At 65.3% G+C, this 230,686-nt stretch carries 192 protein-coding genes, 3 tRNA genes and 4 pseudogenes (2 of these 199 only partly in view); 110 read left to right on the forward strand and 89 right to left on the reverse strand.

Features of this window, described 5'->3' with window-relative positions; genetic code table 11:
- A protein-coding gene (locus IPJ87_15045) for a T9SS type A sorting domain-containing protein (protein MBK7943166.1) crosses the window boundary here: on the reverse strand, window positions 1-223 show its 5' end (the start). 3,413 nt of this gene lie to the left of the window's left edge; only the first 223 of its 3,636 coding nucleotides appear in the window; it begins with the start codon at window positions 221-223; its stop codon lies beyond the left edge, outside the window.
- Window positions 224-270: 47 nt separating this feature from the next.
- The gene (locus IPJ87_15050; GenBank protein ID MBK7943167.1) at window positions 271-1,743 is read right to left on the reverse strand and encodes a hypothetical protein; all 1,473 of its coding nucleotides are present in this window, start codon (window positions 1,741-1,743) and stop codon (window positions 271-273) included.
- 81 nt (window positions 1,744-1,824) lie between these two features.
- On the opposite strand from IPJ87_15050, the gene IPJ87_15055 reads away from it, so the two are divergent.
- The 6 genes from IPJ87_15055 (at window position 1,825) to IPJ87_15080 (ending at window position 6,707) form a co-directional block, all read left to right on the forward strand.
- Window positions 1,825-2,310 carry an RNA polymerase sigma factor gene (locus IPJ87_15055; protein ID MBK7943168.1) on the forward strand — a complete coding sequence of 162 codons (486 nt, stop codon included), beginning with the start codon at window positions 1,825-1,827 and terminating at the stop codon, window positions 2,308-2,310.
- Window positions 2,307-3,659, forward strand: coding sequence for a hypothetical protein (locus tag IPJ87_15060; GenBank protein ID MBK7943169.1), 1,353 nt, complete (start codon window positions 2,307-2,309; stop codon window positions 3,657-3,659). The genes IPJ87_15055 and IPJ87_15060 overlap by 4 nt, the downstream gene beginning before the upstream one ends.
- 122 nt (window positions 3,660-3,781) lie before the next feature.
- The gene (locus IPJ87_15065; GenBank protein ID MBK7943170.1) at window positions 3,782-4,156 is read left to right on the forward strand and encodes a hypothetical protein; all 375 of its coding nucleotides are present in this window, start codon (window positions 3,782-3,784) and stop codon (window positions 4,154-4,156) included.
- Between the two features lie 169 nt (window positions 4,157-4,325).
- Window positions 4,326-4,694 (forward strand): hypothetical protein, encoded by a 369-nt coding sequence (locus IPJ87_15070; protein MBK7943171.1) that lies wholly within the window; start codon window positions 4,326-4,328, stop codon window positions 4,692-4,694.
- A gap of 137 nt (window positions 4,695-4,831) precedes the next feature.
- Entirely contained in the window at window positions 4,832-5,827 is a 996-nt protein-coding gene (locus IPJ87_15075) for a hypothetical protein (GenBank protein ID MBK7943172.1), read from the forward strand.
- Window positions 5,828-5,954: 127 nt separating this feature from the next.
- A complete protein-coding gene (locus IPJ87_15080) occupies window positions 5,955-6,707 on the forward strand; it encodes a YebC/PmpR family DNA-binding transcriptional regulator (GenBank protein MBK7943173.1) in 753 nt (250 codons plus the stop codon).
- A gap of 5 nt (window positions 6,708-6,712) precedes the next feature.
- Here IPJ87_15080 and IPJ87_15085 read toward each other — a convergent pair whose 3' ends face one another.
- A complete protein-coding gene (locus IPJ87_15085; protein ID MBK7943174.1) occupies window positions 6,713-8,629 on the reverse strand; it encodes a HAMP domain-containing protein in 1,917 nt (638 codons plus the stop codon).
- A 215-nt stretch (window positions 8,630-8,844) separates the two neighbouring features.
- Between IPJ87_15085 and IPJ87_15090 the strand changes: the two genes are divergently transcribed.
- Window positions 8,845-10,386: an acyl-CoA carboxylase subunit beta gene (locus IPJ87_15090; GenBank protein MBK7943175.1), complete on the forward strand. Its 1,542-nt coding sequence runs from the start codon at window positions 8,845-8,847 to the stop codon at window positions 10,384-10,386.
- 7 nt (window positions 10,387-10,393) lie between these two features.
- Here IPJ87_15090 and IPJ87_15095 read toward each other — a convergent pair whose 3' ends face one another.
- Window positions 10,394-10,852 carry a hypothetical protein gene (locus tag IPJ87_15095; protein ID MBK7943176.1) on the reverse strand — a complete coding sequence of 153 codons (459 nt, stop codon included), beginning with the start codon at window positions 10,850-10,852 and terminating at the stop codon, window positions 10,394-10,396.
- 150 nt (window positions 10,853-11,002) lie between these two features.
- On the reverse strand, window positions 11,003-11,203 hold the full coding sequence (locus IPJ87_15100) for a transposase (GenBank protein MBK7943177.1): 201 nt from the start codon (window positions 11,201-11,203) through the stop codon (window positions 11,003-11,005).
- 223 nt (window positions 11,204-11,426) lie between these two features.
- Between IPJ87_15100 and IPJ87_15105 the strand changes: the two genes are divergently transcribed.
- Window positions 11,427-12,266, forward strand: a complete 840-nt coding sequence (locus tag IPJ87_15105; protein ID MBK7943178.1) for a hypothetical protein — start codon at window positions 11,427-11,429, stop codon at window positions 12,264-12,266.
- An 87-nt stretch (window positions 12,267-12,353) separates the two neighbouring features.
- On the opposite strand, the gene IPJ87_15110 is transcribed toward IPJ87_15105, so the two are convergent.
- Window positions 12,354-13,118 (reverse strand): TSUP family transporter, encoded by a 765-nt coding sequence (locus IPJ87_15110; protein ID MBK7943179.1) that lies wholly within the window; start codon window positions 13,116-13,118, stop codon window positions 12,354-12,356.
- A 123-nt stretch (window positions 13,119-13,241) separates the two neighbouring features.
- Here IPJ87_15110 and IPJ87_15115 point away from each other — a divergent pair, with 123 nt between their 5' ends.
- Together IPJ87_15115 and purD are read left to right on the forward strand one after the other, a co-directional pair.
- Window positions 13,242-13,871: a redoxin family protein gene (locus IPJ87_15115; protein MBK7943180.1), complete on the forward strand. Its 630-nt coding sequence runs from the start codon at window positions 13,242-13,244 to the stop codon at window positions 13,869-13,871.
- A 116-nt stretch (window positions 13,872-13,987) separates the two neighbouring features.
- A complete protein-coding gene (gene purD, locus IPJ87_15120) occupies window positions 13,988-15,295 on the forward strand; it encodes a phosphoribosylamine--glycine ligase (protein MBK7943181.1) in 1,308 nt (435 codons plus the stop codon).
- A 10-nt stretch (window positions 15,296-15,305) separates the two neighbouring features.
- Here purD and IPJ87_15125 read toward each other — a convergent pair whose 3' ends face one another.
- Window positions 15,306-15,488 (reverse strand): hypothetical protein, encoded by a 183-nt coding sequence (locus tag IPJ87_15125; GenBank protein ID MBK7943182.1) that lies wholly within the window; start codon window positions 15,486-15,488, stop codon window positions 15,306-15,308.
- Between the two features lie 48 nt (window positions 15,489-15,536).
- Here IPJ87_15125 and IPJ87_15130 point away from each other — a divergent pair, with 48 nt between their 5' ends.
- Together IPJ87_15130 and purQ are read left to right on the forward strand one after the other, a co-directional pair.
- Complete coding sequence (locus IPJ87_15130) at window positions 15,537-16,511, forward strand: hypothetical protein (GenBank protein ID MBK7943183.1); 975 nt, start codon at window positions 15,537-15,539, stop codon at window positions 16,509-16,511.
- A gap of 42 nt (window positions 16,512-16,553) precedes the next feature.
- On the forward strand, window positions 16,554-17,243 hold the full coding sequence (purQ, locus tag IPJ87_15135; protein MBK7943184.1) for a phosphoribosylformylglycinamidine synthase subunit PurQ: 690 nt from the start codon (window positions 16,554-16,556) through the stop codon (window positions 17,241-17,243).
- On the opposite strand, the gene IPJ87_15140 is transcribed toward purQ, so the two are convergent.
- Window positions 17,220-19,268 carry a CotH kinase family protein gene (locus IPJ87_15140; protein MBK7943185.1) on the reverse strand — a complete coding sequence of 683 codons (2,049 nt, stop codon included), beginning with the start codon at window positions 19,266-19,268 and terminating at the stop codon, window positions 17,220-17,222. The genes purQ and IPJ87_15140 overlap by 24 nt on opposite strands.
- A 233-nt stretch (window positions 19,269-19,501) precedes the next feature.
- On the opposite strand from IPJ87_15140, the gene IPJ87_15145 reads away from it, so the two are divergent.
- Window positions 19,502-20,893, forward strand: a complete 1,392-nt coding sequence (locus IPJ87_15145) for a T9SS type A sorting domain-containing protein (GenBank protein ID MBK7943186.1) — start codon at window positions 19,502-19,504, stop codon at window positions 20,891-20,893.
- A 60-nt stretch (window positions 20,894-20,953) separates the two neighbouring features.
- Here IPJ87_15145 and IPJ87_15150 read toward each other — a convergent pair whose 3' ends face one another.
- Together IPJ87_15150 and IPJ87_15155 are read right to left on the reverse strand one after the other, a co-directional pair.
- Window positions 20,954-21,097 (reverse strand): hypothetical protein, encoded by a 144-nt coding sequence (locus IPJ87_15150; GenBank protein MBK7943187.1) that lies wholly within the window; start codon window positions 21,095-21,097, stop codon window positions 20,954-20,956.
- Between the two features lie 5 nt (window positions 21,098-21,102).
- On the reverse strand, window positions 21,103-22,023 hold the full coding sequence (locus tag IPJ87_15155) for a cation transporter (GenBank protein MBK7943188.1): 921 nt from the start codon (window positions 22,021-22,023) through the stop codon (window positions 21,103-21,105).
- A 105-nt stretch (window positions 22,024-22,128) separates the two neighbouring features.
- Here IPJ87_15155 and IPJ87_15160 point away from each other — a divergent pair, with 105 nt between their 5' ends.
- The gene (locus IPJ87_15160; GenBank protein ID MBK7943189.1) at window positions 22,129-23,025 is read left to right on the forward strand and encodes a hypothetical protein; all 897 of its coding nucleotides are present in this window, start codon (window positions 22,129-22,131) and stop codon (window positions 23,023-23,025) included.
- 194 nt (window positions 23,026-23,219) lie between these two features.
- Complete coding sequence (locus IPJ87_15165; GenBank protein MBK7943190.1) at window positions 23,220-23,627, forward strand: 6-phosphogluconate dehydrogenase; 408 nt, start codon at window positions 23,220-23,222, stop codon at window positions 23,625-23,627.
- Here the strand turns inward: IPJ87_15165 and dnaG are convergent, their stop codons facing one another.
- From dnaG to IPJ87_15180, 3 genes are all read right to left on the reverse strand, one after another.
- The gene (gene dnaG / locus IPJ87_15170; GenBank protein MBK7943191.1) at window positions 23,628-25,577 is read right to left on the reverse strand and encodes a DNA primase; all 1,950 of its coding nucleotides are present in this window, start codon (window positions 25,575-25,577) and stop codon (window positions 23,628-23,630) included. It lies immediately after the preceding gene.
- 54 nt (window positions 25,578-25,631) lie between these two features.
- Complete coding sequence (locus IPJ87_15175; protein ID MBK7943192.1) at window positions 25,632-25,967, reverse strand: hypothetical protein; 336 nt, start codon at window positions 25,965-25,967, stop codon at window positions 25,632-25,634.
- Window positions 25,968-26,068: 101 nt separating this feature from the next.
- Window positions 26,069-27,055 carry a polyprenyl synthetase family protein gene (locus IPJ87_15180; protein MBK7943193.1) on the reverse strand — a complete coding sequence of 329 codons (987 nt, stop codon included), beginning with the start codon at window positions 27,053-27,055 and terminating at the stop codon, window positions 26,069-26,071.
- An 82-nt stretch (window positions 27,056-27,137) separates the two neighbouring features.
- Between IPJ87_15180 and IPJ87_15185 the strand changes: the two genes are divergently transcribed.
- A complete protein-coding gene (locus tag IPJ87_15185) occupies window positions 27,138-27,860 on the forward strand; it encodes a hypothetical protein (protein MBK7943194.1) in 723 nt (240 codons plus the stop codon).
- Between the two features lie 131 nt (window positions 27,861-27,991).
- Here the strand turns inward: IPJ87_15185 and rlmN are convergent, their stop codons facing one another.
- Complete coding sequence (rlmN, locus tag IPJ87_15190) at window positions 27,992-29,065, reverse strand: 23S rRNA (adenine(2503)-C(2))-methyltransferase RlmN (GenBank protein ID MBK7943195.1); 1,074 nt, start codon at window positions 29,063-29,065, stop codon at window positions 27,992-27,994.
- Window positions 29,066-29,173: 108 nt separating this feature from the next.
- On the opposite strand from rlmN, the gene IPJ87_15195 reads away from it, so the two are divergent.
- Window positions 29,174-30,088 carry a DNRLRE domain-containing protein gene (locus tag IPJ87_15195; protein MBK7943196.1) on the forward strand — a complete coding sequence of 305 codons (915 nt, stop codon included), beginning with the start codon at window positions 29,174-29,176 and terminating at the stop codon, window positions 30,086-30,088.
- 6 nt (window positions 30,089-30,094) lie between these two features.
- Here the strand turns inward: IPJ87_15195 and IPJ87_15200 are convergent, their stop codons facing one another.
- From IPJ87_15200 to IPJ87_15225, 6 genes are all read right to left on the reverse strand, one after another.
- Complete coding sequence (locus tag IPJ87_15200) at window positions 30,095-30,757, reverse strand: 2-C-methyl-D-erythritol 4-phosphate cytidylyltransferase (protein MBK7943197.1); 663 nt, start codon at window positions 30,755-30,757, stop codon at window positions 30,095-30,097.
- A gap of 113 nt (window positions 30,758-30,870) precedes the next feature.
- Complete coding sequence (queA, locus tag IPJ87_15205; GenBank protein MBK7943198.1) at window positions 30,871-31,920, reverse strand: tRNA preQ1(34) S-adenosylmethionine ribosyltransferase-isomerase QueA; 1,050 nt, start codon at window positions 31,918-31,920, stop codon at window positions 30,871-30,873.
- A 127-nt stretch (window positions 31,921-32,047) separates the two neighbouring features.
- Complete coding sequence (gene truB, locus IPJ87_15210) at window positions 32,048-32,746, reverse strand: tRNA pseudouridine(55) synthase TruB (protein ID MBK7943199.1); 699 nt, start codon at window positions 32,744-32,746, stop codon at window positions 32,048-32,050.
- 4 nt (window positions 32,747-32,750) lie between these two features.
- The gene (locus tag IPJ87_15215) at window positions 32,751-33,545 is read right to left on the reverse strand and encodes an undecaprenyl-diphosphate phosphatase (protein ID MBK7943200.1); all 795 of its coding nucleotides are present in this window, start codon (window positions 33,543-33,545) and stop codon (window positions 32,751-32,753) included.
- Between the two features lie 9 nt (window positions 33,546-33,554).
- Window positions 33,555-33,794 (reverse strand): DUF3098 domain-containing protein, encoded by a 240-nt coding sequence (locus tag IPJ87_15220; GenBank protein ID MBK7943201.1) that lies wholly within the window; start codon window positions 33,792-33,794, stop codon window positions 33,555-33,557.
- 14 nt (window positions 33,795-33,808) lie between these two features.
- A complete protein-coding gene (locus tag IPJ87_15225) occupies window positions 33,809-34,678 on the reverse strand; it encodes a cell division protein FtsX (protein ID MBK7943202.1) in 870 nt (289 codons plus the stop codon).
- Between the two features lie 80 nt (window positions 34,679-34,758).
- Between IPJ87_15225 and IPJ87_15230 the strand changes: the two are divergent.
- From IPJ87_15230 to IPJ87_15300, 15 genes and pseudogenes are all read left to right on the forward strand, one after another.
- A pseudogene (locus IPJ87_15230) lies at window positions 34,759-37,654 on the forward strand (leucine--tRNA ligase).
- A 692-nt stretch (window positions 37,655-38,346) separates the two neighbouring features.
- Entirely contained in the window at window positions 38,347-39,162 is an 816-nt protein-coding gene (locus tag IPJ87_15235) for a DUF3108 domain-containing protein (protein ID MBK7943203.1), read from the forward strand.
- A gap of 78 nt (window positions 39,163-39,240) precedes the next feature.
- Complete coding sequence (locus IPJ87_15240) at window positions 39,241-40,512, forward strand: peptidoglycan DD-metalloendopeptidase family protein (protein ID MBK7943204.1); 1,272 nt, start codon at window positions 39,241-39,243, stop codon at window positions 40,510-40,512.
- A 29-nt stretch (window positions 40,513-40,541) separates the two neighbouring features.
- Window positions 40,542-40,790 (forward strand): hypothetical protein, encoded by a 249-nt coding sequence (locus tag IPJ87_15245; GenBank protein MBK7943205.1) that lies wholly within the window; start codon window positions 40,542-40,544, stop codon window positions 40,788-40,790.
- A 98-nt stretch (window positions 40,791-40,888) separates the two neighbouring features.
- Window positions 40,889-41,182 carry a hypothetical protein gene (locus tag IPJ87_15250; protein ID MBK7943206.1) on the forward strand — a complete coding sequence of 98 codons (294 nt, stop codon included), beginning with the start codon at window positions 40,889-40,891 and terminating at the stop codon, window positions 41,180-41,182.
- Window positions 41,183-41,224: 42 nt separating this feature from the next.
- Window positions 41,225-41,812: a hypothetical protein gene (locus IPJ87_15255; protein MBK7943207.1), complete on the forward strand. Its 588-nt coding sequence runs from the start codon at window positions 41,225-41,227 to the stop codon at window positions 41,810-41,812.
- Window positions 41,793-42,104, forward strand: a complete 312-nt coding sequence (locus IPJ87_15260; GenBank protein MBK7943208.1) for a transcriptional regulator — start codon at window positions 41,793-41,795, stop codon at window positions 42,102-42,104. Before IPJ87_15255 ends, IPJ87_15260 begins: the two co-directional genes overlap by 20 nt.
- Window positions 42,092-42,436 carry a hypothetical protein gene (locus IPJ87_15265; GenBank protein MBK7943209.1) on the forward strand — a complete coding sequence of 115 codons (345 nt, stop codon included), beginning with the start codon at window positions 42,092-42,094 and terminating at the stop codon, window positions 42,434-42,436. Before IPJ87_15260 ends, IPJ87_15265 begins: the two co-directional genes overlap by 13 nt.
- A gap of 76 nt (window positions 42,437-42,512) precedes the next feature.
- Window positions 42,513-43,466, forward strand: a complete 954-nt coding sequence (locus tag IPJ87_15270) for a hypothetical protein (protein ID MBK7943210.1) — start codon at window positions 42,513-42,515, stop codon at window positions 43,464-43,466.
- A 158-nt stretch (window positions 43,467-43,624) separates the two neighbouring features.
- The gene (locus IPJ87_15275; GenBank protein MBK7943211.1) at window positions 43,625-44,104 is read left to right on the forward strand and encodes a hypothetical protein; all 480 of its coding nucleotides are present in this window, start codon (window positions 43,625-43,627) and stop codon (window positions 44,102-44,104) included.
- 3 nt (window positions 44,105-44,107) lie between these two features.
- Complete coding sequence (locus tag IPJ87_15280; GenBank protein MBK7943212.1) at window positions 44,108-45,439, forward strand: hypothetical protein; 1,332 nt, start codon at window positions 44,108-44,110, stop codon at window positions 45,437-45,439.
- Between the two features lie 3 nt (window positions 45,440-45,442).
- On the forward strand, window positions 45,443-46,375 hold the full coding sequence (locus IPJ87_15285) for a hypothetical protein (protein MBK7943213.1): 933 nt from the start codon (window positions 45,443-45,445) through the stop codon (window positions 46,373-46,375).
- 20 nt (window positions 46,376-46,395) lie between these two features.
- Window positions 46,396-46,821: a hypothetical protein gene (locus tag IPJ87_15290; GenBank protein ID MBK7943214.1), complete on the forward strand. Its 426-nt coding sequence runs from the start codon at window positions 46,396-46,398 to the stop codon at window positions 46,819-46,821.
- Window positions 46,822-46,824: 3 nt separating this feature from the next.
- Complete coding sequence (locus tag IPJ87_15295; GenBank protein MBK7943215.1) at window positions 46,825-50,292, forward strand: gliding motility-associated C-terminal domain-containing protein; 3,468 nt, start codon at window positions 46,825-46,827, stop codon at window positions 50,290-50,292.
- On the forward strand, window positions 50,289-51,320 hold the full coding sequence (locus IPJ87_15300; GenBank protein ID MBK7943216.1) for a PorP/SprF family type IX secretion system membrane protein: 1,032 nt from the start codon (window positions 50,289-50,291) through the stop codon (window positions 51,318-51,320). Before IPJ87_15295 ends, IPJ87_15300 begins: the two co-directional genes overlap by 4 nt.
- 106 nt (window positions 51,321-51,426) lie before the next feature.
- Here IPJ87_15300 and IPJ87_15305 read toward each other — a convergent pair whose 3' ends face one another.
- The 5 genes from IPJ87_15305 to IPJ87_15325 all read right to left on the reverse strand — a co-directional run bounded on the left by IPJ87_15305 (window position 51,427) and on the right by IPJ87_15325 (window position 59,005).
- Window positions 51,427-54,024 (reverse strand): T9SS type A sorting domain-containing protein, encoded by a 2,598-nt coding sequence (locus IPJ87_15305; protein ID MBK7943217.1) that lies wholly within the window; start codon window positions 54,022-54,024, stop codon window positions 51,427-51,429.
- 110 nt (window positions 54,025-54,134) lie between these two features.
- Window positions 54,135-55,697, reverse strand: coding sequence for a hypothetical protein (locus IPJ87_15310; protein ID MBK7943218.1), 1,563 nt, complete (start codon window positions 55,695-55,697; stop codon window positions 54,135-54,137).
- Window positions 55,694-56,314: a chromophore lyase CpcT/CpeT gene (locus IPJ87_15315; GenBank protein MBK7943219.1), complete on the reverse strand. Its 621-nt coding sequence runs from the start codon at window positions 56,312-56,314 to the stop codon at window positions 55,694-55,696. Before IPJ87_15315 ends, IPJ87_15310 begins: the two co-directional genes overlap by 4 nt.
- A gap of 33 nt (window positions 56,315-56,347) precedes the next feature.
- Complete coding sequence (gene ispG / locus IPJ87_15320) at window positions 56,348-58,294, reverse strand: (E)-4-hydroxy-3-methylbut-2-enyl-diphosphate synthase (GenBank protein MBK7943220.1); 1,947 nt, start codon at window positions 58,292-58,294, stop codon at window positions 56,348-56,350.
- Window positions 58,295-58,393: 99 nt separating this feature from the next.
- Entirely contained in the window at window positions 58,394-59,005 is a 612-nt protein-coding gene (locus tag IPJ87_15325; protein ID MBK7943221.1) for a DUF4230 domain-containing protein, read from the reverse strand.
- A gap of 118 nt (window positions 59,006-59,123) precedes the next feature.
- Between IPJ87_15325 and IPJ87_15330 the strand changes: the two genes are divergently transcribed.
- From IPJ87_15330 to IPJ87_15340, 3 genes are all read left to right on the forward strand, one after another.
- Window positions 59,124-60,905 (forward strand): T9SS type A sorting domain-containing protein, encoded by a 1,782-nt coding sequence (locus tag IPJ87_15330; GenBank protein MBK7943222.1) that lies wholly within the window; start codon window positions 59,124-59,126, stop codon window positions 60,903-60,905.
- A 180-nt stretch (window positions 60,906-61,085) separates the two neighbouring features.
- Window positions 61,086-61,682: a redoxin domain-containing protein gene (locus tag IPJ87_15335; protein ID MBK7943223.1), complete on the forward strand. Its 597-nt coding sequence runs from the start codon at window positions 61,086-61,088 to the stop codon at window positions 61,680-61,682.
- A gap of 2 nt (window positions 61,683-61,684) precedes the next feature.
- Window positions 61,685-63,061 carry a hypothetical protein gene (locus tag IPJ87_15340; GenBank protein ID MBK7943224.1) on the forward strand — a complete coding sequence of 459 codons (1,377 nt, stop codon included), beginning with the start codon at window positions 61,685-61,687 and terminating at the stop codon, window positions 63,059-63,061.
- A gap of 89 nt (window positions 63,062-63,150) precedes the next feature.
- Here IPJ87_15340 and IPJ87_15345 read toward each other — a convergent pair whose 3' ends face one another.
- From IPJ87_15345 to IPJ87_15380, 8 genes are all read right to left on the reverse strand, one after another.
- Complete coding sequence (locus IPJ87_15345; GenBank protein ID MBK7943225.1) at window positions 63,151-64,065, reverse strand: DMT family transporter; 915 nt, start codon at window positions 64,063-64,065, stop codon at window positions 63,151-63,153.
- 6 nt (window positions 64,066-64,071) lie between these two features.
- Window positions 64,072-64,650: a DUF502 domain-containing protein gene (locus tag IPJ87_15350; protein MBK7943226.1), complete on the reverse strand. Its 579-nt coding sequence runs from the start codon at window positions 64,648-64,650 to the stop codon at window positions 64,072-64,074.
- A 33-nt stretch (window positions 64,651-64,683) separates the two neighbouring features.
- Entirely contained in the window at window positions 64,684-65,031 is a 348-nt protein-coding gene (locus IPJ87_15355) for an MmcQ/YjbR family DNA-binding protein (GenBank protein ID MBK7943227.1), read from the reverse strand.
- On the reverse strand, window positions 65,028-65,792 hold the full coding sequence (locus tag IPJ87_15360) for a cyclase family protein (protein ID MBK7943228.1): 765 nt from the start codon (window positions 65,790-65,792) through the stop codon (window positions 65,028-65,030). The genes IPJ87_15355 and IPJ87_15360 overlap by 4 nt, the downstream gene beginning before the upstream one ends.
- Window positions 65,789-66,907: a radical SAM family heme chaperone HemW gene (gene hemW / locus IPJ87_15365; GenBank protein ID MBK7943229.1), complete on the reverse strand. Its 1,119-nt coding sequence runs from the start codon at window positions 66,905-66,907 to the stop codon at window positions 65,789-65,791. Before hemW ends, IPJ87_15360 begins: the two co-directional genes overlap by 4 nt.
- A gap of 22 nt (window positions 66,908-66,929) precedes the next feature.
- Entirely contained in the window at window positions 66,930-67,304 is a 375-nt protein-coding gene (locus IPJ87_15370; protein ID MBK7943230.1) for a four helix bundle protein, read from the reverse strand.
- A gap of 73 nt (window positions 67,305-67,377) precedes the next feature.
- Entirely contained in the window at window positions 67,378-68,886 is a 1,509-nt protein-coding gene (locus tag IPJ87_15375) for a HAMP domain-containing histidine kinase (protein ID MBK7943231.1), read from the reverse strand.
- A 35-nt stretch (window positions 68,887-68,921) separates the two neighbouring features.
- Window positions 68,922-71,591 (reverse strand): hypothetical protein, encoded by a 2,670-nt coding sequence (locus IPJ87_15380; GenBank protein ID MBK7943232.1) that lies wholly within the window; start codon window positions 71,589-71,591, stop codon window positions 68,922-68,924.
- Between the two features lie 93 nt (window positions 71,592-71,684).
- Here IPJ87_15380 and IPJ87_15385 point away from each other — a divergent pair.
- From IPJ87_15385 to IPJ87_15435, 11 genes and pseudogenes are all read left to right on the forward strand, one after another.
- Window positions 71,685-71,756: transfer RNA gene (locus IPJ87_15385), tRNA-Arg, on the forward strand.
- 33 nt (window positions 71,757-71,789) lie between these two features.
- Window positions 71,790-72,092, forward strand: coding sequence for a hypothetical protein (locus IPJ87_15390; GenBank protein ID MBK7943233.1), 303 nt, complete (start codon window positions 71,790-71,792; stop codon window positions 72,090-72,092).
- A gap of 8 nt (window positions 72,093-72,100) precedes the next feature.
- Window positions 72,101-72,673, forward strand: coding sequence for a nucleotidyl transferase AbiEii/AbiGii toxin family protein (locus tag IPJ87_15395; protein ID MBK7943234.1), 573 nt, complete (start codon window positions 72,101-72,103; stop codon window positions 72,671-72,673).
- A gap of 22 nt (window positions 72,674-72,695) precedes the next feature.
- Complete coding sequence (locus tag IPJ87_15400; GenBank protein MBK7943235.1) at window positions 72,696-73,331, forward strand: DUF3109 family protein; 636 nt, start codon at window positions 72,696-72,698, stop codon at window positions 73,329-73,331.
- 559 nt (window positions 73,332-73,890) lie between these two features.
- On the forward strand, window positions 73,891-74,901 hold the full coding sequence (locus IPJ87_15405) for a ribonucleotide-diphosphate reductase subunit beta (protein ID MBK7943236.1): 1,011 nt from the start codon (window positions 73,891-73,893) through the stop codon (window positions 74,899-74,901).
- A gap of 355 nt (window positions 74,902-75,256) precedes the next feature.
- Window positions 75,257-77,752: a ribonucleoside-diphosphate reductase subunit alpha gene (locus IPJ87_15410; protein ID MBK7943237.1), complete on the forward strand. Its 2,496-nt coding sequence runs from the start codon at window positions 75,257-75,259 to the stop codon at window positions 77,750-77,752.
- Between the two features lie 440 nt (window positions 77,753-78,192).
- Complete coding sequence (locus IPJ87_15415) at window positions 78,193-78,678, forward strand: HEPN domain-containing protein (protein MBK7943238.1); 486 nt, start codon at window positions 78,193-78,195, stop codon at window positions 78,676-78,678.
- Between the two features lie 156 nt (window positions 78,679-78,834).
- Window positions 78,835-79,608: a hypothetical protein gene (locus IPJ87_15420; protein ID MBK7943239.1), complete on the forward strand. Its 774-nt coding sequence runs from the start codon at window positions 78,835-78,837 to the stop codon at window positions 79,606-79,608.
- A gap of 15 nt (window positions 79,609-79,623) precedes the next feature.
- Window positions 79,624-82,667, forward strand: a pseudogene (locus IPJ87_15425) (N-6 DNA methylase).
- Window positions 82,668-82,677: 10 nt separating this feature from the next.
- The gene (locus IPJ87_15430; protein MBK7943240.1) at window positions 82,678-83,316 is read left to right on the forward strand and encodes a hypothetical protein; all 639 of its coding nucleotides are present in this window, start codon (window positions 82,678-82,680) and stop codon (window positions 83,314-83,316) included.
- 27 nt (window positions 83,317-83,343) lie between these two features.
- Complete coding sequence (locus IPJ87_15435; GenBank protein ID MBK7943241.1) at window positions 83,344-84,192, forward strand: hypothetical protein; 849 nt, start codon at window positions 83,344-83,346, stop codon at window positions 84,190-84,192.
- 47 nt (window positions 84,193-84,239) lie between these two features.
- Here the strand turns inward: IPJ87_15435 and IPJ87_15440 are convergent, their stop codons facing one another.
- On the reverse strand, window positions 84,240-84,950 hold the full coding sequence (locus tag IPJ87_15440; protein ID MBK7943242.1) for a DUF2924 domain-containing protein: 711 nt from the start codon (window positions 84,948-84,950) through the stop codon (window positions 84,240-84,242).
- Between the two features lie 131 nt (window positions 84,951-85,081).
- Here IPJ87_15440 and IPJ87_15445 point away from each other — a divergent pair, with 131 nt between their 5' ends.
- From IPJ87_15445 to IPJ87_15460, 4 genes are all read left to right on the forward strand, one after another.
- Window positions 85,082-85,492, forward strand: a complete 411-nt coding sequence (locus tag IPJ87_15445; GenBank protein ID MBK7943243.1) for a hypothetical protein — start codon at window positions 85,082-85,084, stop codon at window positions 85,490-85,492.
- A 38-nt stretch (window positions 85,493-85,530) separates the two neighbouring features.
- Window positions 85,531-86,136, forward strand: coding sequence for a gamma-glutamylcyclotransferase (locus tag IPJ87_15450; GenBank protein MBK7943244.1), 606 nt, complete (start codon window positions 85,531-85,533; stop codon window positions 86,134-86,136).
- A gap of 784 nt (window positions 86,137-86,920) precedes the next feature.
- Complete coding sequence (locus tag IPJ87_15455; GenBank protein MBK7943245.1) at window positions 86,921-87,538, forward strand: fibronectin type III domain-containing protein; 618 nt, start codon at window positions 86,921-86,923, stop codon at window positions 87,536-87,538.
- A 231-nt stretch (window positions 87,539-87,769) separates the two neighbouring features.
- Window positions 87,770-88,045 (forward strand): response regulator transcription factor, encoded by a 276-nt coding sequence (locus IPJ87_15460; GenBank protein ID MBK7943246.1) that lies wholly within the window; start codon window positions 87,770-87,772, stop codon window positions 88,043-88,045.
- A 183-nt stretch (window positions 88,046-88,228) separates the two neighbouring features.
- On the opposite strand, the gene IPJ87_15465 is transcribed toward IPJ87_15460, so the two are convergent.
- The 4 genes from IPJ87_15465 to IPJ87_15480 form a co-directional block, all read right to left on the reverse strand.
- Window positions 88,229-88,759, reverse strand: coding sequence for a transposase (locus tag IPJ87_15465; protein ID MBK7943247.1), 531 nt, complete (start codon window positions 88,757-88,759; stop codon window positions 88,229-88,231).
- Window positions 88,760-88,875: 116 nt separating this feature from the next.
- Window positions 88,876-90,372, reverse strand: coding sequence for a right-handed parallel beta-helix repeat-containing protein (locus tag IPJ87_15470; protein ID MBK7943248.1), 1,497 nt, complete (start codon window positions 90,370-90,372; stop codon window positions 88,876-88,878).
- A gap of 169 nt (window positions 90,373-90,541) precedes the next feature.
- Complete coding sequence (locus tag IPJ87_15475) at window positions 90,542-90,907, reverse strand: hypothetical protein (protein ID MBK7943249.1); 366 nt, start codon at window positions 90,905-90,907, stop codon at window positions 90,542-90,544.
- A 116-nt stretch (window positions 90,908-91,023) separates the two neighbouring features.
- Entirely contained in the window at window positions 91,024-92,688 is a 1,665-nt protein-coding gene (locus IPJ87_15480; GenBank protein MBK7943250.1) for a T9SS type A sorting domain-containing protein, read from the reverse strand.
- 166 nt (window positions 92,689-92,854) lie between these two features.
- Between IPJ87_15480 and IPJ87_15485 the strand changes: the two genes are divergently transcribed.
- From IPJ87_15485 to ppsA, 4 genes are all read left to right on the forward strand, one after another.
- On the forward strand, window positions 92,855-94,444 hold the full coding sequence (locus IPJ87_15485) for a T9SS type A sorting domain-containing protein (protein MBK7943251.1): 1,590 nt from the start codon (window positions 92,855-92,857) through the stop codon (window positions 94,442-94,444).
- Window positions 94,445-94,497: 53 nt separating this feature from the next.
- Window positions 94,498-94,698, forward strand: coding sequence for a hypothetical protein (locus IPJ87_15490; GenBank protein MBK7943252.1), 201 nt, complete (start codon window positions 94,498-94,500; stop codon window positions 94,696-94,698).
- A 3-nt stretch (window positions 94,699-94,701) separates the two neighbouring features.
- Entirely contained in the window at window positions 94,702-95,442 is a 741-nt protein-coding gene (locus tag IPJ87_15495) for a hypothetical protein (protein ID MBK7943253.1), read from the forward strand.
- An 85-nt stretch (window positions 95,443-95,527) separates the two neighbouring features.
- Complete coding sequence (gene ppsA / locus IPJ87_15500) at window positions 95,528-97,978, forward strand: phosphoenolpyruvate synthase (GenBank protein ID MBK7943254.1); 2,451 nt, start codon at window positions 95,528-95,530, stop codon at window positions 97,976-97,978.
- Between the two features lie 34 nt (window positions 97,979-98,012).
- Here the strand turns inward: ppsA and IPJ87_15505 are convergent, their stop codons facing one another.
- On the reverse strand, window positions 98,013-99,134 hold the full coding sequence (locus IPJ87_15505) for a TonB family protein (protein MBK7943255.1): 1,122 nt from the start codon (window positions 99,132-99,134) through the stop codon (window positions 98,013-98,015).
- Between the two features lies 1 nt (window position 99,135).
- The gene (locus IPJ87_15510; protein MBK7943256.1) at window positions 99,136-99,501 is read right to left on the reverse strand and encodes a BlaI/MecI/CopY family transcriptional regulator; all 366 of its coding nucleotides are present in this window, start codon (window positions 99,499-99,501) and stop codon (window positions 99,136-99,138) included.
- Window positions 99,502-99,636: 135 nt separating this feature from the next.
- On the opposite strand from IPJ87_15510, the gene IPJ87_15515 reads away from it, so the two are divergent.
- The 3 genes from IPJ87_15515 to IPJ87_15525 all read left to right on the forward strand — a co-directional run bounded on the left by IPJ87_15515 (window position 99,637) and on the right by IPJ87_15525 (window position 102,437).
- Window positions 99,637-100,023 (forward strand): hypothetical protein, encoded by a 387-nt coding sequence (locus IPJ87_15515; GenBank protein MBK7943257.1) that lies wholly within the window; start codon window positions 99,637-99,639, stop codon window positions 100,021-100,023.
- A 90-nt stretch (window positions 100,024-100,113) separates the two neighbouring features.
- Window positions 100,114-101,145, forward strand: coding sequence for a hypothetical protein (locus IPJ87_15520; GenBank protein ID MBK7943258.1), 1,032 nt, complete (start codon window positions 100,114-100,116; stop codon window positions 101,143-101,145).
- Window positions 101,124-102,437 (forward strand): T9SS type A sorting domain-containing protein, encoded by a 1,314-nt coding sequence (locus IPJ87_15525; GenBank protein MBK7943259.1) that lies wholly within the window; start codon window positions 101,124-101,126, stop codon window positions 102,435-102,437. The genes IPJ87_15520 and IPJ87_15525 overlap by 22 nt, the downstream gene beginning before the upstream one ends.
- Window positions 102,438-102,592: 155 nt before the next feature.
- Here IPJ87_15525 and IPJ87_15530 read toward each other — a convergent pair whose 3' ends face one another.
- Genes IPJ87_15530 through IPJ87_15545 form a run of 4 tightly spaced genes read right to left on the reverse strand, consistent with a single transcriptional unit; the run spans window position 102,593 to window position 107,357 of the window.
- A complete protein-coding gene (locus tag IPJ87_15530) occupies window positions 102,593-103,507 on the reverse strand; it encodes a hypothetical protein (GenBank protein ID MBK7943260.1) in 915 nt (304 codons plus the stop codon).
- Entirely contained in the window at window positions 103,508-104,977 is a 1,470-nt protein-coding gene (locus IPJ87_15535; GenBank protein ID MBK7943261.1) for an MBOAT family protein, read from the reverse strand.
- Entirely contained in the window at window positions 104,974-105,909 is a 936-nt protein-coding gene (locus IPJ87_15540) for a hypothetical protein (protein MBK7943262.1), read from the reverse strand. The genes IPJ87_15535 and IPJ87_15540 overlap by 4 nt, the downstream gene beginning before the upstream one ends.
- Window positions 105,909-107,357, reverse strand: coding sequence for an MBOAT family protein (locus tag IPJ87_15545; protein MBK7943263.1), 1,449 nt, complete (start codon window positions 107,355-107,357; stop codon window positions 105,909-105,911). The genes IPJ87_15540 and IPJ87_15545 overlap by 1 nt, the downstream gene beginning before the upstream one ends.
- A 128-nt stretch (window positions 107,358-107,485) precedes the next feature.
- Between IPJ87_15545 and IPJ87_15550 the strand changes: the two genes are divergently transcribed.
- Window positions 107,486-107,905 (forward strand): STAS/SEC14 domain-containing protein, encoded by a 420-nt coding sequence (locus IPJ87_15550; protein ID MBK7943264.1) that lies wholly within the window; start codon window positions 107,486-107,488, stop codon window positions 107,903-107,905.
- 12 nt (window positions 107,906-107,917) lie between these two features.
- Here the strand turns inward: IPJ87_15550 and IPJ87_15555 are convergent, their stop codons facing one another.
- Window positions 107,918-108,529, reverse strand: a complete 612-nt coding sequence (locus IPJ87_15555) for a hypothetical protein (GenBank protein ID MBK7943265.1) — start codon at window positions 108,527-108,529, stop codon at window positions 107,918-107,920.
- Window positions 108,530-108,605: 76 nt separating this feature from the next.
- Window positions 108,606-109,826, reverse strand: coding sequence for an acyl-CoA dehydrogenase family protein (locus tag IPJ87_15560; protein MBK7943266.1), 1,221 nt, complete (start codon window positions 109,824-109,826; stop codon window positions 108,606-108,608).
- 98 nt (window positions 109,827-109,924) lie between these two features.
- Between IPJ87_15560 and IPJ87_15565 the strand changes: the two genes are divergently transcribed.
- Genes IPJ87_15565 through IPJ87_15590 form a run of 6 tightly spaced genes read left to right on the forward strand, consistent with a single transcriptional unit; the run spans window position 109,925 to window position 115,334 of the window.
- A complete protein-coding gene (locus tag IPJ87_15565) occupies window positions 109,925-110,605 on the forward strand; it encodes a DUF4271 domain-containing protein (GenBank protein MBK7943267.1) in 681 nt (226 codons plus the stop codon).
- Window positions 110,606-110,615: 10 nt separating this feature from the next.
- Entirely contained in the window at window positions 110,616-111,365 is a 750-nt protein-coding gene (locus IPJ87_15570; GenBank protein ID MBK7943268.1) for a uroporphyrinogen-III synthase, read from the forward strand.
- A gap of 53 nt (window positions 111,366-111,418) precedes the next feature.
- Window positions 111,419-111,802, forward strand: a complete 384-nt coding sequence (locus tag IPJ87_15575) for a ribonuclease P protein component (GenBank protein ID MBK7943269.1) — start codon at window positions 111,419-111,421, stop codon at window positions 111,800-111,802.
- On the forward strand, window positions 111,795-112,016 hold the full coding sequence (yidD, locus tag IPJ87_15580) for a membrane protein insertion efficiency factor YidD (protein ID MBK7943270.1): 222 nt from the start codon (window positions 111,795-111,797) through the stop codon (window positions 112,014-112,016). The genes IPJ87_15575 and yidD overlap by 8 nt, the downstream gene beginning before the upstream one ends.
- Before the next feature lie 14 nt (window positions 112,017-112,030).
- Window positions 112,031-113,698, forward strand: a complete 1,668-nt coding sequence (locus IPJ87_15585; GenBank protein MBK7943271.1) for a S41 family peptidase — start codon at window positions 112,031-112,033, stop codon at window positions 113,696-113,698.
- Between the two features lie 4 nt (window positions 113,699-113,702).
- Window positions 113,703-115,334: an O-antigen ligase family protein gene (locus tag IPJ87_15590; protein MBK7943272.1), complete on the forward strand. Its 1,632-nt coding sequence runs from the start codon at window positions 113,703-113,705 to the stop codon at window positions 115,332-115,334.
- Here the strand turns inward: IPJ87_15590 and IPJ87_15595 are convergent.
- The 5 genes from IPJ87_15595 to IPJ87_15615 form a co-directional block, all read right to left on the reverse strand.
- Window positions 115,276-116,283, reverse strand: a complete 1,008-nt coding sequence (locus IPJ87_15595) for a glycosyltransferase family 9 protein (protein MBK7943273.1) — start codon at window positions 116,281-116,283, stop codon at window positions 115,276-115,278. The two genes, IPJ87_15590 and IPJ87_15595, sit on opposite strands and share 59 nt — an antisense overlap.
- Entirely contained in the window at window positions 116,267-117,025 is a 759-nt protein-coding gene (locus IPJ87_15600) for a glycosyltransferase family 2 protein (protein MBK7943274.1), read from the reverse strand. The genes IPJ87_15595 and IPJ87_15600 overlap by 17 nt, the downstream gene beginning before the upstream one ends.
- A gap of 38 nt (window positions 117,026-117,063) precedes the next feature.
- Window positions 117,064-119,697: a S8 family serine peptidase gene (locus IPJ87_15605; GenBank protein ID MBK7943275.1), complete on the reverse strand. Its 2,634-nt coding sequence runs from the start codon at window positions 119,695-119,697 to the stop codon at window positions 117,064-117,066.
- Between the two features lie 108 nt (window positions 119,698-119,805).
- A complete protein-coding gene (locus IPJ87_15610; GenBank protein MBK7943276.1) occupies window positions 119,806-122,259 on the reverse strand; it encodes a bifunctional UDP-N-acetylmuramoyl-tripeptide:D-alanyl-D-alanine ligase/alanine racemase in 2,454 nt (817 codons plus the stop codon).
- A 14-nt stretch (window positions 122,260-122,273) separates the two neighbouring features.
- Window positions 122,274-122,888 (reverse strand): thymidine kinase, encoded by a 615-nt coding sequence (locus IPJ87_15615; protein ID MBK7943277.1) that lies wholly within the window; start codon window positions 122,886-122,888, stop codon window positions 122,274-122,276.
- Between the two features lie 83 nt (window positions 122,889-122,971).
- Between IPJ87_15615 and IPJ87_15620 the strand changes: the two genes are divergently transcribed.
- From IPJ87_15620 to IPJ87_15640, 5 genes are all read left to right on the forward strand, one after another.
- A complete protein-coding gene (locus IPJ87_15620; protein ID MBK7943278.1) occupies window positions 122,972-123,661 on the forward strand; it encodes a hypothetical protein in 690 nt (229 codons plus the stop codon).
- Entirely contained in the window at window positions 123,661-124,926 is a 1,266-nt protein-coding gene (locus tag IPJ87_15625) for a M28 family peptidase (GenBank protein ID MBK7943279.1), read from the forward strand. The genes IPJ87_15620 and IPJ87_15625 overlap by 1 nt, the downstream gene beginning before the upstream one ends.
- Window positions 124,923-125,597: a 16S rRNA (cytidine(1402)-2'-O)-methyltransferase gene (rsmI, locus tag IPJ87_15630; GenBank protein MBK7943280.1), complete on the forward strand. Its 675-nt coding sequence runs from the start codon at window positions 124,923-124,925 to the stop codon at window positions 125,595-125,597. The genes IPJ87_15625 and rsmI overlap by 4 nt, the downstream gene beginning before the upstream one ends.
- A gap of 86 nt (window positions 125,598-125,683) precedes the next feature.
- A complete protein-coding gene (locus IPJ87_15635) occupies window positions 125,684-126,286 on the forward strand; it encodes a hypothetical protein (protein ID MBK7943281.1) in 603 nt (200 codons plus the stop codon).
- Window positions 126,287-126,320: 34 nt separating this feature from the next.
- Complete coding sequence (locus IPJ87_15640) at window positions 126,321-127,382, forward strand: zinc-binding dehydrogenase (protein ID MBK7943282.1); 1,062 nt, start codon at window positions 126,321-126,323, stop codon at window positions 127,380-127,382.
- Here the strand turns inward: IPJ87_15640 and IPJ87_15645 are convergent.
- On the reverse strand, window positions 127,352-127,762 hold the full coding sequence (locus tag IPJ87_15645; GenBank protein MBK7943283.1) for an STAS/SEC14 domain-containing protein: 411 nt from the start codon (window positions 127,760-127,762) through the stop codon (window positions 127,352-127,354). The genes IPJ87_15640 and IPJ87_15645 overlap by 31 nt on opposite strands.
- Before the next feature lie 134 nt (window positions 127,763-127,896).
- Here IPJ87_15645 and IPJ87_15650 point away from each other — a divergent pair, with 134 nt between their 5' ends.
- Complete coding sequence (locus tag IPJ87_15650; protein MBK7943284.1) at window positions 127,897-128,394, forward strand: hypothetical protein; 498 nt, start codon at window positions 127,897-127,899, stop codon at window positions 128,392-128,394.
- Window positions 128,395-128,407: 13 nt separating this feature from the next.
- On the opposite strand, the gene radA is transcribed toward IPJ87_15650, so the two are convergent.
- From radA to IPJ87_15675, 5 genes are all read right to left on the reverse strand, one after another.
- Window positions 128,408-129,832: a DNA repair protein RadA gene (gene radA / locus IPJ87_15655; protein ID MBK7943285.1), complete on the reverse strand. Its 1,425-nt coding sequence runs from the start codon at window positions 129,830-129,832 to the stop codon at window positions 128,408-128,410.
- 152 nt (window positions 129,833-129,984) lie between these two features.
- On the reverse strand, window positions 129,985-130,488 hold the full coding sequence (gene rfaE2, locus IPJ87_15660) for a D-glycero-beta-D-manno-heptose 1-phosphate adenylyltransferase (protein ID MBK7943286.1): 504 nt from the start codon (window positions 130,486-130,488) through the stop codon (window positions 129,985-129,987).
- Window positions 130,485-131,495 (reverse strand): flippase-like domain-containing protein, encoded by a 1,011-nt coding sequence (locus tag IPJ87_15665; protein ID MBK7943287.1) that lies wholly within the window; start codon window positions 131,493-131,495, stop codon window positions 130,485-130,487. The genes rfaE2 and IPJ87_15665 overlap by 4 nt, the downstream gene beginning before the upstream one ends.
- Before the next feature lie 5 nt (window positions 131,496-131,500).
- Window positions 131,501-131,854, reverse strand: a complete 354-nt coding sequence (locus IPJ87_15670) for an aspartate 1-decarboxylase (protein ID MBK7943288.1) — start codon at window positions 131,852-131,854, stop codon at window positions 131,501-131,503.
- 43 nt (window positions 131,855-131,897) lie between these two features.
- A complete protein-coding gene (locus IPJ87_15675) occupies window positions 131,898-132,746 on the reverse strand; it encodes a pantoate--beta-alanine ligase (protein ID MBK7943289.1) in 849 nt (282 codons plus the stop codon).
- A 132-nt stretch (window positions 132,747-132,878) separates the two neighbouring features.
- On the opposite strand from IPJ87_15675, the gene IPJ87_15680 reads away from it, so the two are divergent.
- The 3 genes from IPJ87_15680 to glmS are packed head-to-tail and all read left to right on the forward strand — an operon-like array spanning window position 132,879 to window position 136,900.
- On the forward strand, window positions 132,879-133,694 hold the full coding sequence (locus IPJ87_15680) for a glycogen/starch synthase (GenBank protein ID MBK7943290.1): 816 nt from the start codon (window positions 132,879-132,881) through the stop codon (window positions 133,692-133,694).
- A gap of 41 nt (window positions 133,695-133,735) precedes the next feature.
- Window positions 133,736-135,049 (forward strand): DUF4270 domain-containing protein, encoded by a 1,314-nt coding sequence (locus tag IPJ87_15685; protein ID MBK7943291.1) that lies wholly within the window; start codon window positions 133,736-133,738, stop codon window positions 135,047-135,049.
- Window positions 135,050-135,055: 6 nt separating this feature from the next.
- Window positions 135,056-136,900: a glutamine--fructose-6-phosphate transaminase (isomerizing) gene (gene glmS, locus IPJ87_15690; GenBank protein MBK7943292.1), complete on the forward strand. Its 1,845-nt coding sequence runs from the start codon at window positions 135,056-135,058 to the stop codon at window positions 136,898-136,900.
- Between the two features lie 120 nt (window positions 136,901-137,020).
- On the opposite strand, the gene IPJ87_15695 is transcribed toward glmS, so the two are convergent.
- Together IPJ87_15695 and IPJ87_15700 are read right to left on the reverse strand one after the other, a co-directional pair.
- Entirely contained in the window at window positions 137,021-137,389 is a 369-nt protein-coding gene (locus IPJ87_15695) for a TM2 domain-containing protein (protein ID MBK7943293.1), read from the reverse strand.
- 34 nt (window positions 137,390-137,423) lie between these two features.
- Window positions 137,424-138,032: a superoxide dismutase gene (locus tag IPJ87_15700; GenBank protein MBK7943294.1), complete on the reverse strand. Its 609-nt coding sequence runs from the start codon at window positions 138,030-138,032 to the stop codon at window positions 137,424-137,426.
- A 133-nt stretch (window positions 138,033-138,165) separates the two neighbouring features.
- Between IPJ87_15700 and IPJ87_15705 the strand changes: the two genes are divergently transcribed.
- Window positions 138,166-138,438 (forward strand): hypothetical protein, encoded by a 273-nt coding sequence (locus IPJ87_15705; protein ID MBK7943295.1) that lies wholly within the window; start codon window positions 138,166-138,168, stop codon window positions 138,436-138,438.
- Window positions 138,439-138,497: 59 nt separating this feature from the next.
- Here IPJ87_15705 and IPJ87_15710 read toward each other — a convergent pair whose 3' ends face one another.
- From IPJ87_15710 to IPJ87_15730, 5 genes are all read right to left on the reverse strand, one after another.
- A complete protein-coding gene (locus IPJ87_15710) occupies window positions 138,498-140,114 on the reverse strand; it encodes a S41 family peptidase (GenBank protein ID MBK7943296.1) in 1,617 nt (538 codons plus the stop codon).
- Window positions 140,111-140,569, reverse strand: coding sequence for a dCMP deaminase family protein (locus IPJ87_15715; protein ID MBK7943297.1), 459 nt, complete (start codon window positions 140,567-140,569; stop codon window positions 140,111-140,113). Before IPJ87_15715 ends, IPJ87_15710 begins: the two co-directional genes overlap by 4 nt.
- Before the next feature lie 109 nt (window positions 140,570-140,678).
- Window positions 140,679-140,763: transfer RNA gene (locus IPJ87_15720), tRNA-Leu, on the reverse strand.
- Between the two features lie 163 nt (window positions 140,764-140,926).
- Window positions 140,927-141,493, reverse strand: coding sequence for a hypothetical protein (locus IPJ87_15725; GenBank protein ID MBK7943298.1), 567 nt, complete (start codon window positions 141,491-141,493; stop codon window positions 140,927-140,929).
- Between the two features lie 109 nt (window positions 141,494-141,602).
- A complete protein-coding gene (locus tag IPJ87_15730; protein ID MBK7943299.1) occupies window positions 141,603-143,144 on the reverse strand; it encodes a glycine--tRNA ligase in 1,542 nt (513 codons plus the stop codon).
- A gap of 307 nt (window positions 143,145-143,451) precedes the next feature.
- Here IPJ87_15730 and IPJ87_15735 point away from each other — a divergent pair, with 307 nt between their 5' ends.
- From IPJ87_15735 to IPJ87_15770, 8 genes are all read left to right on the forward strand, one after another.
- Entirely contained in the window at window positions 143,452-144,459 is a 1,008-nt protein-coding gene (locus IPJ87_15735) for a gliding motility-associated C-terminal domain-containing protein (GenBank protein MBK7943300.1), read from the forward strand.
- Entirely contained in the window at window positions 144,456-145,394 is a 939-nt protein-coding gene (locus IPJ87_15740; protein MBK7943301.1) for a type IX secretion system membrane protein PorP/SprF, read from the forward strand. The genes IPJ87_15735 and IPJ87_15740 overlap by 4 nt, the downstream gene beginning before the upstream one ends.
- Before the next feature lie 6 nt (window positions 145,395-145,400).
- Entirely contained in the window at window positions 145,401-154,778 is a 9,378-nt protein-coding gene (locus tag IPJ87_15745; GenBank protein ID MBK7943302.1) for a gliding motility-associated C-terminal domain-containing protein, read from the forward strand.
- Between the two features lie 4 nt (window positions 154,779-154,782).
- Window positions 154,783-155,727, forward strand: a complete 945-nt coding sequence (locus IPJ87_15750) for a type IX secretion system membrane protein PorP/SprF (protein MBK7943303.1) — start codon at window positions 154,783-154,785, stop codon at window positions 155,725-155,727.
- A gap of 123 nt (window positions 155,728-155,850) precedes the next feature.
- Window positions 155,851-164,130 (forward strand): gliding motility-associated C-terminal domain-containing protein, encoded by an 8,280-nt coding sequence (locus IPJ87_15755; protein MBK7943304.1) that lies wholly within the window; start codon window positions 155,851-155,853, stop codon window positions 164,128-164,130.
- Complete coding sequence (locus tag IPJ87_15760; protein MBK7943305.1) at window positions 164,127-165,059, forward strand: type IX secretion system membrane protein PorP/SprF; 933 nt, start codon at window positions 164,127-164,129, stop codon at window positions 165,057-165,059. The genes IPJ87_15755 and IPJ87_15760 overlap by 4 nt, the downstream gene beginning before the upstream one ends.
- 3 nt (window positions 165,060-165,062) lie before the next feature.
- Complete coding sequence (locus tag IPJ87_15765; GenBank protein MBK7943306.1) at window positions 165,063-167,261, forward strand: PD40 domain-containing protein; 2,199 nt, start codon at window positions 165,063-165,065, stop codon at window positions 167,259-167,261.
- Between the two features lie 2 nt (window positions 167,262-167,263).
- Window positions 167,264-167,677 (forward strand): rhodanese-like domain-containing protein, encoded by a 414-nt coding sequence (locus IPJ87_15770; protein ID MBK7943307.1) that lies wholly within the window; start codon window positions 167,264-167,266, stop codon window positions 167,675-167,677.
- Here IPJ87_15770 and IPJ87_15775 read toward each other — a convergent pair.
- On the reverse strand, window positions 167,653-168,261 hold the full coding sequence (locus IPJ87_15775) for a polysaccharide deacetylase family protein (protein ID MBK7943308.1): 609 nt from the start codon (window positions 168,259-168,261) through the stop codon (window positions 167,653-167,655). The two genes, IPJ87_15770 and IPJ87_15775, sit on opposite strands and share 25 nt — an antisense overlap.
- A 7-nt stretch (window positions 168,262-168,268) precedes the next feature.
- A complete protein-coding gene (locus IPJ87_15780; GenBank protein MBK7943309.1) occupies window positions 168,269-171,646 on the reverse strand; it encodes a DUF2723 domain-containing protein in 3,378 nt (1,125 codons plus the stop codon).
- Window positions 171,647-171,891: 245 nt separating this feature from the next.
- Here IPJ87_15780 and IPJ87_15785 point away from each other — a divergent pair.
- The 6 genes from IPJ87_15785 to IPJ87_15810 all read left to right on the forward strand — a co-directional run bounded on the left by IPJ87_15785 (window position 171,892) and on the right by IPJ87_15810 (window position 178,335).
- Window positions 171,892-171,964, forward strand: a tRNA-Gln gene (locus tag IPJ87_15785).
- A gap of 295 nt (window positions 171,965-172,259) precedes the next feature.
- A complete protein-coding gene (locus tag IPJ87_15790) occupies window positions 172,260-173,222 on the forward strand; it encodes a DUF898 domain-containing protein (protein MBK7943310.1) in 963 nt (320 codons plus the stop codon).
- Between the two features lie 8 nt (window positions 173,223-173,230).
- Complete coding sequence (locus IPJ87_15795; GenBank protein MBK7943311.1) at window positions 173,231-174,331, forward strand: M48 family metallopeptidase; 1,101 nt, start codon at window positions 173,231-173,233, stop codon at window positions 174,329-174,331.
- Between the two features lie 240 nt (window positions 174,332-174,571).
- Window positions 174,572-175,735 (forward strand): hypothetical protein, encoded by a 1,164-nt coding sequence (locus IPJ87_15800; protein MBK7943312.1) that lies wholly within the window; start codon window positions 174,572-174,574, stop codon window positions 175,733-175,735.
- Entirely contained in the window at window positions 175,732-175,890 is a 159-nt protein-coding gene (locus IPJ87_15805) for a hypothetical protein (protein MBK7943313.1), read from the forward strand. The genes IPJ87_15800 and IPJ87_15805 overlap by 4 nt, the downstream gene beginning before the upstream one ends.
- A 33-nt stretch (window positions 175,891-175,923) precedes the next feature.
- Complete coding sequence (locus IPJ87_15810; GenBank protein ID MBK7943314.1) at window positions 175,924-178,335, forward strand: hypothetical protein; 2,412 nt, start codon at window positions 175,924-175,926, stop codon at window positions 178,333-178,335.
- Between the two features lie 7 nt (window positions 178,336-178,342).
- Here IPJ87_15810 and aspS read toward each other — a convergent pair whose 3' ends face one another.
- Window positions 178,343-180,094, reverse strand: coding sequence for an aspartate--tRNA ligase (aspS, locus tag IPJ87_15815; protein ID MBK7943315.1), 1,752 nt, complete (start codon window positions 180,092-180,094; stop codon window positions 178,343-178,345).
- A 124-nt stretch (window positions 180,095-180,218) separates the two neighbouring features.
- Between aspS and IPJ87_15820 the strand changes: the two genes are divergently transcribed.
- Window positions 180,219-180,980 (forward strand): hypothetical protein, encoded by a 762-nt coding sequence (locus tag IPJ87_15820; GenBank protein ID MBK7943316.1) that lies wholly within the window; start codon window positions 180,219-180,221, stop codon window positions 180,978-180,980.
- A 9-nt stretch (window positions 180,981-180,989) separates the two neighbouring features.
- Here IPJ87_15820 and IPJ87_15825 read toward each other — a convergent pair whose 3' ends face one another.
- Window positions 180,990-181,874 (reverse strand): polyphosphate kinase 2 family protein, encoded by an 885-nt coding sequence (locus IPJ87_15825; GenBank protein MBK7943317.1) that lies wholly within the window; start codon window positions 181,872-181,874, stop codon window positions 180,990-180,992.
- 67 nt (window positions 181,875-181,941) lie between these two features.
- Between IPJ87_15825 and IPJ87_15830 the strand changes: the two genes are divergently transcribed.
- The 3 genes from IPJ87_15830 (at window position 181,942) to IPJ87_15840 (ending at window position 183,396) form a co-directional block, all read left to right on the forward strand.
- Window positions 181,942-182,322, forward strand: a complete 381-nt coding sequence (locus IPJ87_15830) for a low affinity iron permease family protein (GenBank protein MBK7943318.1) — start codon at window positions 181,942-181,944, stop codon at window positions 182,320-182,322.
- Window positions 182,323-182,554: 232 nt separating this feature from the next.
- Window positions 182,555-182,836, forward strand: coding sequence for a transposase (locus IPJ87_15835; GenBank protein MBK7943319.1), 282 nt, complete (start codon window positions 182,555-182,557; stop codon window positions 182,834-182,836).
- Window positions 182,836-183,396: an IS3 family transposase gene (locus tag IPJ87_15840; GenBank protein MBK7943320.1), complete on the forward strand. Its 561-nt coding sequence runs from the start codon at window positions 182,836-182,838 to the stop codon at window positions 183,394-183,396. Before IPJ87_15835 ends, IPJ87_15840 begins: the two co-directional genes overlap by 1 nt.
- A gap of 688 nt (window positions 183,397-184,084) precedes the next feature.
- Here IPJ87_15840 and IPJ87_15845 read toward each other — a convergent pair.
- The 3 genes from IPJ87_15845 to IPJ87_15855 form a co-directional block, all read right to left on the reverse strand.
- Window positions 184,085-184,342, reverse strand: a complete 258-nt coding sequence (locus tag IPJ87_15845; protein MBK7943321.1) for a hypothetical protein — start codon at window positions 184,340-184,342, stop codon at window positions 184,085-184,087.
- Window positions 184,343-184,618: 276 nt separating this feature from the next.
- The gene (locus tag IPJ87_15850; protein MBK7943322.1) at window positions 184,619-185,269 is read right to left on the reverse strand and encodes an MBL fold metallo-hydrolase; all 651 of its coding nucleotides are present in this window, start codon (window positions 185,267-185,269) and stop codon (window positions 184,619-184,621) included.
- Window positions 185,270-185,448: 179 nt separating this feature from the next.
- The gene (locus tag IPJ87_15855; GenBank protein ID MBK7943323.1) at window positions 185,449-186,027 is read right to left on the reverse strand and encodes a Crp/Fnr family transcriptional regulator; all 579 of its coding nucleotides are present in this window, start codon (window positions 186,025-186,027) and stop codon (window positions 185,449-185,451) included.
- Between the two features lie 407 nt (window positions 186,028-186,434).
- Here IPJ87_15855 and IPJ87_15860 point away from each other — a divergent pair, with 407 nt between their 5' ends.
- On the forward strand, window positions 186,435-186,854 hold the full coding sequence (locus IPJ87_15860; protein MBK7943324.1) for a DUF4345 family protein: 420 nt from the start codon (window positions 186,435-186,437) through the stop codon (window positions 186,852-186,854).
- A gap of 150 nt (window positions 186,855-187,004) precedes the next feature.
- On the opposite strand, the gene IPJ87_15865 is transcribed toward IPJ87_15860, so the two are convergent.
- From IPJ87_15865 to IPJ87_15875, 3 genes and pseudogenes are all read right to left on the reverse strand, one after another.
- A complete protein-coding gene (locus IPJ87_15865) occupies window positions 187,005-187,277 on the reverse strand; it encodes a hypothetical protein (protein MBK7943325.1) in 273 nt (90 codons plus the stop codon).
- 34 nt (window positions 187,278-187,311) lie between these two features.
- Window positions 187,312-187,491 (reverse strand): annotated as a pseudogene (locus tag IPJ87_15870) (4-hydroxyphenylpyruvate dioxygenase).
- A gap of 64 nt (window positions 187,492-187,555) precedes the next feature.
- Window positions 187,556-188,152 (reverse strand): TetR/AcrR family transcriptional regulator, encoded by a 597-nt coding sequence (locus IPJ87_15875; protein ID MBK7943326.1) that lies wholly within the window; start codon window positions 188,150-188,152, stop codon window positions 187,556-187,558.
- A 29-nt stretch (window positions 188,153-188,181) separates the two neighbouring features.
- Between IPJ87_15875 and IPJ87_15880 the strand changes: the two genes are divergently transcribed.
- Window positions 188,182-188,733 carry a cupin domain-containing protein gene (locus IPJ87_15880; GenBank protein ID MBK7943327.1) on the forward strand — a complete coding sequence of 184 codons (552 nt, stop codon included), beginning with the start codon at window positions 188,182-188,184 and terminating at the stop codon, window positions 188,731-188,733.
- Window positions 188,734-188,766: 33 nt separating this feature from the next.
- Here IPJ87_15880 and IPJ87_15885 read toward each other — a convergent pair whose 3' ends face one another.
- Entirely contained in the window at window positions 188,767-189,747 is a 981-nt protein-coding gene (locus IPJ87_15885) for a c-type cytochrome (protein MBK7943328.1), read from the reverse strand.
- Window positions 189,748-189,755: 8 nt separating this feature from the next.
- Window positions 189,756-190,460: a hypothetical protein gene (locus IPJ87_15890; protein ID MBK7943329.1), complete on the reverse strand. Its 705-nt coding sequence runs from the start codon at window positions 190,458-190,460 to the stop codon at window positions 189,756-189,758.
- A gap of 123 nt (window positions 190,461-190,583) precedes the next feature.
- On the opposite strand from IPJ87_15890, the gene IPJ87_15895 reads away from it, so the two are divergent.
- Entirely contained in the window at window positions 190,584-191,450 is an 867-nt protein-coding gene (locus tag IPJ87_15895; protein MBK7943330.1) for an AraC family transcriptional regulator, read from the forward strand.
- 37 nt (window positions 191,451-191,487) lie between these two features.
- On the opposite strand, the pseudogene IPJ87_15900 reads toward IPJ87_15895, so the two are convergent.
- Window positions 191,488-191,676 (reverse strand): annotated as a pseudogene (locus IPJ87_15900) (hypothetical protein).
- Between the two features lie 154 nt (window positions 191,677-191,830).
- On the opposite strand from IPJ87_15900, the gene IPJ87_15905 reads away from it, so the two are divergent.
- From IPJ87_15905 to IPJ87_15915, 3 genes are read left to right on the forward strand one after another with little or no spacing between them, the layout of a single operon-like run.
- Window positions 191,831-196,912: a hypothetical protein gene (locus IPJ87_15905; GenBank protein MBK7943331.1), complete on the forward strand. Its 5,082-nt coding sequence runs from the start codon at window positions 191,831-191,833 to the stop codon at window positions 196,910-196,912.
- A gap of 3 nt (window positions 196,913-196,915) precedes the next feature.
- Complete coding sequence (locus IPJ87_15910; GenBank protein ID MBK7943332.1) at window positions 196,916-198,478, forward strand: T9SS type A sorting domain-containing protein; 1,563 nt, start codon at window positions 196,916-196,918, stop codon at window positions 198,476-198,478.
- Complete coding sequence (locus IPJ87_15915) at window positions 198,475-199,425, forward strand: hypothetical protein (GenBank protein MBK7943333.1); 951 nt, start codon at window positions 198,475-198,477, stop codon at window positions 199,423-199,425. Before IPJ87_15910 ends, IPJ87_15915 begins: the two co-directional genes overlap by 4 nt.
- 48 nt (window positions 199,426-199,473) lie before the next feature.
- Here IPJ87_15915 and hppD read toward each other — a convergent pair whose 3' ends face one another.
- Entirely contained in the window at window positions 199,474-200,619 is a 1,146-nt protein-coding gene (gene hppD, locus IPJ87_15920) for a 4-hydroxyphenylpyruvate dioxygenase (protein MBK7943334.1), read from the reverse strand.
- 285 nt (window positions 200,620-200,904) lie between these two features.
- On the opposite strand from hppD, the gene IPJ87_15925 reads away from it, so the two are divergent.
- Window positions 200,905-201,399: a hypothetical protein gene (locus tag IPJ87_15925; GenBank protein ID MBK7943335.1), complete on the forward strand. Its 495-nt coding sequence runs from the start codon at window positions 200,905-200,907 to the stop codon at window positions 201,397-201,399.
- A 50-nt stretch (window positions 201,400-201,449) separates the two neighbouring features.
- Here the strand turns inward: IPJ87_15925 and IPJ87_15930 are convergent, their stop codons facing one another.
- On the reverse strand, window positions 201,450-202,619 hold the full coding sequence (locus tag IPJ87_15930; GenBank protein ID MBK7943336.1) for a site-specific DNA-methyltransferase: 1,170 nt from the start codon (window positions 202,617-202,619) through the stop codon (window positions 201,450-201,452).
- A gap of 149 nt (window positions 202,620-202,768) precedes the next feature.
- Between IPJ87_15930 and IPJ87_15935 the strand changes: the two genes are divergently transcribed.
- Window positions 202,769-204,061: a DNA adenine methylase gene (locus IPJ87_15935; protein ID MBK7943337.1), complete on the forward strand. Its 1,293-nt coding sequence runs from the start codon at window positions 202,769-202,771 to the stop codon at window positions 204,059-204,061.
- Between the two features lie 2 nt (window positions 204,062-204,063).
- Here IPJ87_15935 and IPJ87_15940 read toward each other — a convergent pair whose 3' ends face one another.
- The 5 genes from IPJ87_15940 to IPJ87_15960 form a co-directional block, all read right to left on the reverse strand.
- Window positions 204,064-205,101, reverse strand: coding sequence for a phospholipase D family protein (locus tag IPJ87_15940; protein ID MBK7943338.1), 1,038 nt, complete (start codon window positions 205,099-205,101; stop codon window positions 204,064-204,066).
- A gap of 334 nt (window positions 205,102-205,435) precedes the next feature.
- Window positions 205,436-205,795: a DUF86 domain-containing protein gene (locus IPJ87_15945; GenBank protein MBK7943339.1), complete on the reverse strand. Its 360-nt coding sequence runs from the start codon at window positions 205,793-205,795 to the stop codon at window positions 205,436-205,438.
- Window positions 205,776-206,078 carry a nucleotidyltransferase family protein gene (locus tag IPJ87_15950; GenBank protein ID MBK7943340.1) on the reverse strand — a complete coding sequence of 101 codons (303 nt, stop codon included), beginning with the start codon at window positions 206,076-206,078 and terminating at the stop codon, window positions 205,776-205,778. The genes IPJ87_15945 and IPJ87_15950 overlap by 20 nt, the downstream gene beginning before the upstream one ends.
- Window positions 206,079-206,087: 9 nt before the next feature.
- Complete coding sequence (locus tag IPJ87_15955) at window positions 206,088-207,245, reverse strand: homogentisate 1,2-dioxygenase (protein MBK7943341.1); 1,158 nt, start codon at window positions 207,243-207,245, stop codon at window positions 206,088-206,090.
- A gap of 106 nt (window positions 207,246-207,351) precedes the next feature.
- Window positions 207,352-208,473: a rhodanese-related sulfurtransferase gene (locus IPJ87_15960; protein ID MBK7943342.1), complete on the reverse strand. Its 1,122-nt coding sequence runs from the start codon at window positions 208,471-208,473 to the stop codon at window positions 207,352-207,354.
- Between the two features lie 57 nt (window positions 208,474-208,530).
- Between IPJ87_15960 and IPJ87_15965 the strand changes: the two genes are divergently transcribed.
- The 5 genes from IPJ87_15965 to IPJ87_15985 all read left to right on the forward strand — a co-directional run bounded on the left by IPJ87_15965 (window position 208,531) and on the right by IPJ87_15985 (window position 214,475).
- Window positions 208,531-209,475 (forward strand): NAD-dependent epimerase/dehydratase family protein, encoded by a 945-nt coding sequence (locus tag IPJ87_15965; GenBank protein ID MBK7943343.1) that lies wholly within the window; start codon window positions 208,531-208,533, stop codon window positions 209,473-209,475.
- 63 nt (window positions 209,476-209,538) lie between these two features.
- Entirely contained in the window at window positions 209,539-210,432 is an 894-nt protein-coding gene (locus IPJ87_15970; protein MBK7943344.1) for a hypothetical protein, read from the forward strand.
- A gap of 44 nt (window positions 210,433-210,476) precedes the next feature.
- Window positions 210,477-211,961, forward strand: coding sequence for a cysteine--tRNA ligase (locus tag IPJ87_15975; GenBank protein MBK7943345.1), 1,485 nt, complete (start codon window positions 210,477-210,479; stop codon window positions 211,959-211,961).
- Window positions 211,962-212,089: 128 nt separating this feature from the next.
- Window positions 212,090-213,010 (forward strand): M28 family peptidase, encoded by a 921-nt coding sequence (locus tag IPJ87_15980; protein MBK7943346.1) that lies wholly within the window; start codon window positions 212,090-212,092, stop codon window positions 213,008-213,010.
- A 19-nt stretch (window positions 213,011-213,029) separates the two neighbouring features.
- Window positions 213,030-214,475: an O-antigen ligase family protein gene (locus IPJ87_15985; protein MBK7943347.1), complete on the forward strand. Its 1,446-nt coding sequence runs from the start codon at window positions 213,030-213,032 to the stop codon at window positions 214,473-214,475.
- Here IPJ87_15985 and IPJ87_15990 read toward each other — a convergent pair.
- The 3 genes from IPJ87_15990 to IPJ87_16000 form a co-directional block, all read right to left on the reverse strand.
- The gene (locus IPJ87_15990; protein ID MBK7943348.1) at window positions 214,445-215,452 is read right to left on the reverse strand and encodes a hypothetical protein; all 1,008 of its coding nucleotides are present in this window, start codon (window positions 215,450-215,452) and stop codon (window positions 214,445-214,447) included. The genes IPJ87_15985 and IPJ87_15990 overlap by 31 nt on opposite strands.
- Window positions 215,453-215,567: 115 nt before the next feature.
- Window positions 215,568-217,553 carry a VCBS repeat-containing protein gene (locus IPJ87_15995; GenBank protein MBK7943349.1) on the reverse strand — a complete coding sequence of 662 codons (1,986 nt, stop codon included), beginning with the start codon at window positions 217,551-217,553 and terminating at the stop codon, window positions 215,568-215,570.
- Between the two features lie 19 nt (window positions 217,554-217,572).
- The gene (locus IPJ87_16000) at window positions 217,573-218,682 is read right to left on the reverse strand and encodes a hypothetical protein (protein MBK7943350.1); all 1,110 of its coding nucleotides are present in this window, start codon (window positions 218,680-218,682) and stop codon (window positions 217,573-217,575) included.
- 92 nt (window positions 218,683-218,774) lie between these two features.
- On the opposite strand from IPJ87_16000, the gene polA reads away from it, so the two are divergent.
- The 3 genes from polA to IPJ87_16015 are packed head-to-tail and all read left to right on the forward strand — an operon-like array spanning window position 218,775 to window position 223,037.
- Window positions 218,775-221,642, forward strand: coding sequence for a DNA polymerase I (gene polA / locus IPJ87_16005; GenBank protein ID MBK7943351.1), 2,868 nt, complete (start codon window positions 218,775-218,777; stop codon window positions 221,640-221,642).
- Between the two features lie 43 nt (window positions 221,643-221,685).
- A complete protein-coding gene (locus IPJ87_16010; GenBank protein MBK7943352.1) occupies window positions 221,686-222,585 on the forward strand; it encodes a hypothetical protein in 900 nt (299 codons plus the stop codon).
- A 17-nt stretch (window positions 222,586-222,602) separates the two neighbouring features.
- Entirely contained in the window at window positions 222,603-223,037 is a 435-nt protein-coding gene (locus IPJ87_16015; GenBank protein ID MBK7943353.1) for a hypothetical protein, read from the forward strand.
- Between the two features lie 72 nt (window positions 223,038-223,109).
- Here the strand turns inward: IPJ87_16015 and IPJ87_16020 are convergent, their stop codons facing one another.
- Window positions 223,110-225,209 (reverse strand): choice-of-anchor J domain-containing protein, encoded by a 2,100-nt coding sequence (locus tag IPJ87_16020; protein MBK7943354.1) that lies wholly within the window; start codon window positions 225,207-225,209, stop codon window positions 223,110-223,112.
- 174 nt (window positions 225,210-225,383) lie between these two features.
- Window positions 225,384-226,529: a cystathionine gamma-synthase gene (locus tag IPJ87_16025; GenBank protein MBK7943355.1), complete on the reverse strand. Its 1,146-nt coding sequence runs from the start codon at window positions 226,527-226,529 to the stop codon at window positions 225,384-225,386.
- Between the two features lie 216 nt (window positions 226,530-226,745).
- Here IPJ87_16025 and IPJ87_16030 point away from each other — a divergent pair, with 216 nt between their 5' ends.
- Window positions 226,746-229,490, forward strand: coding sequence for a T9SS type A sorting domain-containing protein (locus tag IPJ87_16030; GenBank protein ID MBK7943356.1), 2,745 nt, complete (start codon window positions 226,746-226,748; stop codon window positions 229,488-229,490).
- Window positions 229,491-229,575: 85 nt separating this feature from the next.
- Window positions 229,576-230,686, forward strand: the 5' portion of a protein-coding gene (locus IPJ87_16035) for a T9SS type A sorting domain-containing protein (protein ID MBK7943357.1). Its footprint extends 272 nt past the window's final position; the window shows 1,111 of its 1,383 coding nt (coding positions 1-1,111); the start codon lies at window positions 229,576-229,578; its stop codon lies beyond the right edge, outside the window.

Below are 230,686 nucleotides of genomic sequence, written 5' to 3' on the forward strand. Positions count from 1 at the left end.
GGTTCTCGAACCAGCGCATGGTGTAGGTGTAGATGCTGCCCGTGCCGGAGTTGTAGGTCACCGGGTCCAGGTCGCCATCGCCGTCCACGTCACCGGCCAAGACGCGGCCTGGGTATTTGGCCTCGCTCTCGAAGAGCAGGTTCACCGGCCCGAACTGGGCGTGGGCGAGGCCGACGGAGAGCAGCGCGGCGAGCGCGAGCGGGGACCGGAGCGGGGTGCACATGGTGGGAGGTAGACGCATCGGCGGGTAAAGGTTGTGTACGGGATGCCTCAGCGCCAAAGTTGGAGCACGGCGTTGGGCCGGTGGAGCACGGTGTCCATCGACATGCGGATGGTGGGTGCCCAGGCTTCGGCGCAAGCATCGGACGTGGCCGTGTCCGGGCCCAGCACCACCACGGCGTCCACGAAACGATCCGGCGGGGTTCGGGCCATGTGCCGCAGCCAATACCCATCGCACATCCGACCGGCCAGCAGCGCACGCATGCGCTCGGCCTGCGGGGTGCCGCGCGCATACCAGTGTCCGCCCCGCCCCGCCAGCACCAGGCCATCGTGCAGGGTGCAGAGGTCGGCCGCGGCGTTGTGCATCAACCAGTCGGTGCCGCGGTGCGCGACGGCCACGACGCTGTTCGACGGAAGGATCCTCGCCACAGCCTCCAGGTCGTTCTGCGCCGCGGCGTAGGGTGCCCAGCGGCGCTCCAACAGCAGCAAGCGCGCGGTGTGCAGCAGACATAGGCCGGCGAACAGGACGAACACGACCCGGCGGGCCGGCAGCCGCACCGCCACACCGAGGGTGAACAGAAGCAAGGCCAGCCAGAGGGTCCGGTCGGGCAGGTAGAGCAGGCCGGATATGCTCGTGCGCACGAACACGGCTGCGGTGACCATCAGTGCGGCCACGCTCCACAGGATCACGTCGGCCCGGTGGGGCACGGCCATTCCTGATCGCAGGGCGATCGCCCATAGGGCCAGCAGAAGTGTGGCGATGGCCAGCAACAGCGGTCGTTCGGCCTCCGCGTCGAGCAGCACCAGGGGATGCAGCCCGAGCATGGCGGCCCAGGGGTCCACGGTGCGTGCTGGTTCCAGGGGCGCACGCTGCAGGGCCTGCCACACGGGCATCGCGGCGCAGACGAGCAACACTCCCAGGCCGAGCGCCCACCATCCGCGTCGGCCGCTGGGGCCCCGCTGACGCAGCCCTTCGCTCAGCGTCACCAGGACCGCGAGCAGCAGCGGCGCCGAACGGTGGCACCAGGCCGCGGCCAGCGCGAAGCCCAGAGCGGCCGTCCAGCGGCGCGCCCCCTCGCGCCAGGCGCACCACCGGTCCCACGCCAGCAGTGCGCAGGCCGTGCCCAGCAGGAAGCCGAAGAAGCCGTGCACCAGCAGCTGGCCGGTGGCCACGGGCAGCACGAGCACGGCGGCCCAGGGGTTCGCCGGGTTCATCCGCCGCACGGTACACCAGGCGGCAAGCAACACCAGCCCGATGGACACCACCACCAGGGCGCGCTGCGCGGCGAAGGGTCCGGCCAGCCGCAGCACCGGCAGCGCGATCAGGTCCGTGGCGCGGGGCAGGTCGCGGGACAGGTCCACCAGCAGCCCGTGGCCCCCGGGGGCATCGCCGGCGAGCCTGTGCGCCAGGTGGTCGGCATGCAGCACATGCAGCGGGCCGTCGAGGGTGCGCACATGGCGGAAGGCCAGGGGCACGGCGGCGAAGGCCAGCAGCAGCGCGAGCGCGGGCCAGGGTCGTGGCATCAGCGGCGAAGGTCGTTCAGGCCGGGCTGTAACTTTCACTCCGCACCACCGTCCCACGAGCAGCGAGGACCCCCTGCCTCCATGACCGTAGCCGACTACAATATCGCTGTGGACGCCCATTCGGACGGCATCTATCGGTTCGCGCTCAAACACCTGCGCGATACGGATCAGGCCAAGGACGTGGTGCAGGAGTCGTTCGCGCGGTTATGGGTGAAGGTGGATGAGGTGGAGGCCACGAAGGCGAAGAGCTACCTGTTCACCACCGCCCACCACATCATGGTGGACGAAGTGCGCAAGGGAAGCCGCAGCACCCGCATGGAGGAACATCATGAGGACCTGCACTGGAGCAGCCAGTCGCAGCCCGATCTGCAGCGGGTGCTGGAGGCGGGGCTGGCGCAGCTGCCGCAGGTGCAGCGCAGCGTGGTGCTGCTGCGCGACCTGGAGGGATACAGCTATGAGGAGATCGCGGAGCTCACCGGCCTGAACCTCACACAGGTGAAAGTGTACATCTACCGGGGCCGCACCGCGTTGAAGGACTACATCGGCAAACTCGAGCTCGTGCTGTGAAGCTGGACCGCACCACCTACGAAGCCTGGCTGCTGGACCGCCTGGAAGGCTCGCTCAGCCCCGCGCAGCTGCGGAAGCTCGATGACTTCCTGCGCGCCAATCCGGACTTGGCGGCCGAAGCGGAGGCGATGACCGGTGACCCGCCGAAGTTGGAGGCCGAAGCTCCGCGCTTCCCCGGGAAGGCCGGCCTGAAGCGCGCGCTACCCCCGCTAGGCCTGCCCACGGCACCCACGCTGCAGGACTTCCTTGTGGCCGCGGCGGAGGGCGACTTGGACCCCGAACAGCAGCGCGCCCTGGAGGCCTATCTGGAGGGGCATCCCGCTGCGCGCAACGATGCCCGGTTGATGGCGTTGGCGCGGTTGACCCCCGGCGCTGCAGCCATGCCCGGGCGCACGGACCTGCAACGCCACTTTCCGCCCACTGGGGCAGTGGACCGTCACCGACTGACCGACTTCCTGATCGCCGACCTGGAAGGTGAGCTTGGTGTCGCGGAGCGGAAGGCCCTGCGGGCCTACCTCGCAGCACACCCCGAGGCGGCGCGTGATCAGCGTCTGGTGGCCGCCACGCGGGTGCGCCCCGATGCCGTGACCTTCCCGGGCCGGGCCGGGCTGCACAAGCGCGAAGGCCGTGTGGTGCCGCTCTTCGGGGGGGCGCCCATGCGCCGCTTTGCCGCCGCCGCCAGTGTGGCCCTGCTCCTGGGGCTCGGCATCTGGGCCCTCAGCCGCGGACCCCGGCCTGCCGTGGTGGAGGTCGCTGAGCTGCCCACCCCGCCGAAGCCCGCGACGCCACCGGCTGAGCCGGGAACCCCAACCCTCGAGACGAAGCGGCAAGGCGCCACCGCGAACGAGGAACCGCGGTCGCCCGTGCATGACGCGCCGCGTTCCGAAGCCCGGCGGGAGCCGGAAGGCCCCGCCCCGACGACCGGCCGACCGGCACCCGGACCACAGCCCCCCCCGGCGGACCGGATGATGCTTGCGCGTGTGGAGCCCGCCCGCCCGGACTTGCCCACGACCACCACCGCGAAGCCCGTGTCCGTGGAGCCGGTGGCACCGGCGCCGCTGACCTCCGCCCCCGAAGAGTTGTTGGCCTCCTCCGTCGGCTCATCACAGGCACCGCCCACCCTGGCCGGGCTCCTGGCCCAGCGCGTGCGTGGTGAGGTGCTCGAGCAGCGCGAGCCGGACGCCCGCCCGCTGGACGAGGCCGATGCCGTGGCCGCTGTGGACAAAGGCCTAAAGCGGCTGGGCGGTGCGCAGGCCGGCCTTGATGTACAGCGCAATGGTCGCCGCCTCACCCGCCTCGACCTGCGCTTGGGCAATGGCCTGGCCTTCACCGCCAGCCGCGGCCGCTGACCGGCCGTGCCCGGTGCCGCTCATCCCGGTGCCGCTTCCGCTCATCACAAGCACCCCGCCCGGCTGTAACAGCAGGTGGTCCGGTGCCGTCCCATGAGCACAGACCACCAACACCGACCGCCATGAACGCCGCCACCCTCAAGAAGAGCCTCCTGCTGCTCGCCACTGTGTTCACCTACGGGTATGCCCGTGCCGCCGAGCCCCTGCGCACCAGTGCGGGCCACGCCACCGCCCTGGAGCGCGCCGTGGAGCGCCAGCTGAACCGCCACGTGGTGTTCCCCGTGCTGGAGCGCACGCACGACATGACCGGCGAGGTCACCGTGAGCTTCGTGGTGGACCGCGAAGGCCGGCTGGAGGTGCTGGAGTGCGTGTCGGCCAACGAGGCGCTGCGCCAGTATGTGCTGGAGAAGCTCGCCAAAGTGGACGTGGGGGTGAACCCTGATGGCATCTGGAAGACGAGCCGCGTGCGCTTCATCTTCCGCCCGGAGCAGGCTTGAAGCGTCAGCAACGGACGAACGCGGGCGGCCGATTTCGGCCGCCCGCGTCATTTCCGGCGATCCGACCACGCGCACCGTTCATCACGCGCTCAACGCCACCCGTACCGATCGGGTAACAAGGCCCCCGCCCACACCGTCCAACGCATACCAACACCAAAGACCCATCGCCATGCGCACGCTACCGATCCTCCCCGCCCTGATGCTGCTGACCCTGTTGTTCACCAGCCCCGCTCTGCATGCCGCCGAACCTGCGCGCGCCACTTCCGCCGACGAACTGGAGCTGGCCGTGGAGCGCGCGCTCAACCGCCATGTCGTGTTCCCGCTGCTGGAGCGCAAGCACGACATGACCGGTGAGGTCACCGTGAGCTTCGTGGTGAACAGCGAAGGTCGGCTGGAGGTGCTCGAGTGCTGGTCCGCCAACGAGCCGCTGCGTCAGTACGTGCTGAGCAAGCTGGCCAAGGTGGATGTGGGGGACAACCCGGACGGCATCTGGCGCACCACCCGCGTGCATTTCGTCTTCCGCCCGGAGAAGGCCTGAAGGTCTTGGTAGGTAGGTTGGGAAGAGGCGCCCCAGGAGGGGCGCCTTCTTTTTCTCCGCGGGCTGTAACTCGGAAAGGGAGCGCCCGTCCTACGAACGAGCGGTGGCCAAGTCCCTGCACCGAAAACGAGAAGACCATGCGTACCACGATCATCCGCACCACCCTCCTGCTGGCCGCCGGCTTTGGCCTGGCCGGCTTCGCCCAAGCGCAGGACGACAGCACCTCCACACGCCGCAACACCCTCGAGCTCGGGGTCCACACCAAGCGCGGACCGTATGCCCAGGTGAAGGGCAAGGACGACACGGCCCAGGAGGACAAGCCGGACACGATCACTTTCCAGACCAAGCGGAAGATCATCACCATCCTGACGGAGAACAAGGTGATGGACACCACCGGGGTGGCCGCGGCCGAGCGCCTGCGACACCTGCGGCGGGAGCGCCGCAATGCCTTCACCTATTGGACGGGGGTGGAGATCGGGCTCAACAACTTCATGAGCCCCGACGGCGGCTTCGACCTGCCCGAGAAGGCGCGGTTCATGCAGCTGGAGGACGCCAACTCCCGGTTCTTCGCCCTCAATGTGGCCGAGTACAAGGTGGAGTTCGGCAGCCACCACGCCGGGCTCTTCACCGGGCTGGGCCTGGAGTTCGTGAACTACCGGCTGAGCAACAACGTGCGCCTGGCCTATGACAGCGATTCGGTGTTCGCGCAGACCGTGGTGGAGCCGGACCTGCGCAAGAACAAACTGCGGCAGATCGGCCTGCGCGTGCCGGTGATGTTCGAGTTCAACACCAAGCGCTCGCCGCTGCCCACCGAGGATGAGCTGCGGGCCGGGGCATGGAAGAACAAGGGGTTCTCGCGCAAGAACAACTTCCATTTCGCCTTCGGGGTGGTGGGCAGCTGGTACTTCGACACCATGTACAAGGTGAAGTACCGGCAGGACGGTGACATGGAGAAGGAGCGCAGCAAGGGGTCGTTCAACCTGTTGAACTACCGGTTGGCAGCGCGGGCCCAGGTGGGCTGGGGCGGCCTGAACCTGTTCGCCGAGTACGCGCTCACGCCGCTCTTCGAGGAGAACAAGGGCCCCGAGCTGATCCCGGTGAACGCAGGCATCGCCCTGGTGGGTTTCAACTGAAGGCCGGCCGGCCCGCAGGCGCGACAAGGGGAAGAGCCGAAGGGTGACCGGTCCGTGCGGGCCGTGCGGGCGATCGTCCCGCGCGGCCTGCGTATTTTCGCGGCCCACCGAACGAACCGCCGCAGCCATGGGCCGCATCTTCGAAAAACGCAAGCACAAGATCTTCGCCCGCAACGCGAAGCTCAGCAAGCTCTTCACCCGCATCGGCAAGGAGATCAGCATGGCCGTGAAGGCCGGCGGCCCCAGTCCGGAGGCCAACATGCGCCTGAAAATGGCCATCCAGAACGCCCGCGGCGCCAACATGCCCAAGGACAACATCGAGCGCGCCATCAAGAAGGCGGCCGGTGGCGGCGAGGCCGACTACGTGGAGATCACCTACGAGGGCTATGCGCCGGGGGGCGTTGCCGTGTTCGTGGACGCCAGCACCAACAACGTCAACCGCACGGTGGGCAACGTGCGTAGCTATTTCACCAAGTGCGACAGCAACCTGGGCACCAACGGCTCGCTGGCCCATGTCTTCGAACGCAAAGGCGAGTTCGTCATCGAGCTGGCGGCGCTGAAGGGCCGCGATGCCGATGAGTTCGAGATGGATCTCATCGATGCCGGGGCGGACGACGTGCTGCGCGACGAGGAGGGGTTCATGGTGCTGGTGCCGTTCCAAGGATTCGGGGCCATGCAGCAGAAGTTGGACCAGCTGGGCGTGGAGAGCAAGAGCGCCGAACTGAAGCGCTTCCCCCTCACCACCATCCCGGCGGACCTCAGCACGGCGCGCAACGTGATGCGTCTGGTGGACATGCTGGAGGAGGATGACGACGTCAACGCCGTCTTCCACAACATGGAGCTCACCGAGGAGGTCGAGGCCGAGCTGGCCCAGGGCTAGGGTCGTCAGCGCGGCCGGAAGCGGATGTGATAGCGCGTGCCCTCCGGGCCGCTCTCCACGGTGAGCAGGCCGTTCATCTGTTCCACCAGGCTCTCGATCAGGCTCACCCCCAGGGTGCTGCCATCGCTGCTGATCTTGTGCCGGGGGATGCCCACCCCGTCGTCCGCGTAGATGAGGTCGAAGGCGTGCTCGTCCACGCGCCGCACCGTGAGGGTGATCCGTCCGGATGGCCGGTCCTTGAAGGCGTGCTTGAACGAGTTGGTGATGAGCTCGTTGAGCACCAGGCCCAGCGGCACCATGGTGGTAAGATCGAATGTGATGCCCGGGTCCACCTGGGCGCTGTAGCGGATGGTGTCGCGCACGTTGTTCAGCTGCACCAGTTCGGCGAACAGTTCCTGGATGTAGACCGCCAGATCGAGGTGCACCAGCTCATCGCCGCGGTAGAGCTTCTCATGGATCAGGGCCATGGAGGCCACCCTGCTCTGGCTCTGGTCGAACACGTGCTGAAGGCGCTCATCGTCCACGGTGGCGCGCTGTAGCCGCAGCAGGCTCGCCACCACCTGCAGGTTGTTCTTCACCCTGTGGTGGATCTCCTTGATGAGCACGTTGATCCGGGCGTTGGCCTGCTGCAATTTGGTCTTTTCCTCCTCCAGGGCCTTCTTCTGCTCGGCGTCCAGGTCGCGAGCGGCGCGCAGGTTCTCCTTCATGCGGCTGAGGGCCATGCCGAGCACGTCATCGGCGCCGCGCACGGGCACGGGGGTGTCGTAGTTGCCCTTGCCGATGGCCTCGGCGCTGTCGCTCAGGGCGCGCACGTTCTCGATCATGCGGTTGAAGCTGCGGGCCATGGTGCCGAACTCGTCGTTGCTCGTCACGGGCACCTTCACCCGGATGTCACCTTCGGCCAGGGCCCCGGCGGCGTGGGTCACCTCGTTCACCGTACGACGCATGCCGCGCAGGATGATCCAGGCCATGACGATCACCGCCGAGAGCACGCCCACCAGAGCGGCCAGCACGAGCAGTAGCCGCTGCTCGGCGTCGCGCCGGTTGGCGTCGGTGGACTCCACGATCCGGGCGATCGACCGGTCGGCCAGGCCATTGAGCAGGGCCAGGGTGCGGTCGCTACTGGCACGCCACTCGACAGGGTCCACGTTGAGCCCCTCCAGGGCCCGCTTCTCCTGCACCGTGCCCATGATGGTGCGCACGAAGTTCACCTCGGGCCCTTGGAACTCGCGTTGGAAAGCGGCCAGCACCTCGCCGGGGGCGTCACGTTCGAAGAGATAGAGGTTGGTGGCGTAGCGGGCCATGGCATCACTGAGCTCGCCCAGCTCGGCGACCGGGAGCCAGCCCTTGGTGAATCCCCGCCCCAGGGTGGTGCGCACGCCGGCCAGTGCATCGATGGCGTTCAACAGGCTCAAGTGCGAGTACAGCCGGTCCTTGGTCTCGGGGTCCAGCGCCAGCTTGGCCACGCGGCTCAGGTCATTGAGCAGGGTGGAGCGCATGGCGCGGTAGGCTTTGTCCACATCGGCACTGGCGATGCGGCGCTCCTGCACGCGCTGGCGCAGCAGGCCCAGGCCGGTGAGCACCGCGGCACCTTCCACGTCCTGGCCCAGGACGAGCTCGGGGTCGTTGAGGGCGTCGGCCGCGGCATCGGTGCGCACGTATTGCAGCGACAGGCGCGCCTGGTTGTCCTGCACACCGGCCAGGTAGGTCAGGGCGGCGGCGTTCTCCTCCTGAAGCTCGTGCAGAAGGCCGCTGAGGCGACCGATGTTGCGTGTCTGCAGGTTGATGTACCGCAGCACATCGCGGCGCTTGAGGCTGCCGTCCACCTGCTTGCCGATCAGCAGCACCAGCCCCATCACGGGGATGGCCAGGGTGATGAGCAGCTTGGTGCGCACCGGCAGGTCCGCGAAGCGCAACGCCATGCCCGCAAAGTACGCGAAGGCCCTGGCCGGTCCACTACCGCCGGGTCGACCACTTTCTCCCTCGCCAGCGACCGGCGTGCGCAGCAGGTGCTCAGGGCGGTCGCCCATGCCGCTACCGCAGGCATGCACGCCCTGGCCCCCTTGCGCCTCTGCGTGATGGCCCACAACGACCGCACCGCCCGTTAACTTGGCCGCCCCTCGCAGCCCCCGCCCCGATGAACGACGCCTTCAAGACCCTCGCCGAACGCACCGAACAGGCCCTGCAGGGCGGTGGTGCCGAGCGCATCGCCGCCCAGCACAAGAAGGGCAAGCTCACCGCGCGCGAACGGGTGGACATGCTGCTGGACGAGGGCAGCTTCCAGGAGATCGGCCAGTTGGTGACCCACCGCAGCACCAACTTCGGGCTGGACCGGCAGGTGTTCCTGGGCGATGGGGTGGTCACCGGCTACGGCACCATCGACGGACGGCTGGTGTACGTGTTCAGCCAGGACTTCACCGTGCTGGGCGGCTCGCTGGCCGAGGCGCACGCCGAGAAGATCTGCCGCATCATGGACCTGGCCATGCAGAACGGCGCCCCGGTGATCGGCCTCAATGACAGCGGCGGCGCCCGCATCCAGGAGGGCGTGGTGAGCCTGGGCGGCTACGCGGACATCTTCTTCCGCAACGTACGCAGCAGCGGAGTGGTGCCGCAGATCAGTGCCATCATGGGCCCCTGCGCCGGTGGCGCGGTGTACAGCCCGGCGCTCACCGACTTCGTGCTGATGGTGGAGAACACCAGTTATATGTTCGTCACCGGCCCCAACGTGGTGAAGACCGTGACGCACGAGACGGTGACGGCCGAGGAGCTCGGGGGCGCCGCCACGCACGCCAGCAAGAGCGGGGTGGCCCACTTCACCGCGCCCAACGAGCTGGAGGCGCTGCAGGCCCTGCGCCGCCTGGTGTCCTTCATCCCGTCCAACTGCGAAGAGGAGCCGCCCGCGTTGGCCTACGTCGCGAGCGATGAGCGGCGGCCCGAGCTCGACACCATCATCCCGGCCAACCCCAATCAGCCCTACGACATCCGGCAGGTGATGAACGCGGTGATCGACCCCGACAGCAGCATGGAGGTGCACGCCGACCACGCCCGCAACATGGTGATCGGCTTCGCGCGTGTGGAAGGGCGGACCGTGGGCTGCGTGGCCAACCAGCCCGCTGTGCTCGCCGGGGTGCTCGACATCGACGCCAGCATCAAGGCCGCGCGGTTCGTGCGTTTCTGCGACGCCTTCAACATCCCGCTGCTGGTGTTCGTGGACGTGCCCGGCTTCCTGCCCGGCACCGACCAGGAGTGGCGCGGCATCATCGACCACGGGGCCAAGCTGCTGTACGCCTTCAGCGAAGCCACCGTGCCGCGCATCACCGTCATCACCCGCAAAGCCTACGGCGGCGCGTACGACGTGATGAACAGCAAGCACATCGGCTGCGACATGAACTACGCCTGGCCCAGTGCGGAGATCGCCGTGATGGGCGCCAAGGGCGCCGCCGAGATCATCTTCAAGAACGAGATCGCCAAGGCGCCCGATCCGCAGTCCAGGTGGCAGGAGAAGGAGGCCGAGTACAAGGAACAGTTCGCCAACCCCTACGAGGCGGCCGCGCGCGGCTATGTGGACGAGGTGATCCGCCCCAGCGAGACCCGCATCAAGGTGATGCACGCCCTGCGCATGCTGCGCAACAAGGTGGACAAGCTGCCTCGAAAAAAGCACGGGAACATCCCGCTGTAGGCTTGATCTAGATCACCCCCGCCAGCAGGCCCGCGGCGATGGCCAGCAGCAGCACCGCCACCGCGAGCTGCACGCCGCGGTAAGTGAGGGAAGGCAGCAGCTTGCGTCCCCACCACGCCCCGGCGAAGGCGGCCAGCACGTTGAAGGTCCTGTACTTGCGCCCCGTCACCAAGGCATCGTGCATGAAGTCCATGCTCCAGGTGATGTTCGGACCGATGGGCAGTACGATCGGGTCTTTCACCCGCTCGGGGACACGGCGTTTGGTGCGCTTGCGCTGGGGCAGTTCGCACTCCTTGTAGGTGCGATGCAGGCGCTTCTTGTTCGCTTGGCAGCCCTCATTCTCCATGCGGCCTCGGATCAGTGAGAAGCCCCATTGTGGCTCGCTTTCGGCCACGAACATCATGTGCTCGATCACCTCCGCATCGTTCTTCTCCTTGGGCTCATAGCGGTACACGCTAGCGCTCAAGTTCAACAGCTTGCAGGCCCGTCGTTCGCTGTACTGGCGCTGTTCGACCAGCCGGCGTACGATCGCTCGTTCGTCGTCCGGGCCTACAACTTTCCGTCGATGATCTCTTTGAGCACCTGGCGGTCCATCTGCGCCCCGGTGTACATCCTCTCAAGGCGGGCGTACTTCGCCTTCAGCTCCTTGAACTCCTTGAGCTGGTTGGCGTCCAGACCGCTGTACTTGACCTTCCCACTGGTAGAACGTGGGCTGGCTCACTCCATGCTCCCGGCACAGGTCCGCCACTTTCTTGCCCGCCTCGTGCTCGTGCAGCAGTGCAACGATCTGCGTTTCGGTGAATCTGCTCTTCTTCATCCTGATCAAGGTTATTGAGCCGGCACTCATGTAGCGGACGATCAACCCCTGATTCCCACTCGGATCCACCGATCGATCAGTGACTTGGGGAGAGCGCCGAGTACAACACATCAATGCCGGCTCAATAGGTGTTTCTACGTTCACCTGCACCTATGGCCTGTTCATATGCTACCGGCGCATGTCGAGTAGTTTGTTTAGGTTTGAACTACGAACCGACTTGAAGATGAGAACCTTGTTGCTCACGCTGTTGATCGTGTTGACCTATGTATGCCCTGCGCAGGATACGACGGGAACCAACGGGAAGGGGATCAAGGGTTTTTTTGGCCGACATAAGGGCTTCCGACTGGGCCTCAGCCTAGGTCCTCGGTTCTTGCCAGGCGGCGGCGGTGACGTGGAAGTACGTTACATCGACCAATCGCCAAGTCGGGACAGTCTGCGGCAGGTGATCAAAGTACCTACGGTCAAGACCGTGCTGGCCTACCAATTCTATGCAGAGGGTAAATTCAACCGATTCTTCTTTCAATTGGGGATCGAGGGTTTTTTCGGCAAGTTCAATACCCATGCGCCATTCGTGGGCATCGGCATCACGCCGCTCCGCTGGAAGAGTTGGGACGTACGCACCAGTGCACGGTTGACCTATGGTAGTGGTCGCTTGCGGCTCGGTGACGTAGAGAACAACTCGGTCTATTTCCTGATCGGGGACCAGTACATCTATGATGATTATCTCCGGATGAATTACCGTGACCGGTACGTAGGGATCGTTCCGTCCATTGGGATAGATAAGTCGTTCGGCCGACATTGGGCGGTGCACGCCAGCGCAAACCTGTTCATCACCATCCGGCATGATACGAGAGTGGAATTCTATGGTCATGACGGGGACGGACGGAATTCGGCGGCCAAGAAGAAGAACCCCTTCAGCTTGAGCGGCCCCAGAGATAGCACCAGCGAAGTTGACCTGGATGATGTGGACCTGGACTTCATCATGGATGGGGAGGTCATCGACAAATTGCCGCAGTACTATACTGGATTATCCCTTCTTGCCGGGGTCTGCTACATGTTCTGACGGATAGTGTGCCACTGGGCCGATCCGAACGAGGTGCTCCCGACCAAGCGATCCTTGCTCCTTCGGACTATGGGGCATGCGGCACCCTCAGATCACCCCCGCCAGCAGGCCCGCGGCGATGGCCAGCAGCAGCACCGCCACCGCGAGCTGCACGCCGCGGTAGGTGAGGGAAGGCAGCAGCTTGCGTCCCCACCACGCCCCGGCGAAGGCGGCCAGCACGCACACCGTCAGCAGCCCGGCGTGGGTGCCCAGCGCCGCGCGGTCCAGCACGGTGAGGTAGACCGGGATGCGCGCCAGGTCCACCAGCAGCGCGATGGCCGTGCCGGTGGCCACGTAGCCCTCCTTGCTGAGGCCGCCGTGCACCAGGAACATGCTGCGCAGGGCGCCCTGGTGGCCGCTGAGCCCACCGAATAGGCCGCTGACCAGCCCGCCCACGGTGCGCCAGCGCGCCCCGAAACGCAGGCCCTTGAGCGCCGGCGACAGCTCCAGCAGGGCGAAGAAGGCCATCAGCAGGGCGATCGTCACCTGCAACGGTCCCACCGCATGGCGGGCACCGTGGTAAAGGGGCTCCAGGCTGCCCAGGCGCCCCAGCAGCCAGGCCCCGGCGAAGGCGCCGGCGATCGCCGGCAGTCCGAAGGCCAGCAGCGTGGGCCGGTGCACGTGCGTGCGCAGCAGCGCGAACTTGAAGGCGTTGTTCAGCAGGTGCACCACAGCGGTGAGGGCCACGGCCTGCGGCAGGGGCAGGAAGAGCGCGAAGGCCGGCAGCAGCAGGGTGCCCAGCCCGAAGCCGCTCACGAAGGTGAGCAGCGAGGCCACCAAGGCCACCAGGGGCAACAGGAGCGTGCCGGACACCGCACGAACTTACGCAGACGCCGTCATGGCGCCCATGGGCGTGAACAACCGGCCACCTCCGCCGTTCCTTCCAGCGGACGCCGCGCTACCTTCGTGCGTCCTATCCGACAACACCCTCTGACGATGAAGACCGCGATCGCGCTTTCCGCCCTGGCCCTGCTGGGCATGGCCCCCCACGGCGAACTCAAGGACCTCAACCTGGGCGATGCCCTGCCGCTGCCCGACCATCGCATGATGGACGTGAGCGGCCAGGAGAAGAGCCTCAAGGAGCTGGCGGGCAAGAACGGCCTGCTGGTGATCTTCAGCTGCAACACCTGCCCCTTCGTGGTGGGCGATGGCGACAGCGAGGGCTGGGAGGGCCGCTACCCCGAGCTGGGCGTCTTCGCCCGCAAGCACGGCGTGGGCATGGCGCTGGTGAACAGCAACGAGGCCAAGCGCGCCATGGGCGATAGCTTCGACGACATGAAGAAGCGCTACACCGAGAAGGGCTACAACCACTACTACCTGCTGGACAAGGACCACCAGGTGGCCGATGCCTTCGCGGCGCGCACCACCCCGCACGTGTTCCTGTTCGACAAGGACCTGAAGTTGGTGTATAAGGGCGCGGTGGACGACCGGGTGGAGAAGGCCGCCGACGTGAAGCAGCCCTTCGTGCGCAACGCCATCACCAACCTGGCCGATGGTAAGCCCATCGATCCCGCGGTGACGCGCAACATCGGGTGCAGCATCAAGCGCGTGGAGCACACGCACTGAACCGATCTGTGAACAACGCCTGTGCGGCCGCTCCACCGGGGCGGCCGCGCTGTTGATAAGAGGCGCCCGTCCGCAGCGGCGAAGCGTCGTTCCTTTGTGCGAAAGGGAAAGCGGACATGAACGTGCTGCTGATCGGAAGCGGGGGCCGGGAGCACGCCCTGGCCTGGAAACTGGCCCAGAGCACCCTGCTCGACGCCCTGTACATCGCCCCGGGCAACCCGGGCATGGCGCGCCACGGACGACTGGTGGACCTGGACCTGCACGACGGCAAGGCGCTGCGGCGTTTCCTGTTGGACAACCGGATCCGCATCGTGGTGGTGGGCCCCGAGGGCCCGCTGGTGGACGGCCTGCACGATCGCATCGCCGATGACCCGAAGCTGGCGGACATCACGGTGATCGGCCCGCGGGCCGCGGCCGCGCGCCTGGAGGGCAGCAAGGACTTCGCCAAGGAGTTCATGTTCCGCCACAACATCCCCACGGCGGCGCACCGCACCTTCCGCCAGGGCGAACTGAAGGAGGCCATCGCGCACCTCGAGCGGGTGAAGCTGCCGTACGTGTTGAAGGCCGACGGCCTGGCCGCCGGCAAGGGCGTGGTGATCACCAGCGACCGCAAGGAGGCCGAGAAGGTGCTGCGCGACATGCTGGAGAAGGGCCGCTTCGGCACCGCCGGCGAGCGCGTGGTGATCGAGGACCACCTGGCGGGCATCGAGGTCAGCGCCTTCCTGATCACCGACGGGCGCTCGTTCAAGATGCTGCCCGCGGCCAAGGACTACAAGCGCATCGGCGATGGCGACACCGGCCCCAACACGGGCGGCATGGGCGCCGTGAGCCCCGTGCCCTTCGCCGACAAGGACTTCATGCAGAAGGTGCACGACCGCATCGCCGCGCCCACCATCCGCGGCCTGCAGCAGGAAGGCATCGCCTACCAAGGGTTCCTGTTCATGGGGCTGATGAACGTGGGCGGCGAGCCCTACGTGATCGAGTACAACGTGCGCCTGGGCGACCCGGAGGCCGAGGCCATCCTGCCGCGCCTGCGCAGCGACCTGATGGACCTCTTCGAGGGCATCGCCACCGGCACCCTCAGCGAACGCCACGTGGACGTGGACGACCGCACCTGTGTGAGCGTGGTGCTGGCCAGCGAGGGCTATCCCGGGGAGGTGGCCAAGGGGCGCGCCATCCATGGGCTGCAGGAGGTTCGCGATGCGCTGGTGTTCCACGCCGGCACGGCCGAAGGCCTGCAGGGCCTGGTCTCCGCCGGGGGGCGCGTGCTGGTGGTCACCGCCATGGGCAAGGACCTGGAGCACGCGATCCTGAACACCTATACGCAGGCGGCGGGCGTCACCTTCCAAGGGCGGCAACTGCGCACGGACATCGGGCACGACCTGGTGCGGCAACCGACGAAGAGCGGCGTGGTGCAGGCCTGATGGCGAGCGATCAGAGCATGCCGCCCTGTTCCTTCGCCTTCCGGTTGTACCGGCCCTGCATACGCATCCAGTAGATGACGCCGAAGCCCAGCACGCAGGAGAAGAGCACCGGCGGCAGCCAGCCGAACGGCGTCAGGAACCAGTCGAAGGTCTTCTGCATGAAGTGACCGATGCCGAACCAGATCTGTTGCATGGTGCGCGTGCTTAAGGCCCGCCAAAGATAGGATCCCGGCCCATCCACATGCTCGTCCGCGTCTACCGCACCTACCAGCCGGCGCTTCTGTTGGGGCTGCTGGTGCTTGCCCCGGTCGTGTGGTCTGGCCTCTTCGTGCACGGCGCACCGGTGTCGCCGGGCCCACACATGCCGGGCTACCAGCCCTTCGCCCTGGCCTTCGCGCTGTGGCCTTGGACCGCGCCTCTGGCCGGGGTGCTGGTGACGCTGGCGCTGGGTGTTCAATTGGACCGCCTGGCGAATGACCGGGAGCTCTTCGAGCGGCACCACCACCTGCCAGCGCTGCTCTTTCCGCTGCTGCCGGCCGTGGGCCCGTTGCGCATGGCGCCCGATCCTGCGCTGCTGGGCATGCCGGCCGTGCTGCAGGCGCTGCGCATCGCCTGGGGCACGCAGGGCCGCACCCGCGCATTGGGCCCCTTGTTCGACGCCGGCTGCCTGATCGGTGTGGCCGCACTGCTGCATTTCCCGTATGTGTTCATGGTGGTCGTGCTGTGGGCCTCGGCGGCCGTGATGCGGCCCTACGGCTGGCGCGATTATGTGGTGCCCCTGCTCGGCGCGGTGGTGGTGCTGATGGTGGCCTGGGGCGTGGTGACGCTCACCGGGGTCGCCACCTGGGCCCCGATGGGAACCCTTGCCCTCAGCACGCCTGTGCCAACGACCATGTATGTGCTCCGCGACCGTGTGGCGCCGACCTTGGTGACCGTGCTCTTCCTGGTGGCCATGCCCGTCATGGCCGGGGTGTACCAGCGCAGCATCATGCGCGAGAAGAACGCCCGCGCCTCCTTCCTGGCTTTTGCGTTCGCCTGCCTGCTGTTGCTGGGCTTCGCCGCCGTGCTGGGCCACACGCTGCCTGCGACGCTGGTGGCCTGTCCGCTGGCGGTGATCCTGAGCTACCCCTTGCAGGCCACGCGGCGCCTGTGGCTTGCCGAGCTGGCCGTGGCCGCTCTGCTGCTGGCCGCCGTGGCCGGCCCATGGTGGGGCTGAATACCTTTGAAGCCCCTGCGCACAGGCGCAGCTCCAACCACCATGAAGTGCGGCGTCGTCATCTTCCCCGGGTCCAACTGCGACGAGGACATGATCCAGGTGCTGGAGGCCCAGGGCGGCGGACCCGTGCAGCGGCTCTGGCACAAGGAGCACGACCTGCGCGGCTGCGACCTGGTGGTGCTGCCCGGCGGCTTCAGCTACGGCGACTACCTGCGCAGCGGGGCCATCGCGCGCTTCTCGCCCATCATGCAGGAGGTGGCCGCGCATGCGAAGAAGGGCGGCCTGGTGCTGGGCGTATGCAACGGGTTCCAAGTGCTGTGCGAGGCGGGCCTGCTGCCCGGCGCGCTCCTGCATAACAGCGGTCAGCGCTTCATCTGCCGCAACGTGCACATCACCCCCGCCACCAAGCGCACGCCCCTCACCACGGCCATCACGCGCAAAGCCCTCAGCATCCCCATCGCCCATGGCGAGGGCCGCTACCACATCGACGCGGCCGGCCTCAAGCGGCTGAAGGAGGAGGACCAGGTGCTGTTCCGCTACTGCGACGCCGAAGGCCGCATCATCGATGAGGCCAACCCCAACGGCAGCCTGGACCACATCGCGGGTGTATGCAACACGGGCCGCAACGTGTTCGGCATGATGCCGCACCCGGAGCGCGCGGCCGCGGCCATCCTGGGCAATACCGACGGGGTGGCGCTCTTCACCGGTCTATTGCACGCCGTTCCCGCCTGAGGCGGACGGAGCGAAGAGCGGCCGCACCGGTCCATCGTCCGAAGGGTCCGCCCACCATTCCGTGCTCGTGCCCGTGCGGCCTTTCCAGCCCGTCAACCGGAAGCCTGGAGCGGGCAGGGCCTGAATGCGTAAGGGCGCCCCCACGAAGGCCGTGATCCCGTGCGTGCCCGGGGCCAGGGCGATGCCATCCACCAACAGCCGGCCTTCCCGCGGATCGGGCGCTTGCAGCGAGACCTGCCGCAGGGTGCTGCCCGTATGTCGGGCCATATCGCGCAACAGATGGCGCGAACGCTGTTGGGCGTGGGTGCGCAGGGCGGCGAGGGTCTCCTCGGGCGAAGGCACGTCCATCCGTTGACGCCACAGGGCGTGATCGGCCCGCATCAGGGGGGCATGGGCCGCGAAGAGGCTGTCGGCCAGGGCCGCTGCGGCGCGGGGTTCCAGCACGGTGGCGGTCAAGGAGGCCAGTCTGGCCAGCAGCAGGGGGCGCAACTGCGGATGCCCTAGGAGTGCGGCGAGGTACGGTGCGGCGGGCAGCGGGGCCTCCGCGATGCGGTCCACGCTGGGATCCTCCGGCGGGGCCCAGAGGTCCATGTCGTAGAGCACCCAGCGCCAGCGGCCACCGGGCTGTGCGGGGCGCCAGCACCGCATGTTCAGGTCGTGGTCGGCACGCCCGGTCCACAGGTCGAAACAGGCCAGTTCGATCAGGCTCTCCACATCCATCAGCTCCTGCAGGCTGTCCAACGGGGCATGCCGGGCGAGCTGCTCCAAGGCCCGGTCATACGCGGTGCGGTCGCCCTTCACCACCCGTCCTTCGGGCCCTTCCACGATGTCCAGATGCTCGGCCTCGGTTCGCGTGAGCAGGAAGTCCTCGTTCTTGGCCGGCAACAGGCGGTAGGCGCCCTGCGGCGAGCCGTTCAGCGTGAGGGGCATCGGGATGCCGGGCTGCACCTCGAGCCGGTCGCCGGCGCGGTGCACGGCCACCTCGGCGAAGAGGTTGCGCAGCATCGCATGGGGCGTGGCGTCGGCACGCAGCACCACGTTGCGCCAGGTGCGGCCACCCGGCAGGGGCAGCCGGGGCATGCCATCCGCGGTGCTCAGGTTGAAGGAGCGCTTGGGCAGGCTGCGCGAGCCGGAGCCGGAGAGCCGCAGGCGAACGGCCACCGCGGCGGTGTCCGCCAGGCCGGGCAACGACACATGGGCGTGCCGCACCCACGCTTCTCCCGTTCGGGTGTGGTTGGCGCGTTCGCCCGTGCTCAACAGGCCGCGCTCGGGGTCGTTCAGTTCGGCGGGGTCGATGCAGAGGGTCGCTCCCGGTCGACCGCCTTCACTACGCACCCACGTCTCGGCACTGGGCAGCAGGTCGGGTCGCCAGGCCACGGCGCGGAGGGTCCGATCGTCCTCCATGATCACCGGCCCATCGGCCTGTGTGCCATGCGCTGGGGAGGGCGGGCTGCCGTCCGTGGTGTACGCCACCAGGCATCCTGCGCAGGCGCTGAACCGGAGTCCTTCGGCGGTGTGCTCCACCGCCGGGGCCGGCGCGCGTCCCTGGATGCGGTGGTCGGCGTGGTTCGGCGCGCCGGGGCTGGGCGCGGGCAGGTAGCTCCACGTGCCGGCCCCGTCCGGCAGGCGGCCGATGGAGACGTTCGGCGGGACGTGGCGCCAGCTGAAGGCATCAAGGAGCCGTCCGCCCCCGGCACCGAAGAGCAACAGATCGCCACCTGAGGCAGGCAGGTGCAGCACCGGCGGATCGCCCACGCTCGATGCTCCTCGGGAGGCGAGCATGCGCACCACGCGCCGTTCGCCGGGTGGCAGGGGGGGCTGTTCGGGCAGGGTGATCCGGTAGCTGCCTCTCACGAGCTGCAGACCGACGAGGTCCACCGACCGCATATCGGCGTTATAGAGCTCCACCCAGCCGGTATCCGCCGGATGGGTCATGGGCCGCAGCTCGTTGATGCGCACCGCCTGGGCGCAGGCACCGCTGGCGGCCAGCAAGGCCAGTAGGACGAAGGCGCAGCGGGCGGACATGGTGCCAAAGGTGGGGAAGCTGCGGATGGCGGTGGGTGAAGCTGCTCGATCGGGCATGGACCGTGAAGAACGGGGCTCCAAGGCGTATGTCGCAGGCCTTCGTGATCGGGCCGGAAAGATCCACCGGCGGGGGTATCTGCATCCATCCGTGGTTCACCCTTGCATCCGGGGCCGTCACGCGCGGGCCACTGCGGTCTGCTTACCTTGGCGCCACTTCAACCCGGACCGCACCCATGCGCCATTCGACCCTTTTCCTCCTGACCGGCCTCTCGCTGAGCGCCATGGGCCAGGGGACCATCACCAACGTACAGATCACCCCCAATCCGATCACCGAATGCACGTTCATGAACGTGACCGTGATCGGCACCATCCCGGGAAACGCCCAGGTGACGGGCTTCACCCCGGGCCAGACGGGTAACACCATCACCATCGTGATGAACGCCTCCGGTACAGGCGGGGGCACGGGCTCGTTCAACCAGCCGCTGCCGCCGCTGGGCCCTTATCCGGCGGGGGTATACACCATACAGGTATCGCTGGAGCTGAACGGCAACATCGTGGATACCGAAAGCCTGCAGCGCACCGTGCAGCCGGGCGTGAACCCGGACGCGGGCATCGATGCCTCGGTCTTCGGGGTGTGCGACACCGACCCGAACTTCCTGCTCATCAACGAGCTCGGCGGCTCGCCCGATCCCGGGGGCGTGTGGACCAATCCGCTGAACCAGCCACACAGTGGCAACTTCAACCCCGGCACGGACCCGGGCGGTTTCTATCTGTATACCATCGAGGCCCTGGCCCCGTGCAGCACGGTGCAGAGCAGCGTGTACATCGAGTACGCGCCCAATGGCGATCCGGGTGACAACGGCGCGGTGACCGTATGTTTGAACGGCGCGCCGATCGACCTGTTCGCCCACCTGCAGGGCACCCCGCAGACCGGAGGCACTTGGAGCGGTCCCAGCCCGGTGGTGAACGGGCAATACAATCCCACTACGATGACGCCCGGTGCATACGTGTACACGGTGCCAGGCATCGGCAACTGTGGCGATCCGTCGGCCACGGTGACGGTGACGGAGGCCAACCTGCCCAACGCCGGCACCGCCGTGCCCATCACGGCCTGTGCCACGGACACCAGCATGACGCTCAGCATCGGGCTCACCGGCAACCCGCTGCAGACGGGGCTGTGGCTCGATCCGCAGGGCTTCCCCCTGGGCCCCTACAACGTGGTCATCAACCCCTCCATCTACGGGGCGGGCAGCTTCACGTTCCGCTATGTGGCCATCAACACCTTCTGCCCGAACGATACCACGAGCGTACCGGTGACATTGCAGCCGGCACCATGCGACATCAGTGTGCAGGAGAACGCCGCCGGGGTGACGCGTTTCACGGTGATGCCCAATCCGGCCCATGATCGTGCCACCATCGAAGTGGCTTTCACCGCTGGCCTGGGCGCCGTGCAGCTGGAGCTGCTGGGCACGGACGGTCGCCTGGCGCGTCGCGCGCGGTTGACGGGCAACGGCCGTACCGACCTGCGCCACGAGCTGGACCTCACCGGGCTTGACGCCGGGGCCTACCTGCTGCGCCTCACCACCGACCGCGGCAGCGTGTCGCGCACCCTGGTGGTGGAGTAAGTCGACCTGAACCGATCCGTCGCGGGGCGGTGCATCACGCGATGCACCGCCCCACGCGCTTCAAAGGGCGTTGCGCGTCACCCAATAGCGCCAGGCCACCAGCAGCTTCTGCCCCCGGCTCAGGCGCGTAAGGTCCTTGTCCCAGAGCTTGGGCAGCAGAGCCTTGTTCAGGCGGGCGATCAGGCGGAAGGTGTCGCGGCGCATGGAGTTCAAGAGCACTTGGTCCCGCAGTCCTCGCCCTCCCACTCCAGTTCGATGGTGGCGTGGTGGATGCCCTGTTCGCGCAGCACCTCACGGGCACGGACCTTGACGGCCAGGGCCTCCTGATGCTCCACATCGGCCACCACCAGGTGCACGGTGTGCACCACGAAGCTGCCGTCCAGGCTCCAGGTATGCTGATCGTGGAGGTCGCGCACATGCGGGATCGCCAGCAGTCGGCTGCGCACCGCGGCCAGGTCGATGCCCTCGGGCACATGCTGCATCAGGATGGCGGTGCCCCTGCGCAGGGTGCCCACGGCGTTCACCAGGATGTAGAGGCTGATGCCCACGCTCAGCAGCGGGTCCACCACGGCCCAGCCGGTGAAGTGGATCACCACAGCGCCCACCAGTACCGCGGCCCAGCCCAGCACGTCCTCCAACAGGTGCAGGTAGGCGCCGCGCTCGTTGAGGGTGGCCCCGCGGTGCAGGCGCCAGGCCGCCAGTCCGTTCATGGCCAGGCCGAAGAGGGCGATGGCCATCATGCCCTTGGTGTGGGGCGTCTCCGGACGCAGCACTTCGGGCACGCTCACCACCAGCATGCCCAGGGCTCCGGCGATCAGCACCAGGCTGGTGAGCCAGCCCCCTAGCATGCTGAAGCGGCCGTATCCGTAGCTGTAGTGCGCATCGCGGCCCTTGAGCGCCACGCGCTGCAACCACCAGGCGGCGCCCAGCACCAGGCAGTCGCCCGCGTCGTGCAGGGCATCGGTGAGCACCGCCATGCTGTTCGTCCACCACCCGCCGGCAAGTTCCACGAGCGTGAAGGCCAGGTTGATGAAGAAGGCCGTGCGCAGCGCCCGCGCGCCATCGGCGTGCACGTGCCCGTGCGGATGCCCATGCTCATGATGCGCGTGGCCGGCGTGCACGTGTCCCACGGGGGGAAAGGTAGCACGGGGTCGAAGGAGGGCGCTGGGCTCGTCGACGCTCAGGTCAGACCCGGTGTCGCGGGATATTCCGACCATTGCACCAACCTGATCCGCATGGACAAACATCTACACGTCGTCCTTCTTTTCGCACTGTGCACCGGAACCTGCATCGCACAGACCCTCACCGATGCCAATAGCATCCCTGCCGTCGGTCAAGGTGAAACGCGCACCTTCTACAACTCGCCCACGGCTACGGGCTGGACCCTCACCGGCACGGGCAACACCTGGGATGCCACGGCCGTGGTGACCTTCGGGGTCACGGCGACCATGACGTACCGCGCACCGGGCGACAGCCCGTTCGCGAGCCTGTACCCCTCCACCACGCTCTGCGGGGAGCGGGTTCAGAACGGCAATACGGAATGGCGCCACTACCTCGTGGATGCATCGCATGCCGAGATGATCGGCATCAGCGCGGAGAACTTCTCAGGTGGCCGTACCTATTGCACATACCCCTTCTCCATCGGCAGCACCTTCACGGACAGCTGGTCGCTCAACGGCAACAACTACACCGACACGTACACGTACGTGGCCTCCGGTGAAGTGCAGGCGCCCTGGGGCACCATCCCTGATGTGGTGATGTTCGAGACCGGCGGCGGCTTCAGTTACTACCTCTACCTGGCCAACAATGTGCTGGACCCGATCGGGGATTACACGCCCGGTTTCGGGATCAACCTCTGGAAGGTCGATGCGGCGAACGGCATCACCGAGGCGGCCACCATGGACCTGGCGGTCCTGCCGAACCCCGCGACGGAGGAGGTGGTGCTCACCCTGCCTTCACAGCGGGGATTCATGTACAGCATGACAGATGCCACAGGCCACGTCCTGCTCACCGGCAGCAGTATCGACGATCGTGCGGTCCTTGATCTGCGCTCATGCGCAGCCGGTGTGTACCATGTGTCGGCCACGGATGCACGCGGCCGACGCGCTGTGGCGAGGGTGTTCGTGGAGTAGCTGCCGTCGGACCTCGTTGCGGCGTGGGTCCATCACGGTTGCGTCGGTAGAGCGGCCGGTGGCTCCGGGTGTGGCACGGGGCGGTCCACTGGACGACGACTGAAGGGCGGCCTGTCCACTGTTACCTTTCGCCCATGTCCACGCCCCTTGCTCCCGCGCCGCGCACCTTCGGCCAGAAGGTGGGGCGCCTCACTATCCGCCTGTTGCTCCTGGCCCTGGCCCTGGTGCTGGCCTGGCTGCTGTTCATCTACTTCGCGGTGTACAGCGAGGGCAGCCGCAGCGGCATGGTGATCAAGCTCAGCAAGCGGGGCGTGGTGTTCAAGACCTGGGAGGGCCAGCTGAACATGCAGAGCTTCGGGGCCATGGACCCCTCGGGCGCCTCCTTGAACGAGGTGTTCAACTTCAGCGTGCAGAAGGGCAACGATGCCTTGTACCGCGAGCTGGAGGAGGCCAGCCTCAGCGGTGAGCGGGTGAACCTGCACTATGTGGAGCGCTACGCCAAGCTGCCGTGGCGGGGCGAGACGACCTACTTCGTGACGCGCGTGGAGCGCAATGGGGCGCCGGCGGCCTCGGACGTGGACAAGTCGCCGGTGGGGCACTGATCAGGCCACCACCACGCGGCCGGTCTTCCTCGACAGGGCCACCTTGGCGGTGTTGAGGCGCATCTTCTCGCGCAGGATGCCGGCCTGCTCCTCGGCCTCGGCGGCGGTGCGCAGACGATCATCGAGCTCTTCCAGCATGCGGTCCAGGCGACGTTCGCGCAGGATGTCGATGCCCTCCTCCAACGCATCCAGCAGCTTGTCGCGCTCGTGGGTGGTGTGGATGCGGTGGCGCTCCTTCCAGTTGGGGCTCAGCAGGTGGCGCTCGGTGAGCAGGTCGATGGCCAGGTCGCGCCAGCCGGGCTGCTCGTGGCCGGCATACCGGGTGGAGTCCACGGCCTGGCCCAGGTTGCTGGCGTGGCGATAGTCCAGGTAGATCTCCTTGAAGAGCGGCTCGTCGAACAGGATGTCGTCCAGGGCCAGCAGTTCGAACATGAGCTCGGCCACGCTGGTCTCTCCTTCGCTGCTGCTGCCGTCCTCGTTCTGGAAGGGGACCAGGATGCGTTCGTGGCCGTAGTTCAGCAGCATGCGCAGCAGGTCCCGTTCCTGGGCGTTGGTGCCTTTGATGGGCGCGGGTGGCGGTTGGGGCGGCTGCAGTTCGGGTGCCACGGCCTCGGGCGCATCGCCGGCGCCCTGCTGCTTGCGGTAGGCGCGGCGCAGCACCTTGTTCAGCTCGCTGATCAGCGCCTGCTCGCTCACCTCCAGCAGCCGGCCGCATTGCTGGATGTAGAGCTGGCGCAGCACCTGGTCGGGGATGCGGGCGATGCTCTCCACGATGTCGTGGATGGCGGCGGCCTTGCGCACGGGGTCGCCGCCGGTGTCCTGCACCAGCAGCTCGGTCTTGAAGGCCAGGAAGTCCTTGGCGCTGTCGCGCAGGAAGGCCTCCACCTCGGTGCTGGGGCGGCTGCGGGCGAAGCTGTCCGGGTCCTCCCCGTCGGGGAAGAGGACCACTTTCACTCCGAGGCCTTCGGCCAGGATGAGGTCGATGCCGCGCAGGCTGGCTTTGATGCCGGCGGGATCGCCGTCGTACAGGATGGTGACCTGCCGGGCGTAGCGCTTGATCAGCCGTACCTGGTCCTCGGTGAGGCTGGTGCCGCTGCTGGCCACCACGTTGTGGATGCCGGCCTGGTGCAGGCTGATCACATCGGTGTAGCCCTCCACGAGCAGGCAGGTGCCGCTGTCGGCGATGGCCTTCTTGGCGAAGTGGATGCCGTAGAGCGAGCGGCTCTTGATGTAGAGGGCGCTCTCCGGGCTGTTGAAGTACTTGGGCAGCTTCTTGTCGCTGCGCAGGGTGCGTGCCCCGAAGGCGATCACCTGGCCGCCCAGGCCGTGCACGGGGAAGGTGACGCGGCCGGCGAAGAAGTCCCAGGCCGTACCGTCCTCGCGCCGCTTGATCCAACCGGCCTTTTCCAGCAGCTCGGGGTCAAAGCCCTGGGCGCGGGCGGCGGCGGCGAAGGCGGCACCCTGCTCGGGCACATAGCCCAGCTGGAAGGTGCGGACCACCTCGTCGCGGAAGCCGCGTTCGCGGAAGTAGGCCAGGCCGATGCGGCGCCCTTCGTCCGTGTCCCACAGCTGGCCCACGCTCCAATCGGTGGCGAAGCGCTGGATGGCGGCCAGGCTCTCGCGCTCGCTGTGCTCCAGCTGCTGCTCCGGGGTGGCCTCGGCCTCCGGCAGGTCGATGGCATACCGCTTGGCCAGCCAGCGGATGGCCTCCACGTAGCTCAGGTGCTCGTGCTTCTGCAGGAAGGTGATGGCATCGCCGGCCTCGCCGCAGCCGAAGCACTTGAAGATGCCCAGCGCCGGACTGACGTTGAAGCTGGGCGTCTTCTCGTTGTGGAAAGGGCACAGGCCCAGGTAGCGGGGACCCTTGCGCTTCAGGGCCACGAAGTCGCCCACGACCTCCTCGACGCGGACGGCGTCCTTGACGCGTTGGATGGCATCGGGGGCGATCACAGGGCGGCCCGCACGTTCAGCGGGGATCGAAGGTAAGGCGCGCCCGCCCGGCGATCAGCGTTCGGCCGTCACCGTACCGGTGCTGTCGTACACCACGGTCTTGAGCAGGGCTCCTGCATCGTCGTGGAAGCGCCACTCGCCCACGGCGGTGCCGTGGTGGTTCTGGCCCAGGTAGCGCACCGAACCATTGGGGTGGAAGACCACCACCGGGCCATGGGGGCGGCCATCGCGGTATTCCGTCTGGCTCAACAGGCGGCCCTGCGGGGTGAAGCTGCGCCAGATGCCGTGGCGGTCCCCGTCGCGCAACACCCCGCGCAGGGTGGTGCCGTCGGGCAGCTGCTGCACCTGCGGACCGTTCAGCGTGTCGCGCGGGATCGTGCCGGTGGTCATGACCTCCGGGGTGCTTGGGGCGGGGGAGCCGCAGCCCGGGGCATGCATGAGGCTGGTGAACAGGGCAACGAACGCAACGGGGCGGAGGGACACTGGGCGGATCATTTCTCGCGGTCCACGGTGAGCTGCACGAGGCCCTCGAGGGAGCGGCGCGCGGGGGTGTCGGCAAAGGTGTGCAGTACGGCCAGGGCCTGGTCGCGGTGTTCCAGCATGCGCTGCCGGGCATGGGCCACGCCGCCGACCTCCACCACGCGGCGCACCACGCGGTCCACGGCGGCGGGGTCCTGCTTGCGGGCCTTCACGGCACGCACCATCCAGCGGCGGTCGTTGGGGGGCACCTGGCGCAGGGCGTGGATCAGGGGCAGGGTGAGCTTGCGCTCCTTGATGTCCAGCCCGGTGGGCTTTCCGGTGCGGGCGCTGCCGTGGCCGTCAACGGGGTAGTCGAACAGGTCGTCCTTGATCTGGAAGGCGATGCCGGCCAGTTCGCCGAAGCGCCGCATGCGCTCCACCTCCTCGGGTGTGGCGCCACCGGCCGCGGCCCCGCTGGCGCAGCACGCGGCGATGAGGCTGGCGGTCTTCTGGCGGATGATGTCGAAGTAGACCTCCTCGCTGAAGTTCAGGGAGCGCGCCTTCTCCAGCTGCAGCAGTTCGCCCTCGCTGATCTCGCGCACGGCGCGGCTCACGATGCGCAGCAGCTCGAACTGGCCCTTGTCCACGGCGAGCAGCAGGCCCCGGCTCAGCAGGTAGTCGCCCACCAGCACGGCGATCTTGTTCTTCCACAGCGCGTTGATGCTGAAGAAGCCGCGGCGCAGCGGGCTGCCATCCACCACATCGTCGTGCACCAGCGTGGCGGTATGCAGCAGTTCGATGAGGCTGGCGGCCACGAAGCCATCGTCGTTCACCGGGCCGAACTGGCGTGCGCTGAGCAGGGTGAACATGGGGCGCATCTGCTTGCCCTTGCGCTTCACGATGTAGTGCATCACCCGGTCCAGCAGGGCCACACGGCTGCGCATGGCCTCGCGGAAGCGCCCCTCGAACACGCGCATCTCCTCGGCGATGGGGCGCTGGATCTCCTCGAGGCTGGGCATGGACCGGGGGCGAAGTGGCAAAGATGCGCATGGACCGGGCCGTGGCCGTGCGGATCGGGGCGGCGCCTTACATTCGTGGGGCATGCGCACCTCCTTGTCCCGTGTCGTACCCGTGCTCGTCGCCCTGCTGCTGGCCGTTCCGGCCTGGGCGCAAGGCAAACCGGCCAAGAAAAAGACCGGCGTGGTGCTGTACCGCGATATGGTGGCGGCCAAGTGGGACACGGTGAAGTGCGTCAAGAACGCCATCAAGCTCAACCCACTGCTCTTCTTCCGCGGCGAGATCCCACTGTTGTATGAGCGTGCGCTCTCCCATCGCCTCAGCATGGAGCTGGGGGTGGGCTTCACCTGGCGCAACTACCTCAACCTGAGCGTGGGCAACAACGACGCGGACGATTACGGTGCGGGCACCAACATCATCGCCAAGCCCACGTATCATCTGGGCATCCGTTGGTACCACAAGGACGACATCGAACCGCAGGGCTGGTACACGCAGCTGGGCTTCGCGCACATCGAGTACGTCAAGGACATCAAGGAGAAGAACCCGGACGGCTCGTTCAGCACGGTGAAGAACCGCGACGAGCGCATCTACAATGACATCCGGTTGTTGAGCGGCTACCAGCTCCTCAGCGCCAGCAGCAACTGGCTGTTCGATGTATACGGAGGGGTGGCGTTGCGGAACCGCAGCCTGCAGATCGTCAGCGAAACGCTGGACCTGGTCACCGACAAATGGACCTACACCGTGGAGGAGAAGAACGACATCGTGCCGGCCTTTTTCCTGGGCGTGAAGGTGGGGTTGGGCTTTTAGCGAGCGTGAGGTCGAGTGGTGAGTAGCGAGTGGCCGCGTGAGCGGGCCCACCACGCGCTACTCGCCACTCGCTACTCGCCACTCGCTACTCGCCACTCGCCACTCGCTACTCGCCACTCGCTACTCGCCACTCACTTCATCACACGTTCCCCCTCCTTCAGCGCCGGCTCGTTCTTGTTGGCCAGTTGGCCGCAGGCGGCGTCGATGTCGCGTCCACGGCTGCGGCGGATGCGGGCGATGATGCCCTTCTTGTGCAGGTATTGCTGGAAGGCCTCGGCATCCTGTGCATCGGTACGGCCGAACCCGCCGGCGTCGATCGGGTTGTACTCGATGAGGTTCACCTTGGCGTGCACGTCGCTGGCATAGCGCACCAGCTCCTGGGCGTCGGCCAGGGAGTCGTTGAAGCCGCGCAGGAGGATGTACTCGAAGGTGACGGGCTGGCGCGTGGTGCGCGTGTAGTAGCGCAAAGCGTCCTTCAGCTCGGCCAGCGTGTTCTGCTCGTTGATGGGCATGATGCGATCGCGCTTCGCATCGTTGGCCGCATGCAGGCTGAGCGCCAGGTTGAACTTCGTGCCATCATCGGCCAGCTTGCGGATCATCTTGGCGATGCCCGCGGTGCTCACGGTGATGCGCTTGGCGCTCATGCCCAGGCCGTCCTCGGCGCTGATGCGCTCGGCGCTGCGCAGCGTGTTGGCGTAGTTGAGCAGGGGCTCACCCATGCCCATGTACACGATGTTGGTGAGGCCTTGCTTGTAGTACTTGTGCGCGAGCGCGTCTATCAGCGCCACCTGATCCACGATCTCGCCCGCGTCGAGGTTGCGGATGCGTTTGAGCTTGCCGGTGGCGCAGAAGCTGCACGTGAGGCTGCAACCGATCTGGCTGCTGATGCAGGCCGTCAAGCGTGTGGGCGTGGGAATGAGCACGCCTTCCACCACATGGCCGTCCCAGGTCTTGAAGGCGCATTTCACCGTGCCATCGTTGCTGCGCTGCTCTTCGGCAAGAACGAGCGGACGTAGCACCGTGCGCTCAGCCAGCGCCGCGCGGAAGGCCTTGGGCAGGTCGCTCATGTCGTCCCACGCGCGGGCCTTCTTCTTCCAGAGCCACTCCCAGAGCTGCTTGGCGCGGTAGGGCTTCTCGCCCAGCTCCGTGACGAGGGACTTGATCTCGTCGAGGGTGAGGGAGCGGATGTCGGATGGGGCGGCCACGAATCAAAGGTACCGCCCCAATTCAGGGAGCTTTCAGTTGCTCAGGTCCATCGATGTGATTAAGGTCACGTGTCACCTTCGGACAGCGCGACCAAGTATATTTGATGGATGATGAACCCACCGACGCCATCCCTTCTTTCAGCTTGCATCGCTCTGGCCTTTTCGGCGATCGCTGAAGCACAAACCACGGTCATTTCCATCAATGATGGTATTGGTGAGGACCTGTTCGTACATAGCGGGGTTGCTGTCCAGAACACGAATTTCAGTAACGTGGAGGCGTTGAACGTCTATGCTTGGACGAACGGCGGTGTGTTTGGAATTAAACGAGCTTTTCTGAGGTTCGATCTCTCGATCGTGCCTGCTGGAGCTGTGGTCACAGCGGCCCGGCTTTCCCTTTTCTTTAATCCGGATGATGCGATAGAGTCGGTCGACGAACATAGCGGGGACAATTCGTGGGTGTTGCAGCGCGTGGTCGGGTCATGGGATCCGACCATAACCACTTGGAACACTCAACCCACGGTGACCGCCCAGAACGCGGTGACCGTACCGGCGACGACATCAAGCACTCAGGATTTCGAGAATATCGATGTCACCACGCTGGTGCAGGACATGATCGTCGCAGGCGAAAGTGGCTTTCGCGTAAGCTTGGTCGACGAACAGCTCTATCGCATGCTAATCCTAGCCTCCGGAGAGGACACCGATGCGAATCGACATCCTCGATTGGAGGTCGATTACACGTTGACCTCGCTGAGCTTGGCGGAGTTTACCTCGGTCCCACCCTTCAATGCGAATTGGCAGGTCGACGGTGCACTGCGCATCGAGGTGAATGGGGCACTGCCTCCGGATACATGGCTCGAACTGGTTGATTCTTGGGGCAGGACTTTGGCCTCCACATCCATTTCGGACCGCATCACTGTCATGCGCCCTGCCAATATCACACCAGGCGCCTATACATTGGTGCTGCAGACCAAGGAGGGTCGTTCCGTCGTTCGCCTCGTGCGCGCTGATCGATCGCAGGAGTAGAGGTTTCTATCCTAGTACTGCTTCCGCCAATATCAGATCGAACGGTGTGGTCACTTTCATGTTCTGCTCCTCCCCTTCCACCAGCGCCACCTTCACGCCCAAGCGCTCCACGAGCGTGGCTTCATCGGTGAAGGCGGGATCGTAGGGCTGCTCGAAGGCCATGCGCAACAGATCGGCGTGGAAGCACTGCGGCGTTTGCACGGCCAGCAGTTTCGAGCGGTCGAGCGATCGCGAGCCCTCGGCGGTGGTCTCGCGGATGCTCGGCACCACGGGCACCACGGGGATGGCGGCGGCCTGCGCCGCGGCCGTGGCGAAACAGCGGTCGATCAGTGCGGCGCTCACGAGCGGGCGCACGCCATCATGCACCGCCACGAGCCCATCACCCTGCACCTTGGCCAGTCCGGCCTTCACGCTGTGCCAGCGCTGCTCGCCACCGGCCACCACCTCATGGGCGATGTGGAACCGGTGTCCCATGCACAGGGCCTTCCAGATGTCGAAGTGCTCCCGCGGCAGCACCACGATGAGCCGCATGGTGGGATCGTAGCGGTGGAAGGCCTCGATGGTCCACATCAGCAGCGGCCGTCCTTTCACGGTCTGGAACTGCTTGGGCACGGACCCGCCCAGGCGCTTGCCGCTGCCACCGGCCACTATGATCGTGTGCTTCTTCACCGCCACGACGCAAAGGACGCAACGAATGCGCAACGGGAGCTTCAGAATGAAGAAGCCGCAACAAAGGCGTTGCGGCTTCTTTGCGCTCGTAGCGTTGTTGCGGTGCTTCTTCCTCAGACGATGAGCATCGCGTCGCCGTAGCTCAGGAAGCGGTACTTGTCCTTCAGGGCCACCTTGTAGGCGTTCCACACATGGTCGTAGCCCCCGAAGGCGGCCACCTGCATCAGCAGGGTGCTCTCGGGCATGTGGAAGTTGGTGATCATCCGGTCGGCGATGCTGAAGTCGTAGGGCGGGAAGATGAACTTGTTGGTCCAGCCGTTGAAGGGCTTCAGGTGGTTCTGCGTGCTGACGCTGCTCTCGATGGCGCGCATGGTGGTGGTACCCACGCAGCACACCTTCTTGCGGGTGTCCTTGGCGCGGTTCACGATGTCGCAGGCCTCCTTGGTGATGATGGCCTGCTCGCTGTCCATCTTGTGCTTGGTGAGGTCCTCCACCTCCACGGGGCGGAAGGTGCCCAGGCCCACGTGCAGGGTAACGTGCGCGAAGTGGATGCCCTTGAGCTCCATGCGCTTCATCAGCTCGCGGCTGAAGTGCAGGCCGGCGGTGGGGGCGGCCACGGCGCCCTCGTGCCGGGCGAAGATGGTCTGGTACCGCTCCGCGTCGCTGGGCTCCGTGTCCCGCTTGATGTAGCGCGGCAGCGGCGTCTCGCCCATCTCGGTGATGGCCTGCTTGAACTCCTCGTAGGTGCCGTCGAACAGGAAGCGCAGCGTGCGGCCGCGGCTCGTGGTGTTGTCGATCACCTCCGCCACCAGCTCGTCGTCCTTGCCGAAGTAGAGCTTGTTGCCGATGCGGATCTTGCGCGCCGGATCCACGATCACGTCCCACAGAAGGCTGTCGCGGTTGAGCTCGCGCAGCATGAACACCTCGATCTTGGCACCGGTCTTCTCCTTGTTGCCCCACATGCGCGCGGGGAACACCTTGGTGTCGTTCAGGATGAAGGTGTCGCCCTCGTCGAAGTAGTTGAGGATGTCCTTGAACTTCTTGTGCTCGATCTTGCCGTCCTTGCGGTGAAGGACCATCAGCTTGCTGCCGTCGCGGTCCTTGGTGGGGTAGAGGGCGATCTGCTCCTTGGGTAGGTTGAACTTGAACGCGGTGAGCTTCATGGTGTTGGCGTGGCTTACGGGCCCGTCGTTGGGGGGGAAGGGGCGGCGAAGATAATGTGATCGTTAAGGAATCGTCAAAGTATCTGAAAAACAGCGGATTAGGCTGTTGATAACCCCGTTGCGCCTCTCAGCGGGGGGCGATCAGCTGGGCCAGTTCCACCGGCGGCAGGGCGTCGGCCACGTCGAGCTCGGCGATGCGGGTGCGGCGCAGGGCGCTGAGCCAGGCACCGCAGCCCAGGGCCTGCCCGATGTCGTGGGCCAGGGTGCGGATGTAGGTGCCCTTGCTCACGGTGGTGGTGAAGTGCACCTGGGGCCCTTCCATGCCCAGCAGCATCAGCTCATGCACGGTCACCCGCACGGGCTCCATCTCCACGGGACGGCCGTCGCGGGCCAGGAAGTAGGCCCGTTCGCCCTGGTGGTGCTTGGCGCTGTACATGGGTGGCCGCTGCAGCAGGTCGCCGGTGAACCGAGGCAACACCGCTTCCACTGCGGCCCGGTCGAGATGCTCCCAAGGCAGGGCCTCGCCCACCGGGGTCTCCGCGTCCTGCGAAGGGGTCACCCCCCCGAGGGTGAGCGTGCCTTCGTAGGTCTTGTCCAGGCCGGTGAGGTTGGGGAGGTCCTTGGTCCGCCTTCCGTACGCCAGCACCAGCAGCCCGCTGGCGAGCGGGTCCAGCGTGCCGGCGTGGCCCACCTTCACACGGCGGCCGGCCAGGGAGTTGAGCGCGCCGCGCAGCTTGCCCACCACATCGAAGCTGGTCCAGCCCACAGGCTTGTCCACCAGCAGCAGGCCGCCGCCCTCCAGGTCGATGGGGTCGGTGTTGGCCATGGCGTCACACCAGGTGCAGGGGGATGCCCAAGGCCATCAGCACCAGGAGCACGCCGCCCACGGCGATGCGGTACCAGCCGAAGGCGGCCAGGCCGCGCTGCTGCAGGTAGGCGATGAAGCCCTTGATGGCCAGCACGGCCACCACGAAGGCCACGGCATTGCCGATGGCGAAAAGGCGCAGGTGCTCGCCGGTGAAGGCGCCGCCGTCGTCCAGGTAGTCCCAGAGGCTTTTGGCGGTGGCGGCGAACATGGTGGGCACGGCCAGCAGGAAGCTGAACTCCGCGGCGTGCTTGCGGGTGAGGCCCTGGGCCATGCCGCCGATGAGGGTGGCCGCCGAGCGGGATACACCGGGCACCATGGCCAGGCACTGGAAACAACCGATGATCACGGCCTGTCGGTAGCTCACCGTCTGCGGCCCGGTGCCCGTGCCGCCGGGGGCCCAGCGCTCGATGAACAGGAACACCACGCCGCCGGCCAGCAGCGCCAGGGCCACCACGGTCACGTTCTCCAGCAGCGCATCGATGTGGTCCTTGAACAGCAGGCCCATGATCACGGCCGGGATGAAGCCGGCCAGGAGCTTCAGGTAGAGGTCGAAGCTCTGGAAGAAGCGCTTCCAATAGAGCACCACCACGCTGAGGATGGCGCCGAACTGGATGGCCACCGTGAAGAGCTTCACGAAGTCGTCCTGCGCGATGCCCATCAGCGTGGAGCCGATGATCATGTGGCCGGTGCTGCTCACGGGCAGGAACTCCGTGAGGCCCTCGATGATGGCCAGGACGATGGCCTCCAGGATCCCCATGCCTGCCGACTACCGCGCCGGGCGCTTCAGGATGGCGTAGAAGATGAAGAGGTAGCCGGCCAGGGCCACGAGCGGGGCCACGGTGATGCGGCGGGGGCTGAAGATGGCCTCGGGGTCGAAGGCGTTGGGGTCGCCGGTGCCGCCGCCGGCCATCAGGATGAAGCCCAGCACCACGATGCCCAGGCCGATCACCAGCAGGCGGTAGTTCACGCGGGTGAAGGGCATCTCGTTGTCGTTGTGCGCGGCCATGCGGGTCGGGGGATTCAGCTCCAGTGGATGTCCTCGGCGGACATGCGAAGGTAGCGCCGCACGGCGAACCAGGTGCTGGCCAGGGAGATCAGCAGGCCCAGCAGCAGCACGGCGGCGAAGAGCAGCGCCAGGGTGGTGGCGTCGGTGAAGGCCAGCAGGTCGGGCACCGTGCGCAGCACCAGGCGCAGGGTGAGCACCAGCAGGCCGATGGCCAGCACGGCGCTGAGCACGCCCTGCCACAGGCTCTGCCCCAGGAAGGGCCGCTGGATGAACCACCGGGTGGCGCCCACCAGGTGCATGGTGCGGATCAGGAAGCGCTGGCTGTACACCGCCAGGCGGATGGTGTTGTTGATCAAGGCCACGGCGATGATGAGGAGCAGCACGCTGAAGCCCAGCACCGCCAGGCCCAGCTTGTTCATGTTCGCCTGGATATTGCGCACCACCGCCGCGTTGTAGGCCACTTCATGCGTGCGGGGGTCGTGCTGCAGCCGTTCCACGGTCCACTGCACGCTGTCCGGATGGGCGTGCGTGGCGGCCAGCCGCAGCTCGATGCTCGCCAGCAGCGGGTTGCTGCCCAGCACGCCCAGGAAGTCCTCGCCCAGGTCCTGCTTCAGCTGCTCGGCCGCTTCGTCGGCCGTCACGTACCGCGTCTCCAGCACCCACGGCTCGGTGTCCAGCGCCTTGCGGTACTGCATCACGTCGGTCTCCTTCAGCCCGCGCTTGAGGAACACGTCCACCCGCACGTGCTCCTTGAAGTAGCGGTCCAGGGCGCGGGCGTTGAGGACCAGGAAGCCCAGCACCCCCAGCATGAAGAGCACCAGCGCGATGCCCACCACGGTGCCCACCGTGGCCGTGCGCGTGCGGCGCCGGTAGGGTCGCTCCATCGACATGGCCGCGAAGGTAGCCGCCGGGGCCGGTCCGCTACTTTCGCGGCTCGCCGCGCAACCGCACAGGCGACAGCAGCATGGCCTACGAGCACACGGACATCGAGAAGAAGTGGCAGGACGAATGGCGCAGGCGCGGCACCTACCGCGTGGCCAACGACCCCTCCAGGCCCAAGTACTACGTGCTCGACATGTTCCCCTACCCCAGCGGCGCCGGCCTGCACGTGGGGCACCCGCTCGGCTACATCGCCAGCGACATCGTGGCGCGCTACAAGCGGCATTGCGGGTTCAACGTGCTGCACCCCATGGGCTACGACAGCTTCGGCCTGCCCGCCGAGCAGTATGCCATCCAGACGGGCCAGCACCCGGCGAAGACCACCGAGGTGAACGTGGCGCGCTACCGCGAACAGCTCGACCACATCGGCTTCAGTTTCGATTGGAGCCGCGAGGTGCGCACCAGCGATCCCGCGTTCTACAGGTGGACCCAGTGGATCTTCCTGCAGCTCTTCGACAGCTGGTACGATGCCGCGCAGCAGAAGGCCCATCCCATCCGCGAGCTCATCGCCCGCTTCGAGACCAAGGGCTGCACCGGCCAGGATGCCACCGTGCTCACCGGTGATGTGGAGCGCTTCGTGGGCGGCTTCTCCGCAGCGGAATGGAAGGCCTTCGATGAACGCACCAAACAGATGGTGCTGCAGCATTTCCGCCTGGCCTACCTCAGCGACGCGTGGGTGAACTGGTGCCCGGCACTGGGCACCGTGCTCGCCAACGACGAGGTGAAGGACGGCGTGAGCGAGCGCGGCGGCCACCCCGTGGAGCGCAAGCGCATGAAGCAGTGGAGCCTGCGCATCACGGCCTATGCCCAGCGCCTGCTCGACGGGCTGGATGCGCTCGACTGGAGCGAAAGCATCAAGGAGGCCCAGCGCAACTGGATCGGCCGCAGTGAGGGTGCCACCGTGCGCTTCCCCATCGGCGAGGACTTCATCGAGGTCTTCACCACGCGCCCCGACACGCTCTTCGGCGTCACCTTCATCACCCTCGCCCCCGAGCATGTGCTGGTGGGCAAGTTCACCATGCCCGACCGCCAGGCCGAGGTGGAGGCCTACGTGAACACCGCCAAGAACCGCAGCGAGCGCGAGCGCCAGGCCGAGGTGGACAAGGTGAGCGGCGTGTTCACCGGCAGCTACGCGAAGCACCCCTTCACCGGTGCCGATGTGCCCGTGTGGGTGGGCGATTACGTGCTGGCCGGCTACGGCACTGGTGCCGTGATGGCCGTGCCCGGCGGCGACCAGCGCGACTGGCGCTTCGCGAAGCACTTCGGCCTGCCCATCATCGCGGTCACCGAGGGTGCCGATGTGGAGAAGGAGGCCGACGAACGCAAGGACGCCACCATCTGCAGCGAAGGCTTCCTCCAGGGCTTGAAAGTGCCGCAGGCCATCACCCGCGCCATCCAGGAGCTGGAGAAGCTGGGTGCCGGTGAGGGCAGGGTCAACTTCCGCCTGCGCGATGCCGCCTTCGGACGCCAGCGCTACTGGGGAGAACCGATCCCCATCTACTACCAGGATGGCATCCCGTACCCGCTGCCCGAGAGCGAGCTGCCGCTGAAGCTGCCCGAGGTGGACAAGTTCCTGCCCACCGAGGACGGCGAACCGCCACTGGCCCGCGCGGCGAACTGGAGCTACAACGGATATCCGCTGGAGACCACGACGATGCCCGGCTGGGCCGGCAGCAGCTGGTACTTCCTCCGCTACATGGACCCGAAGAACGAGGGCCGTTTTGCGTCACCCGGGGCCATCAACTACTGGCAGCAGGTGGACCTCTACGTGGGCGGCAGCGAGCACGCCACCGGCCACCTGCTCTACGTCCGCTTCTGGACCAAGTTCCTCCGCGACCGCGGCTGGATCCCCTTCGATGAGCCCGCCAAGAAGTTGGTCAACCAGGGGATGATACAGGGAGTGTCGGCACTCACTCTTTCTGTTTCGAAGGCCGAGTTCAATGCAGGTTGGGATGGATTCGACTTCCCTAGGATTTTTATCTCATCCGAGCGGAGCAAATCCTTCACAGTATCCGACCTAAGACAGGAGGTTCTGGTTCACAACGAGTATGATGAACGTGTGCCGGAGTTCACGTCGTTTCACTTATCGGGACTGAATGCTCCAATTGATTTCTTAGAGACTCAGGAGAGGATTAATCAAGAGAAGTTCCTCTCATGGAGGAAGCCGATGGAAGGCGTATTTTCCATAAGACTAGTGAGGGAAGCCGACGATTCGTTCTTGTGTCTGAGGGAACCAGAGAAAATGTCCAAGTCGAAGTTCAACGTGGTGAACCCCGACGACATCATTGAGCGCTACGGTGCGGACACGCTGCGGCTTTACGAGATGTTCCTGGGCCCCCTGGAGCAGAGCAAGCCGTGGGACACCAACGGCATCGAGGGCACCTTCCGCTTCCTGCGGAAGTTCTGGAACCTCTTCCACGGCGCTGGTGATGCGTTCGCGGTCTCCGATGACGCCCCCACCAAGCCCGAGCTGAAGATCCTGCACGCCACCTTGAAGAAAGTGACCGAGGACATCGAGAAGATGAGCTTCAACACCAGCGTCGCGCAATTCATGATCGCCGTGAACGAGCTGGGCCATGAAATGCCGCAAGCGCGCGATCTTGGAGCCGCTCACCATCGCACTCTCGCCCTTCGCGCCGCACATCGCCGAGGAACTTTGGCAGAAGCTGGGTCATGCCACCAGCGTCACCACCGCACCCTGGCCGCAGTGGAGCGCCGAGCACCTGGTGGAGGACAGCTTCAGCTACCCCATCAGCTTCAACGGCAAGACGCGCCTGCAGCTGGAATTCCCCATCGCCCTGAGCAAGGAGGAGGTGGAAGCCCAGGTGCTGGCCAACCCCGAGGTGCTGGCCAAGCTGGAGGGCAAAGCGCCGAAGAAGGTGATCGTGGTGCCCAGGCGCATCGTGAACATCGTGGTGTAGCTCAGCCACCGGCTCCAGGCCTCCAGCCCCCGCCCGCCGTCGGCAGCTGCCTGGGGGGGGGGGTTGGCTGGCGCGGGGGGGGAAAGGGGGGGGGGGGGAGGGCACCCAGCCGACCGGGGGGGGGGGGGGGGGGGGGGGGGGGGGCGGGGGGGGGGGGGGGGGGGGGGGGGGAGGGGGGGGGGGGGGGCGGGCCGGGGGGGGCGGGCCCGGGGGGCGGGGGGGGGCGGGGGGGGGGGGGGGGGGGGGGGGGGGGGGGGGGGGGACGGGCGGGGGCCCCCCCGGGGGGGGGGGGGGGGGGGGGCGTGGGGGGGGGGGGGGGCGGGGGGGGGGGGGGGGGGGGGGGGGGGGGGGGGGGGGGGGGGGGGGGGGGCCGGGGGGGGGGGGGGGGGGCGCGCGCGGGGGGCGGGGGGGGGGGCGCCGCGGGGGCCCGGGGGGGGGGGGGGGGGGGGGCGGGGCGGGGGGGGGGGGCGGGCCGCGGGGGGGGGCGCCGCCCGGGGGGGGGGGCCGCGGGGGCGGGGGGCCCGGGGCCGGGGGGCGGGGGGCGGGCGGGCCCCGGCCGGGGCGGGCCCGGGGGGGGCATGAGGTGGTCCTCTGCCCGGGGGCCCAAGGATCGTGAACATCGTGGTGTAGCCCGGCCACCAGCGGGCGGCGCATTCCGTCCCGATCGGCATCACCTTTGCGTGGTCCGCCGCATGATCCGTCACGGTCTGCTGTTCGGTCTTCTGGCCCTGGGCTTCGGTCCGGGCCGCGCGCAAGCGCCCATGCCTGTGGTGGCGATGGGCGGCGGGGCCGGGCTTCGCACTGTGGACCACAACGCCTTCCAGCCCGGCGAGAAGCTCACCTACGTGGTGCACTACGGCCTGATGGACGCCGGCGAGGCCGTGCTGGAACTGCAGGAGAGCGACCTGCGCATGGAGGGGCGTCCGCTGCTGCATGCCAAAGGTGTCGGCCGCAGCCTCGGGGCCTTCAACCTGTTCTACAAGGTGGACGACCGCTACGACACCTGGTTCGACCGCGATGGCGTGTTCCCCTGGATCTTCAAACGCAGCGTGAGCGAAGGTGGCTACGAGTTCACCCAGGACTATGTGTACCTGCAGCACAAGCAGGTGGTGACCACCCAGAAGCAACGCTCCCACGCCGTGCCCCTGCACGTGCAGGACATGCTCAGCGCCTTCTACTACGCCCGCACGCTGGACCTGTCCGTCATCACTGAAGGGCAGGAGTTCACCATCCCCTGCTTCCTGGACGATGAGCTCTGGCCGCTGCGCATGCGCTATGTGGGCCGCGAGACGATCAAGATCCGCAACGGCCGCTACCGCTGCCTGAAGTTCCAGCCCGTGGTGCAGGAGGGCCGCATCTTCGCCACCAACGACGACCTCAACGTGTGGATCACCGACGACGGCAACAGGATCCCGGTGCTGGCGCAGGCCAAGGTGCTGGTGGGCTCCATCAAGATGGAGCTGAGCGCCCACGAAGGGCTGGTGCACCCGATCGCCCAGGTGAAGTAGCTATCCCCAACGCGCCGTTGAAATGATCGGACGGGTGCGTCCGTTGCCCAAGCGGGCCATGCTGTTTCTTGCCCATCCATGAGGAGGATCCGACTGTGGGGCTCAATGACCGGCCTGTTGCTGCTGGTGCTGGGCATCGTGATGACCGTCGACCTGGCGCCGCCGGTGGAGTACGTGCCCGAGCCGGTGTCGGCCCTGGCGGAGGACACCGTTCCCGATCCTCCGAGCGCCTACGGCATCCCGCTGGACGGCTTCGTGGTGGAGCGCGGCCAGGTGCGCAGTGGCAGCACCTTCGGCGACCTGCTGGCCGCGCACGGGGTGCCGTATCCGTTGGTGGACAGCCTGGTGCGGATGGCCGAAGGCACCTTCGATGTGCGGCGCATGCGGGCCGGCCACCCCATCGCCTTCATCTTCACCGACGACGCCCACCGCCAGCTACGCTACTTCGTGTACGAGGCCGATGCCGTGGAGCAGGTGGTCTTCACCACCACCCTTCCGCTGGACGTGCATGTGCACCGCCGGCCGGTGTCCACCGCAGAGCGCGCCGTGGAGGTGAAGGTCACCGGGGCGTTGTACAATGACCTGGCGCGCGCGGGCGTGGACCCGCTGCTGAGCCTTCAGCTGGCCGAGGTCTTCGCCTGGACCGTGGACTTCTACCGCATCCAGAAGGGCGACCGCTTCACCGTGGTCTTCCTCGAGCGCCACGTGGACGGTACGCCCTACGGCGATCCGCAGGTGCTGGCGGCACGCTACAGCAGCGGTGGCCAGGAGCGCGAGGCCTTCCACTTCGCTCCGGACAGCGCGAAGGGCGGCTACTTCGACGCGGAGGGCAACAGCCTGCGCAAGGCCTTCCTGAAGGCGCCGTTGAAGTACAGCCGCATCAGCTCGGGCTTCACCAAGCGGCGCTTCCATCCGGTGCAGAAGCGCTTCAAGGCCCACCTGGGCACGGACTACGCGGCACCCTACGGCACCCCCATCCTGGCGGTGGGCGACGGCGTGGTGGAGAAAGCGGGCTACACGGCGGGCAACGGCAACTACGTGAAGCTGCGCCACAACGGCACCTACAGCACGCAGTACCTGCACATGCGCAGGATCCTGGTGCGAGCGGGTCAGCGGGTGCGCCAGGGCGAGACCATCGGCGAGGTCGGCAGCACGGGCCTGGCCACAGGGCCGCATGTGTGCTTCCGCTTCTGGAAGGACGGCCGCCAGGTGGACCACCGCCGCGAGGAGTTCCCCAGCGCCGAGCCGGTGGCGGCCGAGCACCGTGCCACCTTCCAACGCGAGCGCGACCGCCTGATGTCGGCGCTGGCCCAAGCCGGCGGCAAGGAGGTTCAGTCCGTCGTGTTCTGAGCGGCCATCCGCCGGATGGCGGCGTGGTGATGTACGTGCATGCCCGCGCCGGGATGCCGGGCGGCGTGGAGCAGCGCACCGGCCAGCACAGCGTGCGGCATCGGCTTGTAGCGGTCGGGCAGAAGCGCGGCCACTGCGGATGTGAGCGCGATACCGATGCGTTCGCCCACTCGAAGCTCCGCGCGGTGTCCAAGGAGGATCGAGGGCTGGAAGAGGTGCAGGACCGGAAGTCCAATGCACGCATCCCGGCCTCCATTTCGCCCTTCACCCGGTTGTAGAAGAAGGACGAGCCCGCATCGGCACCCACTGCGCTCACCACCCCGCACATCGGCACGCCGAGCCCACGCGCCCATCGACCGATGCCGAGCACCAGGTCATGGTCCACATGACGGAAGCGCACGCGGTCACCGCCCACCTGCCGCATGGTGGTGCCGAGAGCGATCAGCACCGCATCCACGCGCTGTGGACGCAGACCGCTGAGCAGGTCAGGGTCGCCGGTCCAGACATCGAGGCGGGGGTGGTGGGCCATGGGTTTGCGCACCAAGGCTACCACGCGGTCCCACCGGGGGTCGGCCAGGGCCTGCTCCAGCGCGGCCCGGCCCACGAGGCCAGTGGCACCGGCGATCAACAGGGAAGGCATGCCACAAAGAGAACGCAGTATTTTGTTTAATCTGTAAACACAATTATGTTTGCACCATAAACAAGACAGACCATGGAGACCCCGATGACTCCTGAACAGAGCCTGCGGCTGATCGAGAGCATGATCGGCCAGGCCAAGAAGAGCTTCAGCAAACTGAGCTTCTACTTTCTGATGTGGGGGGTGCTGTTGACCCTGGCCATGTTCGCCACTTACGTGTTGCGTGATCAGCCCAATGCCTGGGGTCAGGGGGCTCCCTGGGGCATCGCGGGGATCCTCGGGGGCATCGTGAGCGCTGTTCATGGCGCAAGGCAAGGCCGTCGCGAGCCCGTGAGCAATCCCATGGACGGCCTCATCGGCTGGCTGTGGTCCTCGTTCGTCATCACCATGATGATCATGATCGTGGTCAGCGTGCTGGAGCGACGGGATCCGGGAGCCATGATCACGCTGCTCACGGGCATCCCCACGTTCATGACGGGCCAGATCCTGCGATTCCGTCCGCTCATCATCGGAGGCATCCTGTTCTGGGTCGCCGGGATCGCCATGCACTTCAGCGGCGATCGGCTCACGCTGACCCTGCTCTATTCCGGGGCCATGGTGCTCGGTTACATCATCCCGGGCCTGATGCTCAAACGCCAGGAGGATGCCCTTCGCGCCGCTTGATCCCGTCCTTCACAACCAGTTGCGGCTGGCGGTGGTGAGCTTGCTCGTTTCCGTGGAGAGCGCGGACTTCAACTTCCTGCTGGAAAAGACCGGTGCCACGCGCGGCAACCTCAGTGTGCAGATCAGCAAGCTGAAGGAGTCCGGCTACATCCATGTGACCAAGGGCATGCGCGACAACTATCCCAACACCATGTGCCGGCTGACGCCGCATCACTGGTCCTGCTGCGCCGCAAAGGCACCTGGGCGCACCGGAGGACCGGCTACGTCTATGTCGCCAGCATGGTGGTGTTGAACGCCACCGCGTTCGGCATGTACCGGTTGTTCGGGACCTTCGGTCCGTTCCACGTGGCCGCCGTGGTGAGCGCGCTCACCATGTTCGCGGCAGCGAGCCTCCGGGTTCGGCGCACCGCTCGCCAGGTGGAGCCCACCTCGTCCCTGTATTGGTCCGTGCTCGGGCTGTATGCGGCTTTTTTCTCCGAGTTGATGGTGCGGGTGCGCATCAACGCCGCGTTCATGGTGCTGGTGTCGATCGCCACCGGGGCCACCATCTTCCTGGGGGCCCTGTTCCAGAACCGGCTTGTGCGCCGGTGGAGCGCTGAGGTCCAGGACATACGGCCCGAGTGATCGTCGGGTCGTCGACGGGCGCAACCTGTTCGTCGAAGGAGGGTATCCCGGGCGGATGACGGCCGTTCAACCGGCCATGTTCTGCCGCACGGAGCACTGGGAACGCTGCGCCACCCTGCGCGCCGCCGGATGGTGGCTGCTGATGGTGTGTGTGCTGGCGCTTGCGGCCTGCCGCAAGGAGCCCGAGGTGATCGGCGGCAACCAGGCCCCGAACTATGAAGGGGTCCCCACGGTCCTGGTGGAGAACTACGTGAACCGCCTGTTCATCGACCTGCTGGGGCGCGAGCCGCTGGACGTGGAGATGAGCGCAGAGGTGGGCGCGCTGGAGGCGGCCGGCCTGTCGATGGCCGCACGCACCGCGCTGGTGCAGAAGGTGATGACCAGCACGGCTTTTCTGGCGGACGACAGCAGCTACCGAAACAAGTTCTGCACGCGCCTCTACGAGCTGAGCAAGGCCCGCTTCCTGGAGGGGGTGAGCGACGAGGTCATCGATGGCTTCATCGGAAACGCGCAACAACAGGCCCTGGCCGATTCGCTGGGCGGCAACACCGCCGGCCTCAACGCCGCCAACACCACGCTGGGTCGACTGCTCGCGCTCAAGCGCAGCCGCACCGACCTGCGCGACGGCCTCATCGGCATCGCCGAGATGATGCGCCGCATGGTGCTGAACGCGGTGTACGACGAGATCCACATGAACAGCTTCAACTACGTGAACGCCACGTTCGACAACCTCCTGCTGCGCTACCCCACGGACGCGGAGTTCGACATCGCCTACGGCATGGTGGAGCAGAACACCGCAGGGGTGCTGTTCGGCCAGAGCGGACAGAACAAGGGCGAGTACGCCGCGTTGATGAGCGCCAGTGCCGAGGCCCGCGAAGGCCTGGTGCGATGGAGCTATGTGACGTTCATGGGCCGCTTGCCGGACACGGCCGAGACCGTGGCGGCGCTCGACGCGTTGGGCCCCACCACCGACATCGAGGACCTGCTGCTGCGGATCCTCATCACCGATGAATACGCCAACATCCAATAAACACCGAAGACCATGGAACCGAAGACCCGCACCATCGTACAAGCCGCGCTGATCGTGATGATCGTCGCAGCCATCGTGATCACGCGCCGACCGGGAGAGCGCCCCGCCTCCACCCCCGATGCGCAGGCCACGGCAATGACCCGCTGATCCGCTTCACCATGCGCCGCCCGCTTCTCCTCGTGCTCACGCTCCTGCTGGTGGCCACGGGCTGCCATAAGGAGCCCATCTACGAGCTGGATCAGGTGGACCTGCGTCCGCCCAGCCCGGACAAGGACCAGTTGAAGACCAACGAGGAGTATGCGGCCATCCTGCACGCCAACCTGTTCCAGACCGGCCTCTCGGCCAACGCGCTCTTCGAGCTGGGGCAGTGCATCGAGAGCATCGGCGACAAGGAGCTGGCGCGCGAGGTGCTGATCAGCAACTTCATGAACAAGCCGGGGGTGATCCTGCCCTCGGACACGGCGATGCGCGCCGACCTGGACGCGTTCATCACCGATACCTACCGCCGGTTCCTGGTGCGCGACCCGTCCGAGGCGGAACGCACCTGGTTCCGCAACATGATCGCTGCGGACCCCAACATCACGTCCGAGCTGGTCTACTACGCGTTCGCGCTGAGCAACGAACACCTCTACTACTGAGCCATGGACCGTCGCCGTTTCATCCGCAAGGCCGGGGCCGCTGCCGCCGCGGCGTTCGCCGCGCCGTACATCCTGCCCAGCGGCCGGTTGTTCGCGGCCAGTGGCGGGGGCATGGCCCAGCACGTGGTGCTGGTGCTCTTCGCCGGCGGCGTGCGCCAGCAGGAGAGCGTGCTGCAGCGCTACTTGGCGGACAGCCAGGGCGAACCGTACGAGGGCAATGTGCTCTACAACATGCTGTCGGGCGCACCGCCGGAGATGAAGATCGTGTACGGCACCGGGCTAGGTGGCATCAACCCCATCCCGTCCGTGCTGGGGCAATCACTGCAGCAGCAGGGCACCCTGTTCCGGGAGATGCGTGCGGTGAGCACCGGTCACTTCGGCGGGCTGAACTCGCTGCTCCAGGGCAACACGGCCGCCACGCAGGGACTGCAGCAGAAGCCGCTCAACCCCACCATCTTCGAGTACCTGCGCCGCCATGCGGGCGTGCCGGCCAGCAAGTGCTGGTTCGTGGGCAACAGCATCGGTGGAAGCGTGCCCCTGCTCAACTACAGCGAGCACCCCACCTATGGCGCACGCTACGGGGCCAACTTCTTCGCACCGAACGTCACGTTCGGTCCCTTGGGGCAGCAGTACCTCGGCGATGCCAAGGTCTACCACCCCGAGGAGCAGCTCGGTCCGGTGTACGCCATGAAGGCCTTCCTCGACAACAGCTTCGAACATGTGGTGGATGCGCCCACGGGCATCGGGAACACGGCGGCCGAGAAGGCGGACATCAAGGCCTTCATGGCCGAGATGTTCCAGCGCACGCAGAACGGCGCCATCGCCCACCCGCCGGTGCACGACAACGGCGACCTCACCACCGTGGGCTATGCCTGCGAGGTGATCCGGTGGTTCCAGCCCACGCTCACGGTGGTGAACCTCAGCGGAGTGGACGGGTGCCACAGCAACTTCACCGGCTACCTGGCCAGCCTGCACCGTGCCGACCATGCGGTGGGCCACCTGTGGAACTTCATCCAGACCCAGGTGCCGGGCATGGCGGGCAATACCACCTTGATCGCGGTGCCCGAGTGCGGGCGCAACGACGACCCCAACGCGATCAAGGACCAGAACGACTGGTTCAGCTACGACCACAGCGACGCCAACGCGCACCGGGTCTTCGGCCTGATGGCCGGTGCCGGTGTGCAGGCCGGGCTCCAGGTGGGTTCCGAGGGCTCCCCCGTGGGGCTCGTCACGGACGCGGTGCCTACGGTGGCCGAGCTGCTCGGCATCAAGAACGAGGTGCTGTCCGCCGGGCTGATCGACCCCCAGAGCATGAGCCTCTTCGACCGGATCTGAACCATGCGCGGCCTCATCATTATCCTGGTCCCAGCGCTCGCGTTCACCGCCTGTAAAAAGGAGGAGAACCCCTTCGACGCGATCGAATGGCCTGTGGAGGAGCCCGTGGCGCAGCTGCTTCCGTTGAGCAATTTCGCAGGGCTGCACCAGCGCATCTTCCGACCGACGTGCGCGGTGAGCGGCTGCCATGACGGCACCTTCGAGCCGGAGTTCCGCTCCATCGCCGGTGCGTACAACTCGCTCGTGCTGCATCCGGTGACGGCGAACGACCCGCAGCAGAGCTTCACCTACCGCGTGGTGCCGGGCGATGCCCAGGCCTCCTTTCTGCACGAGCGGCTCACCGCCTTCGTCCCGAACACCAGCGGCATCATGCCGCTGGACTTGCTACAGGACAGCGACTGGCCGGCGAACGAGCAGGCGTACATCGCGGCCATCACCGCTTGGATCGAGGGTGGCGCCCTGGACATGTACGGCCAGCCGCCCTCCGTGGGCAACCAGCGGCCGCAGGCCGTGGGTCTGAGGGCGGTGCCGGCCGGCACCACAGGCCCGGCCTACCCGCGGGCCACCGGTGTGGGGGTGCAGCCCATCGAGGTCCCTGCCGCGCCGATCGACCTGTGGTTCGCCTTTGCGGATGATGCCACCGCCCCGGCCGCGTTCACGCACAACACCTTCCGCGCCGCGCCATCGCTCGCGGCCTTCCCCACCGTGCCGGAGCAGCCGCTGCACACCGGCTCCACCTGTGCGGGAACGGACTTCAGCGGTGCCCCGGTCACCTTCACGCACCGCGCTGCGCTCGACCTCACCGGCATGAGTTCCGGCAGCACGGTGTTCGTGCGGGCCTATGTCGATGATGGCGACCATGACACGGTGACGGAGGTGCCCAACGACGGCAGCAGCAACGAAGTGGTCACCCTGTTCACCCTGCGCATCCCATGAGGTCCGTGATCGCGCTTGGGATGGTCCTGACCCTTGCAGCCTGCCGCAAGGAGGCCGCGCTGGACCCGGTGCCGGCGATCGAGCTGGTGAGTGTCGGCCCGCAGCAGGTCATGGCGTTCGATGAGCCGGTGCGGGTGCGCTTCACCTACGCCGACGGCGATGGTGATCTGGGCACCGACGATCCGGATGCGTACACCTTGTGGGTCAAGGACAGCCGGTTGGCGACAGCTGACGGTTACCACATCCCTCCACTGGCCCCCCCGGATGCGCAGGTCGCGATCCAGGGAGAACTGGAGGTGGAGCTGAGCCCGCTCTTCCTGCTGGGCAACAGCGGCCAGGAGGTGATGACCTACAGCTTCTTCGTCACCGACCGTGCAGGCAACCGCAGCAACGAGCTCAGCACCTCCGCCATCACCATCGTGGCGGACACCACACACGCACCGTGAGCCATGCGTCGCCTGCTCGCCGCGATCGCCGTCCCGGGCCTGTTGCCGCTCCACGCGCAGCTGCTGCCGGAGTTCAACATGGCGGACACCACGGTGACCCTGTGCAAGGGCATCCTGTTGGACAGTGAGGAGGGCCCGGGCGGCAACATCTACGGCAACAACGAGGATCTGGTCTTCACCATCGATGCGGGCAGCACCATCACCCTGGTGTTCGAGCCCACCTTCTGCCTGGAACAGGGGCTGGACCTCCTCACCTTCCACGACGGTCCCTCGATCACCAGCCCGCAGATCGGGCCGGCGTATTCGGGCATCGTTGCGCCGCCGCCGATCATCGCCACCAGCGGCCAGCTCACCATCCACTTCGTCAGCGACGAGAACGTGGCGTACTGCGGGTTCGAAGCGCAATGGACCAGCGTGGCCGAGCCACCCGTGCCGCCGGTGATGAGCGTGCCGGTCGCGCCGCTCTGTGCCGCCTCCGGCATCACCCTGCAGTTCAGCTACCCGATCCCGTGCGACTCCATCGATCCGGGCGCCTTCGTGGTCACCGGGTCCGGAGATCCGGCGGTCACCGGGGCCATGCCGGTCACCTGCACTGGAGGAGAGACCTCCACGGTGCTGCTCGGCATCGATCCGCCCTTCGACCGCAACTGCCCGTACACGGTGGCCTTCACGCTGGGATTGAAGGACCGCTGCGACTCGCTCTGGTACTTCACCCTGACCGCGAACACGCAGGTCACCACCTGTCCGCTCGGGGTGTTGCTGGAGGTGGCGGACGACACGCTGTGCGCAGGCACCTGCACCACCCTGTTCGCCGATGTGCAGGGCTGCCTCACGTACACGTTCAGCTGGGATCAGGGGATCACCGGGGGTGCGGGGCCCCACACGATCTGCCCCACCAGCACCACGACCTATACCGTGCAGGTCACCGAAAATGGCACCGGCCAGACGGCGACGGGCTCGGTGACGGTGCTGGTGGACGATCCACAGATCGCGGCGCTGCCGGCGACCGTGTGCCAGTCGGCCGCGCCCTTCGACCTGCAGGCCACGCCGCCTGGCGGATGGTGGAGCGGAGCCGGTGTGCTGGACAGCCTGCTGGGCACCTTCGAACCGGACACCGCCGGCCCCGGCACCCACGTGCTCACCTACACGCTTCCCGGTGGTTGCGCCGATGCCATCACCCTGGTGGTGGACAGCATGGACGCCAGCTTCACGCACGCCGCCTGCCCGGGCAGCGCGCCGTTCCAGCTGCCTGAGGCCACGCCGATGGGCGGCACCTGGAGCGGCCCGTACGTACAGCCGAACGGCCTCTTCGATCCGGCCGTCGCAGGCGCCTACCTGCTCACCTACACGGCCGGCGCGTGCAGCGATACGGTGACGGTGAACGTGGGCGACATCGTGGCGCAAACCCAACTGGACACCGTGTGCCAGAGCACCTGGCCCTTCGCGATCGCCGCGCAGCCCTTCGGCGGGCGTTGGCGCGGCCCCGGCATCGTGGACAGCATCCAGGGTGTCTTCGATCCCGATGAGGCCGGTGGTGGCGACCATGTGATCGACTACGTGCTCCACGGCTGCGATGTGCAGTTCACCATCCACGTGAAGCCGGTGGACATCGGAGGTGGCCACAGCGCATGCCCGTCCCAGGGGTTGTTCACGCTTTCCCCCGCCCCCGTTCCGCCGGGTGGCCTGTGGAGCGGCGACGGCATCGTGGACCCGGTCGCGGGCACCTATGATCCCGTTCAGGCGGGCATGGGTTGGGATGAGCTGACCTACGCGGCGCCGAACGGGTGCGTGGACACCATCGGCATCCTGGTGGGCTGGACCGAACTGAACGACGACACGCTCTTCTTCTGTGCCGGCGACGATGCGCTCGTACTGAACGAACAGAGCACCGGTCGCACCCCCTGGGATGGCATCTGGTCGGGACCCGGCATCGGCACCAACGCGGACGGCGATCCGGTCTTCGATCCGAACACGGCGGGGATCGGCGTGCATGTGCTGCACTACGATGCCAACACCTGCGGTGACACGATGCTGGCCATCGTGCACCCTGCGCAGCTGGTGCCCGATCAGTTCACGGCATGCAGTGCGGACGCACCCTTCCTGCTGGCCTCGGTGCCGCCGGGGGCGGACTGGCAGGGCACGGCGACATCCCCCTCCGGAAGCTTCGACCCGGCCGCGGCCGGCGAGGGTACGCATGTGGTGCACTTCACCACGCCGGCGGGATGTGCGGACAGCGTGACGGTCACGGTGCTCCTCTTCCAGCAGGCGTCCATCAGCGGGGTGGAGGACACCTACTGTTCCAACGATGTGCTTGTCGATGTGGCTCTTGAGCCGCCCGGTGGCGTGCTCACCGGCCTGACGGACACGCTCTTCAACCCCGCCCAGCTGGCGGACGGCACCTACACCATCGTGTACACAGTGGGCAGCGGGAACTGCCAGAGCAGCGCCAGCTTCACCTTCACCGACCATCCTGCGCTCACCACCCAGGTGGACGTGAGCACCAGCACGATCTGCGAGGACGGGGGCAGCAGCATCACGGTGAACACCAGCGGCGGCCTGCCCGGCGGCTTCATCTCCCATCAATGGAGCGATGGCCTGTTCCCGGTGCCCACGCAGAACGTGCAACCTGTTGCCACCACCACCTACATCGTGGCCACCACCGATGGCTGCAGCGATCCCGTGGTGGACAGCATCACCATCACGGTGCATCCGCCGTTCCAGGAGGCCTTCACGTTCAGTGCGATGCAGTGCTACGGAGAGGCGGGCCACGTGGCTGGGAGCGTGTCCGGCGATGGCACCTACACCTTCTCCTGGGCCACCGTTCCACCGCAGACAGGTGACAGCATCGCGCTGCCCGCCGGCACGGTGGTGAACGTGGAGGTGACGAACGACCAGACCGGGTGTGCGCATGACACGCTCATCCAGATCCCCAGCTGGCCCGCGGTCACCGCCCTGTTCAGCCCGAATCCGGATGAACCCTGTGTGCCATGGGAGCAGCGCGAGGTGACCTTCATCGACCTCAGTCTGAACGCCACGGGCGGCTATTGGGTGATCGCTGGTGATACCCTGCCGTACGCGTGGGGCACCGATCCTCAGTACGAACACGGTGTGGCGGGAACCTACAACGTGCAGCTCGTGGTGTGGAACGACGGCGGCTGCACCGACAGCCTCGGCATGGACATCTGCATCCGCGATAGCGAGGCGGTCTTCGTACCCGATGCGTTCAGCCCGAACGGCGATGGGTTGAACGACATCCTCTTCGCCCGCGCTCCGGCCGCACTGGAGCTGGAGTTCGCCGTGTATGACCGCTGGGGCGCACAGGTGTTCCGCAGTACCACCACCGATCACGGCTGGGACGGCACGGCCGACGGAGCGCTCAGTCCCAGCGGCGTATACCTCTACACGCTGCGCGCCCGACTGGACGATGGGGCGATGGAGGAGCGCACCGGAAACATCACCCTGGTCCGATGAGCCGCACCACGCACCTCGCCCTGGGCCTTGGCACCCTTTTGCTCTGCGGGGCACGCGGGAGCGCGCAGGATGTGCATTTCAGTCAGTTCTTCGATGCCCCCCTGGTGTTGAACCCGGCCGTGGCGGGCGACATCGAGGGCGATCAACGCGTGGCGCTGTTCCACCGCACCCAATGGCAGAGCGTGGGCAGCCCCTTTCGCACGCATGCGCTGAGCTATGATCTGCCTGTGTTCCGTGGGCGCATGCGCGGCCGCTATCTGGGTGTGGGCGTGCATGCCTTCAACGACCGCGCGGGCAGCACCCGGTTCGGCGACACGCAGGGCAACCTCAGCGTATCCTATGCCTTGCGCAGCGGTGAGCGCACCTTGATCGCGCTGGGGCTGCAGGGCGGCTACGGACAGCGGAGCGCCGTGCTGAACGGCATGCGCTGGGACAGCCAGTACAACGGGGCGGGCTACGACCCCTCGCTGCCCAGCGGCGAAACGGCGGCCTCGAGCACCAGCGCGTTCATCGACCTGGGGGCGGGTCTGCTCTGCCGGGGTGAGACCGTTGGCGGGTTGCAGTGGAGCTCGGGTCTGGCGGTGATGCACCTCAACCAGCCCGGCATCTCCCTCTTTGGTTCGGCGGAGGACCGCTTGTTGCGGCGCTACACGGCGCACGCGGAACTCCGCATCAGCGGTGACCGCTGGACCTGGATGCCCAAGGTGTACGTATCGCAACAGGGTGCTGCGCGCGAGGTCATCTTCGGCACCTTGATGCACCGCCGCATCGGTCAGGACTCGCGCTACACCACCGACAAGACATCCAGCGCCTTCCACCTCGGGCTGTTCTACCGCTGGAACGACGCGGTGGTGCCGATGCTGCGCTTCGAGCATCGCCGCAAGCTGGCCATCGGGCTCAGCTACGACATCAACGTGAGCCGGTTGCGCAGCAGCACGCACCTGCGCGGGGGCATGGAGATCAGCCTGCAGTGGGTGGGTGCGTTCAGCGACCAGCGGCGGGTGCTGCCCAAGGGGAGGGCGAACTAGCGCCGCTTGATGAAGACGTAGCCGCCCTTCTCCGCGCCCCACACCCGCGCGAGTGTTTGCACGATACGCGAACCAAATTGCCGAGGGGCGAGCGTATCGATCCGGATCAGCGTTCCAGCAGCACCTTTTCCGTGACGACACGATCGGGCATCCGCACCGTGAGCATGTACAGGCCGTTCGAAGCGGTTGCCGGAAGCTCAACGCCCAATTGGTCGCCGAGCCATTCGACCTGCACCGGCACCTCCCGCCCGGACAAGTCGCGCACGGTGATCGCCGTTGGCCCGAACGCACCGCTGACAAGCATGACGAACCGCCCGTTGCTCGGGTTCGGCACGCACCGCACACGCTCACCCACGGTAACATCGGGCTGCACAACGTTGAAGTCCGGGTCGAAACGGAAGAGGAACGCATCAATACCCAGCGAATCCCAGTAGGTCATGTTCCGAAGGTCACCGGCTATCAGCACAGAGTCACCTGGCAAGACGGTAACAAGGGAATTGCCAAAGTGAACGTTCGCGGTATCGGCGATCGTGTATACGCCGTTCGAACCGAACGATGTCACTGGCGCACCGCTCGGATCGAGTTTAAGGATGGGCAATTGTCCATCATAAGTGAAGCCGGATACGAGCAGATCGCCAGTGCTCAGCCAACCCATGCCGGTGCCGAGCCAATTGGGATCGATCACATATGAGCCGTTCGCGAACGACAGGTCCAGGGTCCCATCGGCAAGCATTCGCGATATCCAACTCAGCCCCCCGTTGGAGTAAAGCACGTAGAAGCTGCCATCGGGCCGCACGATAGGCCTTCCGGATGTGCTCCACGCGATGCCCGGCTGCACAGCTATGGTAGATACACCGTTCGTTCCGAACCCGCTCAGCGGTTGGCCCGTGATGTCCAAGGCATACGCGAACAATTCACTGACGCCATTGTTCCAATGCGTTCCTGTGCAGAGGAACCCACCGCCCGGCAAACGCGCCATTCCGCTCATGTACGTCGGTCCGCCAATGCCCGTGATCACTTGCCCACCATTGCCGAAGGCGGGGTCCAACTCGCCGTTGGCGTCCAGCATCACCACGGCGCTGTTCCATCCGTTGGGATCGTTGATGTAGCTCATGTTGATCAGCATGGCCGTGCGATCATCGGGCAAGGCCAGAAGGTCCGCACAGCGCTGATCGCTATTGACGGTCCCGGTCACCGAGATCCCACCGCCCCATGAAGGGCTGTATGAACCGTCGCTCTCCACCAGCGTTGCAACGGCAACGGCGCTCAACCCGGCGAGGGCGGACCCACCGACCACCGCTCGGCCATCGCTGCGCGCACCGATGCAACAGGACAGGGTTACGGGCGGATAAGCCGCGCCGTTGTATCCGAAGCCGGTATCCGTCGAACCATCCGGCAGGAAACGCGCCATCATGGGCGGTGCTTGGTACCCCGGGCCGACCGTCCAGATGTGCCCATCGTTGGACACGGCCATGCTGCTCACGTTCTCACCCCCTCCATTCCCATTGAATTCCATGCGGCCATCCTGGCCCCAATTGTTCATCGGATCGCCGAAGGGATCGCAACGCATCACCACCACATCATCGTGGTTGGGGGCGGCGCGATCGATATGGCCGACCACATCGATCCCGGAACCATCGTAGTACGCAAAGTCCGTGGTCGTGCCGGGATCCAGGAAGAGTTCCCCGAACGGGCCGAAGGAGGTGTCGAACTGATCGTTCGCATCATAGCGCCGTATGGCGGTGTAGTAGGAGTACCATGAGCCATCGGATGCCGCTTCGAGCCGGAAGGCCCCCAAGGAGAAGTTGTAGTTGAAGTTGGGGTCCAGGGCGGTCCCGTCGGCCAGCACGCGTTCGATCGTGTTGTCGTTACACACCAGGAGCATGCCGTTGGGCTGCACCGCCAGATCGTTCATGTACGGTGCGTTGTTGAGGAACGGCAGCGTGGACCAGCCATTGGTGCCGAAGGAGGTATCGAGCGTTCCGTCGGCGTTCAAGCGGCCCAGGCCTGTGCCCCCGACAAGGATCTGGCCATTGGCGAGCGGCTCTACTTCCCGAAAGCTGACGGGGGCCGAGGTCACGAACGCACCGCCGGTACCGAAAGAAGTGTCCACTGCACCGGAAGGCAGAAGGCGACGAACACAAGGATCGCCGTTGCCGTCCGAGCCTACGAGCAGGATGCCATCATCGGGCTGCACGGCCAGGATGGAAAAATTCCCGCCCGTAATGGCTTGGGCGCCGTACGGGCCGAAGGAAAGATCGGGGCTGCCATCGGCCTGCACCCGCACGAGTTGCTCGGACCCCGAATTCTGGTCGTAGAGCAGCATCAACACCTTGCCGTCGCTTTGCATGGCAGCCCCGAAGAAGTTCCGGTACCAATAGCCGTAGTACAAGAAGTCCTTGTAGTCGCAGGTGCCGTGGCGACCGTAGTCCGCCGCGAGCTGCCCATCGGGATCGAGCAGGGTGGTGAACGGCCCTGTGATCTGATTGAAAGCATCGATGTTGATCCCGGCCACCACGGTTTTGCCATCGCTTCGCCGGAACACCTTCATGGCATGCGAGCTAGTGTTGCCGCCATGGTCCCAGGTGTGCAGGCCGCCGTTGCCGAAGTCGGGGTCCACGCCGCTCATCCATTGGCCATGGGTGAAGGTGGAAACAAAGCAGAAGGCGATCGTCAGGGCGGATGCGGGACAGAAGTGGTTCATGGCAGCAGGATGTGGCGCAAAGGTCGAGGAGAGGAACTTCGTGCGGATGGTCAGAAGTGAGGATGCGGGCTGGCCGCCGAACGGATAACCTCGTTCTGGAGGCGAAGGACCTATTCCACTGCCGGGTCCGAAGCCATCACGAAAGGTGTCGAAATGCATCGATCGGCGCCGTCCAGCCGCATCACGTATACCCCGGGAGGAAGTGTGCTGTTCAACTGGATGGGACCCTCGGGACGTGAAAGTCGACCCTGTGCCAAGCAGCGGCCTCGCATGTCCATGATGGACCACGTACTTCCCGCCTCCGGACCGTTCCAAACGGCCAAGGAGTTGCCATTGATCACCGCGATGCGCGGAGTTGCCTGCTCCGCAGCGGACCCTGCTATGCCAGTGGTAAGGTCCAGGTCGTAGCGTTGGATCAGCACATCGGAGTATGCGCTTCCGTCAAAGAAGCCGGCCACGAGAAGTTTACCATCCGGTTGCAGTACGCCCCCATTGAACATGGTGTATGTGCTGCTATCCGCCACGAGCAGTATGCCTCCCGTGCCGAAGGTGGGGTCGAGCGTTCCGTCAGGTGTGCTTTTCGATATATAGCCAGCGAACTGGTTCCAGAAAGGGCGCACAAAGCCAACGGCCACCACCGAACCATCTGCCGTTTCGCAAAGTGCATGGGCAGCAACCGATGCATCACCGGTGTATTGGGTCATGACGCCCCCGCTCCCCCATGACGGGTCCAATGCGCCGTTGTCCAGAAAACGCATGATGATCACACTGGTGGATCCGAAGGAAGGCACTCCGGCCGCGCCGCCGACAAGGATGCGGCCATCCAACATGGCCCGAACGGACTGCGCGCTCTCCTCGTTCGAGGTAAGGTCCAAGGTCATGAAACCGTTCGAGGCGAACGACGTGTCGATCGTGCCGTCGTCCAACAAGCGCATCATGGCGAACTGCCCGTTGTAGTTCGGGTTCTGGTCGGCAGCCCCTCCAACAACGAGAATGCGTTGTTGGACATCCAGGGTCAACTGAAGGAAATAAGCGGGCCCTCCCAGTGGTGAGGCCAGGCCAACACCGCCGCCGAAGAATTGTTGGTCGAAGGTTCCATCGGGCTCTAGTCGAACGACCAGACCGAAGTTGTATGGGAGACCCGAGAGTTTCGTTCTTCCGCAGACCAGCGCGCGGTCTTGCGCATCCACCAGAACATCCGAAACCTCGCTGTTGCCCCCGAACTGGTCCAGGACCACCTTGCCACTATCGCCGAAAGTGGTGTCGAGCGAACCGTCGGCGGTGAACTGCACCACATACCCGAAGTTTGTGCCGTTCGTTGGGTTGGTTCGGCCCGCTACCAGCACGCGGCCATCGCTGCGCAGGGCAACGGATCGCGGCATATCATCCAGTGCCACCAAGGTGGTCGCGATACCGTTCACACCAAAGCTCGGGTCAGGCTGGCCGTCGCTGAGAAAGCGCGCGGCCATTGTGTGGCTATCGCCGAATGGCCCGTTGATCCCAGCAATGACGAAACGGCCGTCGGGCATCAAAGCCACATCGTCAGCCAGGTCATTTTCGTTCGGCGTGTTCAGCAGTACTTGACCGGCGTTTCCGAACATGGGGTCGAGCACCTGCCCGTAGGTACAGATCACCAACAGCCCAGTGGAGACGCTCGTGAGGAAACGGCTCATGGTTTCAGTTTGATGAAGACGTAGCCGCCCTTCTCCGCGCCCCACACCTGCGCACCAGCGGCGTTGTAGCCCCGGTCCCAGCTGATCATGCGGTCGGGCAGCAGGGTGACCTCGCTGGTGGCGTAGGCGGCACCGCTGCGCTGGTTGGGGCAGTCGCGCTCGTGGGTGCTGCCGATGTAGGTGCCGCCCCGGCGATGCAGGGTGATGGCGCAGCCCTCCAGCAGGCTCAGGGAGTCCGGGGAGAGGAGGGCGAGCCTGGCCGCGTCGGCATAGGCACCGAAGTGGCGCTCACCACCGCGGATGCTGAAGATCTCGCTGGTGAATGTGCTGTCGTTCACCTCGCTCAACCGGTAGATCCGCTGGCGATAGGGCTTGCCCTTGCTGCTGGCCGTGGCCTGCTCCACGTAGAACCATGCGCCGTCCCTGCGCTTGGGCCAGATGCGCACCATCTCCAGTTCGATCTCGAAGTAGCTGGTGTCGGCCTGCGCCTGTGCGGCGCTGGTGTAGGAACCAGCCATGGTCATGGCCAGTTGTTCCAGGGCGCGGGTGCGTTGGGCGCTCGCGGACAGCTGTGCCAGGGCGGCGACCAAGGCGATGGAGAATGGAAGAAGGCGCATGGTGTGTTGCCGAAAGCTACGGCGCCGGTTGGTTCAGGCGGGCTCCACCCACATCCCATGCTCCTTGATCAGGCCGATCAGCTCGTCCACGGCCTTTTCGCTGGGCACGTTGCGCTTCACCACCTCCTTCTCGCGGTACAGGGTGATCACGCCGGGGCCGGTGCCCACGTAGCCGAAGTCGGCATCGGCCATCTCGCCCGGGCCGTTCACGATGCAGCCCATGATGCCGATCTTGACACCCTTGAGGTGGCTGGTCCGGGCCCGGATCTTGGCCGTGGTCTCCTGCAGGTCGAAGAGGGTGCGCCCGCAGCTGGGACAGCTGATGTACTCGGTCTTGCTGATGCGGGTGCGCGTGGCCTGCAGGATGCCGAAGGCGGTGCGGTCCACCAGCTCGTCGCCGCCGCTGTTCTCCGGGCAGATCATCACCCCGTCGCCCAGGCCATCGAGCAAGAGTGCGCCCATGTCCGTGCTGGCATGCAGCATCAGGTGTTCGGGGTCGAGGTTCACGTAGTCGCGTCCGATGATCACGGGCACCTCGCACTGGGCCTCCATCAAGCGGAAGAAGGCGGCACGCTGTTCGGCGTAGCCATGCTCGTTCAGCGTGTCGAGCAGCAGCACACAGCTTTCATCCTCGTCCAGCGCTTCAATGAGCTCGGGCGTCAGGTCCTTCAGCGTGGCGTACACGAAGTTGAGGTCGTGGTGCACGGGCACGTTGGCCAGCAGGTCGGCGGCGGTCACCAGCGGGTAGTGGCGCGGCTTGTGGCGGTCCTTCAGCCAGGTGGCGTGCTCCTGCACCACGCCCAGCGTGCCGGGGATCTCGAAGTCGAGGTGGTGGTCGCCGAGGAAGAGGAAGTCGCAGGCCTGGTCGGTGAGGTTCCACTTGTCCAGCGGCACGCTGTAGTGGTAGCCCCAGGGGAAGAGCGCGGCGGGGCTGATCTTCTTCTTCGTGCTGAGGTCGGCGATGACCACGGGCACGTGCCGCGCACCGATGTTGAGCACCTCGCGGGTATGCCGGCGGGCGTGGCTGAAGGGGTCGATGGGCACATGGTGCACCTCGGGGATCGGGTCGTGCCCGCGGCGCGCGCCGTAGCGGTCGGCCAGGGCCTTGGCCACGGGGATCTCCGCCTCGGGCTCCTCGGTGAGGCTCACGCGGATGGTGTCGCCCAGCCCGTCCTCCAGCAGCGCACCGATGCCCACGGCGCTCTTCACGCGGCCGTCCTCGCCGTCGCCGGCCTCGGTGACGCCCAGGTGCAGCGGGTAGTTCATGCCCTCGCGCAGCATGTGGTTCACCAGCAGCCGATAGGCCTGCACCATCACCTGCGGGTTGCTCGCCTTCATGCTCAGCACGATCTCGTGGTAGTCCTCGTCGCGGCAGATGCGCAGGAACTCCATGGCGCTCTCCACCATGCCGAGCGGCGTGTCGCCGTAGCGGTTGAGGATGCGGTCGCTGAGGCTGCCGTGGTTGGTGCCGATGCGCATGGCCGTGCCGTGTTCCTTGCAGATGCGCACCAGCGGGGTGAAGCGCTCGCGGATGCGGTCGAGCTCCTCCTGATACTCCGCATCGGTGTACTCGCGCACATCGAACCGCTTCTTGTCGGCGTAGTTGCCGGGGTTCACGCGCACCTTCTCCACGATGCGGGCGGCGATCTCGGCCGCGTTGGGCGTGAAGTGGATGTCGGCCACCAGCGGGGTGTTGAAGCCGGCGGCGCGCAGCTGCCTGCGGATCTCGGCGAGGTTCTCGGCCTCCTTCTTCGAGGGCGCGGTGATGCGCACCAGTTCGCAGCCGGCCTCGATCATGCGGATGCTCTGCGCTACGGTGGCCGCCGTGTCCATCGTGTCCGTGGTGGTCATGCTCTGCACCCGGATGGGATGGTCGCCGCCGATGCCGATGTCACCGATGCGCACCGCCCGTGTCCGCCAGCGTTCGTAGCGGGTGAGCGAGGGGCAGTAGTGCCGCGCGGAAAGGGTGGCCGTGCTCATGCGAACGAAGGTAGGAACGGCGGGTGAGGCGGAGTGTTCAAGTGGCAAGTCACAAGTGCCAAGGATCAAGTCACAAGGACCGTGGTGGGTGAACCCTCGTCACTTGCTCAGGGGCCTGGCGCCATACCCCTCCACGAAGGTCCATCCCCCGTTCTCCACTACGGCGCGCAGGACCTCGAGGAACTCGTTCTTCTGTCCGGCGGCGGCCTCGAACAGACCGCTCTGCGGCAGGCGTTGCTCGATGCGGGCCTTGGCCTGCGCCTGCATGCGCGTGTGATCCGCCGCGCTGAACTCGGCGAAGGCGCCCTCTTCGAGGTCGAAGTACTTCACATCGTGCTCCAGGGACAGCAGCTTCGGTGTGCCCAGGTCGGTGAGGCGAACGGTGCGCGTGGCCTCATCGAAGGTGAGCCCCAGGCCCTCCAGGTCGTAGCCCACCGAGGCGCGGGCCTTCACCAGCAGGATGGCCTGCTTGCGGTTCCAGCCCAGGTCCCTGGTCCAGTCGAACCAGGCGGCGCTGTTGTCGCTGTACGTGAACACCTCGCTGAGGTCGCCTTCCACCGTCACCAGCTTCAGCACCGGGCGGATGCGCTCCAGCAGGACGGTGCTCGACACCTCCTCGCCCGGTGGCGCGGGCCGGTACAGCTCGCGGGTGATGAAGAACACCAGCAGGGCGACGCCCGGCAGGAGCAGGAGACCGGTGGCGCGTTTCATGGTGACCACAAAGGTGGCGCGGCGGCGCCGTAAGTCGCCTCTGAGCTGCCGTTGCCTGTTCTGACCGGTTGGTCGTGGATCATACTGGGTAGGTTTATCATGGTAAGCTCCTGATCCCATGAAGACAACGCAGGCTTTGGCTGTATCAATGGCCCTGGGCTCTCTATCATGCATGGCACAGAGCTTCGATCACTTGGATGCGAACATGGTCCGGGCCCGATTCACGGCCCATGGCATGATCGGACTTGATCGGAGCGTTGGCGAGCCGGATTTTGAGGTGCCCATTGGAAGCGGGGCCCATGCATTGTTCGCAGCCTCATTGTGGGTGGGTGGGTATGATACACTTGGCGGCTTGCATCTTGCTGGCCTGCTGTTCGACCAGATCGGGCTGCCCGACTATGCCCCAGGACCGCTCACAACGGACGGCAGCGCATCGATCACTCCCGCCGTGGCAGCCCAATATGATCATGTGTTCAAGATCAAGGCCGTGGATGTAGCCCTGCACCAGGCCTACTACGATTGTTTGAACACGCCAGGATGCGATGTCAATGTTCAGTTCCCCGGGTATGTGATCCCCCAGAGTTTTTTTGACTGGCCAGGGAACGGTGACACCTTGGCTGGTCAGGCCGCCCGGTTGGCGCCATTCATCGATCTTGATGGTGACGGGCTGTATGAGCCGACCACCGGTGATGCACCATGCATCCACGGTGATGAAGCGCTCTATTTCATGTTCAATGATGTGCTGAACCCGCATGGCACGGGCGGTGCTCCCCTCGGTATCGAGGTTCATGCCATGCCCTTCGCATTCTATTCCCAAGACGAGGCGCTCGCGCACACCCTCTTCATCAAGTACCGGCTCATCAATCGAAGCGATGACCCCTATGAAATGGTCCGGATCGGTCTATTCACCGACTATGACCTTGGATATGGTCGTGATGACTACGTGGGTTCTGATCCCGAAAGGAATCTCGGCTACGTGTATAACGCAGATACGCTGGATGAAACGACATCATCCTACACCGGGTATGGTTCGATGCCACCCGCTTTTGGGACGACGCAACTCAAAGGCCCGTACCTGGAGCCTGATGGGTTTGATGATCCCGAAGGACCCGGGATACCCGCTTTCAACGGCTCTGGCTTTGGTGACCTGGTGGTCGACAATGAACGTCATGGTGTCTCGTACATGACCTACTTCAGCAATGACGCCACCGCCCGAGGCAATCCGAATACGGCCGAACAGTTCTTCGGATATCTGAGCGGGTACTGGCGCGACGGAACACCGCTCTTCCATGGAGGCACTGGGCATTACTCCGATCCCGAGGCCACGAACGTTCAGGCGCGCTTTGCGTTTCCAGGGTTTGAAGACCCACTTGGAGCGGGAACAGGTGGCCAGGTGATGGGCCCATGGGCGGAGCATTCATCAGGCAATCAACCATGGGATAGGCGGATGGTCATGTCGGTCGGACCCTTGGATCTGGATGCCGGAGAAGAGATCGAACTTGTCTACGCGCTCGTGTTCGCCCGCCCTGGATCCAATGGGCTGATGAGCAGCGTTCTGCGGTTACAGGAAAGGGTGGATTCGGTACAGGCCATTTACAGTGATCTGCCGGAGGCGTGCAACGGGGCGGGATCTCAGGTGGGCATGGAGGAACGCACCGACCGTGGGCCTGTCCTATTTCCCGTGCCGGCCGAAGATCGTCTGACCTTGAGGCTTGAGGTCCCTGGTCCAGTGGAATTTGTCGTGTACGATATGCTCGGCGTGGAGTTCTTGAGAGGGCGCGATACCAGGGATCTGGTCGAGATCGACCTTTCGGAGCTTGATCAAGGCTTGTACCTGTTCCATGTTGCTCAAGGCGAGGTGAGCCATGTCGTTCCGTTCGTGAAAGTCACGACCAGATAGGGAAGATCATCATGCAGCCGAGGATCCGGTTCACCCCTCCTCTTCCGGTGGCGCGGGCCGATACACCTCACGGGTGATGAAGAACACCAGCAGGTCGATGCCCAGCAGGAGCAGGAGACCGGTGGCGCGTTTCATGGTGCGCTGACAAAGGTGGCGCGGCGGCGCCGATACCTTTGGCCGATGCGCCACGGACGGCTGTTCACCACGTGCGTCGTGGGTCTCCTGTTGGACGGATGCGGACCAACGTCCCGCGTGGACCTGGACACGCTGCGGACCATGGAGCATCAGCTGGCGGATGGCGCGGTCGTTGCGGGTCGATCGCTTTTCGGCGCGGGCCACACCTTGGTGCTGACACTGGATCCGGAATGCCCGCTCTGCCTGATGCATGCACCTGAGCTGGCGCAGCTGACCAGCGGCACAGGGCTGAGCATCGTGGGGCTCTATGCCTCGCCTTACATCGTTCCGGACAGCGCGCAGGCGTTCGCCGAGCGGAACGGATTCCGCTTTCCGCAGGTGATGGACCCGGATTGCCGCATCGCGCAAGCGCTCGACGCCGTCGTTACTCCGGAGGCCTTCGTGCTGGCGGTGGACGGAACGGTGCTGTACCGCGGCGCCATCGACGATCGCGCCACACGCGCGGGGCGCAAGAAGCCCAAGGCCACGCGCCATCACCTGCGCGATGCGTTGGCGGCAGTGGAGCGTGGGCACCCTCCGGCCGAACCGAGCGTGCGCGCCGTCGGCTGTTTCCTCGAGTGCAACGAAGTGCGGACCCCATGAGGATGCGGTTGGCGATCTGGGTGGGGGGGGTGCTGCTGGCCGCGGCGCCGGGCTGTGCGCCGTCCGATCCCGTGGATGCCGTGAAGGATCTGCCGGACACGGTGACCTTCGCCGCGCACATCGCCCCGCTGGTGCGCACGCACTGTATGCCGTGCCACAGCCCGGGGCATGCGGGGCCCTTCGCGCTCACCACCTACGACGAGGTGCGGCGCAAGGCGCGCACTGTGCGCCACGTCACGCGGGAGCGCTATATGCCGCCCTGGCCGGCCGATACGGCCTACAGCCGCTTCATCGGTGAGCGGGTGCTGACGGCGCGCCAGATCGCCTTGATCGGTCGGTGGGTGGAGCAGGGCATGCTGCCGGGCGATACCGCCTCGCTGCCCCGGATGGGTCTCGTGTCGGAGGCCGCGGCCCTGGGGCCGCCGGACCTGGTGGTGCCGGTGCCTGGAGCCTACACCGTACCGGGCGATGGGCGCGACCGCTTCATCATCGCCAAGGCGCCGTTCGAGCTGCCGCGCGACACCTTCCTGCGGGCGGTGGCCTTCGTGCCCGGCGATCGCCGGGCGGTGCACCACATGAACGGTGCGCTCATCAATTATCCGGAAGGGGCCAAGGCCGATGTGTTCGCCGGCAGCGCGTACCTCGACGCCGAGCAGCAGGGTGGGCCGGCGGCCTTCGCGCGGCTCGGGCTGGCCAACGACGATGGCAGCTGGCCGCCGTTGGTGCCCAGCGCGGTGAACTATCTGCCCGGGCTGGCGCCGCTGGTGCTGCCCGACGGCTTCGGCGGCCTGTACCTGGCGCGCAAGAGAGCCTTCCTGCTCAACACGGTGCACTACGGCCCCGGCGACCGCGAGGCCGTGGACCGCAGTGCCTTCCACCTCTGGTTCGCGCCGCGCGCCCCGGAGCGCCCGCTGCAGGAGCTGGCCCTGGGCAGCACGCACACGCCGGTGGTACCTCCGCTGCATATGGCGCCCGGCGAGGTACGCACCTTCAGCACGCGGCTCATGGTGCCGAAGGCGATCAGCGTGCTGTCCGTGAACCCGCACATGCACCTGCTGGGCACGCGGTTCACGGCCTACGCGTTGCGCGGCACCGACACCATCCCGCTGGTGCGCATCCGCGACTGGGACTTCCGCTGGCAGTACGCCTACACCTTCCGACGGCCCGTGGTGCTGCTACCGGGCGATGTCATCGTGGCCGAGGGCAGCTTCGACAACCGCGCGGAGAACCCGCACCAGCCGTTCGATCCGCCACGGGAGGTGCGGGGCAGCGACAGCCGCTTCATGCGCACCACCGACGAGATGTTCCAGTTCTTCCTCACCTACGTCGATCGCAAGGAGGGGGATGAGCACGTGGAGCTGGCGAGGAGTGGCGAGTAGCGAGTGCCCACGCACGACCCGACGCAGCGAGCGGCGAGTGAACACCCGCATGGTGTTCCACTCGCTGCTCGCCACTCGCCACTCCCCCCTCACACCTGCGACAGCGGATCCGGTTCGGTGACCTCGCTCGCGCGCTTGCCGCGCTGCAGCCAGCCGTTGACGAAGAGGCAGCCCAGGATAAGGGCGATGCCCAGGTACGAACCGATGGTGAGCCTCTCCTCCTCGCCCCAGATGAGAAGGGCGAAGAGGATGGTGTACACCGGCTCGAGGTTCACGGTGAGCATCACGGTGAAGGGGCTGAGCTGGCGCATGACGGCGATGCCGGCCACGAAGGCGAAGGTGGTGCACACCAGGCCGAGCAGAAGCTGGTACACGATGTCGCTGGCGGGCAGGTGCCACAGCGGGGGCGCCAGATCACCGGTGACGAGGCCGTACAGGGCGAGGGCCACCACCACGCTCACCATCTCGTAGAAGCCGATGCGCAGCGCGTTGTCGCGCTTGATGAGCACGCCGTTCACCACGTTGAACCAGGCGCTGAGCAGTGCACTCACGGTAGCCACCGCGATGCCGAGGCGATGCCGCACCTCCAGTCCGAAGATGAGCAGCAGGGCGGCCACGACGATGATGCCGAGCACCACTTCGCTCACGCGGATGCGGCGCTTGAACCAGAATGGCTCCATGAGGGCGGTGAACACCGTGCTGGTGCTGAGGCATGCCGCGGCGATGCTGGCGGTGCTGAGCTTGATGGCGCCGTAGAAGGTGATCCAGTGCCCCAGGATGATGAGCCCCACCAGCAGGTAGTTGACCAGGCCCGGGGTGCGGGGCGACAGGCTGCGGCGGGTGACCAGGGCCACGGCGGCCAGGCCGAGCACGCCGATCACCGTGCGCGTGTACACCAAGTGCAGGGTGGGCTGCTGGATGAGCTTGCCCAGGATGCCGGTGAAGCCCCACACGAACACGGTGACGTGCAGCAGCACGAGCGCGTTGCGGTGGGCGGTGGGCATGGCGGCTCAGTGCGCGTCGTCGTCCACCTTGGCCACGCCGCCGCTCACCACGAACTTCATCACGTCCGCGGCGCGCGCATCGATCGGCGTCACGTTCTGTGCCGGCACGATGTACAGGTTGCCGCTCCACGCGAAGCTGTGGGGCAGATAGACGGCCACCTTGCCGCCCGTGATGCCCAGGTGCGCCAGGTCGTCCTCGGTGATGAAGCCGAGCTTCTCCAGGTCGCTGCCCGACACAAGGCGCACCAGCACGGGACGGTCGAAGCGCTTCTTGTTGCCCACCACGGCCTCCACCAGGTCCTTGATGGCGCCATAGAAGGTCTTCAGGAAGGGGATGCGCTTGAGCACCTCCTCGCCGAACTCGGCCACCGGTTGATACAGAATGGTGCTGCCCAGCCAGCCGAAGAGGGTGAGGCCCACCAGCAGCGTGAGCAAGCCCAGGCCCGGAATGTCGATGGGGATGATGCCGTCCAGGAAGGCCAGGGCCTTCCACAAGCCCCAGAGGAGCACGGTGACAGGGACCACGAGCAGCAGGCCACGCAGGAAATAACTCAGCAGGATGCGGCCGATGCGGCGGGAGCTCATGATGGCGGCAAAGGTAACCGGGGGCGGAACGGGTCAGCCGAGACCGTCGCGCAGCTTCTTCGGCAGCGATGCCCGCACCAGGTCGTAGCTGTGGCGGGCCAGTTCAAGCAGCACCCGATACGGCACGCTCCCATCGGTGAGCACCGTGTTCCAGTGGCGCTTGTTCATGTGGTAGCCCGGGGTGATGCCGGGGTGCTGCTCGCGCAGGTCCACGGCGCGCTCGGGGTCGCACTTGAGGTTCACGCTCTCGAAGGCGTCCACGTCCATCAGCGCGAAGATGCGCCCGCCCACGCGGAAGGCCAGCACCTCCGGCCCGAAGGGCAGGTCCTCGCTGAAGCCTGGGAACTTGGCGCAATGCGCGCGGAACTCCTCCAGCGTCATGGAAGCAGTGCATAGAGGACGGGCCGGCTGGGGGCGGCGTCGTTCATCCAGTGTGCCAGCTGTAGCTCCAGCACATAACGACCGTCGGGCACGGCATCGGGCACGCGCAGCAGTTCGGTGATGGTGCGCGTGGTGTCCACCGTGGCGGGGAAGTCCCAGAAGGCGTGGTGCGCGGCCAGCACGCCGCCGTCCTCCTCGCGGTCCACGCTGGGCAGGTCCACCAGCAGGTGTTTCACCCCGATGCTGCGCAGCCAGGCGGTGGCGGTGCTCTGCAGGTAGGCGGGGTTGCTGCCGCACCAGTCGCGCGTGTCCTTGCCGGCCGTGTTGGGCAGCGTACGCAGCACCAAGGCCTCGCGCGGTCGCTCGTCCAACGCGTTGCGCAGCTGCTCCAGGGTGATCACCTGGTCGGTGCGGCCATCGGGGGCACGGCGCTGCTCTGGGCGCAGGCTCACCACTTCGGCGGTGAAGAAGAAGCGGTCCAGCAGGCCGCCTACGGGGGTGATGCCGGCGTCCAGGTGGCCCACGCTCTCCGTGTGCGTGCCATGGCCGTGCGGATTGACGAACACGTTCCGGAAGTTCACCGGGGCGCCGGCGCTCACCGCGAAGGTGCGGTCGCCCATCACCACGGGCTCCATGCGGACGGGGTCCACGTACCAGGCGCGCAGGCGGCCTTCACCGGCGTGCAGGGGCAGGCTCAGGTCGATGGGCCGACCCAGGTCCACGCGGAAGCGTCGTCCGTGGTGTTCGATGTCGGCGATCATGCCTCGGCGAAGAGCTCCATCGCGATGCGGTCCGCGAAGTGCCTTCCGCGTTCGGTCAAAACTAACCGCCCGCCTTCCAGTTGCGCGAGGCCCTGCGCCACGTAGTGCACGATCCGTTGCTCATTCCGGAGGCGGATGTCCACCGGCAGCGCATCGAGCTGCACGCCGCGGTGGGTGCGGAGCCCGGTGAGGAGCAGCTCGTTGGTGCGCTGCACCGGGGAGAGCGTTTCCGTTTCGCTGAACGGCCCGCCTTTTTCGACCGCGGCGGCGTAGCGCGCGTTGTGGGCCACGTTCCAGCGGCGCGTGGCACCGGTGAAGCTGTGCGCGGAGGGGCCGATGCCCAGGTAGGGTACGCCCTCCCAATAGCTGCTGTTGTGCCGGCTGAAGTGGCCCGGAAGGCCGAAGTTGCTGATCTCGTAGTGCACCAGCCCGGCGGCCTTCATGCGCGCCATCAGGTGGTCGAACTGCGCGGACACGGCCTCATCGTCCCCCGGCACCACCGTGCCGTGCTTCACCTGATGGGCCAGCGCGGTGCGCGGCTCCACCGTGAGGGCGTAGGCGCTGAGGTGCGGCATGCCGTGGTCCAGCGCGATGGTGAGCTGCTCGTCCCATTCGACCAGGTCCATGCCGGGCAGGCCGTAGATGAGGTCGATGGTCCATGACGAGAAGCGGGCGTTGGCGATCAGCGCGATGCTTTGCCGGGCCTGTTCGGCGGTGTGCGCGCGGCCCATCCACGCCAGGCGGTCCGCACGGAAGCTCTGGGTGCCCAGGCTCAGGCGCGTGATGCCCATCGCCTTCCACTGCGCCAGCCGTTCGGCGGTGACGTCGTCCGGATTGGCCTCCAGGGTGATCTCCGCATCGTTCCGCACGCGCAGCAGGTCGCGGGCCAGCTGTAGGAACGAGGCGATGCGCGTGGGCTCCAGAAGGCTGGGCGTGCCGCCGCCGAAGTACACGGTGTCCACCGGGGCGTCGCCGATCTCGCGTGCCCGCTGGATGAGCTCCTTCTCCATGGCATCGAGCACCGCCTCGCGGCCGCGTGCCGAGGTGCTGAAGTGGAAGTCGCAGTACGTGCACGCTTTCCGGCAGAAAGGGATGTGGAAGTAGAGGCCGGGCATGTGAGGGCAGGGGCCGGAGCCTTCAGGGTCGCTTGCCAATATATTTCTCCGGGTTCTCGATCATGTCCCCGAGCATGCGTCCCACCTCCTCGGACACCTGCACGATGGGGGCGATGTCGCGTTCGGTGACATATCCGCAGGCGACCGCATGATCTAGCCAGACCTGTGTTTCCGCGTTCTCACCGTCCGCATCGGTCATTTTGGACACGAAGTGCGTGGGGTAACGCTTCTTGCGATAGCCTTCCGCATACTGTGTGGACACCGAACGTGATGAACGACGCACTTGGTCCGTGAGTGAGAACTTCTCTTCGCTGGGAAAGCGCTTGCTGAGCACGAACACCATGCGAGCCATTTCAAAGGCTCTCTTGTACACGGACATTTCCTTGAAACCGCCCATCGTCGTTCGTGTTGACGAAAGCTATGGCGATGGATCCGTGGAGCGGGTCTCCTGCTCCTGCCCCCGCTCCTGATCACGCGTTCAGCGAGATCCTGAAGGTCGTCCCCTTCCCCGGGGCGCTGCGCTTGACGACGATCCGGCCGCCGTGGTACTGTTCGATGATGCGCTTGCTGAGCGAGAGCCCCAGGCCCCAGCCGCGTTTCTTGGTGGTGAAGCCGGGCTGGAACACGGTGCGGTGCTGCGCGGCGGGGATGCCCTTGCCGGTGTCGGTGACATCCACGTGCACCACATCGTCCTCGCGCTCGATGGCGAGCGTGATGCTGCCTTCGCCTTCCATCGCATCGATGGCGTTGCGGATGAGGTTCTCGATCACCCAGCTGAAGAGCGGACGGTTGAGGGGCACCAGCAGCTCGGGGTCGGGCGGGGACAGCACCTCGATGCGGGCCTTGCTGGGCAGGCGCGGGCGCAGGTAGAGCACTGTGGCACGCAGGGTGTGGTAGAGCTTCTCGGGCGTCAGCTCCGGCGCGCTGCCGATCTTGCTGAAGCGCTCGGTGATCACCTCCAGCCGGTCCACGTCCTTGCGCATCTCGACAAGCGCCGTGGGGTCCACGTTGCGGCTCTTGAGCAGCTCCATCCACGCCATCAAGGAGCTGAGCGGGGTGCCCAGCTGGTGGGCGGTCTCCTTGGCCATGCCCACCCACACCTGGTTCTGCTCGGCGTTGCGGAAGATGCTGAAGAGGGCGTAGCTCACCAGCAGGAAGAGGCCGATGATGACCAGCTGCACGTAGGGGAAGTAGCGCAGCTGGGTGATCACAAGCGATTCCTCGAAGTAGATGTAGTGGCGGCCCTGGCCCGCGAGGGTGACCTCCAGGGGGCGGTTGCGTGCGGCCATCTCGCCGAGCTTGGTGGCCAGCAGAGCGGGGTCGCGCAGCACCAGGCTGTCCACGTTGCCGCTCTCCACCACGCGGCCGCCGGTGCTATCGGTGAGGATCACGGGCACGGCGGCGGTGTTCATCACCGTTTCGCTGATGAACGATCGGATGATGCCGTCCATCACCTCCTCCAGCTCGCGCAGCAGGCGGCTGTCCTGGTAGTGGAGGTATTGCTTCTGGGTGCCGTAGACGGCGATCTCCACGGGTTTGCGGCGGGCGGCCATGTCCGCCACGGCCTGGCGCAGGCGGTCGGGGTCGGCGGTCACCACGCTGTCCAGGTTGCGGTGGAACTTCACCTCGCCCCGGGCGTCGGTGATCACCACGGGCACGGTGGTGTTGTCGCTCACCACCTTCAGGAAGAAGGAGAGGTCGCCGGGCTCGGCGGTGCCCACCAGGCGCAGCATGGCCTCGGCCCAGAGCTCCACCTTCTTGCGCTCCTCCTCGCGCAGGCGGGCGAAGAGGCGGTCGGTGAGGTTCACCAGGCGGGCCCGGTTCTGCACGGCCTCGGCCCAGAGCTCCACCTTCTTGCGCTCCTCTTCACGCACCTTGTCCACGATGCGGTTGCTGTACCACAACGAGGCGATGACGATGAGCAGGGCGGCCAGGGCCAGCACCAGCTTCCAGCGCTGTTTGCGGGAGTAGAGGTCCACGGGATCGGTCCGTGAAGATGGGGCTTCGGCGCGGCTCAGGGCTCCACCTCGATCACCACGGGGGGCGGATCGTCCTGGTGCCCGCGCCGTTCGGGGCGGGGTTCGGGGGCCTTCTCCGGGGTGTCGGCATCGTCCGGGTGCTCCACCTGGAAGTGCACGGTGCCGGCCGTGGCGGTGCGTTCGTCGCGGGCTTCGAGGTCCTTGCGGAACAGGGCCTTCAGCTCCTGCTTCTCCTGCTGCCACTGGCGGCCGCGCCGGGCGGCGGCCATCTCGGGGTCGGTACTGAAGGAGGGGTCGCTCGCCAGGCCCTGCATACGCAGGAAGAGCCGCGGACCGGTGCCGTCGTCCACCACGGGACCGAACTCGTCCTGCGGGGGCGCCCCGCGCACCAGGTCGCCCAGGCGGAAGTTGAGGCGGTGGTCGATGCGGTCGTCGAAGCCGTGCACGCCGCTGAGCTCGATGTCCAGCGCGCTGCTCTTCACCTCCATGAGGGGGATGCGCACCTGGCGGTCGCGGATCTCGATGCGGTTCTCCAGGCGGGCGAAGCGCACTTCGGCCAGGCGCCGCGCCAGCTGGTCGGCGTCCAGCATCAGGCCGGCCAGCTTGTTCTGTTTCACATAGGTGGCCACCTCCATCAGCGGGGCATGTCCCTTCAGCACGCCCTGCTCCACCACCACGTCCGCCGTGCAGGTGAGGCGGTCCAGGTCGAAGTGCAGGTCGGGCCGCAGGGGGGCGTCGAAGCGCACTTCGGCGCGGCAGGTGCCCTGCAGGTGGCGTTGGCCGATGAAGTCCTGGCCGAAGTCCTTGAACTCGGCGAAGAGGCGGTGCACGTCGATGCCGTTGAGCGAGGCGCGTACGGCCAGCGGGTAGGCCGCCACGGCGCGTCCGTCCAGTGCGATGGACCCACCAACGGTGCCGCCGGCGGTGGTGAAGCGCACGGGCTCGGCGCGCAGCACGCGGTCCGCCAGCACCACGCGGCCGGTGATGCCGGTGGCGGTGAAGGCGTCGTAGACCAGCTCGTCCACGCGCACGTCGAGGTCCAGGGCGAGGGCCGCGGGCAGGGCCAGGTGGGCGGGCCCGCCGCCGCCGCCGGTGATCCAGCGGGCCAGGTCGATGCGGGCGGCCGAGCCCGTGGCGGTGATGGCCAATCGCTGGCCGTCCAGCAGCAGGTAGGGCACCAGGCCATGCAATGTGCCGCTGAGGTCGAGACGGTCGCCCTGGACGGTGGCGGTCAGGCGCTGCACGCGGGCGTCGGGCCCGTGCAGGGCCAGGTCGGCATCCACGGCGGTGATGGCGAGGCCCACGCCGCGCAGCCCGATCGAGGCGCCGTGCAGGCTGGCTGTGCCACCGATGGTGAGGGCGCCCAGGTCGCGCGACTTCAGCCCAGCGAGCCGGGACAGCGGACCGCGGGCGGTGAGGTCGGCGCGCAGGCGTCCCTCGGCGTCCTGCAGGCTGTCCAGCCGCACGAAGCGCAACAGCTCGCCCAGGTCCAGGTCAGCCTTCAGCCCGGCGTCCACATAGGCCTTGCCGCCGCCGCGCAGGTGCAGATGGCCGGTGACCGAGCCTCCGGTGGAGCGGGCGCGCAGCTCACGCACCTTCAGTTCGGCCAGGGTGCCGTCGCCGGTGAGGGCCAGGTCGGCCCAGCCGTGCACCTGGTCGAAGGTGGTGCCGCTGGCCTGCTCGCGGAACCGGCCGTCGCGCACGGCGAGCTGCACGGCCAGGGCAGGGGGCGCGGGCCCACCGATGGTGCCGGCGTAGCGGGCCACCACATCGGCCTCACCCTGTAGGCCGTAAGGGCGCAGGGGGCGGGTGATCTCCGGTGGCAGCAGGGCCAGCAATCGCTCCAGGTCGCACTGGTCGCCTGCGGCGCGCAGGTCCAGGAAGAGGCCGTCGGCCTCGGGCACCACGGCCAGGGTGCTGGTGAGGCGCACGCCCCCGCTGTTCACCTCGCCGTTGGTGATGCGGAAAGCGCCGTCGGCGTCGCCGAAGGTCATGGTGAGCAGCACCTCGGCCTGGCGGTCGGCCAGGATGCGGGCCGCGCCCTGGTGCCAGTCGATCAGGTGCACATGGCCCTCGGTGCGCAGGGTGTTGGGCCCGTCGCCCAGGGTGCCGCGCAGGGCGATGCGGTCGCTGGCGCCGATGACCTCCGTGGCGCTGCCGCCGTGGCGGTAGCGCACCCACAGGTCGTCCAGGGTGAGCTTCTGCAGCGGCAGCTTATCGGTGGACGTGCTGTCGCTGCGCCAGATGCGGTAGTTGGGCCGGCCCTGGGCATCGTGGGCGATGAAGGCGCGCACCCCCTCGCCGTGGATGCGGCGGATGCCGTAGGTGCCGGTGAGCAGCTCCGAGAGGTTGAAGTCCAGGAAGAGGTCTTCCGCGTAGAGCAGGCTGTCGGGCGCGGCGCTGTCCGCGCGCACCTCGCGCACGAACACACCGTGCAGGTGCAGGCTGGCCTTGGGGAAGCGGCGCAGCAGGGTGAGGTCGATGTGCTCCACCTGCACCGGGGTGGCGAGCTGCGCGTTGAGCAGGCCCAGCAGGCGGGCCTTCACCTCGTCCTCGTACAGGGTGGCCACCACCGCCAGGGCCCCGACGAAGAGGACCAGCAGCGCGCAGCCCACCAGGAGGGCGTGGCGGATGAAGCGGGAGAGCACCTTCAACAAAGGTCCGGGGGGTGGTGCGCCGGCCGACACGCCGCGGGGGCGGCTCATCCACAGGCGCGTGTTACCACCGAATAACGTGCCAGGGGAGCCGCTGGTCTGTGCCGGGCGGTGGGGTTACCTTCGCGGCCCCGCGCCGGGCGCGACCCCATAGTTCAATGGATAGAATAGGAGTTTCCTAAACTCTTGATCCAGGTTCGACTCCTGGTGGGGTCACACGCCCGGTCCCACGCCCGTTATCTTCACCGCATGACCGCCCGACCCAAGCCCGTGTATGCGCGCCGGTTGTTCTGGGATGTGGACCCCGACCGGCTTGACGTGGACCTTCGGGCCGCCTTCGTGATCGAGCGGGTGTTCGAGCGGGGCGATGTGGAGGACATCCGGCAGTGCCGGCGGTACTATGGGGATGAGCAGGTGCGCAAGGTGTTGCTGAACGCCAAATTCCTGCCGGAGCACCGGATGCACCTGGCGAGCGCCGTGGTCGGTGAACCCTTGGAGAAGTTCCGATGCTACACACTGAGGCGCTCCTCGCCGGGACTCTTCCCATACTAGAGCGCTTGATGCGGATCGAGGCGCTGGACCAGTTCGCACTGGTCGGCGGAACAGCGTTGGCGCTGCGGTATGGTCATCGCGTATCCGTTGATCTTGACCTCTTCTCAGCCGAGCTGGATCACGAAAGGCTTGTTGGAGTGATGCGGGCCGAGTTCGGCACGGCGTTCCGCTATGAGCCGCCGGCGCAGCGGTCCATCGGGATCTTCTGTTACGTGGAAGAGGTCAAAGTGGACATGGTCCGCTATCCTCATCCACGGATCGCCGATATCGTGACGGTCGATGGGGTCAGGATGTATGCTGATGACGACATCGCCGCCATGAAGATCCAGGCGATCCTCGGACGCGGCCGAAAAAAGGACTTCTGGGACCTGGCTGAATTGCTTGAGCATTACGATCTGGACCGGATCATCAACTGGCATTCGATGAAGTATCCCAACCAGATGCTGGCCATCAGCATACCCAACGCGCTGGTGTACTTCAACGATGCGGAAGAGAGCGAGGAGCCGGCAGCTCTGAGGAGATGGACATGGTCCGAGGTGAAGCACATCGTACGTGATGCGGTGGACCGCCACCTCCGGTAGTCGGTGATAGCTTCGCCCCCCGATGATCGAGCACCGCGGCACCCTGCTGAGCGACGACCTGTTCGAGAAGCGCTTCGTGTGCGACCTGGCGGCGTGCAAGGGCGCCTGTTGTGAGCAGGGCGACAGCGGCGCGCCGCTCACCCCCGAGGAGGCGCGCTTGATCGACAAGCACTACGCCGCCCTGCAGCCCTACATGACCGCCCGCGGCCGCAAGGCCGTGAAGGACCAGGGCCACACCAGCCTGGTGGACAGTGACGGCGAGCTGGTGACCCCGCTGGTGGGCGAATACCAGGAGTGCGTGTTCGCCAAGCGCAACGCGCAGGGCATCTGGATGTGCGGCATCGAGCAGGCGTACCGCGACGGCACGGTGCCTTTCAACAAGCCCATCAGCTGCCACCTGTACCCCATCCGGGTGGTGAAGCTCAAAGAGCGCGACGGCCTCAACTACGAGCGGTGGGACATCTGCGCGCCGGCCTGCGCCTGCGGCGAGCGCTTGGAGGTGCCGGTGTTCCGCTTCCTGAAGAGCGCCCTGGTGCGGGCCTATGGGCAGGCGTGGTACGACGGACTGGAGGAGCTGTACAGCGCCTGGCTGCAGCGGCCGGTGAAGAAGGCGCGCAAGGCCCCCGCCAAGCGTGCGCGCCCTGAACGCGGCGGCTGACAAGGGCCGCCCGCCGCCGGCCGCGCGCGTACAGCGCCCCCCGTGCGCGAGCGGGCCCCGGCCGTCGATCGTCCCGCGCCGATCCGGCGCTGCGGAGCGTGCATCCCCTGTGCAGCCCACCGATCGCGCGGTGCCGAGGCGCCGCCGCGCAGCGCCGCACCCCCTGCGCCCGGCCGCCCGCCGCACCCGCCGGCAAGCCCCGCAGCGGTGCCGAAGCGCCGCCCGCCGCCCGCCGCCAAGCCGCGCCCCGCAAGGCCGCCGGCCGTTGTTAAGGGATCGTGAAAAGAAAAGGCTTGCACGGATCGCGAGGCGATCCCTTGCCCGATCGGCGCAGGGAACCGGAGCGTGTTAACAACTTGGGAAACATCCCCCCGCCCGATCGTTGTCCGCGGCGGCGTGCCGGTCCACTTTTGTAAGCCCGGGACGAGCCGCCACCGACCCGCCTCCGGGACCCTGAACAGTACGCGAACGAAAAAATGGGGCTGGCACCCAGCGGACCTTTCGTCCCCTGATCCACCCCGCCGAGCCGACACCGATGGACACCACCAAGCAGACGCAGATGAGCCTGGACGATGTGCTGCCCGCCCGCGCCGATGCCGCCCACGAGCCCCTGCTCAAGGAGAACAAGGACCGCTTCGTCCTCTTCCCCATCCAGCACCACGACATCTGGAACTTCTACAAGAAGCACGAGGCCAGCTTCTGGACCGCCGAGGAGATCGACCTGAGCCCCGACCTGGTGGACTGGAACACCAAGCTGAACGACGAGGAGCGCTACTTCATCAAGCACGTGCTGGCCTTCTTCGCCGCCAGCGATGGCATCGTGAACGAGAACCTGGCGGTGAACTTCCTCAACGAGGTGCAGTACCCCGAGGGCCGCTGCTTCTACGGCTTCCAGGTGATGATGGAGAACATCCACAGCGAGACGTACAGCCTGCTGATCGACACCTACATCAAGGACCCCCTGGAGAAGGACCGGCTGCTGCACGCCATCGACACGGTGGACTGCGTGAAGAAGAAGGCCGAGTGGGCCCTGCGCTGGATCGGCAAGGGCAGCTTCGCCGAGCGCCTCATCGCCTTCGCTGCCGTGGAGGGCATCTTCTTCAGCGGCAGCTTCTGCAGCATCTTCTGGCTCAAGAAGCGCGGCCTCATGCCCGGCCTCAGCTTCAGCAACGAGCTCATCAGCCGCGACGAGGGCCTGCACTGCGACTTCGCCTGCCTGCTCTACACCAAGCACCTGATCAACAAGCTGCCCAAGAAGACCGTGGAGACCATCATCCGCGATGCGGTGGAGATCGAGAAGGAGTTCGTGACCGACGCGCTGCCCGTGAACCTCATCGGCATGAACGCCAAGCTGATGCAGCAGTACATCGAGTTCGTGGCCGACCGCCTGCTGATGGAGCTGGGCAACGAGAAGATCTACCACGCCGCCAACCCCTTCGACTTCATGGACATGATCAGCCTGCAGGGCAAGACCAACTTCTTCGAGAAGCGCGTGGGCGAGTACCAGAAGGCCGGGGTGATGACCCAGAACAAGGAGACCAACAAGTTCAGCCTGGACGCGGATTTCTGAGCCACCAGCCACCCGCCGGAAGCCGCCCGCCACCCGCCGCAAGCCGCAGGCCACCAGCCACCAGCCACAGGCCACAAGCGGGAGGCCGGAAGCCGGAAGCGGGAGGCCGGAAGCTAGCGGCTAGAGGCCGAAAGCCGACCGTCAGGACCCGAACGAGAACAGACCGTACGCGATCCCACATTCAACCGTTGAAGAACCGCCGACCCGCACCTGCCGGAAGGCCCTGAAGCCCGACCACCTTTCCGACCCCGGACCCTGACGGCGAACCCGACAGGCCGGCGCACCGGATCACCAACACCCAACCCCCCGAGGCCAGGCGGGAGCCGCGCCGAAGGGACCAAAACAGAGGAGAAGCATGTATGTAGTGAAGCGCGATGGCCGCCGGGAGGCGGTGAAGTTCGACAAGATCACCGCCCGGGTGAAGAAGCTCTGCTACGGGCTCGACCCCATGGTCGATGCCACCCAGGTGACCCTCAAGGTCATCGACGGCATCTACGATGGCGTGTCCACCACCCAGCTGGACAACCTCACCGCCGAAGTGGCCGCCACCATGACGGTGCGCCACCCCGACTACGCCCAGCTGGCCAGCCGCATCGCCGTCAGCAACCTGCACAAGAACACCAAGAAGTCCTTCAGCGAGACCATGAAGGACCTCTACGAATACATCGACCCCAAGACCGGCGAGCGCGCCAGCCTCATCGCCGACGATGTGTGGGCCATCATCCAGGAGCACGCCGAAACGCTGGACAGCGCCATCATCTACGACCGCGACTTCACCTACGACTTCTTCGGCTTCAAGACCCTGGAGCGCAGCTACCTGCTGAAGCTGGACGGCCGCGTGGTGGAGCGCCCCCAGCACCTGTTGATGCGCGTGGCGGTGGGCATCCACAAGACCGACCTCGACAGCGTCATCGCCACCTACAACGACCTCAGCGAAGGCTGGTACACGCACGCCACGCCCACGCTCTTCAACGCCGGCACGCCCAAGCCGCAGATGAGCAGCTGCTTCCTGCTACAGCTCAAGGAGGACAGCATCAGCGGCATCTACGACACCCTGAAGCAGTGCGCGCAGATCAGCCAGAGCGCCGGCGGCATCGGCCTCAGCATCCACAACCTGCGCGCCAAGGGCAGCTACATCAAGGGCACCAACGGCACCAGCAACGGCATCGTGCCCATGCTGCGCGTGTTCAACGACACGGCCCGCTACGTGGACCAGGGCGGCGGCAAGCGCAAGGGCAGCTTCGCCATCTACATCGAGCCCTGGCACGCCGACATCGAGGACTTCCTGGAGCTGAAGAAGAACCACGGCAAGGAGGAGCTGCGCGCCCGCGACCTCTTCTACGCCCTGTGGATCCCCGACCTCTTCATGAAGCGCGTGGAGCAGAACGGCGACTGGACGCTGATGTGCCCCAACGAGTGCCCCGGCCTGAGCGACACGCACAGCGAGCAGTTCGAGGCCCTCTACGAGAAGTACGAGGCCGAGGGCCGTGGCCGCCGCACCATGAAGGCGCAGGACCTGTGGTTCCGCGTGCTGGAGAGCCAGATCGAGACCGGCACGCCCTACATCCTCTTCAAGGACGCCGCCAACCGCAAGAGCAACCAGCAGAACCTGGGCACCATCAAGAGCAGCAACCTGTGCACCGAGATCATCGAGTACACCAGTGCCGATGAGGTCGCCGTGTGCAACCTGGGCTCCATCGCCCTGCCCAAGTTCGTCAACAAGGGCCGCTTCGACCACGACAAGCTCTTCGAGGTGACGATGCAGTTGACCAAGAACCTCAACCGCATCATCGACAACAACTACTACCCCATCCCCGAGGCGCGCCGCAGCAACATGCGCCACCGCCCCATCGGCATCGGGGTGCAGGGCCTGGCCGACGCCTTCATCCTCATGCGCTACCCCTTCGACAGCGTGGAGGCCAAGGTGCTGAACCGGGAGATCTTCGAGACCATCCACTACGCCGCCCTCACCGCCAGCAAGGACCTGGCCCGCGAGGAGGGTCCCTACGAGACCTACGCCGGCAGCCCCATCAGCCAGGGCCTGCTGCAGCCCGACATGTGGGGCGTGCGCCCCAGCGACCGCTGGGAGTGGGACGCGCTGCGGGCCGAGATCAAGCAGTACGGCGTGCGCAACAGCCTGCTGCTGGCGCCCATGCCCACGGCCAGCACCGCCCAGATCCTGGGCAACAACGAGTGCTTCGAGCCCTACACCAGCAACCTCTACACCCGGCGCGTGCTCAGCGGTGAGTTCATCGTGGTGAACAAGTACCTGCTGCGCGACCTGGTGAAGCTGGGCCTGTGGAGCGAGGAGCTCAAGAACAAGATCATCGCCAGCAACGGCAGCGTGGCCCACATCCCGGAGATCCCCCAGAACCTCAAGGACCTGTACAAGACGGCCTGGGAGATCAGCCAGAAGGTGATCATCGACATGGCGGCCGACCGCGGGGCCTACATCTGCCAGAGCCAGAGCCTCAACATCTTCATGGAGAACGTGAACTTCGCCAAGCTCACCAGCATGCACTTCTACAGCTGGAAGGCGGGGCTGAAGACCGGCATGTACTACCTGCGCACCAAGGCCGCCACGGACGCCATCAAGTTCACGCTGGACAAGAGCAAGTTGAACGAAGTGAAATCCCGTGAAGCGGGACTGGCCGAACCCGCCACGAACGGCGCCGCCAAGGTGGCCGCCCCCGCCCTGGCCGAGGCCGTGGTGGAGCCCGTGCTCAGCGCCCCCACCGTCACCGGGCCCGTGGCCGGCGAGCTGGCCACCCAGCGCGCCAGCACCCTCAGCCAGGCCCAGATCGCCTGCAGCCTGGATAACCCGGACAGCTGCGAGATGTGCTCGGGGTAGGAGAGAGCATAAGCATTGATTCCGTTCATCGCCGCGAGCATAGTGTTCCGTACACACTCATGAACGCGAAGGATTGAGTGGTACGATGGCAGACAAGGATCGCAAGCCAGGCTGGTATGGTGATGGACCGGAGAGTTTCAAGACGTTTTCCTTCGGATGGTGGAACGCTTGGACTCGTGAGGAGCGCAAACAATGGAGGGAAAGTGCTGCGGCAAAGTCAGCGAATCAGCTGCCCACCTCTGCTGGCAACCCCTTTCCACAATGGCTGAAATCTCTATTGCGGATCATTGCTTTCAGTCCTCTGCTCTGGCTGCTTCGCAGAATCTTCTTTCGGAGATAACCATAACTGGACAACCCGGACAGCTGCGAGATGTGTAGTGGTTAGAGTGGAGCCGGCAATTAAACAGAAGAGCGGCTCGGAAGGCCACTCTTCTCGCACCATGACCAAAGCGCTTCCGATCGCACAGGCGTTCCTGAATGGGGCAAAGGCGTACAGAAGTGCGCTGGAGGTCACCAGGACAAGCGCAGAAGCACCGAGCATGGATGCCCCCAGCATGTTCCTTGGGTGCCATTCGATCGAGCTAGGGCTAAAGGCCTTTCTCAGGGGAAGAGGCTTGCGGGTGCCGCGCTCGCATGATCTGTCGAAGCTGCTGAACGCGTGTGTTCACGCTGGAATGTCCGTATCGCGCGAGGCGAAGCAATGCATCGATGTTGCAGTGGATGAGATCGAAGTCCATGGTTATCGGTACTTCGTCTTCGCGGACCTCGGGAGTCCGACTGTGGAGTACCTCGCGGAAACAGCGGACGAGATCCTGGCTACGGTAACGAAGGAGTCAGCAAACTGGCCAGCAGATGGCTTGAAAAAGGCCGTGATGAAGTTCCGAGTCGGTAGAGCTGTGCCCAAGAACCATTTAGCAAGAACCTAAGCCTCCAATGGCGCGAGCGTCCACGCTCGTGCCTTGAACGTCTGCCGTGGGGTCGACGCACGAACGTGGACGCTCGTGCGAGGGAAGGGCATGCACCTTTACTTTCGCTACGACCACAGGAGGTGAACCATGCGACAGCCAAGCTTTCTTTTCACCATGCTGCTCGCAGTGCTTCTGCTAGCGGGTTGTGGCTCGGTCCGGGACCAGGTGATCGAACCTGTTCTTGAAGGAGCCACAGAGAGCGACCTATTGGTGTACAGGGGGGACAGCGTGCAGCTAACGTACTGGCTCTGGGACCAGAAGGGGGTGATGGCCTTTGCGATCTACAACGCCACGGACCGGCCGATCTACGTGGACTGGTACAAGAGCGCGCTGATCCATCAAGGCACCCGTTTGCCCTATTGGGCCGATCGGCGGAGCGTGAAGATCGAAGGGTTCAGCCAGGGCTCCGCGCTCACCGTCGGTGATGTGAACCGGTACTACGGCACCTTCAAGGCGCACACCCAGAGCACGGGGTCGTTCACGGGCTCCATCGTGGAAAGCAAGCCGGAGCGCATCAGCTTCATTCCGCCCAAGTCGCGGCTCTTCATCAACACGCGCTGGAACCTGATGTCGGGCTCCTTCGCGAGCGGGTGGACGAAGAGCCTGGTACCGGCCTCCTACATGCCGAAACGCATGGAGGAGATCAAGGTGCGCGAGTATGCCCGGGAGGACTCCCCGCTCACCTTCCGCAACTTCCTGACCTGGTCGTTCACCGAGGACTTCGGCCAGGAGTTCCATGTGGACAATTCGTTCTGGGTGCGCCGGGTGACCTCCATGACCAACAAGCAGTTCAAAGGTCTGCGGCTCTCCAACGAGGGGCCACCACCGTACCCGTACGCCTATCCCTATGGCGGGGGCGACCGGTTCTACTTCGAGTTCAAGGATTGAGCACGCCGAGCCACCATGCCCCTCTTCCAATCCGCCGTCCTCAACAAGTACCTGAAGCAGCAGGACGACGCGGCCATCCGTGCGGCCTACGCGCGCTTCCGCCAGCACTTCCACGCGCCCGAGATCCAGGCCAACATCCGCAACAGCAAGGAAGAGCAGTACCAGGAGGGCTTCCTGCGCGACCTCTTCGTGGACATCCTGGGCTACACCCTCAACCCCCAGCCCGGCTTCCAGCTCACCACCGAGTTCAAGAACGAGAAGGGCAACAAGAAGGCGGACGGCGCCATCCTGCAACAGGGCAAGGCGCTGGCCGTGATCGAGCTGAAGGGCACCGACACCACCGACCTCGCCAGCATCAACCCGCAGGCCTTCCACTACAAGGCCAACCACACGGACTGCGTGTATGTGGTCACCAGCAACTTCGAGCGGCTCCGCTTCTTCATCGACAACGCGGTGGAGCACTTGGAGTTCGACCTCTTCACCCTCACCGAAGAGCAGTTCCGCCTGCTGTGGCTGTGCCTGCAGCGCGACAACCTGCTGGGCGGCATCCCGAAGAAGGTGAAGGCCGAGAGCCTGCAGGAGGAGGAACAAGTGACCAAACGGCTCTACAAGGACTACAGCGCCTTCAAGACCGCCCTGTGGCAGGACCTGTGCACCAACCACCCCGAGCACGACAAGCTGCTGCTCTACAAGAAGACCCAAAAGCTGCTGGACCGCTTCCTCTTCGTGCTCTTCGGGGAGGACAAGGGCCTGCTGCCGCCCAACACGCTGCGCGGCATCGTGGACCAGTGGCAGAAGCTGCGCGAGCTGGACGAGTACCGCCCGCTGTACGAGCGCTGCCAGAAGTACTTCGGCTACCTCAACACCGGGCACAAGAGCCCCGCGCAGGAGATCTTCGCGTACAACGGCGGCCTCTTCAAGCCCGATGAGCTGCTGGACGGCGTGCGCATCAGCGATGCCGTGCTGGAGGAGCACCTGACCAAGCTGACCAAGTACGACTTCGCCAGCGAGGTGGACGTGAACATCCTGGGCCACATCTTCGAGCACAGCCTCAACGAGATCGAGGCCATCACCGCCGAGCTGGAGGGCCGCGCGCTGGACACCAAGAAGACCAAGCGCAAGAAGGACGGCGTGTTCTACACCCCGAAGTACATCACCAAGTACATCGTGGAGAACACCGTGGGCCGGCTCTGCACCGAGAAAAAGGACGAGCTGGCCATCGTGGACGAGGAGTATGCCCGGGGACGCAAGGGCCGGCAGAAGAAGACCATCCAGGAGCTGGACACCAAGTTGGAGGTGTACCGGGACTGGTTGCTGAGCCTCACCATCTGCGACCCGGCCTGCGGCAGCGGTGCCTTCCTCAACCAGGCGCTCGAGTACCTGATCAACGAGCACGCTTACGTGAACGAACTGGAGAGCCAGGTGCGTGGCGAAAGCATCGTGTTCAAGGACATCGGCGACCACATCCTGGAGCGCAACATCTACGGGGTGGACATCAACGAGGAGAGCGTGGAGATCGCGCGCCTCAGCCTGTGGCTGCGCACCGCCACCAAGGGCCGCAAGCTCAACGACCTCAGCGGCAACATCAAGTGCGGCAATAGCCTGATAGACGACCCCGCCGTGGCGGGCGACAAGGCTTTCGACTGGAAGAAGGAGTTTCCGGGGGTGTTCGCAAAGGGGGGGTTCGATGTGGTCATGGGAATCCGCCGTATGTGTTTGCTCGGGAGAACTTCGACCAATCAGAGAAGGACTTCTATGTGAAGCACTATAAGGGCACGAAGTTCCAGATCAACACTTATATTCTCTTCATAGAGAGGACGGTTCAAGTTCTCCAGTTGAATGGCATCTATGCCTTGATCGTTCCCAACTCGTGGTTGATGGTCTACTCCGGTGCGAATCTTCGCGAAGTCTTGCTTGAGACTTGCCAGCTTCGGCAAATCATCAACCTACAAGGCTACTCGTTCGAAGGCGTCAACGTTGAGACCATCATCCTTGTGGCATCGAAGAGCGAGAAGAAGGACCAAGACTTTGACGTACTGCTGAACAATGGACAGGAGTTCTACCTCAGCCACCAACTCAACCAGAATGCGTTCAGAGCGAATGACGGTTTAGAGTTCAAAGTATTCGCCGATGAAGAGAGTTCCGGTCTTACTGCAAAGCTCAAAGCGGGGAGCAAGCGCCTTGATGACATAACTATTATCAAGGCGGGGCTGAAGGCTTATGAATCCAGGAAAGGTGAACCCAAGCAGACTCCGGAGGATGTGAAGGCACGAGCATTCGACCACCTCTACAAGAAGAACGATAACACGCATCGCTATCTCGAAGGCAAGGATGTCAATCGGTATTCCATCACTTGGGCTGGACAGTACCTGGAGTACGGGGTCCATCTCGCTGCCCCGCGCGAATTCGAGATTTTCAATTCCGAGAAGCTCATTATTCGCGAGATCACAGGGAAGTATCCGAGGTCCGTCGTTGCGACCTACTCCGATGAGTTGTTCCTGTTCAACATGAGCAACATCGCAGTCAATGCGAAGCCAGGCGAACCGGTGCTGTTGAAGTACATACTCGCCCTGCTCAACAGCACGGTGATGTCCTACTACTTCATGAAGAACACGGCGAAGTCCGTGCGGAAGATGTTCCCCAAGATCATTCTACAGGATCTGCGCAACTTCCCAATCCGCGTACCGTCTCTAGCCGATCAGAAACCCTTCGTTGTGAAGGTGGACACGATGCTGGCAACGAGTAAAGAACTGAACGACGTCACGGGTGCATTGCTGAAGCTCCTTCAATCCAAGTACACTCACCCCACGCTGAGCCGCGCGCTGGAGAACTGGCCGAGCTTGGAGTTCAAGGGCTTCTTATCCGAGTTGAAGAAGGCGAAGGTGTCCCTCACCCTGGCCGAAGAGGCGGAGTGGCTCAGCTACTTCACCGAGCAGAAGGCCAAGGCGCAGGCGCTGCAAGCACAGATCGAGAAGACGGACAGGGAGATCGATGCGCTGGTGTACCAGCTGTACGGGTTGACGGAGGAGGAGATCAGGTTGGTTGAGGGGAGTGCATGACCGAACTGCTATGGCTTCTTCGAAGTGGTTCAATAGCGAGGAAGGCACAGTGCTCCTGTGGGCGCTTGTGGCTAGTCAAGTCGGTGTGTTGTGCTGGCTTCTTGCCCATGCGCCACATGAGCCAGAACTTCTCGAACTGGCTTCAACCATCCTGATCGGGGCCGGGAGCGGGGCTCTTGCCGCAACTGTGGCGCAGGCTATCGAACGTAAGGTGCGGGAACGCGCCAAGACCGCCTATTTCGGCAACTATGCGGGCAAGTGGAAGCGGGTGCTCATGTACCAGTACAGGTTCATGCGCAAGGATGGCACATTGCACGATCAGGAACGGATCACGAACGCAGAGGGTCTGACCTCAGAAGTGGTCTACGAGGGTGGTACCCGGATCTCCTTGAAAGTGCGGTATGACGATAGCCGCGGTGAAGCGACCGCTGCGATCGACTTCCCGGGTCTCGAGGCCCACATTGGCGCTGGGGTCTATTTCTATACCGAAGGCAAACTCGCTTCGGATGAGATCCTTCTTGGCTTGGCTCATCATGGGCGCTATACCATGCACCTGAACCCCAAGGAGTCGGATCTGATCATCCTGTTCCATGACGGATTGATCCCAGATCCGAACGCTCGTGGCTACGAGGTTTGGCAGCGGGTGTAGCTGGAACACGGATAGCAACCCGAGCAGATGATCAGTCACCAAGGCTATCAAGTGGTACCCGACGAGGTGCTCAGCCGTTTCTTGCGGCAGTGGCGGATCACGTCGAACAGCCTACGGCATGCACACGGTGCAATACGAGCCGTATCGCTCCATGCCGTCCCGATGTTGGATATCGACGGACTGCCGATCCTGGTCCATGACCCCTCCCATCGCGACACACCAGAGAAGGCCCTGAGCGAAGCCGAGGAGTGGCTACTACGGGCGGCACTCGTCGATATGTTGATCGGGATGAATGAATCGTTGATCGAAGGGTGTCGGATCATGCACATATACACGGCCGCTAAGGAATCACTTGTACAGCCTGTCGCTAGCACGGAGCGGTTCGCGGCCAATGTGGATGCGAAGGAGGAAAAGCTGATGACCATGCATCTTCCGGGGCTGGTCAAAGAGCTGGAAGCAACCGTAGGAGCACCAATGCACTATAGCGATGAAGTGCTTTCCATCAACCAACTACGCAGGTGCATAGTACACCGCAACGGCTTTGTGACGCGCAAGGACCTTACTAGTGAGGCCGAAACGGTCTTGCGGCTGAAGTACTTGCAACAGAAGGTCACCGCGAGAGAGAACGGCGTGGTTCACGATGTAGACAGGGCGTTCAAGGCGAGGTCGCCGTTGATCACAGAACTGAGCGCAGAACCTGTCCGCGCGCACATCGATTTCAAGCTGGGTGTGCCGATCCTGTTGTCAACCGACCTGCTCAACGATGCAGCATATACATGCATCCAGTTCCTTCAAGCACTTCGGTTGCGGATCTACACGGCGATCGGCGTTGAGCCGAAGGAGCCCTGGCCGTTGATCACCTTGACTAAGGGCTGAGGAGGCCATCAGATGCCAAGGCCAGACAAGAAAAGTGTACCACATCCCTACCCCTCCATAGCCCCGATACTGACCCACGCCCCCTGTGCATTGCGCACCCGCCAGAACATGCGGCCGTTGGTGCTGCGCTGGGTGACGGCCTGGCCGGCGGCGGAGAGGGAGCTGTAGGTGCGGCCGGCGAAGGTGACGGACCCATCGGCACGGAGGGTGGCCTTGTAGGTCTTGCCCTTGTGCTCGGCGCGGAGGAAGACCACGCCCGTGGCCCCGTGTCCGCGCAGGCCATCCGCGCGACCGGAGCGGTCGGTCGCCTTGGGCGCGCGTGCCGTGCGCTTGGTGACGGGCGCGGCGGCCTTGCCGATGATCCCTTGGAGCAGTTGCAGCTGGGCCTGTTCGAGGCGGCGCTTCAGTTCGCGGTGTTGATCCAGGGAGCCGTGCAACCGGCCCTTCACCCGGTTGCCCTGGGGCTTGATGATGCGCAGGAGCAGGGATTCCAGTTCCTTCATGTGGGCGTCGCCGTTGGTGACGTACACGCTGAAGCGGTCCCAGAGGTCCTTGTGCCGGTCGTTCAGGTGGGCCTTGAGCCGGGTCTTGAGGTCCTTGGCCAGGCCGACGTAGTAGAGCCGGTCACCTGCGTAGAGCGCGTAGATGCCATTGCGGCCGCCCACCAGGCCGGTGATGACGGCACCGAACTTCTCGAACACCTCACCGCCGATGAGCTCCAGGTGTTCCTGCACCAGATGGGTGGACGTGCGGCTCATGCGACAAAGATGATCGGGAGGGGAGGAACGTCAAGGTCCGTGCGGCGTTACCTTTGAGGAGCATGATGCATCCGGTGGTCTTGATGTGCTGCGTCGGACGCGGCCATTGGGGTGTTCAGGAAATCCTGGACATGCTGGTGTCCGTCGTGACCATTGTCGGGGGTGCTGCGTTGGTGTGGGTGTACTATCGGGACCATTTGCGGAAGAAGGCCGAATGGATGCACCAGCTCTACAGCAAGTTCTTCGAGAATGATCAGTTCAAGAAGGTGCGACGCCGGATGGACCACAACGGCATCACGGATGAATGGCTGAAGGTTGAAGCGAACGAGGAGCAGTTGGTCGATTACCTGAACTTCTTCGAGTTCATCGCCTCCCTGCACACCATGGGCCAGATCAGGCAACAGGAGATCGAGCGGCTGTTCGACTACTACCTCAAGCTCATCAGCGATAAGCCGGTGGTGCGTGCGTATGTGGCGCGATGGGGCTTCGAGGACCTTGACCGGCTGTTGAACAATCGTGAACGGAGGGAACAAAGGAGATGAGGGATCACGACAGGACCGAAAGAGCCGCGCATCCTTCCATGACCAAGGAGGGGCTCGTGGAGTTCATTTTCGTGTACGGTACCCTGCGGAACAAGGCGAAGGCCGCGGAGCGGAACCTCCTGGCCAAGTATGGTGTTCGCGTGGGCATTGGCCAGGTGCCCTCCGCATCTCTGTTCCTTGGGAAATATCCCTATGCTGTGCCGGACAAGGGCGCCGGCCATCCGCTTGTGGGCGAGGTGTACAAGCTGTTGCCGGACACGGTGCAGGAGGTCCTGGCCAAGCTGGATGCCTATGAGGAGTATGATCCCTCGAACGTCAAGGATTCGCTCTATCGTCGGGAGGTGGTGAATGTGCAGGTTGGGAAGGACCAGCTTCGGGCGTGGATCTACTGGTACAACAAACCTCTACGGGATGTCCTGCGGTTGCGCCATGGCAACTACCTGAAGACCCAGATGCACGTGGTGCCCAGCGGTTCCAATTGGAAGGTGAAGGTAGCGGGCGCGACGAAGGCAACGGCCACCCACACGAACAAGGCAGAAGCTGTGAGGTATGCACGGGCGGTGGCGGGGAAGAAGCACATGATGCTTGTGATCCATGGCCGTGATGGTCGGATCAAAGAACGGATCCGCGCGGAGAAAGGGTAGGCCGCGTTGATCATGTGTCTTCTGGTCCGGGCTGATCTGGATCAGCACGGATCGGTGGTATGATCCATCGGCCGCCGGAGGCGGAGCGGTCGGTGGGTGGCGGGCCGGGTGGCGGGTGCTGGGGTTGGGGCTCCAGGTCCTGGGTGGGTGGTCCAAGGCGGCGGGTCGGTCCATGGCCCGGTGGGTCCCGAACGCCCGGAGCTTGGTCCTCCCTGCGCGAAACCTGGACCCGAACGCGAGAAAGTTGGTCCCACCTTCGGTGCATGTGCACCCGAACGCGAGAAGGTTGGTCCCAACTTCCAGGATTCTGGACCCGAACGCGAGGAGTTTGGATCCACCTTCGGGGAATCTGGGTCCGAACGCGAGGAAGTTGGATCCACGTTCGGGAAAAGTGAACCCGAACGCGAGGAGGTTGGTCCCAACATCGGCGAATGTGGACCCGAACACGAGGAAGGTGGTCCCACATTCGAGGGATCTGGACCCGAACGCCAGGAAGTTGGATCCACATGCGGGAAAAGTGGACCCGAACGCGAGAACGTTGGTCCCAACTTCTGGAAAAGTGGACCCGAACGCGGCCCGATCGGGTGCGGTCGCGGGCGGTCCGGGGATGCGGTCGCGGCCTGCAGGCCACGGGGGGCGGGTGGCTGCACGGAGGGGGGCGCGGGTTGCGGCACCCCCCTCGGACGAACAGCCGATGGGGGCGGCGCAACGGCGGGGGCGGGGCCAACGAACAAGGCCCCATAACCAACGCGCCGGGGTTGCGCAGCAGAAGTGCCCCAAGAAGATGGCAAGAGTGAAACTGGGCCTCACCGGCCTCCCCGCCACGGGGCTCGTGGCCAAAGCGCAGGCGTTGCACGACAACGTGAACGGCAACCCCGCCTTCCCCAACCCGGTGCCGACGCCGGCAGCCTTCCAGACGCTGGTGGACGATCTGGTGGCGAAGAACGCGGCGGTGGAGGCCAACCGGGGCCGGCGGGAGTACCGGGAGCGCGACACGGCGGAAGCGGCCCTGGTGGAGGCCGTGAAGCAGTGGGCGGGCTACGTGCAGATGGCCAGCGCGGGCGACGCCGCCGTGATCAAGAGCAGCGGCTTCGAGGTGGTGGACCGCGGTTCGCCGGTGGGCGAGCTGGACCCGCCGCGCAACCTGGGCACGCGGGCCACGAACATGGAGGGCCGGGTGAGCCTGCGCTGGCAGCGCGAGGTCGATGCCGACATGCACCACGTGTACATGAGCACCAGCAACGACCCGTTCGCCTGGCAGCTCATCGGCGTCACCACCAAGAGCCGGTTCGAGGTGGACCAGCTGGAGCCGGGCCGGTTCTACTGGTTCGCGGTGAGCGCCATCGGCGCCGCCGGCGAGAGCAGCAAGAGCGAGCCCTGCCGCGCGATGGCCGCGGCCTGACCGCACCACTCCCCAGGCGCAACGCCCTGGCCGACCCTCCACCGGGGTGCGGGCCGGGGCGTTGGCCGTTCGGGGCGTGGGGTGTACCCGGTGCGGAAAACAAGCGCGATGAGGCGATGGTCATATTGCAGATCCGAAACCGTGAATGACCTGCTGATCCAACCTGGGATCGTGAAGAACGAATATCCGTGAATGCGATAAAAAGACGGTTCTTGTACCACCTTGGTGCCCATGAAGGCCGGGCAGGGGTCGGCTTCGGCGGTGCCGGTGCTGACGGCGCAGGAGCGCCGGGTGTGCCGCCTGCTGTGCGGGCCGGACGAGCCCGGGGTGAAGGAGCTGCCGGCGGTGCTGGGCATCAGCGAGCGCACGGTGCGCACGCACCTGGAGAAGCTGTACCGCAAGCTGAAGGTGCGCACGCGGGTGGGGCTGGTGCGCGAGGCCATCGCGCGGGGCCTGGTGCCCTGCCCGTGCGCGCGGTGCGGCGGGGGCTCGCCCGCACCGGGGTGAACCAGGGCCGATCCGCTGCGCGGCCGAAGACCCAAGCCCAAGGCCCAAAGCCCAGGCCAAGGACCTAACTACCGGAAGGCCGAAGGCCCGTGGACCGATCGACCAGGCCCCTTTGGTGCGAGCGAACACGCTGGTGCCTTGAGCCCCCGTCTGGCGCGAGCGTCTTTCGCTCGTGCCCTTGAGCTATGCCTCGTCCAACTCGACCCCGATCTGCGGGTTCGCGCTGCTCCACGTGTAGGCCGTCTCGTCGGTGACCAGTCCGGCGACCAACGGGTTCTCACGCACGTACCTCACGCAGTCGTCGAACTTCTTCGGCGTGTCGAGCAGGATCGGCTTGTTGCTCTGCTGCCAGAACTGGTTGTGCGTGTTCAGCGGGTTCGCCGCGCCATGCTCCTTGAACAACCGTAACATCCATTCCTTCCGACTCTCCTGTTCGTTGGCCGCGATCAACTTCACGAGCTCCTTGCTTGTGTACGTCTTGAAGTCGCGCATGATCTCGCCCAAGTTGGCGTTCGCAGCTGCGGCGATCAAATGGACATGGCTCGGCATGATGACGAACTCGTACAGTACAAGACCCTTGCTCTTCCGACAGTAGGCCAGGTTCTTCAGCAGGAACTCAGCATACACGGCACGCGTGAACACATCGACCCATCCCACCACGGCGAAACTGACAAAGTGGGCATGGTGTCCAACGAACTTCCAGCGCTCGCTCATGGATGAAAGCTAAGAAGGGCACGAGCGTGGACGCTCGCGCCAGGAAGGGGCTCGCGGAACCGCGCTTAACCCATACGCGAAGGAAGGGCGACGCTCACGGGTCAGCGGGCGGCCCCTCAACGGCCGCACCACTTCACCACCCCCACGGGAACGTGGTCCGCCGTGCTGAACACCGCGACGCCGACGCCCGTGGCGGGTGGTTCGACCCGGGCCGATCCGACCACGCTCCGCTGGGCCAGCAAGCGGCCATCGGCGGCGAAGAACAGCACCTGCGCGGCCGTATGGTCCGCGGGCAGTAGGATGTTCGCGCCGTCAAAGCGGAAGCCGGTGCTGCGGAACGGTACCGCGGAGAGCGCAGTGCCAAGGTCGTTCTCGTAGCAGCCGATGTCGAAGCCGGCGCCGAGGGGCCGGGGCGTGCCCTCGAGGTCCTCGGCCACCACGGCGCTCACCGCCGCGGTGCCCGCGTCCACCATCTGCGCCGCAGCGCTCAGGGGGTGGAAGTCGGAGCCGGGCGCCACGAAGAGCGCCGCGGGCGGACCGGCCACCGCGCTGTGCGCATCATGGCCGAGGGCCTGCCAGGCGGGCAGGTCCAGGATGGTGGCGTCGCCATCGGGGCTCAACCGGTCGGTGACGAGGTTGTGGTCGCAGACGAAGCCCGTGAGCGCGCTCGCGGCCACGACGATGCTGCCGCGCCAGGGATGCTGGTTGATGAGGATGTTGTTGAGCACCTGGTTGTCGGTGCAATCGTCCGTGATGTTCACGCACCAGCGCGCATCGGCGGCGTTGATGATGGTGTTGTTGTACACGCGGTTGCCCGTGCTGGGCGCACCGCCGTCGATCTGGTACAGGCTGATGCCGCTGGCGTGGTTGTCGTAGAGCAGGTTGTTGAAGATCACCGCGTCCACCACGCCATCGCCGTTGATGCCGCTACCGCCGGCCTGCCCGTTGCCATGGATGGTGTTGCCGTACACCTGCGCGTGGCTGATGACCCCGTCGCCCCCCAGGCTGGCATCGCCGTTCATGTGGATGCCGTTGGCGTGGTTGTCGAAGCAGTGGTTGTAGCGGATGATGGGGTCGTCCGCGCTGTTGCTCACGTAGATGCCGTGCTCATCCTCGCTGCCGCTGCACGTGTTGTGCTCGATGACCACATGCTCCGCGAAGCCGGTGAGGATGCCCCATTTGTAGTTGCTGTGGCAGCTGTTGTACCGGATGGTGACGTGGTCGCTCAGCGCGGTGCGGATGCCGGTGCGCGGCATGTCGTTCACCACGAAGCCTTCGACCACCACCCAGGCGACGCCTTCCACGTTGATGCCGTCCAGGTTGTTGTATCCGCACGGAACGGTGATGTTCACCCCGGGCCCGGTGGCGAGGAAGACGATGGGCGCGCCCGCCGTGCCGCTGTGGGTCATGGCCGCGAAGCCCTGGTGGCCGCCGGGGTGCACCAGCACCGTGTCGCCGGCCACGGCCACATCGGCGCCGTGCTGCGTGGTGGCCCAGGCGTCGGCCGGGGACAGGCCGCTGTGGGCATCGTTGCCGGTGACGGCCACGTGGTAGGTGGCGGCCCCGGCGGTGCTGGCGAGGCCCATCAGGGCGGCGGCGGCGAGCTGCTTCATGCCGATAAGCTAGCGGGATCGGCCGGTCGGTGACCATCGAAAGTCGTCGGACGCGGAGGCGGACCCGACGATGGAAGGTCCCTGACGGACGGATGTCGCGTGGCCGGGACCAGGGACTGTGCGCACAGGCGACGAGCTTGTGCCTGGTGCACACCCACGGGACGTCACCTCAATGCTTGGCGTCGGCGTCGGGCTTGAAGGGGATGCCCGTGATCACGCTGTCCCCGTTCGCGGTCGGCGTCACCACGCAGGCGATCATGGTGCCGCCGGGGCAGCGGTTCCACCGCACCAGGCCCTCGTCCAGGTCGCGCCCGAAGGCGATGCGGTCCTTCCACGCATGCGACCGCAAGGTGACGTAGAGCGCGCAGGTCCGTTGGATGATGTCGACGTCCAGCGTTCCGGACGCCGGGTGCGCGATGCGGCCGGCCGATGCACCGCTGTGCGGCGTGTCGTCGGAGACCGCTGCGCCGGGGTCCACCGTGCACGAGGCGAGGGCGAGGACCAGAGCGGAGGCGAGGACGCGCGCGGTGTGCATGGTATCCCGGGATGGGATGTGAAGGTCGGTGCGCTGGCCCGGGCGGGCACCCACGGTAACACTCGTTAACACGATCCGCAGTTGCGGTCGGCGGTCCACATCCGCACGCTGCCGTGCTACAGCTCCGCTGACCGCACGAGCTGCACGGTGCGTTCACCCCCCGCGCCGCGTACGGTGAGCGCATACAGCCCGGAGGCCAGGGCGGGCAGCACCAGCGGGTGGTCGGCGGCGATGCCGGACCCGATGCGCTCCGCATGCACGGGCCGGCCCAGCTGGTCGCGCACGATCACCTCCACGGCGCCCGCGGCGGGCTCGAGCGAGAGGCGGAGCTCCTGCTGAAAGGGGTTGGGCGACACGGTGAACGCGATGCCCGCCTGGTGTGACGGCACCCCCACCCCCACGATGGAGACCGTGGTGCAGGCCTGGTTGTCCGCGGGTGCGCGGTCCACCCGCTGCTGCGGACTGGCGGCCACGATGCAGACGTTCGCGGTGGCCGTGCTGCCCGGCGGATAGGGTTGGGGAAAACCCGTGGTGAGCGCGAACGGGACGTCCATGCTCTGCCCGGGTTGCAGGTTGAGCTGGGTGAGCGGCAGCATGGTGCCGATGATCCCACAGAACCAGGCCTGGCCGAGCTGATGGGAGAGCAGCAGCTCGTGGACGACGCTGTTCCCGTGGTTCGTCAGGGTGAGCGTGAGCGCGGCATGTAACGTGTGCACGGACGGCGGTGCCACGGGCTGCAGCCAGACCGAATCCACGCTCGCGATGGTGATGGACACATCGACATCGTGCGCCGCGCTGAGGCCGGCGCTGTCGTAGTCGCGCAACACCGCGGCCGAGGTGGTGAAGAGGTCGGCGTGGCCGGCGGTGGTGAGGCGCCCGTTGCCGAAGGCGAGGTCCGCGACCTGATGACCGGGCAGGGGATCCAAGGGGAAGCTGCCGATGGGACCCAGGGAGGCGTCCACCTGCACGACCGCGGTGGGCGTCTGCACCCAGGCGTCGTTGCCATCGGTGGCCAGCCGGCGCGCGTCGGTGGTGTAGGCGCTGAGGTCGAAGGCGGTGATAGACTGCAGGTCCGCGGACACGCTGAGCAACTCGTCGGCACGGAGCACCCAGATGCGGCCGTCGGGCCGGGCCGCGAGCTGGCGCACAGCGCCACCGATGGGTGTGATGCCGAGCGGGATCCCGGAGGCGGAGGCAAGGTGGAGGGCGTTGTTCGCGGCCAGGAGCAGGTGGCCATTGGAGGTCCAGCACAAGGCCTCCACCGGTGCGTCCGGTGTTGACCATTGGGTCAAGCTGTCGCCATTCACACCGGTGAGGTGCACCGCGGCGTCCGTGGCGAAGGCCAGCAGGCTGTCGGCGTGGGTGGCGATGTGCTGCAGCCCATCCACGGCCACGGGCACGGACCAGGCGGTGCTGCCATCGCCGTTGATCCGGGTGATGATGGAGTTCGCTCCGCCCACATCACATCCGTTCCAGCGGCCGCAGGCCAGGATGCTGCTGTCGGGGCCGGCGGCCACCTCGCCATCCACGAACACCATGTCGGCGAAGCCCGTGCTCCAGAGCAGGTCACCGGTGATGGTCCACGCCGACAGCAGGTTCATGGAGGCGGTACCTCCCGGATCGTTCTTGTCGCCGAAGGTGGCCCAGGCCGGTCCGGGGATCGGAAGGATCCGGGTGTGGTGCATGAGGTCCGCGCGCTGGTCGGCCCGTTCCAGCAGGGGTTGGGCGTGGGCGTGCTGCACGCCGCAGAGCGCGGCCACAAGGAGACATCGGGTGTGCATGGCGGAGGATCGAAGCTAGGACGCGGGCGGGGAGAGGAACGCTGCCGGGGTATCGAAGTGGGTCGATGAACCGCTGCCATCGCGCACCCCCCGCCCTGCGGCAACCGCAGGTGCATCATCCCGTCTTGGCCTGCGTGGCGGTCACCAGCGGCCGCGGCACCCGTGCATGCGTTCATTCGTGCTCCTGCCCGCCATGTTCGCGGCCTCGGTGGGCTCCGCCCAGACCCTGCTGCCCAACATGCCCGCCCCGAACCTCGATCTGTACGCCATCGAGAAGATCGGCGGCACGGTGTACATCGGGGGTGGCTTCGCCACGGTGAACGGGCAGCCGCATACGCGCCTGGCCCGCTTCGATGCGGCCACCGGTGCGCTGGACAGCTGGGCCCCGCAGGTGGACAACTACGTGAACACCATTACGCGGGCGGGTGACAAGCTGATCGCCGGGGGCTCGTTCAGCGCGGTGAACGGACAGTCGCGGCTGGGCATTGCGATGTTCGACCTCGCCACCGGTGCGCTGGAGCCGTGGAACGATGTGGCCAACTTCGTTTCGTGGCGCCAGGGCGTGGCGGCGCAAGGCAGCACCTTCTACTACTGCCCCTTCAGCCCGTGCCGTATCGTGGCGGTGGACGCCGCCACCAGCCTGCCCACCGGCTGGCAGAGCGCTCCGCTGTTCGAGGAGCAGGGCAACATCAACGCATTGATGGTGGCCGACGGCTACGTCTATGCCGGCGGCATCTTCCGCTTCGCTTCGGGGCCCAGCGTGTATGATGATCTGTGCCGCTTCCACCTGTCCACGGGCGAGCTGGACAGCACCTGGCACCCGCAGCCGGCGGTCAACAACTTCGGGGTGACGGCCATCGTGCGCACCAACGACTTTGTGGTGGTGGGCGGCGACTACAACGTGATCGCCGGACAGAACCGGCAGGGTGTAGCGGCCTTCACGCCGAGCGGGACGCTGGCGCCCTTCGCCCCCAACAACAGCAGCTACGAGGTGCTGAGCCTGTTCCCGGGCGGTGACCGCATCTGGGTGGGGGGCAACTCCTACCTGATGGGCGGGCAGACGCGCTACCGGATCGCCCAGCTCGATCTGGCCACAGGGGCGGCCACCTGCTGGAACGCGGCCCCGATCAGCAACGGATGGAGCACGGTGCAGGCCATACACGTCGCTGGTGACACCGTGTATGCGGGCTCCTTCGGTGGTCCGGAGCTGGCCGTGCTTGTAGGTGGCCCGCTGCCCCCCGCGCCAGCGGCCATCACTGGTCCACCGGCCGTGGTGCCGGGTGCCATGGCCACCTACACGGTGCCCTTCATCGCCGGCCACACGTGGACATGGACCATCACCGGGGGAACCGGAAGTTCCACCACCAACAGCATCAATGTCACCTGGGGTACGGGGCCGGTGGGCACGGTGACGGTGGTGGTGAACAACACCGGTCAGTCCAACTGCTCCAGCGATCCCACCGAGCTGCAGGTGTCCATCTCGGGCACCAACGGCCTTGGGCCTGAAGCTGCGGACAATGCGGCGATCACCCTGTTCCCGAACCCCACCACGGGTCGGGTCACTCTGAGGCTGGCTGGCAGCTCACCTCGCGGGACCACGGTGCGTGTGGTCGATGCGTTCGGCCGCGTGCTGCGCTCCACGGCGATGCAGGGTGCGTCCATTGACCTGGACCTGGACGGGCTTCCACGCGGGTGCTACGGGGTTCTGGTGGACACGGCCGAAGGCGTCTGGACCGGCCGGGTGCTGAAGGAATGAGCACCGCTGCTCCGGACCGCACACGGTGAGCGGCCACGGTATATACTGCCGCCATGGACCTGACGGCATTGGTGTCACGTGCGCGGTTCCAGGTGGGCGACCGGGTGCGGCTGCAGGCTGGCGAGGTGTGGGTGGTCACCGGCCGCTACTGGAGGCGGCGCACGCGCGAGATCGTGTACGACATCACCGTGCACCGCTTGACCTACACCACGCGCGTGGCCGAACACCGGCTCTACCCCGTGCGGGAGGGGTGAGGGATGGTGTGCACGGATGAGCGCGCCGAGCTGAGCGAGAAGGCCAAGGAGCGCTTCCGGGCCAACATGAGCCACGAGATCCGCACGCCGATGAACGCCTTCATGGGCATGAGCGAGATCCTCAAGGACCGGCCGCATGCCCCCGAGCAGGAGAAGGACCTCAACGCCATCGCGCAGAGCAGCGGGATCCTGCTGGTGATCATCAACGACGTCCTCGATCTCTACAAGATCGACGCTGGACGCATCGACTTCGAGGAAGTGCCCTTCGAGCCAAGTAAGGTGGTTGGCAACGTGCGGGACGTACTGCGACCCAAGGCCGATGAGAAGAGGATCGGGCTCGCCTTGGAGTTCGCGCCGGAAGTGCCCGTCACTTTGGTCGGCGCCCCCACGAGGTTGAACCAGATCGTGATGAACATGTGCGGCAATGCGGTCAAGTTCACCGAGCAGGGGTCGGTCGCGATCCGCGTTCATCATGGCCCCGACCCACAGGATCGACCCGCGCATGCCCTGTTGGTGATCGAGGTGATCGACACCGGCATCGGCATCCCGGAGGACCGCGCGGACAGTATCTTCGAGAAGTTCACCCAGGCCTACAGCGATACCACGCGCAAATACGGTGGAACGGGCCTGGGCCTCACCATCAGCAAGCGGCTCGCCGAGCTGCAAGGCGGCAGTATCAGCGTGAAGAGCGAACGCGACAAGGGTAGCATGTTCACGGTGCGGATGCCCTACCGCCCCGGGTGACCGGCATCAGCAACCACAGGCGTCCATCGAACCTAATTTCACCACGACCGTATAGGGCGCTTTCGCACGAGTACGCCCCATCCCCATGAGCACCACCGCCTACCTGAAATGGCTTCACGAGGTTGAACTGAAGGACATCCCCACGGTGGGCGGCAAGAACGCCAGTCTGGGGGAGATGATCCAGCACCTGGGCCGCCTCGGCGTCAATGTGCCTGGCGGCTTCGTGGTGACGGTGGCCAGCTACGAGGCCTTCATCGCCCACAACGAGCTGGACCAGAAGATCCGCGACATCGTGGCGGGGCTCGATGCGGACGATGTGGAGAACATCCGCCGCACCGGCCTCGCGGTGCGCACGCTGATCAAGAACGGCAAGTTCCCCGAGCCCATCTGGAAGGGCATCATGGCACACTACGACGAGCTCAGCGCCAAGTGCGGCCAGGAGGCCACCGATGTGGCCGTGCGCTCCTCCGCCACCGCCGAGGACCTGCCCGACGCCTCGTTCGCCGGGCAGCAGGAGACCTTCCTCAACGTGCGCGGCCACCAGGACCTCATCGCCGCGGTGCGCAACTGCTTCGCCTCGCTGTGGACCGACCGCGCGATCGTGTACCGCCAGACGCGTGGCTACGACCATTTCGACATCGGCCTCAGCGTGGGCGTGCAGAAGATGGTGCGCTCCGATCTGGGTGCCAGCGGCGTGGCCTTCAGCCTCGACACCGAGAGCGGCTTCAAGGACGTGGTGCTGATCAACGGCAGCTACGGCCTGGGCGAGATGGTGGTGCAGGGCGCCGTGAGCCCTGACGAGTTCCTCGTGTTCAAGCCGACCCTGGCCAAGGGCTACAGCGCCATCATCGAGAAGAAGATCGGCAACAAGGACCGCAAGATGATCTACGGCGTGGAGCCCGGGAAGCCCACCTCGGTGATCCCCACCGAACGCGCCCAGCGCAACCGGTTCTGCGTCACCGACGAGCAGGCGCTGGAGATCGCGCGCAGCGTGGTGGCCATCGAACGGTACTACAGCGACAAGAAGGGCACCTGGTGCCCCATGGACGTGGAGTGGGCCGTGGACGGGCTCACCGGTGGCCTCTTCATCGTGCAGGCCCGGCCCGAGACGATCCACAGCCGCAAGGCCGATGACCGCGTGGTGGAGTACAAGCTCGACCATCCCGAAGGGGCCGCGCAGCCCAAGGTCATCACCAAGGGCATCGCCATCGGCGACCGTGTGGGAGCGGGCACCGTGCGCATCCTCTACAGCCTCGATGGCCGCGGCGGGGGCATGGACGGCAAGGACTTCAAGCAGGGCGATGTGCTCGTCACCGACATGACCGATCCCGACTGGGAACCGATCATGAAGAAGGCCAGCGCCATCATCACCAACAAGGGCGGCCGCACCTGCCACGCCGCCATCGTGGCGCGCGAGATGGGCGTGCCCGCCATCGTGGGCTGTGACAACGCCACCGACCTGCTCGACACGGGCATGCAGGTGACGGCCAGCTGCTGCGAGGGTGACAACGGGGTCATCTACGAGGGCATCATCCCCTTCCGCAAGGAGGAGACGATGCTCACCGACCTGCCCGAGGTGCGCACGCCCATCATGCTCAACGTGGCCAGCCCCGACCTCGCCTTCAAGTTCGCCGCGCTGCCCAACGCCGGTGTGGGCCTGGCCCGCGAGGAGTTCATCATCAACAACTACATCCAGGCCCACCCGCTGGCCCTCTTGCAGCACAAGGAGCTGGGCGATGTCACCCTCAGCGGCAAGATCAGCTACCTGATCCACGGCTACGAGGACGAGGAGACCTACTTCGTGAAGCGGCTGAGCTACGGTATCGCCAAGATCGCCGCGGCCTTCCACCCCAACAAGGTGATCGTGCGCTTCAGCGACTTCAAGAGCAACGAGTACCGCAACCTGCTCGGGGGCGAGCACTACGAGCCGCATGAGGAGAACCCCATGATCGGCTGGCGCGGCGCCTCACGTTACTACAGCGATGCCTACAAGGAGGCCTTCGGGCTCGAGTGCAAGGCCATCCGGCGGGTGCGCGAGAAGATGGGCCTGAAGAACGTGGTGGTGATGATCCCCTTCTGCCGCACCGTGGAGGAGCTGCTCGCGGTGAAGAAGGTGATGAAGGAGTACGGGCTCGAGCGCGGCAAGGCAGGCCTGGAGCTGTACCTCATGGCGGAGATCCCCAGCAACATCCTCATGGCCGAGGAGTTCAGCCGGTACATCGACGGCTTCTCCATCGGCAGCAACGACCTCACGCAGCTCACCCTCGGGCTCGACCGCGACAGCGCGCTGGTGTCGCACCTGTACGACGAGCGCAACCCCGCCGTGAAGCGGATGCTGGAGCAGCTGATCGCCACCGCCAAACGCACCGGCACCAAGGTGGGCATCTGCGGCCAGGGCCCGAGCGACCATCCGGACTTCGCCCAGTTCCTCGTGGAGCTCGGCATCGACTCCATCAGCGTGACGCCGGACTCGCTGCTGAAGACGCGGCGCGCGATCGCAGAAGTGGAGCGTGTGGTGGCACGGCAGACCGTTTGAGCGATCCGGCCTCGGCCACCCTTGCGCCGCTCCGTTACTGGCCGTCCAGCTTGAAGGCGATCGGCAGCGTCATCTGCGAGGCCACCGGCTTGCCGTCCTTCGCGGCGGGTGTCCACGCGGGCATGGATCCCACCACGCGCAGGGCCTCCGCATCGATGTCGTTGCGCACGCCCCGCTTCACCGCGGCATCCGTCACGCGGCCATCCGCCTGCACGGTGAAGCCCACGTACACGGTGCCTTCCACCCCCTCGGCACGTGCGCCGGCGGGATACGTGATGGCCTTGCCGAGGTAGGCGGCCAGCGCCGGCATGCCGCCGGGGTATTCCGCACTGCGGTCGGATCCCGGAAGCACCGCGGCATCGCCGTCGGGAACCGGAAGGGGGGTCGCAGCGATCCAGGCCAGGCCGAGCACGGCGAGGGCGAGGGTGGGTAGCGCGCGGACCAGGGCCCGGCGCGGAGAGATGGAGGTGGTCAACATGAGCATGCGGGTTTGGAGGAAGGAGCGGTTGAAGGGATGGAGCAGGTGCCGCGGGTCGGTCCCCAGGGCCTGGGCGAGCAGGGTGAGGGCGTAGTCCGGAGCGGTCCGCGCCGCGGCGCGGTCGGCCTGCAGCTCGTGCACCAGCCGCAGTTCGCGCAGGGCCCACCGCCAGAGCGGGTTCGTCCAGCACAGCGCGGCCAGCAGCTCGAAGGCGATGAGGTCGTAGGAGTGGCCGAGGCGTACGTGCGCGAGTTCGTGCTGCTGGACGGCCTCACGTTCCGCTCCGGCCAGATGCGGAGGCAGATGCACATGTCCTAGAAAGGCCATGGCGACGGGCCCGCCCTGGCGGACTGTGCGTCCGGCAACGGCGATGCGCCACAGGAGGCGGGCGATCAGCACGAGGCTCACACCGCCGTGCATGGCGATCAGGCTCACCGCCGGATCGAGCGGTGCGCCGGCATCCGGGCTCACGGTGATGAGGGGAAGGGTGACGGGTGCCAGGGCGGAGGACACCGGGATGCTGGGTAGCAGCGGAAAAGCGAACGCACCGGCGGGGCCCAACAGCAGGAAGGCGCGGCGGGCGCCCAGCAGCGGGCTGTGGCGCAGGCCCACGGCATAGGCGGCGAGGAGGATCGCGAAGGCGATGTTGGCCTGCAGGTAGAAGGGGAGGAGGGCCATGTCAGCGCTTGCGTTGTTGCTTCAGCAGGGCCAGCAGCGCCTCCAGTTCGCGCGCGTCGATGTCGGCGCGTTCGATGAAGCTGGACACCAGCGCCTGGGGCGATCCGGCGAAGTAGTCCTTCAGCAGGCGCCGCGCGCTGCGGTGCGCGTAGTCGGTCTTGTGCACCCGGGCCGTGTAGCGGTGGCTGCGGCCCAGCACCTCGTGGTCCACGAAGCCCTTGGCCTCCAGGATGCGGACGATGGTGCTCACCGTGGTGATGGCGGGCCGGGGCTTGGGCATCGCCTGGCGGATGTCCTTGGCGAAGGCCGGTCCGATGCGCCACAGCACCTGCATCACCTCCTCCTCAGCGCGTGTCAGCCGTTCCATGGGTCAAGGTTAACGAAATAATTAGTTGATGAACGAAGAACATAGTTGAACGGTGGGGATGGATCGGGCAACGGGGAGGACGGCGGAGGCAACGGCCGGAGGGGAGGTGGTGAACGGGGATGGCTACATTCGGCCATGCGCTGGGATGCACTTCGCACCGTGGTGGCCCTGCTCGCCATCACCGCCTGGGTCTCGATCAACGAGTTCGTCCGCAACCAGGTGGTGCTGCCCGGGCCGTGGGCGGAGCACTATGCCGGGCTCGGGCTCGAGTTCCCCGCGGCACCGGTGAACGGCGCGATCTGGGGCCTGTGGGCCTTGCTCTTCGCCATCGCCGTGGTGTGGCTGGCGCGCCGGCACCCGCTGTGGTCCACGGGGCTCACGGCCTGGTGGGTGGGCTTCGCGCTCATGTGGGTGGTGATCGGCAACCTCGGGGTGCTGCCCATCGGCATCCTGCCCGTGGCCGTGCCTTGGAGCCTCGTGGAGGCCTTCGGCGCGGCGTGGATCGCGCATCGGTTGAAGTAAGGATCAGGTCCGCTCAACCTTGTTCGTTGGTCGGGGCAGATGCTCCCAGCAGGCAACCCATGAATCCATCCGCGTCATACCTTCAACAGGATGGATCAGGGATCGCGGATCGGTTCGATCGGCCTCATGATGCTGCTGGCCATGCCAGGCGCGCAGGCCCAGCTGCCCATGGACATCGTCTGGCAGCATGCGCCGTGGACCTTCGAGTCGGGACCCAACACGATCAGCAGCGCACTGGGAGTGGGACTCGCCCCTCAATATACACGCTGGACTCATCACGGAACGCCGTCGCCCCAGAACCTATCGACCTGTTCTTCGCTCGCATACGAACAGCAGTTCGGGTTCGATCCCATGGGCGTGCCGTCCATGTTCCCGCAGGAGTGCCGACTGGATGAGGTCACTTGGGCCTTTCTTGGCGGCGGGGGCAGCGTGTGGAGCGACATGATCAACACCACGAACTACATTTTCGTGAACGGCGCCTACCTGCCCTGTTCGGATTCATTATGGACCGGTCAGTTTTTCAGAGGCCTGACGGAGCGGAACGGGATACGCTACATTCATGGGGAGGCTGACAACTGTCCCTTTGGCAACTTCGGTTGGGGCCATACGGTCTGGTCGCTCAGCTCCCAGTGGTGCGCCTGCTTCGATCGCGAGATCCAGGGCCTGGCGCTCCACGGGGACACCCTGCTGGCCTGCCACCTGCCCATGGTCACGCGGTTGCATCGATACACGGGCGCCGTATTGGATTCCATCACCGTGTTCGCGGACACGGTCACTTGGGGCAAGGTGCGCACGAGCGGTGATACCCTGTTCTGGTTGATCAAGAAGCCGAACTTGGAATTGTGGTCCGGCGCCTACCTGCTCGGTGGGGCGGAGCTCTGGCGGATCCAACTGCCGACCACGGACCCGATCACGGGCTGGGAGTTCGACCAGCATGGCCGGGCGTGGATCGCCACCGGCTCCACCTTCATCCGGCAGGAACGCAGCGACGGCACCTTGCAGGCCTACCCCGTGAGCGAGCCCATCCTGCGGATCTTCGAACGGGATGGCGACATCTATTGGGCCGGCGATCTGGGACCGGGGAACGGGTACACCATTCAATGCGCGACCCCATGGCCATGATCGTGTGCAGGAATTCCGCTTCGTTGCTGGTGACCCTGGCCGGCTTGATGGCGGTCACCGCGTTGAAGGCCCAGCTGCCCATTCAGCCCCTGTGGAGCCTCTCCGGAGGGTATTGGCCGAATCCACTGCTTGTGGCGGCGGACGCCGAGATGGACCGCATCTATTGGATGAAGGGGTCCTTGTACGGGAGTGACTATCTGGTCACCGTCGGACCGGATGGTACGGTGATCGGCACGGCCAACCGGCCTACCTTCTCCGGGACCTGGGACCAGTGGCCCACCCCCATCTACCAGGAGATGAAGGCCTGGCGGGATACCGTGCAATTGCGGGTGAATGTGGACCTATGGATCGGTGACTATCAGTGGGTTGCGATCATTCCGCAGAATGGGGGCCGGTCACGGCTCTTCGGCGGGAGTGAGCATCACCGCGACGCGGAGTACACCCCGTTCGGGTGGTTGTTCGCCGTGGGCGACAGCGTGCGTCGCCTGGACCGGGCCGGATGGCCGGCGGGATCGGCCGCCGTGCCCGGCGCAGACAACCTGGTGGTCTTTCCGGACCGGGTGGTGCTGGGCACCCCGCCGGACCTGTCCGCGCTGCGGCTGCCCGGCCTTGAACCCCTGCCGTCGATCCCGGCGCCCGCTGCGGGCGTTCCCACCACCACCCGCCTCATCGGCTCCGAAGGCCATGTGCACTACGCCACGCTGAGCGCCGGGCCGGTGCTTCACGTGGGCGCCGTGGACACCTCGGGCGTCGTGCTCTGGCAACAGACCCTTCCGTTGCTGGGCGATCATCTGCTCACCGACCTGGAGGTGGACAACTTTGGAGGCACCTGGGTGAGCCTGACGCGAAGGGCGGGGTTCACCCCCGTGGAAGGCGTGCTGGTCGGGATCGCTGATGGTGGCGCACCGGTGTCGTACTTGAACTACGGGGTGTCCATCGCAGAAGTGGAGGCGCTCGGGGACACGCTCATCCTCACCGGCCGCATGGGACCGTCAGACACCTACCTCATCGCCTACCACGCTGGCATCATTACGGGCACGAGCGTGCCTGCCGCTGAGGCGTTGCGGGTGTATCCCGATCCCGCGGTGGACCGCCTCTGGATCACCGGTTCCTCGCCCCAGGCGGAGCGGGTACGGATCCTGGATGCGCACGGTCGCACCGTCCTTCAGCAGCCGACCGGCGGTGACGTGGATGTGGAGGTCGGAGTGGAGGGGCTGGCCCCGGGGCTCTATACGGTGTTGACAGAAGGTCCGGGCATCCGGCTGGCCCAACGGTTCGTTCGCGGGCGTTGAGCGACCCCGCCCCTCACGCCGGGATCGAGTTCAGGTAGCCCTGGTGCGCGAGCTGTTCGCCCATGCCCATTGGCCTCCTTCGGCTCGGGGCGCCAGGTGGCCAGGCCGAACACGAAGCGATCGAACATGCAGAAGGCGGCGGGGATGGATCCGCTCTATCGCGCGCTCGTCCACACCGTGTCGATCACCGCGCGCTGGGCCGTGGTCGTCAGGTGCAGCGGGTCGCGCCACAGGGCCCGGTCCGTCGGGAACAGGCCGGGGCGGTCCAGGTCGGTCACGGGTGCCAGCGCGCGCAGGCGGTCCAGATAGGTTGCGCGCAGGGGTTCAAGCCCCGCGTCGGCGTAGATGCGCTGCACCTCGGAATGCGTGGGGTATTCCACGAACCGGAGGGCGCAGCCCTGTGCCTTGCACCGCGCGGCGATGCGTTCCAACCGGGCGAAGGCCACGCTGTCCAGGGTGAAGTCCGATGCGTTGGTGCGCTCCATGTCCAGCACGCGCTGCCAGTGGTCGGGCGGGAGTGCATCGTAGTGCACGGTGGAGGGCAGCCAGGCGCTGCGCAGGTTCAGCACGGTGGCCTCCAGCACGCGCCGGTTGCTCAGGTACAGGAAGGGCTGGTCCAGCAGCAGGCGCGGTTCGCTGTACAGGTCCCAGTCCATGCCGCGGTTCATGCCGCGGAACGACACCTGCACCACCACTTCCTTCAGTGGGGCCTGGGCGGAGAAGGCGAACAGGTCGGCCAGGGTGCGCGTGTTGCCTCCGGGTACGCCCAGGTTGTAGTAGCGGTGGCCGCTCACGCGCTCCAGGTGGTCGAGGTCGAAATGCGAGAGGCGCGAATCGCCTAGCAGGATGCGGTCCTGCGGGGTGCGCCGCAGCTCGATCAGCTTCCACAGCAGGTTGCTGAAGGGCATGGTGCGGCCATCGTGGTACAGGTTCTTCCGCTTGAGCGTGTCGGGGATCGGGTGGAAGCGGTCGAAGTAGTTGAAGGGGTCCACCGCCAGCACGATGCCGAAGACCAGCGCGAAGGGCAGGGCCAGCGCGGCGATCCAGCGGAGAAGGCGGCGAACGGTCATCTAGAACTGGAAGTAGATGAAGGGCGAAGTGTGGTAGTAGCTGCCCAGGAAGATGATGCTGCCGACGAGGCCGGTGTACAGGGCCCAGCGTTGCATCGTGCTGCGTTCCGCCAGCCAGGCGGTGGCGCCCTTCCGGTGGTCCAGCCATTGCACCGCTTCCATGGCGGCGATACCGGCCACGGCCAGGAGCATCTCACCGCGCCCGGCCCCCACCAGCGGGGCCCATAGGCTGAAGGCGTCGGCGGTGAGGAAGCCGTCCAGCCCGGTGAACAGGTTCCCCACGATGTGGAACGCGTCCTGCACGCTGTTGGCGCGGAAGAAGATCCAGGCCAGGTCCACCAGCAGGAAGGTGGTGATCACCTGCTGGGCCATGTGCAGCCGCGGCCGGCGGTGCAGGCCGAGCCACTGCCCGATGCGCGTCCTTCCGCCCTCGGTGACGATGGCGCCGATGAGGAACAGGCCGTGCAGGCCGCCCCAGATGATGTAGGTCCAGGCCGCGCCGTGCCACAGGCCACTGAGCAGGAAGGTGATGAGCAGGTTGTAGTACCGGCGCCAGGTCAGCACGCGGTTGCCGCCCAGCGGGATGTACACGTAGTCGCGGAACCAGGTGCTGAGGCTGATGTGCCAGCGGCGCCAGAACTCGCTGATGCTCGTACTGGCGTAGGGCGTACGGAAGTTGCGCATCAGGTCGATGCCCAGGCATCGCGCGGCGCCGAGGGCGATGTCGCTGTAACCGCTGAAGTCGCAGTAGATCTGCGCGGCGAAGAGCAGCGAGGCCAGGATGAGCGCTGGGCCGTCGTGCAGGTGCGGGGCGTCGTACACATGGTCCACCATCACGCCCACGCGGTCGGCGATCATGATCTTCTTGAAGAAGCCCCAGGCCATGAGGCGCAGCCCGCTGGCCAGCAGGCCGGGGTCGAAGGCCATGGGCAGGTGCAGCTGGCGCAGCAGGTTGCCCGGTCGCTCGATGGGGCCGGCCACCAGCTGCGGATAGAACATCACGTACAGGCTGAAGATGCCCAGGTGGCGCTCGGCACGCTGGCGGCCGTAGTACACCTCGATGGTGTAGCTCAGGCTCTGGAAGGTGTGGAAGCTGAGGCCGATGGGAAGGATGATGCCCAGGTCGGGGATGCTGTAGCCGCTCCAGCCTGCTGCGCGCACCATCGCCTCGATGTTCTCCGTGAGGAATCCGTAGTACTTGAAGATGGCGAGCACGCCCACGTTGGCCACGATGCTGGCGATGAGCCAGCGCTTGCGGGCGACACCCTCGCTGCGCTCGATGAGCAGCCCCGCCCCGTAGTCCACCACGATCGTGAAGGCCAGGATGAGGATGTACACCGGCACGAAGGCCATGTAGAACCAGCAGCTGGCGGCCAGCAGCATCGGCCAGCGCCAGCGGTGCGGCAGCAGGTGGTACGCGGTGGTCACCACCACGAAGAAGACCAGGAAGGCGATCGAGTTGAAGATCATCGGCCCCCCGCGCCGCGCGGCGGGAGGCAAATGTCGGTGAACTGCGCCGCACCGGCGCGCCCCAGGTGGCTTCCGTCCACGTACAGGTCGTCCGACCAGCGGTGGGCGTTGCCGTCGATCAGCGTGTGGCCGAGGGGCTCCAGCAGGGCCCGCAGCCGGGCCACGTGCGCCTGCTGCAACGCGTCGAGGGCAGCCGTCCGCAGGCCGTCGCGGTAGGCGCATTGCACCACCACCAACTTCACCCCGCGGGCCTTCAACCAGTGCGCGAAGCGGGCGAAGGCCTCATAGCGGGCCTCATCCAGCCGATCGGCGGTCGGGGGCGCCTCGTTGAAGCGGGTGCGGTCGATGCGGTCGGCGGGCACGTCCAGGGTGGCCCCACCGTGGTCGTCGAAACCGAGGTACTCGTAGTTGCCGGGATCGCGGAACCGGATGCGGTTGGCCTCGGCCTGCCGCAGCAGATAGGGCGCATCCCAATGCCGCAGGTAGCTCAGGGCGAGCGGACCGCCGTCGAGGAAACGCGCCATGGCCGCGCTGTCGGTGCCCAGCTGCCGGCCCGCGCTGCGGAAGTCCATCAGGTTGGTGGCCACCAGCACGGTGTGCGGCCGCAGCCGGTCGGTGAGCAGGGTGCCCAGCACGGGCAGTTCGGCGGCGCCCAGGCCCCACGCGGCGGCGTTCACGTACCGGTCGGTGCCGAAATGGGCGATCACCCCGTCGCTGGCCAGGTTGTTCAGCGTCATCGATGAGCCCACGGCTAGCACATCGACCCCGTCGGAGAAGCGCTCACGTACGAAGGCGAGCTTCTCATTGAGGGCGATGTTGTTGGTGATGCGGGGGGGCGGCACGGTGTCCCGCAGCAGCAGCAGGTAGGCGGCGGGGATCGCCAGGGCGGGCAGGCCCAGCAGCACGATCCGGAGGATGAAGCGGCCCACCATCAGAACTGGAAATAGATGAACTCGCCACCGCCCAGCGGTGCGGTGAGCGTGAGCACGGCGATGAGGCCGTAGTACACCAGGCGGCGCACCGGCAACGGGAGCAGGCCGTCCAGCTGCAGACCATATTGCCGCTCGCGGGCCAGCCATTCCAAGGCCAGGGTGATGCCGATGCCGAGCAGCGCGAAGGCCAGGCCCTTTTTATCACCGAGGTACGGCGCTTCGAGCAGGCCCGGAGAGGCGATGGCGCCCAGGATGTCCACGGCCTGCCCCATGCTCTCGGCGCGGAAGAAGGTCCACGCGAAGCAGGCCAGCAGGAAGGTGGCGAGCAGTTGCAGGGCCTCACGGGCGCTGGGCAGCAGGCGGCCGGCGGCCACCGCATCGCTCATCGCGTGGTGCGTGTCGCGCAGCAGCAGCGGCAGGAAGAGCAGGCCGTTCACGGCGCCCCAGGCCACGAAGGTCCAGTTGGCGCCATGCCAGAAGCCGCTCACCAGGAAGATGATGAGCACGTTGCGCACGGTGCGCGCCTTGCCGCCGCGGCTGCCGCCCAGGGGGATGTAGAGGTAGTCGCGGAACCAAGTGCTGAGGCTGATGTGCCAGCGGCGCCAGAACTCCGCGATGTCGCGGCTGAAGTAGGGGTAGGCGAAGTTGCGCATCAGCTCGAAGCCGAAGAGCCGCGCGCAGCCGATGGCGATGTCGCTGTAGCCGCTGAAGTCGCCGTAGATCTGGAAGGCGAAGAGGAGCACGGCCAGGGCGAGGGTGCTGCCGTCGTGGGTCTCGTGGGCGCCGAACACGGGGTTCACGAAGGCGGCGCAGTGGTCGGCCACCACCACCTTCTTGAACAGGCCCCACAGCATCTGTCGCACGCCGTCATACGCCGCGGCCTCGTCGAAGCGGCGCTCGGTGCCGAACTGGGGCAGCATGTGGCGGGCCCGTTCGATGGGGCCGGCCAGCAACTGGGGGAAGAAGCTCACGAAGGCGAAGAAGGTCGTGGCCTCGCGCACGGCGGGCAGCTGCCTGCGGTACACATCGAAGGTGTAGCTCAGGCTCTGGAAGGTGTAGAAGCTGATGCCCACGGGAAGCACCAGCCCCAGCGGACGCGCATCGATCGGCCGGCCCAGCAGCGTGAAGGCGTCCACGAAGCTCTGCAGGAAGAAATCGTAGTACTTGAAGAAGCCGAGCAGCCCCAGGTTGGCCGTCAGGCTCAGGCCCATGAGCAGCTTGCGGCCGGCGGGGGCCTCGGTGCGGGCCAGGGCCAGCGCCACCAGGTAGTCCACCCCGGCGGTGAAGAGCCACAGGCCCAGGAAGCGCCAGTCCCACCAGCCGTAGAACACGCATCCGGCCAGGATGAGGAAGGCGTTGCGCCAGGCCACCGAACGCCGGAAGACCCCCCAGTACAGGAGGAACACGATCGGCAGGAAGACCGCGAAATCGATCGAGTTGAACAGCATGCGGGGTGGCGCGCGGAACGGCTTCTACGGGACGGGTCGGGGGCGGGTTCCGCCGGTGGAGTGCCGTCGACCGGCGGCCCAAAGCTACCCGTCAGCCCCTTGGACAGGGAGCGCTATCTTCGGAGGCCATGCGCTTCCGACCACGGAGCATCGAGACCCGCATCGCCACGGTCACCATGGTGCGGCCGGGTTTCATCGAACAACGGTACAAGCATGGCGAGCGGATCGACCTGCCCGGTTTCGCGGAGAACAAGCGCGCGCGCCTCGAACTGGCCCAGGGCATGCCGTGCGTCATGCTCAGCATCATCCCCCGGGACATGGACTTCGACATGGAGGTCACGGGCGTGGACCACTTCGGTCCGGAGCGCGGGCAGGACACCCTTAGGGCCTTGGCGGTGGTGGTGCACGACAGCATGGCGGAGATGGTCACCAAGCTGTTCTTCACCTATTTCCCCACGGTGTTCCGCACGCGCGTGTTCAACGACGAGGCCGAGGCGCGCCGGTGGTTGCAGCTTCAGTTGGCGGAGGTGATCCAGGAGGAGGGCTGATCGCCGCCCGCTTCACTGGAGCACCAACCGGAGCGTGGCGCTCTGACCATCGGGCCACCGCGCCTGCACCAGGTGGAGGCCCGGTCGCATCCCGGCCGTGGGGAGCAGGGCCGTTCCAGAAGGCGCCCTCGTGGCATACAGGACGCGACCAAGGCCATCGGTCACGGAGACGTCCACCGGGCCTGAGCCGCGCAGCTTCAACTCCACGGGCCCTCCTTCGGTGCTTACCGGGTTGGTGGTCACGTGGAGCCCGTCCTCCTGTCCGGCAGGGTCCATGGGCAGGCCCAGGCCACCGGGCAACTGGCAGAGGATCACACAGGGCACCCCGTTGGAGTCCCACATCGTGATGGAGCAGGGTGTGGAGCAGAGGTTCGTGTACACCGTGTCGTTGGACACCCAGAACGGCGGCCAGCCCCACGGGGACACGGCACAGCCGGACGGGATCACGTCATACAGGTATGGAGCTGAACAGCCGACGGGGTACAACGCACTGGCCGGGCCGAAGGCCCCGAGCCCATCGCAGCCGTTGGTCGGCGGGATCACATAGTAGGTGTTGAGGGTCACTTGGGCCTGGGTCATCATCCCGAACAGGAATACGAGCACGAACGCGAAGGGGTGCTTCATGACGTGAAGCTACCGGACGCGCACCCGCACCAGTGCCCCGATCGGCACCGATGATGAACACGCGATCGTGCAACGTCTACTTGTACGCCGGGATCCCGGTCACCTCTGCACCGGTGATCAACAGGTGGATGTCGTGCGTGCCTTCATAGGTCACCACGCTTTCCAGGTTCATCATGTGGCGCATGATGGGGTATTCGTTGGTGATGCCCATGCCGCCGAGGATCTGGCGCGCCTCCCGCGCCACAGTGAGCGCGAGGTGCACGTTGTTCCGCTTGGCCATGCTGATCTGCTGCGTGGTGGCGCGGCCCTCGCTGCGCAGCACGCCCAGGCGCCAGGTGAGGAGCTGGGCCTTGGTGATCTCCGTGATCATCTCGGCCAGCTTCTTCTGCGTGAGCTGGAAGGCACCGATGGGCTTGCCGAACTGGATGCGCTGCTTGCTGTAGCGCAGGGCCACATCGTAGCACTCCATGGCCACGCCGAGGGTGCCCCACGCGATGCCGTAACGAGCGCTGTCCAGGCAGCCCATGGGTGCGCCCAAGCCGCTCTTGTTGGGAAGCAGGTTGCCCTTGGGCACCTTCACGTTGTCGAACACCAGCTCGCCGGTGGGGCTGGCGCGGAGGCTCAGCTTGCCGTGCGTGGTGGGCGTGGTGAAGCCCTCCATGCCGCGCTCCACGATGAGGCCATGGATGCGACCCTCGGTGTTCTCGGCCTTGGCCCACACGATCGCGAGGTCGGCGAAGGGCGCGTTGCTGATCCACATCTTGGCGCCGTTCAGCAGGTAGTGATCGCCCATGTCCTTGAAGGTGGTGACCATGCCGCTGGGGTTGCTGCCGTAGTCGGGCTCGGTGAGGCCGAAGCAGCCGATCTTCTTGCCCTGCACCATGTCCGGCAGCCACTTCTTCTTCTGCTCCTCACTGCCGTACTTCCAGATGGGGTACATGGCCAATGAGCCTTGCACGCTGCACAGGCTGCGCAGGCCGCTGTCGCAGCGCTCGATCTCCTGCATGATGAGGCCGTAGCTGATCTGGTCCAGCCCGGGGCCGCCGTATTCCTCCGGTACAAAGGGGCCGAAGGCGCCGATCTCCGCCAGCCCGGGGATGATGTCCTTGCTGAACTCGGCCTTCTCGAAACGCTCCTCGATGATGGGCTTGAGGTGCTTGCTCACGTGCTTGCGCGCCGTGTCGCGGATCAGCTTCTGTTCCTCGGTGAGCAGTTCGTCCACCAAGTAGTGGTCGTGGTGTTGGAAGAGGTCGGTGGCGGCCTTGGTGGCGGTGCCGTTGGCGGAAGTGGTGGACATGCTGCGGGGGTGTTCGCGGTGTCGGCCTGGCCGTTCACCGGGGCTGCAAAAGTAGCACGCCCACCCCCGGCGCCGCCGGATACCTTTGCCCGCCGGCCATGGGTGAACCGCGGATCCACGACCCCTTGAGCGCCGATTGGGTGGTGCTGGTGCTGCTGGCCGTGCTGGTGCAGCTGGCCTGGACGAACGTCGTGTCGCCCCGCAAATGGGGCCTGATCCTCAACGGGGCGTTCGGCGCTCGCATCAGTCGGCGGAGCCTGCGCGAGGACATCGACCTGCAGGACCGCTCGATGTTGGGGCTGCTGGTGGCGTTGCTGGCGGGCCTGGGGTTGTTCCTGCATCAGGCACTGGTGATGCGCGGCATCGCGGATGCGGGTCCGGTGGGCTACTTCGGGGTGGTGGCCCTGCTGGTGCTGGTGGTGCTCGCGCAGGTGTTCGTGCTCCGGTTGGTGGGATGGCTCTTCCAGGGCGACGGTGGCCTGCAGGAGTACATCTACGTTCTGGTGATCGATCACCTGGTGCTGGGGGCGGCCTTGCTGCCCGTGGCGGTGTTGGTGGCCTTTCGGCCGGAAATGCGGTTCGTACTGCTGCCGACGGGCGGGGTGATCGCCTCGGCGATCGTGCTCCTCCGGTGGGGCCGGGCGGGGCTCATCGGGCGATCGGCGGGGGTCCCGCTCAGGCACATTTTCCTGTACCTTTGCGCCGCCGAGAGCCTGCCTGTGTTCCTCGTGCTCCAGACCCTTCAGCGTTCCGGCCCATCCGTGTTCCAACTTCACTAACCGAGCGGCCTTGAAGATCAAGACCATCCTCGTTTCGCAGCCGGAACCCACGGACGTCAAGTCCCCCTACCACGAGCTCGGCAGGAAGTACGGCCTGAAGATCGACTTCAAGCCGTTCATCAAGGTGGAGGCCGTTCCTGCGCAGGACTTCCGGCAGGAGCGCATCAACATCCTGGACCACTCGGCCATCGTGCTCACCAGCCGTAATGCGGTGGACCATTTCTTCCGGATGTGCAAGGAGCTTCGGCTCACGGTGCCGGAAAGCATGAAGTACTTCTGCGTCAGCGAGAGCGTGGCGTACTACGTGCAGAAGTACATCGTGTACCGCAAACGCAAGGTCTTCATCGGCAAGAACACGTTCCAGGACCTGCTGGACGTGATCAAGAAGCACAAGGACGAGGTGTACCTGGTGCCGTGCAGCGACATCCAGAAGGCGGAGATCCCCGCGCTGCTGGACAAGGCGGGGGTGAAGTACACCAACGCGGTGTTCTACCGCACGGTGGCCAGCGACCTCAGCGACCTGAAGAACCTGAAGTACGACATGCTGGTGTTCTTCAGCCCGGCGGGGATCGAGAGCCTGTTCAAGAACTTCCCGAAGTTCGACCAGAACGGCGCGGTCATCGCAGCGTTCGGCCCAACGACCAGCAAGGCGGTGCGCGATGCCGGTCTGCGGCTGGACATCGAGGCCCCCCTGCCGGAGGCCCCGAGCATGACGGGTGCCATCGAGCTGTACATCAAGAGGCTCGGCAAGAAGAAATAGGCCCCGGATGTCACGGGGCCAACGTCCCGGCCTTCCGGGCCGATCACGTCGGCATGGAGCGTCATACCTTCCCCAAGCAGGAGCGCCTTCGCGGCCGTCCGCGCATCCAGCGGCTCATCGCCGAGGGGCGCACGGTGCACGTTCCGCCCTTCCGCCTCACCGGCCTGTTCATGGAGCTCGATGCCCCCGTTCCAGCCCAGGTGGCCTTCGCCGTGCCGAAGCGCAACCTCCCGCGTGCAGTGGACCGCAACCGGGCCCGTCGGCGCATGCGCGAGGCCTACCGCCTGCACAAGCACATTTACCACGACCGGTTACGCCAGCTCGGCCGCTCATGCGGCTTGCTCTTCGTGCTGCAGGGCCGTGCCGTGCCGGCCTACGCCGAGGTGGAGGGTAAAATGATCCGCGCGCTGGACCGTTGGTTCAAGGAACATGCGTAGGCTGCTCATCACCGCCATGATCGGCCTCATCCGCCTTTACCAGTTCACCCTGTCGCCGTTGCTGCCCGGTGCGTGCCGATACACACCCAGCTGTAGCACCTACGGCGTGGAGGCCCTGCGCCGCCATGGTCCCTTCCGCGGCGGCTGGCTCACCCTCAAGCGCTTCCTATCTTGTCATCCTTGGGGCGGGCATGGCCACGACCCCGTTCCATGAAGCCTCATTCACCCATGAACGCACCCCGCACCCCCCGCCTGCGCACCTGGATCATCGGTGGCGCCTTGGCCGCTTCCGGCGCCCTCACCATCGCGGCGGGCGACAGCTACTTCGAGATCTCCAAGAACCTGGAGATCTTCACCGAGCTCTACAAGGAGCTCAACGTCTACTATGTCGAGGACACCAAGCCCGGCACGCTGATGAAGACGGGCATCGATGCGATGCTCTCCTCGCTCGACCCTTACACGCAGTACATCCCGGAAAGCGACATCGAGGAGTACCGCTTCCAGACCACGGGGCAGTACGGAGGCATCGGCGCGCTCATCAAGCGCCAGGGCGATGGCATGGTGATCAGCGAGCCGTATGAGGGCTTCCCTGCGGCGAAGGCGGGCATCTGGGCCGGCGACGAGATCCTGGAGGTGGATGGCCGGAAGGTGCGCGGCCTCGACACCGAGGAGGTGAGCAAGCTATTGAAGGGACAGGCCGGCACGCCGGTGCGCATGCTGCTCAAGCGGGGCACCGCCGAGCCGTCGGAGAAGCTGATCACGCGTGAGGAGATCAAGATCCCTGACGTGCCCTACAAGGGCATTGTGGACGCCACCCACATGGTGGGCTACATCAAGCTCAACAGCTTCACGCAGACCGCGAGCGCCGATGTGCGCAACGCCATGAAGCAGCTCAAGCAGGAGGGGGCGCGTCACCTCATCCTCGATCTGCGCGGCAATGGCGGCGGCCTGTTGCGCGAAGCGGTGAACATCGTCAACCTCTTCGTGCCCAAGAACGAGCCCGTGGTGGAGACCAAGGGCCGCATCGCCGAGTGGGACAAGAGCTACCGCACGCTCAGTGAGCCGGAGGACGCGACCATGCCACTGGTGGTGCTGGTCGATGGTGGCTCGGCCAGCGCCAGCGAGATCGTCAGCGGCGCGCTGCAGGACCTGGACCGTGCCGTCGTGGTGGGCGAGCGCACCTTCGGCAAGGGCCTCGTTCAGCAGACGCGCGACCTGTTCTACAACAGCAAACTGAAGGTCACCGTGGCCAAGTACTACATCCCCAGCGGACGCTGCATCCAGAAGCTGGACTATGCGCACCGCGACAGCAGCGGCAAGGCCACCGTGCGCACGGACACGAACCTCGTGGCCTTCAAGACCCGCAATGGCCGCACGGTGTACGACGGGCGGGGCATCCTGCCCGATGTGCCCGTCACCGAACCCGAACTGGCCAAGGTGGTGGGCGGCCTCTATGCGGAGGACATCCTGTTCGATTTCGCCACGGACCACCGGCGCACGCACGACAGCATCGGCCCGCCCGAGCGGTTCACCATCAGCGACGAGCTCTATCACCGGTTCACGGAGTTCGCCCGGTCACGCAGCTTCACCTACGATACCGAGAGCATGGAGGCCTACGCGAAGCTCGAGGAGGTGGCACGCAAGGAGCGGTACTACGGCCATGCGCAGAAGGCCTTCGAGGAACTGAAGAAGGAGCTGGCGCCCGACCCGGCCGAGGAGCTCGACCTGTTCCGTACGGAGGTGGAGGAGATGCTGCGCAACGAGATCGTGTCCCGGTACGACCTGCAGACGGGCCGGGCCAAGGCGGCGCTCATCACCGACCCTTACGTGCAGGCCGCGGTGAAGGCCCTCACCGACGGTGGCTACAGCGGGATCCTGGCCGGCACCAAGCCCTGAGCTGATGCCGCGGATGGCCGCGGGGAACCCGGCGGAACGCTGGGTGCGGCGCTTCGGTCTGGTCCGCATGGCGGGCCTGTTCATCGCGGCGGCCGCCCTGCCATGGAACAATGTGCTGCTCAGCAATGCGCAGATCCTGATGCTGCTGGGCTGGCTGGGCGAGGGCTTGGCCGCCCGCGACATGGGGAGGCGCTTCCGCCAGGCGTTCACCGGTCCGTGGTCGCTGGCCTTCATCGCCACCTTTCTGCTGCACGCAGCAGGCATCGTCTGGTCCGAGGACCGCGCCTGGGCGTTCGACCTCACCCGCATCCTGCTCCCCGTGCTCGTCTTCGGGGTGGTGCTGTCCACCTCGCCGCCCATGGGGGAGCGGGCCATCCGCGATGTGCTGCGCACCGGGGCCTGGAGCGTGGTGGCCAGCACGGCGGTGTGCCTGGTCGTGGCGGGCGGCCACCTGCAGAGCGGTGACCATCGCGCGGTCAGCATCTTCATCAGCCATGTGCGGCTGGGGCTGCTCCTCGCCCTCGCCACCTGTGTGTTCATCCTGGACCGTCCGCCCCAGCAGTGGCTGCGCGCCGTGCATGGTCTCGGCGCGATGTGGGCCGTGGGCTTCCTGGTGGGGGTCGGCAGTCTCAGCGGCTTGAGCACCCTGGGCGTGGCGCTCGTGGTGCTGGCGTGGCGCGGCGTGGGCGGCGCCCGCCCGCCCGTCCGCTGGTCGGTCCGCGCGGCGCTGGTGCTGGCGCCTGGCGCAGCGCTGATGATCCTGTTCGGCATGCTCCGGCCGCGCCCGTACACCCCGCTGCGGGTCGAGGATCTCGGGGAACGCAGCGCCGGTGGCGAGCCGTACTACCACGATGTCGCCGACCCGCAATGGGAGAACGGACATCCGGTATGGGTGCATGTGGCCAAGGAGGAGCTTGCGCGGGGCTGGGCGCTCCGCAGTCGCCTCGGATTGTACGACAAGGACGACCGGGGCCAGGAACTGCGCGGCACACTGGTCCGCTACCTGGCCAGCAGGGGGCTGACCAAGGACTCCGTGGGTCTGCTGGCGCTCACCGACGAGGACGTGCGCCGCATCGAGCAGGGCATGCCGAGCGTACGCACCGGGCGCCAGCCGCTCCTGATGGCCCGTGTGGAACAACTGCGGATGGAGCTCGACCGCCATCGGGCCATCGGCGATCCGAACGGGCACAGCCTCACCATGCGGCTGGCCTATTGGCGGACGGGCTGGTGGATCGCACAGAGGCACCTGTGGACGGGTGTCGGCACGGGCGACACCCGTCCGGAGTTCGCACGCGCCTACGAGGAACTGCACAGCCCGCTGGATCCGGCCTGGCGCAACCGCGCGCACAACGAGTTCCTCACGCTGCTCATCAGCTTCGGCCTGCCGGGCCTGTTGTTCATCCTGGCCTGTTGGGTGGCGCCCGTGGTGGTGTTCCGTGCCTGGCGGCACCCGGTCTTCGCGGCGTGGGCGGCCATCTTCCTGGTGTCGTGCCTCACGGAGGACACCCTGGAGACCCAGACCGGGGCGACCTTCTTCGCCTTGTACGCCGCGCTATTCGTGTTCGGCGGGCGCTGGCTCAATGCGCAGGCAGGCCTTCAAGCAGCGCCAGCACACGCTCCGGAGCGATCCGCGTGATGCAGTCGCACGGCCGTCCTGCGCGGCATGTGGGGCAGTCCGGGTCATGCACCAATGCGTGGGCATCGCGGCCGATCGGGGCCCAACGCCCTGGATGGATGGGGCGACGGGGGGCGAACAGGCCCACGGCACGGATGCCGCACGCGGCAGCGATGTGCAACGGTCCCGTGCTTGCCGCCACCAGTCCATCCGCACTGCCGATGAGGGCCACCAGCTGCTCCAGGCTCAGTCGTCCACCGGCATCAAGGACCAGCGGATCGCTCCACGGAAGATGGGGGCGGTAGCGTTCAGCCTCCACAGCGGTGCCGGTGACCACCGTGCGGATGCCGAGCCGGTTCAGACCGCGCATCAGCGCAGCGAAGTTGTCCAGCCCCCATTCCACGGCGCTGCCCTGCGAACCCGGATGAAGGATCACTGTGCGCCCCGCGGTCGGGGCCAGGTCGGCCGGAAGGACCGTGTGCAGCGGCGCGCTGAAGCCGGTGCGTTCGCTCAGCTGCGCCAGGGAGGGCACACCTTCCAGGCCGAGCGGACGCAGCAGCATCGTGTTCAACTGGGCTTCGTGAAGCGGGCTCCGACGTCGGCTGAACGCCACACGATGCGTGCACGTGGTCCAGTGCCACCACCGGTGTGACGTCCCGATGCGCATGGGGATCCGGGCGGACCGCGCCCAGCGGGCCACGGCGCGGTGGGGGAACACATGCACCAACACATCGGCGCGCAGGTCGGAGAGCATGGACCCGGCTTCACCGGCCATCAGGTCCTCCAGGGTCAGCACCTGGTCCACATGGCTACAGCACCGCAGCACGGGTGCGGTGTAGTCGCGGCCGATGAACGTGATGCGCACGCCTGGGAACCGTTCCTTGAGCAGGCCCGCCATGGGCAGGGTGAGCATCACGTCACCGATGCTGTCCGGGCGGCTCAGGACGATGTGCTCAGGCGGGGGGCTCATGCTGAAGGGCGTGGAGCTTCGCATACTTCAGCCACACGGCCCGGGCGCTGAGGGTGGCGATGTGCCAGCCCGCTTTTCCATCGAGGAAGCCCGCCTGCAGCACGTAGCCTTGAAGGAACTTGGCCACGGGCGACAACCATCGCTTGACCGCTCCGGCGCGCCGGCCCGACCGGTGCAGCGCTTGGGCGTGCAGGTCGCTGTACCGTTCAATGCGCTCGCGGTGGGCGTCGAGGGAGGGATAGCTGTAGTGGAGCAGGTCACCTTCGAGCAGCTGCACGGGTGTTCCAAGGGCGAGCTCCAGCACTTCGTGCACATGGTCGCCGGTCCAGCGCGCCCCGTCTTTCGGGAAGAGCCGCGTCTTGGTATCAGGGTACCATCCACCGTGCCGCACCCAGGTGCCGCAGTAGTTGGTGAGCCGATGCATGCGGTAGGCGCCATGCGGTCCGTTGGCCTGCGCGTTCCGGATGGACCGGGCCAGCTCGGGGGAGGGCACTTCGTCGGCGTCCACGCTCAGGATGTAGGCTTGCGAAGCCAGGTCGTTCGCGAAGTTCTTCTGATCGCTGTAGTTGGTCCAGCGACGTGTCACCACGCGTGCGCCATGCGCCTCCGCGATCCGTCGGGTGCCGTCCGTGCTTTCGGCGTCCACCACCACCACGTCCTGCACCAGGCCGGAGAGGCCCTTCAGGCAGCGGGCGATGTTGGCCTCCTCGTTGCGTGTGATGATGACCGCCGAGATGCCCATCGGGCGGAAGTTAGCCGACCGTTACGGGCGCCCGATGCTCAGTGGGCCACCATCAACTTGCCACGGCCCAGCTCCCGCTCGTCCTGCACGGCCCGGTAGAAATACAGCCCGTCGGCCAGCCAGGCGGTGGTGAGCGTGATCCGACCGCTCGTGGAGCTCCGGCGTTCCACCACCTGTCCGGCGTTGTCGAGCAGCTCGATCGTCACCGGGCCCTGCCCGGTGGCGCCGTACACGTTGAAGAAGACATCGCGGTCCGCCGGGTCGGGGAAGTGCTGTACGATCACACCGGCGGAAAGCTCGGCGATGCCGGTGTTGGGGTCCAACAGGGTGACGCAGTAGTCCTCGGTCTCACCGAAATCATACCCGTCCTCACAGCCGGAGGTGGCGGCCTGATCGAACACCATGATCACCCGCATCCGGGTGCTGCCGGGAGTGGCCCAGGCGGGGATGTTGATGTTGCCATTCACGGTCCCGTTCGCCACCGGGGAGCTGTACACCAGCTCACCCGTGGTGGTGAAGGCGCCGTCCTGATCCAGGTCGACCCACACGGTGAAGTACTCGTCGTAGGCGAAGCCATCATAGCCCGGGGTGAGGGAGATGGGATAGCTGGCGCCCTGGTTCAGCGAAGTGGACTGCGCGGTGTGGTCGCCGTAGCCGCCATCCGTTCCGGTGGTGTGGTTGATGCTGCCGAGGGTGACGTTCGCGATCCACTCCTCGCTGGCATCATCGCTCTCCGAGGGGCAGAACGTGTTGTCCATACAGGCGCCGCAACCGGAGGTCTGAACGGTGATGGTGGCGCTCCAGGCCGTGGGAATCCCGTTGCACACGGACCGCACGCGCACATCATAGGCCGAGCAGGGCGTCAATCCGCTGATCTCGAAGCTGGTGTTGATGATGCCGGGATAGCTCGTCCAGTTGCCGGCTCCGGCGGGGCTCACTTCCACTTCATAGGACGATGCGGCCAGCACGGCGCTCCAGAACACGTTGGCGACGTTGTCCCCCGCGAAGCCCGCGCCAAGGCCGTCCGGCGGAGCGCAGCAGCCCTCGGTGGTCCAGGTGAACAGGGCGCTCGGGTCGCTGGTCAGTGTATCGCACTCGGCGATCACCTGGAATTCATACGGCGTGCAGGGAGTGAGCCCGGAGGCCATGAAGGCCAGGTTGATCAATCCGGCCTGGGTGGTCCAGGTGCTGCTGCCCACCGGGCGGTACTGCACGGTGAAGGGGCCGCTGGCGGTGCTGCCCCAGGAGAACATCACATCACCGATGGCGACGTTCTCGGCGTTGAGGTCGTAGGGCGGTGGGCAGGGGCCGCAACCGGCCATGATGGCCTGCAAACTGTTGAAGGCGTTGATGCGGCCGCCGGTGACGGTGTTGCCCGGCAGGTTGCCCACTTGGTCCACGCCTTCGAAGAGCTTGTCGCGCACGTACAGGGCAGCGGCCAGGGGATCGGCCTGGGCCAGTGCGCCGAGCGTGGCGCAGGGCGCGCTGTACAGCAGGGCGATGACCCCGGCGGTGAGCGGGCTGGCGAAGCTCGTGCCACTGGTGCTTCCCGTTCCACCACCCATGCTGGTGGTCACCACGTTCTCGCCCGGCGCGCCCACATCGATGGTGGTGGCGCCGAAGCCGCTGAAGGTGCGCAGGTCGTTGTTGTTCGTGGCGGTGACGCTCACCATGAAGGGGCTGGGGCAGGCCGTGGGCAGGTCGCCCTCCACGTCGATGTTGATGTTCTGGTTGGCCGTGGCGCCGCAGTTCAGCACGCCCGCCGTGCCGAGGGTGTCGTACATGGCGCACCAGAGCGGGGCGTCCGCCGGGTCGCCGAAGTCGATGCCCCAGCTGGCATTGGTGGCCACCACGAAGGCCCCCTTGTTGCCACCGGTCTGGTTGTAAAGGCGGCGCATCACCAGGGGATAGGTGTAGCTCGCCAGCACTTGGGCCTCGCTCACCCCCTGCCGGGTCACCACCATCATCTCCACGTTCCAGTTGGCGCCGCTCACGGAGGTGTTGTTGTTGCCCTTGGCCCCGATCATGCCGGCCACCTGGGTGCCGTGGCCCCCGCCGTACACGTTGTCGTTGTTGCCACCGGGGTTCCATCCGCGGTGGTCGTCCACGTACCCGTTGGCATCGTTGTCAATGCCGTCATTGGGGATCTCCAGGTGGTTGAACCAGGCGTTGCCGATCAGGTCGGGGTGGGGCAGGTCGGCGTTCTCGATGATGCACACCACGATCGTGTCGCCCGCAGCGGTCACCCCGCCGGTGGTGATGTCCCAGGCCAGGTCGCTGTCGATGTCGGCATCGTTGGGGTTCACGTGGTGCCACTGCTGCCCGAATTGCGGGTCGTTGGGCACCACGCGGTCGGTCACCACGTGGTTGTTCTGGGCCAGCAGGGTGGCGCGGTGGCGCTGCACGGCGCGCAGCATCACTGGCTGGGGCAGGGCGGGCTGATCGTAGTGGAGCATCCACGCGCGCAGCGGGGCGCTCACTTCCTCCACCACACGCAGGCCGGTGGGCAGGCCGTCCACCACGCGCAGGTCGTTGGCGATGGCGGCCGCATCGGCCCCGGGCTGGAGCATCACGAGCACATCGCCGGGGAGGTAGGCGGGCTGCTGGTCCTGCGCCGGCAGCAGGGCGGGGATCAACAGGGCCGTGGCGAGGGTGAGGAACAGGTTCTTCATGTCAGGGGCGTGGTACCGGGCCGCGAATGTACCCGATGGACGCCTGAACAACACCGATGGGCTGCCTGGGGATCGGACCTGCTGCGCCCTGACCTTGGAAGCCTGCGCCTACCCGTGCACGAACACCCGCTTCACCCGCTGGCTTACGGCGGTCAGCGCTTCGTACGGAATGGTGCCCATGTCCCGCGCATGGTCCACCAGCGGTCGTTCGGGGCCGAACACCGTCACCGGGTCACCGGGTTGGCAGGCGATGGCGGTGACGTCCACCATGCACATGTCCATGCAGATGCCGCCCACGAACGGTGCGGGTCGCCCGTGGATGCGCACATGGCCCACACCGTGGCCCAGGCTGCGGAACAGGCCGTCGGCATAGCCGATCGGCAGTACGGCGATGCGCTGGGGGGCCTGCACGCGATGGCGACGACCGTAGCCCACGCTGTCCCCGGCCTTCAGCTCCTTCACCTGGGCGATGGTGGTGAGCAGGCGCGCCGCGGGCCGGAGCTTGGCGCTCTCGGTGGCGTCGAAGCCCACGCCGTGCAGGCCGATGCCGGGCCGCACCAGGTCCAGGTGGGCCTCCGGGAAGCGGCTGATGCCGGCCGAGTTGGCGATGTGGCGTTTCGGCCGCTGCTTCAGCACGGCCTCCACCCGGTCGGCGGCGGTGGTGAAGCGGGCCAGCTGGTCGCGGGTGAAGGCATCGTGGGCCGGGTCCTCGCTGGCGGCGAAATGGCTGAACACGGTGCTCACCCGCAGGAAGGGAGCCTGCCGGAGCGCGTCGATGGCCGGTACCAAGTGGTCGGGGTCGAAGCCCAGGCGGTGCATGCCGGTGTCGATCTTCAGGTGCACTGGGGGGGCGTCGGCATGCGATCGGGCGTGGTCGATGGCCGTGTGCAGCGAGCGCAGGTCGTACACCACGGGTTCCAGGCGGAAGCGGTGCATCACCTCGAACGGCACGGGCTCGGGGTTCATCACCAGGATGGGCAGGGCGATGCCTTCCTGGCGCAGGGCGATGCCCTCGTCGGCGTAGGCCACGCCCAGCATGTCCACGCGTTCGTAGGCGAACAGGCGGGCCAGCTCGGTGGCGCCGCTGCCGTAGCCGAAGGCCTTCACCATGGCCAGCACGCCGGTGCCGGGCCGCAGCAGACCGCGGAAGTGGTTGAGGTTGTGCCGCACGGCCTCCAGATCGATCTCCAGCACCGTGCCGTGCACCTGCCGTTGCCAGCGTTCCACCACGCGCTCCAGGCCCAGGCTGCGGGCACCTTTCACCAGCACGGCGGCGTCGCGCAGGGCATCCGTGGGCACCTCGCGCAGCAGGGCGTCCGCATCGGGGAAGAAGCGGGCCTGCGGCCCGAACCGCGCGGCGTGGGCGGTGAGCTGGGGCCCCACCCCCAGCACACGCTCCACCCGGGCCCGGTGCAGCAGCCCGGCCACCCGTTCATACAGACCTGCGGGCGCTTCGCCGCTCTCGTGGATGTCGCCCAGCACCACGATCCGTTCCCGGCCGGTGGCGTGCGCGGCAAGATGGTCCAGGGCGATGGCCAGCGAGGCCGTATCGTTGCTGTAAGCGTCGTTGATCAGCAGGCTGCCGTTCACCCCGTCCACCAGTTCCAGACGCATGGCCACAGGGTGCAGCTGGGGAATGTGCTCTTGCAGCCAGGCTGGCGTTCGGCCCAGGTGCAACAGCAGCGTCATGCAGGTCATGGCGTTGGCCACGCTGGCATGGTCGTCGAAAGGCAGCTGCACGGTGAAGACCTCCGGGCCGTGGGCGATCGTGAGCCGGAGCCCGCCCTCCACGCGTTCCTCCCGGAGCAGGTGCAGGAAGGCCGATCCCTCCCGCGACCAGGTGCGCGTCAGCAGGTGCTGGTCGATATGCAGCTCCTTCACCGCCGCATGCAGCGTGGTGATGTCCTGCGGGTACACGAGCACCTGGGCATCGCGGAAGAGATCGAGCTTTTCAAGCGCCTTGGCCCGGTCATCGACGAAGTTCTCGCCGTGCGCGGGTCCCAGGCTGGTGAACACCCCGATGGTGGGGCGGATGATGGGTCGCAGACGGGCCATCTCCCCGGGCCGGCTGATGCCCGCCTCGAAGAGGCCGAGGCTGTGCCCCCCGCGCAGCCCCCACACGCTCAGCGGCACGCCCACCTGGCTGTTCCAGCTGCCGGGGCTGCGGGCGATGTGCTCCTCCCGACCCAGCAGCTGCGCGATCCACTCCTTCACCACGGTCTTCCCGTTGCTGCCCGTGATGCCCACCACGGGGCCATGGAACTGTCCGCGATGCCAGGCCGCCAGCCGTTGCAACGCGTCCAGGGTGTTGGGCACGAGGATGGTGTTCAGCCGTTCGCGCAGCTCGGGGGCCGGAAGCGCGCCCACCAGAGCATGTCCCACCCCGCGTTCCACCAGATCGGCCAAGTATCGATGCCCGTCGTGGCGTTCGCCCCGCAGGGCCACGAACAGCGTGTCGGGCAGCAGGTGCGGCCGGCGTGAATCCAGAACGAGCTCCGTCACGGGCCCATCGCCCAGCGGGGCGTGCAGGACCCCGCCCACGGCCTCGGCGATGCGGCTCAAGAGATGCGGGCCCATCATCGGCGGGCGGCCGCGTGGCGGGCCGGAGCGTCCTGGTCCAGGCGGGCCGCCTCGAAGCAGCCGCGGCACAAGGGCACGTAGCTGTCGGTCTCCCCGAGGTGGATGAGGTCGGTGCTGGCGTGCGTGCGGTGGCTGAAGGTGGCCAGCTGTCCGCAGTGCACACAGATGGCGTGCACCTTCGATACGTGCTCGGCGATGGCCATCAGATGGGGCATGGGGCCGAACGGCCGTCCTTGGAAGTCCATGTCCAGCCCGGCGGCGATCACGCGTACACCGCTGTTGGCCAGCTGCGCGCACACCTGTGGAAGGCCCTCGTCGAAGAACTGGGCCTCGTCGATGCCCACCACGTCGATGTCGGCGGCCAGCAGCAGCAGGTTGCTGCTGTTGGGCACCGGGGTGCTCCGGATGCTGGTGGCGTCGTGGCTCACCACTTCGGTGTCGGCGTAGCGCGTGTCCACGCTGGGTTTGAAGATCTCCACCTTCTGGCGGGCGAACTCCGCCCGGCGCAGTCGGCGGATCAGTTCCTCGGTCTTGCCGCTGAACATCGATCCGCAGATCACCTCGATCCAGCCCTTACCGGGGGCTTGGCTGCGGACGCGCTCCAGGAACATTGCGGCGGTGCCTAGGGGGACGGGGCGCATACGGGTTTGCACCCCGGCACGAAAATAGGCATCTTCGCGTTGGACCTTGGGCCATGCAGAAGGTGGAAGACAAGCGGTACAAGCGGATCCAGGACCTGGTGAAGGCCTTGATCGAGGCTGAGCGGGCGTTGGAGAAGGGGAGCTTGAACGTGGCCGGCCTGGAGCAGGCCTGCGATGACGCGCGTGAGCTGTACGAGCGTCTGGTGGTGCTTCGTCACAAGGCCCGCGAGGGTGAGCGACCGCAACCGCCGGCCGCGGCGCTGGCCCTGGCGGCCGAGCCGCCGGCCACGGTGCCCGCCCACGCGCCCAAGGAGGACCCAGCGCCGAGGGCGCCCGAGCCCCCCGCCACCCCGGTGATCCGTTTGGACACGCGTGCGGAGATCCGGCAGACCTCCCTGATCGACGCCATCGCCGAAACGGAAGGGACCCCCGCCCTGCCCCGGGGACAGAAGCCGGCGAAAGCAACGTCCGATCGTCCAAAGAGCGTGGCCGACAAGCTGGGTCAGGCCCCCATCCCCGACCTGGGCAAGGCCATCGCGCTCAGCCAGAAGTTCTGGTTCGTGGCGGAACTGTTCGGGGGCGACCGCGTGGCCTTTGAGCAGGGCGTCGAGACCATCAATGGCGCGCCCGGGGTTGATGAGGCACGCCGCTTGGTGGAGGAGCAGCTCACCCGGTTGAAGAAGGCCCCGGACCCCGAGGCGCTGCAGGCCTTCCTGGACCTCGTGGAACGTCGACACCGCTGATGCGCATCCTCCATCTTCCCCTCCTGGCGCTCGCGGCCCTGCCCGCTGCCGCACAGGACGCCGCCGCCGTGCTCGCCAACGCGCGCCGGTGGGTGGACACCCTCGCCTCGCCTGCGCTGCACGGTCGGGGCTATGTGAACGGCGGCGACAGCCTCGCCGCCGAGCTCATCGCCGCCGAGTTCGACCGCCTGGGCCTGCTCCGTGTCCGCGACAGCCGGTCCGAGCCCTTCAGCTTCACGGTGAACACCTTTCCGGACAGTGTGAAGCTCGCCGTGGACGGAGCACCCCTTCGGCCCGGCATCGACTTCCTCGTCGACCCCGGGTCCGGAAGCGCCAAGGGCCGCTATGACGTGGTGCACCTCACGCTCAACGACCTCGCCACACCGGAACGAAGGGCCATGACCATGGGCGTGGTCACCGGGCGGGCCATTGCCCTGCACCTACCCGTCGTTCGCGATGCCGATTCACTGGCCTTGGTGCGCGGTGTCCAGGATGAGCTGCTCCACTACGGCCCGGTGCTGCGCAGGTCGGCCGGGAAGCTCACCTGGGGCGTAGCTCAGCAAGCCGCACGCTTTCCGTTGCTGGAGCTCAGTGCCGAGGTGTGGAACGACAGCGCCACGACCATCGACCTGCGTGTGGCCAACCGGTTGCGCAAGCACAACGCGCGCAACGTGTGGGGCCTGGTGAAGGGTCGGAGCAGCAAGGAACTGGTGGTGGTCACGGCCCACTACGACCATCTGGGCCGGATGGGTCCCGACGTCCTCTTCCCCGGGGCCAATGACAACGCCAGCGGAGTGAGCATGCTGCTCAACCTGGCGGCGCGGTACGCCCGGGAGAAGCCGTGGTGCGATGTGCTCTTCATCGCGTTCGCCGGGGAGGAGGCCGGTCTGGTGGGCAGTGAGTGGTGCGCGGTGGACCGCGCGTTCGACCTTGGGGCCGTGAAGCTGCTGATCAACCTCGACCTCCTGGGCACCGGCGAGGAAGGGATCACCGTCGTGAACGCCACGGCGCACCAGGAGGTCTTCGATCGGATGGTGGCGGGCAACACGGCCAGTGGGCGGCTGGCGCAGGTGAAGCCCCGTGGACCGGCCTGCAACAGCGACCACTGCCCATTCGTGAAGCGCGGCGTGCCGGCCGTCTTCATCTACACCATGGGCGGCATCACCGCCTACCACGACGTGTTCGACCGTGCGGAGACCCTGCCGCTCACCGAGTATCACGACGTGTATCTCACCTTGGTGGACCTCATCAACGGGTTGAAGTGAGCGGCCGATTGACCGTGGTGCCGACCCCCATCGGCAACCTGGAGGACATCACCCTCCGCGCCCGGCGTGTGCTGGCGGAGGCGGACGCGGTGGTGGCCGAGGATACCCGGGTGAGCGGGCGTTTGCTACAGCACTTGGGCATCGCGCGACCGCTCCTCAGCTTCCATACCGTGAATGAGCACCGCATGGTGGAGCAGCTCATCGCACGGCTTGAACGAGGTGAGCACCTGGCGTTGGTGAGCGATGCCGGTACACCGGGCATCAGCGACCCGGGCTATCTGTTGGTGCGGGCCGCCCTGCGCGCCGACATCCCTGTGGAGTGCCTGCCCGGCGCCACGGCTTTCGTTCCTGCATTGGTGTGCAGCGGCCTGCCCTGCGAGCGCTTCGTGTTCGAGGGGTTCCTGCCCCAGAAGAAAGGACGGCGCACCCGCCTGGAAGCGCTGCGTGACGAACCCCGCACCATCGTGCTGTACGAGAGCCCCCACCGGATGCTGCGGTTGCTGGACGAACTGGCCGGGGTGCTGGGCCCGGACCGTCCCGCCTGTGCGAGCCGCGAGATCAGCAAGATGCACGAGGAGCACGTCCGTGGCAGTGTCGCACAGCTGCAGGCGCACTTCAGCGCGCACGCGCCGCGTGGCGAGTTCGTGGTGTGCGTGGGTGGAGCCTCATGAGCATCCTGCCCACCGCGGCCTGTTGATGCATCCGGAGGGAGCTTCATCCGGGGCCCGCCTCAAGCGAGTACTTTTCCACGGTGAAGATGTGGCGACCGCTGAAGGCCTGGTGCACGCTCTCCCTGCTTCCGGTCATCTCCGTGTTCCTCGCTGGCGCCGCGAAGGCACAGGTCGTTCTCTATCCTTCGATGGAAGCCTACCGGACCCGCGCGGGCGAAGCGGTGGGCGCCTTCGTGGAGCTCGTGCCTGCCGGGCGGGATCACCGCATCACGGTGGAAAAGGATGGTGCGCGGCGCGAGGTGGGGTGCTCCACGCTCTGGGGGTTCGGTTACGGCGACGTGGTCTATCGCATCAACCCTGATGAGCGCCATGCCCCGGTGCGCTTGTGGACGCACGGGGGCATCTGCTACTACGAGAACGGGCACGCCCACCTTCGCATGCAGCACGAGCGGCTGGAACAGGTCATGTTCGCCGAAGGCCAGGGCCATCGGTCCTACGTGAGCAAGGACCTGGAGGGCCCGATCGTGCCTGCGGTGTTCCGCGAAGGCGATGAGCGGTCGGCCAGTGGCAGGTTCCGTGCGGCGCATCCGCAGTACGCCCCCCTGTACACCTGCATCGGTGGTGCGGACGACCTGGACCGCACGCGCCAATGCGTGGTGGACTTCGAGGTGATGTTGGAGGGAGAGTAGCTCGCACCGACCTTCACCATCGATCCCATTACGGATGCGCGCCTGGCAACTTCATCGGCACGGTGATCCCGAGCGCGGCCTGCGGCTCGCGGAGGTCGCCGATCCGCAGCCCGGGCCCGGTCAGGTCCTCATCCGGGCCGAGGGCTTCGGCATCAACTACGCCGATGTGATGGCCGTGCGCGGCCTCTACCGCGAGGCCCCGCCGCTGCCCAGCGTGCTGGGCTATGAGGTGGTGGGCCGGGTGGTGGAGTGCGGTCCGGGCGTTTCCCCCGCGCTGCAAGGACGCCGGGTGGTGGCGTTGACACGCTTCGGCGGATATGCGGAACTGGCGCTGGCGGATGCGCGGGCGTGCGCTCCGGTTCCCGATGGGCTGCCGCTGGGCGTGGCCGCCGCGCTGGCCACCCAGGGCTGCACGGCCTGGTACGCCGCGCGCATGGCCGTGCCGCTCCGTGCCGGCATGCGGGTGCTGGTACACAGCGCCGCCGGTGGGGTGGGGCAGCTGCTCGTCCAGCTGGCCTTGCACAGCGGATGCACGGTGTTCGCCGTGGCCGGCGGGGCGGAAAAGGTGGCCCACCTGCGGGCCTTGGGTGTGCAGCATCCGGTCGACCGGTTGGCGGGGCCATACGATGCCGCCGTGCGGTCCGCGCTCGCCGGCGCGCGGCTCGATGTCAGCTTCAACGCCGTGGCGGGGCGCAGTTTCCGCACGGACATGGGCCTGATCGGCAGCGGTGGCACGGTCGTGCTATTCGGTGGTGCCCAACGCGGCAGCGGCGCGGGTCCGTTCGCCACCCTGCGCTTCGTGTGGGACATGGGCCTGGTGGTGCCCATCTTCCTGATGATGCGCAGCAAGGGCATCGTCGGCATCAACATGTTGAAGCTCGGCGACCACCGGCCCGAACTCGTGGCCGAATGCCTTCAGGCCGTGGTGCATGCTACGGCCGGGGGAATGCTGCGGCCGCACGTGCACGCCACGCTGCCTGCGAAGCAGCTTCCCTCAGCGCTGCGCGCGCTGGGCTCAGGCCTCACACTCGGCAAGGTGGCCCTGTCGTGGGCCGATGATCCGGTTCAGGGATCGGGGACGACCTCGGCGCGCTGATCGAGCCACTGGCGGGCCTCACGCTCATCGTTGAACACCCGCGTTTCGCCGTGGCGTGGGAAATAGCTGAAATAGAGATCGGCCAGTCGTTCGTTCAACGGGCTTTGGCCTGCGAAGGCCAGCCGTCGCGTGAGGCAGCCCCCGTTGGCCTTGCTGTGGTCCACGTTCAGGACGTTCAGTTCAAAGTCGACCTCCGGCGGCATCACCGCCAACACATCGGGGCTGTCGACCCCGCACAGGGTACGTTTCGCGCTCACGACCTCGCCGATCCCCTCCACATCCAACTTCACATCCGGCTTGAAGCGCACCTCGATCAGCTCCGCGGAGACACGCTCCACGGTGGCCGTCGCTGTGTCGATCAGGGAAGGATGTCCGTTCATGGCGGCAAAGGTGATCGTATGCGTGCATACGAAATAAGGCTTACTCCCTCATTCACAAATAATAACGACCACCGGCCGCGCCTGCTGTCAGGGGCCCCTGCGGACCGACCACCGGAGCGGACTAGCTTCACTCCATGTCCGAACCCCTTCGCTCCGCGATCGACATCTACTTCCGCGGCGAACGCGTCGAGATGATCGCGTTCCTCGCCTTCGGCTGTGCACTGGTGGTGGCCGCCGCGCTCCTGTGGATCTCGGCGGACCGCTTTGCACGTGCGCTGTCCGTGACGCTCGGTCTGATCGCGGTGGCGGCGTTCAGCGTGGCGGTGCCGCTGCTGTTGCGCGATGGGCCGCATGCGGTGCGGCTGCGCGAGCGGCTGGCACAAGGCCAGGAAGCCGGTGTTCGCGCGGATGAGGGTGCACGCATGGCGGTGGTGAACCGCAACTACGCCACCTACCGCTACCTGTATGCGGCGTGCCTGCTGGCCGCATTGGCGCTCATGCTGTTCTGGCGCAACCCGACCACCTCGGGCATCGCCGTGGGTCTCATGGTCTTCGCCGCCACAGGTCTTGTGGTGGACCACTGCTCCGGGTCGCGCGCGGCGATCTACGCCGAAGCACTTCAGGTGCGCTGATGCCCGATCAGTCTCACCCGAACAACGCGCTGAGCACCTCGTTCACCTGCCCCACCGGCACGAGCTCGATGCCCTTCACCGGGCCGATGCCCTTGGTGCCCTTGGGCACGAACACGCGGGCGAAGCCGAGCTTCTGCGCTTCGGCGATGCGCTGTTCGGTGCGCGTCACGGGGCGGATCTCGCCGGTGAGGCCCACCTCGCCGCAGAACGCGGTGTCCATGGGGATGGCGATGTCGGCGTTGCTGCTGAGCACGGCGCACACCACGGCCAGGTCGATCGCGGGCTCCTCCACGCGGAAGCCGCCGGCGAGGTTGAGGAACACATCCTTCTGCCCGAGCCGGAAGCCGCAGCGCTTCTCCAGCACGGCGAGGAGCATATTGAGGCGGCGCAGGTCGAAGCCGGTGGCGCTGCGCTGCGGCGTGCCGTACACCGCGCTGCTCACCAATGCCTGCACTTCGATCAGCAGGGGGCGCTGTCCTTCGAGCGTTGCGCTCACGGCCACGCCACTGGGCCGCTCGCGCCGGTCGCCGAGCAGCACCTGGCTGGGGTCCTCCACGGCGGCGAGGCCCGTGCCGTGCATCTCGTAGATGCCGAGCTCGTTGGTGCTGCCGAAGCGGTTCTTCAGCGGGCGCAGCAGTCGGTACGCATGGTCGCGGTCGCCCTCGAACTGCAGCACGCAGTCCACCATGTGCTCCAGCACCTTCGGGCCCGCGATGAAGCCGTCCTTGGTGATGTGGCCGATGAGCACGAAGGGCACGTCGGTCACCTTGGCGAAGCGCATGATCTCGGCGGTGCATTCGCGTACCTGGCCCACGCTGCCCGGGCTCGCATCGAGCGTGGCGGTGTGCAGGGTCTGCACGCTGTCGATCACTACCAGCCCCGGCTCCAGCGCCTCGATGTGCTTGAAGATGTTCTGCGTGTTGGTTTCCGTCAGGACGTAACAGCTTTCGGAGCGGCGAGTGTCGAGTGGCGAGTGTCGAGTAGCATCACTCGTCACTCGCAACTCGCCACTCGACACTTGCAAGCGCTCGGCGCGCATCTTCACTTGGTGTTCGCTCTCCTCGCCGGAGACGTACAGCGTCTTCAGGTGCGGGTTGCGCAGCGCGGTCTGCAGCAGCAGGGTGCTCTTGCCGATGCCGGGCTCGCCTCCGATGAGCGTGATGCTGCCGGGCACGAGGCCACCGCCCATCACGCGGGCGAGCTCACGGTCGCTGAGCGGAATCCGCGGGCCGTCCTGTGCGGGGATGTCGCCGATGGCGACGGGCCTCGGGGTGCGGCTCTTCACACTGGCCGGCGTACCGCGCTTCTCCTCCAGGCGGTCGCGCACCTCCTCCACCAGCGTGTTCCACTGCTTGCAGCTGGGGCATTGCCCGAGCCATTGGGGAAAGGCCGAGCCGCAGCTCTGGCAGACGAATTGGGAGCGGACCTTAGCGGCCATCTCCGATCGGTGTGTGTAGGCGAGCGAGGAGGATCATGTGACCGGACAGGGCGTTGGTGACGAGCATAGCGGGGGCTACGTGAGGGACCAGCAACGCAGGATGGGCACATGCGACCCTTGCGCAGCCCGAACGACCGGTCGGAGTGGGCCGCTCAGCCACGGCGGATCCGCTCGACCAGGGCGGTGGTGGAGAAGCCGTTCACGAGCTTCAGGCTGTGCACGCTGCCGCCGCGGGCCTTCACCACGTCGGCGCCCACGATCTGCTCGGGCTTCCAGTCGCCGCCCTTGGCCAGCACGTCGGGCTGCAGGGCGGTGATCAGCTCCAGCGGGGTGTCCTCGTCAAAGACCACCACGGCATCCACGCAGCGCAGGGCGGCCACTACCAGCGCGCGGCTCTCCTCATCGTTGAGGGGTCGATCGGCGCCCTTGCCCAGACGGCGCACACTGGCGTCGCTGTTGATGCCCACCACCAGGCGGTCGCCGAGCTGCGCGGCTTCCTCCAGGTACTCCACGTGGCCGCGGTGCAGCAGGTCGAAGCAGCCGTTGGTGAACACGATGCGGTCGCCCTTCACGCGCCAGACGTGGACCAGACGCACGGCACCGACGCGGTCGGTCACGTGGGGGTGAACGCTGGCGGGGGCGAGATCGGTGGTCATGGTGTGCTGCGCTTACGGGCGACCAAAAGTAGCGAGAGGCCGCCGAGGCTGATGATCATGAGCGTCTGGGCCACCCACAGCAGCCAGCCCATGGCCAGGGCCTCGGGGCGGATGACGCCGCCCTCGCCGCCGGACATGTACACGCTGACGATGAGGGCCACGAAGGCGGGGTAGGCGCCGATGCCGCCCTGAACGAGAACGATGCCCACCGATCCTGCGATGAACCCGGCCATCACACCGGCAGGGGGCACCTCCCGGGTCTCGGGCAGGGCCATGAAGCCCACCCAGAACATGGCCACGTACAGCGCCCAGATCAAGACGGTATGGAAGAGGTACGGGCCCTTGTCCGGCGTGCGCAGGATGGAACGCACGCCTTCCACGAAGCCGCGGACGCCGTCCATCACCCGTGCACGCAAGGTGGGACGGGTGAACACCAGGAACGCGGCCACGGCCGCACCGATGACCACGAGCGCGAGCACCCACCAGCCCAGGCCCTGACCATCAGGGCCGGGGGCCTGTTGCGCGCGGAACGCGGCGATGCGTGCCTGGAAGAGGTCGATCATGTCGGCCTGCAGCAGCAGGGTGACGCCGGCGATGCCCAGCAGCATCACCATGTCCACGGCGCGTTCGGCGAGGATCGTGCCGAACCCCTTCTCGAAGGGCACGCCTTCGGTGCGGTAGAGCATGGCGGCCCGGCTGGCCTCTCCGGCGCGGGGCAGCAGCATGTTCATGAAGTAGCCGCCCATCACGGCATGATAGCAGGACCAGAACCCGGGCTCGTGGCCCAGATGGCGCAGCAGGTAACGCCAACGCCATCCCCGGCTCACATGGCTCAGCCAGCCCAGCAGGTTGCTGAGCACCAGCCAGGGCACCGAGGCGCGGCCGAAGGCCTCGAACAGGGCCGCACGCTGACCATCGTCCAGCTGGCGGTAGAAGTGGAGCACAAGCCAGATGCCCAAGGCCACGGGCACCGCCACCTTCAGGGTGCCCCAGACCGCCTTGCGCATGGGTCCTACGGCTTGAGCGTATTGGTGCGCTCGTCGGGGAAGATGATGGTGGGGCGGTAGGCGCGGGCCTCCTCCAGGGTCATGTGGGCGTAGGCCACCACGATCACGATATCGCCCACGCTCACCCGCCGGGCGGCAGGGCCGTTGAGGCAGACCACCCCGGAGCCGCGCTCCCCTTTGATCACGTACGTGTACAGGCGGTCGCCGTTGTTGACGTTCAGTACTTGCACTTTTTCGCCTTCCACCAGGCCGGCGGCATCGATCAGATCCTCGTCCAGCGTGATGCTGCCGATGTAGTTGATGTCGGCCTCGGTGACGCGGACGCGATGGATCTTGGCGCGGAGGACTTCGATGGTCATGGGCGGTCCGCGGAACGCGGGCGGCAAAGGTATCGCCACCGGCTCATCCGCGACGCAGGTCCAGGTTGTCGATCAGCCGCACCGGGCCCACGTGGGCGGCGATCAGGGCCACGGCCCGGTCGAGCCCGTCCCAACGGGTGAGCGGGGCGAGGGTGTCCGGGTGGGCGATGCCCAGGTGGTCAAGCTGGATCTCCGGATCGGTGGCCAGGACATCCAGTCCCGCCTGGCGGGCTTCCTCCACGCCGTGGTGGAAGGCGAGATCGGCCACGGCCTGCAAGGCCCGGTACAGCAGCGGTGCGCGTGCTCGATCCGCCGGACCGAGGCGTTGGTTCCGGCTGCTCATCGCCAGGCCATCGGCTTCGCGCAGGGTGGGGCAGGGCACGATGACCGTCGGCCAATGGAGCGTGGTCGCCACGTGGCGGATGATGGCGAGCTGCTGTCGGTCCTTTTCCCCGAAGAAGGCCATGTCAGGCCGCACAACGTGGAACAGGCGTTCGACCACGTTCACCACGCCTTGGAAGTGGCCGGGACGGCTGGGCCCTTCCCAATGCTCGTCCAGACCGTTGAGATCGTATCGCAAGGGACTGAAGCCTCGGTACAGGCCCTCGGCGTCGGGCTGGAAGAGCAGGTCGCAGCCGGCCTCCGCCAGGAGCCGGGCATCGGCCTCAGGCTGCCGTGGGTAGCGGGCGAGGTCCTCGGGGTTGTTGAACTGCAGGGGGTTGACGAAGATGCTGGCCGCCACCCAGTCGCATCGGCGGCGGGCCTCCGCCACCAAGGCCAGGTGCCCGGCGTGCAGGGCCCCCATGGTGGGCACGAAACCGACGCGTCCCCCCTGGCGGCGCTGTGCGGCGCTCCAAGCGGCCGCCTCGGATGGGACGGACAGTCGGTCCATGACGGCGGAAGTCCTTGTCCGGCAGGGAGAAACGTCTTTCCGGACCGGCGCCAAGCTAGGACACGCGGTTGAAGGTCCGCCGGAAAGTCTATATTTTTGTACCCGTTTTCCCCCCATCCCTTCCGAATGAGCCTGAAGAACGCGAAAGTCCTGACCATCGCCCAGTCGATCCACCCCTTCCTGGAGGAGCACGAGATGGCCCAGGCCACGCGCCAGCTGCCGCAAGGCATTCTGGAGTGCGGCAACGAGATCCGGGTCTTCATGCCCAAGTTCGGATGCATCAACGAGCGGCGCCACCAGTTGCACGAGGTGATCCGGCTCAGCGGGATGAACCTCATCATCAACGACACGGATCACGCCCTGCTGATCAAGGTGGCCAGTGTGCCCAGCGCCCGCATGCAGGTGTACTTCATCGACAATGAGGAGTACTTCAAGCGCAAATGCACGTGGAACGACAAGGACGGCGCGTTCCACCCGGACAACGACGAGCGCGCGCTGTTCTTCAGCCGTGGAGTGCTCGAGACCGTGCGCAAGCTGGGCTGGGTGCCGGACATCATCCACTGCCACGGCTGGATGACGGCCTTCGTGCCCCTGTACGTGAAGCATCACTTCAGCGACGATCCCCACTTCGAGAACGCCAAACTGGTGTTCAGTGTGTACGATGAGAAGCCGGAGCCCCTGGACAAGGGCCTGGCGCGCAAACTGGAGCTCGAAGGCTTCTCGAAGGACCTGTTCAAGGGTCTGGGCAAGCCCACCACGGAGGAACTGTACAAGTTCGGCATCGAGATGAGCGATGCGGTGGTGAAGGGCAGCCCCAAGCTCGGCAAGGGCCTGGAGAGCGCCATCAAGGCCAGTGAGAAGCCGTTGCTGGCCTGTCCGGCGCAGGCCGACCTGATCACGGCGCACGCCGAGTTCTACCAGAGCGTATTGGAGGAAGCCTTGGTGTGACCGCCTTGGCCTCCCCACATCCCCTTCGTTCCAGGCGCCTCGTGCTCGGGGTGCTGGTCGTGCTGGCCCTGGGTGCGTGCAAACGACCCGAGGATGAGCTGGGCCGCGACCTGATCGACCCGGCCGATACGTTGGGCCTGGTGGTGACCGACACCACGACCCTGCTGGCCTGGACGGTGCGCGAAGAGCCGGTGAAGACCAATGGCTTGAGCCGCAATGCCCTCGGCAGCTACGTGGATCCGCGCTTCGGTACGGTGCGGGCGCGCATCGTCACCCAGGTGCGGCTGAGCACGAACAACGTGGGCAGCGGCCAGGACAACAGCGGGCTGGTGATCGATTCCGCCGTGCTGGCCCTCCGGTTCGAGGACAGCGGCCCGGTGTACGGGGACCTGAGCGCGCAGCGGTTCACCGTGCACGAGATCACCGAGGCCCTGTCCCTGGACAGCACCTACCGCGTGGATGACGTGCCCGGCACGGTGCCGACCGATCTGGTGCGCTCACATGCAGGCCTCATCACCCCGCGACCCGTGGTGCGCCCCGTGGTGGGTGGCGACACCTTGGGCCCCCAGCTGCGCATCCCGCTCGATCCGGCCTTCGGGCAACGGTTGTTGGGCCGCTTCGGTACGGCGGACATGGTGGACAACACGGCCTTCCTCAGCTACCTGAAGGGTCTGCTCATCGGGGTGGACAACCCCGGTCAACTGCCCGGTCAGGGGGGTATCCTCTACCTCAACCTGCTGCTGGCCGAAAGCAAGCTCACGCTTTACTACCGCAACACCCTGCCGGGCGCCGAGGACACCCTCAGCTTCGACCTGCTCATCAATGACAACAGCGTGCGGTACACGGTGATGGAGCATGGCCATGACGCGGCGGTGGAGCCCGGTCTTCCGGAAGCTTTGGCCGACACCACTTTAGGCGGGACCTGCTTCGTGCAGTCGCTCGGTGGCCTGCGGACCCGCATCGCCCTTCCGCATGTGCTGGACTACCCCGAGCGTGAACTGCGCGCCCTGGCGAAGGCCGAACTGGTGGTGCCGGTGCGGGGGGACTGGCCCGATGCACTGTCGCCGTCGGCAACGCTCTTCCTGTTCCGGAGCAACGATGAAGGCGAGGACCTGCTGCTGCCCGATCAACTGACCTCGGGCCTTTCGATCGGGGGCGAACTGGACGAGGACGACCGGGTGTACCGCTTTGCCATCACGCGCTACATGCAGCGGCTGCTCAACGGTGACTATGGCAACACCGGTCTGTCCATCGTACCGGGCAACGGTGGCGTGGCCGTGGACCGCACCGTGTTGCGCGGCCCGGAGGATGCCGAGGACCCCATGCGGCTCATCCTTACTTTTACCACATACTGACCGGCCATGTGCGGTATCGTAGCCTACTTGGGTGACAAACAGGCCTATCCCATCCTGATCAACGGCCTGCGGCGCCTGGAGTACCGGGGCTACGACAGTGCCGGCGTTGCCCTTCTGGACGGTGGCGTGCTGACGATCCACAAGTGCCAGGGCAAGGTGAGCGACCTGGAGGCCCATGTGGATGGCCGTTCGCATGCGGGTACGGTGGGCATCGGCCACACGCGGTGGGCCACGCACGGTCCGCCCAACGACATCAACGCGCACCCGCACCAGAGCACCAGTGGCGATCTGGCGTTGATCCACAACGGGATCATCGAGAACTACGCGCCGATCAAGGAGGAGCTGCTCACCCGCGGCCACGTGTTCCGCAGCGACACGGACACCGAGGTGCTTGTGCACCTGATCGACGACATCCAACGCACCGAAGGCGTGGACCTGGCCGAGGCCGTTCGGTTGGCCCTGGAGAGCGTGGTGGGCGCCTACGCCATCGTGGTGCTCGATCGCAAGGACCCGGATGTGATGGTGGCCGCGCGGAAGAGCTCACCCCTGGTCATCGGCATCGGTGACAACGGGGAGCACTTCGTGGCCAGCGATGCCACACCCATCGTGGAGCACACCAAGAACGTGGTGTACCTGGAGGATGGCGAGATCGCGGTGATCGACCGACGTCAGGGCCTCAAGATCCGGAACATCAAGAACCAGGTGAAGACGCCGTTCATCCAGGAACTGGAGATGCACCTGGAGGCCTTGGAGAAGGGCGGCTATGACCACTTCATGCTCAAGGAGATCCATGAGCAGCCGCGCAGCATCCGCGACAGCTTGCGGGGCCGCCTCAACCTGGCCAAGGGCGAGGTGGTGCTGGGGGGCATCAAGGACTACGAGCAGAAGTTCGTGCAGGCCAAGCGCATCCTGATCGTGGGCTGCGGCACCAGCTGGCACGCGGGCCTGGTGGGCGAGTACCTCTTCGAGGAGCTGGCGCGCATCCCCGTGGAGGTGGAGTACGCCAGCGAGTTCCGCTACCGCAACCCGATCATCAACGAGGATGACATCGTGATCGCCATCAGCCAGAGCGGCGAGACGGCCGATACGATGGCCGCGATCGAACTGGCGAAAGGCCGCGGGGCCACCATCATCGGCATCTGCAACGTGGTGGGCAGCAGCATCGCCCGGGTGACGCATGCCGGCTCGTACACCCATGCCGGACCGGAGATCGGGGTGGCCAGCACCAAGGCCTTCACGGCCCAGGTGACCGTGCTGACGCTGATGGCCCTGATGATCGGCCAGAAGCGAGGCACCATCAGCGGCAGCAAGTTCTACCGGCTGTTGAACGAGCTGGACGCCATCCCCGGCAAGGTGGAGGCCGTGCTCCGCAACGAGGCGCAGATCAAGTACATCGCCGACATCTACAAGGATGCCGCGAACGCCCTGTACCTCGGCCGCGGGTTCAGCTTCCCGGTGGCCCTCGAGGGTGCGCTGAAGCTCAAGGAGATCAGTTACATCCATGCCGAGGGCTATCCGGCCGCCGAGATGAAGCATGGCCCCATCGCCCTCATCGACGAGGAGATGCCCGTGTTCGTGATCGCCACCAAGGGCGCGAGCTATGAGAAGGTGGTGAGCAACATCCAGGAGGTGAAGGCGCGCAAGGGCAAGGTGATCGCCATCGTCACCGAGGGCGACACCGTGGTGAAGGGCCTGGCCGACCACGTGATCCCCATCCCGGAGACGCCCGACCCCTTCGTGCCCCTGTTGAGCGTGATCCCCTTCCAGCTGATCAGCTACCACATCGCCGTGATGCGGGGCTGCAACGTGGACCAGCCGCGGAACCTGGCCAAGAGCGTCACAGTGGAATAGGCGCCGAGAACACCCATGTGCTCATGTGCCCATGCGGGCATGTGCGCATGGTCCACAACTCCAGTTCCGGTTGGCTCGGAAGAGCTGGCTCGCTTCGGTGGAAGCGGCATCGGGCCCGCTTCAAGGAGCAGTGGTGGGCCTCCTGGGCTTCGCCCACATGAAGACCTGCCGGTTGTTCCGGTAGGGATCCAGGTCTTTGGTGAATAACAGGTGCCCGAGGTCCAGCAAGGGCAGGACGCCGAAGCCCCCGAAGGTGATGCCGTAGATGATCGGCACCCCCGGACGGGTCCCGAGGTAGATGCGGTGCGCCCCGAACGTACCGAGACCAACGGCCAGCACGCTGGCCACCAACCGTTCGGGCTCCCGCCGAAGGCTGTCCGCCGGGGGCAGAGGTGTGCCCGCAGGCATCCACGGACCGGCGGCGGACGCAGGGGCCGTGGCGCCCAGCAGCAGCCATACCATCACGCTTACGCCTCCCCATCGGCACATGCGGCCAAAGGTATCCGGGCGGGGAACGAAGGATCTAGCGTCCGGCCGTGTACCGCCGCTCCACTTCGGTCCAGTTCACCACGTTCCACCAGGCGGCGACGTAGTCCGGACGGCGGTTCTGGTAGTGCAGGTAGTAGGCGTGCTCCCATACATCGAGGCCGAGGATCGGGGTGCCGCCGCAGCCGGTGCCGGGCATCAGGGGGTTGTCCTGGTTGGGGGTGCTGCAAAGGTCCAGTTTCCCGCCCGGCTGCACGCAAAGCCAGGCCCACCCGCTGCCGAAGCGCGTGATGCCGGCCTGGCCGAACTTCTCCTTGAAGGATTCGAAGGAGCCGAAGGCCGAGGTGATCGCCTCGGCCAGCGCACCGGCGGGCGTGCCACCGGCGTTGGGGCCCATGATGGACCAGAAGAGCGTGTGGTTGTAGTGGCCGCCTCCGTTGTTGCGCACGGCCATGTTGGTCATGTCGAGGCCTTTCAAGATCTCCTCGATGCCCTTGCCATCGAGCGGGGTGCCATCGATGGCCTTGTTCAGGTTGGTGACGTAGGCCTGATGGTGCTTGCCGTGATGGATCTGCATGGTGAGGGTGTCGATCACGGGTTCCAGGGCGGCGTGCGGGTAGGGGAGTTCGGGGAGCTGAAAAGGCATGGTGGTCAGTGAGTTAGGTGGTGCGGGAGCGGCAACCGGGGCAAAGATAGCCACACCGAATGCCGCCGCCAGTTTGGAATGTGCTGGAACTCACTACATTTGCCGCCACTTTCACCAAAACACCACCACGTCAATGACCAAGAAGTTCGCTGTGCTGGCCGCCATGGCCGCACTGCTCGTCGCCTGCGGCGGTCCGAGCGCTGAAGAACTGGAGGCGAAGGCCAAGGCCACCGCTGACAGCATCGCCAATGTGCTCCGCATGGACAGCATCAAGGCCGCTGAGGCTGCCGCTGCTGCCGCTGCTGCCGCTGCTGCTGTGGACAGCACCGCCGGTGCCATGATGGACAGCGCCGCCGCAAAGGTGGAGGGCGCCGTGGACGCCGCCAAGAAGGCTGTGGGCCACTAAGCCGACCCAAGATCCAGCAGAAGGGGGCCGCGAGGCCCCCTTCTCTTTTGCTGCCGGGCTCAACCGCCGGTGCGCAGCCGCTCGTCCGCCTTGAGGAAGATGCTGTCGCTGTCCAGCAGGATGCGATAGAAGCCCTCGTTGCCCCAGACATTCCGGGCGATGCCCGCCTTGAGCCGCTGCTCGATGGCCTTTGCGCTTTGGGTGCGTTCCGCAGGACGATCGGCGATGCCCTCCTTGGCGGCATGGGCGACCAGGTCGGCCCAAAGCCGGTCGTCCATCCGGAACCGGTCACGGAACACGAGGGGATCCCCGAAGGCCTCGAAGCGTGCACGGTCGCGGTCCACCACATCGAAGGCGAACTGGTTCAAGGTGCCGCTGAAGAACAGCTCGTTGAGGAAGCGGGTGGTGCCGGCGGTGTCGGCGGCCACGAAGAGGTCCGGAGTGATCCCTCCGCCACCGTACACGACGCGGCCGCTTCCGGTGCGGAACACCTGGGCGGAGTCCACCTGGGCGCTATCGGCGTGTAACAGTTCTCCGTGGTCGAAGCGCGCGGCCAGATCATCGGCATAGTCGATCCCCTCCCCGTAGGGCCGCTGAATGCTTCGGCCGCTGGGGGTGTAATAGCGGGCGGTGGTCAGGCGCACGGCGCTGTGATCGGGCAGGTCGAGGTGTTCCTGCACCAGGCCTTTCCCGAAGGAGCGGCGGCCCACGATCGTTCCGCGGTCATTGTCCTGCACCGCGCCGGCCAGGATCTCACTGGCACTGGCGCTGCCTTCGTCGATCAGCACGGCCAGGGGCACCGTCTCCAGCAGCCCGTTGCGCGTGGCGCGGTAGTCCTGGCGCGGATGCGAGCGGCCCTGGGTGTACACGATCATCCGGCCCTCGGGCAGGAACTCATCGGCCAGTTCGATGGCCGCGTTGAGGTATCCGCCGCCGTTGCCACGCAGGTCAAGGACCAAGCGCTGCATGCCGGCCTGCTGCAGAGCCCGGGCCGCGTCCACGAACTCCTGGTGTGTGGTGCGTGCGAAGCGCACGAGCTTGATGTATCCGGTGCCATCGGGGCGGAGCAGGCTGGCGGCCACGCTGGTGATGGGGATCTTGCCGCGTTGGATGGTGACCTCGAAGGGGCGGGCCTGGCCCTTTCGCACGATGGACACGGTGACCGAGCTGCCGCCCGGGCCGCGCAGGCGCTCCATCACCTGTTCGTTGGTGATGTCCATGCCGGTCATGGGCTTCCCGTCGGCGGCCACGATGCGATCGCCGGCGCGGATGCCCAATGCGGCGCTGGGGCCGCCTTCCACCGGGGCGATCACCACCACGGTGTCGTGCTGGATGGCGAACTCCACCCCGATGCCCTCGAAGCTGCCTTCGAGGGGCTCCTGGGCGGCGCGCAGTTCGGCGGCGCTGATGTAGTAGCTGTGGGGGTCGAGCCGTTGCAGAAGGTCCTGGATCACCTCCTCCACCAGCTGCGTCTTGGCCACGGTGTCCACGTACTGCCGGTCGATGAGGTCGAGCACCTGGTCCACCTTGTCGGAGGGGCTGGTGCCGGGGGCCACGAAGAGGGCGGGCAGGGGCATGTGCTCGCGGCGCATGCCGTGGCCGATGAAGAGTCCGGCCACCAGGGCCAGGCTCAGCAGCAGCGGCACCGCCGGGTGGATGGTGCGGGGGTCCCTCATGCAGGGTCGGGTTCGAGTTGCTGCAGGGCCACCCCGCCACGCGCCAGAAGGTCCAGGCCGGAGGGGTCCTTGTAGGCGGTGAGGTACACGAGGCGCTTGATGCCGGCCTGCAGGATGAGCTTGCTGCACTCCTTGCAGGGTGAATGCGTGAGGTACAACGTCGCACCCCGCGCATTGTTGGTGCTGCGGGCCACTTTCATGATGGCGTTGGCCTCGGCGTGCAGCACGTACCAAAGGGTCATGCCGCTCTCATCCTCACAGTCGTTGGGGAAGCCGGTGGGGGTGCCGTTGTAGCCGTCGCTGATGATCATGCCCTCCCTCACGATGAGGGCGCCCACCTTCTTGCGTGTGCAGTGGCTCAGCTTCGCCCATTCCTGGGCCATGCGCATGTAGGCGCGGTCGTAGCGTTCCTGCTTCTTGGGGTCGGAATAGACCAACTGCTCCTGCGTGCCCATGGATCCTTCATGTGCCCATGCGGCCATGTGCTCGTGTGCCCATCAAATGCACAAGTCACCCGGTCAGGCCATGACCACATGCTCGCATGAGCACATGGGCACATGTTCTTGGTACCCAGGGCGGGACTCGAACCCGCACGAATTGCTTCACTGGTGTTTGAGACCAGCGCGTCTACCGATTCCGCCACCTGGGTAGGGGGCACGAAGGGTGCGAAGATAGCGGGCTGGAGCGGCTTCGACAGTCCCCTCAGGTCCACCTTCCCGCTCAGGATGAGGCCGTCTTGTCCTTCCTCACGGGACCAGTACCGGAATACTTGGCCTGATGCGACAAGGGCATTCGTGGGTTGGCCGAACGGGTCACTTCAGGCAAGCGGAGTACTTCTTGATCTTATCACCATCCTTCGCATCCACCGTGATGTCGATGGCTTGGTCGTTCACATGCACTCGGAACAGCTCGACCATGTGCTCCGAGAGCAATGGATAGAACCGTTGGTCGACCGCATAGGTCAACGTGTATTGCGTTTTGATCACAGGCGGTGTCGTGGAAGTGCCTGGGCTGGCCACGAACGTGACCGGTGTGGCCGTGTTCGTGTTCCGGTAGTGGAGCGTATCGCCATTGGCCAGCTTGGTGATCATCAGGTTGCCCGGCTCCACCTTGAAGGATCGATCATGGGGGTAGGTCAAGGTGATCGAGATCTCCGGCTTGTCGCCGACCTTGCCGACACCGATCCCGATGCCGCCTCCCATTCGAATGCCTTCAGCGACGATGTGCTCTCCGGTCAGTGGGTCCTTCCGGTCGATCTTGAACTTGCATTTCTGGGCCTGACCTGTTCCAGGAAGCAGGATCAGCGACACGATGATCGCGGATGATCGGATGAGGTTGATCAGGTGATCCGGCAACATGCCGAGCTCCGTGCCGTACATGGGTGTTGGGGTTGATGGGCGAAGTTAGCGGCTTACCGCAAGAACACCGGGCTCTTCGCGTGTTGCACCAACGCCGTGTTCCATGACCGGAAACGCGCTATGCGTTTCGTCAGAGCTGCTTCAACAACCCCCGCAGGTCCACCTTCTCGCCCACGATCCGCTCCACCTCGCTGATCCTCACCCGCTCCTGCTGCAAGCTGTCGCGCTCGCGGATGGTGACCGCGTCGTCCGTAAGGGTCTCGTGGTCCACGGTGATGCAGTAAGGTGTTCCGATGGCGTCCTGGCGTCGGTAGCGCTTGCCGATGCTGTCCTTCTCGTCGTACTGGCAGTTGTGGTCCAGCTTCAGGCGGTCCATGATGGTGCGGGCCTTCTCGGGCAGACCGTCCTTTTTGATCAGCGGCAGCACGGCCACCTTCACGGGCGCCAGTGCCGCCGGGATGCGCAGCACCACGCGCTCCTCGCCGTTCTCCAGCTTCTCCTCGTCGAAGGCCGCGCTGAGGATGGCGAGGAACATGCGGTCCAGACCGATGCTGGTCTCCAGCACGTAGGGCACGTAGCTCTCGTTGGCCTCGGGGTCGAAGTAGGTGAGCTTGCGGCCGCTGTACTTCTCGTGGTTGGCCAGGTCGAAGTCGGTGCGGCTGTGGATGCCCTCAAGTTCCTTGAAGCCCATCGGGAAGCGGAACTCGATGTCGCAGGCCGCGTCGGCGTAGTGCGCCAGCTTGATGTGGTCGTGGTAGCGGTAGTGGTCGGCGGGCAGGCCCAGGGCGCGGTGCCAGGCCATGCGCTTGGCCTTCCAGCGCTCGTACCACTCCTGCTGGGTGCCGGGCTTGATGAAGAACTGCATCTCCATCTGCTCGAACTCGCGCATGCGGAAGATGAACTGCCGCGCCACGATCTCGTTGCGGAAGGCCTTGCCGGTCTGTGCGATGCCGAAGGGGATCTTCATCCGCGCGCTCTTCTGCACATTGAGGAAGTTGACGAAGATGCCCTGGGCGGTCTCCGGACGCAGGTAGATGGTGCTGCTCTCGCCGCTCACACTGCCCAGCTCGGTGGCGAACATCAGGTTGAACTGGCGCACATCGGTCCAGTTGCCCGTGCCGCTGATGGGGCACTTGATCTCCTCGTCGATGATCAGCTGACGCACGGCCACCAGGTCGTTCGCCTCCAGCGCGGCCTTCATGCGGCCTTCCACGGCATCGATCCGCTCCTGGCTGCGCTTCACGTTGGGGTTGGTGGCGCGGAATTGCGCCTCATCGAAGGCCTCGCCGAACTTCTTGCGGCCCTTCTCCACCTCCTTCTCGATCTTGTCGGCGTACTTGGCCATGTGCTCTTCGAGGAGCACGTCGGCGCGGTAGCGCTTCTTGCTGTCCTTGTTGTCGATCAGCGGATCGTTGAAGGCGTCCACGTGGCCGCTGGCCTTCCAGGTGGTGGGGTGCATGAAGATGGCCGCGTCGATGCCCACGATGTTCTCGTTGAGCTTGGTCATGGCCTCCCACCAGTAGCGGCGGATGTTGTTCTTCAGCTCCACGCCGTACGGACCGTAGTCGTAGGTGGCGCTGAGGCCGTCGTAGATCTCGCTGCTGGGGAACACGAAGCCATACTCCTTGGCATGGCCGATGAGGGTCTTGAGCCGGTCTTCCTGGTTGCTCATAAGATGGGCGTGCGCTCTGGAATGCTTCAGCGTCGCGGGCGCAAAGATGGGGAGCCGCGTTGTGATCCGCGGCTTGGGCCCTAGGGGCGTACCGGGTCACACCACAACGAGCGTGGGGTGGTCCGGACGACGCACGTTCACGCGGGATGCGAGCGTTGAAAAGGCCATGGAACCCAGCTCGAAAAGGATCGCTTCGCACCTCGTCCCGTCAACACGCCCGTGTGCGCAACTTGGGGGGGGCCACGGCCTGCCTCCGCTGGGCCCCCGGGTACTTTCGGCGCGGCCGCTCGTGCGTCCTGCCCCGTCCATGCCCACCCTGCTGCGGATCGCCTGGTTGCTGCTGCCTCTGCTGGCGGGCGGGCCTGCGGTGTGGGCCCAGCCGGTGAACGACGATTGCGCTTCGGCCCTGACGCTGTGCGCCCAGCAGCCGCTCACGGGGAACAATACGGGGGCCGTGGGCATCCCGGGCTTCTGCCCCGGCACCAACAGCGTGCTGTGGTACACCTTCACCACCAATTCGCAGGGCGGCCCGGTGAACGTGGCCATCAACGGATTGGACTGTCCGGTGGTGGCCGGCATGGACAATGAGCTCAGCGTCATCGTGCTGAGCGGCGACGGCAGCTGCCTGCCGGGCAGCTTCACTGCGGTGGGCGATTGCACCCAGGATTCGGTGGACTTCACCATGACCACGGACAGCCTGTCGGCCAATACGCAGTACTGGGTGCTGGTGAGCGGAGTGGCGGACAACGGGGCCACGATCAGCGCACAGTGCGACTTCGAGATCACGCCCAGTGGTCCCGGAATGGACATCGTGGGGGTGGATTTCAGCGCGGGCGAGGATGTGGAGATCGGCGAAGGCGAGTATGCGGAGCTGGAGGCCACCGGCGGCACCACCTACACCTGGACGCCGAACGCCGGGTTGAGCGATGACGCGATCCCCGATCCGTTGGCCAATCCGACGGAGACCACGACCTACACGGTGACCACGCAGTTGAACGGCTGCACGTACAGCGACGAGGTGCTGGTGGAGGTGATCCGGCGGATCCAACCGACGAACACCATCACTCCCAATGGCGATGGCTTCAATGACACGTGGACCATCTTCGGCATCTCGGATTACCCGGCCTGCGAGGTGACCATCTACGATCGCTGGGGCCAGCGTGTGTTCCGTAGCGTGGGCTATGCCGAACCCTGGGGCGGCACCAACGGCGGAGCGCGTCTGCCGATGGCCACCTACTACTACCACATCGTGCTCAATACCCGGGAGGGTGGGTCCGCCGTGGCCTACACCGGGTCCATCACCATCGTGCGATGAGGGCCGTGCTGCTGTTGACCGTCGTGCTCTGCGCCATGGGGGTGCGGGCGCAGCAGGTGCCGCAGTACTCGCAGAACGTCCTCAACTACTTCAACATCAATCCGGCGGTGGCGGGCAGCAAGGACTGCATCGACGTGCGGCTGGGTTTCCGCAAGCAGTGGGTCGGTTTCGAGAACGCACCCACCACGGGCTGGGCCAGTGTGCACGCCACCATCCGCAACAAGAAGAAACCCTACCTGAAGGGCAAGCACGGCATCGGCGGCTACGTGGAGGCCGACGACACGGGCCCGCTGGGCTATACGCTGATCAACCTCGCGTACGCCTACCACGTGCGCATGAACAAGGACCACTACCTGGCGATGGGCACCTTCCTGGGGGTGAAGCAGCAGAAGTTCGATGTGGGTCAGACGCTGGTAGCGGACTTCAACGACCCTGTGCTGGCGAGCAAGAGCTCCACCTTCGTGTTCCCGATCATCTCGCCCGGGATCTGGTTGTACAGCAGGACATACTGGGCCGGCCTCAGTGTGCACCAGCTGCTGAACAACCGTGTGCCCGGCATCGGGACGGATTCGCGGCTGAGCCCGCACTACATGCTGAGCGCGGGCTACCGCTGGCGCCTCGGCCGCAAGACGTCGGTGACCCCCAACGCACTGATCAAGCTCTCGCGAGGGTCGCCCATGGCCATGGACATCAACGCCATGCTGGAGTGGAACCGGGTGCTGGGCATCGGGGTGAGTTACCGCAACCAGGATGCAGTGGTGGCCATGGTGAAGTTCGGCTTCCTGAAGTTCTTCACCCTCGGCTACGCGTACGACATCACCACCTCGCGTCTGAAGGCCGCGAGCAGCAACACGCACGAGGTGATCCTGGGCATCACCCCCTGCATCCCGGTCGACCCCAGCAAGCGCATCGTCAGCTGCCCCATCTTCGAATAGGACCCCATGAAGGACCACGGACCCCGAACGCACTTCCGCCCGCTCTTGCTCACGCTGCTCCTGATGGGAGGCGTGGTGCGCGCCCAGGATGTCCTCTACTGGACCGGCGGCGATGGAGGCTGGAGCGATGCCCGCATGTGGTCCGCCGCGCCGGATGGAGCGGGCGGTGCCGGCGTGCCGGACGAAAGCACCGAGGTGCGCATCGGTGGCACGGATGCCGTGGTGCGCGTGGAAGGGTCGGTGGCCTGCCGCTCATTGCATGTGGATGCACGCGGTGCACGCGTGCGCGTGAGCGGTGGTGCACAGGCGCAGGTATCGATCGCCGGTGGATGGGTGATGGCCGGTGATGCCGGGATGGAGGTACAGGGGGGTGTGCGGCTCACGGGCCGCGCCGGCGATGCGGTGATCGACCTGCACGGGGTGGAGGTGGACTGCGATGTGGTGTTGGACGGACCGGGAAGCTGGGACCTGGTGAGCGCGCTGGCGATCGATGCGGCGCACGCCGTGCGATTGGAGCGTGGTGAGCTGCGGTTGAACGGCGGCGTGCTGAAGGCCGGAACGCTGGTCGTGGACCCCAAGGCCGCCGGCGGGTTCATGGCCGACGGTGCCATGGTGCTGGTGGACGCCCTCGAGGGCCAGGGTGCGCCGCGCGTGGCCTGGCAGCCCTCAACGATGCTTCTGGTGAACGGAGCGGCCCAGCGCTGGGACGGAACGGCGGTGAGCGAGGCGGACCTGATGCGCGCGGCCGTGAACTGCGGAACGGGCGCCGGCCAGACCCCCTTCCAGGTGGACGCCACGGTGACCAGCAACTACAACGGCTTCGGGGTGAGCTGCAGCGGGCAGTGCAACGCGTCCGTGAACGTGTCCATCCAAGGCGGCATCGGGCCCTTCGCCATCCAGTGGCAGGGCGGCCCCAATGGCTCGGGAACGTCCCTGCCGTGGGTGAACACCTGCGCGGGGAACAAGCTGGTGATCGTCACCGACCTGGGGCAGAACGTGGGTTGCTTCGCCTCGGTGCTGGTGACGCCGCCCCCCCCGCTGGGCGTGGTCTTTTTCGGGCTCAATCCACCGGCCTGCGCCAACGTGTGCAACGGCACGGCCATCACCTTTCCGGGCGGCGGCACGGGTTTCGGCTACCAGTACAACTGGAACAACGGGGCGGAGACCGTGCCGAACCCCTCCCAGTTGTGCGCAGGGGTGAACTCGTTGGAGATCATCGATGCGAACGGCTGTGTGTTCGACACCACCTTCACGATCACCCTGCTGCCCTTGGCGGCCACCTTGCAGAGCACCCCACCGAGCTGCGCGGGCGATTGCGACGGCACGGCGGAGGTGACGGTCACCGGCGGCACGCCGGGCTACACCTACAACTGGGAGCCGGGCACCCCGACAGGGGACGGCACGCCACAAGTGACCGGGCTTTGCGCGGGCAACTACACGGTGCTGGTGGCCGATGCCAACGGGTGTGATACACTGATCGCGTTCAGCCTGGTGGCACCGCCACCGATCGTGCCGAACCTGGTGACCACTCCGGCAAGCTGCGCCACCTCGTGCGACGGCTCGGCCACGGCCACCCCGTCCGGTGCTGTTGGCCCCTTCACGTTCCAGTGGACCCCGGCGCCGGGAAGCGGGCAAGGCACCGGCACGGCCACTGGGTTGTGCGCCGGGAGCGGCACGGTGTTGATCACCGATCAGCCCACGGGGTGTGACACGCTGGTGAGCTTCATCATCGCCTCACCGCCACCGCTGCTGGCCACGCTGACGCCGGTGAACGTCACTTGCGCGAACGACTGCGACGGAAGCGCTGACGTGGTGGTGAGCGGAGGCACGCCAGGGTACACCTACACATGGACCCCCCCGCCGGGCGCAGGCCAGGGCACACCGAACGTCACCGGGCTCTGCGCGGGCAACTACACCTTGCTGGTGGCCGATGCGGTGGGCTGCGACACGCTGATCGGGTTCACGATCACGGCACCCCCACCGTTCATCATCGTGCTCGACACCACCTCCGTGAGCTGTTCCGGTGTGTGTGATGGGGCTGCATCCGTACAGGTCTCCGGCGGAACCCCGAACTACGGCTATCTCTGGTCGAACGGGCAGATGGGTCCGGCGATCACGGCGCTCTGCGCCGGTCCCTATTCCGTCACCGTGTCTGATGCGAACGGATGCGACACCACGCTGGCCTTCGTGCTTGCCGAGCCGCCGCCGATCGATGCCGTGCCCACGCAAACGAACGTGACCTGCGGTGGGCAGTGTGATGGCACGGCCTCCGTGGCCGTGACCGGTGGCACGCCCGGATACACGTACGTGTGGACGCCTGCACCCGGCGGAGGTCAGGGTACGGCGGATGCGACGGGCCTGTGCGCTGGTCCGTACAGCGTGCTCATCACCGATGCGAACGGATGCACGGTCTCCGTGCCGTTCACCATCCTTGATGCGGTGCCCCTGCAGTTCTCGCTCAACGTGCAGGACGCTTCTTGTCCTGGGGTGTGCGATGGTGAAGCGGGAGTGATCGTCACGGGCGGTACACCGAATTACGTCTACCTGTGGTCGCCTGCACCAGGCGGGGGCCAGGGTACGGCGAACGTCACCGGTCTGTGTGCCGGTCCCTACCAGTTGACCGTGACCGACGCGCTGGGTTGCGACAGCACCATCGCCTTCACGGTGAACGCCCCCACGGCCATCCTGCCGAACGAGGTGGTGGTGGAGCCGGTGTGCGCCGGCTCGTGCGATGGCAGCATCACCTTGGCGCCCACAGGGGGCACGGGCGTCCACACGTTCACTTGGACGCCTCAGCCGCCCAACGGTCAGGGTCAGCCGCAGGCCACAGGCCTATGCGCGGGCCTTTGGAGCGTCACGATCACCTCCGGTGGTTGCGACACCACGCTCACGATCGACCTACAGGCTCCGCCGGCCCTGGATGTGCAATTGACCTCGACGGACGCCAGCTGCGCGGATGCGTGCGATGGTGCGGCCACGGCCGCGGTGAGCGGTGGCACGCCCGGATACACCTATGTGTGGACCCCTGCGCCGGGCGGCGGGCAAGGCACCCCGAACGCCACGGGGCTCTGTGCGGGCAACTATGCGCTGCTGGTGACGGATGCGGCGGGTTGCGACACCACGCTGACGATCACGATCGATGCGCCGGACCCGCTGGATGTGCAGCTGGCGACCACCCCGGCGAGCTGCGGTGGTGCATGTGATGGCACAGCGACGGCCCCGGCGAGCGGTGGCACCCCGGGCTACACCTACGTGTGGACCCCCGCCCCCGGCGGTGGTCAGGGCACCCCGAACGCAACAGGGCTTTGCCCCGGTGCCTACACGCTGGTGGTGGCCGATGCGAACGGGTGCGACACCACGATCGCCTTCACGATCAGCACGCCGAGCGGGATCCAGGCCACACCGCAGGTGACACCGGCCAGCTGCGCCGATGTGTGCGATGGATCGATCGATCTGGTAGTGACGGGTGGCGTGGCACCGTACACGTTCGACTGGACGCCCGTGCCTGCGGTGGGTGCGGGTACGGCGAACGTGAGCGGGCTGTGCCCGGGGGATTGGACCGTGGTGATCGGTGATCAGGCCCAGTGCGATACGGTGCTGGTGATCAACGTGCCGGCACCATCGGCCTTGAACGCGGTGCTGACCGTGACGGACGAGACCTGCGACGGACCGTGCGACGGCACGGCGAGCGTGACGGTGAGCGGCGGACAGCCCGGCTACCAATACACCTGGGCTCCGGCACCGGGTGGCGGCCAGGGCACGCCGAACGCGACGGGGCTTTGCGCAGGTGCCTACACCCTCACGGTGACCGATGCAGGTGGTTGTGACACCACCCTCACCTTCGACGTACTGCCCCAGCAGCCGATCGATGTGGGCCTGGTGATCGTGGACGGGATCTGCGCGCTGACCTGCACGGGATCGGCCACCTCCACCCCGACAGGAGGCACCGGCCCGTACACCTTCTTCTGGTCACCGGCACCCGGCACCGGCCAAGGCACGGGCAGCGTGACGGGCCTCTGCGATGGCCTGTACGCGGTGACGGTGACGGATGTGAACGGGTGCGACACCACCGTGACGTTCAATGTGGTGAAGCCGCCCCCGATCGTGTCGAGCCTGCAGTGGGGCAATGAGACCTGCAACGGGCCGTGCACAGGCAGTGCGGCGGCCTTCCCCACGGGAGGGAACGGTGCTCCATACACCTTCCTGTGGACGCCGGCACCGGGTGGCGGTCAGGGCACCAACATCGCCACGGGGCTCTGCGCCGGCATCACCTACAGCCTCACCATCACCGATGTGCTGGGCTGTGACACCACCGAGAGCTACACCATCCTGCCGTTCCAGCCGATCGTGCCCAACCTGGGCACCACGCCGGTGAGCTGCGCAGGCACGTGCGACGGAACAGCAACGGTGGGTCCCACGGGCGGTGAAGCGCCGTACACCTACACCTGGTCGCCGGCTCCGGGCGCTGGTCAGGGCACACCGCAGGCCACGGGCCTGTGCGCGGGCGTGTACACCGTGACCATCGCCGACTTCTTCAACTGTGACACCACCGTGCAGGTGCTGATCACCGGACCGCAGCCCCTGGACCTGGGGGCGTCGGTATCGCCCATCACCTGTGCGGGCCAATGCGATGGCAGCATCGTGCTGAACGTGAACGGCGGAACGCCTGGCTACTCCTACAACTGGACGCCCGACCCGCCGAACGGTGATGGCAGCAACAGCGCCTTCGGTCTGTGCCCGGGCACCTATGTGGTGCTTGTGACGGATGCGAACGGTTGCGACACCACGGCCACCTTCATCCTGGACGAGCCGCTGCCGTTGACGGCCACCCTCACCACCACGCTGAGCCAGTGCCAGCAGTGCATCGGTGCGGCCGAGGTGGAGCCGGCAGGGGGCACACTGCCATACAGCTTCCAATGGACGGGGCAGGGCGGTGTGATCATCGGCACGGACAGCGCCGTGGTCAACCTCTGCGCCGGGCTCTATACCGTGCTGGTGAGCGATGCCAACGGATGCCTGTTCTCCCTGCCGGTGGCGATCACGGACAGCGACGGGGAGGTGCTGGCCACGACCAACGGCCTCACCAGCTGCCCGGGCGGCTGTGATGGTTCGGTGAGCGTGCAGTACGTGTGCAGCGATCCGCCCTGCATGGTGCAGTGGACCGACGCGCTCGGCGTGGACCTGGGCCAGCCCGCGGACACGGCCACCAACCTCTGCGCAGGCAGCTACCTGGTGCAGGTGACCAACGGATCGGGCTGCATCAGCATCGACACGGCCGTGGTGGCCTCGCCGCCGCCGATCGTGGCCAACCTGGGCACCACGCCCGAGACCTGTGCGGGCAGTTGCGACGGCACCGCCACCGTGGGCCCGGTGGGGGGGCAGCCGCCCTACACTTTCGATTGGACCCCCGACCCGCCGGGCGGTGATGGTGGTCCACAGGCCACCGGGCTCTGCGCCGGCGCCTATGATCTGTTGATCACGGATCAGGGCGGATGCACCCTGCAACTGAGCGCGCTGATCCTGGCGCCCACGCCCATCGATCCCGTGGCCGTGATCACGCCGGAAGGATGCCCGGGCAGCTGCGATGCGAGCATCGTGCTGAACCCGGTCGGCGGCACGCCGGGATACACCTATGTCTGGCAGCCGGTGCCGCCCAACGGGCAGGGCGGCTCCTCCGCGCTGGATCTCTGCCCGGGGGATTGGACGGTCACCATCGCCGACCTGAACGGATGCGACACCACCATGGTGTTCACCATCGCTGAGCCGGCCGCGTTGGTGCTCGCGGGAAGCAGCACGCCCAGCCAGTGCCAGGTGTGCAACGGCACGGCGGAGGTCGTGATCGCCGGAGGTACACCGGGCTACACCATCCAATGGACCGATGGCAACGGCCTTCCCGCAGGCAACGCACCATCGCTGGCAGGGCTGTGCGCAGGTCTCTACACGGTGACGGTGACCGATGCGGGCGGTTGCAGCGCGAGCCTCGTGGTGCCCGTGACCGACGCGAACGGCGAAGTGCTCACCGTCACCGACGGCAGCACCACCTGCAGCAACACGTGCGACGGTGAAGTGAGCGTGCAGTACGTCTGTTCGCTGCCGCCATGCACGGTGACGTGGACCGATGCGCAGGGCGATACGCTGCTCCAGAACAACAATGTGCTGACGGGCCTGTGCGCGGGCATCTATTTCATGGCCGTGGAGAACGCTGCCGGCTGCATCACGATCGACACGGCCGTGGTGGCGCCGGGCACTTCGCTCGTGCCAGGCCTGTCGTCCACGCCCGTGAGCTGCGCCGGTGCGTGTGATGGTACGGCCACGGTGGGCCCCACGGGCGGCATCGGGCCTTACACCTTCGACTGGTCGCCCGACCCGATCACAGGGGATGGCGGTCCGCAGGTGAGCGCGCTTTGTGCCGGGGTGTACACGGTGCAGATCGTTGACCAGAGCACCGGGTGCGACACGCTGGTGAACGTGCTGATCCTGGAACCGCAACCGCTGAGCGCCTCGGCCGTGGTGGCGGATGCCTCCTGCGAAGCGCAGTGCAATGGAAGCGTCGTGGTGACGGTGCAGGGAGGTACGGGCCCGTACACCTATGCCTGGTCGCCTGTGCCCGCGAACGGCGATGGCACCAACGCGGCCTTCGGCCTGTGCGGAGGCAGCTACGACCTGCTGATCACCGATGCGAACGGCTGCGATACGCTGATCACGTACACCATTGTTGAGCCGCCCCCGCTGGTGCTGACGGCGAGCGCGACACCGAGCGAATGCGGTCTGTGCATCGGCGCGGCCGAAGTGGAGGTCGCGGGAGGCACACCGCCCTACACGTTCGCCTGGACCCTCAATGGCGCCCCGGTGGGCGCGGACAGCGTGCTGACGAACCTTTGTGCGGGCCTGTACACGGCCACGGTGCAGGATGCCAACGGCTGCCTCGCCGCCCTCTTGGTGCCCATCACCGACAGCAATGGCGAAGTGGTGAGCACGACCGACGGGATCACCAGCTGCCCGGGTGAATGCGACGGCGAGGTATCGGCCTCCTTCACCTGCAGCGATCCCCCCTGCACGTCGGTGTGGACCGATGCGCTCGGCAACGACCTCAACGAACCGGGGACGAGCCTGGACAGCCTCTGCGCGGGTCCGTACTACATCGTGGTCACCAACGCTTCGGGCTGCATCACGATCGACACGGCGACGGTGGTGGAGCCCGATCCCATTGTAGCGCAGCTGAGCACCACGCCGGTGACCTGTGCGGGGCTCTGTGACGGCACGGCCACCGTAGGCATCAGCGGGGGCGTCGGTCCCTACATCATCGATTGGTCGCCCGATCCGATCAACGGGGACGGCACTCCGCAGGTGACGGACCTCTGCGCGGGCACCTACGACCTGACCATCACGGATGCCAGTGGGTGCAGCATCACGGTGGCGGTGCTCATCCTGGAGCCGCAACCGCTCACGATCACCGCCGTGGCGGAACCCGTGAGCTGCACCGGCGCCTGCGATGCCAGCATCGTGCTCACCGTGGTGGGCGGCACGCCCGGCTACAGCTTCGATTGGACGCCCGACCCGCCGAACGGCGACGGCACCAATGCGGCGTTCTCGCTGTGCGCCGGCAGCTATGCCGTGCTCATCACCGACCTGAACGGCTGCGACACCACGCTCACCTTCACCGTGGTGGATCCCCCGCTCTTCGAGGCGCAACTGTCCACTACGGACAACCTCTGCTTCGGTGATTGTGCGGGTACGGCCACGGTCGTTCTCAGCGGGGGTGTCCCGGCCTATACCCTCACCTGGTCCGATGCCGGTGGATCGATCCTCGCGCAGGACACCACCTTCATCGACGGGCTCTGTGCCGGCGACTACACCTTGGTCGCTCTTGATGCGAACGGATGCACCATCACGCTGCCCTTCACCATCGGACAGGGTGCGGCGATCGATGCGGGCCTGCTGTTCACGAACGAGACCTGCTTCGGCCCCTGCGATGGCACAGCGAGCGTGAGCCCGACGGGCGGCGCCGGCGGTTTCACCTTCCTCTGGCAACCCCAACCGGGCGGCGGGCAGGGCACTCCGAACGCCACGGGCCTCTGCCCCGGGAACTGGACGGTGACGATCGCCGACAGCCTGGGGTGCGACACCACGATCGCCTTCACCATCCTGCCCTTCGCCCCCATCGTGCCCAACGAGGTGGTGACGGGCGTGCTGTGCAATGGCGCGTGCGATGGCACCATCACGGTGGCGCCGACCGGTGGCTTCGGCAACTACGGCTACACCTGGTCGCCTCCACCGCCCAACGGTCAGGGCACCGCCACGGCCACCGGGCTCTGCCCCGGCGTGTGGTCGCTGACGATCACCGATGCCATCGGCTGCGACACTACGGTCACCTTCACCATCCAGGAGCCCTCGCCGGTGCAGGTCACGGTGGACAACATCGTGCCGTCGAGCTGCAACACCGCGGCCGACGGTGCCATCGCCATCACGATCGGTGGCGGGGTGGGCGGCTACACCGTGTTGTGGGCCGGCCCGGGCGGGTTCTCCAGCAACGCGGAGGACATCGCGCAGCTGCTCCCCGGACCGTACACCGTAGTGGTGACCGACGCCAACGGCTGCTCGGCCAGCGCCAATGCCCAGGTGGATGCGTTGGTGACCGTGATCGCCGAGGCGGGCGCGGGCCAGCAGGTCTGTTCAGGGGCGGTGGTGACGCTGGACGGCAGCGCGAGCACCGGTGCGACGAGCTGGCAATGGACCGATGGGCAGGGCACCGTGGTGGGTACTCAGCCCGTGCTGTCGCTCACGGGCCTCGCCCCTGGGACCTATACCTACACGCTGACGGTGACGGACGGACCGTGCTCGGCGCAGGATCAGGTGACCGTGGAGGTGTGGTCCTCGCCGTTCGCGGATGCCGGGCCCGACCGGACGATCTTCCTCAACGCGCAGACCGAGCTGGGAGGTGACCCCAGTGGCCCGCCGGGTTCGACCTTCAGTTGGCAGCCGGATTCGTTGTTGGACGATCCCACTGCGGCCAACCCTTTGACGACGCCTCCGGGCACCACCTGGTTCGTGCTCACGGTGACCACGCCGGACGGCTGTTCGGCCGTGGATTCGGTGCTGGTGACCGTGGTGCCCGAGGTGGTGATCCCATCGGGCTTCACCCCGAACGGCGACGGATGGAACGAGGTATGGCAGATCGACCTCATCGACATGTTCCCCGAGTGCGAGGTGGAGGTGTACAGTCGCTGGGGCGAGCTGCTGTTCCAAAGCGTCGGCTACAAGGAGCCGTGGAACGGCAGCTACAACGGCGGCCTGGTGCCGGTGGGCACCTACTACTACGCCATCCGCCTCAACCACCCCGACTTCCCCGAACCCTACACCGGTCCGCTGACCGTCATCCGCTGAAGCCATGAACCTGCGCCACCAAGTCCTTCCGCTGTTGATGGTCGCCGGCACGGCGGCCGCGCAGCAACTGCCGCAGCTCAGCCAGTACGTGAGCCAGGACTACCTCTACAACCCGTCCGTGGCCGGATCGAGGCCCTGGTTCGAGCTGCGCAGCGCGCATCGGTACCAGTGGGTGGGGGTGCAGGATGCTCCGCGCACCTTCATGCTCAGTGCCACCACACCGGTGGGTCGGAAGATGGGCCTAGGCGGCTTCCTGTTCACCGACAACGTGGGCCCCACGCGCCGCACCGGGTTCCAGCTCACCTACGCCTACCACCTCCAGCTCACCGAGAAGCTGCGGCTGGGCCTGTCGCTGAGCGGCGGGTTGGTGCAGTTCCTCATCGACGGGTCCAAGATCACCTTCCACGACGGCAGCGATCCGGTGATGGACGATCAGTTGCGCGGTGAGGTGGTGCCCGATGCCACGTTCGCGTTCCTGTTGCACCATCCCAACTACTGGTTCGGCGCCACCGCTCCCCAGCTGTTCAACAACCGCATCTACTTCTTCGATGAGCAGGAGGAGACGCTGAGCCGCTTGGAACGCCACTATTTCGCCACCGGCGGATACCGGATCAGGTTCTCCGACGACCTGCGCCTGGAGCCGAGCTTCCTGGTGAAGTATGTGAACCCGGTGCCGCCGAAGTTGGACGTGAACCTCACCCTGAACTACAAGGACATCCTGTGGATCGGGGGGGGCTGGCGGTCCAACGACGCCATACCGCTGATGGTCGGGTGCTGGCTGAAGAAGATGTTCCAGTTCGGGTATTCGTTCGACCTCACCACCACGGGCCTGAGCCGCTACAGCCAGGGCACCCATGAGGTGATGCTGGCCCTCACCTTCGGGAAGGACCGTCCGGCTCCGCGCACCAAGGCGGCCCCCACCGCCCCGGCTGCGCCCCCGGCTCCGTGACGAGCGTCGTAGGATGGCGACAGGTCCACCCGCCCGAGCCGCTCGTCGCAGCGAGCCCGTGACCCGGCGAAAACCCGCGCTGGACTGGCGTTCCGAGGGGTGTTTTGGCTACCTTGCACCCCCTTGCGCCCGACCGTGAGCTTCGACCCGATCCCTGGACCGATCCGCCCGTGGGGTGCGGCCTTGGCGGTGGTGCTGTTGTCCGCCACCTCCGTGGAGGCCCAGACCTTCGTGATGGGCAACGCCAGCTGGCAGGCTTGCAGCGGGGAGTTCCTGGACAGCGGAGGTTCCGGCGGACCATATGGGGACAGCGAGGACCTGACGGCCACCCTGTGCCCGACCAATGGCGCTGGATCGGGCTCCACCGTATCGGTGACCTTCACGGCGTGGGCGGTGCAGCCCGGGGCCACGGACCAGCTCTTCATCCACAACGGCACCAGTACGGCCGACCCGCTGCTGGTCACGGGGAATGGGGCCAACTCCTTGAACGGACAGACCATCACATCCACCGGACCGAGCGGCTGCCTGACCTTCCACTGGGTGAGCGATGCGGCCAACACCTTCGCGGGGTGGGCCGCCACCATCGGCCCGGCCCCCGATGCGGGCACGTCCACCGGCATCACCGTCTGCGATACGGACGCCCCGCTGGACCTGTTCGCCGCGTTGAGCGGCACGCCGGACGCGGGGGGCTCCTGGACAGCCCCCGGAAGCGTGCCCCACGGGTCCACCTTCGACCCGGGCACGGACCCTCCGGGGATCTACACCTACACGGTGAGCGCGGGGGGCGGCTGCCCGGTGGCCACGGCCACGGTGACCGTGGTGGTGAACACGCAACCGGTCGCCGGGGTGAGCACCAGCATCGGGGTGTGCAGCGATGACACCCCCTTCAGTCTCTTCGCCCTGTTGGGACCCACCGCGCAGGCTGGCGGCAGCTGGACCGGTCCCGGCGGCCCGCATCCCCCGACCTACACCCCGGGCGTGTCCCCGGCCGGGATCTACACGTACACCGTCCCGGGTGTACCGCCGTGCGTGGACGCGTCGGCCACGGTGACGGTGAGCGAACAGGCGGCCCCTGACGCCGGCGGCGATCGCAGCATCACCGTGTGCAGCGATGACGCCCCCTTCGCGCTGACCACGCAGCTCAACGGCACCCCCGATCCCGGCGGGCAATGGGTGGGCCCCGGCGGACCGATCCTTGGCGACCTGTTCGACCCCGCAGTGGGTCCGGCCGGGGTGTGGACGTACACCGTGACGGGGATCCCTCCGTGCTCGAACGCCTCGGCCGAGCTCACCATCACCATCCGCCAGGCCCCGGACGCCGGCAGCGACCGCACGGTCGTGGTCTGCAGCACGCGGGGCTCCTTCGCGTTGGTGGATTCCCTGGGCGGCACCCCGGACCTCACCGGCGCGTGGACCGATCCGAACAACGTGGCCGTCAACGGCACCTTCATTCCGGGCACCAGTGCGCAGGGCACCTACACCTATACGGTCACCGGTCAATCGCCCTGCGACCCGGCCGTGGCCACGGTCACCGTGCAACTGGTGATCGCCCCGGATGCGGGCACCAACGCCACTCTGCTGCTGTGCTCCACGGATGCCGATGTGCAGCTGTTCGGCGAGCTGGGGGGCGCTCCGGACCCGGGAGGCAGCTGGACGGACCCGGACGGGGACCCCTTCTCCGGGACCTTCGATCCCGGCAGCGATGATCCCGGTATTTACACCTACACCGTGCAAGGCCAGGCGCCGTGCGTTGATGCCAGTTCCACGGTGACCATTACCGTGACCCCGGCGCCGAACGCGGGCAGTTCGGGCACCGCCTTGGTGTGCAGCACCGAGGGTGCCTTCGATCTCGTGGACAGCCTGGGTGGTTCGCCGGCGGTGAACGGAACCTGGACCGATCCCAATTCCGTGAACGTGCCATCCGGGACCTATGTGCCCGGCACCTCCACGCCCGGCCTCTACACCTACACCGTGACGGGCCTTGCACCGTGCGCCAACGCCATCACCACGGTGGACGTGGACGAGACCGCGGCGCCGAACGCCGGAACGAGCGCCGCCCTCACGGTGTGCAGCGATGATCCGGTGGTGGACCTCTTCACGCTGCTGGGCGGAGCCGATCCAGGGGGTACATGGACCGATCCCGGGAGCCAACCGCACTCGGGCCAATACGACCCGGCCACCGATGTCGGCGGCACGTATACCTACACGGTGGCGGGCACCCCGCCGTGCTCGGATGCGGTGGCCAGCGTGCAGATCACCCGCCGCATCGCGCCGAGGGCCGGTACGGACGGAAGCACCACCGTGTGCAGCAACACCGGCAGTTTCCCGTTGATCTCCGTGCTCGGTGGGTCGCCAATGACCACCGGGGTATGGACGGACCCGAACGGAACGTTGGTCCCCTCGGGGAACTTCATCCCGGGCCAGAGCCTGCCCGGACCATACCGCTACGTGGTAAGCGGCACGGCGCCCTGTGTGAACGACACGGCCTTCGCCACGGTGAACGTGCAGCAGGCGCCCAACGCCGGCATCAACGGGGACACCTTGGTGTGCGGCAATGGGTCCTCGTTCGCGTTGAGCCTGGTGCTGGTGGCGCCCTTCGATGCTAACGGGTCCTGGACCGGACCGGGCACGTCGCCGCACGGCCCCATCTACGACCCGCTTACGGACGTGCCTGACGTGTACACGTACACCGTGGCCGGTGACCCGCCGTGCGCCAACGCCACCGCCTCGGTGATCGTGCAGGAGGTGGCCCCGCCGAACGCGGGCACCGACAACACGGTCACGGTGTGCAGCAATGCGGCGCCCTTCAGCCTGTTCGGTTCGCTCGGCGGGACGCCGGCATCGGGCGGTACATGGAGCGGGCCGGGCGGTGCGATGAACGGCACCTTCACCCCGGGCACCAGTCCCGCGGGACAGTACACCTACACGGTGTCCGGTACCGCGCCCTGTTCATCGGTCTCCGCCATCGTCACCGTGGTGGTCAACAACGCCCCACGCGCAGGAGGTGATGGGGCTGCGACGGTCTGCACGAACTCCGGCGCGATCGACCTTTTCACCCTGCTGCAGCCCCCGTACACCGCTGGCGGCACCTGGCTGGACGTGAACTCGACGGGCCAGCTGTCCGGCAGTGTGCTCCAGACCAACGGGCTGCCGAACAACGTCTATCTGTTCCGTTACGTGGTGCTGGGCTCAGGTCAGTGCCCGAATGACACGGCCGCGGTGTCCATCACCATCGCGCCGCAGCTGGACGCCGGGAGCAACACCTTCCGGCAGGTCTGTGGCAATGAGACGGCCTATGACCTCTTCGCGCACCTCAACGGCGGGCCCGATCCGGGCGGTGTCTGGATCGACAATGACAACACGAACGCGCTCACCAACGGGGTGTTCAACGCCACGCTGGTGGCCCCGGGCAACTACGACTTCACGTATTTCCTGGACGGTGGCGGGTTCTGCCCGGACGACCAGGCGATGATGACCGTGAACGTGGAAGGCGCGCCGGATGCGGGGCTCAGTGCGGACACGGTGGTCTGCGGCAACGGCGGTGTGTTCCAGTTGTTCACGGTGCTCGGTGGCACCCCGGAAGCAGGTGGGACCTGGAAGTTCAACGGCCAGCCGCACGGACCGAGCTACGACCCGGTGAACGACCTGCCCGGTGAGTATGAGTACCGGGTGGATGGCGATCCGCCCTGCCAGGACTCCATCGCCACAGTGACCGTCACGGAGGTGGCCCCACCGAACGCGGGCCAGGGGCGCCCGGTGAGCGTGTGCGAGAACGATGCGCCGTTCGTGATGACCGACAGTCTCGGAGGGACGCCACAGCTGACGGGCACGTGGACGGACCCGAACAACCAGGTGCATGCGAACCTGTTCGTGCCCGGTGTGGACCCCTCTGGGGCCTACGTGTACACGGTGCCAGGGAACTTCCCGTGCAGCAACGCTTTCGCGGTGCTCACCGTGAACAAGACCTTGGAACCGGATGCCGGAGGGGACGGTCAGGTGGCGGTGTGCGATGACGCGGGCGCCTTCCTGCTCAGCACGGTGCTGACCGGCACCCCGGATGCGGGCGGGTTCTGGCGTGACCCGAACGGGGCGATCACCGATGTGCTGTTCGACCCGCTCGTGGACCCCGAAGGCGACTACACCTACGTGGTGCCGGCCAGTGGGGCCTGCGAAGCGGACAGTGCGGTGGCCAGTGTGTTCGTGAACCCCCGGCCGAACGCCGGCAACAGCACCTCCACGACGGCGTGTTCCACGGGTGGGTCGGTGAACCTGTTCCCCTTGCTGGGCGGCGCGGACAATACCGGCTTCTGGACCAACCCGCTGGGGCAGCTGCATGGGGGTGAGTTCAACCCGCAGAACGATCCGCCCGGAGCGTACAAGTACAAAGTGAATGGTGTGTTCCCCTGCCCGGCGGACTCGGCGGTGGTCATCGTATCCGTGAGCGCGCCGTTGAGCCCCGGCACCAGTGTCACCCGCTCGGTGTGCTCGTCCCAACCCTGCTTTTCGCTCTTCACGCAGTTGGGCGGTTCGCCGGCCACCAATGGCACCTGGACGGGGCCCAACGGGGTGGACGATGGCGTGTTCTGTCCGGGTCAGGACCCGCCCGGGGTGTACGTGTACACCGTGAGCGGACCGCCGCCGTGCCCGGCCATCTCCGCCACGGTCACCATCGGGGTGAGCGCCAGTGTGAACGCCGGCAATGATGTGACCACGGTGGTCTGCCGTCCCGGACCCACCATCAACCTGTTCAATCAGATCACCGGCAACCCGCAGCCGGGCGGCAATTGGCTGAACCCGGTGGACCAGCCGCACAGCGGGCTGTTCCAGCCGAGCCTGGATATCGCTGGGGTCTACAAGTACATCCGCACTGCCCAGTCGCCCTGCCCGAACGACACCGCGCGCGTCACGGTGGTGGTGAACAATGCCCCCAACGCGGGCGGCAATGGTGTCACCATCGTGTGCGATGATGAGGCCCCCTTCGGTCTGTTAGAGCTGCTGACCGGTGGGCCGGACTTCAACGGCACCTGGCGCGACCCCAACGGGGTCACCGTGGTGGGCATCTACTTCCCCGGGTCGAGCCCACCGGGCGTGTACACCTACCGCGTGGGTGGCGTGCAGGCCTGCCCCAACGATTCCAGCACGGTGACGGTGATCGAGAACCACCAGCCGTGGGCCGGGACCGATGGCGTGGACGAGGTGTGCAGCACCGAGCCGTCCTTCTCCCTGTTCCCGCTTCTGCAAGGGGGACCGGAGACCGGTGGCACCTGGCGCGACCCGAACAACGGCCCCTTTTCCGGCACTTACGTGCCCGGCATCTCCATCGAAGGCACCTACAGCTACATCCTGTTCGGCGATGCGCCCTGCGTGAACGACACGGCCAAGGTCACCATTTTCGAGAGCGAGCAGCCCTTCCCCGGGGTGGATGCGGCACGCACCCTGTGCAGCAACGGTCCATTGGTGGCCTTGTCCACCCTGCTGAACGGTTCGCCTGATCCGGGCGGCGCGTGGAGCGGACCGAACGGGCCGGTGCCCACGGGCAACTTCGATCCGGCCACCGATCCGCAGGGGGCCTACGTGTACACGATCCCGGCCGCAGCGCCCTGCGCCACGGTGAGCGCGACCGTGCAGATCACCAAGGTGCCCGCCCCGAACGCCGGACCGTCGGGCTCGCTGGCTGCCTGCGTGGATGCCAATGCGGTGGATCTCTCCACCGGCCTGAACGGAGAGGACCCCGGAGGCGTGTGGGCGAACATCAGTGGCCTGGGCGTCCTCACCGGCGGCATCTGGAACGCGACCGGTGTGCCCACGGGCAGCTATGCGTTCACGTACACCGTCGCTGGCACGCTTCCTTGCAGCTCGGATTCGGCCACGGTCACGGTGCAGGTGGTGCAAGGCCTGGATGCCGGTGATGACAGCGCGGCCGATGTGTGTGAGAGCGAGAGTCTGGTGTCGCTGTTCAGCCTGCTGCAGGGCACGCCGCAAGCCGGGGGCACCTGGGTGGATGTGGGTGGTTCGGGCGCGATGGTCAACGGGGTGTTCAACGCTTCGCTGGCCGGCGTAGGGTCCTGGCCGTTCGACTACATCCTGGCCCCTTCCGCCGCTTGCGAGGGCGACACGGCCAGGCTGGTGGTCACCGTGCTGGAGGGACCCAACGCGGGGTGCTCCAGTGGGCAGACGGTGTGCAGCAACGCCAACCCCTTCCTGCTGATCCAGTTCCTGAGCAACAACGGGTGCAGCCCCGACGCGAACGGGACATGGACGGACCCCGACGGTCTGCCCTACAGCGGACAGTTCGATCCGGCGGTGGATCCCTCCGGTCCATACACCTACACGGTGCCGGCCATCGGCAACTGCCCGCAGGCGCAGGCCACGGTGACCATGACGGTGGAGGCCGCTCCGTACGCAGGACCCGACACCAGCCTGAGCGTGTGCAGCGACGGCCCTTTGGTGGCCCTGATCTCCCTGCTCCCTGGCGCTGACACCGATGGCGCCTGGCTGGCACCGGGCAACGTGCCCTTCGGCGGCATTTACAACCCCGCCATCCACAGCCCCGGGCTTTACGTGTACAATGTGCAGGGCTCCTTGTTCTGCTTCCCCGACCAGGCCACGGTGAACATCACCGAGAACGCTGCGGTGAACGCCGGGTTGGACAATGCGGTCACCGTGTGTTCGTCCCAAGGCTCGTTCGACATGAACGCACAGCTAGGCGGAAGTCCGGGACAGAATGGATCTTGGCTGGACCCGAACGGTCTGCTTCTCCCGGATGATCTCTACGACCCCGCCGTGGATGATCCCGGAGCCTATCAGTATGTGATGGAAGGCGAAGGAGCGTGTGTGAACGATACCGCCACCCTGATCGTGAACGAGGTACCGGAGCCGCAGGCGGGCACCGGCCTCACGCTGCCGGTCTGCGTGACGGAGACGGCGCAGGATCTTTTCGAGGGTCTTCAGGCCCCCTATGATGCAGGCGGGGTGTGGTCCGATCCAGGTGCCACTGGAGCGCTCACCGACAGCTTGTTCGATGCCACGGTGGTGGGTCTGGGCACTTACACCTTCGTGTACACGGTCGCGGGCACCAGCCCGTGTCCGAACGACCAGGCCACGGTCACCGTGGAGGTCTCGGCCGGGGTCGACATCGGTACGGGGGCCATCGACACCATCTGCGGCAACGTATCATACGATCTGTTCAACTCGCTGCCGGTGGGTACCCCCCAGACCGGCACCTGGACCGACAATTCGGGGACGGGTCAGCTCAACGGCTCCATCCTCAACGCCGCCCAGTTGCCGAGCGGGGTCAGCTATCCGTTCACCTATGAGGTGCAGACCGTGGCCTGCGGACTTGTTTCGGTCGGCGTCATCATCCATGTGGCGGCGGCGCCCAATGCCGGGGGCAACGCCTCGGTGCAGACCTGCGCGAACGCAGGCTCCGTGGACCTCTTCGGCGCGCTGACGGGCGCTCCGGAGCCGGGCGGCAGCTGGACCAACCCCTTGGGGGCCGCTCACGACGGGTCGTTCGAGACCGCGACCGATGTGCCGGGCACCTACACCTACACGGTCCTGGGGACCGCACCATGCACCAACGCCACGGCGACGGTGACGATCACCGTGAACCAGCCTGCCAGCGCGGGGGCGGACAGCAGCGTCACCCTGTGCAACACGGAAACGGCCTATGACCTCTTCGCAGCCCTTGCCGGCGAACCGCTGGTGGGCGGCAGCTGGACGGAGCTCAACTCGACCGGCACGCTGACGGGCGCTGCGCTGAACACCACCCTGCTGGGACCGGGCACCTACGGGTTCCGCTATACGGTACAGGTCCCGGGTTGCACGCCCGTATCGGCCACGGTGTCGGTGACCCTGCTCGAAGGGGTGAACGTGAGCGGCTTGACGCGCATCTGCAACGAAGTGGATCGCACCTACGTCGTACGGTTCACCATCAGCGGCGGCGATGCGGCCAGCTACAGTGTCACGGGTCTTGACGGTTCGCTGAGCTCCACCTCGCCCTTCGTGTTCACCAGCGCGCCGATCCTCACCAGCCAGGGCTTCGCATGCACGGTGACCGATGCCAATGGTTGTTCTCCGCAACTGGTGGATGGGGTGAGCCCCTGCGTCTTCGAGGACGACGTGTTCGTGCCGGGGCTCTTCTCGCCGAACGGGGACGGGGTGAACGAGACCTTCCAGCTCCCCGGCATCGAGGGGTGGCCCGGCAACACGGTCGTGATCTTCAACCGCTGGGGCGACGAGGTGTACAGCGCTGCGGGCTATGACAACAGCACGGTGGTCTGGGACGGCACCTCGCAACGCGCGGGCCTCTCGGGCCAGCTGCCGAGCGGCACGTACTACTACGTCATCGAACTGGGCGGCGGGCGCGAACCGCTCAAGGGATACGTCTACCTGAACCGATGAAACGCCGCTCCGTCGTCCACGCCCTGTTCGTGCTGCTCCTGATGGGCGCGGTGGCCGGTCGTGTGCGTGCGCAGCAGGATCCCCTGTACAGCCAGTACATGTTCAACACGCTGGCCTTCAATCCGGGGTACGCGGGCAGTGCGGATGTGTTCACGATCATGGCCCTCACGCGGCACCAGTGGGTGGGCTTCGAGGGGGCGCCCAGCACGCAGACCCTGACGCTGCATTCCCCGTTGCCGGTGAACGGACTGGCCCTGGGCGGGACCGTGCTGCATGATCGCGTGGGTCCGGCGCGGCAGACCGGCGCTTTTCTGGACGTGGCGTACCGCATCCGCACCGGCGAGCGCTCACGCCTGGCCTTCGGTCTGAAAGGCGGGGTGAACCTCTTCCAGGCCGACCTCGCAGGATTGAGCACCGTGGAGGTGGATCCGTCGGCCGCGAGCATCAGCAGCAAGGCGCTGCCGAACTTCGGGTTCGGCCTCTTCTGGCACGCGCCTCGCTGGTACGTGGGCCTTTCGGCGCCCAAGTTGTTGCAGAACACCCTCACCGAGGCACAGAGCGCCGTGGTGGCCACCGCGCAGGAGGATCGCCATTACTTCCTGCTCGGTGGTGCGGTGTTCGACGTGGGCCGCGACCTGAAGCTGAAGCCCTCGGTGATGCTGCGCGCGGTGGCGGGTGCGCCGCTTTCACTGGATGTGAACCTGAACCTCCTGCTGCGGGAGCGCATCTGGCTGGGCGGCATGTACCGCGTGGGCAATGCCTTCGGCGTGATGGCGCAGTACCAGTTCAACGAGCAGTTCAGGGCGGGCTACGCCTTCGACCTCACCACCACGCGTTTGGGCGCCTACAACGCCGGCACGCACGAGGTGATGCTGAGCTACGACCTGAAGTTCACCAAGGGGCGGACGATCTCGCCACGCTACTTCTGAACCATGCGCCCGCTCCGCCTGCTCCTCCTGCTCGTGCTGCCGCTGCTGCCGGCGAGGGCTGCGATGGCTCAAGGAGGGGCGGACGCGCGCATCCGCTCCGGGGATCTGCACTTCGCACAGCTGGCCTATGCGCTCGCCGAGAAGGAGTATCGCGCCGCCGCCGATCTGGGCGCCGTGAACGAACACGTGTCCAAGCGCCTCGCCGAGTGCAACATGAAGCTCGGCAATTCCGAGGAGGCCGAGCGCTGGTACGCCATCGTGGTGAAGTTCCTGAACCGCGAGCCGCGTGACCTGTACGCCTACGCGCAGGCCCTGAAGAGCAACGGCAAGTACGACCAGGCCGAGGAATGGATGGACCGCTACCTGGCCACACGCCCGCCGGAAGGAGGGGCCCAGCGCAGCAACATCACCAGCTTCGCCCGCAAGTTCACCGACCAGCAGGAGCGCTTCACCATCACGCCGCTGACGATCAACACGCCGTACTCGGACATGGCGGCCACCTGGTGCGGTCCCGACCAGGTGATCTTCTCCAGCAGCCGCAACGAAAAGGTCGGCATCCAGCGCCGCGCCGCTTGGAACGACCAGCCCTTCCTGGACCTGTACCGTGCGGCACGGCAGGCCGATGGGACGCTGGGCGCCCCCAGCTTGCTGGAGGGCAAGGTGAACAGCGCCCTGCACGATGGTCCGGCCGTGTGCAGCACCGATGGCAGCACCATGTACTTCACCCGCAACAGCAGCGTGCGGGGCCGGAACGGCATCACCCGCCTGGGGATCTACCGGGCGCGGCGCACGGGCAACGAATGGGGCGGTGTGGATCCCTTCCTGTACAACAACAGCGAGTGCTCCGTGGGCCATCCCGCGCTGAGCCCCGATGGTAGGCGCCTGTACTTCGTGAGCGACATGCCCGGCGGCCTGGGGGGAAGCGACATCTATGTGTGCCGCGACCTGGGCGGGCAGTGGGGCGAACCGGAGAACCTCGGTCCGGTGATCAACACCCCGTACAACGAAGTGACGCCCTTCATCGCGGCCGATGGCACCCTGTACTTCAGCAGCGATGGGCATCCGGGCCTCGGTGGCCTGGACGTGTTCGCCGCACCACCGGCCGACGGCGACCGCTTCACCACGGCCATCAACGTGGGCGCACCGTTGAACGGCACGAAGGACGATCTGGCCTTCATCATCGACGCCACGGGCAGGCATGGCTACTTCAGCAGCAACCGGCCTGGAGGCATGGGCGATGATGACCTCTACGCCTTCGTGATGCACAGTCCATTGGAGCAGCGTTTCCTGTGCACCGGCGTGGTGATCGACGACGAGAGCGGCTCACCGGTGATCGATGTGGCCGTGGAGCTGCAGGACATGAGCGGCGCCGTGCTGGCCAGCACCAGCACCGATGCCCGTGGTGAGTACTCGTTCGGGGTGCAGAAGGACAAGGAGTACCGCGTGGTGGCCCGCATGAAGGGGCGCTACGAGGGCAGCCAGCACCTCAGCACCGAGCAGATCGAGAACCAGCAGATCGTGGCGCGTGACATCCACCTGGTGCCCGACGCCGGCGTATGGCTGCGGGGCGCGGTGCGCTACAAGGACCGGCTGGGCTTCATCCCGGGCATGACCGTGAGCGTGGTGAACCTGAGCAGTTTCTATTCGGAGAGCCAGGTGACCGGCGAGGGCGGCGACTTCAGCTTCCGGCTGCAGGCCAATGAGGAGTTCGAGGTGCTCTTCGAGAAGGCGGGCTACTACAGCCGCAGCGTGTCGGTCTCCTCGATCGGCATCCGCAACAGCGTCATCGACCTTAACGCGGCCTTCGACCTCAGCTTCGAGCCCGTGGAGGTGGGCCGACCGGTACGCCTCAAGTACGTGAAGTGGTCCGATGACAAGAGCCTCGCGCTCGACCCTGTGGCGCGCACCGAGGTGGACCAGCTGGCCGAACGCCTGAAGGTGAACCCCTCCCTCCGGGTGGAGCTGGCCGTGCATGGCGATGCACGCGGCGATGGCGAGGCGCAGATGAAGCTCACCCAGAAGCGCGCGCAGGCCATCGTGGACCAGCTCGTGGCCAAGGGGGTCCCGAAGGACCGCGTCACCGCCAAAGGCTACGGCGGCATGCGCCTGGTGAACCACTGCGTGCCCGGGGTGCAGTGCACCGAGGCCGAGCATGCGGAGAACCGCCGTGTGGAGTACACCGTCACCGAGATCCGTCCCTGACCATGAACGCATCCTTCCGTCACCTCTTCGCCCCGATCTTCCTGTTCGCCACAGTGACCCTGCACGCGCAGGAGGCCGGTGTGGAGTGCGACCCGGCCCGGTTCGCGAAGGTCATCGCCGAGAAGCCCGGCCAGGTGCTGGACGTACGGACGCCCGAGGAGTGGGCCACCGGCGTGATCAGCGGAGCGCGGTTCATCGACTTCAGCGCCGGCGGCTTCAAGGAGGCCGCTGCCGCGCAACTGGACAGGACGAAGCCCGTGTATGTCTACTGCGCGGCGGGCGGTCGGAGCTACCGCGCGAGCAAGCAGCTCAAGGAGCTCGGCTTCACCGAGGTCTACGATCTGGTGGGCGGCATGGGCGCGTGGAAGGAGGCGGGCATGCCCACCGTACCCTACGCCAGGGACGCGAAGCGATAGCCCACGGCGTTCCAACGCTCCAGCGCCTGGGGCAGGATCACGCGCAGCCGGTCTGCCGCCTTCGGCGCATCATGGAACACGATGATGGACCCCGGTCGCGCAAGCCTCAGGGTGCGGTCCAGGCATTCCTCCGCCGTGCGGCGCAGGTCATAGTCGCGCGAGAGCACGTCCCACATCACCACACGAAGGCGACCCTTCAGGGCGGCGAGCTGCGCCGGGGTGAGGCGGCCGTAGGGCGGTCGGAAGAGCGGGCCGCCCACCTCGCGTTGGCCCCGCAGCACGTTGCGCAGGTAGGGCCTCAGCGGGGTCCGCCAGCCGTCGGGATGGTCCCAGGTGTGGCCGCCCACGCCGTGGCCTTCGGCGCGGAGGCGCTCCACCAGGTCGGGTCGTGCCAGGGCACGATCGCCACGGCAGAAGAAGGTGGCGTGCGCGCCCACCGCCGCCAGTTGGTCCAGCACCCATGGGGTCAGCTGCGGGTCGGGGCCGTCGTCGAAGGTGAGGTACAGCACCCGCTCCCGCGGGTCCATGCGCCACAGCACCCCCGGCATCAGCGCGCGCAGCGGCCAGGGCGGGCGGGCGGGCACCACGGCGTCAGAAGCGCATCTTGCTGGTCTTGCGCCCAGCGCTCTCCATCTCCATCAGTTTCTGTTCGTAGGCCTCCTCGGCGGCGTCCATCCGCTGCTGCAGACGGTCGGCCAGCTCCTGCTGCTTATGGATCACCTTGGCGGTGGTGACGATGCGGTCCATCACCGCGTGGGTGATGGCCATCTCGCTGCTCACTTTCTCGGCGAAGCGCGGCTCCAGGCTGGTGTACCAGGCCAGGTTCTCCTCCATGATGGTGAAGAGGCGCTCGGCGAGCGCGTTGGCCTTCTCGCTGCCCCCGGCCTTGTAGAAGGACTCGATCACCGGCAGCATGATGCGGTCGAAGGGCACGTTGCGCTCGGGCATCTTCTCCATGGTGAGGTCCAGCACCTTCAGCGCGTCCTCCTTGCGGCCCTCGTCGGTGAGCGCATCGGCCAGGCTGCTCAGCTGCAGGCGCAGGTTGGTGGTCATGCGCAAGATGTTCTCGTCCAGATAGATGTCCTCCTGGCTGTCCATGTGGCCCCACACGAACTTGTTCATCACGTTGTCGAACATCACATCGGTGCCCACGCGCCCGCTGAGGTTGGGGTTGTCGTTCTTGGTGAAGATGGGCACCAGGCGGTAGGTGAGGCCCTCGAGCTGGAAGTGGTTCTGCAGGCTGAGGTAGCTGTCCGGCCCGGTGGTGACGGCGAAGTAGATGGGGCGGTCCCAGTTGAAGTTGGCCAACAGGTCCAGCACCATCAGTTGGTTCTTCAGCAGCACCTGCTTGCCGATCTGCCAGTCCACGTTGTCCACGATGAGGGCGGTGTCCTTCAGGGCCACCGTGCCGTTGTCCACCACCTTGGCACTGTCCACCGGGATGCGGAACTTGTTGGTGGGGAAGTAGGCGTCCTTGGTGCCGCGCTGGAACAGGGTCTGCATGTTGCGGTCGTTGGCCACGAAGTCCATGGCGGCCTTCACGTCCACGAACACGCCCTTCTGGTTCTGGCTTGGGATCACGGCCACGATGTCGCGGGTGCCCTGGCGGTACTTCTCGGGGGCCAGGCCGAAGGGCACCGGCGCGCTTTCGTAGGCCTGGCGTCGCATCTGGTCGATGTACCAGTCGGTGTTCAGCAAGCTCAGGTTCACGATGCGGATGTCGGTACGGATGCCCTCCACCTCCTGGGCGTACCACAGCGGGAAGGTGTCGTTGTCGCCGTTGGTGAAGAGGATGGCGTTGGGGGCGCAGCTGTTCAGGTAGTCGCTGGCCAGGTCGCGCGCCGGGGTGCGGATCGAGCGGTTGTGATCGTTCCACTCCTCGCCCAGCATGTGCAGGGGCACCAGCAGGCCCAGGGCGGAGGCCAGAAGGGCGGGCACCCGTTCGCCGCGTGTGGCCTTGCCCAGCACATGGAAGAGCGCAAGCGCGGCGCCGCCGGCCACCGCCAGGTAGAAGATGGAGTAGCTCACGGCGTGGTCGTCGCCGCTGAGGGTCTCCACCAGGAACTTCAACAGGCCCAGGCCCAGGCCGCCGCCCACGGCGTAGAGCAGGTCGCGCTGGCTGAGCGCGCGCGCCGCATCGAAGAGGGCGTACACGCCCAGGCCGATCCAGATGGCGAAGGCATAGAAGCTTCCCACGTAGGCGTAGTCGCGCTCACGTGGCTGCAGCGGCGTCTGGTTCAGGTAGATCACGACGGCGATGCCCGTGAAGAAGAACAGCAGCATCACCACCGACCAGTCGCGCAGGTGGCGGAAGAGCTGGTACACCAGGCCGATGACGCCCAGCAGCAGCGGCAGCAGGTACAGCTTGTTGTAGGCCTTGTTCCAGGTGAGGCTGCCGGGCAGGTCCTTCTGGCTGCCGATGCGCTGCTCGTCGATCAGGTCGATGCCGGTGAGCCAGTTGCCGTCCACGATGTTGCCGTGGCCCTGCACGTCGTTCTGGCGGCCGGCGAAGTTCCACATGAAGTAGCGCCAGTACATCCAGTTGAGCTGGTAGTCCACGAAGAAGCGCATGTTCTCCCCGAAGGTGGGCTTGTTGATGATCGTCGGCTTGCCCTCGCGGTCGGTGGTGCGGATGGGCGTGCCCTTGAAGCGGCTCCAGGTCTTGTATTCCTCCACGTGGCCGCGCTGGTTGCTGTACATGCGGGGGAAGAGCATGGTGAAGCGCGGGTCGTACACGGGTTCGGTGCCCTTGCGGGGGTCGGTGATCACGTAGGCGTGGTCGATCTCGTGGCCGGGGTTGGCCTCCAGCCAGTGCTGCGCCGTCCAGCGGTCATAGAACTGCTTCACGGGGCGGCCACCCTTGGTGGCCTGCCAGGTGGCGGTGTACACCGGGGTGCCGTCCTCGCGCTCGTTGCTCAGTTCGCTGTCCCAGAACTGGCCGAGCAGCAGGGGCCGGTCGCCGTACTGTTCGCGGTTCAGGTAGCTCAGCAGGTTGAAGACGTTCTCCGGGTTGTTCTCGTCGATGGGCGGGTTGGCGGTGCTGCGGATCACGATCAGGGCGTAGGTGCTGTAGCCCACGATGATGACGGACACCCCGAGGATGATGGTGTTGACGATGTCGCGACCCTGGCGCTGGCTCCACAGCAGGCCCCACACGATGAGGCCCACCAGCAGCAGGCCGTAGACCAGGTTGCCGGTGTTGAAGGGCAGGCCCATGTCGTTCACGAAGCGCAGCTCGAACCAGCCGGCCGTCCTCACCAGGCCCGGGATGATCACCGCCTGGATGGCGCCCAGGATCAGCGCGCTGATCACCAGGGTCCACAGCACGCCCATCGGGGTCACCTTGTGCTTCTTGAAGTAGTACACGAAGGCGATGGCCGGGATGCACAGCAGGTTCAGCAGGTGCACGCCGATGCTCAGGCCCATCAGGTAGGCGATGAGGATGAGCCAGCGCTTGTTGTGGGGCTGGTCGGCCTCGCTCTCCCACTTGAGGATGGCCCAGAACACGATGGCGGTGAAGAAACTGGACAGGGCGTACACCTCGCCTTCCACGGCGCTGAACCAGAAGCTGTCGCTCCAGGTGTAGGCCAGGCTGCCCACCAGGCCGCTGCCCAGCGCGGCGATCGTGCGGCCGGCGGTGAGGGCCTCGCCATCGCGCGTGGCCAGCTTGTGCGCCATGTGGGTGATGCTCCAGAACAGGAACAGGATGGTGAAGGCGCTGGCCAGGGCGCTGAGGACGTTGATGGCCACCGGCACGTGCTCCGGGCTCACGAAGGCGCTGAAGGCGCGCGCCAGGATCATGAACAGGGGGGCGCCCGGCGGGTGGCCCACCTCCAACTTGTTGGCCGTGGCGATGAACTCCCCGCAATCCCAGAAGCTGGCCGTGGGCTCGATGGTGGCGATGTAGGTGATGGCGGCCACCAGGAACACGAGCCAGCCGGTGATGATGTTGAGGCGCTTGAAGTCCATGCGGGGAAAGGTCCGGGGGATGAGGCCTGCCTACCCGCCACGGGATCAGGGGGTTCCGGCAAGGCGAGGGCGAAAGTACCGAAAGGCGGCGGGAGGGGGGCGTGCGGGGTGACGCGGCGGTGGAGCGGGTGCGTGCCGGGCACCGCTGCTGTGGCCTTGGACCGCCCCCTTGCGGCGGATCCGGTGTCAATGCCTACTTTTGCCGCGCTTTGGCGGGTCGACCCCGCCAAGCCCAGGTGCAGCGATGGCCGATGGTGTAACTGGCAACACGTCTGATTTTGGTTCAGAAGAGTCTAGGTTCGAGCCCTAGTCGGCCAACTGGAAAGCCCCGCGTGAAGCGGGGCTTTTCGTTGGCCGACGGCCATGTGCGCGGCACATGGCAGGGCCGAAAGGCGCTGGGCGAGAAGTTCATCCCGCCGCTTGGAGGCGGGAAGCCCTGGTCGGCCAACTGGAAAGCCCCGCGTGAAGCGGGGCTTTTCGTTGGCCGACGGCCGAAGGCGCAGCGTTCGTTGGCGCACCGGTAGGCGCTGAGCGGGGCTTCGTGTTCCGCTCCCGGCACCCCCTTGCCCACATCATCCCTCCGGTTACCTTCGGTCGCAAACCCCGCTTGCGCATGGAGCTTCTCACCCCCCAGCACCGCCTGGCCTTCAAGGGCAAGGGCGGCGACCTCTTCGCCGTGCTCATCGTCAACTGGCTGCTCACCATGGTCACCCTCGGCCTGTACTACCCATGGGCCAAGGTGCGCCGGCTCAAGTACTACTATGAGCACACCGAGCTGGACGGGCATCCCTTCCACTTCCACGGCACGGGGCGCGAGATGTTCATCGGCTTCATCAAGGCCGTGGGCCTGCTGGTGCTGCTCTACGGTGCCTTCTTCGGCCTGGCCATGCTGCAGGAGGCCTGGGCCAGCGTGCTCGGCTTCCTGGTCCTCTTCGGCGGCCTGCTGCTCCTGCTGCCGCTGATCATCCACGGCACCTACCGCTACCGCATGAGCCGCAGCAGCTGGCGCGGCATCCACTTCGGGTACCGCGGCGACCGCAACGAGCTGTACCGCATCTGCCTGCGCGACGGCCTGCTCACGCTGGTCACCCTGGGCATCTACGGCAGCTGGTTCACCATCAACCTGCGCAACTACGTGATGAGCCATGTGCGCTGGGGCAGCTCGCAGTTCGCCTACAAGGGCGACGGGCTCGACTTCTTCCTGATGAACCTGAAGGGCTACTTCCTCACCTTGTTCACTCTGGGCATCTACGGGTTCTGGTGGCAGAAGGACCTGTTCCACTACTATGTGGACCACCTCAGCTGGACCTTCAGCGATGGCAGGCGCCTGCAGTTCAAGGGCACATCCACAGGCGGGGGCTTCTTCGGCCTCATCATCACCAACGTCCTGCTGGTGATCTTCACCTTCGGCATCGGCTACGCTTGGGCCGAGGTGCGCACCATGCGCTTCATCCTGGCGAACATCGCCATGGTGGGCGACGCCGACCTGAACAACGTGGCGCAGACCGAACAGGAGCACAAGGGCGCGCTGGCCGAGGAGCTGGGCGACCTGATGGACATCGGCATCTTCCTGTGAGCGAAGGGGTGGAGGCCGTCCTGTACGACGGCGTGAGCAGCAAGCCGATCGAGGCGCGGGTGAGCGTGCGCGAGCCCAACGCCCTGGCGGTGGAGCACGGAAGCGAGCGCTTCACCTGGCCGCTGGAGCACACGGGGCTGCAGTGGGAGCGCACGCGGGACACGCTGCGCATCAGCTTCGGGGAGTTCCCCCGGCGGGTGCTCATCGTACGCGACCCGCTCTTCATCCGCAGCTTCGTGCTGCGCATGCGTTACACGGGGCGCCAGGGGGTGTACGACCGCCTGCTGGGGGTGGCGCGCAGCGGGCCGGTGCTCTTCTTCCTGGGCGTGGCGGTGCTGCTGGTGGCCAGCTACGTGTGGCTGCTGCCCTGGGCGGCGGAAGGCGTGGCCATGCTGATGCCACGCTCCGTGGACCAGCAACTGGGTGCCGCCGCCTGGGGCACCATGGCCCCCACGCTCGACGAGGACACCGCGCGCAGCCGCACCCTGCAACGCTTCGGCGATGCCTTACAGCTCAGCCCCGACCATCCGCTCACCTTCCATGTGGTGCGCGATGATCAGGTCAACGCCTTCGCGCTGCCCGGCGGCCACATCGTGGTGTTCACCGGCATCCTGGAGCGCATGGACCTGCCGGAGGAGCTGGCGGCGCTGCTGGCGCACGAGGGCACGCACGTGCAGGAGCGCCACAGCACGCGCATGCTGATGCGGCAGCTGGCCAGCTACGTCTTCCTCAGCCTCATCATCGGCGACGCCAGCGCCATCGCGGCCGTGGTGGCCGAGCATGCGGACAACGTGCGCAACCTGTCGTACTCGCGCGGGCTGGAGACGGACGCCGACCGGCATGGCATGGAGCGCATGCACGCCCGCGGGGTGGACCCCAACGGCATGGTGGGCCTGTTGCAGCTGCTGCAGGAGGAGGCGGTGGATCTGCCGGCGGCCATGGAGTTCCTCAGCAGCCATCCGCTCACCGCTGAACGCGTGGCCGAGGCCGAGCGGCTGGCGGCGCAGATGGGTGATCCGGTCGTTGCGCGCCCTCCGCTGGACGGCTTGTTCGCGGCGTTGACGACGCCCGAGGTCAAGGAGATCCCGGTGGGGACAGCCGCCGAATAGCTCAGCCCTTCACCACGATCCCCAACTCCTTGAGCTGCTCATCGTCGATGCGGCTCGGCGCGTCGATCATCACGTCTCGGCCGGCGTTGTTCTTCGGGAAGGCGATGAACTCGCGGATGTCGGTGCGGTGGCCGAAACCCTGGCATCCAGCGCCTTGGCCGGACGGACAATGACAATGTTGTCAAGTTGTTTGACAATGACGACATTGTTAATATGTTTGCCAACAGGTCCATTGTCATCATGATCCGCTTCAATACCGTCGTAGGGGCCGTAGCTGAGGGCGATAGCTACTTGGGCCGCCCGCGCCTGGTCCGCAAGTTCTGGAAGCATGTGGCCGCCGGCGAGCACTTGCTCATGGCCGCCCCTCGCCGCGTGGGCAAGACCTCGTTCATGCGCGATGTGGAACGGGAGCCAGAGCCCGGCTTCCATCCCGTCTACCTCATCGTGGAATCGGCCAGGGATGAGAAGGACCTCTTCCGCAAGCTGTACGCGAAGGCGATCGAGATGGTCTCCACCAAGGTCGAACTGACCAGAAAGTTGGGCGCCTTATGGAAGCGGCTGAGCGTTGAGGTCACGACTGACGGCCTGAAGCTGACCGCGGCTGACGCCGACAGCTACAACGATCTGCTGATCCTTCTGAAAGGACTGCCCGCGAAGGAGCACTTCGTTTTCCTCGTGGATGAGTTCTCACAGGCTGTGGAGAACATCCGCAAGATCCACGGAGCGGAAGCGGCGGTGGGGCTGCTGCACAAGATGCGTGAACTGCGTCAGGACCCCGATGTGGTGAAGCGCGTGAGCTTCGTGTTCGCCGGATCGGTGGGGCTGGAGCAGATCGTCGGCAAGCTCAACGCCTCGCACGCGATCAACGATGTGCTGGCCTTCGACATGCCGCCGTTCACGCCCAAGGAGGCACATGCCTTGCTCGAGCGGATCCTCGATGGCTCGGGTGCCGACATGCCCATGCCGGTGCGCGAACACCTGCTGGAGAAGCTCGTCTGGCTCATCCCGTTCTTCATCCAGGTGGTGATGAACGAAGTGGAGGAGATCCTCAACGAAGAGGAGGGCACCACAGTGACCAAGAAGCTCGTGGACCACGCGTTCACCAAAGCGCTCGCGAAACGCAACTACTACGACCACTGGCATCAACGCCTCAGCATCCTGTTCGACACGCTCGAGCGCCGGTACGCCAAGGAGGTGCTGAACCTGTGCAGCGCGGGTAAGCCTGTGGCCATGGACAAGGTGCATGACATCGGGACCACCAAACACAAGCTGCCCGATACCTACATGGATATCGTGCGCAGCCTCATCCACGATGGTTATCTGGTGCGCGATGGTGACGCACGAGCGCTCCGGTTCGCATCACCCTTGCTCATGCGCTGGTGGGCACAGACCATCGCCCCATGAACACTGCGCTCGGGATCACCCTCGCTGTTTGCGCAACGGTCATCGTGCTCACGATGCTCCTGCGCCGTTGCGACAACGGTCGCATCCTCGCGCTTTCCCGCTTCTTCCGCGACCTGTTCGCCCCCTTCACCTTCCGCCGCACCGACCGCACGTGATCCAGCGCCTACGCCAGGCTACGGCGTGCAAGCATGGCCTTCGAGCACATCTACCGACCCCAGCACAAGAGCGACACCGAGATCGTCAACGACTTCGTGGTGCGCACCGCCGTGTTCGAGCGCCTCATGGCCGACATCCGCAAGGACGGGCCAGGCAAGCTGAGCCAGCACTACATGGTCCATGGCCTCCGTGGCATGGGCAAGAGCACGCTCTTCGAACGCATCCGTGTGGAGATGATGCAGCCCGAACTCGCACCGCGCTTCATCACCGTGAAGACCGCCGAGGAGAACTGGCCGGTGAACTCGCTGCTCGACTTCTGGATCTGGATCGGCCAGCACATGGCTTCTGTGGACGCCGCGGGCTTCGGTACGTTGGGCGACCTCGGCTCCTTATGGAGCAAGGATGAGCAGCACGCGCAGTGCTTCACCACGATCGAGGCGAAGCTGAAGGGCAGCGGCCGCAAGCTGCTCATGCTCGTGGACAATGTGGGCGACCTCTTCCGCAAGTTCAGCAAGCAGGAGAACCACGCCTTCCGCGAAGCCTTGGTGGCCAGCAAGCACATCAAGCTGGTCGGCGGCACTGCGGTGCGGCTGGATGAATTGGAAACGCACGAGGCGCCCTACTTCGACCTCTTCAAGGAGCACGATCTGTCGGGCCTGAACCAGCAGGAGGTGAACGCCCTGCTGCTCCACTATGCCCGCAAGAACGGCAACACCCAGGTGGAGCAGGTGGTACGGCAGGAGCCGCACCGTGTGGACCACCTGCGCGTGCTCACCGGCGGCGTGCCGCGCACCATCATGCTGCTGCTCGATGTGTTCAACAAGGACGGCGATGCCACCGTGTTCGAGGACCTGCGCCGCACGCTGGACCTGGTGACGCCGTTGTACAAGCACCGCATGGACGAACTGAGCCCGCAGAAGCAGAAGATTGTACACGCCCTGGCCATGCAGTGGGATGGCATGAGCGCCGGTGAAGTGGCCAGCGCCACCCGCCTGGAGAGCAAGGTGGCCAGCGCACAACTGGGGCAGCTGGTGCGCGATGGCTTCGTGCTGCGCGACGAGACCAGCACCAAGAACCACTTCTACCAGCTGGCCGAGCGGTTCTTCAACATCTGGTACCTGATGAACAACGCCCAGCGCAATGGTCCGCAAAAGGTGCGCTGGCTGACGCGCTTCTTCGAGCTTTGGTGTGATGAGCAGGGGCTGCAGGATCGGGCGAGGAAGCACCTGGATTCGATCGGGCGCGAGGGCCTGAACCCTGCCGACCTGCTGCTGATCACCAATGCCCTGCTCGGCAGCGCGCACTTGGACCGGAGCACCAAGGAGCTGGTGTATGAACGCTCCATGCGCAGCTACCCCGATCACTCGGATCAGCTTCTGCACAGCAGCCAATGGCGCGAGCAAGGCGCATCAGCAAGCGGCTGGCGCGATGCGGTATGGGCGGCGATCGAACGCTTCGAGCTGCAGCGTGCCGAGCGGATACTGGATGCGGAAGCCGATATGAACGATCCCTGGGCCATGATCTACCGTGGCGATATCGCCGTACTGCGGGGCGCATTGCCGCAAGCGCGCAAGGCGTTCGAGGATGGCCTGCGGATCCGCACGGCCCTGGCGGAGAAGGATCCGAGCAACGCGCAGGCGCAGCGCGACCTGTCGATCAGTTACGAACGTTTGGGCGACCTGTTGGTGCGTGAGGGCGAATTGCCGCAAGCGCGCAAGGCGTTCGAGGATGGCCTGCGGATCAGCACGGCCCTGGCGGAGAAGGATCCGAGCAACGCGCAGGCGCAGCGCGACCTGTCGATCAGTTACGAACGTTTGGGCGACCTGTTGGTGAGTGAGGGCGCATTGCCGCAAGCGCGCAAGGCGTTCGAGGATGGCCTGCGGATCCGCACGGCCCTGGCGGAGAAGGATCCGAGCAACGCGCAGGCGCAGCGCGACCTGGCTTGGTCGCACTGGCAGATGATCCAGGTTGCGTCAACGGATGAAACCATCGCGCGGGAGCACGACAGGCACTATGCACGGATCGTAGATGGGATGGCCTCGCACGCGGTGGATGCGTGGAAGAACGGGCAACTCACGGAGGCGATGAGCCGCACGATACAACTCGTGCAATTCCCGCTATCCACCACGGGCATCATGGAGGCGCTGCTGTGGGCTTTGGCCCGTGAGCAGTCCCATGGCTTGCGAGAGCTGTTCGAGGTGCGCTTCATGCACTTGAGGAGCGTGTACCGTCCGGTGTACTTCGCCCTGCTGAAGCTCATGCAGGACGAAGACCCCGACAGCCACCGCCGCATGGGCAAGGAGTTGGAGGAACCGGTCAAGGACATCCTGGATCGCGTCAATGAGATGCGCAAGGAATTGGACAAGCCTGCGGTCACCGTGGTCGACAGCACTAAAGCCGCAACACGGCACAAGGCGGCTTCCAAGAAGAAACGCGCGAAGTGATCGGGCCTCAGCCTTTCACAGCGATCCCCAGCTCTTGCAATTGGATCTCATCGATGCGGCTCGGCGCGTCGATCATCACGTCTCGGCCGGCGTTGTTCTTCGGGAAGGCGATGAACTCGCGGATGTCCGTGCGGTGGCCGAAGAGGCTCACCCAGCGGTCGAAGCCGAAGGCCGCGCCACCGTGCGGCGGAGCGCCGAACTCGAAGGCGTCCATCAGGAAGCCGAACTTGTACCGCGCATCCTCGTCGGTGAAGCCGAGCACGCGGAACATGGCCTCCTGCATGGTGCGGTCGTGGATGCGGATGCTGCCGCCGCCGATCTCGGTGCCGTTGATCACCAGGTCGTACGCGTTCGCGCGCACGCTGCCGAGGTCCTTCTGGTCGAAGAGCTTCTGCGCGTCCTCCGGCTTCGGGGCGGTGAAGGGGTGGTGCATGGCGTGCCAGCGGCCACTCTCCTCGTCCTGCTCCAGCAGCGGGAAGTCCACCACCCACAGGGGCTTGAACACCTTGGGGTCGCGCAGGCCGAGCTGGTCGCCGAGGTGGAGGCGCAGTTCGTTCAGCTGCTTGCGCGTCTTGTCCGCCTTGCTGGCCATGATGCAGAGGAGGTCGCCGGGCTTCATGCCGAAGCGCGCGGCCCAGGCCTGCAGCTGTTCCGACGTGAAGAACTTGTCCACCGTGCTCTTCAGCCCTTCCTCGGTCCACTTGACGAACACGATGCCGGTGGCGCCGATCTGCGGGCGCTTCACGAAGTCGATGAGCGCATCGGTCTGCTTGCGGCTCCAGCCGGCGCAGCCTTCGGCGTTGATGCCCACCACGAGCTCGGCCTCGTCGAACACCTTGAAGCCTTTGCCCTGCACCAGGTCGTTCAGCTCGTGGAACCGCATGCCGAAGCGCAGGTCGGGTTTGTCGCAGCCGTAGCCCTTCATGGCCTCGTCGAAGCTCATGCGCGGGAAGGCGCCGTCGAAGGTGACGCCGTGGATGGCCTGGAACAGGTGCTTGGCCATGCCCTCGAAGGTGTTCAGGATGTCCTCCTGTTCCACGAAGGCCATCTCGCAGTCGATCTGCGTGAACTCGGGCTGGCGGTCCTGGCGCAGGTCCTCGTCGCGGAAGCACTTCACGAGCTGGAAGTAGCGGTCGAAGCCGGCCACCATCAGCAGCTGCTTGAAGGTCTGCGGGCTCTGGGGCAGGGCGTAGAACTCGCCGGGGTTCATACGGCTGGGCACCACGAAATCGCGGGCGCCCTCGGGCGTGCTCTTGATCAGCACCGGCGTCTCCACCTCCAGGAAGTGCTGTGCGCTGAGGTAGTTGCGCACCTCGATGGCCATGCGGTGGCGCAGCTCGAAGTTGCGGCGGATGCTGGCGCGGCGCAGGTCCAGGTAGCGGTATTTGGCGCGGAGCTCATCGCCGCCATCGGTCTCCTCCTCGATGGTGAAGGGTGGCGTCCTGGCGGCGTTCAGCACCTTCAGCGCGGTGACCACGAGCTCGATCTCGCCGGTGGGGAGGTGGGCGTTCTTGCTCTCGCGCTCCTTCACAATGCCGAAGGCCTGCACGACATACTCACGGCCCAGGGTGTTGGCCTGCTCGCACAGGGCCTTGTCGCGTTCGGTGTTGAAGCTGAGCTGGGTGATGCCGAAGCGGTCGCGCAGGTCCACGAAGGTCATGCCGCCCAGGGCACGCGTGCGTTGGACCCATCCGGCCAGGGTCACGGTCGTATCGGCGTCGGTGAGGCGGAGCTCGCCGCAGGTGTGGGTGCGGTACATGGGGATGGAGGCGGGCCGCGAAGATACCGGCCCCTGCCGCTCGTGGCCGGATCAACCATCCGCCACGCTCCGGGCAGCGGGGCACCTACCGTGTCGCATCTTCAAGGTCAACACCGATCCCCCCATGCGTCACGCAATGCTCCTGACCGCCCTGCTCTCGCCGGTGCTCGGCCTGGCCTGTTCCTGCTTCGGTCCGCAGACCTTCTGCGAAACGATGGACCCGCCCTACGCGGAACCGCAGTGGTGGGTACCGGACAACATCATCCTGGCGGTGAAGGAGAACAGCGTGGCCTACGGGGTGGATGTGCGGGTGCTGCAGACCTTCAGCGGGACCCTGCAGCCTGGCGCGGTGGTGCGTGTGTGGGGCGATTGCGGCCTCCTTTGCCGTCATTATGTGGACGGGGTGCCCAACGGGGACACAGTGCTGTGGGCCATCCAGGACTGCGACCTCATGGGTAATGGATCCTGCGGCACAAGCCTGGAGGCGCCCACGGACCATCATCTCTCGATCTGCGGGGTCTATTGGCTCAACTACACCAACGGGGTGGTCTCGGGCCCCTTGCTTACGGCTGGGGCCACGGAGAGCATGACGCTGGCGGAGTTCGACAGCTTCGTGGATGGTTGCCTGGCGACGTCGGTACCAGGAGGCGCTGCGCAGGAGGAGGGAGACCTGCTGATCCAAGGGGACCGCCTGCATCTGATCGGCGGGCCCGACCTCGGCGGTGCTGAGCTAAGGGCCTGGGACCTGACCGGTCGTTCGCTCTTCAGCACCGTGGTCCGCTCGGGAGAGCGCAGTTGGCAGCTGCCGGAGGCTTCCTCCGCCGTTTTCCTGGTGGAACTGCGCACGCCCGGTCGGCGCATGGTGCGCAGGCTGATGCGGGAGTGAGCGGTGCGCTCACTCGGCCGACAGGGCGGCCCGGCAGGCGTGCAGGGCCTCGGAGGCCTTGGGGTCCGCCACGGGTGGCCGCAGGTCCAGGGCCTCCAGGCGTTCGCGGATGAGGCGGCCCGCCAGGGCGCGGCTCTCCCACTGCTCATCGGCCGGGATGATGTACCACGGGGCGTGCGGAGCGGCCGTGGCGCCGATGGCCTGTTCGTAGGCGTGCATGTAGTCCTCCCAATGGGCCCGCTCCGCCACATCGCCGGGGTTGAACTTCCAGTGCTTCTCCGGGTCGTCGATGCGCTCCAGGAAGCGCTTCCTCTGCACGGCCTTGCTCATGTGCAGGAAGAACTTCATGATCACGGTGCCGCTGGCGGCCAGGTGCGCTTCCCACGCGGCGATCGCGTCGTAGCGCGCCCGCCAGAAGGCCTCGTCGATGTCCTTCACGCTGCGCACCGACGGGATGTTCTGCCCCACGATGAATTCCGGGTGGACACGCGTCACGAGCACCTCCTCGTAGTGGCTGCGGTTGTGGATGCCGATGTGCCCCCGCTCGGGCACGGCCTGCGCGTGGCGCCAGAGGAAGTCGTGGCTCCGCTCCAGGCTGCTGGGCGCCTTGAAGCTCCACACGCGCACACCCTGCGGGTTCACGCCGCTCATCACGTGGCGGATGGCCGAGTCCTTGCCGGCGGCGTCCATGGCCTGGAAGATGAGCAGCAGGGCATTTCGCCCGCCGGCGTACAGCAGCTCCTGGAGCTCGCTGATGCGCTCCCGGTCCTTTTCGAGCCGCTCCTTCAGTTCCTTCTTGTCGGCCTCCTCGGGCAGGTCGGTCACGTGGTCCTTCAGCCGGAAGCGGCCCGGGGCTTGCACCACCAGGCGCGGGTCGTTCAGCAGGTGCTTCATGGTCGGTGAAGCTACGCAGCACCGGATGGCGCTTCCGGCCGATCTTCACGCCGCCAACCGCTCCACCATGCCCGCCAGCATCAACAGCCCCTTCACCCGCTTCGCCAAGCGGATCTCCACCTTCACCGGCCGGCCGCTCACCTTTCTGCTGGCCGTGCTCGTCATCGTCGTGTGGGGCGTCACAGGACCGCTGTTCGGCTTCAGCGATACCTGGCAGCTGGTGATCAACACGGGCACCACCATCGTCACCTTCCTGATGGTGTTCCTGATCCAGAACACGCAGAACCGTGACACGGAGGCGTTGCAGATCAAGCTCGACGAGCTGATCCGGGTGCAGCGCGAGGCCAACAACGCGCTGCTCGACCTGGAGGAGCTGGACGATGACGAACTGGACCGGATCCGCCAGGTCTACCTGGAGCTGGCGCGCCGCGAGCGGGACCAGGGGTAGTCGACGGTCGGCCGAAGGAGGTCAGGCCGGGCGTTGGCAGAAGTAGATCGCCCCGCCACCCGTCACCAGCCCATGCGGAACTGCTCGGCCGCGGGGTACTGCTCGGCGAAAGGCACCACCTCCACGGCGAAGCCCGCCTCAGCCAGCCGGTCCTTCACGTCCAGGCCATAGTAGCGTGAGGTGGTAGGGTGAATCAGGACAGGTGGCGGTCAGTACATTTCTGAACGGCACCATGAAGAAGACCTACCGCAAGCATAGCCCCGCCTTCAAGACGAAGGTGGTGCTGGAAGCGCTCAAAGAGCGCGAGACATTGAGCGAACTGGCCCAGCGCCATGGGTTGCATCCCACGCAGATAGCCGCTTGGAAGAAGGAGTTCCTGGAGGGCGCCGAGCAGGTGTTCGGTGATGGCCCAGTGGTGGACGCCAAGGCCCATGAGCAGGAGAAGGCGCAGCTGCACCAGCAGATCGGTGAGTTGACCGTGACGGTGAACTGGCTCAAAAAAAAACTGCTGTGATGCCCTTGGATGTGCGGCGTACGCTGGTGGACCGCGAACTGGCGACCAAGCCTGGGGACCAGGGAGGACTGAGCATCAGCAAGCAATGCGCTGTGCTGGAGATCCACCGGAGCGGGCTCTATTACACCCCACGACCAGTCATTGACGAGGACCTGCAGCTCATGCGTTTGATGGACCTGCTCCACCTGGAAGACCCCGCCAAGGGCACGCGTATGCTGGCCAAGGACCTGGCCGACCATGGCTTTGCCGTGGGGCGCGCCCGCGTGCGGCGGCTCATGCGGCTGATGCGGATCAAGGCCGTGTACTGCATGCCGCGCACCACCGTGATCGATGCGGCCAAGTACAAGCACCCCCTACCTGCTGCGCGACTTGAAGATCGAGCGGCGCAACCAGGTGTGGGCCGTGGACATCACTTGCCTGCCGGTGAAGGGAGGCTTCATGTACATGGTCGCGGTGATCGACGTGCATACCCGCTACCTGCTCAACTGGAGCATCTCCAACACCATGGAAGCCGAGTGGGTCACGGGCATGATCAGCGAAGCGATCGCCATGCACGGTAAGCCCGAGATCATCAATAGCGACCAAGGCTGCCAGTTCACCAGCGAGGCGTACACGGCCTTGTTCCGCAAAGGAGGCGTGGCTGAAGGCGTCCTTATCAGCATGGACGGAAAGGGGCGCGCGATCGACAACGTCTTCATCGAACGCTTCTGGCGCACGCTCAAGCACGGTCACCTGTACCTGGCTCCGCCCATGGATGGTATCGCACTTTACCAGAGCTGCGCCCGCTTCATCGAACGCTACAACAACAAGCGCAAGCACTCCTCGCTCGGCTACCGCACACCAGCAGCATGCTGCCGCGTGGCAGCCTGAGATATCAACAGAACAACGAGTGATGAGTCTCCCCTGGACCCCTCATTTCGACACCAACAACCACACTTACATTTGACCTAGACCTGTCCTGATCGGGTAGACCACTTCAAGGTCGCCATTCATACCATGGACGGCAGGCTCGTTCTCCGGCGATCGTTCCTACCCGATCGTCCGGAGGCCATGCGATCGATCCCTTGGGGTGCATACACATACACGTTGCACCGGTCGGGCGCACGTGTAGGTTCGGGCAAGGTCATCCTGCACGAATGACGAAGGGCGCCCACTGGACGCCCTTCGCTCAAGAAATCAGTATCCCGTACAACGTCCCCCTGTTCTCCTGCCCCTGCCATCGCCTCGAACAGGGCCATGATGCGCTGCTCAGAACAGCTTCACCTCCCCGGCCACGACCGCCGACCACGGGATCTGCTCGATACCCGGCGAGAGCATGCGCCGCTCCTCGGAGGTATTCACGACCCAGCCACGCTTCAAGCCGAGGTCGCTCATGCATTGCTTCAATCCGGCAAGGCTGCGCGGGTCGATGGTCGTGCCCAGTTTGATCTCCACGGGCAAGAGCTGGTTGCCATTGCGGATGAGCAGATCCACTTCTGCACCGGCCTGCGTGCGCCAGAAGAACACCTCGGGCCAAATGAGCGGAGGAAATTAGGAGGAAGTTGCCTTGTATTTCTGAAGTCCGACTTCAAATATGCAAGGCTACATTCAACGGTCAAAGCATCCCCCGGTTCTCCTGCTCCCTTTCGATCGCCTCGAAGAGCGCCTTGAAGTTGCCCTTGCCGAAGCTCTTCGCGCCTACCGCTATCGCGGGAAGAAGACGCTTGCGCGGTAGATCCCGAAGTACCTCGTGGAGCGTGGTTCCTATGCGCCATTTTCCACTGGACGAATGCTGGTGTCCGGTCAGAGCGCTTTCGCTGCACCCCAAGTTTGGAACGCCGCCGAGAACTCCGATGAGAAGCCATGATGCGCAGTGAACAAGTACTGCACCCCCGCGAGGCCCTTGATGGTCGAGATCGCACGGATCGCGGCATCGTGGTCCATGTCGAAGAACTCCACGGAGGGCCCCACTTGCCCATCTTTCAGGCTCAGGATATCACCAGTGAACAAGTACTTCTCATCGACCTTGAAGCACATGGAGCCGCTTGTGTGGCCCGGAGTGAGGATGCACTGGACCTTCACGTTCCCGAGGCTTATGACCTGACCATCGGAGAGCACGGTGTGATCCTCTCGGGGCATGCTGTTGCTATAGAAGGGCACCTTCTGCTGCTTGCCGGTGAGCATGTCCACCTCGGCTGAGGCGAGATAGGTCACCGCGTGAGGGAACAAGGGCAACGCAGCCACATGGTCCATGTCCGTGTGGGTGAGCAATACGGCCACTACGCTGTCGGCAGGCACTTGGAGCTTTGCCAGCTCGCGCCGCACGATGTCGATGTCCTTGCCCGCGTCGATGGCGACATAGTGACCGCCGTCTTGGACAAGGTACATGTTCACGAACTCGTCCTGGATAGCATACACATGGTCCACCACATGACCGGTTGGTGCAGGCGTCATAACCGAAGTCTCAGCACCGAAGCGGTGCATGAACCAAGCGACCGCAACCCCAACGATGACGGCCAATGCACCGATGGCTCCGAGCAGGATCTTCCAATATCGTTTCATCGCAGTGCTGGTTTCGAGTGCACAAAGCTCCCGCCGACCCTTCCGGGGGAACGATATCGATGGATAAGAAATCAGCGTCGGGCGATCCTCGCTCTGATCCGGCTCAGGGAAACGGGCGTGACACCGATGAACGAGGCGATGTGGTGCTGCGGCACGCGCTGAATGAGCTCGGGGCGTTCCTTCAGCAGCGCGAGGTAACGCTCCTCTGGACTGTTCAGGAGATACGCCGTGAACAGGTCATGCAGCCCGACGAACCGGTCCTCGATGGAACGTCGCACGAACTCGTTCATCTTGGGGAACCGCTGATACAGTTCGTGCAACGATGCATGGGAGAGTGCGAGCACTTCAGTGTCCTCCAAGGCTTCCATGGCGATCAGGCTGGGCCGTCGTGAGAGGAAGCTGTCGTACGTGCCGGCGAACATGTGCTCGGTGAAGAAGTAGGTCGTGCGGTCCACGCCATCCTTCATGTAGTACAGACGCAGACAGCCTTTCACGACGAAGTACACCTCGTCCGCGACCTGTCCTGCGGGTATCACGATATCCCGCTTCTTGAAGAGCTTACGGTTGAAATAGCTGAGGACCAGGGTCAGCTCTTCATCGGTGAATCCCGTGATGAGCTTGAGCGTGGCTATGGCCCGATCGTTCGCCATGGATTCGGGTGGAAGATTGTTCGTGCAACCGGCTCAAAGCAACGAAGGACCTGCCAATGTGAGCCCTTCGTGATGACCGAATGAATTCGGTTACAGTGTCCCGCGGTTCTCCTGCTCCCGCCATCGCCTCGAACAGCGCCTTGAAGTCGCCTCCCGATGGATCGGGACGAAGACACTGGCCGAAGCTCACTGCTTGCGAGCCTTCTGGACGGACTTGTGCAGCGCCGACTTTCGATCCGATGGTCGCAGATCCGAAAAAGCGGATCGTGCAGGAGGAGGGTGCCGATCCTCTGGACCATGGGCCCCAATGCGCATCCGGCATGGGCCGCGTGATGCGCTTCTTGATGCACATCAAGTGCCCGGCGCATGCTGCCACGGCAGATTTGTGGTGCAGAACCAACAACTCCATGCGATCGAACAGACTTCTTTCCATCGGCACCTGGTCCCTCATCGGCATCAGCGTGCTCGGCATCGGCTCCGTCAGCCTCATGGCGTTCCAGGATCCCCAGGCGGTGATGGCGCTGGTGGGGGTGAAGCTCTCCAATACCGACGCTTACAGTTCCATCCGGGGTGTATATGGCGGCGTTGGCATCAGCATCCTCGGCGCGCTCCTGTACCTCGCGTTCACCGACCGCAGGGCGGCCTTGGGCTTCATGGCGCTCTTTTGGGGCATGTACGCGGCTTCACGGCTGATGACCATCGGCATGGAAGGGGCGTTGGGGTCGTTCGGGAGCCAGTGGCTGGTGATCGAGGGCACCTTGTGCCTGCTGGCGCTGGTGCTGCTGGCCTTCCATGTGCGCCGCCCCCGAGGACTGGCGGTCGCTTGACCTTGGATCTCCGCGGAACGACGAAGGGCGCCCCATCGGAGCGCCCTTCTGTCAATTCATGCTTCGTGTCCGCCTCAGAGCGTCCCCCGGCTCTCCTGCTCCCGCTCGATCGCCTCGAACAGCGCCTTGAAGTTGGCCTTGCCGCAGACCCTAACCACCGATCCAACCTTGATGCACGCACAAGCGGTACACCACAGAAGTGATGAACAGGACAAAGCCCGAAACCGCCAGATAGTTGAACGAAGTACGACCGGTCGAACGAACCGCAAGCAGGCCCGATAATCCCAAGCACAGACCTGCGGTACCGACCGATTTGCTCGAATGGCCGTCGAGCAGGTCGATACCAAAGGCCAGCAGCGCCCCGACCAAGGCGAGGATAAGCAGCCAAGGCCGCGTTGTCCTGACTTCCGTTGAACCGTTCATGCAGGCAAAGATAGTTTGTCCTGCTATGTCGTCCTCAGAGCGTCCCCCGGTTCTCCTGCTCCCGCTCGATCGCCTCGAACAACGCCTTGAAGTTGCCCTTGCCGAAGCTCTTGGCGCCCTTGCGCTGGATGATCTCGAAGAACATCGTGGGGCGGTCCAGCACCGGCTTGGTGAACAGCTGCAGCAGGTAGCCCTCGTCGTCGCGGTCCAACAGCTCGACCACATCCTCGACCTGGCGGTTCTTCTTGCCAGCGGCAGGTGCGGTGATCGGTACGGCCTCATGCCTCGAACGGCTCGATCAACTTGCGCACCAATGCGTTGTAGTGCGGGACCCGTTCCTCTAGATCGTGTCCTGCGGCCAGCGTTTCGGGGATCCACCCGCGCGAGACCAGGCTGCAGCAGGAGATGAGGTAGTCCTCTTCCGCGATCGAGAGCGCGCGCAACTCGCCCGCGGCTACCAGCGATCGGAAGCACGCGCGCAGGGCAGCCTGACGCTTCTCCTGGGTTGCCCGGTATTGCGCTTTCACCTTGGGCAGTTGCGAGAGCAGTCGCGCCATGCTCAGCAGCAAGCTGCGGTAGGCAATGTGGTTGCGCAGGATCCGCTCGAAGCGCTCGAAGAAGTCCTCCAGCGATGTGACGCTGCCATCGGGCACCACGCCATCATTCAGCGCGCGCAGGCCCAGGCCGAGTTCCAGCACGAGCGACTCCTTATCGGGGAAGTAGTAGGTGATATGCCCCGGTCGCATGCCCAGCGCCCGCGCGATGTCGCGCACCGCCACATGTTCCACGCCGTGCTTGTTGAACAATTGGAGCGCCTTGGCCAGGATCCGCTCGCGCTTGTCCTCACCCTTGACAGTGATCCTCCGCTTCGCCATATATTTGGACAGTGTCCAAATCTAAGCACATGCGGTACACCTACCCCCACACCATCGAGAACGGCCACGGCGAGCAACTCACCTTCGTGCGCTTGGTGAAGGACCGCGAGGGCGAATGGCTTGAAGTGGAGAATCGCGTGCAGCCGGGCTCCGGCCCGCCCATGCACCTTCACTTCAAGCAGGCCGAGAGCTTGACCGTGGTGAGCGGCCGCATCGGCGTTCAGGTGCAAGGACAGGAACCAACAGAGCATGGTCCTGGTGAAACGGTGACGTTCAAGGCTGGCGTGGCGCACAAGTTCTGGGCGGCGGGCAATGAGCCGCTTCGTTGCAAAGGTTGGATCAAGCCCGCGCATAACGTGGAGTACTTCCTCACGGAGATTTTCAGGAGCACGAAGGAGAACGGCGGCAAGCGGCCCAAGGAATTCGATGGCGCCTGGCTCAGCAGCCGCTATGCGAGCGAGTTCGACATGACGGAGATCCCAGGCTTCGTGAAGAAGGTGATCTTCCCGATCACTGTCTTCTTCGGCAAGCTGGCGGGCAAGCACAAGAAGTACGCGGATGCGCCGGAGCCAGTGAAGTGATCAGCAACGAGCTGCCGTTCGTGTCGCGCTGGTTCAGTGTGGCGACCATCGCTCCACAGTGGCATCCACCGGCTCCACAGTGCGCAGGTAGTCATACAGCGCACCGAGGTCCGATCCGGTCATTCCGGCGTACATCATCCAGGGCATCACGGTCTGGAAATCGCCTTTACTCGCGTCCACCAAGGGTGGTACGTAGGCGCTGTCCGCCGCCTCGTTGAACCGTTTGATGAACTGCTCGCGCGACCACGTGCCTATTCCCCCCTTCTCGCTCGGCGTGATGTTCGGCGATCGCAGCACCGAGCCGGAGGGGAGGCGGAACTCGAAGCCGCCGGCGAATTCAGGCCCCACCTTTTGCCCTTTCTCGCTGCGCGTATGGCACTCCGCACAGCCGGCGGCGTTGGCGATGTAGCGGCCGAGGGCCACCGGGTCGGAGCCATCGGGCCGTGCGCCTGCTGTTCCCACCGCTGGCATGGTGTGGATGATGATGTTCATGGGGAAAGCGGGCTCGCTGGGGGCCGGGCTGCTTTCCACCGCGGGCAGGCTGCGCAAGTAGGCGATGATGCTGTACACATCTTCCGGATCCATGCTCCCATAGTTCAGGTAGGGCATTACCGGGAACAGTGCCCGGCCATTCTTGCTCACACCGCTGGTGATGGCCCGGTACAGTTCTCCATCGCTCCATTCGGCCAGTGCGAAGGGAGTAACGTTCGGGCTGATGAAGGTGCCCGGGAAGCCGAGCTTTTCATCGAATCGCTCACCGCCAGCACCCAAGGATCCCGGGATCAATGGCCCGCTGAGCTTCGACCAGTCGCGCGTGCTGTGACAATCCATGCAGGCACAAACGCTATTGGCCAGGTATGCGCCGCGTTCAATGCGTGCGGCCGTTGCCTCCACCTTCAGGTCGACGGGAGCATCGATGTCCGGTAGTGCTTGCGTGATGTAGGTGATGGCGCCGACCATGACTACAACGCTCACGACCAGGAAGATGCCGAGGGTGCGGAGAACGCGTTTCATGATGCTGTTCAATTGATGTGTGAAGTGACATGGACCCTACCGCGGAGCAGCCAAATGCCCAACCAGGCGCTCCACACGGGAAAGAGGAAGAGGTAGGCGAACAGCCCGAACATGCTGATGGCTTCCAGATCGATGAGCAGGCCGAACACATCAAGGAAAGCACACACGCCCAGCGCCATGGCGAACAGCCCGAGCCCGCGGTGCGATCCGCGGAGGGCGGATCCGGACATCCACAACCACACAGCCAGCAAGGACATGCACAGCGTGTTCCACAAGCCGACATAGACCAGGCCGAACAACGCACTGTATGTGGTGCTCACCGCCACGCGCGTGGCCTCGTTGCCATGTGCGTAAGCGGCGAAGAGATCCGTGGTGCCGGCAAGGATGGCGGCACCGATCGAACCTGTCAGCATGTAGCCATAACCGGCCCTGGCGGCAAGCTGTGCATGCAGTGGACGGCTCATGGAAGCGAGGTCCGTGAGCAATACCGAGGCAGGCAGCAACAGCCAGTAGTAACCCACGATGTCGAGCACCCAACTCCAGCGCACAAGCGTGGCGTTCACGTTCGGGTGTGCGATGGCGCGCAGGGGATCGAACATCGCATCGAAGTCCCAGTGGTAGGCGATGGGGCCGAGGAAGAAACTGAGCAGAGCGATGGGGGCCGCGAGGATGGCGCACCATCCGGCCAGGCGGGTGTAGCTGAGTTTGGTCATGCGGGTCTTTTGTCGGGCAAAGCACGAGCGACGACGAGTGCAGGTATTGGAAGCTTGTGCCATGCCCGTGTCCCATTCTTCCAAAGCGCCGACCGTCGGGTCCGATCGCACTATTTTTCCAGCATGTCGCTGCAGCCGGTCTTCTCACGGCCATCAACGCTTCTGTCGCCTTACATCGCCTACTTCTTTGAGGTGGAGGCCGCGCCGCCCGCGGACGATTCAGGGCCACACCGGGTGAACGTTCTCCCGGTTCCGCATGCGCAGATGGTCTTCTCCTTCGGTGGTCCGTCGTTCGAGCGCGTGATGGGTGGGGGCTTGAAGCCCAGCCCGGACCATGCGATCACCGGGTACACCACGCGCACCGTTGAATACTCGAATCCAGGTCGCCTGGGGGTGGTCATGGCAGGTTTTCATCCGTGGGGACTGCAGCCTTTCTTCGAGAAGCCCCTGCGACCCATCATTGATCGCAACGTGGAACTGGACAAGGTCTTCACCGGGACGGGGGAACTGGACCATGCCGTACGGACCGCATCAGATGGAAGCGCACGACTGCAGCGCATCGAGCGCTTTCTGCTCAGCAAACTGCGACGGCCCGCCTTGGATGAGGCCGTCGTGCACAGTGTCAAGGCCATCATGGAAGGAAAGGGGCGTGTGCGCGTGCAGGAGCTGGCCGATGCGCGTTCCTTGAGCCGACGGCAATTCCTGCGCCGGTTCCAGGATGCGTGCGGTGTGGAGCCGAGCCTCTTCATCCAGTTGGTGCGCTTCCAATCCACGTTCGAGGCCATGGACCAGCAAGGTGAAGCACCCGATTGGTCGACCATCGCGTTGGATGCGGGCTACTACGATCAGGCACACTTCATCAATGCCTTCCGTTCGTTCACCGGTCTGGCGCCCACCGAATACATGGCTTGCATGCATCGCACTGAGCTTGGACGCAGCTTCGACGCTCATCGCAATGAGGATGACCCCATGCGGCGCATGTACATCTGAGCGCGCGTCGCACTTACCTCAGTAACAGCGGTATTTTCTAGAGCGTCCCCCTGTTCTCCTGCTCCCGCCATCGCCTCGAACAGCGCCTTGAAGTTGCCTCCCGATGGATCGGGACGAAGACGCTTGCCGAAGCTCTTGGCGCCCTTGCGCTGGATGATCTCAAAGAACATCGTCGGCGGTCCAGCACCGGCTTGGTGAAGAGAGACTACCGAATAGCATTTCCTTGGATCAGCATTGCACGTTGTGATAAAGAGGATAACTTCACAGAACCAAAGCCCCCGTTCGCCATGAACCGACTTTCTCCACTTACTGTCCTGTTGGCTTGCGTTTACGTCCCACTGCACGCTCAATCGAACACGGGTCGACCTTTCTATGATCGTATGGCCGACCATTACATAGCGCATCCCGTTATCGATTCGGTTAGCAGGACCGGTTATGACAAACTGTTCGATCGGGCCTTGCTGGAATGGGGTCCGCGACTTTGGCCTCATGGTGATTTCCGCTTCGCCGCTAATGCCATCGTCGAATCAGTCGGTTCAATGGACGCACGGGCTAATGAGTGCCCACCGGCAGATGTGACCTGGGAATTGCTCGGCCCAGTTGGCCAGCCCCAGAGCGGCTCACATACGCAAGGAGCGATCGGTGTCGGCCAGATACATCGGATCACTTTCGAGCCACAGTACAACGGGTCGAGCAATATGACCGTCTATGCGACCTCGGCTTTCGGCGGCTTGTGGCGCAGTGATGATGATGCTATGTCCTGGAGCGTGGTCAACACCGACCACTTGCCGCTAGCGAGTGTTTCCGATGTGGCGATCAGCAACCTCAACAGTGATGACCTGTTCATTGGCACAGGGAACGCTGATGGCGGTATTGACCAGGCTTGGCAAGCGAACACTGCAGGTGTCAATCCGATCTTCACCATCGGCATCTATCGGTCTCGTGATCGAGGTGCGACTTGGGAGGCTATCAATGATGGTTTTCTCTCCGACTTTGCAAACGGGGGAGTTACTCGTAGGATCATCTCCGACCCGAGCGATCCTGAATTGTTGTATGTAGCAACCTCACTGGGGGTGTACAAGTGTGCTGATGCCCTTTCGACCACCCCTGTATGGGAGAATTCAAGTACGGGTATCGACCCCACATCGATTGACATCCGTGGTTTGGAGTTTAAACCTGGGCAGTCTTCGACCATCTACGCGAGTGGGAAGGACATATACCGCTCGAATGATGCAGGAGCCACATGGCAGAGCATGACAGGTCCGGGCACCGGGTTGGAGATAGGTTCTCTCCCTGACTTGCAGGTGAATCGTATTAACATAGCGGTTACGCCAGCCGCAACAATGAACCTTTATGCATACATCGAAGGTTCGGACATCGGAAATGGAGGGAATCAGGTCTGTTATATCTACATGTTCGATGGAGGTTCATGGATCCAGTTACACTATCGTGAAACGACCAGTCCGTTTACACAAATTTCCCCGGCTTGGATTCCGATCGCAGTGTCACCGGTTGATGCGAATGCCGTTTATTTCGGGCACACTCGTGTCGTAGGGGATCGCGATATCTCAGTGCTGAACTTCGATTGGGAATCGACCTATAGCGGTAGTAATTGCCACGCGGACATCCATGCGCTCGCATTTCAGCCGAACGTGCCTTCTCCCCAATTATTAGCGGGACATGACGGTGGTGTCAGTATCAAGACCATCACCGGAACGCTTAGCCAGACGAATGACTGGCAATGGCGAAACAACGGGCTGGCCGTGAAGACGATCTGGAGTTACGGGGCGTCCGACATCGACAAGAGCGTGGTGGTCATCGGGAGCCAGGACACCGGAGCGGACATCTACAGACCCGTTGGAGGGCAGCACTCATGGGAGAATGTGGGCGGTGGTGATGGTTATGGTGCTCAGGTACTCAACAAGAAGGAGCGCCATCTTGTTTTTTTGGAGAACACAGCCAACATCCAGCGTTTCGACTATATCGCCAACACCAGGACCGACGAGAATTCCTACCTCCCCATCGATCCAATAGAAGCGCCAAATCGGGCATGGAAGCCAAAGACCTTCCAAGTAGTCGAACATCCGGATCTAGCCAACCCATGGGTCGGCTTCACGGAACTGTATGAACGCATCAAGAAGGTGCCCGTATCTCCAGCCGACGCGAACACACCGTCAAACGTATGGACCCTGCAATCCGATGTAAGCAAGGCTCCGGGGCTATCCCCCCAATGGATCAGGCAACTCACTGAGTTCGCTATAGCTGAGAGTGATCCCAACGTCATCTACGCCACGCAAGGCGGCTTGGACAATGGACCGAATGGTATTTTCCAGGTGGAGCCGAACCTGATGCGTTCGACAACCGGAGGGAACAATGGCGACTACGCGGTAGACCGCTTTGTAGACATCACCGCGAGCCTGCCGAATATGAACTTCGGCAGCCTTGTAAAACCGATAATCACAGGAATCGCTATCGATCCGGCCGATGCGGATCGAGTTTGGCTGTCGTTCACCGGCTATGACCCGGATGTAAAAGTCTATTGGACGGAGGATGGTGGGGCAACATGGATGAATGCTGATCCGGATGGATCGCTGGCGAATCTACCCGTCAACGGGATCGTTTATCAATCCGGTACCGATGACTTGTTATACATCGCGACCGATGCCGGTGTGTATTACAAGGATAACTCAATGACCTGCTGGGCGAAGTATGGCGATATCCCCAATGTAAGGACCGTTGAACTGCGGATCAACCAATGCAAAGGCACGCTCACAGCAGCGACGTTCGGTCGAGGGGTTTGGGAAGCCGACCTCCTGCCGCGGACCAGGCCACTGGCCCATACGCGATCGGTATCCAGCGGCGAGACCTGGGCAGGCGAAACCTATGTACATGGACAGGTGCGCGTACTCAACGGTGCCACATTGACGATCACCGGCACGGTACATTTTCCAGCGGGTGGCCGACTGATCATCGACCCCGGTGCGATGGTGGTCGTTGACGGCGGGGTGCTAACCAACTCGTGCGAGGCCATGTGGGATGGTGTTCAAGTTCATGGTAACTACTTCGCTCAGCAAACCCCGTCGAACCAAGGTGTTTTGCGCATGCGAGGGCAGGCTCGGATCGAAAATGCGTTAACTGGCGTACTTCTCGCAAAGGGATCCAATGCGGACCCGCTAGGGCCGATCATCAAGGAATCCACTGGCGGCTACATCAATGCAACGGACGCGAAGTTCCTCAACAACCGATACGACGTGGTATTCCGTCCGTTCGAGAACCGACAAGACGGTACCACGACTGTGCTATCGAACCGAAGTTCCTTCGTACGTTGTTCGTTCCGCACTCTGGGGGATCTGAATGACCCATGGCTGTATCCCAAAGATCATGTGGCGATGGTGCTGAACAGGGGGATCCGCTTCCATGGTTGCGACTTTAGCAACGCCATCTTAGGCAGCACCTATGATCTGCCGTTCGAGCAGGGCACGGGCATCCACTCCATGAACAGCAGTTTCATTGTGGGCAATGATTGCAATGTCATTCTTCCCTACGGCGCCCCATGCCCACCTGCGAACACCACGTCCAGTGCATTCACCAATCTGCACCGCGGCATCCTGGCCACCACCTTCGACCCCAGCCGCACCTTCAGCGTAAGCGATGCCACCTTTACGGGCACCAACTATGGCATCCGCATGGAGGGCATCCAGGACGCGGCCATCCACCGCAACGCCTTCGAGGTGCCCGAGCCCATTACGCCAGGCATTGTCGGCGCGGTGTATGGTGTCTATAGCGACCAATGTACCGGGTACAGTATCCAGGAGAACGCCTTCCTCACCACCCAGCCCGGTGGACTGAACAAGAAGGTGGGCCTGGTGATCAAGGACAGCGGACCCTACTACAACACTTTCTACAACAACACCTTCGAGAACCTCTATACCGGCACCATCATCGAAGGCAAGAACGCCACCTCTGACGAGACCATCGGCCTGGAGGTCAAGTGCAACGAGTACGGCCTTGCCGAAGTCAATGCCTTCGATGTGGCCTTGACAGGGAATTGGGTGCGGGTGCAGGGGACACAAGGCACGGCGATCTTCAACCCCTTCGACCAAACTGAGTGGAAGAATCCCGCAGGCAACCGCTTCAGCCTGTTACACGACGGCACCGGGTACCCCGAAGAGGATTGGTACGTGGAGGACCTGAGCACCTTTGTGGAGTATTTCCATCATGCACCAACTATGGGAAATCGCTCGCGGCCTGATTATCGTGATCCGAATTATTTGCTCCCCAATCCACAAATCGTTTTCTGGCCTCCGAGCCGTTCACTTATTTGCCCTAGTCGTTTAGAAAGCGGCGGACATGTGGTGAAGCGCCTAGCCGCAGAAGAAGAGCACGATGAATATGGCGACAGCAAGGATGCCTACGCCACCACCAAGGATGACGGCGACACCTACAGTCTGCTGGGTTATGTGAGCGACCCGGCGCACAGCAGCGCCCAGCTGCGCAATGCCCTGCAAAGCGTTGCGCCCAAGGTAAGCGTGGACGTGTGGAAAGCAGCCTTCGAGCGAGATCCCGCCATGAACGCTTGGCACATCACCCAGGCCCTGCTGAGCAACAGTCCGCTCCAGGGCGAAGTGCTGCAGATGGTGGAATACTTCGCCCTGCCTGAATCTTACGCCAACCTTGTGTACAGCGCGCAGACTGGCGAAGTGAACATCCTGAGCCTGTTGCAGAGCGCCATGGCCATTCATGGCGGCGCTAAAAGCGAGGCCCTAGCCGACCTGGGGCGCATGACCTGGTTGGACAGTTTGACCATCGACCCTTACTTGGACAGCCTGCTGCTGATCCATGGGGAATTACCTGCATGGAATAGCATCCTGGTGGAAAGTGGTGTGCTGGCCGCCAAAGGACATTTCAACGCCTTGGAGGTGCTGGCGCAGAACGAGGCCCTCAGTGGCGAATGCCCGGAGCTCTACGACCTGTTGAAGCGTTACGCCCAAGTTGAGCAGAACGCGGGATGGGACGATACCACCAGCGTGGACGTCGGTTGGTTGGCACAACTGGCCGCACAACGCGATGTGCTTGGAAGTGCACAGGCGAATGCTTGGTTGCACGCCTTGGGCACAGACCTTCCTGAGGAGATTATCATCCTACCTGGTGAAGGATCAAAGAGCATGGGCCAGCGCGCGAACGCGAACGCAATCGTATGGGACACGGGTCTAACCTTGGAGGTCTTCCCGAACCCTAGTAGCGGGCCGGTCTTCGCTGTCGTGGAAGTACCAGAGGGCGTAGAAGAAGCCGAGTTGCGTGTGTTGGACGTGCATGGCCGCGTCTTACAGGTCAAGCGGCTCAACGCTGGCCCGAGCCTGGTATCTTTGAAGACCGATGGTCTTGCCCCAGGCTTGTATCTGGCGGAAGTGCTCTTGGATGGACATGGTGTTGCTCAAACCAAAATGATCATTCAGCGCTGAACGATGCGCACAGGACTGACGGTGGCTATGCTTCTTATTGAAGTATTGGCGTTTGGCCAAGGCTTCAATAAACGGCTTGACCCTTTCGGGTGGGGCTATGCCCAGGAGGCATTTGGCATTGAACGAACGAATGGAGGCTACACGGTTATTAGCGGTAGCGCTGACTATGACAGCATTGGGCTCGGTCTATATTTCTTCCACGTGTCAGTTCATCTTGCGTTCATTGACGAACAAGGCAACTTGCTTGGTGAGAAGCGTGCATGGCGACCTATGCATAGCGCATTCCCTGGCTGGGCGAATTGCTGCGATACCATACCCGGGGGAGGCTACGTAGTGGGCGGTGCCAGCGAGGATACTCTCGGTAACGGAGAGGTCTACCTAATGCGCTTCGATGCCGTTGGTGACACGCTTTGGACCAAGGTCTTCGGCGACCCCCTGCTGAACTACTACTACATTGGGCGGCAAGTGAAGCGTACCGCAGATGGCGGCTTCCTGATCGTGGGGGATATGGGCGTGGGTGATCTGCCGGTCAATGGGATTGATGGTTTCGCGATAAAGACCGACAGCTTGGGGAATGAACAGTGGAGAGAGATCTACGGCGGTCCACCACCGGATTGGAGAGCCTTGCTCGCGGTGGATCTTGTCGGTGATGGCGGCTATTATTTCTCCGGCTCTTACCTCCCAACGGACACCAATGGTGAGCATTGGGTGATCCGCGTGGACTCCACAGGCACGGAGATTTGGTCCGTTACTTGGGGCGGCCCTTTCTCAGAAGGCGCGTTACAATTGATCACAGGCTCGGATGGGCATCCCATCATTTTTAGCGGCAATGCGCATGCGCCATCCTATGGTTCCATGCGCCCCTACATCGCCAAACTGGACAGCGCGGATGGTTCCATTGTCTGGGAGCGAGAGTACGGCCTGGAACGCTATGGCACCGTGCTCTTTGCTGGCAAGGAATGTCCCAATGGGGATCTGATCGGTGCAGGAGGAACCTTTGTGAGCCAGGCCCCTAACAACGAGATGGGCTTGCTGCTACGCACCACCAGCAGCGGCGACAGCCTGTGGATGTTCACCTACCACTACCAGGACAGCATCATCAGCAACGGGCAGGGCCGCTTCTACGACGTGCTGCCCACGGCTGATGGCGGCTTCATCGCGGCGGGGGTGGCGCGCAATCCGGTGGGCGGCCCATACCCTCCCGGTTACAGCCAGGACACTTGGGTAGTGAAGGTGGACAGCATTGGTTGTATCGTGCCTGGCTGTAACAGTGTGGGGATCACCGAACAGGTCACTAATCTGCTGGATGCGCTCGTCATTTTTCCCAATCCGGCCCAGGGAGGACAGCAAGTGACCGTGCAACTTTCGCTACCGGCCACTGAACTCCTCAACAAGCTGCAACTAACACTCGTGGGTTCCGATGGACGGCTGGTGGAGCAGCAGCCGGTGCCTATGGGCGTTTCCCATTTCTGGTTTCCACTTTCATCTGTCTCCCCCGGCTTGTACCATGTACATTTAAGCAGTGGTAGCCGGTGGCTTGCGGGAGGCAAACTTGTGATCGAATGACCATGGAAGCAACGCACATAAGTTTGCTGGCATACACTGCCATATTACCACTGCTGAGTATCGGCCAGGGTCATCAGCTTTTGCTGCGTCCAGAAGCGAGCTGGGACGTTGCAGTGTACGAATCTCCGACAATCTGTGGCTGGGTCTCAGCAAGGAATTGGTTCATTGATGGCGATACGGTCATCAACGGGGCGACATATGCCCGGTTCGGTTACCGGACCATTGCGGATATCGATGGCCCTCCCTTCTGCCCACCAGGCTACTACGTGATACCCGCGACCACGATCACCAACCTCTGTCTGCGCGAGGATACGGTTGCCAGCCTGGTGTTTCAGTACGACCATGTCCTCCAATCGGACCGCCTTTTGTACGACTACAACCTGGAGCTCGGCGATACCATCCACGACTACTTTGACTTCGGTCTGCTCGGCTGGCCACCCACACCTACGATAATTGTTTCTTTGGACAGTGTGCAACTCAACGATGGAGTTTTCCATCGGCGGTGGGGTTTGTCCACGACGCTATGGGGGGAGGTCCTGCACGACTTCATTGAAGGCGTGGGAAGTACGACCGGCATCACACATGAGCTACCGCAGTACTACGGGGATGGCGCCCATTTATGGTGCTACAAACGCAACGAAGTGGACGTGCTCTGGTCTGTGCATTATTGTCCCTTGCCAGGGGCATTGGGTGTTGACGATGGAGTTGAAGCAGCAAGCGGGATGAGGCCTGCCCTCCATGTGGCACCGGATGGCGGTTTCAGCTTGATCGCGGACACACCAATGCATGTGACGATCCATGCGATGGATGGAAGAATGGTCCTGAGGCAAAGGCTTGTGCCAGGGCTTCAATATGCCACCGGTACCATCCCGCCTGGTGTGTTCACCTATACGCTCAGCGGTTCAGGCGGGCAGTTCGGAACAGGACGCTTCGTGCTAATGAAATGACGAAGGGCGCCCACTGGACGCCCCTCGCATGTGCGATCTCAGGGTCACCTACAGCGTCCCTCTATTCTCCTGCTCCCGCTCGATCGCCTCGAACAACGCCTTGAAGTTGCCCTTGCCGAAGCTCTTGGCGCCCTTGCGCTGGATGATCTCGAAGAACATCGTGGGACGGTCCAGCACCGGCTTGGTGAAGAGCTGCAGCAGGTAGCCCTCGTCGTCCCGGTCCACCAGCACGCCGTGCTGCTTCAGCACCGCCAGGTCCTCGTCGATCTCGCCCACGCGGTCCATCACGGTGTCGTAGTAGCTGGGCGGCACGTAGAGGAACTCCACGCCGCGGTCCTTCAGCGCGCTCACCGTCTCGATGATGTTGTTGGTGGCCACGGCGATGTGCTGCACACCGGCGCCGTGGTAGAAGTCGATGTACTCCTCGATCTGGCTCTTTTTCTTGCCTTCGGCCGGCTCGTTGATCGGGAACTTGATGCGGCCGTTGCCGTTGCTCATCACCTTGCTCATCAGCGCGGTGTACTCGGTGCTGATGTCCTTGTCGTCGAAGCTCACCAACTGCGCGAAGCCCATCACGCGGGCGTAGAAGTCCACCCAGGTGTTCATCTCGCCCCAGCCCACGTTGCCCACCATGTGGTCGATGAACTTGAGGCCAACAGGCGTGGGATTGTAGTGGCTCTTCCAGGCCTTGTAGCCGGGCATGAAGGGGCCTTTGTACTCGTTGCGCTCCACGAAGATGTGCACCGTTTCTCCGTAGGTGTGGATGCCGCTCTTCACCACGTAGCCGTGCTCATCCTCCTCGCGCACCGGCTCCATGAAGCTCTTCGCGCCGCGTTTGGTGGTCTCCTCCCAGGCCTTGCGCGCATCGGGCACCCACAGGGCGATCACCTTCACGCCATCACCATGCTTGCGCAGGTGCTCGTTGATCGGGCTGTCCGGTGTCATCGGCGTGGTGAGCACCAAGCGGATCTTGTCCTGCACCAGCACATAGCTCGTGCGGTCCTTCACGCCGGTCTCCAGGCCCGCATAGGCCAGGCTCTGGAAGCCCCAGGCGGTCTTGTAGTAGTGCGCGCTCTGCTTCGCATTGCCCACGTAGAGCTCCACGTAGTCGGTGCCCCAGAGGGGAAGGAAGTCCTCGGCATCCTTCATGATCTTCTCCAGGCCGTAGTCGACGTCTTTCAGTCCGGTTGACATGGTCTTATGCTTCAGTGAGGCGAAGTTCGGGGTTTTTCGGGGGCGAATGCTGATGGGGGGCATTGGGGCGTGCCCCCTCGCAAAAGCCTCGGGGTCCGGCTTTCCGCTGCTGCTCCTCGGCCGGATTACCGGCCTGTGGGGCATCCGCTCCGGTCCGTCACGCGGAAAGCACTCCACCGATACTTGCTATCGGCCCTGTGAGTTCCCAAGCGAGGTGTTGTCCAAGCCTGCTAAAATCCTAGATTTGCGATTCGCGAATCATAAATCATGGATGCGCACAAGGGAATGCGGCCGCAGGATGTGGCGGTGCTGTTGAAGATCGTGGCCTTGGACAACGGCGATTGGCGTGGCATCGACCTGGCGCAAGCACTCCGGCTGAGTCCAGCAGAGGTGAGCAACTCATTGAAGCGCTCGGCCATGGCGGGATTGGTGGACGGCACCAAACGTCGTGTGGCGCGGGCCGCACTCCTGGAGTTCCTGAAGCACGGCCTGCCCTACGTGTTCCCGGTACGCCCCGGCGGCGTGGTGCGTGGCGTACCCACGGCGCACGCGGCAGCGCCCTTGCGCACGAAATTCCTGGCGGACGAAGCCTACGTGTGGCCCTATGCCAAGGGCGACCAAAGGGGGCAGGCCATCGCGCCGCTTTATCCCGGTGCCGCCGCCGCCGCGCTGGCCGATCCTGCCTTGCACGAATTGCTCGCGTTGGCCGATGCGTTACGCACCGGCCGCACCCGCGAGCGCGCCGAAGCGGAGAAGGAACTCGCCAAGCGCCTGAAGTGATGCGCGACGCGGTGAACATCCAGACCGTGCAGTTCGTGGCCGATGGTGTGTCAGGCTTCCACAAAGCCGAATCCGCCACCACCTGCCCATCCTACTTCAGCAGAAATGCCGCCGGGTTCTCCTTGTGAAACCATCTTCAGCCGCTGGGCACAAATGGAAACAGCGTGCTCACCACATTCGATCCCGATGTAGCGGCGACCGGTCTTGTGGGCAACGGATGCCGTTGTTCCAGACCCGAGGTACGCATCAAGCACCAAGTCGCCAGGTTGTGTTGCGATTTGTAGGATGCGGTGGAGCAGCCTCTCTGGCTTGGGCGTATCGAACGGATGTCCGTCAGGAAAGAGCGACTTGATGTGCTTCTTGGCATCGGTCGTAGTTCCAGCCACCTCGGCGGTCCACAAAGTGCTGGGAGCCATGCCGCGCTGAACATCCTTCAAGAATTTCTTTACGCGCGGCGCTCCATTGCCATCAGAGCCGAACCATATGTTTCCCTGCTTAATCTCTTCCCGCATGCGCTTTTCATTGTAGGCCCAACAACGACCTTGAGGAAGAAAATGACGCTTCCCATTGGGAGCGACAACATCATAGAATTGACTTGCCACAGCATGGCCCGCTTGCACATTCGCGGAGATCGACTGCCAAGGCCCTCGCGGATCATTGTCCGGGTTTTTGTAACGAGCAAGTATCTCCTCTGAAAGCGGGAAGTCGCCACGGGTGCTATTGAAAAGAATGGGATCCTTGGCATATACAAGGACGTACTCGTGGTTGAATGAGAACACCCTTCGGTTCTCTCGCGTTTCCCGATGGTTCCAGACGATGGTCGCGACGAACTTATCACGACCGAACAACCGATCGCATGCGACCTTGAGGTAGTGCAAACCAAGGTCATCGATGCTGATCCACAACGAACCATCCTTGGTCAAGGTCCGAAAAAGAAGTGCCAGGCGTTCTTCCAGCTCCGCAAGCCAATCGTGATGCTTCGCCACATCGGAGTAGTGCACAAAGTTCTCTTGGGTATTGTATGGCGGGTCTATGTACACACATCGCACCATCCCCTCAAGGGAGGGCATGAGAGCTTTCAGAACATCCAAGTTGTCGCCTTGGATCAAGTAGTTCGAGTGATCACCCTTACCAACACCTAGCGCTTTGATCGTTCGGCCACGAGGTTTGGGAGTAGTGACAAGAACGTCGTTCGTCGGTGAATCGATGAGGAGTTGCATGGGGGCGATTGACGAGATTCTCGGAGTAGCTTCGCGAACAATGTAGAACCCTGGTCGGGGTTGCGAGCACGGTGGTGGAAACTTTCGAATCACAGGTCGATGTCAATTCGCCGGAGGCCCCCTCGGAGGTCTTCAGGCCGATTCATTACTTGGGCAGTAAGCTCCGGCTGCTCAATGAAATTGGCGACGCTGTCAATGAGGTAAGCTCGAAAGAAGCACTGGTCTGCGACTTGTTCTCGGGATCCGGTGTCGTGTCCTCTTTCCTGGGGCTTGAGCGTCGAGTGGTCGCCGTCGACATTCAAGAATATGCACGGGTCCTTGCTTCCTCAGTGCTGCTGTCAAAACCGGTGAAGAAGGCCGACCTCAGCGCTTTGCTCGAACCCGTCACCGACAGTGACCTTGGCCAAGAATTGCTTCACGCGTTCGCGCCATTGATTAACTATGAAGCTGAGTGTGTCACGCAGGCTCGTGATGGCAATCCCGAATCACTCGCGGACCTCATTGAAATGGGTTCTTTGGTAAGTGTGAATGGGACCATTTCCTCCAATGCAAAGACCAACAAGGCTTTCGCCGAAGTTGCTGACCGACTGTCCAAGAGGAAGCTCACGAAGGCAGCCATGGTCTCACGGTACTACGGCGGACTCTACTTCAACTACGACCACGCCATCGCGCTGGATGTTCTGCTCTCAAAGGCGGCCACCCTACCGATAGACCTTCAGGACCTCGGCAAGGCCATTGCACTGAGCACGGCCAGCGATCTTGTCCGGACGGTCGGCAAGCAATTCGCACAACCTCTTCGGCCCAGGTCGAAGGATGGCAAGCCCAAAGCGGCTCTTTGGCGAACGGTGGAGAAGTCTCGTTCCGTTGATAGCACGAGCATTGTGCAAGATTGGCTTAGCACCTACGCGTCCAAGCCCAATGCTCGGCTAGGGAGCGCAGCTAACCGTGCGGACTACAGCGACTTCCTCCGCACCACAGAACTACCCATTGGCGTTGTCTATGCAGATCCTCCGTACACCCGGGATCATTACAGCAGATTCTACCATGTCTTGGAGACCATGTGTCTTGGAGACCATCCGAATCTGTCGCGCACTAACTTGAACGGCGGGCATTCGATTAGTCGAGGTGCGTATAGAGAAGACCGACATCAATCACCCTTCTGCATCCGAAGCCAAGCGCCTGCGGCTTTCGAGGAACTTTTCAAGTTGGTTTCCGGACGTGAGGCAAGCCTAGTTCTCTCGTACTCACCGCAAGCGGAGGGTGATCGCGTGCATCCGAGAGTGATGAAACTGGAGAATATCACGTCACTGGCAAGACGCTTCTTCGGCGACGTAGACGTTCGGCATTGTGGGGCTGTCCTACACAGCAAACTCAACCGAACTGATCTGCATCTTGATACCCCAGAGCTAGCAGAAGTCTTGGTCGTCTGCCGACCCAAGTAGATCTACTCGAACTCCTCGTCCTTGAAGGCCTGCGGAACAGTGGCCAGGAGTTGCTGTATGATCGACAGGTTACCCACATCTGCGAGAGAGAAGCGCAGTCGCTTCATGTTACTCGCAGAACCGGTCCATCGACTGCCAAGGAATGCCGATAGCTGAACGTTGTGTCCATCTCCAGGCATTGAGAGGGCATAGAGGAACGTTCGTTCAGCAACTCGCAAGAAAACCCCTATCGGTTTCCCTGTACTTGGATAGTCCAAACCAGCCGCAGCGTTCAATTCAAACCTCCAATTGCTGCTGATGACCTGAACGCTTGGCCGACTTTCGACGTCAGCCAGCGTCCCATCAGGGCGTAACCACTGGAAGAGCATCCTGCGCTGTGTGCCGACCTTGGCGCCGAAATAATTCTCATAGTTGTCCTGATCAAAGTTGGCTTGCTTCCAACGATCACCACTCTTCGGGATCTCAGCGATTAATATCGGTGTGTCTTGCACATCCACCACCGTGGTGACTACAGGAGCAACTCGCTTCCGCCCGCCCCATCCTCCGCGATTGAGTTCGACCCGAGCAATCGCTTCGACGGAATTGAGTGAATGCAATCTCAAGGAATGTGTCGTGATCCAAGTGTCCCACTGACTCTTGAGGTCTGCTGTTTCAGACACGTTCAATGGGCAAAGGGCATAGGCCTCCCAATTCTGACGTAACCCCGCGCTCGTCAGATTCCCGGAACCCACCACTAAACTTCCGCCGTCCCGCTCACCGAACCAAGTCATCTTCGGATGGAACAAGGATGCAGGTGTTTGAGAGATGAATACACGAACACTCAACCCCTTCAGATCGTGTTCAGCGGCCTGCAAAGCGACTAGCGCTTCCGGAGTAGTCGTGGTATCTGCTCCTACTATGAGTTCAAACGGATACTTCTTGAGGAACCGTTCAAACACCTCGTCACGAAGAAGAAGGCGCACACCGGCTTCTGTTGCCCAAGCGAACGCTGCTCCGCCATAGCGCGCCGCAACAGCGCGCTCCAACAGAGTCTCAAGCAAATAGGCTGAATCAGGATCCGTCGGATCTTGAAGTCGGAGTATCGACTTGGACATTGTTGAGTATGGCTTCAAACATACGAGCCGTATTTCGCGTGAGCGATCGAACGAGAAAGCCCGGAGCCGGGAATCCGGCGAGGACTTGGACGGAAGAGCGCGACCCGAGGCCCTGCGAGGGGCACGCCCTAGCCTTCGAAAAGTTCAAAGTGACAACTCACTCCACCCAACTCTTCCAGTACTTCCCGTCGTCGATCTTCAAGCACTCCTCCGTCACCATCAGCGGCTTGACGAAATCCACCATCACGACCCGTTCGTTGGTCACTTTGGTGCCCATGCATCAGAATCCGCCTTTCGGAAGGTCGTTCAAGATCGCGCCAAGTTGTTCCCGCAGCAGGGGCACATCGCTCTGAGCAACGTCCCACACGGTTTCCGTTTGCACGGCGAAGTACTCGTGGATGATCTTGTGCCGCATACCTACGATCTGCTTCCATGGCACTTCAGGATGCCGCTCACGCAATTCCATGGTCAGCATACTTGCCGCTTCGCCGATGATCTCGATCTGGCGCGAGACGGCCGCGAGCAGCATCTTGTCCGTGAGCAGATCTTCCTCCTTCCGGCCGGAAACGAATTCCATCAGCGCATCGCAGGCATCCAGCATGTGCTGAAGCCGCAGCCGGTCACGCCTGGGCTCGCGCATAGATCAGCTGCAGGTCCTTGGTCACGTAAGGCTCAATGTACTTGGACAATGCGCGGCGCGTGACCACGTCCACCTTGCGACCGAGCAGTTCCTCCAGCTTCAATTGCATATCCACGAAGCCGAGTCCGAACGGCTTCGACCGATCGAGGTCCACGAGGATGTCCAGGTCGCTATCGGGCCGTGCATCGCCACGCGCGAACGAGCCGAACACGTAAGCGCGATCGACCGGGTACGCGGCGAAGAAGCGGCGCAGTTGTTCGCGGGTGTCCTTGCTCAGTTCCATGTCACGAAACTACTCCACCCAGCTGTTCCAGTACTTCCCGTCATCGATCTTCAAGCACTCCTCTGTCACCATTAACGGCTTGAATGTGTCCACCATCACGGCGAGCTCGTCCGTCTGCTTCTTGCCGATGCTGCGCTCCATGGCGCCGGGGTGCGGACCGTGAGGGATGCCGGCGGGGTGCAAACTGATGTGGCCCGGGCCGATGTCGTTGCGGCTCATGAAGTCGCCGTCCACGTAGTAGAGCACCTCGTCCGCATCGATGTTGCTGTGGTTGTACGGCGCGGGGATGGCCTGCGGGTGGTAGTCGTAGAGGCGCGGCACGAAGCTGCAGATCACGAAGGCGTCGGTCTCGAAGGTCTGGTGGATCGGCGGGGGCAGGTGCACGCGGCCGGTGATGGGCTCGAAGTCGTGGATGCTGAAGGCGTAGGGGTAGTTGTAGCCGTCCCAGCCCACCACATCGAAGGGGTGGCTGGCGTACACCAGCTCGTGCAGCAGGTTCTGCTTCTTCACCTTGATCGTGAAGCTGCCCTTCTTGTCGTGCGTCTCCAATTTCTTCGGGCGGCGGATGTCGCGCTCGCAGAACGGTGAATGCTCCAGCAGCTGGCCGAACCAGTTGCGGTAGCGCTTCGGTGTGTACATGGGGCGGTGGCTCTCCACGATGAACAGGCGGTTGTCGCTGTCCTTGAACTCCATCGTGTAGATCATCCCGCGCGGGATCATCAGGTAGTCGCCGTACTTGAAATCGAGGTTGCCCAGGAAGGTGCGCAGGGTGCCGCTGCCTTTGTGGACGAAGATCATCTCATCGCAGTCGGCGTTCTTGTAGAAGTAGTCCACGGTCTTCGCCTGCGGCGCGGCGAGCACGATGGCGCAGTCGCTGTTCACCAACATGGTCTTGCGTGCTGCCAGGTGGTCCTTCTCCGGCTTGGTCTTGAAGCCGTGCAGGCGCAGCGAACGCATGTTCTTCTCCACCGCGATCTTCGGCGTCAGGTCCTTCGGCTTGCGCAGCTCCTTCACCATCGTGGGGCGATGCACGTGGTAGCTCAAGGTGCTCATGCCATCGAAGCCGATGGTGCCGAAGAGCTGCTCGTAGAAGTAGCGGTCCTTGCCGTTCTTGAAGACGGTGTGGCGCTTGTGGGGGATCTTGCCGAGGGAGTGGTAGATGGGCATGTGCGAATGCAGGTGAATGGCGAATGGTCAATGGTGAATGGGAGTGAGGGCATTTGCCCATTCACCATTCGCTATTGACCATTCACCAGTGTTCATGGTTACGACGTTAGGAAGCCTGGATGACTTTGCGGTTGACATCGCTCAGCTCCGGGTGCAGCGTGCCGTTCAGCGCCAGCAGTTCCTCTTCTTCACGGATGCGGCGCCGCAATCCTTCGGGATCGTTGATGGCCTTGGTCTTTGTGCTGCGCGTGCTGCGGCCTTTGCGCCAGGCGCGTTGTACTTCTTCAGGCAGCACATGGATCTCCCGGCAGCTCGGTGAGCAGCACTCAGCGTATTTATCCGCGCAGGCCTCGCACTGCACCAGCAGCATGTTGCACGTGGCCTCGTGGCAGTTGGTGATGCGGTCGCTCTTGGTGCCGCATTGCATACAGGTGCTCACCACATCATCGGTGATGCGCTCGGCGAGCCGCTCATCGAACACGAAGTTCTGGCCGAGGTACTTGCTCTTCAGCCCTTCGGCTTTCAATTGGCGGGCGTAGTCGATGATGCCGCCGTGCAACTGGGCCACGTTCGTGAAGCCCTCATGCTTCAGGTAGGCGCTGGCCTTCTCGCAGCGGATGCCGCCGGTGCAGTAGAGCAGCACCTCGGCATCCTTCTTCTCCTTCATCACCTCCTTCACCTCTTCGATCGCACCGCGGAAGGTGTCCGCTTTGGGCAGGTACGCTCCTTCGAAATGCCCGATCAGGCACTCGTAGTTGTTGCGCATGTCGATCACCAGCGCGCCCTCTGCCATCTTCCGGTTGAAGGTCTTGGCATCGAGGTGCGTACCGACGTTGGTCACGTCGAATGCGTCATCGGCCAGGCCGTCGGCTACGATCTTATTCTTCACCTTGATCGCGAGTTTCAGGAAGCTCTTGCCATCATCCTCCACGGCGATCTTCCACGGCACATCACGGAAGGCCTCGCGGCTGTTCAGGTTGCTGCGGAAGGCCTCCAGGTTCTCCGTGGGCACGCTCACTTGGGCGTTGATCCCCTCTTGCGAGATGTAGATGCGGCCCAGCACGCCGAGCGCTTCCCATTCCACGTAGAGGGAGTTGCGCAAGGCCTCCACCTCGGTCAGGCGCACGTAGCGGTAGAAGGAAAGCGTGGTGCGCGGCACACCCTCCTGTTCCAGACGGGCGCGGAGGATGTCCGGTCCCAACAGGTTCCGCAGGCGGTGCTCGTCCATGTGGCGAAAGTACGTCGGTCCATCCGGCCATTGCCGCCTCGGAAATAGCTTCGCCGCATGTTCAAGAAGATCCTCGTTATCGGCAGCTCCGGCCAGATCGGCACCGAGCTCGTGGAAGGGCTGCGTGCCCGGTTCGGCCAAGGGAACGTGGTGGCCTCCGACATCAAGGAGCCTCAAGCGGCCCAGGACGGACCGTTCGCCCTGGTGGACGCCATGGACCGTCGCGGCATCGAACGCCTCATCGACAAGCATGGCATCACCGAGGTGTACCTGCTGGCCGCGTTGCTCAGCGCCACGGCCGAGAAGGACCCCGCCTTCGCGTGGAAGCTGAACATGGAGAGCCTGCTGATCGTGCTGGAGCTGGCGCGGGAGGGGAAGCTCAAGCGCGTCTACTGGCCCAGCAGCATTGCGGTGTTCGGGCCCACCACCCCCAAGGATGGTACGCCGCAACGGACGGTGACCGAGCCCACCACGGTGTATGGCATCAGCAAGCTGGCCGGTGAAGGCTGGTGCCAGTACTACCACCAGCGATACGGTGTGGACGTGCGGAGCATCCGCTATCCGGGCCTCATCGGCTGGAAGAGCGCGCCCGGCGGGGGCACCACGGATTACGCGGTGCACATCTTCCACGAGGCCATCAAGCACGGCACCTACACAAGCTTCCTGGGGCCGAAGAGCACCCTGCCGATGATGTACATGCCCGACGCCATTCGCGCCACCATCGACCTGATGGAGGCACCGGCGGACCGGGTGAAGGTGCGCACCAGCTACAACCTGGCGGGCTTCAGCTTCGACCCCGAACAGATCGCCGCCGAGGTGCGCCGCCACATTCCCGGCTTCACCATCGGCTACGCCCCTGACCACCGGCAGGCCATCGCCGACAGCTGGCCGCGCAGCATCGACGACAGCGCCGCTCGGGCCGATTGGGGCTGGGAACCGCAGTACGACCTGCGTGCCATGGTGGACGACATGATGGTCCACCTCAAGGGGCGGCTGGGCTGATGCGGTGATCGAAACCCCGGGGCCGGGAAAGGCGTATAGCGGGCGTCCCGAGCGGACCCAGCCATGTCCCGTGCACTGATCCTCGTCGTCCTGGTCCTCTGTGCGATCTCCGCCGCAGTGGGTCGCGCGCAGGCCACCGAGCCGACCACGGCCGCGATCAACCAAGTGGACGCTCAGGGTCGCCGCACGGGTCCCTGGCGGTTGATCGCTCCGCAGGAAGGGCGCTCGGGCTACACGGACGGCCAGCTGATCGAGGAGGGCAGCTACCTGAACGGCAAACGCTCGGGGACATGGAAGCGCTACTGGCCCAACGGCAAGGTGATGAGCGAGATCACCTACCACCTGGGCCGGCCCAAAGGGCCGTATCAGACCTATTTCCCCAGCGGAAAGGCCGAGGAACAAGGCAACTGGGACCTCGACCGCAACACCGGGGCCTTCAAGCGCTGGCACCCCAACGGCGAGTTGGCGCAGGAGTTCGTATTCGACCAGTACGGCACGCGCGATGGCAAGCAGCTCTATTACCACGAGAACGGGCAGTTGGCTGTTTCGGTGAACATCGAACAGGGCAAGGAGGACGGGACGCTGAAGCGCTACTACGCCAACGGCGACCTGCAGCAGGTGGCCGAGTTCGACGGGGGCGTCATCAATTCCGCCAACAGCAAGTACATCAAGCCGGTCCACCGCGAGACGGCCGTAGCGCCGGAGCCCGTCGGCAAGGCGGCGCCGGCCGTGGCCGCTGAGGAGCGCCCGAACGCCGTCATCTTCCGCGACAACGGCTACAACGCCTTGTATGACAAGCAGTTGCGCTTGTCGCAAGTGGGCATGTTCAAGAACGGACGGCTCTACGACGGCAAGCGCTACCGCTATGATGCGAACGGCAAGCTGGTGCGCATCGAAGTGTACCAGAACGGGCGCTATGCCGGGGATGCGGTGATCACCGACGAGGACCTGCAGTAGCGGCCGCACGGGGCTGGCTACCTTCGTGGCCCGCTCCGCCGACCATGTCCGACGCCAAGAAGGGTCCGTTCTTCCTGACCAATACGCTCACCCGCCGCAAGGAGGAGTTCGTACCCCTGCGCCCGCCGCATGTAGGTCTTTACGTGTGTGGCCCCACCGTGTACAGCGATGTGCACCTGGGCAACGTGCGCAGCTTCCTCACCTTCGATGTGCTGTACCGCTGGCTGCGGCAACTGGGCTACACCGTGCGCTACGTGCGCAACATCACCGATGTGGGCCACCTGGTGGGCGATGTGGACGAGGGCGAGGACAAGATCGCCAAGCGCGCTCGGCTGGAGCAGCTGGAGCCCATGGAGATCGTGCAGAAGTACACCAACGGCTTCCACGATGTCATGCGGCTCTTCAACATCCTGCCGCCGAGCATCGAGCCCACCGCCACGGGCCATTTGATCGAGCAGATGGAGATGGTGAAGCGCATCATCGGCAGCGGCTACGGGTACGAGGCCAACGGCAGCGTGTATTTCGATGTGCCGCGCTTCGCGGAGAAGCATGCCTACGGCGAGCTGAGCGGACGGAAGATCGATGAGCTATTGGCCAACACGCGCGACACCGAGGGCATGGAGGAGAAGCGGAGCCCGCTGGACTTCGCGATCTGGAAGAAGGCCGAGCCTTCGCACCTGATGAAATGGCCCAGCCCGTGGGGCGAGGGCTTCCCCGGCTGGCACCTGGAATGCAGCGCCATGAGCACCAAGTACCTGGGCCGGACCTTCGACATCCACGGCGGCGGCATGGACCTGAAGTTCCCGCACCACGAATGCGAGATCGCGCAGAGCGTGGCGGCCGATGGCCATGCGCCCGTACGCTACTGGATGCACGGCAACATGCTCACGGTGAATGGCCGGAAGATGGCCAAGAGCGAAGGCAACGGCTTCACCCCGGAAGAGCTGCTCACCGGGAACCACAAGCTGCTGGAGAAGGGCTACAGCGCCATGACGGTGCGCTTCTTCATGCTGCAGTGCCACTACGCCAGCACGCTCGACTTCAGTAACGCCGCCATGCAGGCTTCCGAGAAAGGGCTGGAGCGGCTGATGAAGGCCATGGCGCTGCTGCCCAAGCTGAAGGCTGCGGATGCGGACGAGGCTGACATCGCCGCCTTGGAGCAGCGCTGCCACGCCGCGATGAACGACGACCTGAACACGCCGGTGTTGATCGCCGAGCTGTTCGAGGCCGTGCGCATCATCAATTCGGTGCATGATGGCAAGCTGAAGCTGACCGAGGCGTCGATCGTGAAGCTGCGGACCATGATGCAAGTGTTGGTGCGCGATGTGCTCGGCGTCCGGGAGGAGGTCGATGACGCGAAGGGGGACGACCACACCCTCGACGCGCTGGTGCAGGAGTTCATCCGCCTGCGGGCGGAGGCCAAGGCGCGGAAGGACTTCGCCGCGGGCGATGCCATCCGGGATCGGCTGGCGGCCATCGGCATCGTATTGAAGGACACCAAGGAGGGCACCACATGGGAGCGCGCGTGAATGCAGTAGGCAGTACGCAGTTGGCAGTAGGCAGTTGGCAAGCTGTCGCGAAGTCGTGCCTACTGCCAACTGCGTACTGCCTACTCCTCCTCTCCGGCTGCACGCCCGAGGCCCCACCGAAGCAGGAGGTGCCGCAGCCCGCACCGGTGCAGCTGCCGCCGGCACCACCGTTCGATGCGGACAGCGCCTACGCGTTCGTGGCGGAGCAGGTGGCCTTCGGTCCGCGCGTGCCCGGCACACCGCCGCACACTGCCTGCGCGGATCGGATCGTGGCCCGGCTGAAGGCCTCCGGCGCGACCGTGACGGAGCAACGGGGCACGGTGACGGCGTTCAACGGCAACCCGCTGCCCTTGCGCAACATCATCGGCAGCTGGCGCCCCGAAGCGCGCGACCGCATCCTGCTGTTGGCGCACTACGACACGCGGCCGTTCGCGGACAAGGATGAGGAACGCCGCAACGAGCCCATCCTGGGTGCCAACGATGGGGGTAGCGGCGTGGGCATCCTGCTGGAGATCGCCCGGCACCTCGGCGCGGCCACGGATACCGCTCTGCTGGGGGTCGACCTGCTGTTCACCGACGTGGAGGACTATGGTGAGCCCACCGGGGCCATGACCATGGACGGCAACAGCATCGCCACCTGGGCGCTCGGCAGCCAGTACTGGGCGAAGAACCCGCACGTGCCCGGCTACACCGCGCGGTTCGGCGTGCTGCTGGACATGTGCGGCGCGAAGGACGCGCGCTTCTACCAGGAGTCCATCAGCATGCAGTACGCGCCGCAGGTGGTGCGCAAGCTGTGGCGCACCGCCGCCGCCCTGGGCCATGGCGACCGCTTCGTGGCGGAGACGCGCCATTTCGTGGGCACGGACGACCACCTGCCGATCAACGAGCTGCTGCGGATCCCCACGGCGGACATCATCGAGTACCATGAGGGCACGCGCGCCTTCCACCCCAGCTGGCACACGCACGACGACGACATGGACGTGATTGACCTGGCCACGCTGCAGTCCGTGGGGTCCACCGTGATGGAAGTGGTGTGGAAGGAGCGCTGACGCGCTGTAACTTCCCGACATGACGCCGGGATCATCAGGCCTGCCGATCGGGGTGGTGCGCTGGACCGGACGCGCGCTTGTCGCGCTCGCGGCCGTGACCCCGTGCTCGGTGAAGCTCTACACCCCCGGCGCGGACCTCGAGGTCATCACTCCTGTGGAGCCGCTCGTGGCCTGCAGTGGTCTGGGTCTTCTCCTCCTTCTGGCCCGCCATGGGCAGGAGCTCTGGAGGGCCTTCCGCCGTGTTTCGGGACCGATCGTGATCAGTGCGACGATGCTGATCGTGTTCGCCGCGCTTTCCGCATCGGCCAGTGGAATGCCGGTGGTGGCCTGGAAGGCCTTCACGGTGCGGGCGGCGTATGCGGTCGTCCTTCTCGGACTTCCCCTGCTGGTGCTTCAACAGGACATGCGCTGGGTGCGCCGCGCCCTCGATGTCCATGCCGCGAGCTTCACACTGGTGCTGCTGTGGGCCTTGTGGGTGCAGACGGGGACCGGGTTCGACCGGGCCGGCGCGGGCTACACGGCGTTCCCGTTCTACACGGACCACACCGTGCATTCGGCGGCCCTGGTCTTCGTGCTCGCCTGGGTGATCGGACGCACGGCCATGGTCTGGCGGTCCACGCGGGCTTGGAGGCGTACGCTGTTGGTGCTGTGGAGCATGGCCCTGCTGTTCGGCCTCTGGGCGTCCTTCTGCCGGGCGGCCTGGCTCAGCGCTGTGGTCGTTCTGGTGCTTCTTCCGGCCGTATTGCTCCCGGCGCGGTGGCGCTCGATCGCCGGCATGGGCACCGTGCTCACCATGGTGGCCGTGCTTCTTCTGCTCTGGCGTTCCACGGCCGGGCGAACGGTGCATGGCAACTCCGATGATGCGGGGGTGCGGGAGAGCCTTCTCTCCATCACCAACACCACCACGGATGCCAGCAACCGCGAACGCCTGAACCGGTGGCGCTGCGCCCTGCGGATGTTCAAGGCCGATCCATGGTTGGGCACCGGCCCGGGGACCTATCAGTTCCTATACGTGGCGCATCAACGGCCCGAGGAGATGACCTATCTGAGCGTCCGCGAGCCTGGCGCCGCTTCGCGGATCAAGCGCAGCTGGAGCTTGACCCCGGACACCTTCATCCGCAGCAATCCCCAGACCCTCTATGACAGTGGCGGCACGGCGCATTCGGAGTATTTGCTCGCGCTGGCTGAATCAGGCCTCACGGGCTTCGGGGCGTGGTGTGCGCTCCTGGGGTGCGTGCTCTGGCGGGCGCTACGGAATTGGTGGGGTCCGAAGCCCTTTCAAGCCCGCATCATCGATCTGACGGTGGGGGTGGCGATCGCCGCCTATGCGGTCCATGCGTTGTTCAACAATTACCTGGACGATGCCAAGGTGGCCTTCCCGTTCTGGATGATGATCGCCGCGCTCCACGGGCGTGGGCCGCTCGCACCGGCCGATCACTCCCGGTCGAACGCGCGCCAGTCCTGAATCCAGGCGGGGCCCTGTTTGTGCCAGAGCACCATCAGCACCAGAACGAGCAGGGTCAACAGCACCGAAGTGGTGAGGACCGTGATCACGGCCTTGAGGCGCGGGGAGCTGACCAGGTCGAGCTCGGCCCGCCGGACCAGGGTGAGCCGGGGCAGGGCATCGCGTGACAGTCCGGCCCGTGCGGCCTCGGCCACCATGAGGCTGCCATAAAGATCCTCATTGGTGTGCGCCAAGGTGGCGACCATGGCCGTGAGTTGCAGGTCCAGGTGCTCTTGCAGGGTGTCGTTCACGGGCGGGCCGCTGGCCCAGGTGCGGGTCCGGTCGATGATGCCGATGAGCTGATCGGCCTGCTCCTGACCGCGCCGTTCGGCCCGCTGCACCAGATCCTCGTGAACGGCCACCTGGTGCTCGATCCGGTCGCGCGCCTCCCGATCGGTGGTGCGGAGCAGTTCGGCATGGATGGCCATGGCCATCGCGACCGCCATTTCGCGGTCCCTGTCCGAGACGGTGATGCGGAGGGTGTTCGGGTCGATGATGTCGGCACGGATGCTCCGTTCGAGGGTCAGCCTGGTCCGCTCGGTGGCGAATCGTCGGTCGGGGGCTATCCCATAGTGGGTGCCGAGGTCGAAGGTGTCCACCAGATGATCCAGGACGGCCGAACCTATCGCGAGGTGCTGCAGTCGTGTGACCACCAGGTTCGGTGCGAAGGTCCGTTCGGGTGCGCGGGTCAGTTCACCATGCTCGGGTCCGGCCCAGATCACGATGTGAGACCGATAGGGGACTGGGAAGATGATCAGGTAGATGCCGGTCAGCAGCCCGCTCAGCAGGGCGATGAAGAAGAGAGCCCAGCGCCGCGCCTTCAGCATGGCCGTCACCGATGGATGCTTGCGTGGGATCACCCCCGGCCGTGGGCGGGTGGGCGGGGATGGCCTGAAGGATGGCGCGTCCACTTCGTTCACCTCGGCCCCGGGCTGCATCGTTGTCGAAAGATAAGCGCATCAGGCTGGCGTACAAAATGCAGCAGGCAGAACGGAAGAAGGCGCGCCGCGCATGCGCGGCGCGCCTTCTTCCGTTCACCGATGTACGTTCTCCTCAGCGCTTCACGAAGCGCTCCTGCAGCAAGGTGCCTTCCTGCTCCACCTGCAGCACGTACACGCCGGGGGCGAGATCCGCGATGTCCAGGGTGGCCTCGCGCAGGACGGAGCGGAGTACGGGCTGGCCCGCGGTGTTCAGCACGGTGGCGTTCGCGTTGCGCAACGGCAGGGAGGAGCTCAGGTACAGGACGGTCTCGACCGGATTGGGGTAGGTGCTCAACGTGGCCTCAGGGGTCACGGCGGTCACGCCGGTGGAGAGGCCTTCGATGACATGTACCGTGCCGTTGATGGCCGGCATATCGATCACATCCACGATACCGCTGGGCCAGGAGACGATCACTTGGTCCACGAAGCTGTCCTGGCCGAGCCCGAAATGGGCGTTCAGCGTGCTCATGTACCGGAAGCCGTCGCCGCTGCGGATGTCGCGGATCCGGGTGCCGGACTGGGTGACGACCTCCACACGGGCGCCGATCCCGTTGGTGTTGCTCACCGTGCCTTCAAGCGTCACCTTCAGCCAGTTGTTGCCCGTGAGCGCGTTCATGTGCACGGTGCCGCCGTTCACGATGTCGAGGTAGCCATCGTTGTCCAGGTCGCCCACCGGACCGTTGGTGGGGGTCACCGTGTGCAGGCTGAAGGTCATGTTGCCGTTGTTGCGCAACAGTTTCCCCCCGCCCATCACATCCAGCCAGCCGTCGTTGTCGAAGTCGTGCGTGATCCACTCGATGCTCTGGCCGCCGTGGGTGTCGAATCCGGACCCGACGGTCACGTTGGTGAAGGTGCTGCCGTCATTGCGCATCAGCTTGTGGCCTCCGTTGGTGAAGGAGCTGGCGCCCTGCAGCACGTCCATGTCGCCGTCGTTGTCGTAGTCGCCCCAGGCCGAGCTCCAGCTCTGCTGGTTGTCGGCCAGGTTCATCAGCGCGGCCACCTCGGTCCAGGTGCCGTCGCCGTTGTTGCGGTGCAGTTGGTCGATGTTGGCCGGGCCCACCCCGCCGCGGCACTTGGCGATGAAGAGGTCCACATCGTGGTCGTTGTCATAGTCGACCCAGATGCTGCCGTAGTTGCCTCCGTCCGGGGTGTCGCCCAGGCCGCCCTGGTAGTAGGTAAGGTTGCCCTGGCCATCGTTCAGGTAGTACACATTGGGCTCCACGTCGTGGCAGACGAAGGCGTCCAGGTGCCCGTCATTGTTGATGTCCACGTAGTTGGACCGCTGGCAGAAGATCCACTCGGTCTGGGAGTTCTCGATGTAGGCCGTGGCGTCGGCGTTCGCGAGCATGAAGGTGGCCGAACCGCCGGCATAGAGGAGGTCGTTGTATCCGTTGCCGTCCAGGTCGCCGGCAGCCAGGCTCCAGTACGGTGTGGTATCGGCCGTATCGGTGGGGAACACGGTCTGCACGAGGCCACCGCCGGTCTGCTGATGGTTGATCGTGATCTGCAGCTCGGTGACCCGCACCACGTCGTCCAGGTGGTCGCCGTTCATGTCCACGGCGGCCACGGTGCTTCCGGCGCCGGCCGGCAGGGTCAGCGGAGAGAAGCTGAACACCGGGATCACGATCGGGGCTTCGCTGAGCTGGAAGGTGAAGCCGTTGGAGCTCCAGCGGTTGTCGAAGGCGATGATGTAGGTGGATCCGGCGGCCACGTTGAAGGTGAGGAACGCGGTGTTGTTCACGCCCGAATCATCATCACCGGCCACGCAGGCCAGGGCGCCGCAGCCGCCCAGGTAGACGTGCATGCGGCTGTCGGTCAACGCTCCGATGGCCGTGTTGATGGTCACCGTGTAATTGGATGCGGGCGTGTAGCTGTACCACTCACCGGCCGAGGCCCCGGCACCGTTCGGCGCGCAGATCGGCGAAGGCACCTGAGCGCCGTTGATCGTGGACACCACATAGGAGCCGGCGATGATGGGCAGGGCCGATGCGCAGTTGTCCTGGGCCAGGGCGGGCACTGCGCCAAGGAGGGCGATCGAAAGGGGGATGAGGTGCTTCATGGGTGGGTTGGTTTGCAGGTCAGGGGCAGGGTGGGCCGAGCGAGGAGATCCACTCATTGATCACGGCCAGGCCCTCGCGGTGTACGAGGGTACGGCCGAGCAGGGGCATGCGCACCGACCCGTCGGTGGAGCTCAGGCGCAGGTGCATCATGGAGCGTGTGGTGTCGCCGGCGGCCACGATGTGGGTCACCGATGCGTCGATGGGGTCGTCCGGCAGCACGCAGACCCCGAGGTTGACCGGGTCCTGCGTATCCTGAAAGGCCAGGCGCAGGGGCCGATAGTCGCAATGGCGCTCGTCCGAATGGCAATGGGCGCATTGGATGTCCAGGTAGCCGCGCACGCGGTCCTCAACCGGCAATGACGTTTCCATCCAGTCCGGCGTTGCTTGGATGCCCGATGGGAAGCCGGGCGCCAGGTAGCCCTCCTGTACCCAGCGTGCCAGCTGGTTCATCGTGCCATCAGGGTACGCCATGTCCACGTTCAGGTTGCGCGGCTTGGGACCGATGGGCAGGGGGTCCGTGTTCACCTTGTGGCAGGTGAAGCACTCGGAGGCCGACGGGATGCGGTAGGTCGTGCTCATCGTCCCATGTTCACTGTCCGTCCACGCGATGGGAACATATCCGCCGTCCATGTCCAGGTGGGCCTCGGTCTGCTCGGGGTTCCAGATGTAGTTGGCGAACTCCCACGCGCCGTTCCGGCGGAACATCAACCGCGTTTCGATGATCCTCCGTTCCCCGTCGGGGGCCGTGTTGTCGTACCAGAAGTTCTTGATCAACACCGTGCCTTCTTCGAACGCCAACTGCTCGTGGTCGCTCACATAGGAGGCCTGGGCTCCGGCGGGCATCCACACGAACCGGTTCTTGTGCGCGTAGTCCGTGAACAGCGTGTTGATGGGCGCGAACGGGAGCACCCCGGTGTTCGGTTCCAGTTGGTCAAGCTCCCCCACGAAGAAGCGGTAGGTGCTCAGGACGGGGTAGGGCAGGGAAGGGAGGTCGACAAGCACGGGGCTGGCCGGCGGATCATCCGGGTCCGGTCCCACCAGTTCATGCGTGCATGCGGCGAAGGCGACGGTGCACACCGAGGCCAGGGCGAGGCCTCTGGGTGCGCGGGAACGCAGGACGGACCGCATGACCGAATGTAGACGACTTTTCCGGACCGCCCGGTGCCTGGGTGGTGCTTGGTCTTGCGATCCTGAGCCGGGGGCCGGGCTAACTTGCCCGCATGTCCGATCCGACCCTGTCCGGAGCTGCGGCCGCCGATGCGGACAAGCGCCTCTTCCTCCTCGATGCCTACGCGCTCATCTACCGGGCCTACTTCAGCTTCATCCGGGCGCCCCGGGTGAACAGTAAGGGCTTCAACACCAGCGCGGCGTTCGGCTTCACCACCACCCTGCTCGACCTCATCAAGCGCGAGCAGCCCACCCACATCGCCGTAGTGTTCGACACAGCGGCGCCCACTGAGCGGCATGAGACCCTGCTGGACTACAAAGCCAACCGCGAGGAGACCCCCGAGGAGATCCGCAGCAACGTGCCCTACATCCGCCGCATCATCGAGGCGCTGCGCATCCCCGTGCTGGAGAGCGACGGCTACGAGGCCGACGATGTGATCGGGACCCTGGCCAAGAAGGCCGAGGCCGAGGGCTACCTCACCTACATGGTGACCCCCGACAAGGACTTCGGGCAGCTGGTGAGCGAGCGCATCATCATGTACAAGCCGGGCCGCGGCGGCGAACCGCCTGAGAAGCTCGGTCCCAAGGAGATCTGCGAACGCTGGGGCGGTCTCAGCAGCCCCGAGCAGGTCAAGGACATCCTCGGGCTCATGGGCGATGCGGTGGACAACATCCCTGGCATCCCCGGTATCGGCGAGAAGACCGCCATGAAGCTCATCCAACAGTACGGGAGCCTGGAAGGAGTGCTCGAGAACACCGACAAGCTGAAGGGCAAGCAGCAGGAGAACGTGATCCAGTTCGCCGAACAGGGCCGCCTGAGCAAGCGGCTCGCCACCATCATCATCGATGCGCCGGTGGAGCTGGACCACGACGCCCTTCACCTGGACCCGCCCGACAAGGACAAGGTGCTGGAGGTGTTCAGCGAGCTCGAGTTCAAGACCCTGGCGAACCGGGTGCTGGGGGGCGAGGCGAACGGCACCGCCGAGGAACCCAAGGCCGGCAAGCGCGCCAAGGCGGTGGTGGCCAACACCGGCCAGGTGGACCTTTTCGGAAGCAGCGTGGACGAGGAAGTCCACGTGGCCCTCACCGAGCTGGCCAACATCGGAACCGTGCCGCACCGCTACTTCCTGGCCCGCACCAACGAGGACCTGTACATGCTGGCGGCTCAGCTGAGGAAGCAGCCGCGCTTCTGCTTCGATACGGAGACCACCAGCACCGACGAGCGCACGGCTGAGCTGGTGGGCTTCTCCTTCAGCTGGAAGGACCATGAAGGGCATTACTTGCCCGTGCCCGAGGACCGCGCCAAGGCCCAGCGCATCGTGGACATCTTCAAGCCCGTACTGGAGAACGAGGCCATCGGCAAGGTGGCGCAGAACGCCAAGTACGACATGCGCGTGCTGGCCCGCTATGGCGTGGAGGTGAAGGGGCCCCTGTTCGACACCATGGTGGCCCACTTCCTGCTGAAGCCCGACCTGCAGAAGCATGGGATGGACTTCCTCAGCGAGACCTACCTCGGCTACCGACCGGTGAGCATCACCACGCTCATCGGCGAGAAGGGCCGTGGCAAGGTGCAGAAGAGCATGCGCGAGGTAGAGGTGGAGCTGGTGAAGGACTATGCCGCCGAGGACGCTGACGTCACCTGGCAGCTGTCCGGCAAGCTGGAGCCCCTGCTGGCGGAGGACGAAGTGACCGGGCTCTTCAACGAGGTGGAGATGCCCCTGGTGCACGTGCTCGCCGACATGGAAACGGAGGGCATCCGCATCGACATCCCGGCGCTGAAGCAGTTCAGCGAGGAGCTGGGCACGGAGCTGATCCGCCTGCAGGACGCGATCCACCAGGCCTGCGGGGTGCCCTTCAACATCGACAGTCCGAAGCAGCTCGGCGACGTGCTCTTCGAGACCCTGAAGCTCGGCGGTGACAAGGTGAAGAAGACCGCCAAGACCGGTCAGTACCAGACCAGCGAGGACATCCTGCAGGAGCTGAGCAACGCGCACCCCGCGATCCCGCTGATCCTGGACTACCGCAGTCTGCGCAAGCTGAAGGGCACATATGTGGACACCCTGCCCGAGGCCGCGGACCCTGTGACCCACCGCGTGCACACCAGCTACCTGCAGACCGTGGCCGCCACCGGTCGTCTGGCCAGCAACGACCCCAACCTGCAGAACATCCCCATCCGCACCGAGAAGGGGCGTGAGATCCGCAAGGCCTTCGTGCCGCGCAGCGAGGAGTACCAGCTCCTCAGCGCCGACTACAGCCAGATCGAGCTGCGCATCATCGCCCACATGAGCGGCGATGCCAACATGCAGGAGGCCTTCCGCAGGGGGCTCGACATCCACGCGGCCACGGCGGCCAAGGTGTTCAACGTCGACATCGCGGAGGTGACGCGCGAGCAGCGCAGCCGCGCGAAGGCCGTGAACTTCGGCATCGCCTACGGGCAGGGCGCCTTCGGGTTGGCCCAGAACCTGGGCATCCCGCGCGGGGAGGCCAAGCAGATCATCGACGACTACTTCGCCCAGTTCCCCGGGGTGCGCAATTACATGGATGAGATGATCGGCTTCTGCCGGACCCACGGCTATATCAAGACCCTGATGGGCCGCCGGCGGTATCTGCCCGACATCACCAGCGCCAATAACACGGTGCGGGCCCAGGCCGAGCGCATCGCGATCAATGCGCCCATGCAGGGTTCGGCGGCCGATATCATCAAGGTGGCGATGGTGAACATCCACCGCGACATCCGCGAGCAGGGACTGAGTAGCAGGCTGTTGTTGCAGGTGCATGATGAACTGGTGTTCGATGCGCACGGGGACGAGCTGGATGGACTGAAGGCCATGGTGCGGACACGGATGGAAGGGGCGATGGCCCTGGATGTGCCGCTGGTTGTCGACATGGGCGTGGGGAAAAACTGGTTGGAGGCGCACTGACCCGCGGCCGGTCCGGATGGACCTTTACCGCAGACTGGATCCCATGATGCACTCCTCCCGGACCATGTGGCCGCTGGCGGCCGCCCTGGTCGTGCTGGTCGCCTGTGGCGGCGGCGAAAGCGGCCAACAGGACACTTTGAACGTGCCCGACAGCGCGGATTCCGCGGCGCAGGCCGAGCGGATGCGGAAGACCCGCAACATCTTCTACAACATCCCATCCCCCATGGAGACGGCGGCGTTGCTCCGGAAGGCCGGTGCGGAATACGACAAGGACATCCTGAACGACGTGAAGAACGTGGACCGGTACACGGCCGCCAGCAAGCAGGCGCTGAACCTGGGCATCTACGGCGCCGACCTCAGCTACGCCAGCGTCAACAACCAGACGCAGGAGAGCATGTTCTACACCAGCTGCGCCAAGAAACTGGCCGACCGCCTGGGGGTGAGCAACGCCTTCAACGACACCACGTTGGAGCGCATGGAGGCGAACATGAACGACCGCGATTCGCTGCTCAGCATCATCAGCGAGACCTATTGGAACGTGGACGCCTACCTGAAGGAGAATGAGCGCGATAACATCAGCGCGCTGATGATCGCCGGCGGCTGGGTGGAAGGCCTGTACATCGCCACACAGGTGGCCAGGACCAAGGACACGCCGGAACTCCGGTCGCGCATCGCCGAGCAGCGCCTGAGCCTCAACGACCTGCTGGGGCTGATGAACACCTACACGGGGACCGACGAGGCGCTCAACGGGACCAAGGCCGACCTGAAGGCCCTTTCGGACCTCTTCGGGCCGGCACCTGCGGCCGGAACACCCGCACAAGTGACCCAGGAGAACGGTGTGGCCGTGATCGGTGGAGGCGAGCCCGCAGCGGCCCTCACGGACGATCAGCTGAAGGCGATCACCGAACGGACCGCCACCATCCGCAACGCCTACATCAACTGAGCACCGCCATGACCGCCATGCGAACGACCCTCGCCCACGCAGCCCTGGCCGGTGCCCTGCTGATCGCCGCCACCGCCGCGCAGGCCCAGTGCCGCAGCTTTGCCAAGAACAAGTGCGTGCCGGAACTGGCCCCGTACAAGTTCAACGAGTCCTTCAATGCGGCCCAGCTCGCCCCCGGCGAGGAGGCCGAGGTGAACCTCACCTTCTTCAGCGGTCAGGAGTACCGCGTGATGGTGTGCACCCACCCGATCCTGGGCGAGGTGAACTGGAAACTGGTGGATGCCTCCAACAAGATCGTGTTCGAGAGCCTGGCCGATGAGCCCAAGCATCACTTCGACCTGCGCATGGCCTCCACGCAGCAGATGAAAGTGGTGGTGTGGGTGCCGGGCAAGGCGCGCACCGACATGGTGCACGTCGGTTGCGTGGCCATTCTCGTGGGCTTCAAGGAGTGATCCGGCCCGCGGTCCTTTCACACGAAGGCCCGGTCGTTCGACCGGGCCTTCGTGTTCTCGCGGAGAAGGTGCTCAGTCCTTGGTGAAGCGGGTGAGCTGCGTGCGCCCGTTCTGGCGGATGACCGCCATGTAGACGCCTTTGGCAAGCCCGTCCACAGGCAGAGCGAGGCGGTTGAGGCCAGCGGGCAGAGCGCGCTCCGGCAGCTGGGCCACCAGGCGGCCTACGGGGTCAAGCACCTGCACCTGCAGCGGACCGCCTTCACGCAGGTCCATCACCAGATCGGCGTCCGCACCGGCCGGGTTGGGCACCACCAGCAGGCCTTCGCTGCCCTCGGTCACCAGCTCGGCCATGCCCACGGGAGCACCGTTCACGTTGATGTTGTCGATGAACAGGTTGTTACCGCCATCGCTCTCGAACTCGAACTTGAAGCGGAATTCGCTCACGTGGTAGGTGGTGCTGATGTTGTCCACCACGGACTCATCCCACTGCGCCTCGCTGGTGGGCGTGAAGGGGCTGGTCTGCAGGGAGGCCGTGTTGAGCGCCCCTGTGCCGTAAAGGATGTCACGCAGGCTCCAGGTCTCACCGCAATCCTTGCTCACGTACAGCTTCAGCACATCGTTGTTCTGCGTATTGCGTTGCGCATAGGCGTAGCGGTAGCTGATCACGATGTCGGTGGCGTTGCTCATGTCCAGCGTGTTGCTCACCAGCTCGTCGATCTCGCCTTCGCCGCTCACATAGTTGTTGAGACGAATGGACTTGGTGCTTTGGTAGCCGGTGGTGCTAACGAGCTGGAAGGCTCCGTTCCCTCCGACATCGTTCACGGCCCAATCGGTGTTGGGCAGCGTGGAGGTCGCCTCGAAGCCCTCGCTGTAGGGCACTGCAAGACCGGCGGCCGGCATCACCATCACATAGTTGTTCGCCTGGGTGCTCACCTGGGTGTTGCCGTTGCCGGCCACCAGGGTCACGGGGTAGAGGCCGGGGCTGCCGTAGGTGACCACCGGGTTCTGGTCGGTGCTCGTGGACGGCGCACCGCCCGGGAACGACCATTCCCAGGTGGTGGCGCCATGGTAGCTCATATCGGTGAACTGAACGGTGCCGCCGGAGCAGACCTCCCGAAGGTCGCTGGTGAAGGCCGCGGCGCACAGGACATCGGTGCCGGTGGTGCCCGTGGCCGCCAGGTTGGACGGTTGCCAGAGCTGGTTGCGCTGGGCGGTGCCCGAGTTCAGGGCGGCCAGCATCCGCGTTTTCTGGCCTTCGGTGAACATCTTGGAGCAGTAGGAATACTCCATGTAGTTCTCCACGTTGTCCAAGGTGCTGCTGCAGGTGGCACCGGACAGGGTGCAACTGGTCCAGCCTTCCGTGTTCGGTGTATCGCCCACGTTGTCGTCCTCATTGCAATTGCTGGCGAGGCCCGGTTCATTGGTCGGGCCCCAGCAATGCCGGAGGTTGATCCAGTGGCCCACTTCGTGGGTGAGGGTGCGCGAGCGGCTCACGCTGCTGGTGCCGATGCTCCCGGTGTAGTTGTGCAGCAGCACGATGCCGTCCGCCGCCGCGGCAAAGGGGCTGTTCACAGAGCCCGGCGTCAGCGTGTAGCCGGCCGCACCGTCGGCATAGGCGCAGACCCACACGTTCAGGTACTTGTTGCGCGGCCACTGGATCAGGTCCTTCATGTCCTGGGTGCCGTCGTTGGTCAGGATGTCCTGGATGCGGTTGATGCCACTGGTACAGTCGCCGTTCGGGTCCAGTTGGGCCAGACGGAAGGTGACCCCCACATCGGCCACAATGCCCAGGAACTCCGGCCGCACGTTGTCCCAGTCGGCGTTCAGCTTGTTGAAGTCATCGTTCAGCACGCGGATCGCATCGTGCACCTGGGCGTCGCTGATGTTCTCCGGCCCGTTGTTGTGGATGATGTGGAACACGACAGGCAGCACGTAAGTGCTTCCGCCGCGTTCGGCTTCGCTCAATTGGGCATACTGCTGGGTGAAGGCCTCCAGATCGGCCTCATCGTCAGCGATGCGCTGCAGGCGCTGGGGGTCGTTCTGGTGCAGCGGGGCCAGGTGCTCCAAGCCGTGCGTGCTACAGTGGAAGGGGACGTCCTGCTGGGCCTGCAGCGGGCCGAAGGGGATCAGGGCCGCCAGAAGCAGGGGCCCGAACGGGTTCGTATGGGTCATCACAAGGGGGCGCTCGGAAGAAGCGGAGCGCAAGATAAACGCCCACCCCCTGCCAACGGTTGGTCAGCAAGCTTGCATTTCGCCCCGACCCTTGGGATCCGAGAAGGACCTGACAAGGACCTGACGATCAGCAGGGTGGACGGCCTGCCTGCGTTCATCGCCCTGGGCGGACCGTCAACCGATCGCCGCGCTGAGGTCGTCGATCAGGTCGGCGGCATCCTCGGTGCCCACGCTGAGCCGGATCAGGGTGTCGGCCAGACCATTGCGGAGGCGCTCCTCGCGGGGGATGCTGGCGTGCGTCATGCTGGCCGGGTGCCCGATGAGGCTCTCCACGCCGCCCAGGGATTCGGCCAGGGCGAAGAGGGAGGTGCGCGACAGCACCCGCGTGGCGTCCTCCATGCGGTCGCCCTTCAGGGTGAAGCTCACCATGCCACCGAAGCCGCTCATCTGGGCGCGCGCCGCCGCGTGGCCGGTGTGCTCCGGAAGGCCCGGCCAGTAGACGCGCTCCACCTTGGGGTGGGCCTTCAGGAAGTGGGCCACGGCCTCGCCGTTGGCGCAGTGCCGCTCCATGCGCAGGTGCAGGGTCTTCAGCCCGCGCAGCACCAGGAAGCAGTCCATGGGGCCCGGCGTGGCGCCGCTGCTGTTCTGCACGAAGGCCAGGCGCTCGGCCAGGGCATCGTCGTTCACCACCAGCGCGCCCATCACCACATCGCTGTGGCCGCCCAGGTACTTGGTGGCCGAGTGCATCACGATGTCGGCGCCCCGATCGAGCGGATTCTGCAGCGCCGGGCTGGCGAAGGTGTTGTCCACGGCCAGCCAGCAGCCCTGCGCTTTGGCCAGCGCGGCCATGGCCGCGATGTCGATCACCTTCAGCAGCGGGTTGGTGGGGGTCTCCACCCAGATCAGGCGGGTGGTGGGCGTCAGGGCCTGCTTCACGTGGGCCGGATCGGCCATGTCCACGAAGCTGAAGCGGATGCCGAAGCCCTCGAAGATCTTGGTGAACAGGCGGTAGGTGCCGCCGTAGAGGTCGTTGGTGCTCACCACGTGGTCGCCCGGCTTCAGCAGCTTGATCAGCGCATCGATGCTGGCCATGCCGGTGGCGAAGCACAGGCCATGGCGCCCGTTCTCCAGTTCGGCCAGGGCCCGCTGCAGCGCGGTGCGCGTGGGGTTGTGGGTACGGCTGTACTCATAGCCCTTGTGGTCGCCGGGCGCGGCCTGCACATAGGTGCTGGTCTGGTAGATCGGCGTCATGATGGCGCCCGTGGCGGGGTCGGGTTCCACGCCGGCGTGCACGGCCTTGGTGCCGAAGCGATGGCTCATGGGGTCGGGAGGCTTGGTTGCTGCGCCGCGAAGGTAGAGGGGGGGCGGAAACGGGTGCGTCGCCCTGATCATCACTGGATGATGTCAAATAGGATCGTACCCCTTTTTCTTGGCGATCGATCGATCCGCGTGGGAACGATCGGTTTTCAGCTTAGCTTCGACCAGGCGCTTCGGACGTCAGGAAAGTTGTTTCGTTCATCAACCCACGCAGTTACCATGAAGCCTCGATCCTTCTTCCTGTGCGGCGTTCTGTTCCTCGCTGCAACCACCCAAGCCCAGCTTCTGGATGCCACCGGCGATACCTTGGGGCCTGTCGCGTACCGCACGGAGATGGGCCAGACCATCGACACTGATGGCGATTCCGTAGGCGACCTGCTGTACTATTCAGAGGGCCATCCCGTTACGGTATGGATCCATGAGACACCCGCCATGACCTTTTCCTTCCGGGACCAGGACACCCTGTACAGCGTGCGCATGGACTTCGTAGGCGAAGGGGTGGACCCCGGCGCGGTGCTGAGCGTGATCAAGGAGACCACCGACCTGAGCAACTACTACCTGGCCCATACGGGCGTGGGGGTGGAGGGTGTGCCTGCCGCCGGGGCCCTCTGGCGCCAGGACCTGTATCCGCGCATCAGCATCCAGCATTATGCAGGTGCCTACGGCCCCAAGATGGCCTTCGTGATGGAGCCGAGTGCCGAACCGGCCCAGATCCAGATGCTCTTCAGCGGGCAGGACAGCCTGGCGATCGATTGGCAGGGAGCCGTTCGCGCGTATGTCGGAGAACGATTTCTCCGGCTGGAGGAGGCCTTCGCCTACCAGGTGATCAACGGCAGCATTGTGCCAGTAAGCTGGTCACCGAACTACGACCTGGTGAACGGCGGCGCGCAGGTCTTCTTCGAGTTCGGCACCTACGATGACAACCACCCGTTGATCTTCCAGATCGGCCCGCCACCCCCACTCGGCGGTGGTGGCGCCACCTCGGACTGGCGCACCCTGTTGGGCAGTGCCACCGGCAACGGTGGCGGTGACTCCTGGGGCAACGCCGCCGTGGCCGCGCCCGATGGTGACCTGCTCATCGCCGGCAACACCATCGACCAGGTCTTCCCCGCCAACACCGGTACGGTCATCCATCAGGGCGTATGGGACATCTACTACGGCCGCTTCGATCACGCCCCCGGCGACCCATCTGACGATGCGAAACGGATCTACACCACCTACTTCGGTGGCACGGGCTCGGACAAGCCCATCGTGGCGCACTACGCCAGCGACGATCGGCTCTACATCGGCGGCTGGACCAACAGCGAGGACATCAACCTGGAGCCGCTCCTGGACCCGCAGGATGGAAGCTACTGGCAGGGAGCTTTGAAAGGTGATACGGACGGGTTGCTCCTTGTAGTGGATCCAGCCCAAGGGAACCTTCTGCGCAGCACCTATTTCGGCGGTGAGGGTGATGAGATGTTCACGGCCGTCGCCGAGGATGTGTTCGGCGACCTGTACTTCGGCGGGGCCACCAGCACGGCCACGGGCACGGCCAGCGGCACCTGCACGGCCGTGGCCACGGGCCTGCCCTTGTGCGATCCGGGAGGCACAGCCTACCACCAGACGAGCAACGCCGGGGGTACCGACCTCTTCCTCCTGAAGCTGGACCCGAACTTCAGCATGCTCAACTCCACCTTCTATGGTGGAGCGGCGGACGACTTGCTCTTTGACATGGCCTACTATCAGGACCCCGTGGGATTCAACGACCGGATCGTCGCCGTGGGCCGCACGGAGGGGTCCTTGCCCCAAGGGGATCCGGGGGACTTCTGGCTACCTGGACTAAGCGGCCCCACCGCGTTCATTGCCACGTTCACCCCCGACGGCACGGTGAAGTGGATGACGAACATGCACGGCACCGACCGCTTGGAGGCGGCCGCGATGCAGCCACAGACCTCACGGCTGGTGGTATCGGGCACAACCCTAGATGCCAGCTTTACGCCGGTCCCAACGACCACGAGCTGCACAGCGGTTTCGGGCGCCCTGACGATCTGCGACCCCGGCAATGGCGCATACCACGATGACGCTGTTGATGGTGTGGATGAGTATTTCGCGGAGTTCGATGTGCTGACCGGCGAGATGCTGTGGTCCACCGTGCATGGTGGCTCGGTATTCGAACATGCTGGTGAGAGCGCCGTGGAGGTCTACGATGCCTGGCAATACCATCCCTTCCTGATCCGGCGCTTCAGTGATCTGGTGATCGATGCTGACGGGAGCATCTTTGCCATGGGCATCGCCACGCAGTCCTTGGACCACGCGGATGGCCTGTTGCAAACCCACCCTGCATTGACCGCCTTCGGTCTATACAACCAGCCGTGGTATTCAGACATGGGCACTGGGCAGACCGAGATCCTGTTGAAGTGCTTCGACATCGATCGGGGGCGTCTATGGTCGAGCACTTTCGGCAGCCGATTCACCCATGTGGACCACCTTTCTGACAAAGCATGGCGGCCGGGCGCATGCGATTGGGGTCACAGCCTCGTGCTCGTTCCGGGGGAGGCGCTCTATTGTGCAGGAAGTTCCGGTGGCATCCAGTTCGATGATGCGTGCCCATATCCCGGAACCTCGTGGTGTGAACCCCCGGTACCCTATGCGGCCGCTGCGGATCTGTCCCATGGGTTCGCCGCCCGCTTGAACCTTCAAGAGATCAGCATCGGCGTGCCTGATGATCTTTTCTTGGAAGCGCTCGGCCTATCCTGTTCTCCGAATCCAACGGGAGATCACGTCCGCTTGAGCTTGGGGAAGCGGGCCTTGGCCCATGAACAGGTGGTCCTGGTCGATGCACGAGGCAGGTTGGTGCTGCGGGCTCGCACCGATGCGGACGGCACCCTATGGCTACCTTCGCTGGGGACAGGGCTGTACAGCGTGCTCTGGCTCGGACCGGACGGCAGCACGCCGAGTTCCGTACGGTTCATCAAGCACTGATCGATGGGCTACTGCTTGCATGGCTGTTTGGCCGCCTTGGTCTTGGCCGCATCCGGCGAACCCCTATGCGCGCCAAGTCCCTTCCTTGTTCGCCCCGCTTGGCAACGGTGTACGAGGCTCCGTGCTCTGCATGCAGGTGGACCCCGCAGGGAACGACCTGTACATCGGCGGGGGAGTGCTTGGTCCTTTAGCCGGCCCCTATTCCCCGGGTGTCGTCCGTTGGGATGGTCAAGAATTGTACACCGTAGGCTGCGGCTTCGAGTACGATTGTGTGAGCCCGATCACCAGTGGATCATTAGGTGTACCTGTAATGGCGTTGGAGTTCTGGAACGGTGATCTATATGCCGGGGGCGTGTTTGATGAATCGATCGGTGTGGTCGTGAATCGCATCGCCCGTTGGGATGCGGCTGATTCGTTGTGGAAACCCCTCCAGAACGGCCTTAGCGGCCCGGTGTACAGCCTGCGTTCCTATCCGGACGGGCTCTATGCGGCGGGTTGGTTCGAGTACGCCAACGACACCCTGGAGGTGAACGGCCTGGCCCGCTGGGACGGCAGCACCTGGCATAAAGTACACGACCTGCCCAAGCTGAATCCCAACGACATCAACGGCATCAACGACCTGGCCTACTACCAAGGCGAATTGTACATCGGTGGGGAGTTCAGTGGCACGAACGACCGACGCGATATCGCCAAATGGGATGGCACGGCTTGGGTGGATGTGGACGGCGGCTTCCTCGGTGTCTTCAGCACGGTGAACAAGTTCGCGGTACACGACGGGCTGCTGTACATCGCGGGCTCCTTCGCCAACTACCCGCCCTACGGTCACCCGGACAATCCGGGCAACGGCATCGTCACCTGGGATGGCAGCACCTGGGACGACCTGGCCGGGGGCACCTCGGGCTCCAGCAACGCCACCGTTACCCGCATGGTGTGGCTGCGGGACACCTTGCATGTGGTGGGCCTGTTCGGGCGCATCGGCGGGGCGCCCACCGGCCGCATCGCGCGGTGGGACGGCCAGCGGTGGTGCAGCCTGGTACCCCCGGACTATTTCTATCCGGACATCGGCCCCATCGGTGTGTTCCGCGACACCTTGTACGTGGGCGGTTCCTTCACGGTGGCTGGTCCGGACAGCATCAACCGCGTGGCCAAGTGGGTGGCGGGCAGCTATGTGGACAGTTGCCAGGTGTTCGTGGGCG

Source organism: Flavobacteriales bacterium (genome assembly GCA_016713875.1).
In the GTDB taxonomy this organism is placed as follows: Bacteria; Bacteroidota; Bacteroidia; order Flavobacteriales_F; family PHOS-HE28; genus PHOS-HE28.

What these genes read in the sequence shown, in the direction of transcription:
- IPJ87_15185 (MBK7943194.1), top strand. Translation starts at nt 27,138, where the DNA reads ATGCGCACCTCCTTGTCCCGTGTCGTACCCGTGCTCGTCGCCCTGCTG.
- IPJ87_15455 (MBK7943245.1), top strand. Translation starts at nt 86,921, where the DNA reads ATGGCAAGAGTGAAACTGGGCCTCACCGGCCTCCCCGCCACGGGGCTC.
- IPJ87_15540 (MBK7943262.1), bottom strand. Translation starts at nt 105,909, where the DNA reads ATGGTGGGCCGCTTCATCCTCCGGATCGTGCTGCTGGGCCTGCCCGCC.
- IPJ87_15430 (MBK7943240.1), top strand. Translation starts at nt 82,678, where the DNA reads ATGGCTTCTTCGAAGTGGTTCAATAGCGAGGAAGGCACAGTGCTCCTG.
- IPJ87_15505 (MBK7943255.1), bottom strand. Translation starts at nt 99,134, where the DNA reads ATGGCCCTCCTCCCCTTCTACCTGCAGGCCAACATCGCCTTCGCGATC.
- IPJ87_15305 (MBK7943217.1), bottom strand. Translation starts at nt 54,024, where the DNA reads ATGAACCACTTCTGTCCCGCATCCGCCCTGACGATCGCCTTCTGCTTT.
- IPJ87_15915 (MBK7943333.1), top strand. Translation starts at nt 198,475, where the DNA reads ATGACCATGGAAGCAACGCACATAAGTTTGCTGGCATACACTGCCATA.
- IPJ87_15265 (MBK7943209.1), top strand. Translation starts at nt 42,092, where the DNA reads ATGGTGGTGTTGAACGCCACCGCGTTCGGCATGTACCGGTTGTTCGGG.
- IPJ87_16020 (MBK7943354.1), bottom strand. Translation starts at nt 225,209, where the DNA reads ATGACCCATACGAACCCGTTCGGGCCCCTGCTTCTGGCGGCCCTGATC.
- IPJ87_15445 (MBK7943243.1), top strand. Translation starts at nt 85,082, where the DNA reads ATGCTGGTGTCCGTCGTGACCATTGTCGGGGGTGCTGCGTTGGTGTGG.
- IPJ87_15700 (MBK7943294.1), bottom strand. Translation starts at nt 138,032, where the DNA reads ATGCCTTTTCAGCTCCCCGAACTCCCCTACCCGCACGCCGCCCTGGAA.
- IPJ87_15195 (MBK7943196.1), top strand. Translation starts at nt 29,174, where the DNA reads ATGATGAACCCACCGACGCCATCCCTTCTTTCAGCTTGCATCGCTCTG.
- IPJ87_15575 (MBK7943269.1), top strand. Translation starts at nt 111,419, where the DNA reads ATGGAGCGTCATACCTTCCCCAAGCAGGAGCGCCTTCGCGGCCGTCCG.
- IPJ87_15530 (MBK7943260.1), bottom strand. Translation starts at nt 103,507, where the DNA reads ATGACCGTTCGCCGCCTTCTCCGCTGGATCGCCGCGCTGGCCCTGCCC.
- IPJ87_15635 (MBK7943281.1), top strand. Translation starts at nt 125,684, where the DNA reads ATGTGGCGACCGCTGAAGGCCTGGTGCACGCTCTCCCTGCTTCCGGTC.
- IPJ87_15355 (MBK7943227.1), bottom strand. Translation starts at nt 65,031, where the DNA reads ATGACGCTGGAGGAGTTCCGCGCGCATTGCGCCAAGTTCCCAGGCTTC.
- IPJ87_15065 (MBK7943170.1), top strand. Translation starts at nt 3,782, where the DNA reads ATGAACGCCGCCACCCTCAAGAAGAGCCTCCTGCTGCTCGCCACTGTG.
- IPJ87_15730 (MBK7943299.1), bottom strand. Translation starts at nt 143,144, where the DNA reads ATGAGCAACCAGGAAGACCGGCTCAAGACCCTCATCGGCCATGCCAAG.
- IPJ87_15215 (MBK7943200.1), bottom strand. Translation starts at nt 33,545, where the DNA reads ATGGGGATCCTGGAGGCCATCGTCCTGGCCATCATCGAGGGCCTCACG.
- IPJ87_15760 (MBK7943305.1), top strand. Translation starts at nt 164,127, where the DNA reads ATGAAACGCCGCTCCGTCGTCCACGCCCTGTTCGTGCTGCTCCTGATG.
- IPJ87_15965 (MBK7943343.1), top strand. Translation starts at nt 208,531, where the DNA reads ATGTTCAAGAAGATCCTCGTTATCGGCAGCTCCGGCCAGATCGGCACC.
- IPJ87_15340 (MBK7943224.1), top strand. Translation starts at nt 61,685, where the DNA reads ATGCGGTTGGCGATCTGGGTGGGGGGGGTGCTGCTGGCCGCGGCGCCG.
- IPJ87_15875 (MBK7943326.1), bottom strand. Translation starts at nt 188,152, where the DNA reads ATGGCGAAGCGGAGGATCACTGTCAAGGGTGAGGACAAGCGCGAGCGG.
- IPJ87_15315 (MBK7943219.1), bottom strand. Translation starts at nt 56,314, where the DNA reads ATGCGCCTTCTTCCATTCTCCATCGCCTTGGTCGCCGCCCTGGCACAG.
- IPJ87_15705 (MBK7943295.1), top strand. Translation starts at nt 138,166, where the DNA reads ATGACCAAGAAGTTCGCTGTGCTGGCCGCCATGGCCGCACTGCTCGTC.
- IPJ87_15160 (MBK7943189.1), top strand. Translation starts at nt 22,129, where the DNA reads ATGGACAAACATCTACACGTCGTCCTTCTTTTCGCACTGTGCACCGGA.
- IPJ87_15890 (MBK7943329.1), bottom strand. Translation starts at nt 190,460, where the DNA reads ATGACCAAACTCAGCTACACCCGCCTGGCCGGATGGTGCGCCATCCTC.
- IPJ87_15745 (MBK7943302.1), top strand. Translation starts at nt 145,401, where the DNA reads ATGAAGGACCACGGACCCCGAACGCACTTCCGCCCGCTCTTGCTCACG.
- IPJ87_15905 (MBK7943331.1), top strand. Translation starts at nt 191,831, where the DNA reads ATGGCCGACCATTACATAGCGCATCCCGTTATCGATTCGGTTAGCAGG.
- IPJ87_15440 (MBK7943242.1), bottom strand. Translation starts at nt 84,950, where the DNA reads ATGAGCCGCACGTCCACCCATCTGGTGCAGGAACACCTGGAGCTCATC.
- IPJ87_15665 (MBK7943287.1), bottom strand. Translation starts at nt 131,495, where the DNA reads ATGCGCAAGGCGGTCTGGGGCACCCTGAAGGTGGCGGTGCCCGTGGCC.
- IPJ87_15800 (MBK7943312.1), top strand. Translation starts at nt 174,572, where the DNA reads ATGATCCGCTTCAATACCGTCGTAGGGGCCGTAGCTGAGGGCGATAGC.
- IPJ87_16015 (MBK7943353.1), top strand. Translation starts at nt 222,603, where the DNA reads ATGCGAACGACCCTCGCCCACGCAGCCCTGGCCGGTGCCCTGCTGATC.
- IPJ87_15725 (MBK7943298.1), bottom strand. Translation starts at nt 141,493, where the DNA reads ATGTACGGCACGGAGCTCGGCATGTTGCCGGATCACCTGATCAACCTC.
- IPJ87_15510 (MBK7943256.1), bottom strand. Translation starts at nt 99,501, where the DNA reads ATGGAACGGCTGACACGCGCTGAGGAGGAGGTGATGCAGGTGCTGTGG.
- IPJ87_15280 (MBK7943212.1), top strand. Translation starts at nt 44,108, where the DNA reads ATGGACCGTCGCCGTTTCATCCGCAAGGCCGGGGCCGCTGCCGCCGCG.
- IPJ87_15600 (MBK7943274.1), bottom strand. Translation starts at nt 117,025, where the DNA reads ATGGGCATCTCGGCGGTCATCATCACACGCAACGAGGAGGCCAACATC.
- IPJ87_15075 (MBK7943172.1), top strand. Translation starts at nt 4,832, where the DNA reads ATGCGTACCACGATCATCCGCACCACCCTCCTGCTGGCCGCCGGCTTT.
- radA (MBK7943285.1), bottom strand. Translation starts at nt 129,832, where the DNA reads ATGGCCGCTAAGGTCCGCTCCCAATTCGTCTGCCAGAGCTGCGGCTCG.
- IPJ87_15125 (MBK7943182.1), bottom strand. Translation starts at nt 15,488, where the DNA reads ATGCAACAGATCTGGTTCGGCATCGGTCACTTCATGCAGAAGACCTTC.
- IPJ87_15480 (MBK7943250.1), bottom strand. Translation starts at nt 92,688, where the DNA reads ATGCACACCCGATGTCTCCTTGTGGCCGCGCTCTGCGGCGTGCAGCAC.
- IPJ87_15715 (MBK7943297.1), bottom strand. Translation starts at nt 140,569, where the DNA reads ATGGGCACGCAGGAGCAGTTGGTCTATTCCGACCCCAAGAAGCAGGAA.
- IPJ87_15740 (MBK7943301.1), top strand. Translation starts at nt 144,456, where the DNA reads ATGAGGGCCGTGCTGCTGTTGACCGTCGTGCTCTGCGCCATGGGGGTG.
- IPJ87_15670 (MBK7943288.1), bottom strand. Translation starts at nt 131,854, where the DNA reads ATGACCATCGAAGTCCTCCGCGCCAAGATCCATCGCGTCCGCGTCACC.
- IPJ87_15495 (MBK7943253.1), top strand. Translation starts at nt 94,702, where the DNA reads ATGGTGTGCACGGATGAGCGCGCCGAGCTGAGCGAGAAGGCCAAGGAG.
- IPJ87_15750 (MBK7943303.1), top strand. Translation starts at nt 154,783, where the DNA reads ATGAACCTGCGCCACCAAGTCCTTCCGCTGTTGATGGTCGCCGGCACG.
- rfaE2 (MBK7943286.1), bottom strand. Translation starts at nt 130,488, where the DNA reads ATGACCACCGATCTCGCCCCCGCCAGCGTTCACCCCCACGTGACCGAC.
- IPJ87_15590 (MBK7943272.1), top strand. Translation starts at nt 113,703, where the DNA reads ATGCCGCGGATGGCCGCGGGGAACCCGGCGGAACGCTGGGTGCGGCGC.
- IPJ87_15820 (MBK7943316.1), top strand. Translation starts at nt 180,219, where the DNA reads ATGCGTCACGCAATGCTCCTGACCGCCCTGCTCTCGCCGGTGCTCGGC.
- IPJ87_15085 (MBK7943174.1), bottom strand. Translation starts at nt 8,629, where the DNA reads ATGGCGTTGCGCTTCGCGGACCTGCCGGTGCGCACCAAGCTGCTCATC.
- IPJ87_15885 (MBK7943328.1), bottom strand. Translation starts at nt 189,747, where the DNA reads ATGAAACGCGTTCTCCGCACCCTCGGCATCTTCCTGGTCGTGAGCGTT.
- glmS (MBK7943292.1), top strand. Translation starts at nt 135,056, where the DNA reads ATGTGCGGTATCGTAGCCTACTTGGGTGACAAACAGGCCTATCCCATC.
- IPJ87_15850 (MBK7943322.1), bottom strand. Translation starts at nt 185,269, where the DNA reads ATGACGCCTGCACCAACCGGTCATGTGGTGGACCATGTGTATGCTATC.
- IPJ87_15535 (MBK7943261.1), bottom strand. Translation starts at nt 104,977, where the DNA reads ATGATCTTCAACTCGATCGCCTTCCTGGTCTTCTTCGTGGTGGTGACC.
- IPJ87_15410 (MBK7943237.1), top strand. Translation starts at nt 75,257, where the DNA reads ATGTATGTAGTGAAGCGCGATGGCCGCCGGGAGGCGGTGAAGTTCGAC.
- IPJ87_16010 (MBK7943352.1), top strand. Translation starts at nt 221,686, where the DNA reads ATGATGCACTCCTCCCGGACCATGTGGCCGCTGGCGGCCGCCCTGGTC.
- IPJ87_15400 (MBK7943235.1), top strand. Translation starts at nt 72,696, where the DNA reads ATGATCGAGCACCGCGGCACCCTGCTGAGCGACGACCTGTTCGAGAAG.
- polA (MBK7943351.1), top strand. Translation starts at nt 218,775, where the DNA reads ATGTCCGATCCGACCCTGTCCGGAGCTGCGGCCGCCGATGCGGACAAG.
- IPJ87_15350 (MBK7943226.1), bottom strand. Translation starts at nt 64,650, where the DNA reads ATGAGCTCCCGCCGCATCGGCCGCATCCTGCTGAGTTATTTCCTGCGT.
- IPJ87_15150 (MBK7943187.1), bottom strand. Translation starts at nt 21,097, where the DNA reads ATGCGCCGCGACACCTTCCGCCTGATCGCCCGCCTGAACAAGGCTCTG.
- IPJ87_15560 (MBK7943266.1), bottom strand. Translation starts at nt 109,826, where the DNA reads ATGTCCACCACTTCCGCCAACGGCACCGCCACCAAGGCCGCCACCGAC.
- truB (MBK7943199.1), bottom strand. Translation starts at nt 32,746, where the DNA reads ATGGCCAACACCGACCCCATCGACCTGGAGGGCGGCGGCCTGCTGCTG.
- IPJ87_15605 (MBK7943275.1), bottom strand. Translation starts at nt 119,697, where the DNA reads ATGAAGAACCTGTTCCTCACCCTCGCCACGGCCCTGTTGATCCCCGCC.
- IPJ87_15990 (MBK7943348.1), bottom strand. Translation starts at nt 215,452, where the DNA reads ATGCAGCCCGGGGCCGAGGTGAACGAAGTGGACGCGCCATCCTTCAGG.
- IPJ87_15945 (MBK7943339.1), bottom strand. Translation starts at nt 205,795, where the DNA reads ATGCGCGAGCCCAGGCGTGACCGGCTGCGGCTTCAGCACATGCTGGAT.
- IPJ87_15390 (MBK7943233.1), top strand. Translation starts at nt 71,790, where the DNA reads ATGACCGCCCGACCCAAGCCCGTGTATGCGCGCCGGTTGTTCTGGGAT.
- IPJ87_15130 (MBK7943183.1), top strand. Translation starts at nt 15,537, where the DNA reads ATGCTCGTCCGCGTCTACCGCACCTACCAGCCGGCGCTTCTGTTGGGG.
- IPJ87_15880 (MBK7943327.1), top strand. Translation starts at nt 188,182, where the DNA reads ATGCGGTACACCTACCCCCACACCATCGAGAACGGCCACGGCGAGCAA.
- IPJ87_15250 (MBK7943206.1), top strand. Translation starts at nt 40,889, where the DNA reads ATGGTCCACATGACGGAAGCGCACGCGGTCACCGCCCACCTGCCGCAT.
- IPJ87_15615 (MBK7943277.1), bottom strand. Translation starts at nt 122,888, where the DNA reads ATGTTCCTGGAGCGCGTCCGCAGCCAAGCCCCCGGTAAGGGCTGGATC.
- IPJ87_15360 (MBK7943228.1), bottom strand. Translation starts at nt 65,792, where the DNA reads ATGATCGCCGACATCGAACACCACGGACGACGCTTCCGCGTGGACCTG.
- IPJ87_15950 (MBK7943340.1), bottom strand. Translation starts at nt 206,078, where the DNA reads ATGGAACTGAGCAAGGACACCCGCGAACAACTGCGCCGCTTCTTCGCC.
- IPJ87_15145 (MBK7943186.1), top strand. Translation starts at nt 19,502, where the DNA reads ATGCGCCATTCGACCCTTTTCCTCCTGACCGGCCTCTCGCTGAGCGCC.
- IPJ87_15330 (MBK7943222.1), top strand. Translation starts at nt 59,124, where the DNA reads ATGAAGACAACGCAGGCTTTGGCTGTATCAATGGCCCTGGGCTCTCTA.
- IPJ87_15810 (MBK7943314.1), top strand. Translation starts at nt 175,924, where the DNA reads ATGGCCTTCGAGCACATCTACCGACCCCAGCACAAGAGCGACACCGAG.
- IPJ87_15650 (MBK7943284.1), top strand. Translation starts at nt 127,897, where the DNA reads ATGTCCGAACCCCTTCGCTCCGCGATCGACATCTACTTCCGCGGCGAA.
- IPJ87_15380 (MBK7943232.1), bottom strand. Translation starts at nt 71,591, where the DNA reads ATGAGCCGCCCCCGCGGCGTGTCGGCCGGCGCACCACCCCCCGGACCT.
- purD (MBK7943181.1), top strand. Translation starts at nt 13,988, where the DNA reads ATGAACGTGCTGCTGATCGGAAGCGGGGGCCGGGAGCACGCCCTGGCC.
- IPJ87_15790 (MBK7943310.1), top strand. Translation starts at nt 172,260, where the DNA reads ATGGAGCTTCTCACCCCCCAGCACCGCCTGGCCTTCAAGGGCAAGGGC.
- IPJ87_15275 (MBK7943211.1), top strand. Translation starts at nt 43,625, where the DNA reads ATGCGCCGCCCGCTTCTCCTCGTGCTCACGCTCCTGCTGGTGGCCACG.
- IPJ87_15770 (MBK7943307.1), top strand. Translation starts at nt 167,264, where the DNA reads ATGAACGCATCCTTCCGTCACCTCTTCGCCCCGATCTTCCTGTTCGCC.
- IPJ87_15910 (MBK7943332.1), top strand. Translation starts at nt 196,916, where the DNA reads ATGCGCACAGGACTGACGGTGGCTATGCTTCTTATTGAAGTATTGGCG.
- IPJ87_15460 (MBK7943246.1), top strand. Translation starts at nt 87,770, where the DNA reads ATGAAGGCCGGGCAGGGGTCGGCTTCGGCGGTGCCGGTGCTGACGGCG.
- IPJ87_15960 (MBK7943342.1), bottom strand. Translation starts at nt 208,473, where the DNA reads ATGGACGAGCACCGCCTGCGGAACCTGTTGGGACCGGACATCCTCCGC.
- IPJ87_15420 (MBK7943239.1), top strand. Translation starts at nt 78,835, where the DNA reads ATGCTGCTCGCAGTGCTTCTGCTAGCGGGTTGTGGCTCGGTCCGGGAC.
- ppsA (MBK7943254.1), top strand. Translation starts at nt 95,528, where the DNA reads ATGAGCACCACCGCCTACCTGAAATGGCTTCACGAGGTTGAACTGAAG.
- IPJ87_16025 (MBK7943355.1), bottom strand. Translation starts at nt 226,529, where the DNA reads ATGAGCCATCGCTTCGGCACCAAGGCCGTGCACGCCGGCGTGGAACCC.
- IPJ87_15955 (MBK7943341.1), bottom strand. Translation starts at nt 207,245, where the DNA reads ATGCCCATCTACCACTCCCTCGGCAAGATCCCCCACAAGCGCCACACC.
- IPJ87_15925 (MBK7943335.1), top strand. Translation starts at nt 200,905, where the DNA reads ATGCGGCCGCAGGATGTGGCGGTGCTGTTGAAGATCGTGGCCTTGGAC.
- IPJ87_15295 (MBK7943215.1), top strand. Translation starts at nt 46,825, where the DNA reads ATGCGTCGCCTGCTCGCCGCGATCGCCGTCCCGGGCCTGTTGCCGCTC.
- IPJ87_15710 (MBK7943296.1), bottom strand. Translation starts at nt 140,114, where the DNA reads ATGAGGGACCCCCGCACCATCCACCCGGCGGTGCCGCTGCTGCTGAGC.
- IPJ87_15115 (MBK7943180.1), top strand. Translation starts at nt 13,242, where the DNA reads ATGAAGACCGCGATCGCGCTTTCCGCCCTGGCCCTGCTGGGCATGGCC.
- IPJ87_15805 (MBK7943313.1), top strand. Translation starts at nt 175,732, where the DNA reads ATGAACACTGCGCTCGGGATCACCCTCGCTGTTTGCGCAACGGTCATC.
- queA (MBK7943198.1), bottom strand. Translation starts at nt 31,920, where the DNA reads ATGAAGCTCACCGCGTTCAAGTTCAACCTACCCAAGGAGCAGATCGCC.
- IPJ87_15830 (MBK7943318.1), top strand. Translation starts at nt 181,942, where the DNA reads ATGCCCGCCAGCATCAACAGCCCCTTCACCCGCTTCGCCAAGCGGATC.
- IPJ87_15395 (MBK7943234.1), top strand. Translation starts at nt 72,101, where the DNA reads ATGCGGATCGAGGCGCTGGACCAGTTCGCACTGGTCGGCGGAACAGCG.
- IPJ87_15435 (MBK7943241.1), top strand. Translation starts at nt 83,344, where the DNA reads ATGATCAGTCACCAAGGCTATCAAGTGGTACCCGACGAGGTGCTCAGC.
- IPJ87_15175 (MBK7943192.1), bottom strand. Translation starts at nt 25,967, where the DNA reads ATGACCACCGGCACGATCCCGCGCGACACGCTGAACGGTCCGCAGGTG.
- IPJ87_15345 (MBK7943225.1), bottom strand. Translation starts at nt 64,065, where the DNA reads ATGCCCACCGCCCACCGCAACGCGCTCGTGCTGCTGCACGTCACCGTG.
- IPJ87_15975 (MBK7943345.1), top strand. Translation starts at nt 210,477, where the DNA reads ATGTCCGACGCCAAGAAGGGTCCGTTCTTCCTGACCAATACGCTCACC.
- IPJ87_15070 (MBK7943171.1), top strand. Translation starts at nt 4,326, where the DNA reads ATGCGCACGCTACCGATCCTCCCCGCCCTGATGCTGCTGACCCTGTTG.
- IPJ87_15840 (MBK7943320.1), top strand. Translation starts at nt 182,836, where the DNA reads ATGCCCTTGGATGTGCGGCGTACGCTGGTGGACCGCGAACTGGCGACC.
- IPJ87_15090 (MBK7943175.1), top strand. Translation starts at nt 8,845, where the DNA reads ATGAACGACGCCTTCAAGACCCTCGCCGAACGCACCGAACAGGCCCTG.
- IPJ87_15995 (MBK7943349.1), bottom strand. Translation starts at nt 217,553, where the DNA reads ATGAAGCACCTCATCCCCCTTTCGATCGCCCTCCTTGGCGCAGTGCCC.
- IPJ87_15240 (MBK7943204.1), top strand. Translation starts at nt 39,241, where the DNA reads ATGAGGAGGATCCGACTGTGGGGCTCAATGACCGGCCTGTTGCTGCTG.
- IPJ87_15585 (MBK7943271.1), top strand. Translation starts at nt 112,031, where the DNA reads ATGAACGCACCCCGCACCCCCCGCCTGCGCACCTGGATCATCGGTGGC.
- IPJ87_15490 (MBK7943252.1), top strand. Translation starts at nt 94,498, where the DNA reads ATGGACCTGACGGCATTGGTGTCACGTGCGCGGTTCCAGGTGGGCGAC.
- IPJ87_15335 (MBK7943223.1), top strand. Translation starts at nt 61,086, where the DNA reads ATGCGCCACGGACGGCTGTTCACCACGTGCGTCGTGGGTCTCCTGTTG.
- IPJ87_16030 (MBK7943356.1), top strand. Translation starts at nt 226,746, where the DNA reads ATGAAGCCTCGATCCTTCTTCCTGTGCGGCGTTCTGTTCCTCGCTGCA.
- IPJ87_15835 (MBK7943319.1), top strand. Translation starts at nt 182,555, where the DNA reads ATGAAGAAGACCTACCGCAAGCATAGCCCCGCCTTCAAGACGAAGGTG.
- IPJ87_15470 (MBK7943248.1), bottom strand. Translation starts at nt 90,372, where the DNA reads ATGAAGCAGCTCGCCGCCGCCGCCCTGATGGGCCTCGCCAGCACCGCC.
- IPJ87_15675 (MBK7943289.1), bottom strand. Translation starts at nt 132,746, where the DNA reads ATGGACCGACTGTCCGTCCCATCCGAGGCGGCCGCTTGGAGCGCCGCA.
- IPJ87_15825 (MBK7943317.1), bottom strand. Translation starts at nt 181,874, where the DNA reads ATGAAGCACCTGCTGAACGACCCGCGCCTGGTGGTGCAAGCCCCGGGC.
- purQ (MBK7943184.1), top strand. Translation starts at nt 16,554, where the DNA reads ATGAAGTGCGGCGTCGTCATCTTCCCCGGGTCCAACTGCGACGAGGAC.
- IPJ87_15245 (MBK7943205.1), top strand. Translation starts at nt 40,542, where the DNA reads ATGTACGTGCATGCCCGCGCCGGGATGCCGGGCGGCGTGGAGCAGCGC.
- IPJ87_15565 (MBK7943267.1), top strand. Translation starts at nt 109,925, where the DNA reads ATGGGTGAACCGCGGATCCACGACCCCTTGAGCGCCGATTGGGTGGTG.
- IPJ87_15645 (MBK7943283.1), bottom strand. Translation starts at nt 127,762, where the DNA reads ATGAACGGACATCCTTCCCTGATCGACACAGCGACGGCCACCGTGGAG.
- IPJ87_15620 (MBK7943278.1), top strand. Translation starts at nt 122,972, where the DNA reads ATGCAGAAGGTGGAAGACAAGCGGTACAAGCGGATCCAGGACCTGGTG.
- IPJ87_15545 (MBK7943263.1), bottom strand. Translation starts at nt 107,357, where the DNA reads ATGCTGTTCAACTCGATCGATTTCGCGGTCTTCCTGCCGATCGTGTTC.
- IPJ87_15105 (MBK7943178.1), top strand. Translation starts at nt 11,427, where the DNA reads ATGAGAACCTTGTTGCTCACGCTGTTGATCGTGTTGACCTATGTATGC.
- IPJ87_15515 (MBK7943257.1), top strand. Translation starts at nt 99,637, where the DNA reads ATGCGCTGGGATGCACTTCGCACCGTGGTGGCCCTGCTCGCCATCACC.
- IPJ87_15765 (MBK7943306.1), top strand. Translation starts at nt 165,063, where the DNA reads ATGCGCCCGCTCCGCCTGCTCCTCCTGCTCGTGCTGCCGCTGCTGCCG.
- IPJ87_15860 (MBK7943324.1), top strand. Translation starts at nt 186,435, where the DNA reads ATGCGATCGAACAGACTTCTTTCCATCGGCACCTGGTCCCTCATCGGC.
- yidD (MBK7943270.1), top strand. Translation starts at nt 111,795, where the DNA reads ATGCGTAGGCTGCTCATCACCGCCATGATCGGCCTCATCCGCCTTTAC.
- IPJ87_15325 (MBK7943221.1), bottom strand. Translation starts at nt 59,005, where the DNA reads ATGAAACGCGCCACCGGTCTCCTGCTCCTGCCGGGCGTCGCCCTGCTG.
- IPJ87_15310 (MBK7943218.1), bottom strand. Translation starts at nt 55,697, where the DNA reads ATGAGCCGTTTCCTCACGAGCGTCTCCACTGGGCTGTTGGTGATCTGT.
- IPJ87_15475 (MBK7943249.1), bottom strand. Translation starts at nt 90,907, where the DNA reads ATGCACACCGCGCGCGTCCTCGCCTCCGCTCTGGTCCTCGCCCTCGCC.
- IPJ87_15985 (MBK7943347.1), top strand. Translation starts at nt 213,030, where the DNA reads ATGACGCCGGGATCATCAGGCCTGCCGATCGGGGTGGTGCGCTGGACC.
- IPJ87_15930 (MBK7943336.1), bottom strand. Translation starts at nt 202,619, where the DNA reads ATGCAACTCCTCATCGATTCACCGACGAACGACGTTCTTGTCACTACT.
- IPJ87_15050 (MBK7943167.1), bottom strand. Translation starts at nt 1,743, where the DNA reads ATGCCACGACCCTGGCCCGCGCTCGCGCTGCTGCTGGCCTTCGCCGCC.
- IPJ87_15640 (MBK7943282.1), top strand. Translation starts at nt 126,321, where the DNA reads ATGCGCGCCTGGCAACTTCATCGGCACGGTGATCCCGAGCGCGGCCTG.
- IPJ87_15895 (MBK7943330.1), top strand. Translation starts at nt 190,584, where the DNA reads ATGTCGCTGCAGCCGGTCTTCTCACGGCCATCAACGCTTCTGTCGCCT.
- IPJ87_15555 (MBK7943265.1), bottom strand. Translation starts at nt 108,529, where the DNA reads ATGAAGCACCCCTTCGCGTTCGTGCTCGTATTCCTGTTCGGGATGATG.
- ispG (MBK7943220.1), bottom strand. Translation starts at nt 58,294, where the DNA reads ATGAGCACGGCCACCCTTTCCGCGCGGCACTACTGCCCCTCGCTCACC.
- IPJ87_15080 (MBK7943173.1), top strand. Translation starts at nt 5,955, where the DNA reads ATGGGCCGCATCTTCGAAAAACGCAAGCACAAGATCTTCGCCCGCAAC.
- IPJ87_15235 (MBK7943203.1), top strand. Translation starts at nt 38,347, where the DNA reads ATGATCCGTCACGGTCTGCTGTTCGGTCTTCTGGCCCTGGGCTTCGGT.
- IPJ87_15290 (MBK7943214.1), top strand. Translation starts at nt 46,396, where the DNA reads ATGGTCCTGACCCTTGCAGCCTGCCGCAAGGAGGCCGCGCTGGACCCG.
- IPJ87_15270 (MBK7943210.1), top strand. Translation starts at nt 42,513, where the DNA reads ATGTTCTGCCGCACGGAGCACTGGGAACGCTGCGCCACCCTGCGCGCC.
- IPJ87_15625 (MBK7943279.1), top strand. Translation starts at nt 123,661, where the DNA reads ATGCGCATCCTCCATCTTCCCCTCCTGGCGCTCGCGGCCCTGCCCGCT.
- IPJ87_15100 (MBK7943177.1), bottom strand. Translation starts at nt 11,203, where the DNA reads ATGAAGAAGAGCAGATTCACCGAAACGCAGATCGTTGCACTGCTGCAC.
- IPJ87_15225 (MBK7943202.1), bottom strand. Translation starts at nt 34,678, where the DNA reads ATGGAGCGACCCTACCGGCGCCGCACGCGCACGGCCACGGTGGGCACC.
- IPJ87_15855 (MBK7943323.1), bottom strand. Translation starts at nt 186,027, where the DNA reads ATGGCGAACGATCGGGCCATAGCCACGCTCAAGCTCATCACGGGATTC.
- aspS (MBK7943315.1), bottom strand. Translation starts at nt 180,094, where the DNA reads ATGTACCGCACCCACACCTGCGGCGAGCTCCGCCTCACCGACGCCGAT.
- IPJ87_15405 (MBK7943236.1), top strand. Translation starts at nt 73,891, where the DNA reads ATGAGCCTGGACGATGTGCTGCCCGCCCGCGCCGATGCCGCCCACGAG.
- IPJ87_15485 (MBK7943251.1), top strand. Translation starts at nt 92,855, where the DNA reads ATGCGTTCATTCGTGCTCCTGCCCGCCATGTTCGCGGCCTCGGTGGGC.
- IPJ87_15525 (MBK7943259.1), top strand. Translation starts at nt 101,124, where the DNA reads ATGCGCGACCCCATGGCCATGATCGTGTGCAGGAATTCCGCTTCGTTG.
- IPJ87_15370 (MBK7943230.1), bottom strand. Translation starts at nt 67,304, where the DNA reads ATGGGCGGTTTCAAGGAAATGTCCGTGTACAAGAGAGCCTTTGAAATG.
- IPJ87_15735 (MBK7943300.1), top strand. Translation starts at nt 143,452, where the DNA reads ATGCCCACCCTGCTGCGGATCGCCTGGTTGCTGCTGCCTCTGCTGGCG.
- IPJ87_15695 (MBK7943293.1), bottom strand. Translation starts at nt 137,389, where the DNA reads ATGTGCCGATGGGGAGGCGTAAGCGTGATGGTATGGCTGCTGCTGGGC.
- IPJ87_15550 (MBK7943264.1), top strand. Translation starts at nt 107,486, where the DNA reads ATGCGCTTCCGACCACGGAGCATCGAGACCCGCATCGCCACGGTCACC.
- IPJ87_15450 (MBK7943244.1), top strand. Translation starts at nt 85,531, where the DNA reads ATGACCAAGGAGGGGCTCGTGGAGTTCATTTTCGTGTACGGTACCCTG.
- IPJ87_16000 (MBK7943350.1), bottom strand. Translation starts at nt 218,682, where the DNA reads ATGCGGTCCGTCCTGCGTTCCCGCGCACCCAGAGGCCTCGCCCTGGCC.
- IPJ87_15285 (MBK7943213.1), top strand. Translation starts at nt 45,443, where the DNA reads ATGCGCGGCCTCATCATTATCCTGGTCCCAGCGCTCGCGTTCACCGCC.
- IPJ87_15780 (MBK7943309.1), bottom strand. Translation starts at nt 171,646, where the DNA reads ATGGACTTCAAGCGCCTCAACATCATCACCGGCTGGCTCGTGTTCCTG.
- IPJ87_15865 (MBK7943325.1), bottom strand. Translation starts at nt 187,277, where the DNA reads ATGAACGGTTCAACGGAAGTCAGGACAACGCGGCCTTGGCTGCTTATC.
- IPJ87_15520 (MBK7943258.1), top strand. Translation starts at nt 100,114, where the DNA reads ATGGATCAGGGATCGCGGATCGGTTCGATCGGCCTCATGATGCTGCTG.
- hemW (MBK7943229.1), bottom strand. Translation starts at nt 66,907, where the DNA reads ATGCCCGGCCTCTACTTCCACATCCCTTTCTGCCGGAAAGCGTGCACG.
- IPJ87_15300 (MBK7943216.1), top strand. Translation starts at nt 50,289, where the DNA reads ATGAGCCGCACCACGCACCTCGCCCTGGGCCTTGGCACCCTTTTGCTC.
- IPJ87_15180 (MBK7943193.1), bottom strand. Translation starts at nt 27,055, where the DNA reads ATGCCCAGCCTCGAGGAGATCCAGCGCCCCATCGCCGAGGAGATGCGC.
- IPJ87_15415 (MBK7943238.1), top strand. Translation starts at nt 78,193, where the DNA reads ATGACCAAAGCGCTTCCGATCGCACAGGCGTTCCTGAATGGGGCAAAG.
- hppD (MBK7943334.1), bottom strand. Translation starts at nt 200,619, where the DNA reads ATGTCAACCGGACTGAAAGACGTCGACTACGGCCTGGAGAAGATCATG.
- IPJ87_15140 (MBK7943185.1), bottom strand. Translation starts at nt 19,268, where the DNA reads ATGTCCGCCCGCTGCGCCTTCGTCCTACTGGCCTTGCTGGCCGCCAGC.
- IPJ87_15220 (MBK7943201.1), bottom strand. Translation starts at nt 33,794, where the DNA reads ATGGCCGCGCACAACGACAACGAGATGCCCTTCACCCGCGTGAACTAC.
- IPJ87_15260 (MBK7943208.1), top strand. Translation starts at nt 41,793, where the DNA reads ATGCCCTTCGCGCCGCTTGATCCCGTCCTTCACAACCAGTTGCGGCTG.
- IPJ87_15595 (MBK7943273.1), bottom strand. Translation starts at nt 116,283, where the DNA reads ATGAGCCCCCCGCCTGAGCACATCGTCCTGAGCCGCCCGGACAGCATC.
- IPJ87_15055 (MBK7943168.1), top strand. Translation starts at nt 1,825, where the DNA reads ATGACCGTAGCCGACTACAATATCGCTGTGGACGCCCATTCGGACGGC.
- IPJ87_15255 (MBK7943207.1), top strand. Translation starts at nt 41,225, where the DNA reads ATGGAGACCCCGATGACTCCTGAACAGAGCCTGCGGCTGATCGAGAGC.
- IPJ87_15465 (MBK7943247.1), bottom strand. Translation starts at nt 88,759, where the DNA reads ATGAGCGAGCGCTGGAAGTTCGTTGGACACCATGCCCACTTTGTCAGT.
- IPJ87_15970 (MBK7943344.1), top strand. Translation starts at nt 209,539, where the DNA reads ATGTCCCGTGCACTGATCCTCGTCGTCCTGGTCCTCTGTGCGATCTCC.